General features: G+C 33.2%; 189 protein-coding genes (2 of these 189 only partly in view). 106 read left to right on the top strand and 83 right to left on the bottom strand.

Translation table 11 applies throughout. The features are described from left to right. Positions 1 to 498 carry the 5' portion of a monofunctional biosynthetic peptidoglycan transglycosylase gene (mtgA, locus tag IPK88_20025; GenBank protein ID MBK8245728.1) on the bottom strand. Its footprint begins 246 nt before the window's first position, so 498 of the gene's 744 nt are visible here — the first part of the coding sequence; its start codon is at positions 496 to 498; its stop codon lies beyond the left edge, outside the window. A 98-nt stretch (positions 499 to 596) separates the two neighbouring features. On the opposite strand from mtgA, the gene IPK88_20020 reads away from it, so the two are divergent. Together IPK88_20020 and IPK88_20015 are read left to right on the top strand one after the other, a co-directional pair. Continuing rightward, positions 597 to 1,025 carry a hypothetical protein gene (locus IPK88_20020; GenBank protein ID MBK8245727.1) on the top strand — a complete coding sequence of 143 codons (429 nt, stop codon included), beginning with the start codon at positions 597 to 599 and terminating at the stop codon, positions 1,023 to 1,025. Positions 1,026 to 1,252: 227 nt separating this feature from the next. After that, positions 1,253 to 1,771, top strand: a complete 519-nt coding sequence (locus tag IPK88_20015) for a GNAT family N-acetyltransferase (GenBank protein MBK8245726.1) — start codon at positions 1,253 to 1,255, stop codon at positions 1,769 to 1,771. Positions 1,772 to 2,282: 511 nt separating this feature from the next. Here IPK88_20015 and IPK88_20010 read toward each other — a convergent pair. Further along, complete coding sequence (locus tag IPK88_20010; GenBank protein ID MBK8245725.1) at positions 2,283 to 3,974, bottom strand: hypothetical protein; 1,692 nt, start codon at positions 3,972 to 3,974, stop codon at positions 2,283 to 2,285. 206 nt (positions 3,975 to 4,180) lie between these two features. Here IPK88_20010 and IPK88_20005 point away from each other — a divergent pair, with 206 nt between their 5' ends. Further along, positions 4,181 to 5,077, top strand: coding sequence for a J domain-containing protein (locus tag IPK88_20005; protein MBK8245724.1), 897 nt, complete (start codon positions 4,181 to 4,183; stop codon positions 5,075 to 5,077). 11 nt (positions 5,078 to 5,088) lie between these two features. After that, a complete protein-coding gene (locus tag IPK88_20000) occupies positions 5,089 to 5,382 on the top strand; it encodes a MerR family transcriptional regulator (GenBank protein MBK8245723.1) in 294 nt (97 codons plus the stop codon). 86 nt (positions 5,383 to 5,468) lie between these two features. On the opposite strand, the gene IPK88_19995 is transcribed toward IPK88_20000, so the two are convergent. The 3 genes from IPK88_19995 to IPK88_19985 all read right to left on the bottom strand — a co-directional run bounded on the left by IPK88_19995 (position 5,469) and on the right by IPK88_19985 (position 10,979). Next, the gene (locus tag IPK88_19995; GenBank protein ID MBK8245722.1) at positions 5,469 to 6,362 is read right to left on the bottom strand and encodes a WG repeat-containing protein; all 894 of its coding nucleotides are present in this window, start codon (positions 6,360 to 6,362) and stop codon (positions 5,469 to 5,471) included. Between the two features lie 75 nt (positions 6,363 to 6,437). Further along, entirely contained in the window at positions 6,438 to 7,601 is a 1,164-nt protein-coding gene (locus tag IPK88_19990; GenBank protein MBK8245721.1) for a WG repeat-containing protein, read from the bottom strand. A gap of 177 nt (positions 7,602 to 7,778) precedes the next feature. Further along, complete coding sequence (locus IPK88_19985; protein ID MBK8245720.1) at positions 7,779 to 10,979, bottom strand: T9SS type A sorting domain-containing protein; 3,201 nt, start codon at positions 10,977 to 10,979, stop codon at positions 7,779 to 7,781. A gap of 211 nt (positions 10,980 to 11,190) precedes the next feature. Between IPK88_19985 and IPK88_19980 the strand changes: the two genes are divergently transcribed. Further along, the gene (locus tag IPK88_19980; protein ID MBK8245719.1) at positions 11,191 to 11,415 is read left to right on the top strand and encodes a hypothetical protein; all 225 of its coding nucleotides are present in this window, start codon (positions 11,191 to 11,193) and stop codon (positions 11,413 to 11,415) included. Positions 11,416 to 11,700: 285 nt separating this feature from the next. Here IPK88_19980 and IPK88_19975 read toward each other — a convergent pair whose 3' ends face one another. From IPK88_19975 to IPK88_19950, 6 genes are all read right to left on the bottom strand, one after another. Beyond that, entirely contained in the window at positions 11,701 to 12,402 is a 702-nt protein-coding gene (locus IPK88_19975; GenBank protein MBK8245718.1) for a T9SS type A sorting domain-containing protein, read from the bottom strand. 12 nt (positions 12,403 to 12,414) lie between these two features. Further along, on the bottom strand, positions 12,415 to 13,227 hold the full coding sequence (locus tag IPK88_19970) for a hypothetical protein (protein MBK8245717.1): 813 nt from the start codon (positions 13,225 to 13,227) through the stop codon (positions 12,415 to 12,417). Positions 13,228 to 13,619: 392 nt separating this feature from the next. Beyond that, entirely contained in the window at positions 13,620 to 15,128 is a 1,509-nt protein-coding gene (locus IPK88_19965; GenBank protein MBK8245716.1) for a T9SS type A sorting domain-containing protein, read from the bottom strand. A gap of 55 nt (positions 15,129 to 15,183) precedes the next feature. Next, a complete protein-coding gene (locus tag IPK88_19960; GenBank protein ID MBK8245715.1) occupies positions 15,184 to 16,752 on the bottom strand; it encodes a hypothetical protein in 1,569 nt (522 codons plus the stop codon). Positions 16,753 to 17,323: 571 nt separating this feature from the next. Further along, positions 17,324 to 18,538 carry a hypothetical protein gene (locus tag IPK88_19955; GenBank protein MBK8245714.1) on the bottom strand — a complete coding sequence of 405 codons (1,215 nt, stop codon included), beginning with the start codon at positions 18,536 to 18,538 and terminating at the stop codon, positions 17,324 to 17,326. A gap of 147 nt (positions 18,539 to 18,685) precedes the next feature. Next, positions 18,686 to 19,318, bottom strand: coding sequence for a LytTR family transcriptional regulator DNA-binding domain-containing protein (locus IPK88_19950; GenBank protein MBK8245713.1), 633 nt, complete (start codon positions 19,316 to 19,318; stop codon positions 18,686 to 18,688). Between the two features lie 141 nt (positions 19,319 to 19,459). On the opposite strand from IPK88_19950, the gene phbB reads away from it, so the two are divergent. The 4 genes from phbB to IPK88_19930 all read left to right on the top strand — a co-directional run bounded on the left by phbB (position 19,460) and on the right by IPK88_19930 (position 22,562). Beyond that, a complete protein-coding gene (gene phbB / locus IPK88_19945; protein ID MBK8245712.1) occupies positions 19,460 to 20,206 on the top strand; it encodes an acetoacetyl-CoA reductase in 747 nt (248 codons plus the stop codon). Positions 20,207 to 20,306: 100 nt separating this feature from the next. Next, on the top strand, positions 20,307 to 21,320 hold the full coding sequence (locus tag IPK88_19940) for an NAD(P)/FAD-dependent oxidoreductase (protein ID MBK8245711.1): 1,014 nt from the start codon (positions 20,307 to 20,309) through the stop codon (positions 21,318 to 21,320). A 9-nt stretch (positions 21,321 to 21,329) separates the two neighbouring features. Next, positions 21,330 to 21,650: a 2Fe-2S iron-sulfur cluster binding domain-containing protein gene (locus IPK88_19935; GenBank protein ID MBK8245710.1), complete on the top strand. Its 321-nt coding sequence runs from the start codon at positions 21,330 to 21,332 to the stop codon at positions 21,648 to 21,650. 3 nt (positions 21,651 to 21,653) lie between these two features. Continuing rightward, positions 21,654 to 22,562, top strand: coding sequence for an EamA family transporter (locus IPK88_19930; GenBank protein ID MBK8245709.1), 909 nt, complete (start codon positions 21,654 to 21,656; stop codon positions 22,560 to 22,562). 21 nt (positions 22,563 to 22,583) lie between these two features. On the opposite strand, the gene IPK88_19925 is transcribed toward IPK88_19930, so the two are convergent. Next, positions 22,584 to 23,432 carry a mechanosensitive ion channel gene (locus IPK88_19925; GenBank protein MBK8245708.1) on the bottom strand — a complete coding sequence of 283 codons (849 nt, stop codon included), beginning with the start codon at positions 23,430 to 23,432 and terminating at the stop codon, positions 22,584 to 22,586. Between the two features lie 187 nt (positions 23,433 to 23,619). Between IPK88_19925 and IPK88_19920 the strand changes: the two genes are divergently transcribed. Beyond that, the gene (locus IPK88_19920; protein ID MBK8245707.1) at positions 23,620 to 25,032 is read left to right on the top strand and encodes an inorganic phosphate transporter; all 1,413 of its coding nucleotides are present in this window, start codon (positions 23,620 to 23,622) and stop codon (positions 25,030 to 25,032) included. A gap of 31 nt (positions 25,033 to 25,063) precedes the next feature. Here IPK88_19920 and IPK88_19915 read toward each other — a convergent pair whose 3' ends face one another. Beyond that, positions 25,064 to 25,222, bottom strand: coding sequence for a hypothetical protein (locus IPK88_19915; protein ID MBK8245706.1), 159 nt, complete (start codon positions 25,220 to 25,222; stop codon positions 25,064 to 25,066). Between the two features lie 304 nt (positions 25,223 to 25,526). Between IPK88_19915 and IPK88_19910 the strand changes: the two genes are divergently transcribed. The 22 genes from IPK88_19910 to IPK88_19805 all read left to right on the top strand — a co-directional run bounded on the left by IPK88_19910 (position 25,527) and on the right by IPK88_19805 (position 71,455). After that, the gene (locus IPK88_19910) at positions 25,527 to 29,543 is read left to right on the top strand and encodes a T9SS type A sorting domain-containing protein (protein MBK8245705.1); all 4,017 of its coding nucleotides are present in this window, start codon (positions 25,527 to 25,529) and stop codon (positions 29,541 to 29,543) included. 257 nt (positions 29,544 to 29,800) lie between these two features. Beyond that, positions 29,801 to 42,601: a DUF11 domain-containing protein gene (locus IPK88_19905; GenBank protein ID MBK8245704.1), complete on the top strand. Its 12,801-nt coding sequence runs from the start codon at positions 29,801 to 29,803 to the stop codon at positions 42,599 to 42,601. Between the two features lie 321 nt (positions 42,602 to 42,922). Continuing rightward, on the top strand, positions 42,923 to 43,690 hold the full coding sequence (locus tag IPK88_19900; protein ID MBK8245703.1) for an NYN domain-containing protein: 768 nt from the start codon (positions 42,923 to 42,925) through the stop codon (positions 43,688 to 43,690). A gap of 265 nt (positions 43,691 to 43,955) precedes the next feature. Continuing rightward, positions 43,956 to 46,334: a TonB-dependent receptor gene (locus tag IPK88_19895; protein ID MBK8245702.1), complete on the top strand. Its 2,379-nt coding sequence runs from the start codon at positions 43,956 to 43,958 to the stop codon at positions 46,332 to 46,334. 55 nt (positions 46,335 to 46,389) lie between these two features. Further along, positions 46,390 to 47,409 (top strand): histidine kinase, encoded by a 1,020-nt coding sequence (locus IPK88_19890; GenBank protein MBK8245701.1) that lies wholly within the window; start codon positions 46,390 to 46,392, stop codon positions 47,407 to 47,409. Beyond that, positions 47,406 to 48,161, top strand: coding sequence for a response regulator transcription factor (locus IPK88_19885; GenBank protein MBK8245700.1), 756 nt, complete (start codon positions 47,406 to 47,408; stop codon positions 48,159 to 48,161). Before IPK88_19890 ends, IPK88_19885 begins: the two co-directional genes overlap by 4 nt. A gap of 410 nt (positions 48,162 to 48,571) precedes the next feature. Further along, a complete protein-coding gene (locus IPK88_19880) occupies positions 48,572 to 51,796 on the top strand; it encodes a DUF3494 domain-containing protein (protein MBK8245699.1) in 3,225 nt (1,074 codons plus the stop codon). A gap of 319 nt (positions 51,797 to 52,115) precedes the next feature. Then, entirely contained in the window at positions 52,116 to 55,736 is a 3,621-nt protein-coding gene (locus IPK88_19875; GenBank protein ID MBK8245698.1) for a DUF3494 domain-containing protein, read from the top strand. Positions 55,737 to 55,950: 214 nt separating this feature from the next. Further along, complete coding sequence (locus tag IPK88_19870) at positions 55,951 to 56,622, top strand: DUF3494 domain-containing protein (GenBank protein MBK8245697.1); 672 nt, start codon at positions 55,951 to 55,953, stop codon at positions 56,620 to 56,622. Between the two features lie 239 nt (positions 56,623 to 56,861). Further along, the gene (locus tag IPK88_19865) at positions 56,862 to 57,542 is read left to right on the top strand and encodes a PorT family protein (GenBank protein ID MBK8245696.1); all 681 of its coding nucleotides are present in this window, start codon (positions 56,862 to 56,864) and stop codon (positions 57,540 to 57,542) included. Between the two features lie 339 nt (positions 57,543 to 57,881). Beyond that, complete coding sequence (locus tag IPK88_19860) at positions 57,882 to 58,487, top strand: helix-turn-helix transcriptional regulator (protein MBK8245695.1); 606 nt, start codon at positions 57,882 to 57,884, stop codon at positions 58,485 to 58,487. Between the two features lie 15 nt (positions 58,488 to 58,502). Continuing rightward, a complete protein-coding gene (locus IPK88_19855) occupies positions 58,503 to 61,511 on the top strand; it encodes a CHASE3 domain-containing protein (GenBank protein MBK8245694.1) in 3,009 nt (1,002 codons plus the stop codon). Beyond that, a complete protein-coding gene (locus tag IPK88_19850) occupies positions 61,504 to 61,935 on the top strand; it encodes a response regulator (protein MBK8245693.1) in 432 nt (143 codons plus the stop codon). The genes IPK88_19855 and IPK88_19850 overlap by 8 nt, the downstream gene beginning before the upstream one ends. A 49-nt stretch (positions 61,936 to 61,984) precedes the next feature. Beyond that, entirely contained in the window at positions 61,985 to 62,425 is a 441-nt protein-coding gene (locus IPK88_19845) for a response regulator (GenBank protein MBK8245692.1), read from the top strand. A 160-nt stretch (positions 62,426 to 62,585) separates the two neighbouring features. Then, positions 62,586 to 63,062 (top strand): response regulator, encoded by a 477-nt coding sequence (locus IPK88_19840; protein MBK8245691.1) that lies wholly within the window; start codon positions 62,586 to 62,588, stop codon positions 63,060 to 63,062. A 174-nt stretch (positions 63,063 to 63,236) separates the two neighbouring features. Next, positions 63,237 to 64,757 (top strand): two-component sensor histidine kinase, encoded by a 1,521-nt coding sequence (locus tag IPK88_19835; protein ID MBK8245690.1) that lies wholly within the window; start codon positions 63,237 to 63,239, stop codon positions 64,755 to 64,757. A gap of 202 nt (positions 64,758 to 64,959) precedes the next feature. Next, a complete protein-coding gene (locus IPK88_19830) occupies positions 64,960 to 66,060 on the top strand; it encodes an AI-2E family transporter (protein ID MBK8245689.1) in 1,101 nt (366 codons plus the stop codon). Positions 66,061 to 66,191: 131 nt separating this feature from the next. Continuing rightward, positions 66,192 to 67,043, top strand: coding sequence for an ABC transporter permease (locus tag IPK88_19825; GenBank protein MBK8245688.1), 852 nt, complete (start codon positions 66,192 to 66,194; stop codon positions 67,041 to 67,043). Between the two features lie 17 nt (positions 67,044 to 67,060). Continuing rightward, a complete protein-coding gene (locus IPK88_19820; GenBank protein MBK8245687.1) occupies positions 67,061 to 67,825 on the top strand; it encodes an ATP-binding cassette domain-containing protein in 765 nt (254 codons plus the stop codon). A 36-nt stretch (positions 67,826 to 67,861) separates the two neighbouring features. Next, the gene (locus IPK88_19815; protein ID MBK8245686.1) at positions 67,862 to 68,587 is read left to right on the top strand and encodes an MCE family protein; all 726 of its coding nucleotides are present in this window, start codon (positions 67,862 to 67,864) and stop codon (positions 68,585 to 68,587) included. An 85-nt stretch (positions 68,588 to 68,672) separates the two neighbouring features. Then, on the top strand, positions 68,673 to 70,514 hold the full coding sequence (locus IPK88_19810; protein ID MBK8245685.1) for a hypothetical protein: 1,842 nt from the start codon (positions 68,673 to 68,675) through the stop codon (positions 70,512 to 70,514). Between the two features lie 41 nt (positions 70,515 to 70,555). Continuing rightward, the gene (locus IPK88_19805) at positions 70,556 to 71,455 is read left to right on the top strand and encodes a YihY/virulence factor BrkB family protein (protein ID MBK8245684.1); all 900 of its coding nucleotides are present in this window, start codon (positions 70,556 to 70,558) and stop codon (positions 71,453 to 71,455) included. Positions 71,456 to 71,632: 177 nt separating this feature from the next. Here the strand turns inward: IPK88_19805 and IPK88_19800 are convergent, their stop codons facing one another. Beyond that, a complete protein-coding gene (locus IPK88_19800; GenBank protein ID MBK8245683.1) occupies positions 71,633 to 72,337 on the bottom strand; it encodes a PorT family protein in 705 nt (234 codons plus the stop codon). A gap of 224 nt (positions 72,338 to 72,561) precedes the next feature. After that, positions 72,562 to 73,236: an OmpA family protein gene (locus IPK88_19795; GenBank protein ID MBK8245682.1), complete on the bottom strand. Its 675-nt coding sequence runs from the start codon at positions 73,234 to 73,236 to the stop codon at positions 72,562 to 72,564. Positions 73,237 to 73,558: 322 nt separating this feature from the next. On the opposite strand from IPK88_19795, the gene IPK88_19790 reads away from it, so the two are divergent. From IPK88_19790 to IPK88_19700, 19 genes are all read left to right on the top strand, one after another. After that, on the top strand, positions 73,559 to 77,128 hold the full coding sequence (locus tag IPK88_19790; protein MBK8245681.1) for an Ig-like domain-containing protein: 3,570 nt from the start codon (positions 73,559 to 73,561) through the stop codon (positions 77,126 to 77,128). A gap of 11 nt (positions 77,129 to 77,139) precedes the next feature. Then, complete coding sequence (locus IPK88_19785; GenBank protein MBK8245680.1) at positions 77,140 to 79,158, top strand: outer membrane beta-barrel protein; 2,019 nt, start codon at positions 77,140 to 77,142, stop codon at positions 79,156 to 79,158. 445 nt (positions 79,159 to 79,603) lie between these two features. Continuing rightward, positions 79,604 to 80,077 (top strand): DNA starvation/stationary phase protection protein, encoded by a 474-nt coding sequence (locus IPK88_19780; protein MBK8245679.1) that lies wholly within the window; start codon positions 79,604 to 79,606, stop codon positions 80,075 to 80,077. Positions 80,078 to 80,206: 129 nt separating this feature from the next. Then, entirely contained in the window at positions 80,207 to 80,887 is a 681-nt protein-coding gene (locus tag IPK88_19775) for a hypothetical protein (protein ID MBK8245678.1), read from the top strand. Between the two features lie 77 nt (positions 80,888 to 80,964). Next, positions 80,965 to 81,849 carry a polyphosphate kinase 2 family protein gene (locus IPK88_19770; GenBank protein MBK8245677.1) on the top strand — a complete coding sequence of 295 codons (885 nt, stop codon included), beginning with the start codon at positions 80,965 to 80,967 and terminating at the stop codon, positions 81,847 to 81,849. 351 nt (positions 81,850 to 82,200) lie between these two features. After that, positions 82,201 to 83,283: an AI-2E family transporter gene (locus IPK88_19765; protein MBK8245676.1), complete on the top strand. Its 1,083-nt coding sequence runs from the start codon at positions 82,201 to 82,203 to the stop codon at positions 83,281 to 83,283. Positions 83,284 to 83,327: 44 nt separating this feature from the next. Next, positions 83,328 to 85,010, top strand: a complete 1,683-nt coding sequence (locus IPK88_19760) for a Na/Pi cotransporter family protein (protein MBK8245675.1) — start codon at positions 83,328 to 83,330, stop codon at positions 85,008 to 85,010. A gap of 383 nt (positions 85,011 to 85,393) precedes the next feature. Further along, on the top strand, positions 85,394 to 87,646 hold the full coding sequence (locus IPK88_19755) for a DUF748 domain-containing protein (protein ID MBK8245674.1): 2,253 nt from the start codon (positions 85,394 to 85,396) through the stop codon (positions 87,644 to 87,646). Between the two features lie 56 nt (positions 87,647 to 87,702). After that, positions 87,703 to 88,497, top strand: a complete 795-nt coding sequence (locus IPK88_19750) for an ABC transporter permease (protein ID MBK8245673.1) — start codon at positions 87,703 to 87,705, stop codon at positions 88,495 to 88,497. 4 nt (positions 88,498 to 88,501) lie between these two features. Further along, on the top strand, positions 88,502 to 89,281 hold the full coding sequence (locus IPK88_19745) for an ATP-binding cassette domain-containing protein (GenBank protein ID MBK8245672.1): 780 nt from the start codon (positions 88,502 to 88,504) through the stop codon (positions 89,279 to 89,281). A 3-nt stretch (positions 89,282 to 89,284) separates the two neighbouring features. After that, entirely contained in the window at positions 89,285 to 90,247 is a 963-nt protein-coding gene (locus IPK88_19740) for an MCE family protein (GenBank protein ID MBK8245671.1), read from the top strand. A 341-nt stretch (positions 90,248 to 90,588) separates the two neighbouring features. Then, on the top strand, positions 90,589 to 90,924 hold the full coding sequence (locus tag IPK88_19735; protein ID MBK8245670.1) for a hypothetical protein: 336 nt from the start codon (positions 90,589 to 90,591) through the stop codon (positions 90,922 to 90,924). A 156-nt stretch (positions 90,925 to 91,080) separates the two neighbouring features. Beyond that, complete coding sequence (locus tag IPK88_19730) at positions 91,081 to 91,560, top strand: hypothetical protein (protein ID MBK8245669.1); 480 nt, start codon at positions 91,081 to 91,083, stop codon at positions 91,558 to 91,560. A gap of 384 nt (positions 91,561 to 91,944) precedes the next feature. Further along, positions 91,945 to 92,391: a hypothetical protein gene (locus IPK88_19725; protein ID MBK8245668.1), complete on the top strand. Its 447-nt coding sequence runs from the start codon at positions 91,945 to 91,947 to the stop codon at positions 92,389 to 92,391. A 40-nt stretch (positions 92,392 to 92,431) separates the two neighbouring features. Continuing rightward, positions 92,432 to 93,028: a YceI family protein gene (locus IPK88_19720; GenBank protein ID MBK8245667.1), complete on the top strand. Its 597-nt coding sequence runs from the start codon at positions 92,432 to 92,434 to the stop codon at positions 93,026 to 93,028. 7 nt (positions 93,029 to 93,035) lie between these two features. Beyond that, on the top strand, positions 93,036 to 93,797 hold the full coding sequence (locus IPK88_19715; GenBank protein ID MBK8245666.1) for an SDR family oxidoreductase: 762 nt from the start codon (positions 93,036 to 93,038) through the stop codon (positions 93,795 to 93,797). A 138-nt stretch (positions 93,798 to 93,935) separates the two neighbouring features. After that, the gene (locus IPK88_19710) at positions 93,936 to 95,195 is read left to right on the top strand and encodes an NAD(P)/FAD-dependent oxidoreductase (protein ID MBK8245665.1); all 1,260 of its coding nucleotides are present in this window, start codon (positions 93,936 to 93,938) and stop codon (positions 95,193 to 95,195) included. A 95-nt stretch (positions 95,196 to 95,290) separates the two neighbouring features. After that, the gene (locus IPK88_19705) at positions 95,291 to 95,575 is read left to right on the top strand and encodes a hypothetical protein (protein ID MBK8245664.1); all 285 of its coding nucleotides are present in this window, start codon (positions 95,291 to 95,293) and stop codon (positions 95,573 to 95,575) included. 201 nt (positions 95,576 to 95,776) lie between these two features. After that, positions 95,777 to 96,034 carry an SHOCT domain-containing protein gene (locus IPK88_19700; GenBank protein ID MBK8245663.1) on the top strand — a complete coding sequence of 86 codons (258 nt, stop codon included), beginning with the start codon at positions 95,777 to 95,779 and terminating at the stop codon, positions 96,032 to 96,034. A 416-nt stretch (positions 96,035 to 96,450) separates the two neighbouring features. Here the strand turns inward: IPK88_19700 and IPK88_19695 are convergent, their stop codons facing one another. Beyond that, positions 96,451 to 105,153: a cyclic beta 1-2 glucan synthetase gene (locus IPK88_19695; protein MBK8245662.1), complete on the bottom strand. Its 8,703-nt coding sequence runs from the start codon at positions 105,151 to 105,153 to the stop codon at positions 96,451 to 96,453. 738 nt (positions 105,154 to 105,891) lie between these two features. Between IPK88_19695 and IPK88_19690 the strand changes: the two genes are divergently transcribed. The 8 genes from IPK88_19690 (at position 105,892) to IPK88_19655 (ending at position 108,531) form a co-directional block, all read left to right on the top strand. Continuing rightward, positions 105,892 to 106,104 carry a hypothetical protein gene (locus tag IPK88_19690; GenBank protein MBK8245661.1) on the top strand — a complete coding sequence of 71 codons (213 nt, stop codon included), beginning with the start codon at positions 105,892 to 105,894 and terminating at the stop codon, positions 106,102 to 106,104. A gap of 68 nt (positions 106,105 to 106,172) precedes the next feature. Then, on the top strand, positions 106,173 to 106,382 hold the full coding sequence (locus IPK88_19685) for a hypothetical protein (protein MBK8245660.1): 210 nt from the start codon (positions 106,173 to 106,175) through the stop codon (positions 106,380 to 106,382). A gap of 290 nt (positions 106,383 to 106,672) precedes the next feature. Then, on the top strand, positions 106,673 to 106,828 hold the full coding sequence (locus tag IPK88_19680) for a lmo0937 family membrane protein (protein ID MBK8245659.1): 156 nt from the start codon (positions 106,673 to 106,675) through the stop codon (positions 106,826 to 106,828). A 29-nt stretch (positions 106,829 to 106,857) separates the two neighbouring features. Next, entirely contained in the window at positions 106,858 to 107,022 is a 165-nt protein-coding gene (locus IPK88_19675) for a hypothetical protein (GenBank protein MBK8245658.1), read from the top strand. 509 nt (positions 107,023 to 107,531) lie between these two features. Beyond that, positions 107,532 to 107,717, top strand: coding sequence for a CsbD family protein (locus IPK88_19670; GenBank protein MBK8245657.1), 186 nt, complete (start codon positions 107,532 to 107,534; stop codon positions 107,715 to 107,717). 85 nt (positions 107,718 to 107,802) lie between these two features. Beyond that, positions 107,803 to 107,964, top strand: coding sequence for a hypothetical protein (locus IPK88_19665; GenBank protein MBK8245656.1), 162 nt, complete (start codon positions 107,803 to 107,805; stop codon positions 107,962 to 107,964). Positions 107,965 to 108,036: 72 nt separating this feature from the next. Beyond that, complete coding sequence (locus IPK88_19660; protein MBK8245655.1) at positions 108,037 to 108,237, top strand: YtxH domain-containing protein; 201 nt, start codon at positions 108,037 to 108,039, stop codon at positions 108,235 to 108,237. Positions 108,238 to 108,357: 120 nt separating this feature from the next. Next, entirely contained in the window at positions 108,358 to 108,531 is a 174-nt protein-coding gene (locus IPK88_19655) for a hypothetical protein (GenBank protein ID MBK8245654.1), read from the top strand. A 558-nt stretch (positions 108,532 to 109,089) separates the two neighbouring features. Here the strand turns inward: IPK88_19655 and IPK88_19650 are convergent. Continuing rightward, positions 109,090 to 109,524 (bottom strand): hypothetical protein, encoded by a 435-nt coding sequence (locus tag IPK88_19650; protein MBK8245653.1) that lies wholly within the window; start codon positions 109,522 to 109,524, stop codon positions 109,090 to 109,092. 120 nt (positions 109,525 to 109,644) lie between these two features. Between IPK88_19650 and IPK88_19645 the strand changes: the two genes are divergently transcribed. After that, positions 109,645 to 110,613, top strand: coding sequence for a GSCFA domain-containing protein (locus IPK88_19645; GenBank protein MBK8245652.1), 969 nt, complete (start codon positions 109,645 to 109,647; stop codon positions 110,611 to 110,613). Positions 110,614 to 110,649: 36 nt separating this feature from the next. Here IPK88_19645 and IPK88_19640 read toward each other — a convergent pair whose 3' ends face one another. Further along, positions 110,650 to 111,387, bottom strand: a complete 738-nt coding sequence (locus IPK88_19640) for a rhomboid family intramembrane serine protease (protein ID MBK8245651.1) — start codon at positions 111,385 to 111,387, stop codon at positions 110,650 to 110,652. Further along, positions 111,384 to 112,043 carry a hypothetical protein gene (locus IPK88_19635; GenBank protein MBK8245650.1) on the bottom strand — a complete coding sequence of 220 codons (660 nt, stop codon included), beginning with the start codon at positions 112,041 to 112,043 and terminating at the stop codon, positions 111,384 to 111,386. Before IPK88_19635 ends, IPK88_19640 begins: the two co-directional genes overlap by 4 nt. A 149-nt stretch (positions 112,044 to 112,192) precedes the next feature. On the opposite strand from IPK88_19635, the gene IPK88_19630 reads away from it, so the two are divergent. Beyond that, positions 112,193 to 112,777, top strand: coding sequence for a thymidine kinase (locus IPK88_19630; GenBank protein MBK8245649.1), 585 nt, complete (start codon positions 112,193 to 112,195; stop codon positions 112,775 to 112,777). A gap of 186 nt (positions 112,778 to 112,963) precedes the next feature. Here IPK88_19630 and IPK88_19625 read toward each other — a convergent pair whose 3' ends face one another. Continuing rightward, positions 112,964 to 113,380 (bottom strand): SET domain-containing protein-lysine N-methyltransferase, encoded by a 417-nt coding sequence (locus IPK88_19625; GenBank protein ID MBK8245648.1) that lies wholly within the window; start codon positions 113,378 to 113,380, stop codon positions 112,964 to 112,966. Positions 113,381 to 113,437: 57 nt separating this feature from the next. Here IPK88_19625 and IPK88_19620 point away from each other — a divergent pair, with 57 nt between their 5' ends. Both IPK88_19620 and IPK88_19615 read left to right on the top strand, forming a co-directional pair. Beyond that, entirely contained in the window at positions 113,438 to 114,373 is a 936-nt protein-coding gene (locus IPK88_19620; GenBank protein ID MBK8245647.1) for a ribose-phosphate pyrophosphokinase, read from the top strand. A 68-nt stretch (positions 114,374 to 114,441) separates the two neighbouring features. Continuing rightward, positions 114,442 to 115,026: a 50S ribosomal protein L25 gene (locus tag IPK88_19615; protein MBK8245646.1), complete on the top strand. Its 585-nt coding sequence runs from the start codon at positions 114,442 to 114,444 to the stop codon at positions 115,024 to 115,026. A gap of 612 nt (positions 115,027 to 115,638) precedes the next feature. Here the strand turns inward: IPK88_19615 and IPK88_19610 are convergent. Next, positions 115,639 to 117,627 (bottom strand): S9 family peptidase, encoded by a 1,989-nt coding sequence (locus IPK88_19610; GenBank protein ID MBK8245645.1) that lies wholly within the window; start codon positions 117,625 to 117,627, stop codon positions 115,639 to 115,641. A 127-nt stretch (positions 117,628 to 117,754) separates the two neighbouring features. Continuing rightward, positions 117,755 to 119,011, bottom strand: coding sequence for a 1-acyl-sn-glycerol-3-phosphate acyltransferase (locus IPK88_19605; protein MBK8245644.1), 1,257 nt, complete (start codon positions 119,009 to 119,011; stop codon positions 117,755 to 117,757). Positions 119,012 to 119,058: 47 nt separating this feature from the next. Between IPK88_19605 and miaA the strand changes: the two genes are divergently transcribed. Then, positions 119,059 to 119,994 (top strand): tRNA (adenosine(37)-N6)-dimethylallyltransferase MiaA, encoded by a 936-nt coding sequence (gene miaA / locus IPK88_19600; protein ID MBK8245643.1) that lies wholly within the window; start codon positions 119,059 to 119,061, stop codon positions 119,992 to 119,994. Positions 119,995 to 120,131: 137 nt separating this feature from the next. Here miaA and IPK88_19595 read toward each other — a convergent pair whose 3' ends face one another. From IPK88_19595 to IPK88_19585, 3 genes are read right to left on the bottom strand one after another with little or no spacing between them, the layout of a single operon-like run. Beyond that, positions 120,132 to 120,842 (bottom strand): hypothetical protein, encoded by a 711-nt coding sequence (locus IPK88_19595; GenBank protein ID MBK8245642.1) that lies wholly within the window; start codon positions 120,840 to 120,842, stop codon positions 120,132 to 120,134. A 25-nt stretch (positions 120,843 to 120,867) separates the two neighbouring features. Continuing rightward, positions 120,868 to 122,040 (bottom strand): T9SS type A sorting domain-containing protein, encoded by a 1,173-nt coding sequence (locus IPK88_19590; protein ID MBK8245641.1) that lies wholly within the window; start codon positions 122,038 to 122,040, stop codon positions 120,868 to 120,870. A gap of 10 nt (positions 122,041 to 122,050) precedes the next feature. Continuing rightward, complete coding sequence (locus IPK88_19585; GenBank protein ID MBK8245640.1) at positions 122,051 to 123,628, bottom strand: hypothetical protein; 1,578 nt, start codon at positions 123,626 to 123,628, stop codon at positions 122,051 to 122,053. Between the two features lie 139 nt (positions 123,629 to 123,767). Between IPK88_19585 and IPK88_19580 the strand changes: the two genes are divergently transcribed. The 4 genes from IPK88_19580 (at position 123,768) to IPK88_19565 (ending at position 129,772) form a co-directional block, all read left to right on the top strand. Further along, the gene (locus tag IPK88_19580; GenBank protein ID MBK8245639.1) at positions 123,768 to 124,976 is read left to right on the top strand and encodes a GNAT family N-acetyltransferase; all 1,209 of its coding nucleotides are present in this window, start codon (positions 123,768 to 123,770) and stop codon (positions 124,974 to 124,976) included. A gap of 331 nt (positions 124,977 to 125,307) precedes the next feature. Further along, positions 125,308 to 126,228, top strand: a complete 921-nt coding sequence (locus IPK88_19575) for a T9SS type A sorting domain-containing protein (GenBank protein MBK8245638.1) — start codon at positions 125,308 to 125,310, stop codon at positions 126,226 to 126,228. Positions 126,229 to 126,369: 141 nt separating this feature from the next. Further along, complete coding sequence (locus tag IPK88_19570; protein ID MBK8245637.1) at positions 126,370 to 126,960, top strand: histidine phosphatase family protein; 591 nt, start codon at positions 126,370 to 126,372, stop codon at positions 126,958 to 126,960. Positions 126,961 to 127,144: 184 nt separating this feature from the next. Then, positions 127,145 to 129,772, top strand: coding sequence for a valine--tRNA ligase (locus IPK88_19565; GenBank protein ID MBK8245636.1), 2,628 nt, complete (start codon positions 127,145 to 127,147; stop codon positions 129,770 to 129,772). An 11-nt stretch (positions 129,773 to 129,783) separates the two neighbouring features. Here the strand turns inward: IPK88_19565 and IPK88_19560 are convergent, their stop codons facing one another. Genes IPK88_19560 through IPK88_19545 form a run of 4 tightly spaced genes read right to left on the bottom strand, consistent with a single transcriptional unit; the run spans position 129,784 to position 132,423 of the window. Further along, positions 129,784 to 130,248, bottom strand: coding sequence for a hypothetical protein (locus tag IPK88_19560; GenBank protein ID MBK8245635.1), 465 nt, complete (start codon positions 130,246 to 130,248; stop codon positions 129,784 to 129,786). Positions 130,249 to 130,260: 12 nt separating this feature from the next. Continuing rightward, on the bottom strand, positions 130,261 to 130,857 hold the full coding sequence (locus IPK88_19555; protein MBK8245634.1) for a hypothetical protein: 597 nt from the start codon (positions 130,855 to 130,857) through the stop codon (positions 130,261 to 130,263). Between the two features lie 28 nt (positions 130,858 to 130,885). Beyond that, entirely contained in the window at positions 130,886 to 131,446 is a 561-nt protein-coding gene (locus tag IPK88_19550; protein MBK8245633.1) for an RNA polymerase sigma factor, read from the bottom strand. Between the two features lie 44 nt (positions 131,447 to 131,490). Continuing rightward, positions 131,491 to 132,423 carry a transporter gene (locus IPK88_19545; GenBank protein ID MBK8245632.1) on the bottom strand — a complete coding sequence of 311 codons (933 nt, stop codon included), beginning with the start codon at positions 132,421 to 132,423 and terminating at the stop codon, positions 131,491 to 131,493. 44 nt (positions 132,424 to 132,467) lie between these two features. Here IPK88_19545 and IPK88_19540 point away from each other — a divergent pair, with 44 nt between their 5' ends. Further along, entirely contained in the window at positions 132,468 to 133,019 is a 552-nt protein-coding gene (locus IPK88_19540) for a 1-acyl-sn-glycerol-3-phosphate acyltransferase (GenBank protein ID MBK8245631.1), read from the top strand. Positions 133,020 to 133,355: 336 nt separating this feature from the next. Here IPK88_19540 and IPK88_19535 read toward each other — a convergent pair whose 3' ends face one another. Then, positions 133,356 to 134,438 carry a hypothetical protein gene (locus IPK88_19535; GenBank protein MBK8245630.1) on the bottom strand — a complete coding sequence of 361 codons (1,083 nt, stop codon included), beginning with the start codon at positions 134,436 to 134,438 and terminating at the stop codon, positions 133,356 to 133,358. A gap of 222 nt (positions 134,439 to 134,660) precedes the next feature. On the opposite strand from IPK88_19535, the gene IPK88_19530 reads away from it, so the two are divergent. From IPK88_19530 to IPK88_19520, 3 genes are all read left to right on the top strand, one after another. Beyond that, positions 134,661 to 134,831 carry a hypothetical protein gene (locus IPK88_19530; protein MBK8245629.1) on the top strand — a complete coding sequence of 57 codons (171 nt, stop codon included), beginning with the start codon at positions 134,661 to 134,663 and terminating at the stop codon, positions 134,829 to 134,831. Between the two features lie 651 nt (positions 134,832 to 135,482). Continuing rightward, positions 135,483 to 136,325, top strand: a complete 843-nt coding sequence (locus tag IPK88_19525; GenBank protein MBK8245628.1) for a T9SS type A sorting domain-containing protein — start codon at positions 135,483 to 135,485, stop codon at positions 136,323 to 136,325. A 263-nt stretch (positions 136,326 to 136,588) separates the two neighbouring features. Next, positions 136,589 to 138,958, top strand: a complete 2,370-nt coding sequence (locus IPK88_19520) for a 3-hydroxyacyl-CoA dehydrogenase/enoyl-CoA hydratase family protein (protein ID MBK8245627.1) — start codon at positions 136,589 to 136,591, stop codon at positions 138,956 to 138,958. Positions 138,959 to 139,125: 167 nt separating this feature from the next. On the opposite strand, the gene IPK88_19515 is transcribed toward IPK88_19520, so the two are convergent. From IPK88_19515 to IPK88_19495, 5 genes are all read right to left on the bottom strand, one after another. Beyond that, on the bottom strand, positions 139,126 to 139,524 hold the full coding sequence (locus IPK88_19515) for a biopolymer transporter ExbD (GenBank protein MBK8245626.1): 399 nt from the start codon (positions 139,522 to 139,524) through the stop codon (positions 139,126 to 139,128). A 17-nt stretch (positions 139,525 to 139,541) separates the two neighbouring features. Continuing rightward, positions 139,542 to 140,228 carry a MotA/TolQ/ExbB proton channel family protein gene (locus tag IPK88_19510; protein MBK8245625.1) on the bottom strand — a complete coding sequence of 229 codons (687 nt, stop codon included), beginning with the start codon at positions 140,226 to 140,228 and terminating at the stop codon, positions 139,542 to 139,544. 249 nt (positions 140,229 to 140,477) lie between these two features. Then, positions 140,478 to 141,080 (bottom strand): TIGR04282 family arsenosugar biosynthesis glycosyltransferase, encoded by a 603-nt coding sequence (locus IPK88_19505; protein MBK8245624.1) that lies wholly within the window; start codon positions 141,078 to 141,080, stop codon positions 140,478 to 140,480. Between the two features lie 125 nt (positions 141,081 to 141,205). Then, positions 141,206 to 141,877 carry a PspC domain-containing protein gene (locus tag IPK88_19500; protein MBK8245623.1) on the bottom strand — a complete coding sequence of 224 codons (672 nt, stop codon included), beginning with the start codon at positions 141,875 to 141,877 and terminating at the stop codon, positions 141,206 to 141,208. 2 nt (positions 141,878 to 141,879) lie between these two features. Next, on the bottom strand, positions 141,880 to 142,212 hold the full coding sequence (locus IPK88_19495; protein ID MBK8245622.1) for a PadR family transcriptional regulator: 333 nt from the start codon (positions 142,210 to 142,212) through the stop codon (positions 141,880 to 141,882). A 170-nt stretch (positions 142,213 to 142,382) separates the two neighbouring features. Between IPK88_19495 and IPK88_19490 the strand changes: the two genes are divergently transcribed. After that, on the top strand, positions 142,383 to 142,877 hold the full coding sequence (locus IPK88_19490) for a hypothetical protein (GenBank protein ID MBK8245621.1): 495 nt from the start codon (positions 142,383 to 142,385) through the stop codon (positions 142,875 to 142,877). Between the two features lie 64 nt (positions 142,878 to 142,941). Here IPK88_19490 and IPK88_19485 read toward each other — a convergent pair whose 3' ends face one another. Beyond that, a complete protein-coding gene (locus IPK88_19485) occupies positions 142,942 to 143,409 on the bottom strand; it encodes a DUF1573 domain-containing protein (GenBank protein ID MBK8245620.1) in 468 nt (155 codons plus the stop codon). A 184-nt stretch (positions 143,410 to 143,593) separates the two neighbouring features. Between IPK88_19485 and IPK88_19480 the strand changes: the two genes are divergently transcribed. The 15 genes from IPK88_19480 (at position 143,594) to IPK88_19410 (ending at position 159,561) form a co-directional block, all read left to right on the top strand. Next, positions 143,594 to 146,005 carry a transketolase gene (locus IPK88_19480; GenBank protein MBK8245619.1) on the top strand — a complete coding sequence of 804 codons (2,412 nt, stop codon included), beginning with the start codon at positions 143,594 to 143,596 and terminating at the stop codon, positions 146,003 to 146,005. A 70-nt stretch (positions 146,006 to 146,075) separates the two neighbouring features. Beyond that, entirely contained in the window at positions 146,076 to 146,789 is a 714-nt protein-coding gene (locus tag IPK88_19475) for a polyprenol monophosphomannose synthase (GenBank protein ID MBK8245618.1), read from the top strand. A 244-nt stretch (positions 146,790 to 147,033) separates the two neighbouring features. Continuing rightward, positions 147,034 to 147,321, top strand: a complete 288-nt coding sequence (locus IPK88_19470; GenBank protein ID MBK8245617.1) for a hypothetical protein — start codon at positions 147,034 to 147,036, stop codon at positions 147,319 to 147,321. A gap of 60 nt (positions 147,322 to 147,381) precedes the next feature. Then, positions 147,382 to 148,101, top strand: coding sequence for an MBL fold metallo-hydrolase (locus IPK88_19465; GenBank protein ID MBK8245616.1), 720 nt, complete (start codon positions 147,382 to 147,384; stop codon positions 148,099 to 148,101). Next, entirely contained in the window at positions 148,098 to 150,086 is a 1,989-nt protein-coding gene (locus IPK88_19460; protein MBK8245615.1) for a thioredoxin domain-containing protein, read from the top strand. The genes IPK88_19465 and IPK88_19460 overlap by 4 nt, the downstream gene beginning before the upstream one ends. After that, positions 150,073 to 151,047, top strand: coding sequence for a type IX secretion system membrane protein PorP/SprF (locus tag IPK88_19455; GenBank protein ID MBK8245614.1), 975 nt, complete (start codon positions 150,073 to 150,075; stop codon positions 151,045 to 151,047). Before IPK88_19460 ends, IPK88_19455 begins: the two co-directional genes overlap by 14 nt. 220 nt (positions 151,048 to 151,267) lie before the next feature. Next, entirely contained in the window at positions 151,268 to 152,506 is a 1,239-nt protein-coding gene (locus IPK88_19450) for an SUMF1/EgtB/PvdO family nonheme iron enzyme (protein ID MBK8245613.1), read from the top strand. 61 nt (positions 152,507 to 152,567) lie between these two features. Then, the gene (gene gldL / locus IPK88_19445; GenBank protein ID MBK8245612.1) at positions 152,568 to 153,161 is read left to right on the top strand and encodes a gliding motility protein GldL; all 594 of its coding nucleotides are present in this window, start codon (positions 152,568 to 152,570) and stop codon (positions 153,159 to 153,161) included. 37 nt (positions 153,162 to 153,198) lie between these two features. Further along, a complete protein-coding gene (locus tag IPK88_19440; protein MBK8245611.1) occupies positions 153,199 to 154,767 on the top strand; it encodes a hypothetical protein in 1,569 nt (522 codons plus the stop codon). A gap of 11 nt (positions 154,768 to 154,778) precedes the next feature. Next, positions 154,779 to 155,651: a gliding motility protein GldN gene (gene gldN, locus IPK88_19435; protein ID MBK8245610.1), complete on the top strand. Its 873-nt coding sequence runs from the start codon at positions 154,779 to 154,781 to the stop codon at positions 155,649 to 155,651. 133 nt (positions 155,652 to 155,784) lie between these two features. Continuing rightward, positions 155,785 to 157,179: a T9SS type A sorting domain-containing protein gene (locus tag IPK88_19430; protein MBK8245609.1), complete on the top strand. Its 1,395-nt coding sequence runs from the start codon at positions 155,785 to 155,787 to the stop codon at positions 157,177 to 157,179. Positions 157,180 to 157,230: 51 nt separating this feature from the next. Next, complete coding sequence (locus IPK88_19425; protein ID MBK8245608.1) at positions 157,231 to 157,773, top strand: GNAT family N-acetyltransferase; 543 nt, start codon at positions 157,231 to 157,233, stop codon at positions 157,771 to 157,773. 9 nt (positions 157,774 to 157,782) lie between these two features. Beyond that, the gene (locus IPK88_19420; protein MBK8245607.1) at positions 157,783 to 158,265 is read left to right on the top strand and encodes a YkgJ family cysteine cluster protein; all 483 of its coding nucleotides are present in this window, start codon (positions 157,783 to 157,785) and stop codon (positions 158,263 to 158,265) included. Between the two features lie 63 nt (positions 158,266 to 158,328). Beyond that, entirely contained in the window at positions 158,329 to 159,051 is a 723-nt protein-coding gene (locus IPK88_19415) for a hypothetical protein (GenBank protein MBK8245606.1), read from the top strand. A 12-nt stretch (positions 159,052 to 159,063) separates the two neighbouring features. Beyond that, complete coding sequence (locus IPK88_19410) at positions 159,064 to 159,561, top strand: DUF1572 family protein (protein ID MBK8245605.1); 498 nt, start codon at positions 159,064 to 159,066, stop codon at positions 159,559 to 159,561. Between the two features lie 13 nt (positions 159,562 to 159,574). On the opposite strand, the gene IPK88_19405 is transcribed toward IPK88_19410, so the two are convergent. Beyond that, complete coding sequence (locus IPK88_19405; GenBank protein ID MBK8245604.1) at positions 159,575 to 161,119, bottom strand: hypothetical protein; 1,545 nt, start codon at positions 161,117 to 161,119, stop codon at positions 159,575 to 159,577. Between the two features lie 123 nt (positions 161,120 to 161,242). Beyond that, on the bottom strand, positions 161,243 to 162,526 hold the full coding sequence (locus tag IPK88_19400) for a hypothetical protein (GenBank protein ID MBK8245603.1): 1,284 nt from the start codon (positions 162,524 to 162,526) through the stop codon (positions 161,243 to 161,245). A gap of 197 nt (positions 162,527 to 162,723) precedes the next feature. Between IPK88_19400 and IPK88_19395 the strand changes: the two genes are divergently transcribed. The 4 genes from IPK88_19395 to IPK88_19380 all read left to right on the top strand — a co-directional run bounded on the left by IPK88_19395 (position 162,724) and on the right by IPK88_19380 (position 167,589). Beyond that, entirely contained in the window at positions 162,724 to 164,193 is a 1,470-nt protein-coding gene (locus IPK88_19395) for a proline--tRNA ligase (GenBank protein MBK8245602.1), read from the top strand. A gap of 46 nt (positions 164,194 to 164,239) precedes the next feature. After that, on the top strand, positions 164,240 to 164,506 hold the full coding sequence (locus IPK88_19390; protein MBK8245601.1) for a hypothetical protein: 267 nt from the start codon (positions 164,240 to 164,242) through the stop codon (positions 164,504 to 164,506). A 543-nt stretch (positions 164,507 to 165,049) separates the two neighbouring features. Continuing rightward, positions 165,050 to 166,975, top strand: a complete 1,926-nt coding sequence (locus IPK88_19385; protein ID MBK8245600.1) for a tail fiber domain-containing protein — start codon at positions 165,050 to 165,052, stop codon at positions 166,973 to 166,975. Between the two features lie 101 nt (positions 166,976 to 167,076). After that, positions 167,077 to 167,589, top strand: coding sequence for a hypothetical protein (locus tag IPK88_19380; GenBank protein ID MBK8245599.1), 513 nt, complete (start codon positions 167,077 to 167,079; stop codon positions 167,587 to 167,589). Positions 167,590 to 167,739: 150 nt separating this feature from the next. Here the strand turns inward: IPK88_19380 and IPK88_19375 are convergent, their stop codons facing one another. After that, positions 167,740 to 168,378: a hypothetical protein gene (locus IPK88_19375; GenBank protein ID MBK8245598.1), complete on the bottom strand. Its 639-nt coding sequence runs from the start codon at positions 168,376 to 168,378 to the stop codon at positions 167,740 to 167,742. 725 nt (positions 168,379 to 169,103) lie between these two features. Here IPK88_19375 and IPK88_19370 point away from each other — a divergent pair. Beyond that, positions 169,104 to 170,177, top strand: coding sequence for an acyl-CoA desaturase (locus tag IPK88_19370; GenBank protein ID MBK8245597.1), 1,074 nt, complete (start codon positions 169,104 to 169,106; stop codon positions 170,175 to 170,177). 232 nt (positions 170,178 to 170,409) lie between these two features. On the opposite strand, the gene IPK88_19365 is transcribed toward IPK88_19370, so the two are convergent. After that, positions 170,410 to 171,153: a beta-ketoacyl-ACP reductase gene (locus tag IPK88_19365; protein MBK8245596.1), complete on the bottom strand. Its 744-nt coding sequence runs from the start codon at positions 171,151 to 171,153 to the stop codon at positions 170,410 to 170,412. Positions 171,154 to 171,380: 227 nt separating this feature from the next. Further along, entirely contained in the window at positions 171,381 to 172,274 is an 894-nt protein-coding gene (locus tag IPK88_19360) for an OmpA family protein (protein MBK8245595.1), read from the bottom strand. Between the two features lie 106 nt (positions 172,275 to 172,380). Between IPK88_19360 and IPK88_19355 the strand changes: the two genes are divergently transcribed. Then, entirely contained in the window at positions 172,381 to 172,764 is a 384-nt protein-coding gene (locus IPK88_19355; protein MBK8245594.1) for a DUF2237 domain-containing protein, read from the top strand. A gap of 52 nt (positions 172,765 to 172,816) precedes the next feature. On the opposite strand, the gene IPK88_19350 is transcribed toward IPK88_19355, so the two are convergent. The 3 genes from IPK88_19350 to IPK88_19340 form a co-directional block, all read right to left on the bottom strand. Next, positions 172,817 to 173,506 carry a mechanosensitive ion channel gene (locus IPK88_19350; GenBank protein MBK8245593.1) on the bottom strand — a complete coding sequence of 230 codons (690 nt, stop codon included), beginning with the start codon at positions 173,504 to 173,506 and terminating at the stop codon, positions 172,817 to 172,819. Positions 173,507 to 173,538: 32 nt separating this feature from the next. Continuing rightward, the gene (locus tag IPK88_19345; protein ID MBK8245592.1) at positions 173,539 to 174,663 is read right to left on the bottom strand and encodes an AI-2E family transporter; all 1,125 of its coding nucleotides are present in this window, start codon (positions 174,661 to 174,663) and stop codon (positions 173,539 to 173,541) included. Positions 174,664 to 174,731: 68 nt separating this feature from the next. After that, positions 174,732 to 175,808 (bottom strand): branched-chain amino acid aminotransferase, encoded by a 1,077-nt coding sequence (locus IPK88_19340; protein ID MBK8245591.1) that lies wholly within the window; start codon positions 175,806 to 175,808, stop codon positions 174,732 to 174,734. Between the two features lie 85 nt (positions 175,809 to 175,893). Between IPK88_19340 and IPK88_19335 the strand changes: the two genes are divergently transcribed. Both IPK88_19335 and rdgB read left to right on the top strand, forming a co-directional pair. Then, complete coding sequence (locus IPK88_19335; protein MBK8245590.1) at positions 175,894 to 176,322, top strand: hypothetical protein; 429 nt, start codon at positions 175,894 to 175,896, stop codon at positions 176,320 to 176,322. Beyond that, a complete protein-coding gene (rdgB, locus tag IPK88_19330) occupies positions 176,319 to 176,900 on the top strand; it encodes an RdgB/HAM1 family non-canonical purine NTP pyrophosphatase (GenBank protein MBK8245589.1) in 582 nt (193 codons plus the stop codon). Before IPK88_19335 ends, rdgB begins: the two co-directional genes overlap by 4 nt. A 128-nt stretch (positions 176,901 to 177,028) precedes the next feature. Here rdgB and IPK88_19325 read toward each other — a convergent pair whose 3' ends face one another. The 4 genes from IPK88_19325 to IPK88_19310 all read right to left on the bottom strand — a co-directional run bounded on the left by IPK88_19325 (position 177,029) and on the right by IPK88_19310 (position 180,291). Continuing rightward, entirely contained in the window at positions 177,029 to 177,898 is an 870-nt protein-coding gene (locus tag IPK88_19325; protein MBK8245588.1) for a UbiA family prenyltransferase, read from the bottom strand. Between the two features lie 87 nt (positions 177,899 to 177,985). Continuing rightward, the gene (locus IPK88_19320) at positions 177,986 to 178,555 is read right to left on the bottom strand and encodes a DUF1573 domain-containing protein (GenBank protein ID MBK8245587.1); all 570 of its coding nucleotides are present in this window, start codon (positions 178,553 to 178,555) and stop codon (positions 177,986 to 177,988) included. A 105-nt stretch (positions 178,556 to 178,660) separates the two neighbouring features. Then, a complete protein-coding gene (locus IPK88_19315; protein ID MBK8245586.1) occupies positions 178,661 to 179,869 on the bottom strand; it encodes a DNA polymerase/3'-5' exonuclease PolX in 1,209 nt (402 codons plus the stop codon). A gap of 41 nt (positions 179,870 to 179,910) precedes the next feature. Then, positions 179,911 to 180,291 (bottom strand): hypothetical protein, encoded by a 381-nt coding sequence (locus IPK88_19310; protein MBK8245585.1) that lies wholly within the window; start codon positions 180,289 to 180,291, stop codon positions 179,911 to 179,913. A 247-nt stretch (positions 180,292 to 180,538) separates the two neighbouring features. On the opposite strand from IPK88_19310, the gene IPK88_19305 reads away from it, so the two are divergent. From IPK88_19305 to IPK88_19265, 9 genes are all read left to right on the top strand, one after another. Continuing rightward, a complete protein-coding gene (locus IPK88_19305) occupies positions 180,539 to 181,156 on the top strand; it encodes a TetR/AcrR family transcriptional regulator (protein MBK8245584.1) in 618 nt (205 codons plus the stop codon). A gap of 5 nt (positions 181,157 to 181,161) precedes the next feature. Then, the gene (locus tag IPK88_19300) at positions 181,162 to 182,433 is read left to right on the top strand and encodes a TolC family protein (protein MBK8245583.1); all 1,272 of its coding nucleotides are present in this window, start codon (positions 181,162 to 181,164) and stop codon (positions 182,431 to 182,433) included. A gap of 10 nt (positions 182,434 to 182,443) precedes the next feature. After that, a complete protein-coding gene (locus tag IPK88_19295; GenBank protein ID MBK8245582.1) occupies positions 182,444 to 183,415 on the top strand; it encodes an efflux RND transporter periplasmic adaptor subunit in 972 nt (323 codons plus the stop codon). Positions 183,416 to 183,418: 3 nt separating this feature from the next. Continuing rightward, positions 183,419 to 184,327 (top strand): ABC transporter ATP-binding protein, encoded by a 909-nt coding sequence (locus tag IPK88_19290; GenBank protein ID MBK8245581.1) that lies wholly within the window; start codon positions 183,419 to 183,421, stop codon positions 184,325 to 184,327. Further along, a complete protein-coding gene (locus IPK88_19285; protein ID MBK8245580.1) occupies positions 184,327 to 185,070 on the top strand; it encodes an ABC transporter ATP-binding protein in 744 nt (247 codons plus the stop codon). The genes IPK88_19290 and IPK88_19285 overlap by 1 nt, the downstream gene beginning before the upstream one ends. A 6-nt stretch (positions 185,071 to 185,076) precedes the next feature. Further along, positions 185,077 to 186,192 carry an ABC transporter permease gene (locus IPK88_19280; protein ID MBK8245579.1) on the top strand — a complete coding sequence of 372 codons (1,116 nt, stop codon included), beginning with the start codon at positions 185,077 to 185,079 and terminating at the stop codon, positions 186,190 to 186,192. Positions 186,193 to 186,212: 20 nt separating this feature from the next. After that, positions 186,213 to 187,325: an ABC transporter permease gene (locus tag IPK88_19275; protein MBK8245578.1), complete on the top strand. Its 1,113-nt coding sequence runs from the start codon at positions 186,213 to 186,215 to the stop codon at positions 187,323 to 187,325. 71 nt (positions 187,326 to 187,396) lie between these two features. Then, complete coding sequence (locus IPK88_19270; GenBank protein ID MBK8245577.1) at positions 187,397 to 188,413, top strand: DUF1028 domain-containing protein; 1,017 nt, start codon at positions 187,397 to 187,399, stop codon at positions 188,411 to 188,413. Positions 188,414 to 188,445: 32 nt separating this feature from the next. Continuing rightward, entirely contained in the window at positions 188,446 to 188,802 is a 357-nt protein-coding gene (locus IPK88_19265) for a hypothetical protein (GenBank protein ID MBK8245576.1), read from the top strand. Between the two features lie 21 nt (positions 188,803 to 188,823). On the opposite strand, the gene IPK88_19260 is transcribed toward IPK88_19265, so the two are convergent. Continuing rightward, positions 188,824 to 190,329, bottom strand: a complete 1,506-nt coding sequence (locus IPK88_19260) for an NAD(P)H-hydrate dehydratase (GenBank protein ID MBK8245575.1) — start codon at positions 190,327 to 190,329, stop codon at positions 188,824 to 188,826. A gap of 39 nt (positions 190,330 to 190,368) precedes the next feature. On the opposite strand from IPK88_19260, the gene IPK88_19255 reads away from it, so the two are divergent. After that, the gene (locus IPK88_19255) at positions 190,369 to 191,001 is read left to right on the top strand and encodes a chromophore lyase CpcT/CpeT (protein ID MBK8245574.1); all 633 of its coding nucleotides are present in this window, start codon (positions 190,369 to 190,371) and stop codon (positions 190,999 to 191,001) included. A 4-nt stretch (positions 191,002 to 191,005) separates the two neighbouring features. Here IPK88_19255 and IPK88_19250 read toward each other — a convergent pair whose 3' ends face one another. From IPK88_19250 to IPK88_19085, 34 genes are all read right to left on the bottom strand, one after another. Continuing rightward, positions 191,006 to 191,572: a hypothetical protein gene (locus IPK88_19250; GenBank protein ID MBK8245573.1), complete on the bottom strand. Its 567-nt coding sequence runs from the start codon at positions 191,570 to 191,572 to the stop codon at positions 191,006 to 191,008. Positions 191,573 to 191,606: 34 nt separating this feature from the next. Next, on the bottom strand, positions 191,607 to 191,849 hold the full coding sequence (locus IPK88_19245) for a hypothetical protein (protein MBK8245572.1): 243 nt from the start codon (positions 191,847 to 191,849) through the stop codon (positions 191,607 to 191,609). Further along, on the bottom strand, positions 191,846 to 192,628 hold the full coding sequence (locus tag IPK88_19240) for a DUF2520 domain-containing protein (protein MBK8245571.1): 783 nt from the start codon (positions 192,626 to 192,628) through the stop codon (positions 191,846 to 191,848). Before IPK88_19240 ends, IPK88_19245 begins: the two co-directional genes overlap by 4 nt. Before the next feature lie 5 nt (positions 192,629 to 192,633). Then, positions 192,634 to 195,450 carry a cytochrome c biogenesis protein CcsA gene (gene ccsA / locus IPK88_19235; GenBank protein MBK8245570.1) on the bottom strand — a complete coding sequence of 939 codons (2,817 nt, stop codon included), beginning with the start codon at positions 195,448 to 195,450 and terminating at the stop codon, positions 192,634 to 192,636. 3 nt (positions 195,451 to 195,453) lie between these two features. Further along, on the bottom strand, positions 195,454 to 195,846 hold the full coding sequence (locus tag IPK88_19230) for a cytochrome c maturation protein CcmE (GenBank protein MBK8245569.1): 393 nt from the start codon (positions 195,844 to 195,846) through the stop codon (positions 195,454 to 195,456). Positions 195,847 to 196,153: 307 nt separating this feature from the next. Continuing rightward, positions 196,154 to 196,612: a DUF3368 domain-containing protein gene (locus IPK88_19225; GenBank protein MBK8245568.1), complete on the bottom strand. Its 459-nt coding sequence runs from the start codon at positions 196,610 to 196,612 to the stop codon at positions 196,154 to 196,156. Next, complete coding sequence (locus IPK88_19220) at positions 196,605 to 196,832, bottom strand: UPF0175 family protein (GenBank protein ID MBK8245567.1); 228 nt, start codon at positions 196,830 to 196,832, stop codon at positions 196,605 to 196,607. Before IPK88_19220 ends, IPK88_19225 begins: the two co-directional genes overlap by 8 nt. Positions 196,833 to 197,135: 303 nt before the next feature. Next, positions 197,136 to 198,074 (bottom strand): polyketide cyclase, encoded by a 939-nt coding sequence (locus IPK88_19215; protein ID MBK8245566.1) that lies wholly within the window; start codon positions 198,072 to 198,074, stop codon positions 197,136 to 197,138. Positions 198,075 to 198,354: 280 nt separating this feature from the next. Continuing rightward, positions 198,355 to 198,711: a hypothetical protein gene (locus IPK88_19210; protein MBK8245565.1), complete on the bottom strand. Its 357-nt coding sequence runs from the start codon at positions 198,709 to 198,711 to the stop codon at positions 198,355 to 198,357. 529 nt (positions 198,712 to 199,240) lie between these two features. Continuing rightward, complete coding sequence (locus IPK88_19205) at positions 199,241 to 199,558, bottom strand: hypothetical protein (GenBank protein MBK8245564.1); 318 nt, start codon at positions 199,556 to 199,558, stop codon at positions 199,241 to 199,243. A gap of 157 nt (positions 199,559 to 199,715) precedes the next feature. Next, positions 199,716 to 200,234, bottom strand: a complete 519-nt coding sequence (locus tag IPK88_19200; protein ID MBK8245563.1) for a hypothetical protein — start codon at positions 200,232 to 200,234, stop codon at positions 199,716 to 199,718. Between the two features lie 157 nt (positions 200,235 to 200,391). After that, on the bottom strand, positions 200,392 to 201,018 hold the full coding sequence (locus tag IPK88_19195; GenBank protein MBK8245562.1) for a hypothetical protein: 627 nt from the start codon (positions 201,016 to 201,018) through the stop codon (positions 200,392 to 200,394). Positions 201,019 to 201,163: 145 nt separating this feature from the next. After that, positions 201,164 to 201,727, bottom strand: a complete 564-nt coding sequence (locus IPK88_19190) for a GrpB family protein (protein MBK8245561.1) — start codon at positions 201,725 to 201,727, stop codon at positions 201,164 to 201,166. A gap of 128 nt (positions 201,728 to 201,855) precedes the next feature. Next, a complete protein-coding gene (locus IPK88_19185) occupies positions 201,856 to 202,977 on the bottom strand; it encodes a hypothetical protein (GenBank protein MBK8245560.1) in 1,122 nt (373 codons plus the stop codon). 153 nt (positions 202,978 to 203,130) lie between these two features. Further along, complete coding sequence (locus IPK88_19180; GenBank protein MBK8245559.1) at positions 203,131 to 204,048, bottom strand: ATP-binding protein; 918 nt, start codon at positions 204,046 to 204,048, stop codon at positions 203,131 to 203,133. An 894-nt stretch (positions 204,049 to 204,942) separates the two neighbouring features. Then, a complete protein-coding gene (locus IPK88_19175) occupies positions 204,943 to 205,833 on the bottom strand; it encodes a hypothetical protein (protein ID MBK8245558.1) in 891 nt (296 codons plus the stop codon). After that, a complete protein-coding gene (nrfD, locus tag IPK88_19170) occupies positions 205,820 to 207,064 on the bottom strand; it encodes a polysulfide reductase NrfD (protein ID MBK8245557.1) in 1,245 nt (414 codons plus the stop codon). The genes IPK88_19175 and nrfD overlap by 14 nt, the downstream gene beginning before the upstream one ends. A gap of 86 nt (positions 207,065 to 207,150) precedes the next feature. Then, a complete protein-coding gene (locus IPK88_19165; protein ID MBK8245556.1) occupies positions 207,151 to 208,083 on the bottom strand; it encodes a 4Fe-4S dicluster domain-containing protein in 933 nt (310 codons plus the stop codon). A gap of 18 nt (positions 208,084 to 208,101) precedes the next feature. After that, on the bottom strand, positions 208,102 to 208,347 hold the full coding sequence (locus IPK88_19160) for a hypothetical protein (protein MBK8245555.1): 246 nt from the start codon (positions 208,345 to 208,347) through the stop codon (positions 208,102 to 208,104). Positions 208,348 to 208,492: 145 nt separating this feature from the next. Continuing rightward, a complete protein-coding gene (locus IPK88_19155; GenBank protein ID MBK8245554.1) occupies positions 208,493 to 208,861 on the bottom strand; it encodes a cytochrome c in 369 nt (122 codons plus the stop codon). 86 nt (positions 208,862 to 208,947) lie between these two features. Next, positions 208,948 to 209,856 (bottom strand): hypothetical protein, encoded by a 909-nt coding sequence (locus IPK88_19150; protein MBK8245553.1) that lies wholly within the window; start codon positions 209,854 to 209,856, stop codon positions 208,948 to 208,950. Between the two features lie 11 nt (positions 209,857 to 209,867). Next, the gene (locus IPK88_19145) at positions 209,868 to 210,260 is read right to left on the bottom strand and encodes a hypothetical protein (GenBank protein ID MBK8245552.1); all 393 of its coding nucleotides are present in this window, start codon (positions 210,258 to 210,260) and stop codon (positions 209,868 to 209,870) included. A 37-nt stretch (positions 210,261 to 210,297) separates the two neighbouring features. Then, complete coding sequence (locus IPK88_19140; GenBank protein ID MBK8245551.1) at positions 210,298 to 211,647, bottom strand: hypothetical protein; 1,350 nt, start codon at positions 211,645 to 211,647, stop codon at positions 210,298 to 210,300. A 426-nt stretch (positions 211,648 to 212,073) separates the two neighbouring features. Further along, on the bottom strand, positions 212,074 to 213,885 hold the full coding sequence (locus IPK88_19135) for a CotH kinase family protein (protein ID MBK8245550.1): 1,812 nt from the start codon (positions 213,883 to 213,885) through the stop codon (positions 212,074 to 212,076). A gap of 7 nt (positions 213,886 to 213,892) precedes the next feature. Beyond that, complete coding sequence (locus IPK88_19130) at positions 213,893 to 214,891, bottom strand: T9SS type A sorting domain-containing protein (GenBank protein ID MBK8245549.1); 999 nt, start codon at positions 214,889 to 214,891, stop codon at positions 213,893 to 213,895. A 4-nt stretch (positions 214,892 to 214,895) separates the two neighbouring features. Continuing rightward, complete coding sequence (locus tag IPK88_19125; protein ID MBK8245548.1) at positions 214,896 to 217,019, bottom strand: aryl-sulfate sulfotransferase; 2,124 nt, start codon at positions 217,017 to 217,019, stop codon at positions 214,896 to 214,898. Positions 217,020 to 217,411: 392 nt separating this feature from the next. Further along, entirely contained in the window at positions 217,412 to 219,664 is a 2,253-nt protein-coding gene (locus IPK88_19120; GenBank protein ID MBK8245547.1) for an MMPL family transporter, read from the bottom strand. Between the two features lie 234 nt (positions 219,665 to 219,898). Further along, the gene (locus IPK88_19115; GenBank protein ID MBK8245546.1) at positions 219,899 to 220,399 is read right to left on the bottom strand and encodes a hypothetical protein; all 501 of its coding nucleotides are present in this window, start codon (positions 220,397 to 220,399) and stop codon (positions 219,899 to 219,901) included. Positions 220,400 to 220,552: 153 nt separating this feature from the next. Next, positions 220,553 to 221,527, bottom strand: coding sequence for a hypothetical protein (locus IPK88_19110; protein MBK8245545.1), 975 nt, complete (start codon positions 221,525 to 221,527; stop codon positions 220,553 to 220,555). An 18-nt stretch (positions 221,528 to 221,545) separates the two neighbouring features. Next, entirely contained in the window at positions 221,546 to 221,926 is a 381-nt protein-coding gene (locus IPK88_19105) for a hypothetical protein (protein MBK8245544.1), read from the bottom strand. Positions 221,927 to 221,951: 25 nt separating this feature from the next. Then, positions 221,952 to 222,722: a YceI family protein gene (locus IPK88_19100; protein ID MBK8245543.1), complete on the bottom strand. Its 771-nt coding sequence runs from the start codon at positions 222,720 to 222,722 to the stop codon at positions 221,952 to 221,954. 848 nt (positions 222,723 to 223,570) lie between these two features. After that, a complete protein-coding gene (locus tag IPK88_19095) occupies positions 223,571 to 225,196 on the bottom strand; it encodes an acyl-CoA carboxylase subunit beta (protein ID MBK8245542.1) in 1,626 nt (541 codons plus the stop codon). 402 nt (positions 225,197 to 225,598) lie between these two features. Continuing rightward, on the bottom strand, positions 225,599 to 227,044 hold the full coding sequence (locus tag IPK88_19090) for a trypsin-like peptidase domain-containing protein (protein ID MBK8245541.1): 1,446 nt from the start codon (positions 227,042 to 227,044) through the stop codon (positions 225,599 to 225,601). A 123-nt stretch (positions 227,045 to 227,167) separates the two neighbouring features. After that, positions 227,168 to 230,686 carry the 3' portion of a gliding motility-associated C-terminal domain-containing protein gene (locus tag IPK88_19085; protein ID MBK8245540.1) on the bottom strand. 849 nt of this gene lie beyond the right edge of the window, so the window shows 3,519 of its 4,368 coding nt (coding positions 850-4,368); its start codon lies beyond the right edge, outside the window — the gene reads right to left on this strand; the stop codon is at positions 227,168 to 227,170.

Genomic DNA, 230,686 nt, shown 5'->3' with positions numbered 1-230,686 from the left:
ACCCATTTCCACCGTATTTAAATACATTTCGAGGATACGTTCCTTGGTCCATAACAACTCGATCATAAATGTGAAATAGACTTCCAAGCCTTTCCGAAACCAGCTTCGACCTTGCCAAAGGAAAATATTCTTGGCTACTTGTTGGCTAATCGTTGAAGCTCCATGTTTTCGTTTATGTTTTTTCTTATTGTGCTCAATGGCTTTTTCGATACTTTCAAGGTCAATGCCAAAATGATTCATAAAGGTTTGATCTTCTGCTGCCAAGACTGCAAGGGCTGCTTCAGGTGATATTTGGTCGATACACACATAATCCCTATGTAAAGAGTATCCTTCAAAAATACTGTTGATTTGTGTAGTCGTAATGGGTGGAAAGAAAAGGATTAAAAGTATCATATACACCCAATGCAAAGCTATGACTAGAGCAATGATGACAAAAGCCTTGCGCAGCTTAGTCAATTGTTTGAACCAAGATAAAATTCGAAAGAGCAGGTTCTTCATTTGGCTCCAAATTAATATTTTTTTTAATTAACCTAATAAAATATATATTTGACACTGATTTTAAGGGTTTACATTAGATGGTCCATGACTGAGGTGATATGTATTATTTGAAATTTGTTTTATTATTTTTTGTACTTACGTTTTTTGTCCTTCCATTATTCAATATTGAAGATCCACTAAGGACTATTGCTTTGAGATATTTTTCTTCACAAACAGAGGCAAATCTGGTGGAACATATTTGTAAACCGGATCGAACTTATTGGTATGAATACGATGTGGCATCTTCCCATTACAGACAGCGGTACGATGGATATGTAGAGCGTTTAGATGCAAAAATTCCTGAAAACAACAGATGTCAGGGTAAACTAACTGAGCCCACCCGTATAGATATTAAATATTTTGGAGGGTTTTCATATTGGAGTGAACCTGTTGAAAGTATACAAGAAAGTATAGTGATCATTTGGATGTATATCTTAATCAAATTGGGTGGTGTATTTATTTTATTATGGACGTTTTTGAGAAAATAATTCAGACTTCCTAAATCAGGAACATAAAAAAGCAATAAATTCGTGATAGACTGGTAATCCAAATTAGTGCTTCCCCAAATATAATTAAAATTCCTTTTTGTTGATTCCTTATTTATTTTTCGATTTACCTTTGTGTCTAGGTAAAGATTATTTTTATTGCAATTTTGTTGATAAAAAATATGTTCTCTTTATAATATGATTATTGTGTTCCTATAAATCTATACGAAATGAATACTTTGAATTTGAATCAAATCACCTTGAGGCCATGGTCTATTTCGGATTTGGAACAATTGGTAGAATATGCCAATAACCCTATGATTTCAAATAATTTGACAAATGCATTTCCGCATCCCTATTTAGAAGAGCACGGACGACGGTTTATTGAATTTGCAACCAAGGATGATCCCATTCATGTTTTTGCAATTGACCTTAATGGTAAAGCCATTGGTGGAATAGGCGTGCACCCTCAGTCGGATATTTTTTGTTACAATGCAGAATTAGGATATTGGATTGCTGAACCTTACTGGGGTCAAGGGATTGCAACGTTAGCTATACAACAGATCGTTGAATTTGCTTTTAAAACTTTTGACATCAACAGATTGTTTGCCAGACCTTTTGGTAGTAATCTTGCTTCACAAAAAGTACTTGAAAAAACAGGATTTATTCTTGAAGGAAGATTTGAAAAAACGTTTTTTAAAAATGGAAAATTTGAAGATGAATTGATTTATGCTATTAGAAGAAAGTAATTTTGTGAAATTCAGAGATCCTTGCCCTACGCAAACTAGAAAAATGGTTTAAAAATTATTTTTGGTGTATGACATTCTTCTAAAATATTAATTTGCGTTATAATTAAAAACTTTTTGTTCTTTTTTCATGAAAAAAAAGAACCAAAAATTCTAGCCTGCCTGACTGACGTCAGTCAGGCAGGGCTGTAAGGTCTAAGCCTAAAATAATTCCATGAAACCTAAATTCAAAAAACTCGCCATGGCCTAAGTTCATTTGTTTGTCTTTACACTTGCTCAGTTCGCATTCCTTTTATTTTGTTTTGTCTTCTGTTGTGCTCATACAGTTTTGAATTTTTAACGGTTTCATTCCATCATTTTTTAACGGCTTACCCCTTAAGGCCGGTCCGAATTTCAATAGCTACTTATTTTTAAATATTAGTACTCGAATTTAATTTGCGAACTTTCCCAATAGATGATCATACTGTCTTGAATAGGTCAAGTAGTTCTGAAATTAAAATATTTTATGTAATAATTATTTTATTTCAACATCAAGTCTCGTTTCGGTCCCTTCACTCCACTGTACATTAATTTGTGAAGTGCCTTGACCTTTGATAATTTTTCCACCAGTTACTTTCCAATTGATTTCAGCACAAGGTAAATAGTGAGATAAAGTATAAGTAGCCATTTGGTTAGGGCAGTTTTCTTTTGGGCCCATTATGTTTATTGTTTTATTTTCCCACGGACAAATATGCCTACAAAGGGTAAAATGATTTTGTTTATATCTGATAAAGGCATTGTTGAATATTTCATTTATTTTATTCGGATAGCCAATAATTGGAATATCATTAAGTTGTTGCCAACAATAGGGATTTGTTTTTAGATACAAGCTCGTATCAGAGATAGCATTGGTATTTGAAGGTAGAATAGTTCCATTTCTGTTATTTGCAAATTGAATATGATTGGTTCCGTTTAATTGATACAAACCATTCGATCCGGTAATTTCATTTCCAATAAAATGTTGTTCATTCCCGGATCCTGAATTCATAAATATTCCATAGAGTTCTGCTCGATTTCTATAGAACGTATTGTAGGGTCCATTCAGTCCATGTGAATTATCAATGACTATATTTTGGCAAATATTACCTTCAAAAAGATTTTGAAAGGTCCAATTGCCATGAAGGACTAAATCGCCCGCGGAATTTGATGGCAAAAACGTTTCTTGCCAAAAAGGATCGAAAGAATAATTATAAGCAACCACATTTCCGTTGGCACAAGCTTGGAGCAGGACGGAATGTCTTAAATGTTCGAAAATATTATTTTCGATTAAACAATTTCCAGAAGTCATTTCTAATTCTACGCCATAACCGCGCCCACCACCACCATAGCCATAGGATCGTGTAAAATAGTTTCCTTTAATTTCTATATTGCTCGAATTATTCAAACTAATGTGTGCGAAATTCGTGTATCGACTGCTTATTCCATGAATCCATGAGCCAACAGTATAATTGAAAGATATATTCTTGGATTGCTCTGCCGTACTATCCATTCTTAATAATGAAAAACATTCAATGCCTATACCGGATTGGGGTTTTAAAATATAGAAATAAGGTTTATTTTTTAGTGCAAAACTCATTCTAAGTGAATCTTCCAGATAAATTTGATTTTGAAAAACGTTCTTGACCCGAACGATTTGGCCAACATTATTATAAGCCCAAGAAGACGTAATTCGATCTGAATCGGATTCAATTAATTTTATGAAGTCTCCAGCTTTAACTGGTGTTAATGAATCCGTTAAAATGATTTTGGAATGCCTATAAAATGAATCGATCAAAAAATATTTTTTATTGATATAAGTTCCAATGGAAATAATACAATCCCCGGAACCTTTTAAATCAAATATAAATCGCGTACTATCGCTGCCATTTCCTTGAAGGATAACACTATCTTTTAAGCTAATTGTTTTTGTAAAAAAGTAATTGCCAGTAGGAAAGAAAATGACACCAGGTTTGTTAGTTAAAGATTGTATGGCTTGTTGAATGATTTGACTATTATCAAATATACCATCACCTTTCGCTCCAAGGTTCAACACATTAATTAAAGTATGTGGTTCATGTATTAATGTTCCAGCCTTAGACCACTGGCAGGTTCTGTAAGGGGGCAAGGATTGACCAATTAATAAATGTAATGCGATATAAGCTGGAAAGAATAGGATTATCCGAAGCATTGAGCTAAGGTAAAAATATACTTTGTAAATAGTAGAAATATTATTGCAAATCAAGATATTTGAAATTCATAGTCATACAATTAAATTAATTGAGTAGTTGATTTGTGATGAGTTATTTAAATTACAAAGATCTATTTGATTTATGAGTAACTTTCTACCTGAATGGTTGTTGTACTTGTAAGATCAATATATAATTTAATAAAATAATGGAATTTGTAGATTATTATAACATATTGGGCATTGATAAATCTGCAACTGTCAAGGAGATTAAAGATGCCTATCGAAAATTAGCCCGCAAACATCACCCTGATTTGAATCCGAATGACAAAGATGCCAAAGTGAGATTTCAAAAAATTAATGAGGCCAATGAAGTCTTAAGTGATTCTGAAAAAAGGAAGAAATATGACCAGTATGGTAAAGACTGGCAGCATGCAGAAGGGTTTGAAAAGGCTAAACAACATCAAAGTCAATCTTCAGGATCCCGAGGTTCTCAATTTACAGGAGGACAATCTGATGGAGATTTTTCTGATTTTTTTGAATCCATGTTTGGGCGTCAAGGCGGTCAATCGGGTAGTAGGGGACAAGTAAAATTCAGGGGTGAAGATTACCAGGCTGAGGTTCAATTGAATTTGATAGATGCGTATAAGACACACCAACAAACCTTAACTGTAAATGGCAAACAAATAAGGATAACCATTCCGGCGGGCATCGAACATGGCCAAACCATTAAAATACCTGGGCATGGTGGACTGGGAATCAATGGTGGTCCAAATGGGGATTTATATATTTCTTTCATCATCATTAATCATCCAACATTTAAACGAATGGGAGACCATATACACTTAGCAGTTGATATTGATTTATATACAGCAATCCTAGGTGGTGATATCACTATAGATACATTAGATGGTCAGGTTAAACTTAAAGTAAGTCCTGAAACTCAAAACGGAACGAAAGTAAAATTAAAAGGAAAGGGATTTCCAATCTATAAAAAGGATGGCCAATTTGGAGACATGTTTGTAACGTATAACGTTAAAATTCCAACTCATCTTACAGATCAACAAAAAGCATTGTTTACCGAATTATCCAAACTGAAATCTTAAAATCTAAACTTATGTCTACAATAAATTTAGTCTTAATCGATGATTTCTGCACCCATCATCAAATTGAATTTTCATTTATACACGCATTGAATGAAAATGGTCTTATTGAAATCATAAGTATCGATCAGTTGGATTATATAGCGACCGAACATCTGCCTATCCTAGAGAAGTGGTCTCGTATGTATGTTGAATTAGGAATTAATGTGGAAGGCATTGAAACGATTCAACATTTATTGGAACGTATAGAAAATTTACAAGATGAAGTTGCAGTGTTAAAAAATCGATTGGGGCAAGTGGAGGATTGAGGAATTGTTAATAAGACCAATAATAATAGGTCGTATAAACTTTATTTTTAGCTAATCTATGTACTTATATGAGCTGGTAATTTTAATCACTTTAACGAACAAAAATCTAATTTACTCCACTTTCCATTTTTCCGAACCAAAATATAATCTTCCATAAAATTATTATACAAATAAGTATCAAACTCAAAACCTACTATAGTTTTATTTTTAGTATTTATAATTCCATACTTGCCATTCTTTTTAACAATTGAAAATCCATTAATAAAGTATGGCAAGTTATCGTAAGAATTAAAATCATGTTCAAAAATAAATGGAATTTTAAGTTCACCTCTCAAATTAGTAAAACCAATTTTATCTCCTTTTAACACACAGAATAAATCATCTGAATAAGAGTATTGTCCAATGCCAAGCACTTTTTCTTTAAATATTAGTTTGTTATCCAAGTTTGAATAAATAAAACCATCTCTATTTATTATTGGAAAAGGAATGTAATATACTTTTTGAGCATAATAGGAATTGGTCATCTTATGATCAACCAGACTATAAATAGACCTTTCCTTTTGTCTGTTAACACAAACAAGAATACTATCATTGAAATAATACATCCATGCCCATTTGGCTTCTATAAGTATTTTTCCGGTTTTATCTTTTAGGCCATAAAATCCTAAGCTATTTTGATATCTCTTAACTTTGCCTTTATCAAGGTTTTCAACTTTTAAAACATTCCCTTCTTTAGTAATGGGATAATAAGTTGAATCTATATTTCCAATATAACTAAATCCATATAAATTCTCAGGAAATAATTCAGGCTTACAAACGCTATAGTTAAACCATTCTCCAGGGTTTAAATCTATGAAATCAAGTTCTGTATATTTAAACTCAATTACGACTTTGCCTGACTTGTTTATTGCTCCATAAAATCCATTTCTCTTAACTACAATCGGTTCAAAAGAATTAAATCTGACTTCCTCAAACCCCATTGGATTAATTAATTTTCCTTTTGAATTGTAAATAAAGAATAGTGAATCATATTTAAGAGCTGTTAAATTTGTATTTTAATCATACATTATTCTTTCGTATACAGTCTTATGGATAGGATTTCCCTTAATATCTATTAATCCAAAACAATCTCCATTATTTACTATAAATTTATTATTATCCCAATTTGAACCGCATGCAGATATTCCATCATACATAGCCTCAATTATAACCTTTTTTTCTAAAATGTTGTATATTCCTTCTTTTTCATTTTTTGTAAATGCCAAAAGATAGCCTCCATGGTCTTCATCGATATAATCATGATCGAATTCGTATTTTTGCTTCCCATTATAATCATACAACTTCTCCATAAATTTATAACTAATTGAATTCATTCCATCAAATCTAAATCTCGACTTATGAACAAATGGTACCACCGTCTTACCTTCCATATTAAGCACGCCATAATTTTCCCCTGATTTTACCATAAACCACATACCTTCTAGATCTTCTATTTCTTCATAGATTGGTTTAATGATTTCTTGACCATGTATATCTATCACTCCATTTTTACTATTTAACTTAACTTTATATAAAGAAAATTGCTCGCTATTGATCTCCTCGATCTCATCATAATATTTTGAAGTTTCATTTCCAATGCTGTCCAAAAGCACACTTTTATCATCAAACGTATATCCAATCAAAGATCTTTTACTTTCATCTCGAAGATATTTAAATCTCAAGGAGTCTCTTTTATGATTGAATATAAATAGATCTTCTTTATTATCTTTATGCAGAATAATATATTTATTGTTCCGTCTATAAATGTAATCATATTCGAAATCGAGCAACCATCCTTTTTCGATAGAGTACAATCCATCTTTGCCCTTGTATCGACATGAAAAATATCCATCTCCAAGGTATTGTATCCTTTCAAAATTTGTCAAAAGTATAACTTGGCCAGTCAATTTGATTATTCCAAAACTATAATCATCCTGAGTTTTCATTAGACTATCCCCACAATAAATGATATATCCCCCATTGTAGGTCCACAATGTGTCGTTGCTTTGATTCAATAAAATTGATTTTATAATCTTTCCACTTTTATTTCTTTTAACATCAACCCTTAGTCCCATTGCATTGAATTCTTCTTCAAGTTTTTTCCAATCATTATAATCTTGAGCGTTTATTTTTATAAAACAAATAAAGAATAATATTAATGATTTGAAGAACATATTCATTGTTAGTGTTTTTTAAAATTCTATTTTTTATTAAGTTAAATGCATTAAGTTTATAAATACCACCAGAGATTTTAAACTGTACTCACATTAATAGAGTAAATAAAATATTTATATCATTATCGTACTATACTGTTTACTCTTATTGAAGCCCATCTTGTTATAGTGTTGAGAACAATATTAATTAAAAATAATTTTACAATACGCTCTCTTGCCTTCCTTATTTATCAAATTAAGGTAATACATTCCAGAACTTAAGTTCTTCCTTTTAAGAATAATTTTATTTGTGTTCATGTCAAAACTTTGGACCAACTTTCCATCTAAGGACAATACTCGGGCATGGACTACAGCATTATGCCATGATTCTGGTAAAGCAATTTCGGTGACTTGATTAGCTGGATTTGGTATTGCCTTTAATTCTATTATTTTTTCTCCTGCAATGTTTTTTGTTTTCAAAATTGGAGTCAGGGTCAATTTAGCAAAATTTGTTCTTACCGCTTCGTTAAAATCGAAATAAATGTCCGCTACGTTATTGATCAATGTTCCAAAATTAAGACCCGGTTTTGGTTTGATTGAAAACTTGAAATATCCATGGGAATTTGCTTCACTGATATTGCTATCTGCCAACATGATATCTTTAAAATTAACTTCCAACAATCCCTGGTTATTAACTGAATAGGTATAATCGTGACTTGCGGTTAACGCTATTAAACTAGTCCAATCTAAATTATAATCCAACTTATCGGTTATCCTAATATTAAAAGCAGTGTCGGTGCCGGTATTTTGAAAACGAATGAGGTACTCCAGAATGGTATCCTTTTCATATAAAAAATCGGTAGACTTACCATTAACCAAAACAGTCTTATCATTCGGATCAAATGACCCTACATTTTTTTCACAAACAATAGAAGTATCTATTAAACTAGAAAATCCTTTACACTCCTGTTCGTTCACAGTGATATACTTGATACAGTGCTCTTGATTGATTGAAGCCGTACAGGAAACTGTAAATTTAAAATTGATTCGATATGTCTCGCCTGGTCTAATCTCTGATATATTAAAAGTCCAAAGATTTCCACTTAAATTCGTTGGACTTAATGAGGGTTGGATTTTTTCAAAATAATCATCCATGAACACGTTTACTATCGTATTCTTGGATGAAATGGAACCTTCATTTTTTATTGTCAGGTATGCAAAATTGTTATCAAAACATCTCCTCAATCTACTCAACACAACATTGGTGGACAAATCGGCACAATACTCAATAGGCTTGACTAACAGCTCATTGTATTTACTTTCTATGTTTGCTTGAACATTCACTGATGTTGGAAAATTGCATTGCTCCCAAATGAGTGATTTGCTTTTTAAATTGAGCTTGTAATCTCCTGCTGCAAGATATACTTTAAAATTTCCATCTTCAAGCACCGGCACTTCAAAGGAAGTTCTACTTCCAGAAACTTCCAGCTGGAAGGCTCTGGTATTTATTTCAGCACTAGATTTGGCACAGTCTTGATTTTCATCAATAAATACTTTTCCTGAGATTATTCCCAGTTCATTTTCGAATTTCTCGCTGTACTTATATAATGGTTTGAAATCCTTTGACGCGTATAAATAACCATTATTGCCTCTAATTCCAATTAAAGTTTCGTTAGCAGTTAAGTTTAATTCAAATAAACTGACATACGATACCTGCTTTGTCAAAATATTAATAACTTTCACAGAATTTACATTTTGTGAACTTCTAATAAAAGCATTATCATAATTATCAAATAACCAAATCCGTTCATCATTTTCAAGAATTAATTCTTCAATTGTTTTTCCAAAATTCGTTGAATATTTATAAGCATTAAATAATGTAGTTTGATTTAATTCTTCCCAAAGGAAAACATTATTATTGGAAAGAAATACTTCGGATATTAAAAACGGATCGGGTGAAGCTTGAAAACCGTTCCATGTAATTCCATAATCAGCTGAATAATAAATAGAATCCGTATAACTACCACTGTAGATAATATTTTGATTTGAAATTTTAAATTTCTCAACACTTGTTGGTATTTCCAGATTTTCACCTATCAATTTCCAGGAATCCCCTTTGTCATAGGAGATATAAGATTTGTCATAAGCAAATAAAACAATATTTTCGTTATTGTCCATTAATAAATTTTCTGAAGTTGGAAATTCTGGTAGTGCCTTAGTTTGCTGTGTATTGAATTGATCGGTACTTACAATAATTGAATCATAGTTATAATATGCCAGTGTTCCATCTTTCCAAAACAAATTATTATAATTAATATTAGAGGGTAATATCTTCCAAGTTAATCCATCATCCATTGACAACTGACGATTTGAAATTGTTTTGCAGAAAATATTTTTTTCTCCAAATTGTACGATCTCAGATACACCTGGCTCTAGTACAGGCATTTCAAACGTATAGTTATAGCCCTTGTTGTCCAAATAATATGAATTTTGATTATCACTTATTACCAATTCGTCCTCTTTTGATTTGGATATTTCATTCTCATTTCCGACATAATTATTAATTTTCAAGTTATAACTACTATCTTCTACCCACAACAGTCCATCGTTGAGTGATTTGTATACTTTATTATATGAAAGGCCTAATAAACTGCCATCTTCTAACTCAACCATTCTATAAGTATATAGATTATTTGGCAAAGTAAGTTTGAACCAGGTTTGTCCAAAATCTTTGGAAATATTAATTTCAAAATCTATATCAAAAAGCGTTTTTGATTTTTTATGAAAGAACATGCTTCGACAACATCTACTTCCTGTAATTAGTCTGAGTTGCGATCCATCGTCGTTAAACTTCCATATTTCACCAGAAGCACCTGCTGTTTTTCTTACAAAATTGTTATTATTGCCTAAACATAATAACTCTACAGAATGTGTCGACCATGTTTGAATTTTATTGAATTTGGATCCATTTACTGAAATATAAAACTCGCGATAGGTACCAGCATAAATTGTACTTCCATCTGGTGAAAAAGCGAAATCTTCAATTTCGATATCTTTGGACACTGTTATCCACGATTTAGTTGTTGGGATGAACTTATAAAATATTTTACCTGAGGACATAAATATTTCTCCTGTAGGTGATTCCTTCATTTTTGATTTATAGGTGACATTATTTGCTATTTGTTCAAGACCCATTGATATGTTTTCCCATGTTTTGGCCTTGTCCAAAGAACGAAACATCTTTCCTGAAGTAATAAGGGTGTAAATTTCCCCTTTTTCATAAGTAATGATGGAGACCACGGTTGCTGCGCCTGTTGGTCCATTCAATGCTTTCCAACTCTGAGCGCTTGTGCTAGCAATTGCTATTATTGAGAATAGGGCAAGGAAATACATTCTAGCGTACATAATGTTTGGTGTTTTATTGCTTCAAATATAATACTTTGCAATTTATTTACATCAATTTTAACATTTCACCTTCTCTTTTATTAGAATATATATGGGAATCCATCTTTGCAGTATTGAATTTTCATTTATAAATGCCTTGAAGGAAAATGGTCTTATTTAGATAATACAAATTGAACAGTTGGAATAAATAGCGATTGAACATCTGTCCTTTTTGGAGAAAGAGTCGCGGTTGTATGTTGAATTAAGAATCAATGTGGAAGACATTGAAACGATTCAACATTTATTAGAACGGATTGGGGATTTACACCAGGAAGTTACAATGTTAGAAATCGATTGGGTCAATTGGAGGATTGATAAATTAATTTGGGTGCTACCCATAAGCAACATCTTCGAGCAAAGTTTGATTGGATTAGAATTAATGATTAATGTAACTTAGATTGATCAATTGTTTCTATCTAGGATCGATATTGCAAACCATTTTCGGTCTCCAAAACTATGGGATATTGAATATCATAAAAAGCTGTTAATAATGCCTGGGCATGAAAATTGTCTGAACTGTGATTTTTGGGATTCATTGGATTTTTATGATTATTATGGATGTGCATATGTGTCATTAATTCAATAAGAACTTTGCATTGCAAAATTAAATATCATCTAATCATTTCAACACCATCTACCATCTCAACTGATTACCATTCAAACCGATCAGCATTCAAACCAATTACCTAATCACCATCTTTCCATTAAATACATTTCGCTTTGAATCCCTGATCTGATAAACATAAATACCAGAAGCAAGGTCTTTTACATTGATTATATTTTTTTGTGTATTGATATTTTGTTCTAATACTTCTTGTCCATTTATATTATAAAATACGATTTGCGAAGGCATATTAATATTTGTTAGTATCTCAATCGTGACTTGATCTTTTGCCGGATTCGGATAGACCTTATAATGATTAGTTTCATTCTCAGTATCATTTGATCCAGTTTCTATACATGATATAGCATCGCATCCTAAACTATCTGTCTTTACCACCCATGATCGATTTGCTCTAATGCCAGTCAGCCAGCTTTGGCCACCTAGAAAGAATCCACCATCATGACTTAGACTTATGGAACTAAAATGTTCACTTTCATAGTCAGAATTATCAATTCTTCTGGACCAGATGATATCCCCGTCTCTATTAAATTTATAAATTCCTCCGTCTATAAATTCTTGTTCTACAGAATCTTGGCGATAACCACCACAAACAAAATTTCCATCTGATAATTCTAAATAACAACGTATACCTGATTGATAAGTCTTAGGATGATTCTTTATCAATTTTAAATTGCCATCATAATCTATTCTAAAAATTGAATTTCTAACAAATTTGGGCTCTGTAAATTGTTGTGAAAAGGAATTACCTATTATTGTCATTCCTTCGTTTTTTCATTCTGTAATAAATCCGAATCCTTGTTCATCTTCAAGTCCTTCATATCGCTTGTACCACAACACTGCGCCCTGTTCATCAATTTTCGCAATAGTGCCATCATTATTATTTCTATTATTTCCTACCCAAAAACTATAGCCACAAGCATAAATATTTCCCATTGCATCAAAAGATAAATTTAAAAAGTTATCCAATTCGTAACTTGGGATCGAATCATAGAATTCGTGATACCATTTTTGATTTCCTATACTGTCCACACACATGACACTAGCTCTGGCATAAGCAGATGCTCCATTTCCTCTGTCATTGGTCTGGTCGTTGGTACCACATAAGATGATATCCCCATTTGGACTTTGGAGCATCTTCATAAAACTAGGACGATTATAAGAAGTAGGATATAAATGCGATTCTATTAATTCCATATTCAGATCAAATATCCCATACCAGTATGACTGATATTTTTTATCTGCATAATATTTACTACCACAGATGATATACTTATCATCTCCAAATTTCTGAAAGTCTCTGGCATAGACAAAGTTTACTGAATCGGTAATTGGTTTTACCCAGATGACATTTCCATTCGGATCTAATTTAGTGCAGTAGGTGTATAGATAATAGGAAGTATCAACTGCTATTGAAATAGAGACAACCAATGAATTTCCATCTTCTAGTTCAATTACAGGACATATTATGCCTTCAACTGCATATCTTGGTAGCGCGGGACTTGGAAATACAATATTGAATTTAGATTGAGCTTGAAGAACAGAAGTGAATGCAATTAGTATTAAAATTTTTAAAAGAATTTTCATGGTCTGCTTCATTTTTATAATAAAAATAAGGGAAAGAAGCCTTTCCCTTATCTGTGAATAAATTACATTTTAATAAATTTTACAGTCTGGATAAGCTGGTTATTTTCTGTTATTTTAACATAATAAGTCGATGATAATACTTGTGCATGAAAATTGTCTGAACTGTGATTTTTGGGATTCATGGGATTATTATGATTATTATGGTGGTGTATATTTGTCATAAATTAAATAAAGACTTTGAATTTCAAAATTAAATATCATCTAATCATTTCATCACCATCTACCATCTCAACTGATCACCATTCAAACCGATCACCATCTCAACTGATTACCATTCAAACTGATTACCATTCAAACCGATTACCATTCAAACCGATTACCATTCCAATCAATCACCTAATAACCAACTTCCCACTCTGCACCATTTTCCTCCCATCATTTATCTGGTAAAAATACATTCCCGTTATCAAAGAACTAACATCAACATCTGTCTTTCTTCCACTGAATGCTTGTGTTAAAACTATCCTTCCATTCTGATCAAAGCATTTCAGATGATATCTTCTATCTTGAAGATCTTCATCATTTAGATAAATGCTCAGATGATCACTAACAGGATTCGGAAACAAATTAAATAAGTCTCCATTATTTTCTTTCTCTACATTCACAGCAGTAGTACAACCAGGAATGACACATCCATTACTATCCGTCTTTACAATCCAACCCTTACTACTATGATCTTCATCTGAGATCCAGTTCAGGCCAGTGAGATAATAACCACCGTCCGATGCTAAAGCAATATTGTAAAAACCCTCATCTCTATCATCTCGATGTGAAAATTCTCTAGTCCAAATGCTATCACCATCTGGGGAGAACTTAGTCAAATATCCATTTATATAGCTATTAGCATCCTTCTGAATATTTGCAACACAAATATAATTTCCAAATCGATCCTTAACACAATTTTGTGGACCACCATCATAAGATCTAAAAACTCTTTTAGAAGAAATAGTTTTGCCATCTTTATCAATTCTTAATATCAAATAGTTTAAATGCGGATTATTATCAAAAAAAGGCTTACCGATTGATCCAATAGCGATCAATGTGCCATCTGCTAATTCATCTAAGTAATTCAATGCAATTCCATATCCTGACTCTGTAAATTCTTTCCTCCAAATGATTTCTCCTTTTGGATTGAATTTTATAATTAGGCCTCTATTGTATAAGGTGTTTACACTAATTCTTCCTGTAGCATAAATATTATTTTCACTATCCTCTTTTAAATCTAATAATGCCTCAAAAGTATTTATAGGATCTGGTTTTTCAAGCTTTACATATTTGATAATATTTCCTAATCTGTCTGCTAAAATAATTATTGGATCACAACTATCTGGGTAAGTCCCCCCCGTTGATCTTGTATGGCAATCATTTCCTGCAATAAATATATTGCCATTAGAGAGTTCAATAATCCCATATAAGCCTGGTGAATTATACTTTGTATTTATAGTTTTTGACCAAATGGTATCCATTGCATTGTTCAACTTGGCATAGTAAAGACTAAATCCTCTTCGATTATATATAAATTGGGCACCTGAAATTAAAACACCATCACTAATTCTCTTAGTATCAGCCACCCAATATGGATTAATTGAATCTAAAAAATCAATATTTGAAATGATTTGCCCTTTATTGCTCACTTTGGCAATACTAGAGCTGTTTCCATACTTATATGCATATTGGTTAGCAACAAAACTATAAATAGTGTCTTGAATTTCGATAGCTGGGCTAAATATTGCTTCGACTTTATATTCGAATGATGGAATAACTAAGTCAAAATTATATTGCGCATTAATATGGGTTGCTAAAAAAAACAATATTAATAAATAGACAGAAAATCTTTTCATATATAAATTATAATAATCAGAGGAGATTTATAATTCTCCTCCGATTGGTAACAAATTAATTTTTCACACTTTTCAAACTGACAACAATCTTGTTATCATTAATTAAAACAGCAGTAAATACTGCACTTGGCCATAATTTACTATCTAGTTTAACTTGATTCACTGGACTTGATATCGAGACTTCATCTAATAATATTCCTTCTATTGAGTAAATCCTAATTTTTGCATTTATTAATTTTTCAATTAATCCAAATTTAATCATGCATATATCATCGATTGGTGATGGATCAATACTCATGTATGAATCTTTTACGATTTGATCTTTGTCAGGTTCAGAATTAGATCGATACTGCAAACCATCTTCTGTCTCCAAAACTATTGGATATTGATGATCGTAAAAGGCAGTTAGTAATGCTTGGGCAGAATACGCCCCAAGTGTTCTATTATCAGTAATAGACTCCAAACTTGCAATTGCTGATTCGGATAGATTTGTCATCGAAATATTGCTTTGTTTTGCAACGGAAATAACATTAAAAAATGTAATCATATCAGCTTTTTCATCAGAATTAGAAGGTATTGAGTTAATGACTGCTGTCGCTCCTGAAAAATTACCTTGATCTAATAATAACATTGCTCTAGTGAATTTATTGTCCACAGAAGTTTGTGTAGCTAATAAATTATCAGCATCTTCTGTAAGATTATTTTTAAAATAATATCTCAATAATTCATTTATAATTACAGATTTGAATGGACCATCGTCCATACCATCAATTTGAGTTCTATATTCTACTACATTTCCTGGAATTATATCAGGAACAATAAACGTACAGCCGCCAGCTGGAGGAGGAAAGCTATTACAAGTCGACTTAGAAACTTTCGTCGAATTGCAATTGGGTTGTTCTGGATCACTGGGTTTAATCCAATAGGTGAATGGATTGGTAGTATATGAGTTGATATGATTTAATTGAGTTCCTAAACATGGCACATTGAACTTGTCATCTGGTGTAATATTATTAATTTGAAGGAAACCACATTTACCCTGATCTCCAAGTTTTCCAAATACTCTCCAAGAGTTGGTATAAAGAAGATGTGTATTACAATACAGATTAAGACCTGTATTATCTCTTTGTGTTTGTTCACCCATGAATAGTTTAGTAAAAGTATTGTTTAGGTGAAAGCTTGCTGACACTGTATTATCAGAATTAAAACCATATTTACTTGTGTTCTGTGGCATATTCAAAACCTTACCGTCGAAGGTATTGCCTTTTACTGTAATCTTTGTGCTTCCTGTATTCACAATTCCAAATACCGTTGGATTACCTAGATTTACAGGTATTGCCGTGGATGGATTCAATTCGAAATTATTGCCATCAACAATTTTGTGCAATTCTCCTCCATTGATTCTTATCCCAATCTGATTTCTTATAAATTGGTTGGATCCACTAACAGAGATAAAGAATTTTGGATTCAAGTCTTTTAAAGCTTGAATGCCAATATTCAGATCTGTGAAGCTACTTCCTCCATTGACTTGATAATCCGCATCAAAACTTCCAATGCCAACACCCTTCAATTCTGCAGGATGGTCGATTCTCGAATTAAGCCATTCACAAGTTGAAAAATTCATTCCTTTTATATTGTGTCTTGTCCTAAAATAGCTATACAGGTCAATAAATAAATCCTAAAATAGATAGGGCAAGTCAAAATGATTCCATCTAGTTCGTTCTTGGAATAACAAATTGCTCTAAATTTTGTGAATGGGGTGATTATGCTCTTACTTTTATCTTCGTTTTGAAAATTAAAGCTACGAAGCAAGCAAGATACAACTTAAAAAAACCAATATATTTAAACGAAACCAATCATCAAATACTGGGTATCAAGTCCTCCCTTTCAAGCTTGTCCAATTCTTTAAATTGGAGGAGAATTTAGGTGGGTTATATTATTTAAAAAATTCATTTTAATTTAATCGTGCATTGACAAAAAGTTTATTTATCTAATAAAAGACACTTGTTAACTCAAACGATATTGAAATCACAAAGAAAAGTATACAAAAAAAATAGCCCTCACTTTTGGTGAAGGCTATCATTTTTACGGATAAACGTCTAGCTATTTTTTAGGGTTCATTTTTTTAACTTCTTTAACTGAAGCTACCTTTACATGATCTTGAGGATTAACTTCTAGTTTAGGAGTTTCAATGACTACTTCTTTTTTTTTTCAGCAGTCTTAGGTTCAACAGTTTGATTGAATTCAGCAACCATATCTTTCATCATGGTTGTAACTTTTTCTTTAGAAATAGTTAACTCCTCTTTTAATTGTTTTAACTCATCTGAATTTAAAATTTCTGCAATTCTAACTTGAGTGATTTTCAACCAACTGTTCATGAACGCTTCATAATTTGGAGCTTTACCTTCTGTTTGGTATAGCGTCCAGAAATTTTCCATAGTTTCAGTCATGCTTTCTTTAGCTTTTCCGTAAACTTTGTTTTGGAAATTCATGTTTTTTTCGATATACTCTAAGAATGTCTTTCTTCCATTGAAATATTTTTCAGACATTGCCTTTACATCTGATTTAAGATCAAAATCTCCGATGATTGGTTTTGATTGTTCAAACTGAGTAATAAAATCAGCATACATCTTTCCAATTGGTTCTAAGATGGTATTTTTAGTTGTTGATTCTACTTGTTCATTCATTTTATGCATGTTAGCCTGAGCTTCTTTTTGCATAGCTTCGAATTTTGTGAAATAAGTCTCATAAAATTTGTCAAAAGCTTCAGTAGATTTTTTCAAATTCTCGATGGAATTCAAACCCATTAGGCTATCAACGATTTTGTTGAAAGAATCATTTGGGAAGAATGAATTGAAATTTTCTTTAGTGAACATTCCTTTCATTACACCTTCTTCAAGGATTTTTTTCCAGTGTCCTTGCATATCCTCGTAAGCTTTGTAGAAGTGGCTTAAGAAAGCATTGTCTTTCATTGAATCTGTAAATGGATTTTTGAAATCACCGGTGAAAGCATTTTTAGCATCTTTCATCATGGTTTCCCAAGAAGCAATTGTTTCTTTGAATGAATCAGAGAACGTTTTATTGTTTGCTTGGAATTTCTCCATAGCATTTCCATTATAAGATTGGAATAAGTCTTGCCATTTTTGATTGTACTCTTGTTGAACTGCCAACCAGTTTTGGAAGAACTTAGGAGCATTTTGAAGATTTTCAGTTAAATCTTTAGGATTTAATTTTTCGAAGATACCTTTAGTTGCTTCAGCATTTTCTTTCAATAATTCTGCTCCTGCTTTGAAAGGTGTAGATAACGCTTGAATAGAATCTTCAAGTATCGTTTTAGAAGTGTTGGTCCATTGATTGATGGCCTCTTGTTGTTTTTTTACTAGTGTTTCGAAAGTTTCTTTAGTATTCATGGTTTAATTTTTTTTATGATTTAATGCTAATCTTTTTAATTAACACTACAAAGGTATAGCGACTGAGAGCTGTCTTTGGGTTATTTCGGTGAATAGGTCAAAAACAAGGGTGAGTGAGCCGAATATCTAGGTAAGCGATTTAGTGGATTACATGAATAGCAGTTTTGCCATGAGTTCTTCTTTGTATGCAGGGCCGATGGGTAGGGGTTCTTCATCAACAATCAACTCCCCTTCTTCTATTGCTTGAATAAAATTTATGTTCACGATATAAGATCTATGAATTCGACTAAATTGAGGATACGGCAATAGTTTTTCTTCCATGTCCTTCAAGGTATGGCTTACCAGAAATCGAGCATCTTCAGTTTTAATAATAGAGTAAACATCTTTAGCCATGATCCACCGAATCTGGTTAAAAATGATTTTTTCAAGTCTATTTTTTACTTTAACAAAAACACCGTCATATTTGGCCTGAAGCTGATCCTTTTCCAATAAGCACTTGAGTTGTTTTAACTCTAACATTCCATGAATCGAGGGATAATGGTTCATCCATTGGATGGCATTGTGGTCATGAGAAGTAATGCCAATGGTTTGATTGGTTAATGATGTTAAATTGGGATAGTTGATCAGATTATTCTTGAAATGTTCTTCCGTATCTATGTAAATAAATATTTGTTTGTAGTCTTTATGGAGTTCTTTTGGGTTAATATCCCATAAATGATTAAGACCCGATAATTGATGTGTTATCGTAAGATCTTGAGTTATAAAAGCAAAATCTGCCATGGTTTTCGGATGATAATATGGAATAAATACCAGTCTCAAAAATACACAAATAAAAATGATTTAAAGTATTAACAATACATTAGGATATATTTCATTCAAAATATATCTTTAGGCTTTAATCAACAAAAAATCGCGAAAATCATGAACCCAAGAAGTAAAACAATAGCCTTGGTAACAGGTGCTACAGGAGGATTAGGTACAGCTATGTGTCAGAAATTATATCAGGACGGATATACTGTTGTTGCCAATTATAGAAATGAACACAAAGGTTCGGAATGGCATACCAAAAATAAAGAACAGGGTTTTGATTTTAATATGGTGCAGGGTGATGTGACCGATTTTGAAGATATGAGACGGATGATGGAAGAAATTAAAGCGAAATTTGGAGGGGTTTCTATTTTGATTAATAATGCAGGTATTACCAGAGATACACCGCTTTGGAAAATGAGCTTAACACAATGGCATGAGGTTATTTCGTCGAATTTGGATAGTGTATTTAATTGCACCCGCCATGTTATCGAAGATATGATTGAGCAAAAATTTGGACGAATTATTAATATTTCATCAGTCAACGGTCAACGAGGACAATTTGGTCAGACCAATTATTCTTCTGCAAAAGCTGGGATGCATGGCTTTACTAAATCACTAGCGATGGAAGTAGCTAAGAAAGGGATTACGGTGAATACCATTTCGCCAGGTTATATCGGTACCGATATGGTTATGGCTATACGTGAAGAAGTTCGTAATAAAATCGTCGAACAAATTCCAATGGGCCGGCTTGGGGGAACTGAAGAAATAGCCCACCTTGTTTCATTTTTAGCATCAGAGAAGGCAGCTTATATCACAGGAGCTAATTATGCCATAAATGGAGGGCAGCATGTTTATTAGTTGATACACATTAATATTGTATTAACTATTAATTAGAAACTTGAGTTGAATTTATTGAATTCGAGATGGTACTATTTCCTACCTTTGCCGCCGCATTGAAATGGAACGATTTAAAACTGATATACTAATCATAGGTGCGGGTCCGTGTGGATTGTTTACCGTATTTGAAGCCGGATTATTGAAACTACAATGTCATCTTGTAGATGCATTACCCACCATTGGAGGTCAATTATCAGAAATTTATCCAAAAAAACCTATATACGACATACCCGGTTATCCTAGTATTTTAGCTGAAGAATTGGCAGCTAACCTGATGAAACAAATTGAACCGTTTAAACCGAGTTTTACTTTAGGAGAACGGGCAGAACAAATAACAAAACTACCATCAGGTCATTTTGAAATGAAGACCAATAAGAATACCATTATTGAAGCTCCGGTAGTAGCCATAGCAGGTGGATTGGGATGTTTTGAACCCAGGAAGCCAACGATAGTTAACATTGTTGATTTTGAAGATAAGGGCGTTGATTATATAATTAAAGACCCTGAAAAATTCAGAAATAAAAGGATAGTTATTGCCGGTGGAGGAGATTCTGCCCTGGATTGGTCCATATATTTATCTGACATTGCTCAGGAGGTTGTGATGATTCACCGACGCACGGAATTTAGAGGAGCACCAGAATCTGTTTCTAAAGTTGGTGAGTTAGTTGAGAGTGGGAAGATTCGATTGATTACGGAAGCTGAAGTTACCGGTTTAAAAGGTGAACATAAATTGGAATCGGTAGAAATTCAAAGGACGAATCAAGAACCACTTATATTAAATACCGATTATTTTATTCCATTATTTGGTCTCACACCAAAATTAGGACCCATTGCAGATTGGGGTTTGAATTTAGACAAGAATGCCATAGTCGTAAACACCTTAGATTACTCAACAAATGTAGAGGGTATTTATGCTATAGGTGATATTAATACCTATGAAGGTAAACTAAAACTCATCTTGTGTGGTTTTCATGAGGCGACATTAATGGTTCAATCTGCCTATAGAATCATTCACTCGGGCAAAAAACCAGGTTTCAAATACACCACTGTAACCGGAATTAGTGGTATCGAATAATACCAAAACATGGAAGATATTACCATTACGATCATAGATAGAGAAGATGTATCTCATGAATTAGTTATTCCTGCAGACATGGGTCTCAATTTAATGGAATTGTGCAAAGCCAGCGAACTTCCGGTAGCCGGAATATGCGGTGGAATGGCCATGTGTGGATCCTGTCAGGTGTATGTACTTTCATCAACAGAATTACCACCACCATCAAATGATGAAATAGCTATGTTGGATCAGCTATTTTATGTGGAAGACAACAGTCGCTTGGGGTGTCAAATTAAATTGAACGCAACAATAGATGGACTAAAAGTAAAATTAGCTCCTGAACAATAGATGATGGATCGCTTATCTAAACCCTATATAGCTTTAATGCTCACCTGTCTGATATGGGGTACAACGTATTTAGTCAATAAATTGGGTGTCACTCAAATTCCTGTATTTCTGTTTACTTCAACCCGACAGTTAATTTCCGGTGGATTGTTACTCATGTATCTTTTTATAATTAAAAAACATCCATGGCCTGATACCAGGTATTTGTTATTTCAAGGGATGATGGCTTTGTTTATGATTACCTTGGGGAATGGTATTGGAACCTATGGGCTGGCATATATAGATAGTGGTGTATCAGCGATATTGGCTGCAGTGTCACCAGTTATTATAGCATTACTGACTATATACCTAAAACCGGATGAACAACTGAATAGGATAGGTTGGCTTGGAATCATAACAGGATTTGGAGGTGTAGTCATGATATGTTTTGATAAATTGGCTCCTGCTCCAAATCACGATTCCACAGTATTGGGATTTATATTTACACTGATATCTGTAGTAGCTTGGGGATTTGGATCTGTCATCAGCAAAACAAGACATTTCGAATACTCACCACTATTAGCAGCTGGTTTTCAAATGTTTTTTGGGGGCATACCCCTAGCCATTATTGCACTATTTGTTGGTGTTCCTAATGATTTTCATGTTACCACGAATATGCTTATTATTTGGGTCTATTTGATCGGGCTAGGATCGATTGTTGCGTTCAGTTGTTACATTTATGCATTGAAACATTTACCGGCTACATTGGTCAGTATACAAAGCTACATTAATCCTATAATTGCAATATTTTTGGGTGTTTTGTTTCTTCGGGAAAAGGTCTCCTTCCAATTAATTATCGGAGCCGTTTTAACTTTTATTGGTGTGTTTTTAGTGAATTATTCGCAATATAGAAGACGGAAGAAAAGTAATTTGTAGTCCATTATAATATGGAAATACTTATTTACTGTTGTGTACTTTTGAAATGATATCTTCCATGATTTTAGATTTGATATCTTCTGCTATTTTTGGATTGACTTGATTGAGTTTGAAGTGAATTTTATATTTGATTTCATCTTTTGCAATACCAATAATTTTTAACGTTTCATTTCCAAAATCTATGTATTCCGAATATTTATTTAAGTTGTTATTCAAAATATCTTCGAGGTCTTTAATTGGAATATCGAATTGGTTGTGAACAGCAAATTCGACAACATACTTGCGAATTTTTTTCTGTGTGTAATTGACTATATCTGAGAAATACGCTTTTGAATTTGAAAAATAAATGATATCATCATCATCGTTGTGTAAAACGATTTTATAAATATTAATATCAACGACCCGACCTTTAAAATCTCCAATTCTTACATAATCTCCGATAGCTACTTCTTTTGAGAAAGAAAAGAAAATTCCGCATAATACATCATTCACAAGTTCCTTAGAAATAATTGCAATAGATGCTGCAATGATGGAAAGCGAAGTTAACAGTTTAGAAAATTCAATACCAAAAAATCCTAGAATCATGACAATGAATCCAGTACCAGTTAGCAAATAATAAATATTTTGTAAACCAATGATGACATTATCAGAATAGCGATGCCCTAATTTTTTACGTTTGCGATAAATGAATTGTGCAAAACGGATGGTAATATTGACAATGAGCCAAAAAATAATAAAATGAAATAAAGATCTTCCTATTGGTGTATAAAAAGCCGGCGGCAATTTAAGCGTATCGAAAAACCCTTCTTTTAAAATAATTAAAAAGATAAACAGGATGAGTTTAAATATAAACTTCAATATTCGAACCATGAGTTATAACTTTAATGCAAGGTAAACATTCCGGACTGTCTAATGATGATTTTATACTTTGAATTAGAGAAAGATTAACAGGCTATAATTTTAAGCTAGTATGGGTAAAAAAAATATTTTGAGTATTTGGGTTTGAATTGTTTAGAATTAGCCAATTTTTCACCTTCTTTGTTATTAAATTGAATGTATGTTTGGAATTGAGTTTGAATTGACCGGGATTATAGCGATCATGTGTGTTCTCTGCGTATTTGCTGTGTTAGCCTTCGAGTTTGTCAATGGATTTCATGATACGGCTAATGCTGTAGCGACGGTCATTTATACGAAGTCATTGAAACCAGTGTATGCTGTTATTTGGTCGGGGTTTATGAACTTCCTAGGGGTCATGTTGAGTTCCTATTTCTTTGGGATGGCTGTAGCAACCAAGATAGCCTCCATTTTACCCCTAGAAACGGTCTTAAATCGCAATATGAATGAGGCCATAGCCATGATCATGGCTGTTCTGGTTGGTGCCATATTGTGGAATTTAGGAACCTGGTATTTTGGAATTCCTTGTTCGAGTTCACATACCTTGATTGGTTCCTTACTTGGAGCGGGGATTGTATTTTCATTATTACCTGGAAATACCGATAAGGTGGGCGTCAATTGGGGTGAGGCTATAAAAATTGGAAATTCATTATTGATTTCGCCATTGTTTGGATTTTCGATGGCCATTGTGCTCATGTTTATTTTGAAGCGAATTATAAAGGATAAAGCTATTTTTAAAGAGCCGGAATTGGATACACGACCACCATTTTGGATACGAGCTTTGTTAATTACAACATGCACATTGGTGAGTTTTTTTCATGGCTCTAATGATGGACAAAAAGGGGTAGGCCTGATGCTTATCGTTTTAATCGCTTTTATGCCCTTACAATATGCGCTGGCACCGGATTTTAATAAAGCAGCGTGTTCCTCACAATTGTTTAAAATAGAAGAGGCCTTGAATTATGAATCAGCGCATAATTATGAAATGGAGCGTGTGCTATGTAATCGAGCTGCGGATATAAATAGTTTTGCAAATTACATCAACGACATGGATATTAAAGATCCAAAACGAGTAATGAGTGTTAGAAAGCAAATGGGTATTGTAGCTAAAGAATTGGATGTTTTAATCAAAGAACCCAACTTGATCCACAATAGCGAAAGTAAGAAATTAATTAAAAAAGGAATTTCAATGCTTAAAAATAACACCCAACATGTGCCAAGTTGGGTTATTGTACTCATTTCCATAGCATTAGGTATAGGGACGATGATCGGATGGAAGCGTATAGTGGTAACTATTGGAGAAAAGATTGGAAAACGGCATATGACCTTTGCTGAAGGAGCTACCGCGGAACTGATCGCTTCCAGTACTATAGGTCTAGCATCCCAGCTCGGTTTGCCTGTATCAACAACACACGTGCTATCCTCAGGAGTAGCTGGAGCAATGGTTGCCTCTAAAGGTATTAAGAATTTGCAATCCGGAACGGTAAAAAGTATCGTGTTAGCATGGGTATTGACGCTTCCTGCCACTATTATTTTGAGTGGGGGATTGTATTTATTGTTTAGGTTATTTATTTAAAAAAAAGGCACCAGTCGTAAGGCATCAGTCATCATGTAGTAAGGTAATCGGTGATCGGTTTGGATGGTAATCGGTTTGATTTGTAATCGGTAATCGGTAATCTGTGATCGGTTTGAATGGTAATCGGTAATCTGTGATCGGTTTGAATGGTAATCGGTTTGGATGGTAATCTGTTTACGGTCGTTGGCATCAATCGTCAGGCTTGAATGGTAATCGATGATAGGTTAGAAATGTTATCGAACTTCAAGATCATTCTAAGGTCTCATCATGAGGTGTTTCAAGTAAATATAGTGTTTTTTCATAATATTATTTGAGGTTTATATATTTATTTATATAACTTATAATTAGCTTATTATCAGTTATATATAAGTAATATTTTGAACAAAACATATTACTAAAATTAATAAATTATAAAAAATTGGTATATATTTTGATTGTAGGAACTGGACTAAAAGATAGTCATAACATTTATTCCAATTCGTAAACATACATTCATGAACCGATTTAAAACTTCAATTCAAAAGCAATGGCCAACTTTATTAGGAATATTCCTGATGAGTTTAACTGTTTCAGTTATAAGCGCTAGGCCAATTTTAGGACAGAGATCATTTATGCCTACACTGGCATGTAATGATTTGATTCAGATTACCCTAGATTCTAATTGTTATGCAACAGTCACTGCAGAAATGGTATTAGAGGATATGGTAGGTGTTGAAGCAGATTACTATATTGAGGTATCATATCGTGGAGTGGTGCAACCAGATCTCGATTTTGATCATACGGATATCAATAAAACCTATGATTTCAAAATATGGCACATCGCTTCAAAAAATTCTTGTTGGGGTAAAATAAAAATTGAGGATAAACTAGCTCCTAAATTATTATGCTCTAATGATACAGTAAGGTGTGCTTCTCTCTTGGATCCGGATAATATAGGGTTTCCAATTCCAACCTACTATAGTCCATTGATAATTGCACATTCCACTATAGCAAGAAAGTATATCGTATACAACTGGGATGCGTGTGGTTCAGCCATGTTATCTTATGAAGATATTATCGAATCCAAAGATTGTTCATCAGATTTTATTCGTAAAATTTATAGATCATGGACTGCTATGGATGAAGCCGGTAATATATCCCGATGCAACGATACCATTTGCGTATTGGAACCAACAGAAGCAGATATTGTATATCCACATCATTACGATAATATTGATTTACCTTATTTGCATTGCGATGATACGTTTCCACGATTGCCAAATGGGAATCCATCGCCAGAGTTTACTGGTCATCCAGTACCCAATGGTTGCTCAACTTTAAATGCTACGTATTCTGATCTGAAAATTTTTGTATGTGAAAGTTCATATAAAATATTAAGACGATGGATCATTTTAAATTGGTGTACCGGAAAATTAACAGAATACAATCAATTCATTAAGGTCATAGATGATCGTGCACCTGTTTTTAGATGTCCTAGAGATTTTACGGTGGGAATGGTATCTTATACCTGTGCGGCTACAATAAAATTGCCTGCTCCGGATTCTGTACAAGATTGTGGCAGCTGGACTTATGATGTTTTTGTGAAATTAGCTGAAACTGCACCTGGTTTTGAACCTCCATTGACTAAAGATTATATATGGTACAATCAAGTAGATAGTAGTTTTTATTTAGTTGGTGCACCTGCTGGTCGTTTGTGGTTAATTTATATAGTAACCGATGCATGTGGTAATGCAGATACTTGTCAGACTGAAGCAGGGATTAGGGATAATCTACCGCCATTAGCAATTTGTGATCAAAAGACAGTAGTTACACTCACAACAGATGGAACTGCAAAAGCATTTGCTGCGACTTTTGATGATGGATCTATTGACAATTGCGAAATTGATTCATTCAAGGTTAGAAGGATGTCAGATCCATGCAATAATCACACAGATTTATTTGGTCCTTATGTAGAATTTTGTTGTTTAGATATTGGCAATACCGTTTTAGTAGCCTTTGAAGTAATCGATAAATTTAGAAATAGAAATACTTGTATGGTTGAAGTATCTGTACAAGAAAAAGAATCACCTGTCATCATAGCTCCGACAGATGTTACCATATCGTGTGAATTTGATAGAAGTGATTTAAATGCTTTTGGACAAATCAGATATAAAGAAAGTGATCGTAAACCAATCGTTATAAAGGATTACTATTACAGTGCTCCAAATTATATTGCAGGATTGGATGGCTATGCTTACGATAATTGTTTTGTCACAGTAACTGAAGAAGTCGAATACCGATTGAAATGCAATCAGGGTGAGATCATTCGTAAATTTACTGCAACTGATAAACAAGGATTACAAACTATAGCCTATCAAACCATTTATGTTTGGAATCCAAGACCATTTATGACCTTTGATGGAACAGACATTAAATGGCCAAGGGATACCGTAATATATACTTGCCGCAAAGCAGAGACAGCACCAAGTATTACCGGGGCGCCTATTTTTAAAAATGTGAACTGTGCTCAGGTTGCTGCTAATTTTGATGACTTGCGATTAACTCAGGTAGATAGTGTGTGTTATAAAATATTAAGAACATGGACTGTGGTGGATTGGTGTCAATATAAAGCGAATCCCGAATTTGGAATCTGGAAATACACCCAGTTGATTTACATTAAAAATTCAGAACCACCTACTATTTTGTCATGTAATCCATTAGATGTATGCGATTATGCTTCTTATTATGACAGCAAAACCAAATTGTGTTACGCTGCATTTAATATTGAAGCACAAGGAGAAGACGATTGCACTTTAGACAAAGATTTGATCTGGAAATACAGATTGGATATTAACAATAATGGAACGTATGATTCTTTATTGGTAGCTGGAAAAATAGCTAAGGGTGTTTTACCTTTTGGTACGCATCGAATAAGATGGATACTTCAAGATCAATGTGGAAATTACAGTGAGTGCGATCAGGTTTTTGTACTAAGAGATTGTAAGAAACCAACACCATATTGTTTGAATGGGATCACCACAGTAGTCATGCCGTTAAATGGTGTAGTATCTGTTTGGGCGAAGGATTTGAATTTGAATAGTTTTGACAATTGTACTCAACCGGATAAATTAAAATATTCATTTACCTCAGACACTGCAATAAAGAGCATACTATATAATTGTGATAGTTTGTTGGGCCAACAATCCATAGTGAAGACTGTCAGAATCTATGTAACAGATGAGGCAGGAAATCAGGATTATTGTGAAGCTGCAATTATCATTCAAGACAACAATAATGTATGTCCGCATAGTGCGCTCAATCTCTCTGGAAATATTAGCCGTGAAGATTCTAAGAACATTGGAGATGTAGCATTGAACGTAATCAACGGGGATCTCGTTAGAAAGGATTCAACAATGACCAATGTTCAGGGAGCCTACGCATTTGTAAATCTATTATTACCGAATGGAAGTTATATAGCACCATCAAAAGAAGATGTAATATTAAATGGGGTGACCACTTATGATATTTTACAAATTCAGAAACATATTCTAGGTCAACGTTATTTGACGTCACCTTACAAATTGATTGCTGCAGATGTAAACAATTCTAAATCGGTTACAGCAAGAGATATTACTGATCTAAGAAAATTGATTTTGGGAATAACCAATGTTTTTCCTGGAAACAGTGTTTGGAGATTTGTTCCGAAGCATTATGTATTTAAAGATCCAAGCCGTCCTTGGGATTTTCAGGAAAAGATGTTTAGAGCGGATATCGTTGAAAACCAAAATATCATCAATTTCATAGGTGTAAAAATAGGGGATGTGGATCAATCTGCTAAAATAGGTTATAAAAATGAAGCAGTAACAAGATTCAATTCAAATATAGATTTGGTATATGGTAAATCCGAATTGCTCAAATCTGGAATGACAAGAATACCTATCATGACTAATAGTCAAGTTAGTTTTGATGGATTTCAATTGGCTGTAACATCACAATCGATATCTGGTAATCAAGTGAATTTGATTTCAGGAGGAATAGAAATTCAGGATGGAGACTACCATGTGGATGGTCAAACCATTAATTTGAGTTGGATCAGTAATCACAGCGTTCACATGGAAGCAAATGCGATTTTATTTTATATTGAAACCAAACATTCGTTAACGGACTTGTTAAGTATCAATCCATCTAAGATTTTACCTCAAATGTATCTATCTAATGGTGAGATTGCGAACTTGAGATTAAATTCACAGAGTCTATACCAAAATACAGATCGATTTGAAGTAGGACAAAATATTCCAAATCCATTTTCAGCAAGTACCTTAATACCTATAGAAATTTCACAAGCTGGAATTATCACTTTAAGTATCATTGACGTTACTGGAAAAGTGATTTCAAAACGGGAAATATCCATAAATGCAGGTTCTAATCATATAGAAATACAAAAAACTGACATCAATCAGACTGGAGTATTTATATATAAGGTTGAAAGTCGTTTTGGGTCATCAGTGCATAAATTCATGATAAAAGATTAAGGATCAATATATTAAATTAAATTATTATATGAAAAAGCCGGTTTTTTACCGGCTTTTTCATTTGAATAAAAAACATATATAAAAATTTTCATATATTTTTTTTGTATATTTGAAATATTGTGGTATGTTTGCACCGAAGATCTAATCATCTTCTCCCAAATTTAGCAAATTTCGCGTAGTTCAAAACGTAGTTAGTTCGTTTTGGCCATTGTGCCAGAAAGAATTTTAAAACGATTTTAACCAAATAAACTCATACAATGAGCGAACTACGTTACCCACACACTAACTTAATGTTTATTTTAGGTCAAAGACCTAGTTCCATTTCTCAAATTTTACGATTTGGGTTAATGTTGAACCTTGTACTTTTTATTGGATTTTTTAATCTATCGTTAAATGCCCAGTGCATATTAACATCAGGAAAAATTCAAGGACAAGTATTCCTGGATCAGACTTATAACGGTATCTATGACATCGGTGAAAAAGGTATTGCGTTCGTACCTGTGTATGCGTATGACGTAAACGGTTCACTGGCGGCTAATGCAATTACTGATTTAAATGGAAATTATTCTTTGAATGGTTTAACTGATCAATCTTCTTATCGTATAGAATTTCAAAAACCATTATTCTATGAATATTCTATAACCGGTACATCAAATAAGGGAGACCTACAAATGGTTCAAGCCCCTGCATGTAATGTTACATTTGCATTGTTTCAACCAGGAAATTATTATAGCCCAAATAATATCAAACTTGCAGTTACCTGTTTTGTAGGTGGATCTACACTAAGTGAAAATGGGAATTTGGAAACCATTGTAGAAGTCAACAGAAACTTTACCAGTGAGAGTGCTATTTCAAAAATAGTCATGAAAAGCTTAACGGGTTCAGTGTGGGGACTAGCATGGAACAGGACTCAGAAATTATTATATTCATCTGCTTTCATCAAACAGAATGCAGTATTAGGAACCGAAGGTACTGGTGGTATTTATGTAACCAATATGGATACTAGAGTTACTACACCATTTATTAACTTATCTTCATTTGGTATCAATACAGGAAGCACTGCCGGATTGTCATCTTCAGATTGCAAATACGGTGATTTAGTGGGTAAAGTAGGTTTGGGAAATTTGGAAATTTCAAATGATGATCAATATCTGTTTGTAACTAATTTATATACTAAATCCATCGTCATTATACCTACTATCAATCCCAGTAGTGCCAATATTATAGAAATAAAAATTCCTGATCCAGGATGTAATAATGGAGATTATGCTGTTGGTGGTTTGAAGTATTATAACGGTCACTTATATATAGGAGTGACATGTACCGCGGAACAATCTAAATCTAAAACCGACTTCTTCTTTCATGTATATGAGTACAACACTATAGCAAGAACATTTAATATTATATTAAGTACTGATTTTGCAAAAAGTTATTGGCCTAATCCACAAGGTGGTAGTAAGGTGGTATCTCAATGGTTGACGGATATTGATTTTACCAAAGATGGTGAAATGATTTTAGGAATTGCAGATCGCAAAGGTCATGCGTATTGTGAAAGTACATATCCAGTAACCAATCAAAATGGTGATGTGCTCATGGCATTTAAAGATGCTACAGGTTGGCATCTTGAAAACGGTGGTTATGTTAATGGCAGAGCTGGTAACGGAATAGGACATTTAGAAGGCCATGGTGGCGGAGAGTTTTTTGGAGATGATTATTGGATCGTTGGGCCATCCTTGCATCCTGAAATAGCTTTGGGAAGTATCGCTTATTTAGCTAATTCGAATGAAGTTATTTCAACAGTTTTTGATCCATTGTATGAATCATTTGCAGCCGGTATGCATCGGTATAGCGTTCTAAATGGGAAAAAGTCAGCAGCTATACAATTATATAATAAAGCAAGCAGTTCATTTGGCAAAGCCTCAGGTTTGGGCGATATTAAAATATTAAATGGTCCAGCTCCAATTGAGATTGGAAATTTTGTATGGTTGGATAAGAATGATAACGGGATTCAAGATCCTAATGAGAAAGGAATAGCAGGTTTAAAAATTTCTTTATATAATGCATCATGTCAAAAGGTTTCTTCTTTTGTCACCAATCAAAATGGTCAATATTTATTCAATGAAACCAATGTAGATTTAAATGCAGACGGTATCATGGATGGCTTGGCATACAATTCAGAATATTATGTGGTCATAGATGATCATCGATTTGATGCAACAAAGAAATATTTGATTATAGGTCAAGATACTCTGGTTGTTGCTTTAGCAAATGCTGGAATAGGTTTTAATGGCGAATTGGTAGACAGTGACTTGGCATTAAATGATGGTGGAATATGTCCATTGTTTAAAGGATTACCGGTAACCAAAATAAAAACTGGAAATTCAGGACAGAATTATTTTTACTTTGATATGGGTTTACGACCATATGTGGATTCTGGAGAAGTAACCCCTGAAGTGGATATCATTGACCTTGCTTTAATCAAGAAAATTAATTCTTTAGGTTCATTAAAGCTGAATGATGTCATTGAATTTGAAATAGATGTATTGAATCAAGGTACTGTATTAATTGATCAATATGAGATCACAGATTATATTCCTGTACAATTAGCTTTTGATCAAGGATTGAATCCTGAATGGAAATTATCTGGTAATAATGCAATATTTACTAATACATCCCTTATCAACGAAGGTGAATTACAAAAAGTAATTTTGAAATTAAGATTGATTGATGACCGTGCCATTAATAGTATCATTAATACCGCGGAGATATCATCCATAAAAGATGCAAAAGGTGTTGATTTGAAAGATGTAGATTCTACACCGGATCAGGATCCAAATAATGATAAAGGAGGAGTGCCAAATACACTAAGTGATAATCAATTTACCGGAAATGGAATTGATGATGAAGATGATCATGATAGAGAAGCGATATTTGTAAATGATTTAGCTTTGATCAAAGTCTTGTCGAGTGGCGGAACAGTAAAACGTGGAGATGATGTTATATTTGATATTTTAGTAAATAATCAAGGTAATACTGTTATACCTTATTATGAAATAGTGGATTATATTCCTGCAGGTTTTATTTTTAATCAAGCTAAAAATCCGGATTGGACTATTAGTGGTAATGTAGCTAGCCATATTAATTCGAACGATTTAAATCAAGGAGAAATTCGTACGGTTTCTATAGTTTTAGAAGTTTCTCAAAATGCAGTGGCTAATAATTTAATCAATGCTGCTGAAATAGTAGTATTTAAAGATGCAACGGGTCAAGTATTAATGGATCGCGATTCAAAACCTGATCAAAATCCAAACAATGATCCGGGATCTGAAATTGGAACTTTATATGACAATAGTTTTGATGGCGATGGTGTTAGCGATGAAGATGATTTTGATAGAGAAGCAGTACAAATTGCGGATATTGCATTAATAAATAAAACGACACAAATTAATCCAGTTAAATTGGGTGAGTTGGTAACTTTTGAATTATCAGTTTTTAACCAAGGCAATACCCCAATTGGATGTTTTGATTTATTGGATTATATTCCAAGTGGATTTGAATTTGTTGCAAGTGAAAACCCGGGATGGACTATAACTGGAAGCATAGCTAAATTTACAGATACCAGAGTTTTGGAAGTAGGTGCAACTAGAATTATTTCCATTAAATTGAAAGTTATTTCCAGTCAATATAGTGAACTAGTAAATGTTGCGGAGATTGGTCAATTAAAAGATATTAGTAAAATTGAAATCAGTGACTGGGATTCTACCCCAGATGCAGATCCTATAAATGACAAGGGTGGGGTATTAGGATCAGCTACTGATAACATGATTGATGGGGATGGAATTATTGATGAAGATGATCAGGATCCGGCTTCAGTTGATGTATTTGATTTAGCATTAATATTAACAACTGCCAAAGTTACTCCTGTTAAAATAAATGAAGATGTTACATTTAAAATAACGCTATGTAATCAAGGAAATATAGTTGCATCGAATGTAGTTTTAATCGATTATGTTCCAGCAGGAATGGAGCTAAGTTCATTTGATAACAACGGTTGGATATTGCAAAATGGTAAATTGTTAAATACGATTAATGCTCAAATTAATCCAGGTCAGTGTGTTGAAAAAAATATTATACTTAGAATAAAAGAATCAGCAAATTCAACAAATATTACCAATAGGACAGAAGTTGTAACAGCTCAAAACTCAGTTGGTAAAGATATGTCTAATGTAGATGTAGATTCCAATCCTGATGATAATGCTACCAACGATCCAGGTGGTGTTGTGGGAACTTTAACAGATAATGTTTTAGATGGCAATGGAATTTTAGATGAAGATGATGCAGATCCGGAAACAGTCAAAATTGCAGATTTAGCATTGCGTAAAAGACTTGTTCCAGGAAGCGTGTTGAAGTATTTGGGTTCAGTTAGTTTTGAAATCGAAGTTTTCAATCAAGGAAATACGGCACTTAAGAATATAAATGCAATCGACTACCTACCTAAAGGTTTTAGCTTGAGTCCAAGCGCAGTAAATCTGGGTTGGACCATGGAAAATGGAAATGCACTATTTAATTTAAAGAACGTATTGAATCCAAATGAACAAGTAAAGTTAATTCTTAGCTTGGATGCTGGAACTGGAGTTGATTTTGCAAGTTTAAATAATGTAGCAGAAATTACTGGTTTTGAAGATATTAATGGCATCGTATTAAGTGCATTTGATTTCGATAGTAATCCGGACAAAAATCCAGTTAATGATAAAGGTGGAGAGCTGTTTTCAATTACTGATGATTTAATATCAGATCACGGTAATATCGATGAGGATGATGCAGATATTGCAACAGTTGATGTGTTTGATTTAGCATTAACCAAGCGTGTAGTTAATCCTAAATTATTATTTAAAAGTAATGACATTGTTGAATTTAATATTGATGTAATCAATCAGGGAACTGTTTCTTCATTCCAAACTCAAATAGTAGATTACATTGATACTAATTTTATATTTAAACCTGAGTTAAATCCAGGATGGGTTGTTTTGGGTACTAACAAAGTAGGTTTTGTAATTAATGAAGAAATTAATCCAACAGAAACGAAAAGTGTAGGAATTCAACTTGTAATAAAAAGTAAAAGAACTGAGAATTCTTTTTTCAATACAAGTGAAATTGTTTACGCAAGAGATAGCAGAGGAAATGATTTAATTGATTATGATTCAACTCCGGATCAGGATGCAATCAATGATAAATACGCAAGTGGGCATCCGATAAATGATCATGGCATTAATGATGAAGATGATCATGATAAAGTTGAAACCAATCCTGGTAATTTTGATTTGGCTTTAATTAAGGATGTAGATGTTCGTACTGTTCAACGAGGACAAGAAGTTCCTTGGACTATCACAATAGCAAATCAAGGATCGGTAACTGCTAAAGAAATTACGATTGTAGATTATTTGCCAAGTGGTACAACAATGATAAGTCCTGAATGGAGTTTGTCACCAATTAATCCAGATCCGAACAAATATTTTATTGTATTAAATGAGAAAAATGGACGATTACCTCAAGGTGGTCTGAAAGCAGGTGAAAAAGTTCAAGTAAAGATTATTTTAAAAATAAATATAGATCGCAATCCGGGACCTATAGTTAATAGAGCCGAAATATTTTCAGCAGTTAATGATTTTAATGAGCCGGATGAAGATTCAACACCGGATGATGTAATCAACAATGACGGAGGTGGAGATATTTTTACAGATAGCGATGGTTCAGGTAGCGCAGTTCCAGATGATGGAAGTATTCCTGGTGATGAAGATGATGCAGATCCATCTGGTGTCTTCTTGTTGGAATTGGTCAACGAAGAATGCGTTTGTCTCAATAATGCAACAACACCGGATAATGGACAGTTTTCAACGTTTTTTACACTTGAATCAAGAGCTGGTGAATTATGGTTTATAAGATCTGTAACTGGATTGTATAATGTACCAAGTCCGGCACCACCTGCTGCACCTACACCATTTATAACAGGTCCTGCAGGATTTATTCTTCCATTAATGGCAACCAATGGTGTTCTTTCGACTTATGGATTTACTGGTATTCATGTAGATGATATTGGATTCTCAATAGTCATTGAAAATCAATTCGGAGATAAAGTAAGTTTGGGAAATGTAAGATGTCGATATGAAACTTCATCAGTTACAGAAAGTCAAAATAATGTTTGTATAGGATCTACAGTTAGATATGCAGTTGCCTACAGAGAAGGAAGCACTTATAACTGGTCATTATCATCAGGTGGTGTATTTACATCATCTACAACTTCAAGAGCAACAGCCATCATGTGGACTGCTGGTGTTGGAACAACGCACATTGTACGAATTCAAGAATCCAATCCTGACTTATGTCTTGAGCCTATTGATATCCCTGTTACCATTGGAGATCAGATTGGATCTGTTTCTTGTATTGGAGAATTGCAAGTATCATTAAACAATACATGTCAAGCACAGATAACACCTCAGAAATTATTACAAGGTGGACCATATGATTACAATTCTTATGCAGTCATGATCATCAACAAAGATGGCTCCATAGTGCCCAATGCATTATTAACTCATGAACACCTTGGTAAGACATTGGTAGCAAAAGTATTAAATGTTTGTAATGGTAATAGCTGTTGGTCAACCATAGTAGTTGAAGATAAAATTAAACCAACAATTGAATGCTTAAATGATACCATTGATTGCACACGTATGCAATCGTATTTAGGACCATTGGTTCGTGATAATTGTGATTTGAATCCTGTTAAAATACTCGTAGATGAAACAATTGAAGATACCAGATGCAATCCTAGTTATTCTAAAATTGTAAATAGAAAATATGTTGCAAAAGACAACTATGGAAATATTTCCGATACATGTACCATGAAGATCTTCCTTAAGAGAATTGTATTGGATTCTATAGTTTTTCCGGATACATTAAGTCTATTGACAAATAATCCTTTAATATGTAATGGTTTTGCATCAGATTCTTTAGGTCGTCCATTACCATCTGTATCAGGTTATCCACTTTATCATGGTGCACCTATTTGGCCAAATAAGGATAGTAAATATTGTGATTATTTTGCAAGTTATGAAGACATTGAATTGCCAAATGGCAAGAACTGCACCAGAAAAATTTTAAGAAACTGGAAGTTTATTATTTGGTATTGTACCACATTTGATCAAATAGTTTACAATCAACTCATAGAAATTGTAGACACCACTGCACCAACTATAATATGTCCATATAATTTAACAGTTACAACAGGTGGCGGTTATGTATGTGCAGCTAATGTTTGGATACCAGCTCCAATAACTTTTGATAGCTGCGTAAATGATGTTACAGTTGATTTAGTTTATCCGGGTGGATTTATTAAAGACTTCAAAGGTGGTTATGTTGTATTACCAGCAGGACTGGATATCTTAAAATTCAGAGCATACGATCGATGCCATAATGTGGATAGTTGTACTTTTGAAGTATTAGTACAAGATCTTACACCACCAGTAGTTCAATGTGATAGAGAGACCGTAGTTTCTTTAGATCGATTTGGCTTAGCATCAGTTCCGGCTACTAGTTTTGATGATGGAAGTTATGATGACTGTCATATTAAATCTATGCAAGTAAGAAGAATGGATGATGGGGTTCCTTGTCAATTGAATCCAAATGTGTTTGCAGATTCAGTTGGATTCTGTTGTGCAGATATAGGGAAATTCGTAACCGTAATGTTTAGGGTAACGGATCATGATGGAAATTCAAATACTTGTATGGTGACCGTAGAAGTACAAGACAAAACCATACCAAGTATTTATTGTCCGCATGATGTAACTATAAATTGTGAATATCATTTAGATACAAGTAAATTGGATGTATTTGGTACGCCTACTGTTTCTGATAATTGCAATGTTACATTTCAGGAAATTAAAGAAGTACATATTAATCAATGCCGTGAAGGTTACATAGATCGAATCTTTATTGCGGGAAATAGTTTTGGAAGCGATGTGTGCGTTCAAAGGATTACCATTATTAATGATCAGCCATTTGTAGAGGGAAATATTAGATGGCCAGGTGACTTTGATACAACAACCTGTGCAGCTGGTGCTTTAACACCGGGGTCTTTACCATATGGTAAGGGATTTCCAATTATCACTGAAGATATATGTGATTTGGTTGGTATTAATTATGAAGACCATTTATTTAGATTTATCAATGGATCTGATGCATGTTACAAAATAATTAGAAAATGGAAAGTGATCAATTGGTGTCGATTCTACGACATTACCGGAGCTCCTATTATTTATGAACGTGATCAAATTATTAAGATCAGCAATAAGATCAAACCAACATTTACTTCTGGTTGTGAGGATAAACGATTTGATATCATTGATACATCTTGTTTAGGTGGATTTGTAAAATTAATTGCCACGGGTGAAGATGATTGTACACCTGGAGCTGAATTGCGGTGGGAATACCATGTAGATTTATATTCCAATGGTATTGAAGATTATAGTGCACTTGGTATAGGTGATACCATTGATGCATCTAGAGTGTATCCTCTAGGTAAACATAAAATAAAATATGTATTTGAAGATTTGTGTGGCAACAAGGAAGTTTGTGAAAGGCAGTTCGAGATCGTAAATATTAAAGCTCCAATAGCTTATTGCTTGAAAGGACTTGCAGCAGGATTAGTAGCAATGGATTTAAATGGTGATGGAAAAATCGACGGTGAGATGGTGACTTTATGGGCTAAAGATTTCGATCAAGGATCTTACCATCCATGTGGATATGATTTGACTTATTCATTGGGAAGAGATACCAGCGTGCATTCGATGACCTATGATTGTGATAGTACAGGAATCAGAGTAGTAACATTATGTGTAACAGCTACTAACGGTCAACAATCTTGTTGTGAAACTTTTGTTGAAATACAAGATAATAATAAGGTTGATTTCTGTAATTGTGTTGAAAAGCCAGTGAACTTGACGGTTTCAAATTGTACCATCGCTACGGAACCAGCCGATTTGAATTCATTTCCAAAAATTGGAAATTGCAATTGTACGGACGTAAGTTTCTCAAAAAATGATGTGATCGTATCAAATGTGCCAAACGCATGTTATGCCATTGATAGAACTTGGACGGCAACATTTAATTGTCCTGAATCATCAGAAGAATTTACATTTAAGCAACGAATTACAGTGACTACAGATTTAAAAGAAGCTGATATACAATGGCCAAAGGATACCGTTGTCGTAGATAATTGTTTAGGATCAAAGGATACTGTACTTATTGGAAATACGCCACATTATTGTAAGTATGGTGGTAATGTAGATGTTCGATATGTAGATCGTGTTTTGCCACCTGTAGGTGATATTACTTATTGTGAAAGAACATGGACTGTGTTTAGTAAATGTGTTGGTTCTCAATCCTATTCATTTAAACAAATTCTTAAAGTAATTTTTTCAACGGGTGTTAAGTATACAGTTCCAAGTGACATTACATTAACTGAGAATTGTAAACGTTCTTTTTTACCGGATTCTATAAATGGGTATCCGAAAGTAAATTGCCCTTGTAATATCTTTGTTCATTCCTATGTAGATTCATTGGTAACAGGTATACCAAATACATGTTATGTAATCTATAGAAAATGGACTTCGACATACAATTGTCCTCCAGATGTTTTAGGTACATTCAAAGGAACACAAAAAATTACGTTTGCCCTTGATCTCAAAGAAAAAGATATTAAGTGGCCTGTAGATAGTTTTGTTGTTGACAATTGTGGCGGAAGAATTGATACTGGATTTGTTGATCACAAACCTGAGTTATTGTTAGATTTCTGTGGTTATGTTTCTATAACTTTCAAAGACAGTGTTAAGAAAGAAAGTGATACATGTAAGATTATCCAAAGAACCTGGATCGTTGGAAACGAATGCAGTAGTGGCGCGAATAGACAAGAGTATAGATTTAATCAAGTACTCAAAGTATTATTCCCGTATGGTCCAAAACTCCATGTGCCAGCTGACCTTACGGTTACAGATTGTAATAAACCTTTCTTGCCGGATTCTTTAAATGGATATCCAACGATCACTTGTGCTTGTGATTCATTGACATTTACTTATAAGGATGATACGCTTAGAAATAATAATGAAGTGTGTTATGTAGTAGAAAGAAACTGGTCTGTAAGAGTTAGGTGCAGACCTGAAATAGATACAACATTGAAAGGAATTCAAAGAATAACTCGAGATGTTAATTTGGTAGCAGGAGATATAAATTGGCCAAAAGATACATTTATATCACTTACTTGCACACCAACATTAGATCCGAATATTACCGGAAGACCTACATTGAAGAAAGACTTCTGTGGTTTAGTTACATTCACTTTTGTGGATAGTCTAGATAACGGAGGTACATGCAGAACGATTAAGCGCACATGGACCGCAAGAAATGCATGCAGTGCATCACAGGTATTTAAGTTTAATCAATACATTATAACCAAGAACCAGACTCCTCCTGCGATTCAGTGTCCACCAGATAGAACTGTGAATGCGGATCCTGGAATTTGTGGAGCAACCGTAAATGTTGGAAATGCAACTCAAACCAACGATTGCAATACGGGGGTTACGTTTACTAATAATGCACCTACACAGTTTCCAGTAGGTAAGACCAATGTCATCTTTACTGCAACCGATGCATGTGGTAATACTGCAACATGTATTACCATGATTACTGTCATTGAAAATATTCCACCAACTATTATTTGTCCAAATGATACCTTGGTAGACTGTAGTGTAAATACCGATGATTTGACTCAATTTGGTACTCCAAATGCAACGGATAATTGTCCGGGATTAATAGTTACAGATAGCGTAATCAGGAATCAGAATGTATGTGGTATAGGTACCATTACAAGAATATTTACTGCGACCGATGCTTCAGGTAATTCAAATTCTTGTACTCAACTTATTACGATAAATAATCCTGATCCATTAGATAGTTTAGAGATTAATTGGCCTACAACACCAGTAACAGTAGGAGAATGTGCTTCAATAAGTACGGATAGTTTAGGAATTCCATCTGTGGATACTGGAGCTGCGACATGTTTCAAATTGAGAATTACGTTTGCAGATTCTAATTTCTGTAAGCAAAGAAATCGCTGTGAAATTGACCGGGTTTGGACGGTATTCGATAGTTGTTCTGCGCAGACCTTTAATTTTACGCAGTTAATTATTCGTTTTGATACTTTGTCGCCAAGAATATTAGGCGTTCGGGATACCACTTTATTTGCTTCTGATACAGCTTGTAATAATTTTGTGAATTTAGTGGCTTATACAGATGCGTGTGATTCAGCTACAGTGGTATTTACCAATGATTCACCTTATGGAGTAAATGATAAGAATGATGCTTCCGGTTATTATCCTACAGGAACGACCACAGTGACATTTACAGCACAAGATGCATGTTGTAATTTGAATTTCTTAACGATTAAAATTACAGTAATAGATACTGTTGGACCGGAAGTGACTTGCAGAAAAGTAATCAAGAATATTAAAGATGATAGTTGTGCAGTTTATAACTCACATGAATTTATTTTCAGACTCAGTGACAATTGTTCGGATTCAGCTAAAATAATGACTTCATTCAATAAAAATGATTTCACGGATACCATAAGAATTATTTGTTGTGATTCGATTAAAAATGGTAATTATTTAGGCCCTGCAACAGTCTACTTTAAAGATGAAGCAGGCAATATTGATTCATGTGTTACTTTATTGCAAGCATTAGATCCGGATACTATTTGTCCTCATAACTTTAAACTGGCAGTGATCAATGGTTTAATCAGAGCACGCAATAATAATGTGCTAGCTGGAATAGATGTAAGTTTAAATAACGGATTAGCTGGAACTACTTCTACTGCAGGAAATGGGTTTTACAATTTCCGTGATATGAGTTTGGGAGGAGCTTATTATGTAAAAGCTAAACACGACGTTGATCCATTGGACGGTGTGACTACATATGACATTGTACAAATTCAAAGACATATACTTGGAATTAAACCATTGGATCATCCATATAAGTATATAGCGGCCGATGTAAATAAATCTAAATCGGTTACGGCTGCTGATATTGTAGAAATCAGGAAGTTAATACTTGGTAAAGTGGATCGATTTAAAAATAATGAATCATGGCGTTTTGTAGATACAGATTATAAATTTATTGATCCGTTGAATCCATTCCTTGATGAGTTTACAGAGTCATTCTATGTGCCGAAATTAATTAATAATGTATTGGCCAATTTCACTGGAATTAAAGTGGGTGATATTGATGATTCGAATAAATTGAATGGATTAGGTAATCAAGCTCAAACACGTACAAATCAATACACCTTAGTTCATACTGAAGATGTCATGTTAAAAGCTGGTGTCGAGACAAACATTGAATTAAGTATCCCTACTTGGATGCAATTGGATGGTTTGCAGTTTGCATTGAATATAAATCCTGCCTTAGCCAGAGTGTCACAAGTTTTAGGCACTGAAGAGAGTGTTGTCCGAGATGAAAGTATCGGTACGGTATTTATGGATAGAGGTATAGTGAATGTGTCTTGGGTTCGTAATATGTCAGATAAAGGACAATGGAAATTGACATTGAAATTAATTTCAAAATCTAATGTGAACCTTTCTGAAATCCTATCCATTGATCCTGTGTTGATGCCAGCTGAAGCTTATACAACTTCTAATGAATTTAATGTTGTGGCTTTATCTATGAATTCAAATCAAACAGCACATTCACAAGTGAAATTGTATCAGAATATACCAAATCCATATTCACAGTCCACTAGAATACCATTTGAATTAAATACGGATTCAGAAGTGATTCTAAGTGTAATAGATGTTAATGGACAAGTTGTGTACGAATACAAAAAATTCTTTTCAAAAGGATATCACGAAATACCAATTAATAAAACTTCAATACAGAAAAGCGGCATGTATTATTATATGATACAGACAGGACGCGATAAAGTATATAAACGGATGCTGTTCCTCGACTAAGGTGTCACATTTATAAAAATAGTGTGTAGTAATCGGTTTCGTTTTCACGACCCCTTTGATGATTCAAAGGGGTCTTTTTTGTAATTCAATAGTGAGGTGCTTTAGTTTAAGATATATTGTTTGGATGAATTGGTTGATGTATGAGATCGGGACTATCATTGTTTGTTTTCACTGCGGAAATTTGTGAGCAAGCAGGAATGGAGTTGCTTTTTGTAATAAACTCAAAGTTGATTTTATTGGATTACCTTTGTATTGGATAAGAGAATTGCTTGTGCATTTAAGGAATTGGAATTTAATGGCTTAATAAGTTGTTGGTAAATTATGGAATTAAATAATGATTTAAAATTGGCGGTATTAATAGATGCTGATAACGTGCCGTATGCCAATGTGAAGGAAATGTTTGAAGAAATAGCTAAATATGGTATTCCAACATTCAAACGTATATATGCAGACTGGACTAAACCAACTGTAGCAGGTTGGAAAAAAATCTTGTTGGAAAATGCTATCACGCCCATACAGCAATATAGTTATTCCACAGGTAAGAACGCTTCTGATAGTGCATTGATCATAGATGCCATGGATATATTGTATACCGGTAAAGTAGATGGATTCTGTATTGTGTCCAGTGATAGCGATTTTACAAGGCTGGCAACACGACTAAGAGAAGCCGGTATGAAGGTCATAGGAATAGGAGAGAAGAAGACTTTGAATCCCTTCATTACAGCTTGTGATAAATTCATATATATAGAAATTTTGAAGCCTGAAGTTATTAACCCAATAAAAAATGGCAATAAGAAAACATCAAAAGACAATAGCCCAATGGTTAATGAACCCTTGAGCAAAATAGATCAAGGCATCATCAAATTATTTCTGGATAGTGTGTCTGATCTTGCAGATGAGAATGGTTGGGCTTTCTTAGGCGAATTAGGTAATCTAATGCTCAAAAAGAAACCCGACTTCGATCCAAGAAATTATGGTCATCCTAAAATGTTATCCTTAATAAAAGCTGTTCATAAATTTGAAATAGATGAACGTGATACCGGGAAGAAGAATACGAAACATATTTATGTTAGGAGGAAAATCAATTAATTTTTTGTATTACAGAAAATGATCTATACATCCGAAAGTAAGTAAATGTGGTGCTATTGAAAATTTTGTATATATATTCTAAATGGATAAGCTTGTATTTTTTTGGATTGGCTAAAGCCAAGTTACCAAACCAAACCAAACCAAACCAAACCAAACCAAACATCCTCCCAATTCACCATTCAACCCCAAATATTGACAACTCATCCGGTTTGATGATATTCATTTCTATGAGCTCAAATACTTTTGTGCCAACAAAAAAAATGAAATGAAAAATTATTATTTAAATTTAATCTTGTTGCTATTTACAATATCATCTAATAGCGTATTTGCCCAAAGTCCAACTCAAACGATTAGAGGGACCATAATAGATAAACAATCGCAATCAATAATTACGGGTGCTAATGTAATCGTAATGAACCAAAGTCCACAAAAAGGTGCTGTAAGTGATATCAATGGACATTTCAGAATTGATGGAATGATGGTAGGAAGATTTGACCTAAAAGTGAGTTATCTTGGGTATAATGAAGTGGTGTTGTCTAATATAGAAATTACTTTAGGTAAGGAAGTTGTACTAGAAATTGGAATAGAAGAGAATGTCAATTCCTTAGATGAAGTTATCGTGTCGGCGAGCAAAAAAAATGAAACGAATAATGAACTTGTGTCAGTAAGTGGTCGATCCTTTTCTATTGAGGATGTGAATCGATATGCTGGAGGGCGTTCAGATCCTTCGCGTTTGGCAGCAAATTTTGCAGGTGTGAGTTCACCGGATGATTCGCGAAATGATATTGTCATTCGTGGTAACTCTCCAACCGGTGTGCTGTGGCGGATAGAAGGATTGAATATTCCGAATCCTAATCACTTTTCAACAATTGGTACAACAGGAGGTCCAGTAAGTGCAATCAATACGAATGTGATTAAGAATTCAGATTTTTTTACCTCTGCTTTTCCATCGGAATATGGTAATGCGAATGCGGGTGTTTTTGATTTGGGACTTAGAGCTGGTAATTCTGAGAAGAGAGAACATACCTTACAATTAGGCGCATTGACGGGATTAGAAGCTATGACAGAAGGACCTATAAATAAAGAGAAAGGTTCTTCTTATTTATTCGCTTATCGATATTCATTTACAGGCGTGGCACAAGCGATTGGAATTCCTATTGGAACAGCTGCGACACCATTTTATCAAGACCTTTCATTCAAAATTAATGGTGGGTTAACCAAATTTGGAAAATTCACTTTGTTTGGTTTGGGCGGAAAAAGTAAAATTGATTTCTTGCATAATAAAATTGATGAAGCCGATTTATTTGCAAATCCATCCAAGGATAGTTATTTTACGAGCGACATAGGATTAGTGGGTGTTAAACATTTTATTAAATTGAATGAAAGATCTTATTTCAATAGTGTTATTGGTGCGACTTATAATGGATCTGAATTTCTGGAAGATCATGTGGTGCTAGAACCTAAATCTGTAGAACGAGATATTGAAAATAAAACGAGTCAAATTCACTATTCTATAAATTCATCGTTCAATTCAAAAATCAATTCAAAAATGTTTGTGAAAGTAGGATTCATATCTGAACTGATCCAACTTGATTTAGATGCAAGAGAGAAAATCTCTGATACCTTATGGAATCATTATTGGGATTTCAAAGATAGAACCTATCTCCATCAGGCTTATGCTCAAGGTAAGTATAGATTTAATGAAAAATTTACTTTAAATATTGGAGTTCATGGACAATATTTAGCATTGAATGGGTCTTTTACTATTGAGCCAAGAGTAGGTTTAAAATATCAAATGACAGAAAAACAAACTTTGAGTTTTGGTTATGGTGGTCATAGCCAAATGCAACCGACAGATGTTTATTTTTATAGAACGAGATTATCTGATGGAAGTTTTAATCAATCCAATATGGATTTAGAATTTACAAGAAGTCAACATTTTGTATTAGGATATGATGTCCTTCCATTAAAGGATTGGAGAATCAAAACGGAATTGTATTATCAAGAGTTATCAAATGTTCCTGTAACGATAGCGCCAAGTAGTTTTTCAATGTTAAATACCGGAGCCAGTTTTATTCCAAATGATCAGGACCATTTGGTGAATGAAGGAAGCGGAACGAATTATGGAGCTGAGTTAACGATTGAGAAATTTTTTAGTCATGGATATTATGCATTATTAACTGGAACAGTATATGAATCAAAATACAAGGGCAGTGACGAGATAGAGCGGAATACCGCATTCAACGGAACCTATGTGTATAATGTTTTAGGTGGAAAGGATTTCAACATAGGAAGAGACAAAAGACATGTCATTAATATAGGTATTAAGTTGACTCAGGCTGGTGGTCGTTATTTTACACCTGTTGATCTTGAGGCATCTCAAAAAATACATGAACAAGTATTACAGGGTGATTCAAAAGCCTATTCTGAACGAAATCCAGATTTTTTTAGATTTGATATCAAAATGGGGATTACTATGAATAGTAAAAGATTTAAATTATCACAATCTTTTTCATTTGATATTCAAAATGTAACCAATAATAAAAATGTATTTGCTCAACGATACAATCCAGTTACCAATACCATTAATACAGCTTATCAAATTGGTTTTTTTCCAAACTTTGTTTATAAAATACAATTTTAGTCAAAGTATGAAAAATAGTTGGATGAACCATGGACAATATACTTAAATTTGTGCCATGAAAGATAATAAAATCAGATTTTTGTACATGATTATTGTGGGAATATTTATTTCCCTGCTTCTTGATATTATTAAAATTGGGGGTCAGACTTATCATAATCAATTATTTGATTTTATTATTTCTATTTTAATAACCATTGTAGTGTGGGAAGGGAATTTGCGATTGGATCATTGGATGAATATTAGATTTCCTTGGGTTCTGAAACCGATTAAAAGAGTTGCGTTTCATTTGCCTGCAAGTATATTTTTTAGTGCTTTCGTGATTTACCTTTCCATGCTTGCATTCAATAAATATGTATGTCCATTACCCGAAGATACCAAAGAATCATTTATGATTACTTCTTTGGTAATCGGAGTATTAATTTCAATCATACTTTTAACTGTAGAAATTAGTACACAATTTTTTAAGCAATGGAAATCATCTCTGGTTGAAATTGAAAAATATAAAAGTGAAAGTTTACAAGCGCAACTTCAAAACTTGAAAAATCAATTGAATCCACACTTTTTATTTAATAATATGAGTGTGCTTTCTTCATTAGTTTATAAAGATCAGGATAAAGCGGTTGATTTCATCAATCAACTTTCTAAAGTGTACCGATATTTATTGGATAATCGGAATAATGAATTGGTTACCTTGAAGACTGAACTTAATTTTATTGAATCCTATAATTTTCTACTTAAAATTAGGTTTGATAAAAATATTCGATTTGATGTAAACATACCTGAACACTACTTGAGTTGGTATTTACCTCCTATGTCACTGCAGATGCTAATAGAAAATACCATTAAACATAATGAGGTATCTACTGAGCTTCCCTTAACTGTTAGTATAAACATACATCTAGATATGCTTCAGGTTAGTAATAATTTACAGCTCAGAACGATGAATGAGATCAGTTCAAAAACTGGGATACAGAATATTAGGGAGCGATATAAGTATTTCACAGAAAGGAATGTTGAAGTCATTGAAACACCAAATGAGTTTATTGTAAGAATTCCATTATTAGATCAAAAATGAAAGTCATTATTATAGAAGACGAGATGCTATCTGCTGAACATCTTGAACTTTTGCTTAAGCGGATTGATCCTGAAATTGCAATCATTGGCATTTTTGATTCTGTAAAGAAAAGTATCACAGAATTTGAGCGTGGATTGAAAGCAGATTTATTGTTTGTGGATATACATTTGGCAGATGGTTTGAGTTTTGAAATATTCTCAAAAATCAGCATAGAAACTCCTGTTATTTTTACAACCGCTTTTGATGAATATGCTATTCAAGCTTTTAAGGTGAATAGTATAGATTATTTATTGAAACCCATTGGGTTAAGTGAATTACAAGTTGCCGTTGAAAAATTTAAAAAATGGAATTTAGTTAATCAAAAATCTCTTTTAGAACAACTTAGTCACTTATATCATGGTTTTAATAAACAATATAAGACCCGTTTTATGGTTAAAATGGGTGATCAAATTGTATCAATTAAAGCAGAAGATATTCTTCATTTTATAGCAGAGGATGGAATTGTTTTACTGATGTCCAAAGATGTAAAACGATATCCAGTTGATTTTACTTTAGATCAAATTGATGAGATGTTGGATCCGACCGTATTTTTCAGAATCAACCGCAAAGTTATCATTAATATAAATGCTATCCAGAAGGTAACTTCATATTTTAATAGTAGATTAAAAGTTAATGCCATTCAATTATCAGATGATTCTGCTATCGTTAGTCGTGATCGTGTTAGTGAATTTAAAATGTGGTTGGATCGTTAAGTAGAAAAATGAGGGATGATTTGATTTTTATTTTAGAAAGAATATTTAGTTCTCGATAATTGTAAACCTGCTATTTCTCATGTTTTATTTTGAAATTATCATTTGTAGTTGTATTTCTTTTTCTGTTTTTAAATCTTGGAATGTGTAACTGATTCACATAACAATAAATGCATATTTGTTTAAATACTATTCTATTAGATACATTAATTCTTTGTGACCAAATTATTTTCATTAATGTTTTCGGACATTATGGTCTATTACTTTTCTTAAGATTTCAATTCTAGGTTTATTTCCAATTCATTTTAATTAGTGTGAATGTTGGAAGTTTAATCTGTGATTGCATAACTTGTTGATGGGCATTAGTTTAGAACTTTGTCTTGATAAAATTATTTATCACACAATCTAATCTAATGAAAAATTTTACCGCAAATATTTTAGTGACTTTATTTATTTTATTTCAATATAACCTTTCATACAGTCAAGCACCTGATTTGGGTTCTTGTGCTAACTTCGCAGTTTTTACGGCAGTTGGAGCCTTTTCTAATGATGGTGCTACTGTTGTAACTGGAGATATTGGCACAGATGTTGGCGCATTCACAGGTTTTCCACCGGGAGTTGTATTTGGACAAATTCATGTAGCCGATGCTATATCAGCTCAAGCAGCTATTGATGTGGATGTGGCTTATGGTTTTCTAAGTGCAGTCACTTGTGGATTGGTCATTGGTACTACTTTAGGTGGAGGGCAAATTCTCACACCTAATGTTTATTGTACAGGTGCAGCCTCGACATTAGATGGAGATTTGATTTTAGATGCAGATTGTGATCCCAATGGTTTGTTTATCATTAAAATTGATGGTGCGTTTTCCTCAACAGTTTTATCTAGAGTGATTTTAAGAAATTCTGCATCATTGTGTAATGTATACTGGCAAATTAATGGTGCTGTTGAATTAGGTGCAAGTTCTATTTTTAGAGGTAATATTTTAGCGAATGGTGCAATTAGTTTATTGGATGGTGCTTCTCTTTATGGAAGAGCTCTTTCCCGTGAAGGTGCAATTGATTTGCATAATAATACAGTTGATTTTAATATGCTTCCAGCTGCACAAATAATTGTTGCTGACGGACCTATTGTTTTTTGTGAAGGTGACAGTGTAGTGCTATCAGGAAATTGTGGTGGTGTGTGGAATGACGGTTCAACTGGTGCTACGTTAACAGTAACACAAGGAGGTAATTATTTCGTAACAAGTACGAATGCTTGTGGAAGTGTAACTTCAAATCATATTATAGTTGTGGTGAATCCTGCACCCATTTGTACAATAACTGGGAATACAGTAATTTGTCAAGGACAATCGACGCAATTATGTGCAGCAGCTGGTGCAACAAATTATATATGGAATACAGGTGAAGTAAGCAGTTGTATTGTAGTCACTGAAACTGGAGTTTATACAGTAACCGTATCGGATCAAATAGGATGTAGCAGTGTGTGTAGTATTTCAGTAATCGTTAGTCCATTACCTAATTGTACCATTACAGGAATAGATTCAATATGTCAAGGTCAAACGACACAACTATGTGCCCCGGCTGGATTAAGCAGTTATTTATGGAGTACTGGAGAAACAACGCAATGCATCAATGTAAGTGTTACAGGTTTATATTCTATTACTGTTACAGATGAAATTGGATGTAGTAATATATGCAGTATTTTGGTAACCGTGAGTCAACTACCTAATTGTACCATCACTGGAAATAATATTATTTGTGAAGGCCAGATTGCAGTATTGTGCACAACGCCTGGAGCTGCAAGTTATTTGTGGAGTAATGGGAATACAACCAATTGTATAACAGTCGGAATTTCTGGAATTTATACAGTTACAGTGACAGAACTATCAGGTTGTAGTAGTACATGTAGTATAGAAGTGATTGTTAATCCATCACCGATTTGTACAATCACTGGAGGTGGTTCTATTTGTTTAGGTCAATCGTCTCAATTGTGTGGAATTACAGGTATGACAAGTTATTTATGGAGTACAGGTGAAACAACAGAATGTATTTTGATTACTTCTGGTGGGACGTATTCTTTAACAGTAACTAATATGAATGGTTGTAGTAGTGTATGCAGCTCAATAGTGGACGCGAATCCAGCACCAATATGCACAATTACTGGCAATAGCGCACAATGTTTTGGACAAACCGTAAGCTTATGTGCTACACCTGGTATGACACAATATTTTTGGAGTACAGGTGAAGCAACAGAATGTATTTCTGTAAATGTTACAGGAGCATATTATGTTACGGTAACCGATGTTGTAGGTTGTACTAGTGTTTGTAGCGAGAAAGTTGTGTTTACTGCAGGACCGAATTGTCTTATTAGTGGAAGCAATTTTATTTGTGATGGACAAACTACTATGTTATGTGCACTTCAAGGTGTTGCCAATGCAAGATATTTATGGAATACTGGAGAGACAACTAATTGTATAAATGTTTCTGAAGGAGGAACATATACGTTAACTGTAACAAGTGCTAATGGTTGCACCAGTGTGTGTAGTAAAGTGGTTGATTTAATTCTATTGCCCGAATGTACAATTATTGGAGAAGACGGTATGTGTCATGGAGAAACACTGCAATGGTGTGCTCCATTTGAAGTTGGTAATACTTATTTATGGAATACCGGTGCTACAACAAATTGTATTGAAGTCAGAGAAACTGGTACCTATACAGTAACTGTATCTCGCAATGGTTGTTCTAGTGTATGCAGCAAAACACTATTAGTAAAAGATAATCCATTATGTGTGATTACTGGAAGTGACATTATATGTAAAGGAAGCACAACAACTTTTTGCGCACCCGATGTCAGTGGTAATACCTATGTTTGGACTGATCCATCCAATGCAACAAGAACAACAAGATGTATTACGGTTAGTAATCCTGGAACTTATTTTCTAAATGTGTTTAATGAAGGATGTACCAGTACTTGTAGTGCTACTTTAACCGTCAATCCGAATCCGATTTGTTCTATTTCCGGTAACATGCATCCTGAACGTGGAAAAAGTACAGTGTTATGCGCAGTAGCTGGAATGCAATCTTATAAATGGTCTCATGGTGAGACTTCTAGGTGTGTTTCTATTGGATATTCTGGCATGTTTACGGTTACAGTTACAAGTACCAACGGGTGCACTAGTTCTTGTATGGCGATGGTTGTTTACCCTGGCGATAAAGATATGACAACAGGTGGAAATACTTCAAATGATCATATCTCAAATTCTGATGAAGAAAATGAAAACTTGGTTGGAGATACAGAAATTAACGAGTATAATAATTCGGATGTATTTCCAGGACCTAACATTTTAGATAGAAGTGCAGTAATAAGAAATAATGATATTCAGGTTTCAGCATATCCGAATCCATTTCATACTAAAACAACCATTCAATTTCAAATTTTTTCAAATAACGCTCATGTAGTAATTGAACTGTATCAATTAACAGGTCACAAGTTGGTAACATTATTTGATCAGAACGTTGAGCAACAAATGTTTTATTATGTTGATGTCAATGCTGAAAATTTTGCAAATGGTGTTTATTATTATAAAATTACAAACGGTGATCAGATTATAAATAACAAATTGATATTAATGAGATAGACGTGCATAGTAATTCAAATTTGGATTACATGTAGAAAATAATAATTTCTTAATGAACTCATACGTGAATAGCAATGTAAAATTGAAGCATCATCTTAAGACTATTTATCTAAAATAATTTCATTAATTATATATAAGATTTAACTTTTGATGGCTAAAATTTAAGTACAAAACAAATTGATTTTACATATGCTTTAATTCTGAATATTTATCAAATGTGTGAATTATATAACATTATACTCCAATAGTATAATGCAATCGAACAATTAGTTGATGACCTTTAAGTTCTGAAAAATTATTTAATTTAAATCTTCTAATCATGAAATTTGTTATTCAAACCGCATTATTTTTTGCATTTTCAATTTTACTTCCTAAAATTATTTTTTCACAGGCTCCTAATCTTGGTGCCACTTCAAGCTTTGTCTTATTTACTGCTGCTGGCGCTTTTTCAAATGATGGTGCTTCAGTAGCCACAGGTGATATTGGAACAAATGTAGGTGCTTTTACTGGCTTTCCTCCTGGAATAGTGATCGGGCAGATCCATGTCGCTGATGCTGTAACTGCGCAAGCTGCAGCTGACGTTGATGTTGCTTATATGTATTTAGAAGGACTAACTTGTGGACTAGTTATTGGCACTACTTTGGGAAGCGGTCAAATTCTTACGCCAGATATTTATTGTTTGGGCGCTGCTTCGACGTTAAATGGAGATTTGATCTTAGATGCTGAATGTGATCCCAATGCAATATTCATTTTTAAAATCGACGGTGCATTTTCTTCTACAACATTATCAAATGTAATTCTAATTAATGCTGCGTCTGCTTGCAATATTTATTGGCAAATAAACGGTGCCGTTTCGCTAGGAGAAGGTTCTGTTTTTAGAGGAAATATATTGGCTAATGGTGCCATAAGTTTATTAGAAGGATCTTCACTTTATGGAAGGGGTTTGTCGAGAGCAGGTGCCATTGATATGCATAATAATATTGCAACATTAGATTTATTGCCAACAGCTTCTGTAATTACAGCCGGTGGTCCTACAACTTTTTGTGATGGAGGAAGTGTGACTTTATCTGGAAATTGTGGAGGTATATGGAGTAATGGATCTTCCAGTCCATCCATTACTGTTACCACAAGCGACGATTATTTTGTTACTACTACAAATGCATGTGGAAGTATACAATCCAATCATATTATAGTTACCGTGTTACAATTACCTGTTTGCACTATCACTGGAATGGATCCTATATGTGTTGGAAGTTCAACCTTGTTTTGTGCTCCAGTGGGTACAGGTTACGGTTATCTTTGGGATAACGGATCCACAACTCGATGTATTACTGTAAGTATGAGTGGAACTTATACAGTTACCGTTACAGATGCTTTAGGATGTACAAGCAGTTGTAGTAAGACACTAAATATTAATCCACTTCCAGATTGCATTATAACAGGACTTGATTCCATATGTCAGGGTCAAACAACTACTTTTTGTGTACTTAATGCTGGACCTTCAAGTACCTATATTTGGAATACAGGGTCAACTTCAAATTGTATAAATGTAACTACTGCAGGAACATATTCAGTAACAGTTACAGATGACATGGGATGTACTAGTGTGTGTAGTAAATCTATAATCGTCAATGCCTTACCAAGTTGCACCATTACTGGAAATACTACCATATGTGCTGGTCAATCAACACAATTATGTGCGCCGGTTGCTAATGGGAATTCTTACATGTGGAGTAATGGTGCTACAACAAACTGTATTACCGTGTCTAGTGCTGGAGTTTATTCAGTAACCGTAACAAGAAGAGGATGTAGTAGTACTTGGAGTGTCACGGTGATCGTAAACCCTAATCCGATTTGTCTGATTACTGGAACTTCTCCGATTTGTTTTGGAAGCTCAACTTTGTTTTGTGCACCTGTGGGAACTGGCTATAGTTATATATGGGATAATGGATCAACGGGTAGATGTATTTCTGTTAGTGTTGCTGGAACTTATAATGTTACTGTAACTGATGCAGTAGGATGTACCAGTAGTTGCAGTAAGTTACTTACGATTAACCCAGCTTTAATTTGCAACATTGTTGGCCTCGATTCTATTTGTCAAGGACAAACAACAAGTTTTTGTGTGCTTAATAGCGGACCTCCGAATACCTTCATTTGGAGTACAGGGTCCACTTCAACTTGTATCAATGTAAATACTGGTGGTACCTATTCCGTTACAGTTACAGATCCATCTGGATGTATCAGTATATGTAATAAATCATTAATAGTAAATCCGCTTCCTGATTGTACGATTACTGGAAATGGTTCTATATGTTCTGGTCAACCTACACAATTATGTGCCCCACTGGTTACAGGCAATTCTTATTTATGGAATACAGGCTCTACATCTAATTGCATCACCGTTTCAAGTGCTGGAGTTTATACTGTTACTGTTACAAGAAGAGGATGCAGTAGTACTTGTACTAAAACCGTTGTAGTAAGTCCAAATCCGATTTGCACTATAACAGGAGTATCCCCAATTTGTGCAGGAGGCTCAAGCCTATTTTGTGCTCCCGTTGGTGCTGGATATAGTTACATATGGAACAACGGATCAACAACACGATGTATAACTATAAATACTTCTGGAAATTATATAGTTACCGTTACCGATGCATTAGGATGCACAAGTAGTTGCAGTAAATCACTTGTAGTTAATCCTGCACCTTATTGTATCATTAGTGGTCTTGATTCCATATGTCAGGATCAGTCCACAACTTTTTGTGTACTCATTGGAAACTCTACAAATACTTATCTTTGGAATACGGGGTCCACTTCAAATTGTATCAATGTAAATACTTCAGGATTATATTCAGTTACAGTTACAGACCTTTCAGGGTGTACCAGTGTTTGTAATAAATCACTTCTAGTAAATATAAAACCAGATTGTACCATTGTTGGCAACGGTTCAATTTGTACTGGACAGACAACACAATTATGTGCACCCGTTGCATCCGGAAATACTTATATTTGGAGCAATGGCTCTACAGCAAATTGTATCACCGTATCAAGTGCAGGAGTTTATTCAGTTACTGTAACAAGAAGGGGATGCAGTAGTACTTGTAGTAAAAATGTTATTATTACAACTTACCCTATCTGCACAATTTCTGGTATATCCCCAATTTGCTCCGGGAGTTCAACATTATTTTGTGCTCCTATAGGAACAGGATATAGCTATATATGGAATGAAAATACAAACCAAGAAGTTAGAACTCGTTGTTTAAGTGTTTATTCCGGCAAATCTTATACAGTTAAAGTTATTGATAATAATTGTGCAAGTGTATGCAGTAAAACATTAGCGGTAATTCCATCTCCAGTTTGCTTTATTACAGGAAATCTCCATCCTTGGCCAGGAAAAACAACAACGTTATGTGCTCCAGTCGGTATGATGGCTTATAAATGGAATTTTGCCAATGCTACGACAAGATGTATTACAGTAAACATGGGTGGTATGTATACAGTTACGGTAACTGCGGCAAATGGATGTACGAGTTCATGCATGGTAATGGTTACGTATAATGGTTCTTCGGATTTCACAAGTAATGGTTCTGGAAATGATCCTAATACTTCAGCCGAATCCGAACATAATGACCAATCGATTCAAAATATTGAACAAGCTGATTTAACCTATGAAGGAAGCAGTATGATGATTCATGCATTTCCAAATCCATTTTATTTTAAATCTGTAATAGAATTTCGAATATACAACGGTGATTCACATGTAAGTATTGATTTATATGATGTAAATGGTAGCAAAGTTGCTACTTTATTTGATCGTAATATTGAACAAGATAAGTTATATCAAGTAGAAGTTGATGGGAATCAATATCAACCCGGTGTATATTATTACAAAGCAATAAATGGCAATCAATACGTCAATAAAAAATTAATATTGATTAGATAGGTTTAATTGTGGTTAGTTAAACAGCCCTCTGCAATGGGGGCATTTTTTTTGATTTATTAATTTTAAAACCAAAATGATTAGCAATTTGAATTTCTTAACAATTGATTTTAATGTGTGAATCATATAATATTTAACAAAGCATCTGTAACATGTTATTTATACATTGTAAGATCTTTGTAATGGAATAAAAATTTCACTCTATTAATAATCCAACATGAAAATCAATAAAATACTCAACCTAAACATTTTAATTTTCTTCGTCATCTGTAATTTTAATTATGGGCAAGCACCAAATTTGAGATCAGCATCTGGTTTTGCATTATTTACTTCTGAAGGTGGAATAATTAATGTGGGCAATTCATTTATAACTGGTGACATTGGTACCGCTAAAGGTTTAGTCAAAGATTTCTCAACTGGTGTTGTTATTGGTCGATTGCAAATCGAAGACCCTAATTCAAAACAAACAGTTGATGATATTGATTTTGCATTTAAATTTATTGACAATTTGGTTTGTGATGTAGATTTGGTGTCAACTTTGGGCAGTCATCAAAATCTTACACCGAATATCTATTGTATTCATTCTGATGCTATATTGACTGGAGATCTAATTTTAGATGGTCGTGGTGATACCAACGCCATTTTTATTTTTAAAATTCAAGGAGGATTTACTTCAGAGGCCTTTTCAAACATAAAAATGATTCATGGCGCTTCATTGTGGAATGTTTATTGGCTGATGAATGGAGAAGTAATCTTGGGAGAAAATTCTGTTTTTAGAGGTACTGTTATTACGAATGGACCTATAGATTTATTAGAAAGTGCCACTTTGCTTGGAAGAGGTCTTACTAGTAAGGGTAGGGTTACATTGAATAACAATATCATAATATAAAGTGATATCCAGAGCATAAAATTTTGGAACATGTTGAATGGTGTAAATTTATTTTTAAAATTTAGATGAGTTTATTTTATTCGAACAATCTGATACTAGATGCATTGTTTTAAATCATAACATATGAATGCCTGACTGTTTATTAAGAATCATCGTTGAATTCTGTTGGCCTTGAAGTAGCGCATTTTGAACACCCATTATAAATTTACTGTTTAATTAATCTTATTAAAATCTATAAAATGAAAAATTTAAATCAAAAGCTAATTATGCACTTATCTGTTTGTGCATTGTTATTATTTACAGGAATAAAGACAGAAGCACAGAGTGTTGAATTTGGCGTGAGATTAATGCCAACATTTTCTTCTCTTAAGGTAAAAACTTCATCTGGTGGAACAATTCAAGGTCAATATACTATAGGATTTGGTTTTGGAGGAATATTGGGATTTAATTTTACAGAGTTTGTTGGGGCTCAGGGCGAGGTCATTTATTCTTCGATTTCACAAAAATATAAAGAGCAAGATGTAGAGCAAAATTTAAAACTTAGATATATTAATATCCCATTATTGCTATCTCTTAATACTGGTAAATCAAAAAAACTTAATGGAAATTTTGTTGTTGGCCCACAGATAGGTATAAGTGTTGGGAGCAGTATTAAAACTACAGGAGGAGATGGTACTACTAATGCACAAGCAGTACTTTCAGTAAAAAAAGGTGATTTGGGATTTGCATATGGAGCAGGTTTGGATGTTGGAATGAATGAAGCTAATACCGCTCGCATAGGTTTTGGATTTCGCGGTGTTTATGGCTTAATAGATATAAGTAAAGATAATAATAATAATACTTCAAATTCATACTTAATTCTTGATAGGACAAATTTGAAAACATACTCAGCTTATGTAGGCGTGTCTTTTATATTCTAATTAAAAGATTGCTAAGAAACTTGAAATAGTTTTTCAGAAGAACGCAGAGCCTGTTCCTTTAAGGGATGGGCTTTTGTGTTTTGTTCCACATATTTACAATATCATAGATGAAATTGAAGTAACTTGAGCAGAGTTAACGCTTTGATGTGCAGCTAAGTGGGTTTCATTGAATACGTATGATGTATACTAGAAAACAGTTACCAATAGATCTCGGTTTCGATTTATATATTAATAAATTTTATATGTGTGAATTATATAAGATTTTAATTGAATTTAATAAGGCATTTGTGTCTGTCATTTTTAAACTTTGTTGATTACAACAATATAAAAAATAAATATTTGAAGCTATACATTAAATATATGGTCAGTGTTCGTTGCAAAATGGCAGTGAAAGAGGTGTTAAAAAAGCTTGGCTTGCATTTTATTGTAGTTGAATTGGGTGTTGTTGAAATTATGGAAGACCTGAATGCAGAAGCACTCAAAGATTTGAGTCTGTTGTTAAAAGAAGTCGAACTTGAATTAATGGACGATAAAAGAGCCATTTTGATTGAAAAGATAAAAAACGTCATTGTTGAAATGGTGCATTATACAGAAGAACGTCCTAAAACCAATTTTTCTGATTATCTCAGTGATAAATTAAAACATGATTACACTTATTTAGCAAACCTATTTTCTGAAGTTACAGGTACTACAATTGAACATTATATCATTGCACATAAAATCGAAAGAGTGAAGGAGTTGATCTTGTATGATGAACTCAATTTAACTGAAATATCCTATTTAATGAATTACAGTAGTGTTGCACATCTTTCCACTCAATTTAAAAAGGTTACGGGATTATCGCCATCCCATTTTAAACAATTGAAAGATAAAAGAAGAAGCCCTATAGAAGAAATAGGTAACATTTCAAAGCAGAATGTAAATCCATCAATTGATTCAAATTAATATGAGATTTAAAATATGAAACCTTTTTTAGATAGAACAACGTATTTTTTTATTTTGGCTGGCATCATTTTCAGTACTGGGCTAATTGTTTTTTATTATAATAATCAAAAAATTAAAACAACGAGTGACTTAATTAATCAAACGCATACCATAATTCAAACGAGTAATAAATTATTATTGGATATGCTCAATATTGAGACTGGATCAAGGGGGTTTTATTTAACTAGAAATAAACTCTTTTTAGAGCCATTCAATATTGGAATGAAATCAATAAGTGGTGATATTGAAACTCTAAAAGAATTAAATAAGAACAATCCCAAGCAGCATGATAGGATAGATTCATTAGAACATTTTATCAATCAGCGGTTAAGTTTAGCGAATAGCGTCATTGATGAGAAAGATCATTTGAATGTAGCTGAATCCGAATTATTACAAAAGATTAGTGATGGAAAATTAATTGTAGATAAAATACGGCAATTAATTTTAGATATTAATTATGACGAATTTATTTTACTTAAAGAAAGAAGAGATAAATTTGAAGTAAATAATTTAAATGCAAATTTTATAATATTATCACTGGCAATATTTTCTATCTTATTTTTTATATTAATATTTGTAAATATCAGTATTCAAAAATCTAAAAAAATATCTGATGATGAATTCAATATTCAACAAAGATTAAGCTCACAATATTCTCGAACATTAATAGAAGCTAGTTTAGATCCTTTAGTTACGATCAATGCAGTAGGTAAAATAACTGATGTTAATGAAGCATCTATTAAGGTTACAGGTATAGAGCGTGAAAAAATTATTGGTACAGATTTTTCTCAATATTTTACTGAGCCGGTAAAAGCTCAAAGTGCTTATGAGCAAGTTTTTGATAAAGGATATGTTTCGGATTACCCATTGACCGTAAAACATTTAAATGGAACCTTAACTGATGTGTTATATAACGCTTCAATTTATAAAGATGAGAATGGTGTAACGTTGGGTGTATTTGCGGCGGCTCGCGATGTAACGGAGCAAAAATTATTATCAAATTATTCATTGAGTTTAATTGAAGCTAGCCGTGATCCTTTATTTGTAATTAGTCCAGTTGGAAAAATTACTGATATGAATGATGCAACAGTTAAAATTACTGAATTGTCTAGAATGAATTTAATTGGTTCTGATTTTTCTCAGTATTTTACTGAACCTGAAATGGCAGAAATAGGTTATAAAATGGTTTTTGAACATGGATTCGTTGAAGATTATCCACTTACTATCATGGATGGTAAACTTACACCAGTATTATTCAATGGTTCCGTGTATAAGGATGATAGAGATAATGTTTTAGGAGCTGTAGTTGTAGCTCGAGTTATTACGGAACAAAAAAGATTTGAAAAGGAATTAACTGAAGCAAGAATATTTGCAGAATTAGCAACTGCTATGGCTGAAGAAGCGCAAAGCAAAGCTGAAGTGGCTACAAGAATTGCTGAGGATGCCGTAAAAGCTAAACAGCAATTTCTTTCAAATATGAGTCACGAGATACGAACGCCAATGAATGCAATTATTGGTTTTACTAAGGTGGTATTGAAGACTGAACTTACTGCAAAGCAAAAAGAATATTTATCTGCAATTAAGATGAGTGGGGATACTTTAATTGTATTGATCAATGATATCCTCGATCTTGCAAAAGTGGATGCTGGAAAAATGACGTTTGAACAAGCTCCATTTAGAATGAGAAATTCTATTATGTCGATGTTACATTTATTTGAAGCCAAAGTACAAGAAAAGAATTTGGAATTGATAACAGAATACGATAATGAAATTCCAGATGTACTTTTGGGTGATGCACTTCGATTGCATCAGATTATTTTAAATTTGGTAAGCAATGCAGTTAAATTTACTTCAAAAGGTAAAATTACGATTAAGGTTAAGTTGGTTCATGAAGATGTTAATGCTGTGACCATACAATTTGAAGTAGAAGATACTGGAGCTGGAATTTTGGAAAGTAAGATTGATTATATATTTGATAATTTTCACCAAGCTTCAAGTAGTACCTCTCGACTTTTTGGAGGTACTGGTTTAGGATTAGCTATCGTCAAACAATTAGTAGAGGCACAGGGAGGTACTATAAATGTTTCGAGCCAAATCGATGTTGGTTCAATATTTAGTTTCAAATTGGAATTTCAAAAAACGAATGCAATAGCAGATATGGATGAAGCGATTATTGAATTAGATGAAGATATAAAGGATATCAAGGTTTTGGTGGTTGAAGATATAGCATTGAATCAATTGTTAATGAAAACCTTGCTTGATGATTTTGGATTTGATCGTGATATTGCAGCCAATGGAAAAATCGCTATTGAAAGATTGCAAGCCAAATCTTATGATATCATACTTATGGATTTGCAAATGCCTGAAATGAATGGTTTTGAAGCTACAGAATATATAAGAAATGTGTTACATTCTAAAATTCCAATTATCGCATTAACTGCTGATGTAACTACTGTGGATTTAGCTAAATGTAAAGCAGTAGGTATGAATGATTACATTGCAAAACCAGTCGATGAGCGAATTTTATATAATAAAATTGTGAATTTAGTAAAGAAGACTTTAACAAGTAACTTAACAACTGGAGATGAACATGTATTGAAGTCTTCTTCAAAGGAGCCTATTAGACAAATTGATTTGGCTTACCTGTATCAACGTACAAAATCAAATCCGACTTTAATGTTAGAAATGATCAATGCTTACCTGGATCAAACGCCATCTTTGATTTTATCAATGAAGCAAAGCCTTTTAGACCAAGATTGGAATGCATTACATGCTTCAGTTCATAAAATGATACCTTCATTTTCAATCATGGGAATGAATAAACAATTTGAACAAATGGCTAAGCAAGTTCAGGACTATGCTAGTAATATGGAACACAATGAAGGAATACATGATTTAGTAATGCAATTAGAAATTGCCTGTAATAAGGCATGTATGGAATTACAAGAGGAAATTATTAATATAAAAAATACTAAAAGTGAATAAGGGAAAAATCAAGTTATTTCTGGTCGATGATGATGCTGTATTTTTGAAGTCATTAGAAATTGAATTTCTGGATCATGCAGATTTCATAATTGAAACATATGCAACCGGGGAGCTGTGTATTCAACATTTAGATCATTTTCCTGATGTAATTATTTTGGATTATCATTTGGATGGAATTGAAAAATTTGCAATGAACGGTTTAGAGACACTGGATAAAATAAAATCTGTTAATCCGGATATTCCAGTGGTGATGCTTTCGAGTCAAGATAAAATTGATGTAGCTATAAGTTGTATGCATCATAGAGCATTTGATTATGTGGTGAAAAGTGAAACTGCTTTTATTAGATTGCAAAAAATCATAACATCAATTTTCAAGTATAAAAAAATGGAAAAGGAGTTAAAATGGTATATGGAACGTATGTAATGGTAATTATTATTTGTAAAATTTTGTTTCATATTAATTTTTGTTAGTTATGCTATCCGAATCAAAAAAACATCCAATTCATATTCTATTATCAGATGATGATACGGATGATTGTTTTTTCTTTGAAAAAGCAATTGATGAAATTCCAATAGATATTAAATTAGACATAGTTAGAGACGGTGAACAGTTATTGAATTATCTTCATGAACATCAAAGCCAACTTCCAGATATGCTATTTCTAGATCTTAGTATGCCACGCAAGACAGGGTTTGAATGTTTATCCGAAATTAGAGAAAACGAAGCATACAAGAATATTTATATAGTAATGTTTTCGACTTCTTATTCTAGAGACCTTCATTATGAAGATAGCATGATCGTTTTACTTCGAGATTTAGGAGCTGATCAATATATTCGAAAATCTTCTGATTTTACTAGAATTGTAAAAATCATTAACAAGTTTTCTATTCAACGAAACGTGCAAATTGTATAAATTTGGAATATGTACAAAGTATGCATAAGTAATCTTATTTGGAGCCATAACTAATTCTATCATTTATAATAGTAATTTATGAAATCAGATCCATTTGATATTCTACTTTCTGATGCCGATTTATGTGATTTTCAGTTTTTTCAATATGCATTCTGACCGCATGAATTTAGAAAAATTGGAAATTCTACTTGCAGACGATGATTTGGATGATTGTTTGTTTTTTAGAGAGGCTGTTGCAGAATTAGAAATACTGGTAAGGCTAACTGCCACACATGACGGAGAACAACTTATGGAATTTCTCAACAATACTAAGTTAGCGCTTCCTCATGTTTTATTTCTTGACCTCAATATGCCTCGTAAAAACGGATTTGAATGTTTGGCAGAAATTAAAAATAACCTAAACTTAATACATCTTCCAGTAATTGTATTCTCTACTTCATTTGAGCAGGATGTAGTTAATCAATTGTATCTAGGAGGGGCTCAATTTTTTATTAGAAAGCCTGCTAATTTTTCACAATTCAAAAAAATTATTAAACTTGCACTATCCATTATTGCTACTGGAAAATGGACTAAGCCTAACAAAGATTTTTTTGTGCTAACTGTGCATGATTTTGAAAGGTTTAAGTTTGCAATATAAAATATTATTGAAAAGGAATAATTTGCTAGTATAGCATTTAAACAGAATTATATTACGTATACAAATATATAAATAATTATGTCTTTTGAATATAAATTGGACAAAAATGATGAAGTCGATATTAAATCTAGATTAGTTGTAGTTGACAGAGATTTAAGTTTGGCGCATGAAGAAATGCTCTTGCAAAATATACGGATCAATCTGCTTGAAGCAAATTTAGGAAGTTTAGAACTAGAGCTTGTTTATCAGAAAGCAGAAAATGAGAAAAGAGAAATTGAGTTAGGAGTAGCTAATAGGGAATTGGCATTTCAAGATGAAGAAAAGAGAAAACGTGCTACTGAATTGGGCATTGCAAACAAAGAACTAGCTTATCAAGATGTTGAGAAGGGAAAAAGAGCGGCAGAGTTAGGTATTGCAAATCGTGAGCTTGTATTTCAGGACGAAGAAAAGGAGAAGCGAGCAGCAGAGTTAAGTATTGCAAATAAAGAATTGATTTTTCAAAATGATGAAAAAGAGAAGCGGGCTGCAGAATTGGGTATTGCCAATAATGAATTAGTTTTTCAGAATAAGGAGAAGGAAAATCGTGCTACAGAGTTAGGTATTGCTAATATGGAACTTGCTTTTCAAAATGCGGAAAAGGAAAAGAGAGCGGCTGAGTTAAGTATTGCAATTAAGGAACTCATTTTTCAAAATGAAGAAAAGGAGAAGCGGGCGGCTGAGTTAAGTATTGCAAACAGAGAACTAATTTTTCAGAATGAAGAGAAGGAAAAGCGCGCAGCAGAGTTAAGCATAGCCAATAAGGAACTTGCCTTTCAAAATAATGAGAAGGAGAAACGTGCCGCTGAATTGATTATTGCAAATGAGGAGTTGGCATTTCAAAATGGTGAAAAGGAAAAACGTGCTGCTGAATTAATTATTGCCAACAAGGAACTGGCTTTCCAAAACGATGAAAAAGAAAAGCGGGCTGCTGAATTGATTAGTGCGAATAAAGAATTACTTGCATTTACCTATATATCAAGTCACGATTTACAGGAACCCCTACGAAAGATCCAAACTTTTGTAACTATTCTTTTAGAAAATGAGGCTAATAATCTTTCTGAAAGCGGAAAACACCATTTTCAACGTATGCAATTAGCAGCTGGAAGAATGCAACAACTAATTGATGATCTACTTTCTTTTTCACGGATTAGTACTACTGAGCTGCAATTTGAAAAGACCGATCTGAATATTATTATTGATGAAGTTAAAAATGAATTGCGAGATACTATCAATGAGAATCATGCCATTATAGAAACCATTGGTATGTGTTCAGCTAATATTATTGCATTTCAGTTCAGGCAGTTGATCTATAACTTAATCAGTAACGCACTTAAATTTTCTAAGCCAGATATACCATCACATATTATAATTCAAAGCAGAATCGTAAGAGGGTCTCAATTGTTTAACACAAAATTATCTCATGATAGAAATTATTGCCATATAATGATTAGGGACAACGGCATTGGATTTGAACCACATTTTAATGAGCGAATATTTGAGGTTTTTCAAAAACTACATGGTAAAGAAAGTTACGCAGGGACGGGAATTGGGCTTGCAATTGTAAAAAAAATTGTTGAAAATCATAATGGCCTGATCATGGCTACAAGTGAATTAAATCAAGGAGCCCAGTTTGATATTTTTATTCCTAATGATTAAATGACATAAAAAGTAGAAATTTTATTCTTTAGATTTAGAATTTTTAATTAGTGCATATAGCATTAGTAATGCTCAGATGTACCCAAAGTGTGAATTATATAATATCGAACTTTATTTTTATAATTTTATTTTGATTGATCAATTTTATCTTTGAACTATATACATTTCTATTAATTAGAAATTGAAAATTATAAATTTAAGTATGAATTTAACATTGAAGTTGCCACTTTATGCAAAATTTTCTTTAATTTCAATAGGCGTATTGGCTGTTATTTTCATGTTATTTGTTGGACAAGGTATTATTCTTCCATTGCTTTATGCTATTATATTTGCAATACTTTTGAATCCGATGGTTAATTTTATTGTAGGCAAGGGATTGAATAGAAATGTGTCCATATTCATCGCGGTTTTAACTGCTATTTTGATTGTTGTTTTATTGTTGTACTTGATTTCAGGCCAGTTATCATTATTTAGTGATACTTATCCACAGCTTAAAATTAAATTTAATGAGTCTTTAGTCCAATTGATTAATTGGATTTCTGATCGATTTAGTATTAAGAAATCAGCTATCAATAAATGGATTAGTCAAAATCAGATTGAAGCGATTGATAATCTAGGTGGTACTATTGGACATACTTTATTTTTAATAAATGGAATTTTAATAATTGTAATTTTAATACCAGTCTATATTGTTTTATTATTATACTATAAAGTGCTCATCTTGGAATTTGTCCATAAATTATTTGTGGTTGAACACCATACAACTTTAAATAATATTTTTTTTAATTCAAAGAAAATTATCCAAGGTTATCTAACTGGATTGTTATTCGAAATGGTTATAATAGCTATTTTGAATTCCATTGGATTGTTGATTCTGGGTATCGATTATGCGATAGTTCTTGGAATTACTGGTGCAATTATTAATATTATTCCATATATAGGTGGTGTTATTGCTATTGCACTTCCTATGATTATTGCTTTTATTACTAAGGATTCGGCGACTTATCCAATAATGGTATTCCTTGTTTATTTACTGATACAATTTATAGATAATCACTTTATTATCCCGCATATTGTTGCCTCTAAAGTGAAAATTAATGGTTTGGTTTGTGTTATTGTTGTATTGTTGGGAGGTGCTATATGGGGTATTCCTGGCATGTTTTTGTCAATTCCTATTACTGCGATTCTTAAAGTAGTCTTAGATCATACAATGGCTTATAAACATTGGGGTGCTCTAATGGGAAATATTGTACCAACTACAAAAGTCAAATTAAATTTTAAAAAGAAGAAAATTTTAACTTGATTATTTGAATTAACTTGTTGAGGAGTTTTTATATTTTATTTTTAATGTTTTACGTTGAATTTATATATTGATTGTTGAATTATTAGTTGCTTAAAAGATATATTAAGAAATATTTTACTTAAAGACAAATCATGATTGATCATAATTCTGAGTTGAATCGAAAACCTAAATTAGAACATGCAAAAGACAAACTTAGCATATTGGGTGATAAGACTATTGAACGAAAAGATCAAGCTAATCATTTTCTAGTTGAAATTTCAAATGTTTTTATATTTCTTGGATTGATTATTCGTGAATCATTTACAAAGGATTTTGAATTTAAAGAATTTTTGAGACAATGTTTTCAAATAGGATATAAATCATTGCCTCTGATTTCCATAACAGGCACCATCATGGGTTTGGTATTGACTATACAATCTCGACCCGTTCTCATAGATTTTGGTGCTGTAAGTTTACTGCCTGGCATGGTAGCTGAATCATTAATTAAGGAAATGGGGCCTGTTATTACAGCACTTATCTGTGCTGGTAAAATTGGTTCTGGTATTGGTGCTGAATTGGGATCTATGAAAGTTACAGAACAAATTGACGCGATGGAAGTATCCTCTACTAATCCTGTTAGATTTTTATTAGTAACACGAATTTTGGCTACAACTTTAATGGTTCCACTATTGGTTTTATATGCAGATGCCTTAGGGATTTTGGGAAGTTGGGTAGGGGTCAATATTAAGGGTGATGTCAATTTATTTTTATTTATATCGCATGCCTTTGATCATGTAGATTTTTTTGATTTTTTTCCCGCAATTGTCAAAACATTTTTTTTTGGAGCTGTAATTGGTTTGGTAGGTTGTTATAAAGGCTATAATGCGGGTAGAGGTACAGAAAGTGTTGGTTTAGCTGCAAATTCAGCTGTTGTATTGGCATCACTTTTAGTTATTATAATAGATATGATAGCAGTTCAAATCACAGATATGATCATATCATGAGTACCAAAATAGTAGCAATGAGTGAACCTATGAGTAATACCCTTGAAGATGGTAAAGCGGTAATCGTTATAGATAATCTTGTAAAATCTTTTGGTGAACAAGTTGTATTGAACCATACTTCTTTAAGACTATATAAGGGTGAAAATTTGATTGTACTTGGTAAATCAGGTACTGGCAAATCAGTTTTGATTAAATGTATAGTTGGATTATTGAATTTTAATGATGGCACTATTGATGTTTTTGGTCAAAGAGTCAATGATTTGTCAAGAATAGAATTGGGTGAAATAAGAAAACAAATTGGTTTCTTATTCCAAAGTGGCGCATTGTATGACTCCATGACAGTTAAACAAAATTTGGAATTTCCTTTAAGGAGAATTAAAAAACAACTTAGTGAAGATGAAATTAGTGATAAAATTATTGAAGTATTGGAAAATGTTGGATTATCAGATGCCATTAATAAAATGCCTTCACAGCTTTCAGGAGGAATGCGAAAGAGAATTAGTTTGGCTCGGACGATCGTTGTTGATCCGTTAATTATGCTTTATGACGAACCTACAACTGGACTTGATCCTGTTACTTCAGATGAGATCAGTTCACTAATAGTAGATGTTCAAAAAAAATATAAAACCTCCTCTATTATAATAACACATGATATTAAGTGTGCCCGACACACAGCTAATCGTATAATTATGCTTCACGAAGGCATTGTTTATAAAGAGGGTACGTTAAAGGAATTTGAAGAATCAGATGATGAATTAATCCAATCTTTCTTCAAGTCATAATCGAAAATTGTATGCATTTATCATTTAATAATAATTATGGATAACTATTCACAGAAATTTAAAATAAGGTTGGGGCTATTTATTTTAATAGGCTTATCACTTTTTGTATTAGCTATATTTATCATTGGAAAGCAGCGAAATTTGTTTAATCCTGTGTTTAAAATTAACTCTACTTTTTATAATGTTAGTGGCTTGCAAGTAGGAAATAATGTTCGATTATTTGGGATAAACGTTGGTACGGTAGATCAAATCATCATTATTAATGATTCAACCGTCAGAGTAGATATGTTAATTAGAACAGATGTTAATCGTTTTATTAAAAAGGATAGTGAAATTGCCATTGGATCTGAGGGTTTAATTGGGGATAGGTTGTTAATTATTACACAAGGAAGTTCAGATGCTGAAATTGTCGATGATGGTGACAATCTGATTTCTGAGGAACCTGTAGAAACTGATGCGATAATGGCTAGTTTGAGGGTAACAGCTGGTAATGCGGAAATAATTTCACAAGAATTAGCTGAAATTATGGTTAAGATCAATAGTGGTAAAGGAACATTAGGACGATTAATTCAAGACTCAACTATTTCTGCTAATTTCAATCAAACCATGGTAAATTTGAATAAAAGTTCGAAAGGATTAAATGAAAATATGGAAGCGGTTAAACATAATTTCCTTTTAAAAGGTTATTTTAATAAGAAAAAGAAAGAAGCATTAAAAAGGAAGAAAGAATTGAATGATGATTCGGTTAAATCTAATAAATAGTCTAATTGGATATTTCTTTTATTCCGTATATTACAAATTGATGATATATAAGTTGTTAAATGTATATTTAAATGTAATTTTTTAGATGTTTGTTAAGTTTATTTGCATCGTTTTGATTGTATTTTTGGTTTTTAACAATAATGTTCATTGTCAAAATGCTCCTCAAAAATCGGATTCAAATGATATTTACAGATATTTAGAAGTGTATTCGAAACGAAGTAAGTTAACTAAGATGGCTTATCGGTTGATTTTTAAATCGATTGATTCTAATCCAAATCAAAGTGTAGATTTAATTCATGTACCCAAAAGTAAAAATTTGAGGTCTTATAAGAAGTGTGAAGGCAAAATAATCCGAAAAATTCATATTGAAACCATCGATCCTTTTGCATATTCTTTATTAGATAAACGGAAGTATAAACAGAATATGTTTATAAAACTTGGCAATAATGCACATATAAAATCTCAACAAATTACCATTAGAAATTTGTTATTGGTTAAACAAAACCAACGATTTGATTCATTGATTGTCAATGAATCAGAGCGCTTGGTACGGAATCAGACTTTTGTTCAGGATGTTGAAATATCTGTAGAACGCATAATGGGAACAAATGATTCAGTTGATATCTTCATTGTAGTTTTAGATAAATGGAGTTTGGTTCCAGGTTTTACTTCTACAAACTCTAGATTAAAATGGCAATTGACTGATAAAAATATTTTTGGAATAGGTCATGAATTTCATAATGCATATACCAGAAATCGTCAATTGAATCGGAATGCATACAAAGTAAATTATTTTATCCCAAACATTAATCATACGTATTTAAATTCAACCATACATTTTGAAGTAAATGAGTATAAGTATGTTAATGCTAGTTTAAATATTGATAGACCTTTTTTCTCACCATTGACAAAATGGGCGGCTGGTATTAAAATTTCTCATCAATATAATCAGGACTCTTTCTACTATTATAGATTTGGGGCTATGCCATATTATTATAAGTTTAATTCCAGAGATTATTGGATAGGTAGAGCATGGCAAATTTTTAAGGGGCGAACGGAAAATGAACGTACTACAAATCTAATATTAGCTACAAGATTTAAGCATATTAAATATGATAAGACTTCAAATTCGTTTTCCGACACGCTTCTAATTTATTTGAATGAGGATTTATTTTTATTAGGCTTAGGTATATCTTCCCGGAAATATGTTCAAGACCATTATATTTTTGGTTTTGGAATAACAGAAGATGTGCCAGTTGGAAAAATCTACGGTTTAACAGGAGGGGTTCAAGTACGAGGTGCGATACGCCGATCATACATTGGATTGCGATATGCAACTGGTTATTATAACTATTTTGGTTATTTAGGAGGGCAAGTGGAATATGGAACATTTATTCATAGAACAATATTTGAACAAGGTATTATATCACTAAGTTTTGATTATTTTACAAAATTACTTGTGCTAAAAAATTGGAAATTCAGAGCTTTCTTAAGACCTCAAATGCTTTATGGAATACATAGGAATAATTTTGAACGTTTAACTTTAAATGAAGCAAATGGTTTGGATGGTTTTAATAGTAGTCATTTATTTGGGAAGAATAGATTGCTTCTTAATTTCCAGACTCAATCTTATGCTCCATGGCATGTTTTTGGATTTTATTTTGGTCCTTATGTTAATTATTCAATGGGAATGTTAAGTAATGTAGATACTGGTTTTAGGAAAAGCAAGGTTTACACTCAATTAGCTTTAGGAGTTCTTTTAAAAAATGAAAAATTGGTGTTTAGTAGTTTTCAGTTGTCAGTTTCATTTTTTCCTTTGGTACCAGGGGTTGGACAAGATATTTTTAAATTTAATTCGTTTCAAACAACTAATTTTGGGTTTAAGGATTTTGTACTAGATAAACCGTACATTGCAAAATATAATTAATTTTTGAACACTCATTTTTTGAATGCATAAAATACCAAATTATGGCAATTAAACGAATGGCCCACAGTATATTTTTTCTATTGAAAGAAACCTATAAGGAATTTAATGCTGATAACGCTATGAAGTTGAGTGCAGCTTTGTCTTATTATACTATTTTTTCTTTGCCGCCTTTACTTATGATTATTATCAGTCTATCCGGATATTTCTTTGGTAAGGAAGCTGTCCAAGGTGAAATATTTGGTCAGATTAACGGATTGGTTGGAAATGCCGCTGCAATTCAAATCCAAGAAGCCATAAAAAATGTAAAGTTATCCGATAGCAATACCTTTGCAACAGTTTTTGGGGTAGTCGTATTACTTATTGGTGCATCGGGCGTTTTTTCTGAAATTCAGGATTCAATCAATTATATATGGGGCATTAAAGCAAAACCTAATAGAGCTTTTGTAAAGTTTTTAAAAAATCGATTGATGTCTTTTTCGATGATAGGTTCAGTTGGTTTCTTACTTATGGTTGGTTTGATTATAAGTGCAGTAATGGACGTGCTCAATAATCGTTTGTCGACTTATTATCCAAAGGATACTATATACTTGTTTAATGTTATTAATATTGTTGTGGTATTTTTTATTATTACACTTTTATTTGCTATTATATTTAAAGCATTGCCGGATGCAAAAATAGTTCTATATGATTGTATCATAGGATCAGCTTTTACTGCATTTTTATTTATGATTGGTAAATTTGCAATTGGTGCATATCTTGGAAGTTCAGCAATTGCTTCTATTTATGGAGCAGCCGGTTCCGTAATTCTCATTTTAGTATGGGTCTATTATTCGGCGATCATTTTGTATTTTGGTGCAGAATTTACCAAAGTGTATGCACTCACTCATGGTCAGAAAATTATTCCATACAAATATTCAGAAAAAATTATAAAGACTGAATAACTTATAAATAGTGCATTGTATTATAGAATACAAATTACAATATGTTAAAAATTGAGTATGATTCCAGAAAGTTTATTTAAATCAAAAGGAAAATTATTGGCTTACGTGATTTTTGAATATTATTAGATAAGAAATCACCAGGTTTAATACTTGAATGGATTAGATCTAATTCCATTTTTAGAAATGATATCCAATAGTAAGACCAAAGCCTGTATTTTTTGCTGATGTTTTTGAGTCATTTGCAAATTCATATTTGGGGTTTATTTTCAATAGACCTAATTGAGCATCGAGTTGGAATGAAATGTTATTGCTGAATTCATATCCTGCAATTAAATCTGCCCCCGCATCAAGAGGACGAAAATAGGAGTAGTTCCCAGGATCAGTTAAACTTACGGAATTCTTGAATTTTATAGTTTGAGTTAAACTTGCTCCTCCTCCTTCATATTTTACTTTACCACTAATACCTAAAGCCAAATATGGACCAATACCCAGAATTAAATGACCATTGCCAAGCATAGGTTTATAGAGTAAATGAATGGGTAATTCAATATAATTGATTTTGATATTTCGTTTCATCACTACTCCAAAATCTATTTCCTCACCTGTAGCACCTTTTAAACTATAATATAGTCCTGATTGGACAAAGAATTCAGGAGCAATTGGAAACGTTAAGGTAAGTCCTGCATTAAATGCTATCAACAAATCATTACTTAGTTTATTATTATTGGCATCAGAACCATTAATGTTTTGAAATTGGATGCCTGTCTGAATTCCAAATTGGACATGATTTGCAGAATTGGAATTAGATTGTGCGTTGGTTTGTATACTTGATACTATAAAAACAGCACATAATATTAGATTGAGTTTAAATATTTTTTTCATTAACTTTATTTTTGCTGGTGATTTATTTTGTATAGAGATAGTAATGAATTAATTTATCAGATTAATATTTTATTTGCTTAGGGAATTTAAGCAAATATATGTTGATAATTCAAGCGAAACAAAAGGATAAGAATATTTTAATTATTATCAGAGTTGCAACGATTAATAATCAAACATGAACAATTATTCCAAATTAGACTTTGCTTGCAGGTATTAAATTTTTATTATTGATTGCCCACTTGATTAGAATTATTTTCTGCATCTTTTTTCATTTTGCTATTGGCGGAAACTAAAAATTCTACCCTTCGATTTTGAGCCTGACCGTCGATATTAGAATTTGAATATTTTGGAGATGTTTCCCCAAAACCTTTAGTACTAAGTCTGTTGGATTTAATATTGGTTTGTGCAATATATTGGTATACTGATTTTGCACGCCGCTTGGACAATGACTTATTGTACTTATTAGTTCCTTGATCATCGGTATGTCCTTGTATTTCAATATTTGTATCTGGGTACTTTTGAAGTACTTCAACTAAATTATTTAAGTTTAAGCGTGCATCAGACGTTAAATTTGATTGATCAAATCCAAAAAGTATCTTATTGTTGAATTCAATTACAATACCTTCACCTACTCTTTCAACATTCGCATTGGGTATATTTTTTCTTAGGTCTTCAGCTTGTTTGTCCATGGTTCGACCAATTAGCGCACCTGATACTCCACCTACTGTTGCTCCAATTATAGCGCCAAGTGATGTGTTTCCTGATGCTCTGCCTATAACTGCTCCTGTTGCTGCTCCTCCAGTAGTTCCAATGAGAGCTCCTTTTTGAGTTTTATTCCATGATGAACAGCCTGATAAGCTTATAATTAAAATTAAGAAAGTGATATTTGTGATTTTCATAAGTAAAAATTATTTATTACATTTTAATGTATATAATGATATGCAAATGTAAATATTGATTGGTTTTAAATAATTATATGATTTGTTATAATTGTTGTACAATTAATGAGATTAATTCATTTGAATATTTTTTTCTATTAGAATGACTTTTATAACATCATAATTTTAGTGACTTTGTTTTCTTTCATTTATAATTTATTTTTAATTATATAAGTACTATTTTGAATTATGTAATAGTTCAATGTTAGTGCAGCCCCATCTTTGCAGTGTGGAAATTCTTTCACTTCTGACCGTCCAGTTGCGGATACTTAAATCAAATAATATGAACATAAAATCTCTAATGGCTTTACTTGCTTTAGTATGGTTTTTTTTAACAAGTGGATGTAAAAAAGATGATTTTAACGAAATCATTGGTATTTGTCCATTAGTTGTTTCTACAGACCCTGTAAACGGTGCAACAAATGTTCCATTGTTTAAGGTAATAACAGCCACATTCAATGAAGAAATTAATCCTGAAACGATTCATCAATTTTCTTTTACCATTACGGGTAGTAGTCCTATAGAAGGATCTATTTTGTACACCGGTTTAACTGCTACCTTTATTCCACTTGCCCCCCTTAAAGACAGTACTACCTACACTGGTAGAATTACAAGGATGATAAAGGATCTTGATGGGAATGCATTACAAACGGATTATGTCTGGACATTTAGCACTGGGGTAACATTGTCACCTATAGTCATAATTACTGATCCATTCAATCTTGAGACTGGTGTTGTTTTAGATAAACAAATCTCAGCAACTTTTAATGTACCGATGGATCCAAACACAATTAACAATAATAGTTTTATTTTAAAGGATGGTTTTGCAGCTGTTGAAGGCTTTGTAACTTTCAATGGATTGACAGCTTTTTTTACGCCAATAATTCCTTTAAAGCCAAATACAACGTACGCTGGTATTCTAACCTCTTCTATAAAGAATGAGGATGGAACATCACTTGCGTCTAATTATGAATGGACTTTTACAACGATTACATTTGTAGCGCCGTTTGTAATAAGTACCAATCCCTCTAATAATGAAACTGGTGTTGCTTTAAACAAAATAATTACGGCAACTTTTAGTGTGCCTATGGATCCATTAACCTTAACCGCTTTTAGCTTTACAATTAATCAGGGTGATGCAAAACTTCTAGGTGCGATTACATACTCAGGTAATGTAGCAACATTTACACCTACAAGCCCATTAAGTCCTAATACTACTTATACTGGAACTATTTATGCTTCAGTAAAGGATCTTAATGGAATCAATATGACTTCCGATTATATTTGGGTATTCAGTACGGGATCAACTGTTGCACCTACAGTTATTTCTACCGATCCTCAAAACAACGCATTTAATGTAGTTTTATCTAAAAGGATTACAGCTACTTTTAGCGAGCCTATGGATCCATCGACAATTAATTCAACGAGCTTTACAATAAGAGAAAATGGAATTTTAGTTGCTGGCACTGTAACATTCTTAAACAGAACTGCAACTTTTGTTCCCACTTTACCGCTTAAAGCAAGTACTATTTATACTGGAACGATTACAACAGAGACAAAAAATTTGTCAGGAGTATCTCTTGCTAAAGATTATGTATGGACTTTTACAACCGTTTCAAATTTAGCTCCACTAGTAATTTCTACTGATCCTGCAAATAATGGTACAAATGTAGCTTTGAATAAAATTGTAACTGCGACATTTAATATGGCAATGGATCCATTAACTATCAATTCAAATACATTCACTTTAAAACAAGGCGTAAATTCTATTTCTGGAACTATCCTATATTCTGGAAATACCGCTTCGTTTATTCCAACTACTCCTTTTAAATCTAATACGACTTACACTGGAACTATAACTACTGGAGCGAAGAATTTATTTGGTATCGCATTAGCAAGTAACTTTAATTGGTCATTTACCACTGTTACTGTTGTTGCGCCAACAGTAGTATCTACTGATCCAGAAAATAATGCAATTAATGTTCCGGTCAATAAAATACTCACAGCCACATTTAGTGTAGCTATGGATCCTTCGACCATTAATGCACAAAGTTTTTTACTTAAAGAAGGGAATCAAGTAATTCCTGGCTTAGTAACTTATAAAGGTTTAACTGCTACATTTACACCGATAAATGTATTGAATCCAAATTTGACATATACTGCAACTATTACTACACTTGCTAAAAATATTCCAGGTGTTCCATTAAATGCGAATTATGTTTGGACATTTAAAACAACCACTATACCTGCTCCTACTGTTATTTCAACAGATCCAACAAGTAATGCAATTAATGTTTCATTGAATAAAGTTATCTCTGCTAATTTTAGTGCTTTAATGGATCCTACTACGATCAATACTTCAAGTTTTTTAGTAAGACAAGGATCAAATACTATTGCTGGAACTGTATCCTATATTGGTACTACAGCATCATTTGTGCCAACGAACCCACTTAAATCAAATACACTTTATACTGTTACCATTACATCTGCAGTAAAAAGTATTATGGGCGTTTCTATGGCAGCAAATTACGTTTGGAGTTTTACTACTGTAACTGTTCTGCCGCCAACTGTAATATCTACAGATCCAACCAATAATGCAATAAATGTATCTCTGAATAAAATAATTGCTGCATCATTTAGTGTGCCTATGGACCCAACAACAATAATTGCCGCAAACTTTATTGTTAAACTAGGAAATAGTTCAGTGGCAGGAATTATTAATTATTCAGGAGTTACTGCAACTTTTACACCTACTGCTCCTCTTAAATCAAATTCATTATATACAGTAACATTGACTACTGGAATGAAAAATATTTCTGGTGTGTCATTAGCAAATAATTATGTGTGGACTTTTACAACAATGAATACCACACCGCCAACAGTTGTTTCAACAGATCCAATAAGCAATGCTACTGGTGTGATTTTAACTAAAATAATTTCTGCTGAATTTAGTGTTCCAATGGATCCTTCTACCATAAACAGTTCAAGTTTTAATTTGAAACAAGGAGGAAATTTAGTAGCTGGTACGATTACTTATTCAGGAACTACACTTACATTTATTCCTTCCTCAAAATTGTTGCCTTTAACTGCTTACACAGCCACTATAAATACACTTGCAAAAAATCTTGCTGGCATACCTTTAGCTGCAGATTATGTTTGGACTTTTACAACTAGAGCTTCATTGAATCCACCATTAGTTGTTCTTGGTTCTGTTGAAAGATTTGGAATCATTGCCGGTGCCGGAGTCAGTAATCAAGCAGGATTCAGTGAAATTCATAATATGGATGTTGGAATTTATCCAGGATTTCGTTCATCAATTACTGGATTCCCTCCAGCAATAGTAGTCAACGGAGCCATTTTTGCTGCAGACGACATTGCGCCGCCTGGTGTACCAGATATGTTGTTACAAGCCAAGAGAGATTTGACAGCTGCATATAATTTTGCTGCAGGCGCATCAAATCCAGCACCCATTACAGTATCTGGCGATCAAGGCGGATTGACTCTTGCTCCTGGAATATATAAATCAACTTCTACATTTTTAATTGCATCAGGCGATTTAACATTGGATGCTCAAGGTGATCCGAGTGCAGTTTGGATTTTTCAAATTGCTTCAGGTTTTACCACTATTGGAGGTGCAGGTGGAAATGTTATTTTAAGTGGAGGTGCTCAGGCAAGTAATGTTTTTTGGCAAGTTGGTAGTTCTGCAACTATTGGAGATTTTACTTCTTTCCAGGGAAATATTTTAGCATTGACTTCAGTAACGATGAATTCTGGTGCACAGGCTGAAGGTAGAATGCTTTGTATCAATGGTGCAGTAGTATTGACAAGTACAAATATTATCAACAGACCATAAAATTAAAAAAAATGAAATACAATATAAATTTTCAAATGTTATTACGCAAATCTCTTACTGTTTATTTAAGTAAAATAATGTGTGTTATTGTGATAGCAATCATGATACTTCACCAACCAATCCAAGCACAGGAATTGAATTATACAAAACCTTCGTTGTGGTTTGGAGCTGCGGCGGGTGCTAATTTTAATTATTACAGAGGATCTACACATCAATTGAACTCTAGCTTTACGCCGCCTGTGACATTTCATAATGCTAATAGTGTAGGGCTTTATCTGGCGCCTTTAGTGGAATATCATAATCCTGAATCTAGTCTAGGTTTTATGTTTCAAGCTGGATATGATGGAAGGAATGCGATATATTCTCAGGTTGTAACACCTTGTAATTGTCCGGCAGATTTAAGTACAAATTTAAGTTATATTACATTGGAGCCAAGTTTACGTTTTGCCCCTTTTAAATCTCATTTTTATTTGTTTGGCGGACCTCGATTAGCATTCAATGTTGCAAAAGCATTTACATATAAATTGGGAATTAATCCAGCTTATCCTGATCAAGAATTGACTCCAGATGTGAAAGGTGATTTGAGTGATGTCAAAAGTACCTTATTATCCATGCAAGTAGGTGCAGGATATGATATTCCTTTATGTTCGCAAAACCACAGGACTCAATTTGTAATTTCTCCTTTTGTCGCTTATCATCCCTACTTTGGACAGTCTCCGCGATCCATAGAAACATGGAATATCAATACGCTTAGATTGGGTGCCGCATTAAAGTTTGGTTTTGGTAAAAAAATGCCTATAATATTGGGTGCAGAGTTACCCGATCCGATCGTTCGGTTTTCTGTAATTGCTCCTAAAAATATTCCTACCATAAGAAAAGTTAGAGAAATATTTCCTCTACGAAATTATGTGTTTTTCGACAATGGTTCAACCCAAATTCCAAATCGGTATGAATTAATCAGTAAAGAACAAGTTAAAAATTTTAAAGAGGATCAATTGGACATGTTTGTTCCTAAAAATATGTCGGGCCGTTCACAAAGACAAATGATTGTCTATTATAATGTACTTAATATTCTCGGTGATCGAATGAATAAAAATACAGCAATGACGATTAATTTAGTTGGATCTTCAGATGTCGGACCTCAAGATGGAATGGATATGGCTGAATCAGTAAAACAGTATCTCGTTAGTGTATTTAGTATCAATCCTAGTAGAATTGAAACTGAAGGAAAGGTAAAACCAAAAATTCCATCAGAACAGCCTGGAGCTACACGTGAACTTGAATTACTTCGTGCTGGTGATCGTAGAGTTTCTATTGAAAGCAAATCACCAGAATTACTCATGGAATTTCAAAATGGATCAAGTACTTTGTTGAAGTCAGTTGAAATAATGTCAAATCAGGAGGCACCACTAGATAGTTATGTTGCATTTAATGCAGATGGTGCAATGGAAGGATTAAAATCGTGGTCAATGGAAATTACTGATGACAACAATGTAGTTCAAAAATTTGGTCCTTTTTATCAAGACTTGGTTAGAATTCCAGGAAAATCTATTTTAGGAACTCGTCCAGAGGGAAATTATAAAGTAAAAATGATTGGATTAGCAGGTAATGGAAACACAGTTATCAAAGACACTAAAGTACATATGGTGCTATGGACTCCAACCCAAGAACAGGAAGGTAAGCGATATAGCATATTATATGAGTTCAATGAATCCAATGCAATATCAATGTATGATAAGTATTTAACAGATATTATTGTTCCAAAAATTCCGACTGGTGGAACGGTTTATATACATGGATATACAGACATCATCGGCGATGAAGTGCACAATCAAAAATTATCATTGGCCAGAGCAAATGACGTTAAGAAAATTATAGAATTGGCATTACTAAAACAAAAAAGATCTGATGTTATTATTGAAATTTATGGTTTTGGTGAAGATGAAAGTATGTCTCCTTTTAATAATACCTTTCCAGAGGATAGATTTTATAATCGAACAGTTATCCTTGATATAGTTCCAAAAAATTAATTGTGATTACTATCCGAATGTTATCCCTTTATAAGAAACTGCCCAAATTTATTTTTGGGTAGTTTTTTTTTGTTTAAGAATTATTTGTGGTATTGGTCCTGTTATTAATTTAAGGTTTAAGTGAACTAGGAAGTTCAGTGTATATTTTGTAGGAATAATGAAACATTTTCTATGAATCATATAATAAAGCTTTGCGGATTGCTTGTACTTTTATCCATTGAAAGTTAGACCCAATCGGTTCAATTAATTCAAGATTGACCAAATGTTTGACTTCAATAAGATAGCCTATGTAAACTTAGTTTGAATTAATTCTAACCAGAGCATAAAGGATATGTTTTATGGCGACTTTTCAAATTTTATACCTTTGATTTTTATTGGATGGCATGTTTGAAATTTTCATAAGTGAGATTAATAAATTGTAAGTAGTTAAAAAAATAGTAAAATCATGAAACTAGAAATTGGAATAGCAGAAAAGAATTTAGAGAAATGTGTTGCCTTACTAAGTATCATTTTATCTGACGAAATGACTTTGTATGTTAAATTAAGAAAATTTCATTGGAATGTTTATGGGGAAAGTTTTATGGAACTACATAAATTGTTTCAATCTCAGTATACAGAGTTAGAAGAAATTATCGATATAGTCGCTGAACGAATTAATAAATTGGGGGGTAAAACCATAGGAACGATGAAAGAGTTTATGGATTTATCAAGACTTAAGGAATCTCCGGATAAATATCCATCTCAGAAAGATATGATGAAGGAACTATTAGGAGATCACGAAACAGTTGTTAAGCAGTTGCGAAAGGACATTGAGGTATGTGTAGATAAAATAGGTGATGCAGGCACAGCGGATATTCTCACCGGCATTATGGAACAACATGAGACCAATGCTTGGATTCTAAGAAGATATTTAAAATAGTAATGCTGGTATCGTAGACATTTAGCGATGATCAAGTTAATATCATATTTTTATTTTACATATTTACTGAATATCTTGAATATATTAATGTTTGGCAGTTATTTTAATTACCTTAATAATTCATAAGTTATGTGTTTTTCAGCAGGTGCAAGTTTTGGAGCAGGAATTGTTCTTTCCGCCATAGGTATGGCTTCAATAAGAAAAGTCAAATCAATGCCTCAAATACTTTTTGCAAGTATTCCCTTGATGTTTGCAGCGCAACAAATTACTGAAGGACTTTTGTGGATCACGCTTAGGGATCCCTCGTTTGTATCCATACAAAGGAATTTAACTTATGTATTTTTATTTTTAGCTCAAGTGACATGGCCAGTCTGGATACCAATTTCCATATTGCTTTTAGATAAAGGTACAAAGTACAAACGGATTCAAAAAGTATTTGTATTCATGGGAGTTGTTATTTCAATTTATTTGGGATATTGTCTTTTTGTTTTTCCTGTAGAAGCTCAGATAATGGATTACCATATATTATATGTACTACATTATCCACATACCAGAAGTTTGTTTGGAAGCGTCTTTTATATAGTTGCCATTTTAGCACCACCATTTTTCTCTACTGTTAAAAGATTGTGGATGCTTGGTTTGATTGTATTTTTTTCGTTTTTAGTGTCTATACTGTTTTATCAGTATTATTTTGTTTCAGTATGGTGTTTCTTTGCTTCGATTACAAGTGTTTCAGTTTTATTTATATTACGTGAAATTAATGAATCAAAGAATACTGTTTTACCGGTCCCTTCACAATTGATTGTATAATGAATTTTTTATATTTATTTTAATAAGAGTAATCCAAACTATTGAAGAAATACAAAACTTAGATTATCATATTTATTATGAAATGGTTAGCGTGTAAAATAGATCAAAATTTGGAAATTAATCTTTCTAAAATTGCTACAAATGTATTGATAAAAAAGTTTAATAAGCAGATTTTAAAAGATCGATTAAATAAGGAAATCAAAAAGATTTCTAAGCTCCAAAATAGAATATATGCAGAGAACAGTCAATCTTTATTAATCATTTTACAAGGTATGGATGGTTCAGGAAAGGACAGCTGTATCAAGCATATTATGAGAGGTGTTAATCCGCAAGGTGTACAAGTGTTTAGCTTTAAACATCCATCTATTATAGAATTGGAGCATGATTATTTGTGGCGTCATTCTCAAAAATTACCTGAATATGGACAGATAACTATTTTTAATCGTTCCCATTATGAGAATGTTTTAATTTCTAAAGTCCATCCTGAAATTGTCCTAGCGGAACGATTACCGGGCATTAAATCAGTAACTGAAATTAATCATGATTTTTGGTTAAAGCGATATAAACAAATTAATTATTTTGAAAATACCATAATAGAAAATGGTACCCAGGTTTTAAAAATATTTCTTCACATTTCGAAAAATGAACAAGCTAGAAGATTCATTGATAGAATAGAGCATAAAGAAAAGCATTGGAAATTTTCATCTCAAGATATCAATGAAAGAAAATTTTGGAATCGATATCAAGAGGCATATTCGAATGCATTCAAATATACGAGTACAAAGTATGCCCCTTGGTATATAGTACCAGCTGACAATAAATTGAATTGCCATCTGTTGATAAGTCAAATTATTGCAGAGAAATTAAAAGCAATGAACCCATTATTTCCACCCATTGTGGCAGAGGAGAAATTCTCTTTAGAGCGGTTTTCAATGGTTTTACATAAGGAGATTAAGAGCTAATTAAGAGATTTGTATTTGTGTTGTTGATGTTTTTAATATTGAGTTTTGTTTCTTTTGTGGCTGGACTTCGTTTTCTTAAGTGATTCTTAATAATTGATTTGTAGTTTTTTAAAAAAATCTAATATAATATATTATAATACAATATTATATATGTTTAAATAGAATATATATATAAAATTTTATTCCTCTATTGTAATATAATTTTTTTGAATAATATTCATAAATTGGCGTTAATTAAAAAATTTAATTTGATATATTTACATGTTTATTCAATGGATGCTGTTTCATTCAACACTGTTTGAGCGAACATCATAATCTTTATTTGCTATTGATTTAAAATTTCTATACATTATGACAACATCTGCACTCGCATTAATTAAAAAATTACTCGTATTATTTCTTTTGATTGGAGGGCTGTATATTTCTAAAGCGTTTTTAATTCCATTATTTATTGCTGGAGTTGTGGCCACGTTGTTCTTGCCTTTTTGTAAATGGATGGAGTCAAAAAAACTGTATCGTGGATTTGCTACCAGTATTTGTCTATTAGTTATTTTATTGTTTATAGGTGGTTTATTTTTTTTAGTAGGATGGCAAGTTTCAGCTTTGGCATCAGATTTTGTGTTAATTAAACAAAGAGCTTTGGAAACGAGTGCTAATATCCAAGATTATATTTTTAACCATTTTGGTATTACCCTAGAAAAACAATCTCAATTATTGGAAACGCAACAAGCTAATGCAGGGGACATTATTCCCATAATGGCAGGATCTATGGCATCTGGTTTTATTAATTTTTTTCTAACTTTAGTTTATATTTTTGGGTTATTGTATTATAGGGCTCACGTTAAAAAGTTTTTATTGATGTTGGCTCAGCCTTCACATCGTGATGAGGTTGAAAAAGTTATCTATAGAGTTGCTAATGTCTCGCAGCAGTATTTATTTGGACTTTCAAAAATGATAGTTTGTTTATGGATTATGTATAGCATTGGTTTTAGTATACTTGGGGTTAAAAATGCTTTCTTTTTTGCAATACTTTGTGGTTTGCTGGAAATTGTTCCATTCATAGGAAATATTACTGGCACAACGATTACAGTTTTAGTGTCAGCAGTACAGGGTGCAAGCTTACCAATAATTCTAGGTATAATTATTACTTATGGTATCGTTCAATTTATTCAAGGCTGGGTATTAGAGCCATTAATTGTAGGATCACAAGTTAAGATCAATCCATTATTTACCATTATTGCACTTGTGGTTGGCGAATTAATATGGGGAATTGCAGGAATATTTCTCGCCATTCCGTTGATAGCAATGTTTAAAATTGTATGTGATCATGTTGATACCCTCAAACCATACGGATTTCTTATCGGAGAAATTGAAACTGTACATTTGGATTTAAAACCTTCAAAAAAAATTGTAAATTTGTTTAAATCTAAATGATCATAAAATTATTTGTCGACAATTCAATTTAATTCTTTCATTTAATGGAAATAGTAGCTAGTATTTTTAAGCTTTCTGCGGGGATAGGATTATTTCTTTTTGCTATGTATCTTATTGAAGAATCATTAAAAAAGCTCTCTGGTAGAAATTTCAAAATATTTTTACAAAAAATAACAAAAAATCGAATTGGAGCTGTCAGCGGTGGGGCAATTGTGACAGGCATTCTTCAAAGTAGTTCAATGGTTTCATTGATGGTGCTTGCATTTGTTGGTGCAGGTGTATTCACTATGAAGAATGCGATGGCAATAATTCTTGGTGCCAATTTGGGTACTACATTAGATAGTTGGTTGGTTGCAACACTTGGATTTAAAGTGAATATAGAGGTGGCTGCATATCCTTCCATTTGTATAGGTGGATTAATGTTGGTTATTTTTGGTAGTCGGGAATTATTTAAATATATAGCTTACTTTTTACTCGGTTTTGGATTGCTTTTCATTGGCCTTTCATATATGAAAACTTCTATGGAAAGTCAAGTAAGCATGTTCGATTTTTCAGTTTACGCTCAAATGCCACTTATTGTTTTTCTGATTATTGGGTTTATTATTACAATGCTTGTGCAATCAAGTTCAGTAACCATGGCTTTAACTTTAAGTGCCTTGAATGCTGGGGCAATAGGTTTTTTACCAGCAGCGGCCTTAGTCTTAGGCTCTGAAACGGGAACTACCATCAAAATATTATTGAGTTCAATCGGCGGTAATGCATCTAAAAAAAGAGTTGCGCTTGGAAATCTGTTATTCAATATTTTCCTTACCATATTTGCTTTTATTTTTATAAAACCAATTTTATTTGTTATTACTGATATTTTTAGTATTGCCAATCCACTTATAGGCCTGGTTACTTTTTCAAGTTTTGTAAATTTGGCAGGTATTATTATTTTTCTTCCTTTTTTAGATCCATATGCTAAGTTTCTCGAGCGCTTGTTTCGTACTACGGATCTTACAGCAGCAGCATATATCAATCATGCGAATCCATCTGAACCAGAGAGTGCAATGGATTTATTTCGAAGAGAGACAGCATATTTTATATACAATTCTATGATTTTTAATGTAGAGCAATTTGAGCTTAAATTCAATGCACTAGTTGATTATCCTGAATTTGATCAAATCAATGAAAAAAGAAGATTTTACGCAAAAACATCAGACGAAAAATATTTATTTATTAAGCAATTAAATGGTGAATTGTTATCCTTTTATTTGAAATTGCGAAGTAAGTTGGACGAAAAAAACATTTCTAAACTCAATCAATTGATTTCTTCCGTACGAAGTGCAATGTATTCTGTTAAAAGTATCCATGATATTGATCTTAATTTATTAAATTTAAAGCAGTCTTCTAAAGATATAAAGTATTCATTTTTTATAAAGCATAAAACCGAAACTGAATTATTGTATAAACAACTAAAGAGTACATTAGATCATGGGGCAGTAGTCAATATGGATACATTTCATGCCATTTATAATCAGATTCAAAATAATTACAGAGAGGCGTTACAAGGATTTTATAGAGATGCGCATTTGGCTCATATTGAAGATATGGATATGACCATTGCTAATAATTTTAATAGGGAGCTTTATACTTCCAATAAAGCTATACTTATGGCATTGAAGGATTTTCTATTGAATGATAAGGATGCTGAAGCTTTTAATGAAATTCCAATATATTTAACCTAAATTTATTTGTAAATTTCCATTTTGGAATGAATTAAATCAGAAGCTTTTATGAATACCATCAAAGCATTATAGTGATTAGTTATATGTGACATGAAGGATATTGAATTAAATATCATTTTTAATTCTACCCAAATATTGAGATATTGAATTGATTTCCCATGTTTTAATTTTTTATTTTTTCGGAATTGTTTATTATTTTTATATTCAAGTCTTTATTTCTATAAGTGGGAATCATCTAACAATTTTATTAAATCATGTAACATCTAATAAAATTAATTTTAACACCTTTGAGCAGCTTTATGCTTAAATTAAAAAGGTTCTTAATTATTTTTGTTAGTACTGTCATAGTACTAATGATATTTATCATTTTGTTTATATCTCCATTGACAAAATATTTAATTGAGAAGTATGATTTCAAGTTTACAGGTCGACAAATATCTTTATCATGGGCTTATGTAAATCCTTTTACCGGTTATATTTATTTGAAAGACCTTTTTGTTTTGGAGGAATGTACCGATACTACCTTTATTTCTGTAAAGGGCTTGAGTGCACAAATAGCATTAAGCAAAATATTTAGGCAATCATTTGAAATTGATCAGTTGACGCTTGATCATCCTTACGGCATTATCGTAAAGAACGGTACTCATATTAATATTGATGATTTATTAGAAAAATTTGTAACTGATGTCAAATCTAATATTTCAAAAACACCTATTCGATTGACCATCTCAAATATAAAGGTAATTGATGGTGAATTTTATTTTATTGAGAGCATTATCCCTATAAATTATTTTATTAAAAATGTTAATATAGAGAGTTCTGGATTTTGGTCAGATGTTGATAGTGTCTCTGCAAAGTTTTCTTTACTACCGGGTATTGGAACTGGAAATGTACAGGGAAATTTTACTTTTAATACAAAAAGTCTGAAGTACCATTACGATCTTTTGGTGCAACAATTGGATCTAGATATTATCCAGCAATACCTTAAAAGTTTAGCAAATTATGGGGCCTTTAGAGCTAATTTGGATGCTCATATTATATCATTTGGAAATTTGAATGCTAAGGAAGATGTTACCATTAAAGGAAATGTTGCTATTAATGATTTTCACTTTGGAAAAAATATTCATGATGACTATGCTTCATTTAAAAAATTATCCATAGACATTATTGAATTAAGTCCAAAAAATCGAATTTATTTTTACGATACAGTTTTATTGATAAGTCCTTTTTTTAAATACGAAAGATATGATTATCTGGATAATATTCAAACGGTCTTTGGAAAGGACGGATCTAATCTTACTGCTGCTAATGATGTAAATGCAGATTTTAATCTAGTTATTGAAATTGCAAATTATATTAAGGTTATTTCAAAGAATTTTTTTCAAAGTAATTATAGAATAAATAGATTAGCTATAAATGATGGTGATTTGAAATTTAATGATTATGCTTTAGCTGAGAAATTTTCAATGGACTTAAAGCCTCTTTTTATTTCTGCTGATTCTGTAGATAAGAGTCATCTAAGGGTAAAAATGAATTTATCTTCCAAAATTAAGCCTTATGGTACAGCGATAGTTAATTTGAGTATTAATCCTAAAGATAGCAGTGATTTTGATTTAAATTATCATATTCAAAATGTTCCTATCCCTATTTTTAACCCATATCTGATTTCATATACTTCATTTCCATTAGATAGAGGAATTATTGAGATAGAAGGTAAATGGAATGTTAGAAATGGATTTATTAATAGCAAGAATCATTTATTGGTCATTGATCCTCGTGTATCAAAAAGATTAAGAAATAGAAATACCAAGTGGTTGCCTTTACGTTTGATTATGGCTTTTGTTAGAGAGCGAGGTAATGTAATTGATTTTGAAGTTCCAATTACTGGAAATTTGTTAAATCCTACTTTTCATTGGCGTGATGTCGTCTTAGATGTGATCAAAAATATATTTATTAAACCTGTTACTATTCCATATAGAACAGAGGTGCGTACTGTTGAAAAAGAAATCGAAAAATCTTTGATGCTAAAATGGGAGATGAACGACTGTAAAGTTAATGATAATCAATTCAAATTTCTAGGAAAGATTAATGATTTCCTAATGGATAATCCCAATGCTACCATTACAGTAACTCCTCAAAATTATAAAATTAAGGAAATGGAGTATTTGCTTTTTTTTGAAGCTAAGAAAAAATTTTATTTAAATGATAATAATATAAATAAGCCAATTTTTACGTTAGAAGATTCACTTTGTGTAAATAAATTATCAATTAGAAACCTTGGATTTTTAAAATATTTAGATAGAAAAGTGAATGGAAGAAAACTTTTTACCATTCAAGATAAATGCAATCTTGTTGTAGAGGATCAATTAATTGAAGATAGATTTATTAAACTGAATAAGGCTCGAGAAATCGAATTTTTATCTTTATTCAAAGGCTTGGAATCGAGTAGGAGAATTCACTTTACTGAAGGTCATCATATAATATCACCTATTGGATATTCATATTATAAAATTGAATACCGAGGAGAATTGCCAAAATCTTTATTAAAAGCATATGATAGAATGAATGATTTGAATAATGGTTCAACCAGAAAAAAGTTTTACTTAAAAAGGAAAAAAAATACCATTTCTTTATAGCAATCCAAAAATGATAACAACGTCTTTAATTTTTACTTCGACTATAATAAACACATATGAATATTCTATATTTTAAGAAATGGATATTTAATTCTAGTTTTAGTCAATATTTTATAGGTGTTTATAAAGCTAATCATTTTGTATTGAAATTTTTTCGTGTGTTATTTTCGAGACCTTTTCATTTTCGGGAAGTGATTCATCAATGTTATGAAATCGGTATAAAGTCACTTTCACTCATTACGCTTACTGGTTTTATTGTTGGTGTTGTATTTACTAAACAATCCAGGCCATCATTGGAAGATTTTGGTGCCTCATCTTGGTTGCCATCTTTAATGGGTATTGCTATAGTTAGGGCTTTAGGTCCTTTAGTAACTGCTATTATTTGTGCAGGAAAGGTTGGTTCTAGTATTGGTGCTGAACTTGGATCTATGCGTGTTACAGAGCAAATTGATGCCATGGAAGTTTCTGCAATTAACCCATTCAAATATTTAGTTGTCACCCGTGTTGTGGCTACTTCCATTACTATACCTATTTTGGCTATGTATTGTACCTTTGTTGGTCTTTTTGGATCTTATTTTAATGTTCATTCTGAAGAATCCACGAGTATCCTTATTTTTTATAAGAATGCTTTTTCTACCATTTCTTTTCTTGATATATTTTCATCAGTCGTTAAATCAATTTTTTATGGATTTACTATTGGAATGGTAGGATGTTATAAAGGATATCATGCAACACAAGGAACTCGTGGAGTTGGAATAGCAGCTAATCAAGCTGTAGTACTTTCTATGTTTCTTATTTTTATCGAAGAGCTTGTCATTGTGCAAATATCTAATTGGATTAGACATTTTTAAAAGTATGAACAAACCTATTAATATTTCTTCAAATCATAAAATGGAATCAGTTATTCATATTAAAGGATTGCAAATGTCATTTGGAGCTTTAGATGTTCTTAAAGGTATCGATTTGGAAGTTTATAAAGGTGAAAATGTTGGTGTACTAGGCAAATCAGGTTCAGGTAAATCTGTTTTAATTAAATTAATGATTGGCTTGCTTAAGCCAAAGGCTGGTCAGGTTCAGGTATTAGGTCTGGAAGTAGACCAATTATCTGGGAGGAAATTGGATGAAATTCGACTTAAAATGGGCTTTTCTTTTCAAAGTAGTGCACTATATGATAGCATGAGTGTATATCAAAATCTCGCATTCCCATTAACGATGAATGTACTTGATCTTACAAAAAAGGATGTGGATGATGCCATAGAAGAAGTTTTAACTGCTGTTAACTTATTAGATAAAATGCATCAAATGCCAGCAGACTTATCGGGGGGACAAAGAAAAAGAATTGGAATTGCACGAACACTAATTCTAAAACCTGAAATCATGCTTTATGATGAACCTACATCTGGTTTGGACCCAGTCACCAGTGCAGAGATTAATGAATTGATTTTAGAAGTACAGTCAAAATACAACACGAGTTCTGTTATTATTACTCATGACTTAACTTGCGCAAAAACAACTTGCAATCGGATTGCCATGCTTGTGGACGGCCAATTTCTTAAGGTAGGTAGTTTTGAGGATGTATTCAATTCAAAAGATGACCAAATAATAAGTTTTTATAACTATAATTTTATACAATAGCATATGGATGATTTAAAAAACAAACATGCAATACTCGTTGGACTTTTTGTTATTGTAGGATTATCTTTTTTGGTAGTTGGAATATTGATGGTTGGAAATTTGCATGATACTTTTAAGAAGAAAGTAAAATTGGTTTCACTTTTTGAAGATGTAAATGGTTTGCAAACTGGTAATAATGTTTGGTTTTCTGGTGTAAAAGTTGGTACAGTAAGTCAACTTAAATTCTTTGATAAATCCAAAGTGGAGGTCACTATTAAAATTGAAACAAATGTAATGCAGTATATTCATAAGGACTCTAAAGTTAAAATAGGTACAGATGGTTTAATTGGAAATAAGATTATAATTATTTATGGAGGTTCGGATTATTCAAATTTAGTAATAGCTGGGGATACTTTAGAAGTTGAAAAAACATTCTCATCAGAAGATATGATCAATATGTTGCAAGAAAACAATAAAAATTTGATCGCTATAACAACAGATTTTAAAGCCATTAGTCACCATTTAGCTTCTGGTGAAGGAACCATAAGTAAATTAATATATGATGAAGCCATTTATTCAAATTTATCTAATACTACAAGGATACTTCAAAATGTTTCTACTAAGGCCAATTTAGTTGCCATTTCATTAGAAAAATTTACTGATGGATTAAATAGGCACGGAACTTTAGGTAATAAATTAGCAAATGATACCATAGTATATGGAATTATTGAACATGCAGCTTTTAAGATAAAGCAAATGGCAGATACCGGATCCGTATTGATGTCAAATTTGAATCGTGTTAGTACAAATCTTAAGTCCCCATTTGGTGTTATAATGAATGATGAAGCTTCAGGAAAGCAATTGAAAGAAATTTTAGTTAATGTGAATAGTGGCTCAAAGAAATTGGATGAAGACCTTGAAGCTGTACAGCACAATTTTTTATTTAGAGGATTTTTCAAGAAGAAGGCGAAGGTGGAAGGGAAGTAATCTAATGTAGAGTATTCATTATACTTTTGGATATCATAAAAAAATAAAATAATAATATAATATGAATAATTTATTTAGAGGATTAATTTCCGGTTATGGAGCATCAAAACTCGGTGGTGGTTGTTTTGGGACAATTATAGTTTTTATAATTATCAGGGTTGTCCTTGGACAATGCAATTAGATTCATCTGTATTTGACCTTTCCTGTCATGTTAATTGAAGAAATCCTGAATTGTAGGTATGAATTTTATAATTCCTTTAATCTAAAATATAATGATATATTAGATTAAATTTCTCAATCTTGTATTGCGATATATTGTTGCATTTATAAAGTTTGTAATTATGCCTCGAAGGAAAATTCATGCTCATTTCACAGAGTATAGTGATTATCTTGTATATGCATCAAGATATGATTTTAAGGTTCCTTATGAATATGAGGCCTTCTACATAGCACGTTGTATGAGCATTAATAAAGATTGTGCTGCCATTTATATATTGTCTCTGGCTGCAGTAGCCAGTGGAAAGCCATTCGCGAGACAATTTTGTGAGCTTATCGCTTCGATATGCAATGCTTGTGCTGAGGAGTGTGATAGGTTTTCGAATTTTGAATCTGCAAATTTGACTGCTGCGGATTGTCGCAGGTACGCTTTGGAGAGCAGAAAATTGATTTTTATCTAAATGAATTGTATTTTTTGAATGGTGCGCTATTGAATTATTTTAGTTAGCAACTTATACATAAATATTTGGAATATTTAAATCGATGAATTGCGATAAGGTATTTAATTATGGTATTATTTTTTTTTAACAATCTCATCAGAGATTAATTTGGTTATTATGAATTTATTATTAACAAAGGAAAATCCGTCATTAATGAACGCTATAGCCATTAGAACAGGATTATTTATGATGTTCGGTTTTATTATTTTTTTTCTAATCATGTATTGGATGGGGTATGGTAGTCGTGGTGAGTTCCATTTGTTTAATGGTGTTTTTCAAATATTTTGTTTATACAGGGCGATTAGAACCTATTATATCCTAAATCCCGATGATATCTTGAAAGGTAACTATCTGTATGGTGTAGCACAAGGACTTAGGACTTCTGTAATTGGTGTGGGCGGGTTCGCAATATTGATGACTTTGTTTCTTTATTGGGATACTGATTTGATGAATGCCATTCGACTATCTTCTTCAATGGGTGATTCATTAAATCCATTTACAGCTAATTTGTTTATTCTAACGGAAGGTTTGGCCATTGGTCTGATTGTTTCGTATATTTTAACCCGATTGTTTGAAGTTGCAAGCAAAATGATTTAATAATCAATATTTAGTTATTTCCATTCTGGTATCAATAATAATAATAAAGGTATCTGTATAATAGTGTTTGTTTGAAACTTTAGCCTTAAAGTATAGATTTCTTAGCATAACATGCTTTAATTAATTGATGTCGTTTGATGAATTGACTTTAGGACTTTATGAATTTATAAGGATTTATTTTGTTTTGAATATAAATCGAATGTTATTTTAGTTAATCCTTCTTTGATATTAGGTAATGACATTCTTTCCAGTTTATCGTAATACTGTGAATAATATAAATGGTTTCATTTATTATATAAAGTATTTTATTATTTTAATATCAATTTTGCAAAGTAATAATGTTGTTACATTTATTTCGCTTCCGCGAAACCAAAATCAATTAAAATGAAAAATCTATTCTTATTAGTTATTTTATCAGTGGCAGGTATTGCCTCCATTTCAATATTATCAAGTTGCAATTCTCCTGCTGAGAAGGTTGAGAATGCTCAAGATAAAGTGGCTGAAGCCAATAAAGATTTGGAGCAAGCAAATCAAGAGTATTTAATGGATATAGACAAATACAGAAGAGAAACCAATGAAAAAATTGCAGCGAATGAAAAAATTATTGCTGATTTTAATTCTAGAATCGAAATGCAAAAAGCCAATGCTAAGGAAGATTATAAAATGAAAGTTGCAGAATTAGAACAGAAAAATACAGATCTAAAGAAAAAAATGGATGATTATAAGGAAAGTGGTAAAGAAAAATGGGAAGCATTTAAAGTTGAATTTAATTCTGATATGCAAAAACTAGGAGATGCTTTTAAGAATTTTACTACCGATAATAAAAAATAAAATCAATTTATTTTTTTTACAGTTTATAAAATAGTATATGATGAATCAAACAGCATGGGTGATTGACAAAGCTCACAGTGAAGTGTCGTTTAAGATTAGACATTTAATGATTTCGAACGTTAAGGGAGCATTTAAAATTTTTGATGCAAACATTATAACTACGGGAGTCGATTTTTCTACAGCCGAGATCGATTTTTGGATTGATGTTACCTCAATAAATACTGGTGATTTAAAGCGAGATGAACATTTATTAAGTGAGGAGTTTTTTAATGCCAAAGTACATAAACAAATTTCTTTTGTCTCAAGTACGCTTGGAAATCCTGATCAAGAGGGTATACATGAATTATGGGGCGAATTGTCAATGAATGGTATTGTAAAAAATATCAAACTAAATGTACAATTTGGTGGAATTGCAAATGACCCTTGGGGAAATACTAAAGCAGGTTTTGAAGTTACAGGTATATTAAAGCGAAGTGATTGGGATCTCAAATGGAATACTATGATGGAAACAGGAGGACTGATGGTTAGTGATGATGTGAATATTTCCTGTGAGATTCAATTATTGAAAAAAGACATTTCCGACCAAACCATGACATTGCAAAAAGAGGAAGAAATAGTTTCATTTCAAACCAAATAAGCTAACAGTGAAAAAACTTGTGGACAAAACAGTTTTCATTACGGGCGGTCTTTCTGGTATTGGGAGGGCCTGCGCCATGGCAGCTACTCAAGAAGGAGCAAATGTGGTCGTGGTAGGTATGCCGAATGATTTATCATCTCTATTAATGCAGGACATCGTGGCTATTAATCTCAAAGCGATATTTTTAGCTTGCGATGTTTCTAAAATGGATGAATTAAAATCTGCAATTGATAAAACAGTCCAGGTATTTGGCTCTTTAGATGTAGCATTGAATAATGCCGGTATTGGTGGTGAATCCAATAAAGTTGCAGACATGACTGAAAAAGCTTGGCAACAAGTTATTGGCATCAATCTTTCTGGAGTTTTTAATGGTATGAAATATGAACTTATTCAAATGTTAAAGCAAAAGCAAGGGGTAATAATTAACATGTCTTCGATACTTGGAAAAGTTGGATTTGCTCAATCTTCGCATTATGTAGCAGCAAAACATGGTGTTCTTGGACTTACCAAAACAGCTGCGTTAGAATATGCCACAGATGGCATTAGAATTAATGCTATTTGTCCGGGATTTATTGCAACTCCTTTACTTGAAAAGGGTGGAATTACAGATCATTCAGAAATAATGCAACATATTGTTGACTTGCACCCTATGAAGCGATTAGGACGTTCTGAAGAGATCGCTAAGGGTTTTGTTTTTCTTGCAAGTGATGATGGCTCGTTTATGACTGGATCTACGCTGGAAATTGAAGGTGGCTATTTGGCACAATAGAAGTAAATACTGAATTCATGTTTTTTATAAATGCTTAACTTTTAATTCAATTTTGGTTTTCTATTGAATTTAAAATTTCAATAAATTATGCTTAATAATGGATTATAATAGTATTTTAGAAAGTGTTTCTATTTTGGAATGAATAAAAAACAAATATTAATTTTAGGTGCAGGATTTGCTGGATTGAAATTGGCACGAGTGTTAAGTGGTCATCCGGGGTATTCTATTACCTTAATTGATAAAAATAATTATCATCAGTTTCAACCTTTGTTATATCAAGTTGCCACCGCTAATCTAGATGCAAGTAACATATCATTTCCTTTAAGAAATATTTTCAAAAAATGTAAGAATGTTAGCGTCAGAATTACTGAGGTGACCCATATTGATTTATTAAATGATAAGGTCGATACAACTATTGGTCCTATTTATTATGATTTTTTAGTATTGGCAACAGGTGCAGTGACTAACTATTTTGGGAATGCCGAATTAGCACGAATGACTTTTCCGATGAAATCCACTTGGGAAGCTCTAATTCTGCGTAATACCCTCATTCAGCATTTCGAGGATGCAGTGACATCAACAATGCATCAAATCAATAAAAATTTATCTGTTGTTATTGTCGGAGGAGGGCCAACAGGTGTAGAACTTAGTGGCGCTATTGCAGAAATGAAACGCGATGCATTGCCTTTGGAATATCCTGAATTGGATTTTAGCAAAATGGAGGTTTATCTAATAGAGGGAACCAATAAGTTATTGGCATCTATGAGTGATTCTTCTTCTCAGATCGCCAAACATTATTTGGAAGAAATGGGGGTTGTAGTAAAAACAAATACTTTAGTGAAAGATTACAATGGAGTAAAATTGAAAATGCAAGACGGCACTGAAATTGAATCTTCCATAGTGATTTGGGCAGCAGGTGTAAAAGGCAATATTCCTTCTGGAATTAATTCATTATGGTGTTCAGCTTCAAATCAAATTAGAGTTGATGAATTTAATCGGGTAAATGCCAATGATCATGTTTTTGCAATAGGTGATATCTCCATAATGTTATCTGAATTATATCCGAAGGGTTTTCCTCAATTGGCAAGTGTGGCTATGGATCAAGCAAAAAATTTAGCAATTAATTTTAAAAGAATGGCTTTAAATAAATCTATGCTGCCATTTCATTACTACAACAAAGGGAGTATGGCAACTGTCGGTAGAAATAAGGCAGTTGTAGATTTAGCATATCCCAAATGGAGTTTCCATGGATTTATAGCTTGGATTATTTGGATGACTTTGCATTTATTTTTATTGATTAGCTTTAAAAATAGGCTTATTGTATTTATCAATTGGATTTATAAATACTTCACACATAGACAATCTTTGTCCCTATTGTTTAATAAATTAAAGCAATGATATATATTTAATATTTATTAAAATATAAAATGCAATTTATTTAAATAAAATTCAGCATGTTTTAAATGTGTTTTTTATAACTTAAAATAATTGATATGAAATATTATCTTATGATTTTATCAATTGGAGGAATTATGTTGACCTCATGTTCTCCGGGTTTTGTTGGGGAAGAACCAACATATTATGAAGTGGTAAGACCGCAGCGCCCAGGCAATAATCATGTTTGGGTTGATGGAGATTGGACCTATAAAAGAAGATCCCATACTTATGTAAGGAGAAATGGATACTGGATGGAACCTAGAGCTAATAAAACTTTTGTTCCGGGTCATTGGCAATCTTCTAGTCGAGGTCATTCATGGTCTCCAAACAGATGGAGGTAATTTTTTTTGTGATTCCATTGATTTTTATCAATATATTAAATTAAAATTACTTGTTTTTGCAATTTTTATAATACTCTAAGTTATATAGTATGAATTATGATAGTTATTTTGCATAATCGTATAACAATCAATTCACCATTGGGAATTAAATTTGTGACTTGAAAGTTTATCTCCTGAGAAAAGATACTAAATGTTTAGAATATGAATTACGATATGCAGTTTTTTGGAATGAATATTATTTGGTGGTTTGTCTGGTTGGTTGGATTTTCATTTTATTTCTCCTTTTTTGTACCTGTATTAAAGAAAAAAATTCGGCGTACACCTTTGGATGTTTTGCAAAGTAGGTTATCTAAAGGTGAAATAAACGTATACGAATATGAACAAAGAAAGAGATTTATAGAAAAGGATCGTGATTTAATTGCTAAAATGTTTTTTAGTTCAAGGATACTTAATCATTAATGAATAATTCTATATTCTTGTTTTGGGTTTAAGCTTCATAATGGTTAGGGAATGAATGAAGTCATATGGTACACTAAATTTGGTTTGTAAGTTGTTAGATTGAATATAAAAGTTTTGTTGAATTGATTTTCGCTTGATTTAAAGGCATTAGATGAAGATTTAATGCCTTTTCTCTTATTCCTATTTTCGTTTGTTACAATTTTTTTTATTTGTAATTTATCTTCATAATTTACAACTTCTCTATTTCTTTATTTTCATTAATTTATAAGCGATCAGCTGCATCCGTAATTAGTAAATGCTTACTTAACTCGCATTTGTTTTTCATAATTCTTTATGGCCTCACCTTAACTCGAAATTGATTCCCTATAATTCGTAATCTCGTAATTGAATGATTCTCATAATTTCGTAATTCGTAATTAATTATTACCCATAATTTGTAATTGATTTTCGTAATTCAAAGTTATTAGAACATTATGGTCTATTCGATCATCTACTAAGTGAATCTGCATATCATTTTGATCCATTTGATCCATTGTTATTTTCATTTCTTTAAATTCGGAATCTTGCTTGACAATAATATGATAAGTGGTATTTTCAAATTGATAATGTATCGTGAATCCATTCCATTCTTTAGGAATTTTTGGATTGAAGTATAGGGTATTGCCTACTTTGGTAAGTCCAAGGAAGGATTCTGTAATTAATCTAAAAATCCAACCAGCAGCTCCAGTGTACCATGTCCATCCACCACACCCTAGATGCGGTGGTCTTGCATAAATATCAGCAGCTACTACATATGGCTCTACTTTATAGATTTGTATCGTCTCGATAGTTTTTCCATGATTTATTGGATTGATCATATTTAATAATTCCCAAACTTTCTCCTTGTCTCCTATTTCAGAAAATGCCATTGTGAGCCACGCAGCCGCATGAGTGTATTGACCACCATTCTCGCGAACCCCAGGAACATATCCTTTGATATATCCTGGATTGACAGTTGACTTATCGAATGGAGGATCTAAGAGTTGTATGATTTGTGCTTCTTTACGAACTAGCATGTTGTAGGCAGAGTTTAAGGCTATTCGTGTTTTATTATTATTTCCAGCTCCTGATAATACAGACCAACTTTGGGTTATGGAATCTATTTTGCATTCTTCATTTTTGTTTGAACCTAATGTGGTTCCATCATCAAACCATGCACGCTTATACCAATTTCCATCCCATGCATGAAGTTCAATATTTTCTTTTAAATTCTGTGCTTCTTTTTCGCAAACAGCAGCAAATTTTAAATCATTATTTATATGTGCAACTTTTATAAATCGTATAAGCACATCATATAAAAAGAATGCCATCCATACACTTTCACCTTTACCATCTTTACCGACCTGATCAAAACCATCATTCCAATCACCTGAACCGATTAAAGGTAAGCCATGCACACCAAATTTTAATCCGTGAGAAATGGATTTAACACAATGTTCATAAAGTGTATTTGTATGACCGGAAATGGCTGGATGATCGTAATATGATTCTTCAATTGCATTTAATTTTCGACCTTCTAAAAAATGTATTTGTTCCTTTAGAATTTCATAATCTTCTGTTTGTTCCAAATAGACAGATGTAGCATACGGTAGCCAAAGGTAATCATCTGAACATCTTGTACGAACTCCATGGCCAGTTGGTGGATGCCACCAATGTTGTACATCACCTTCTTCAAACTGCCTAGATGCACATAGTATGATTTGTTTTCGTGTCAAATGTGGCGAACAGAGTAGTAAAGAAAGCACATCCTGTAATTGATCTCTAAATCCAAATGCTCCCCCAGATTGATAAAATCCACTACGACCCCATAATCTTGCTGAAATGGTTTGGTATGTTAACCAGCCATTAGTTAATATATTTATTGCAGAATCGGGTGTTTCAATTTGTAGAATGCCTAAAGTTTTTTTCCAATAAATTTTTACCTTTTCAAGGGATAAATTCATGGCTATACTTCCTCGAAATTGTTTGATCATTTGATAGGCTTCCATGGAATGCTTTGCTGCTCCCAGTTTAAATATAGTCTCATATTCTTCACCATCAACAAGATCAAAAGTAACTTGTATTGCAGCACAAGGATCTAGCGCAAGCCCTATTTTACCAGATAACTTTTGTTTAGACATAGCCTCTGGATTTTTTAAATTGCCATTTCTACCAATAAATTCAGTTCGATCAGCAGTAAATGTTTTGTTTAATTGATCCACATCAAAGAAGCCAACGCGATTTTGAAACTCTGTGTTGTAAGAATTTTTTGCAATGATGGCTCCGCTATCTGGATCCATTTCAGTGTGTACATGCATTCCCGTTTTCATTCTATGTGTGCCTAATACCCATTCAATATAACCAGTTGCAGATAGTTTTCTTGTTCTGCCTGAAACATTTTTTATTTTTATTTCGGTAAATTTAATGGATGAATACAAGTCAACAAACACCAACATTTCTGTTTGTATACCGTCTTCTATATGTTCAAATATACTATACCCAAAACCATGTCTAGTTATATATGGTGTTTTGCCACCGGATGGAAGTAAAGCTGTACTCCAGTAGTTACCACTTTCTTCATCTCTGATATAATAGGCTTCACCACTTTTATCAGATACTGGGTCATTATTCCATGGTGTGATTCGCATTTCATGAGCATTTTCAATCCAGGTGTATGCTGATCCACTTTCAGATATTACGGTACCAAAATTTGGATTTGCAATTACATTGACCCAAGGGAGTGGTGTTCTTTTGAATTGATCTATTATAATTACATATTCTTTTCCATTAGATGTGAATCCACCAAGGCCATTGAAGTGATTTAATTCTTTTGGTATAACCATCGGAGTATAATCCATTTTATTTGAATGGATTGGAATAATATTTGGGATGATTAACTTTGAGTATGGTTTTCTTTTTACAAGATCAATTAATGTTCCATCATGATCTGAAATATAAATACGAGCTACAGTTTGGAACAAAATCCGATCTTCATTTGATATTTGGTCAGAAGCCCTAACAAAAATACCACCCGGTCTATCTTTAAATTCGGGAGGAATCAAAGCTTCTATGTCATGTTGAAATTCTTGGCGATATCCATTATGTTCTTCATTCCAAATAACAAGATCTACTTCTAATCCTTTTAATCGCCAATAGGAATGTGCTTGAATAAGTTGTTTTGCTAATTCAAGATGATTCCTATTTTCTATTTTTAATAGTAATATGGGCAAATCTCCTGAAATAGAATATCCCCATAATCCCGATTGTTGCCTTTGATTTTTGATGAGTAACGTAGCATCTGCACGAAACATAATATTCGGAAATATAATTGAACTGGCTAATCTGCTATACAATTGGGCATCTTCTTCAGTTGCATTTATTTGTCGAAGGACAACTTGACTATGTGTCCAGGCCATCTCAAATACACGATCTTTGTGCGGCTTGTCTTGGTATTTATCGATCATCTTTTGACATGTTTTTCTGGTGTCAGCCACTCCAATGATCATATCTATAGTTACTGTTTCTTCAGGCTCAAGTATGAGTTTATTTCGAATAGCAATAATTGGATCTAATACAGAACCCTGATGTCCGGAAAGTGGTCCAGAATGATTCATGGATTCAGGATTAATAGGAGTATTGCCTCGGCCAATAAATACCATACGATCGGTTTCAAAGGATGTTTCCAAGATTTCTTTTCCGTGAGTTTTCATTAAATGAAAAAGCCATGGTGTAGGTTCATCTGCTGATCTCGGTCTGCGTGTACAAATAATGGCATGTTGCTGAGGAATAATTTCAGTTTGGACAAACAAATTGCTGAATCCAGGTTGCATAATATCTGATGTTAGTGGAGCTAATACCACTTCTGCATAACTTGTGATTTCTATAGTCCGATGAATACCTGAATAATTAGTAATTCGAACTCTCCTCATTTCCATATCATCTTCAGGTGATACTACAATTTCAGTATGTGTTAATAGTTCGTTATGTGTTGCGCTAAAATCAATGCGCCCTTGAGAATATACAACTTCATATTTGTCGCTATGTTTTAGCGTAGGCTGAAATGTGTTTGACCAATACATGTCATTTTTCAAATCCTTAATGTAACAAAAGCTTCCCCACTGATCGCAGGTGACATCTTCTCTCCATCTTGTTACGGCTAAGTCTTTCCAACGACTATATCCTGCACCTGAATTACTGATCATAAGATGGTATCTGCCATTAGAAAGTAATTGTATTTCTGGAATTGAAGTGTTTGGAGTTTTTATTATTCTTACTTCACCTCCCACAGCTACATAATTGATATCAGCAAGATCTGTTGTATGAGCAAAAAAACTTGTGGCTTTTGGAATTCGCTCTTGTAATAATAATAGTGTTGCTTTAAATTGTGGTTCTGACTCAAATAATTTTTGCATAGGTTTATCTAATAAAAGATAAGCTAATGAAATCAAACTCATCGCTTGATGGTGTGCCATATAAGAGTGTACAATAGCATGTGATTGACCTCTCGGTAGTCTCGATGTAGTATAATCTATAGCTTCATAAAATCCATATTGTCCTTCGAATCCATACTCCTGCATAAGCTCAAGATTTTTACATGCTTTTTCAGGAGCGACAATTAAAGCAAGAGCTGTAGCATATGGTGTAATAACTGAATCTTCTTCAAGTCCACGCTTAAGTCCAAGACCTGGAGCACCAAATGCACGATATTGATAATGTGAATTGGCATTAATCATATGATAACCGGATTCTGAAATACCCCAAGGTAAGCCTTTTTGTTTTCCATATTTGATTTGCCACGCTACTGCACCTTTACAAGTTTGATCTAATAAGGTGTTGTCATAGGTTGGCATAACGAGCAATGGCATTAGATATTCGAACATTGAACCACTCCATGATAATAAGATTGGATTTCCATCTACATTAGTTAGTAATCGTCCTAAAGCAAACCAACTTTCTATTGGAATTTTTCCTTGGGCAATACCAATAAAAGTGCACAATCTCGCTTCTGATGCGAGTAAGTCATAATAACTCGTATCCATGTGATGTTCTTGAACATTATATCCAATTGTAAATAAATGACTAGTTTTGTTATAAAGAAAATCCCACTCCATATCTGCCATGAGGTGGCATTGTTGGGCCAGGTTTTCAGTTAGTTTAATTCGCTCCGTTAACTTTTGTATGGTGTAATTTATTGATGTATTTAAGGAATCAATTGTAATTTTATCAGAAAGGTCATGTTGATAATATAATGAATCATTTATTTTTAATTTTAAGATGTTTGCTGCATTCAATAGTTCTATCCAAGATGAATGAGCATCGATATTATTTTCTATTGATATTTGATTTGTTGTGATCAATTGATTCTGCCAAGGTTCATAAATTTTAATTTCTTCTAAAAACTGAATGAATTGATGTTTTATTTTTTGAATCCAGTATTTTGACTCATCATGAGCAATGGTAATTAATGGTTCTATGTTTGAGTTGAATAGTTCATTTAATGAATTTAATTGTACAAATATTTCTGAACTAGAATTGATTCGAATTTGAAGCGTATCTGATAGCGCTATTTTGAATGTTTCTAAAGTGTTTTTTTCTTGTGCTTCTAAAGTATCAATAAGTACCAACAAAGTGTCATATAATCCTTCAAATATTTTTGAACATTTATTCTGTTGATACGGCATCATAATTAAACCTTGTCTTAATACCAATAAATGTCCAACTAGATTGCCGCTGTCTACTGTTGAGATATATTTTGGTAATAATGGTATGAGAGATTGTGTATCATACCAATTAAAAAAATGGCCTCTGAATCGTTCCATCTTGGACATGGTTTGTAAGGTCTTGGAAGTCCTTTCTAAATAAGATCTCACATTTATATATCCAAATTCGTAGGCAGTCAAATTGGCAAGTAATGAAAGCCCAATATTCGTTGGTGATGTTCTATGGGCAATCATAGCTATTGGTTGCTCTTGATAATTATCAGGGGGTAACCAATTATTGTTTTGATCTACAAATTGTTCAAAAAATCGCCATGTCTTTCTAGACAATTTTCTAAGAAAAAAATGTTGAAATGGGGTGAGAATGGTTAATTGTTTTGGTTTTGGTCTGCTAACTAACCAAGTAATTGTCGGTGCTATGATCCATAAAGATAAAACAGGTCCAACAACTATTAATTTTGAAGGATCATACAAGAATAGATAGATGCCTATTGGAATTGTTAAAATGGGTTCGAGCCACATGGATAAGTAGGACTTGAATAAACTATTCTCACTGGTTTTTTCTGAATGTGCAGATGAATTCCATTCTAACAATTTTTTTCTACTAATCAGTACTTTCCAAATCGTGCAAATTATGGCATTTAAATTTGAAAAAGCTTCATAAGGAATGCAAATAATTCTAAACAATGTTTTTATAAAAATCTCACCAATGTGGTGAAAGGTGTTTTTTATATGATGACTGATGATGACCTCTTTAGGTTTATTTAAAGTCGCCCATACTAATGAAATAATAATAGGAAGGACGATGATTGAAGCTGTAAGTATTGTCCAAAAAAGAGTATTTTCAAGTAGGAGCCATCCTATAATAATAAGCGCTGTGTAGGAGATTGGTACTAGACTACGTCTGAGATTATCAAATATTTTCCATCGAGATAAACCTGAAATTGGATTTTTATTCCAGGTTCTTTTGAATCCGGGAACATAGGGTAAAAACCAAGCAAAAATTTGCCAGTCTCCACGAATCCAGCGATGTTGCCGCTTCATATCTACATTATAACTTGTTGGATATTTCTCGTACAATTGAACATCACTTAATAGGCCTGATCGAACATAACAACCTTCTAATAGATCATGACTTAGAATACCATTCTCTGCGAATTTTCCATCCAATACTTTAATGAACATATCAACATCATAAATACCTTTACCTATGAACGAACCTTCTGAAAATAAATCTTGATACACGTCTGATGATGCACGTGTATAAGGATCTATCCCGGGTTCATTGCCGTGCATTTTTGCATATAATGAACTTGTAATATCAGGCAATGAAACAGCTACATTCGGTTGAATGATTCCATATCCACGGGTAACTCTTTTTTTGAGATCATCATACCATGGTTGATTCAAAGGATGACTTATTGTTCCAATTAATTGACAAGCAGCGCCTAGTGGAAGTTGTGTATCAGCATCTAAAGTAATAACATATTGAATGAATGGAAATAAAGTTTGCTTTCCTACAATTAATGAAAATCTATTTTTAGCACCACCTCGTAACAATCCATTTAGTTCTGATAATTTACCCCTCTTACGTTCATATCCCATCCATACATTTTCTTGTGAATTCCAATGTCGTGGCCTATGAAATAAATAAAACAAATCTTGCTCTTCTTTTCCATATTTTGAATTTAATTCTCCGATTTTAAGTTGAGCTAATTGTATCAGAGCATCATCTTCTGGCAATGTCTCTTGAGCGGCATCAGTAAAATCTGTTAATAATCCAAAATGCAAATAATCAAATCTGTTGGCTAGAAATCGTACTTCCAATCCTTCTATTAAGCGTTCGATTTCATCCGAAGTTGTTAGCATGACAGGAATAACAACCAGGGTTCGAGCGTGTGAAGGAATTTGTTTTGAAAAATCCATTCTTGGTAATAATTTTGGCTTAACAATCAGTGTTGAAAAAAATTGAACCAGTGAGATAGCAAGTTGGCTAGAACATATTATTACAAGTAATGAAATAAGTATAAGTAAATATGCATTTTTGGTGTCTAAATAGGCCTCATAAATTATGAACGTGCTTATTATTGTTGTAATCCAAAAGATTGAAAATGTATATATTAAAAAGGTATATTTTGAAATGTGTTGTCTCAGTTTTTTTATAGCAGATAATTTCACTCGTGCAAGATGTTTTGTTTTGTGGACACCTTGATCAATGAGATAATATCCAACGTGAAGTGATCGTAAATCATCTGTTTGTTCGTTTGAATGAGTTAAATCTATAGCTAATTGAGCCACTTCAGGCTCTGAGAGCTCACTATTTTTTGAAATGTGTTCTATGACATGCCTATAGCAATCTCGAGTTGTAAAGTCCATTAATCCGTAAGTCCCAAATTGATCATTCCTTAGAATTTGATCTACTATACTATGTGATTCAACAAAATGATTCCATGCAATCCCACTAAACATCCGCAGACTTCCTATGCTGTTACTCATAGATACTTGATCCGCGGATTGTTTCTGTACTTCTGTATTGATTAATTCAACACCAGTCATCCCGATTTCAATGAGTTGTTGTTCTATCCAGTGGAGTGGCATGGCTAATTCAAGTCCTTTTCCTTTTAGTTGTCTTGTGAGTTCTGATACAAAAGCACTTCCCATGGGTGGGTTGGAACGCGCCATATCTGCGATAACAAGGATTAAATTCTTAGGATCTTTTTCAGCAGTATCGATCATTTGTTGAGCCCAATAATCTGCTAGGTTTCGGTCTACACGATCAATTGCAATTCTAGCTGACACGCGACGCAGATTTTCAATTAATGCTAAACGTATCATAATAGGAATGGCCCATAACTCTCCAAGTTTTAACACAGTAACGGACTGATAAGCATTGATATAAGTACTCAGACTGTCAATGTCGATGCGTCCATCACTATGTGATATAATGTGAAGTATAATATCATAAATTCGGGTGACAATTGTTGCGTTACCATGAATCAATTGGGGTAAATTTTCGCTATAACCTTTAGGAAAATCAATTTTTGCATTTCGTATATGCTCTTCAATCAAATAGAAATTGTCGATTAGCCATTCACCTGCTGGTGTGATTTGATTTTTTCTTCTAATGGAATCAGTCAGAAGTTTGCGAACTTCATGTAATATGATTTCATTTTCCGCAAGTCTTGGTAGTAAATGGTCGTGCGATGGATTAGTATTAAGTTTATGTGAGCTCGCAAGTTTTTTGCCGAAGCGTTCCATTTTTTCAGTGGTAAAAAGCTCTGACCTTAATGGTTCTTCATTTGGATAACTACCACGCTTACTTTTTGTGTTAAGTATTGAATTAATTTTACTGAACATTTGACCCGATATTGATATCAAATTCATTATCTATTGGTTGAAATTTATTATGGTGAGATTTAGTTATATAACTTTGAGTAAGCTATGTTACATGTTTTAAAATATTGGTTCAATGGAAACGTTTATCATGTAATAACTTTTTTTTATTATCAGGGACCGATTTAGTTTTATGATTTATGTCAAAATTTTGTGATTCTGTTTAATTACAGAGGAGAATAAGATCTGCTACTTATAATAATATGATCCAATTTTATTTTTTTTGATTTAAATAGTTATGAATAATATCATTATAAAACAGTATTAAGCCATCCTTTTAGTTATAATTTATGTCTTGATACTTTAATAGATAGTCATCACAAAGGAGCGTTTAATTATTGAACAAACAGTTATATGATTTCCTTATTTAGTTACATAATTATCATGTTTATGTAGAGATTTATGTGGGGTTATTTTTTTTAAATCTTTATGGAGTTAATGCTATTTGTAATTCAAATTATGATTAGCGGATTAGAACAAATATTTACGATACATTTTATTTTGGGCTTCAACTGTTGCAAGCTATTTAATGGATCTATACAGAATTTATCCATCTCATAATATTGGTTTGATTGTTTTTAATAGGATTTTCCTTCTTTTAACAAGTGTGAATGTTATAATTCATTATAATTGTTATATAAATGACAATATATGATGAATATTTATCTTTGTATGGCTTGTACAAATTCCTTTTTCTAATAATGAGTATTTATGTGTAAATGATATGTTATGATAACAAACTTTGATTATATGAATTTTGAATCCACAATATTAAAAGACCCAGATCGATTATTGCAAATCGAAAACCACAAATTGGCTGCCAAACTACATGAGGAAGCAGCGAGATATCATAAAGATGCTGTATGTATCTTTGAAAATCAAATAAAAGTAGAATATTTGGAATATGCTATGGCTAATAGGAAGGGTGATCTCACAAGTTAGTAAAATCTTATGTACCTTGTTCCAAGTTTTTTTGAACAACTTAATTTTCTATCGTGGATGTAAATAGGATGATTTCAGAAGGGGAACTTAATGCAGAAATTCTTAGAGTCACTTTGAAGATCCATACTGAGTATCCTGAATTGTCTAAATTTATTGAAGAAATGCCTGTTACGATTCCTAATGTTGATCGACCTGAAATTAATATTTCAATACTTTCTGATTATCTTGACTCCCTGAATTCGTTAATATTTCATTATAAAGAAGGAATCATCCAATGAATGGTTCCGAAGAATCCATTTCTGTAAGATTTTTAAGTTTATAGCTTCTTGAATAAGCTTAAGGGACTCTTTTGATTATTTTATTTCATATTTGATATGTTCTCAGGGTAAGCTTAAAGTTGATTTAAACATTATAAGTGGTTTGTAGGAATTATATAAAATTATCATTTAATGATATAAGTTTTATGTATGCTTTAATACCCATCTTTGTTATATGAATTATTTTATTTGTTTCACTTAGAGCCAAATTATAATACATTATTTTTTAACAATTTTAATTCTTTCAAATCATGGGAAATTTACTTTACACAATCGCAGTCATATTGATTATTTTTTGGGCAATAGGATTTTTAGGTTATCACGCAGGAGGACTTATTCATCTTCTTTTAGTTATTGCAGTTATTGCAATTATTTTGCGAGTGATTCAAGGCAAGAAAATTGTTTAATTCATTTGAGACAAGAAAATCACCAATTTATGAATTCTGATAGATTGAGTTCCGTGGTACTGCCTTTTATGTTAGGTGTAGCATTGGGAGGGATTGCAACAATATGTTATTCATTTTTTAAATGTTCCAATAGTAAATTGCCAAAGGTCAGCAAAAATACTGAAAATGAGACTGAAGGTTATTATGTGGAATAGAATAGTTAAGTTGAATTTTGATTTTTGTATTTGTTCACATTTTATGTTAGCCCTATTTTTAATTTTACATATACTATGAGAACATTTTTTATTTTTTCTATTGTTTTCGTTACATTCAAATCCTGAATTATTTTCCTGAAAGTGTTTTATACAATAATATTTCAAAGTATAACCATTTACGATCAAATGATTAGATATAGTAAATAGAAATACTTGTACTAAAAACGTATTTTTACTTTTTAGACGAATAGTATTATTGGGATCAACTTCAAAAGTTTATCTGACTTTTTCGAAATTGAAGTTATATGTATAAAATTCTTTCTGTGAATATTAGTGTTTTGATAATGTTACAAACATTTATTCATTTTATTTTAAGTTTGATATTAAATACAACATTGCTTGAATGGGTATGAATTATATAATAGGTAATTGTTATTGTATATTTTATTTAATATTTGGCTGCATATCTTTGTAAGGTGGAAATGATTTCACATAATAATTAATATTTTATGAACACAATAGAAGTTAAGGGAAATTGGAACGAACAAAAGGGAAAACTAAAACAAAAATTTGCTATTTTGACTGATAACGATTTGATGTTTGTCGAAGGAAAACGAGATGAAATGTTAGGTAGACTTCAGATTAAATTGGGCAAATCAAAGGAAGAATTACAGACTATTTTATCAGAGCTTTAGAATTCTTCTTTTGCACAAGTGCCGTTTGACGGGGGTTAGGCGGTGCTTTTTTCATTTCATTGATCCCATCTTAAATGTTTATATTATGAATGTTCTTTATTATATTGAGACTGTTGTTTTATTTCTATTTATTGGTGCATTAGTTGCATTCGCTTTTACTACAGGCGCTACTGGACACATCGTTGTAGTTGTTGCTGGTGTTAGTATATTGTATCGTATTTGGTTCTATAGTAAAATAGTTAAGTAATACTACGATCTATTGTGTTTTGTTATTTTTTATTTTATTTATGATTTTTATTTATATTATTGATTATATTTTATGAAAACAAATAAACTTGCTGTTGGTCTATTAGTCGGATTGTCTATTGGTGGTATAGTTGGTGTTTTATTTGCACCAAAAAAGGGCTCAAAATTGAGAAAAAAAATGTTTAATAAGGGAAGTGAATTGACTGAATCATTGAAATCAAAATTTGGAGATGTGATTACTAATGTGGCAGATAGTTTTGAACTTGGACAATAAGATATTGAATAAAAAATAGCTTTAGGTAAATCTAAATGGTCTCAAGTTAAGGATGAGTTTATGAAGTCCAATGTGTGATTTTACTTCGCATTTTTTTTATATTTGTATAAATTTTAATTTATGGAAATTCATGCGATGACCATAGAAGAGATTTTTGAAGAAGTGGAGAATTACAGTATCACCAGTATTGAGTTGATTAAATTTAATGCAATTGATGTTTCGGCTGATGTAATAGCTTCGGTTTATTCTAAATTCATTATCATCATTTGCGATCATTATTTGTTTTTATTATGAATATTGGTTTGTCATTATGGATAGGGGACTTGTTACATAAATCATATTATGGTTTTTTTGTTATTGCAATCTGTTATTTATTGATTGCTGTTTTTCTGTTTATATATCGTTTTCGTTGGATTATTAATCCTATACGAAATGTATTTATTGGTCAATTGCTTATTAGGAAATAATGAGCAATCAAATTTCCCAATTTAAGTTATTGGTTTATGAAACTATAAAACTCAAGATTAAGCAGGTTGAAGATGGCATTCTGATCAAAAATCATGTTGAATGATTATTGACAGTTTACAACCTATTAATTTGGTAAAAAATTCCATTTATGAGTTGGATGCCTTGCCTGATATCAAAATGCGCTTGTTGAATACTTTTGTTGGCCTTACTAGTGATTTTTTGTCCCAGCGTGTATTATTGGCATCATCTATCAATCCAATTCAAAGAATACATGGCATTTCCTTGAAATTTTTTAAGGATAACATTTTATTTAAAACTATTACGTAATATTCCGAATCAATCTAAAGTTAGTGAAGTTATTTTTAATGAACTTGTTTTGCCATGTTATTTGACTTCTTCCACTTCAATGAGTTGATACATCAATCGATTGATATCACTTTTATTAAGCACGAGAATTCCTTTAATTTCGATTTGTTCTGATGTGAACTGAATGGGCTTTTTGGCTTTAACTTCAAGTACCGTCTCTGGACCTGCCTGACCACAAAAGAAACACATGCTGTATGGAAATGCCGAGAACACAAATTCCTGGTGACTTTTAAATCCATCTGTGGGTATAATATATCCTTTTAATTGAATGACTTTGCGCTCAAGTCCCTTCACTTCATTACTGAAGATTGGACGGTCTATCTTGATGCCCAATAATTCATCATATTCTTTTTTATAACTAATCTTGGCTAATATAGGCCAGTAATTGACCTTGTTTTGACAATAGCTTAAGATAGGGAATAGAATAATAAAGAAAACGAGTATGTGTTTCAAAGGATTTTATTTATTAGTGTCACAAATATCTTAATTTTGTTTTAATTAATTGGTAATTATAATTTTGAAACTTATTTTTATACAAAATTAGTCTTAGTTTAACTTAATTTTAATCTTATTATGTCTTTTCGAACCATAATGCCGATTTTACCAACACCTTTCGAAGTCAATCATACACATAAGATTTTTTGTATTGGTAGCTGTTTTGCAGAACATATGTTTCAGAAATTTCAACAATCGCAATTCAAAGTTACTCCAAGTCCTTTTGGAATAGTCTTCAATTCATTGAGTATTGCAAGACAATTGAGTGCAATTTTAGATCAGGACTTGACTCTGGAAGAAGATTTAGTTTATTTCGATCATTTGTATCACAGTATGCTCCATCATAGTTCTTCTTCAAATTATGATCCAAAGGCTATGCTGCATGATTTGAATCAACATTTGGTGCAAGCTAATGCTGCACTTATAGAATCGGATTTTGTATTAATTACTTTAGGCACTTCTTTTTATTATCGTTTGAAAGATTCTGGTAAGATCGTATCCAATTGTCATCGTCTACCACAAGAATTATTTACCAAAGAACAAGCTTCTGTTGAAGATATGGTTTTAAGTTTTTCCCAGATGATGAATCGACTTTGGAAATTGGATCCTAATAAAAAGTTGATTTTTACCGTAAGTCCTGTTCGGTATTTGCGTGATGGCTTTATTCAAAATGCTAGAAGTAAAGCAGCTTTATTGTTATGCTGTGAAATCTTAGAAAAAAACTTTGAAAATGTCTTTTATTTTCCTTCGTATGAATTGTTAATGGATGATCTAAGGGATTACCGATTTACACAAGAAGATATGGTTCATCCAACAAGTCAGACGATCGATTACATTTGGAATTATTTTGAACAAGTTTTTTTTAACGATCGTACTCGATTGATCAATTTAAAAATAGAACGACTAAATAAGAAATTATACCATCGACCACTTTTTTCAGAACATCCTTCACATACAAGTTTAAAAGAAATGGCTAGAGATGAATTAGCCCAATTGAAACAGGATTATCCTGAAGTGAATTTTAAGTTCAACAATCTTGAATTATAATTAATTATAAAAAAATAATATTGAAATGGAATCATTCTACCATAATGAATGGGTGGTAAATCCTGAATTAAGTTCTTCTTCTTTCTTAATTCGTTCTTCTTCGTCTCGTTCTGCTATCGTTTTATCAAACGCATCCCGAGGCAAATAATATTCTTTATTTGTGTGATCATTATACCAATCTGGTTTTTTAATGACTTCATCCTTCTCGCGATAATTTCTAAAAATAAATGCAGTCCATAATCCTGCAATGGCACCGAATAAATGGCTTTCCCAGGAAACTTTCTCATCCGTTGGAATAAATCCTGCAGTATATCCGCTATACATTATGACCATGATTACCATAAGTACCACGGATTTAATATTGCGTCTAAATATTCCTGAAAAAAATACAAAAGCTATAAGTCCATAGACCAATCCACTGGCACCTATATGTGAAGAATTACGTGCGAACATAAATACAGCGAAACCCGTAAGAACCCAAATCATAGAATAAACCGCCCAACCAATACTTCGATAGAAAAAAAAGATCATCATGACCGTCACGAATAGGGGAGGAAGGTTGCTGGCTAAATGTCCCCAACTGGCATGAATATAATGTCCGGTAAAGATTCCATACCATTGACCTAAATCACGAGGATAAATACTCCAATAATATTTTGGTGTAGGTATGATAATAAAAATCAGATGTACAATAATACAAAATACAACAATACCTAATGCTATTTTTAGACTATAGATAAAATGATCCCGTTGTATTTTGATATCTTCTATCATAAATATCTTCGCCAGGTCAATTTTAAAAAGGATTCAACAGATTTCTTTTTGTCTTTATGAGTCCAATCGTATTTAGGAATTATGTGTTCTACGAGATAGGCTTTTGCGGTTTCAAAATCTGATAGTTGATTGAGATCATGAATGACTTTATCAAATGCTGATTTATCGCCGTTGAACAACTCATTTTGAGCAACAATTTTTTCGTTTAGGCCCATTCCAGTGATTAAACTTTTTAATGGCATCAATTCTAATTTGGCAGATAAGTCTGTTACAATCAGGTGATTGAACAAATGATCATATTCAGCTTGCTGGACAGAAGGCGTTGCATTTTGATGTTGATTTGTATTGTTGCTTGATTTTGGATGACTAATTTTTTCTACCTCTGGAGCTGGAGGTTGAATAGGTTCAGAGACCACTTCTTTTTTTATTTTACTAATAGGTGGTGTATATTCTACCGCATTGGTCAGGACTGGAGGTAGAGCAATAGGTTTTGTTTCTTCATCCTCTACCTGAATCGCTTGAATCTGTTGTTCAATTCGTTTGAGGTAATCGAGAAGTAGGTTTTTTTCAGTTTGAGTGAATTCTTCATTGGACGAATATACTTCCAATATGGAGTCCATTTTATTGAGCCATTTTTTAAGCTGTGCAAAATCCATCTATAAATATTTTCTAAATAACGAAAGGAAAACTATTTTAGTTTAATCCCCGGCCTAATTAAGCCAGTGCGATGCAAAATTACATGCTATGGATGGACAATTTCTAAGAATTAAATATTTTATATATTATTTTTTTATATATTTGGGCTATGTTCCTAGAGCCAGGGTTTAAATCTCAACGTAGTGGATGGATTGAAGTGATCTGTGGGTCCATGTTTAGTGGAAAAACCGAAGAATTGATCCGCAGACTCAAAAGGGCTCGTATAGCCAATCAAAAAGTAGAGATCTTTAAACCGAGTCAGGATACGCGATATGATGACCGTCAGGTGGTATCACATGATGAGAATATGATCATGTCGGTTCCAATCTCTAACTCGAAAGATATATTATTACTCAAACCCGAAACCCAAGTAGTAGGTATTGACGAAGCCCAGTTTTTTGATGCTGAATTACCGAAACATTGTCAGACTTTGGCCAATCAGGGCATCAGAGTGATTATTGCAGGTTTAGACATGGATTTCAAAGGTATACCTTTTGGGCCAATGCCATACTTATTAGCCGTTGCAGAATACATCACAAAAGTCCATGCTATTTGCCCACATTGTGGCAATCTGGCCACCCATTCCTATCGCATTAGTTCAGAGGAGTCAACCATAGTACTTGGCGAAAAAGATAAGTATGAACCTAGATGCCGCACCTGCTTCGGAATGGGGAATATTTTGACGTTTCGTTAAATTGGTTTTTAATTGATAATAAAATACCTTTTGTCACTCATGACTTTCTTCACCGATTACCCTACATCCTGATTACCATTCAACCGATTTTCTTCGCTGACGGCTGTTTCCTTCCTTTCCAGATTACCCGATTACCTGATTACCCGATCACCTTCTTCCCACCAACTGACGACTGATGACTTTTCTTTAAATTACTTTAATCCGTTTCACCCTTTTCCCCGTTTCATCAAACCAAACCTCATCTTCAGCATCTGGATCTCCGTGATAGTTGAACGTTATTTCTTCACCGGCTTCAATATCTTTTATAGCTATAATTTCGATAGTAAGATCATCGAGATTTAAAGAGAAGTTTGCATTAGGTTTATAAGAATGGTTATACAGGGAACCATATCCTAGTGCAATAGCTGCCTGGTCATCATCTTCGCCCCAAATAAAATAATAATCATGCAATTCAGTATGATGGATAATATCAACCTCATGCGCAGGAATAATAATCACCGGGCAGATTTCTATAATGGAGCCATCAGGTATTATGGCGGTTGTAAAAACTCCTCGACCGATCTGTCCACTTGGAGCAAAATATAAACTTGGGATGCGTTGCATAATTCGAATGTTAATCTCTTGGTGTAAAATTACTACCTTTGTGGCTCAATCTGAGTTATGCAGCATGTAAAGCTTTTTTCTGGTACACAATCCTTGTATCTAGCCTCACAAATTTCTGATCATTATGGATTTCCTTTGGGCGATTTGAAAACTTCAAAATTTAGTGATGGAGAAATGCAACCCGTTATTAATGAGTCTGTTAGAGGTACATTTTCCTTTTTTATTCAATCTACGTTTGCGCCATCAGACAATTTATTAGAGCTTTTACTTATGATAGATGCGGCCAAAAGGGCATCTGCAGATTACATAACCGCGGTAATTCCATATTTTGGGTATGCCCGTCAAGACCGAAAAGACAAGCCTAGGGTACCCATTTCTTCAAAATTGATAGCCAACTTGCTCGTAGCAGCTGGTGCTAATAGAATTATGACTATGGATCTTCACGCGGATCAAATTCAAGGTTTTTTTGATATTCCGGTGGATCACTTGAAGTCAGAGGCCATTTTTATGCCCTATTTGGAAAGCCAAAATTTGGATAATGTCATTTTTTCATGTCCAGATGTGGGTGGTGTCAAACGGGCCAGGACTTATGCAAAATATTTTAACACCGATCTTGTGATTTGCGATAAATACCGCAAGAGGGCAAATGAAGTGGAGAGCATGACCGTCATTGGAGATGTAAAGGGTAAAGAAGTTATCCTTGTAGATGATATTATTGATACAGCAGGTACTTTGTCCAAGGCTGCTGATGCTTTAATTGACAAAGGAGCCCTTCGCGTTAGGGCTATTTGTACTCATCCGGTGCTTTCTGGAAAGGCCTATGATATTATCACTAATTCAAAAATTGAAGAGCTTATTGTGTCTGATACCATACCTCTGAAACAACAAAATAGCAAAATCCAAGTCCTTTCTTCGGCTAAATTGTTTGCCCGGGCAATTAGAAATACACATGAGCACAGGTCTATCACAGCACTTTTTATGGATAAATCGTAAAAAAATTACATTTATTTTGAGAATATCTATATCTTTGCGCTCCTTTTAAGAATATTAAATATTATTTTATGCAAGTGGTTACATTAAACGGTAAAGAAAGAAGCCAAATTGGCAAAACAGCTGCTAAAAACTATCGTAAAGAAGGTTTAGTGCCATGTGTGTTATATTCTAAAGAAGAGAATATCCATTTTAACGCTGATCCGGTTGAGTTAAAATCTTTAATTTATAGCCCTGATTTCAAGTATGCCGACATTGTTTTAAATGGCAAAACGCATCGTTGTATATTGAAGGAAATTCAATTTCATCCGGTTTCTGATGCAATTTCACATATTGATTTTCTAAAATTAGTGAAAGGAACTCCTGTAAGAGTTGAAGTACCTCTTAAATTAAATGGAGCTCCTGTTGGTGTTAAGTCTGGGGGTAAACTGGTTCAAAAAATGCGTAGCATTAAGATTAAGACCACTCCAGAACATTTAGTTGCTGAGATGAATATTGATGTTTCTAACTTAGACCTAGGTCAAATTATGAGAATTAGAGATATTACGCCTGCAAAAGGTGTTGATATTGTAACTTCTGCAGCAACTCCAGTGGTTTCTGTTGAAATTCCTAGAGCACTTAAAACTACAGAAACAGCAACTCCTGCTAAGAAATAATTAGAAATAAACTAAAATGCATAATAAAGCCTTCCGAGTGGGAGGCTTTTTTTTTGACCCATGATTTCAAATGCTCTTTAAATGATTTTAAAAAATTGGGTTTCTGTTTAAATACCATATTATCAATGAGATATAGTTTTGATAACCAAATACAATCTAAAGTAATACATTAAAGTCCTCCTTTTTTAAGCTTGTCCAGCTAGTTGAGATGGAGGAGGATTTAGATGGGTTAAACACCTATCAAATTTACTAAGAATTATTTAAATACCATAAGATCAATGAGATATAGTTTTGGTAATCAAATTCAATCTATAGTAATATATTTAAAGTCCTCCCTTTTTAAGGGAGGATTTAGGTGGGTTAAACACCTATCAAATTTACAAAGAATTATTTAAATGCCATATTATCAATGAGATATAGTTTAAGTAACCAAATACAATCTAAAGTAATACATTAAAGTCTTCCCTTTTTAAGCTTGTCCAACTCTAGTAGGTGGGGGAGGATTTAGGTGGGTTAAACACCTTTAAAATATCCTAAGATTTAAAAAAAAACTGGCATTACCTGATCACTTCAAATAAAGATCCTCCTTAACAATCTAAGGACAATTTAAAACTAATCTCTATTTAAAACCAAAGTAGATACCTCAACCGTAATTTCTTTTAACCGAGCCTCTATTTCTGGTTTGATGTCTGCCTGATACCGCCCTCCCAAATGTTTGGCAAGGAATTTTTCAGCAGCTGCAATAAAAGCCATACTATTGACAGGTCTTGCAAATCCATGGCCTTCGTCTGGAGCACAGATATATTCTACCGCAAGGTTTTTATCTCGCATGGCAACTACAATTTGATCAGATTCTGCTTTTTTGACCCTTGGATCATTAGCTCCCTGAACAACCAATAATGGAACTTTGATGTTGTCCACAGAAAATAATGGGGATTGTCTTTTGAGTTGGGCTTCTCCTTCGACTGTTGTTGGATCACCCATTCGTTCATGAAATATCTTTCTACCTGCTTCCCAGTAAGGTGGAATGGTTTGTAGTAATGTTAATAAACTAGACGGCCCAACGATGGAAACTCCACATGCATAAAGATCTGGAGTGAAGGTTAAACCTGCCAATGTAGCATAACCACCATAAGAACCACCCATTATCCCCACTCTTTTAGGGTCTACGATTCCTTTTTGGATTAAATATTTGACACCCCATGTAATATCATCTTGCATTTTATCTCCCCATTCTTTGTTGCCAGCATCCATAAATTTTTTTCCAAAACCTGTAGAACTTCTAAAATTGGGTTGAAGCACCGCATAACCCCGATTAGCCAACAACTGGGCGTATGCATCATAGCCCCACGAATCTCTTGCCCAGGGCCCACCATGCGGATTAACGACTAAGGGTAAATTTTTTAACGGTATGCCTTTTGGATGGGTTAAATATGCAGGAATGCTTAAGCCATCTGAGGAAGTATATTCAATGATCTCCATTTGGGCTAAATCATGAATCGGCATAGCTGGACGTGGTCTGTATTGGAAAATCGGTTCTTTTACTTTTCGATCATAATAATATACTGCACCAGGATCTGTATCAGAATACACAGATATCAACCAGGTCATCTCATCTTTAGTGCTATGGCTAAATCCAATTTCCGATCCCTCAAAAGTTTTTTTCAATAATAAATAATCAGCTTCATAAGTTTTGTCTTTCCAATAAATTCTGGTTTTAGCATCTTCATATGAAGTAGCTATCATTTCATTTGTAATATCAGAAAAGGACACAGAACCAAAATCAACTTTGTTCAATGGGTCTGACTCGACTAATATTTCTTCAGTGGTGTTAATATCAAATAATATAAGTCTTGATAAATCATAGGCTTCACCAACATCTGTTACCATATAGACCTGTTGTCCATTGTTATGAAAATTGACCGGGTAGAAGGATTCTAAAATGGTAGAAGAATAAATTTTTATATATCCTTCTGAATCAATTCTAAATAAATCAGTAGATCCATCGTCATTAGATTTCATCGCCAATCGTAACCGGTCCGCTCTGTCAAAAACCCATCCGATAAATCGCTCCGTGTTTTCTTTGATCAATGTTAAAGTTCCTGTAGAAATGCTCAATTCATATAAATCATGCCACGCAGGATCCCGTTCATTTATACCTACATACATTAAGTCAGGATTTGATTTGGGTACTGAAAATATTTGAACCCTGACATGTTCCTTATCTGTCAAATTTCTAGATATGGGAACACTCTGATTGGATTCTATTGGATCACTTGGATTGACTGCATAAATATGATAATTTTCATTGCCGCCTTTATCCTGAACATAAAGTACATACTTGCTGTCCCTTGACCAAAAATAAGAACTAATGGGCCGATTGGTATCTGCAGTAATAGGTCTTGCTGTTGAAAAGTCATCATGAAGCTTTTTAATCCAGATATTCCGGGTTCCCTGAAATGGTTTTATGAAACTCATCCAAGTTCCATCAGGTGATAATTTTGCACCAGATATTTCTGGATCCCCAAAAAATAGTTCCCGGTCAATTAATGGAGGTAATTCATTCAGTGTAATAGTTGTGTTATTGTTATTTTCTGACATATTGTAATGTTTATTAATGTTGCTTAAGTTATGAATAGTTTATTGATTTATTTACTAAAAAAAATGGGACATATGGTAATCCTGTTTTCTAGTGATTTTGGATTTCAGAATAAACTAGAATGATTATTTATAAAGGAATTTCAAATAATTTTAATACTTCATTTCTTTTTTCCATCAATCTATTTTTGTTTTGATATATATTCAGATTGAATAAGTATTTTCCTAATTTGGATTTATGTTTAAATTGTATAAAATAGTAAAACGAAAATTGCAATCCAATAACAACAATGAGACCATTAACAAAGCCTAATATACTGGTCCAAAATATGAGCCAAAATATCGAAAACACTAAAGTAAACAGTACGCTCAGTATGAACTTAACAGGAGCAATGAATTCTTTGTTTTTTATTTTATTTTTGGTAAATTGTTCAGCAATTCCGATTGGAATGACATTGGTTATAAATCCGGGAAGTCCTATGAAAAAATAGAGGACCAATTCGATAAAAAGTATGATTTTTTCGCTCAAGGGTCTTAATAATGCAAATTCTAAAGCTTCAATGTTAGAATAATGGGAAGTATATTCCTGCATTGCTTTTCTTGTTTGTATTTCTTGACTTTTAAGTAACTTTAATATGTTTTTGTGATTAGAAAAATATCTGAATGGTACATCCTCTGTTTCTGTATTGTTCGAATTGTTCAAGACACAAGACAATTGATCGTAAATTTGCTGGTCTGTTTTTTCAGGAATAGACATAATGACATTCCCTAATTCCGTTTCAAGATCTGTTGTTAACTGGCTAATTTTATCATTAACCATGTTGTGATCTTCCATCCATTTTCGCACTGAAATACCCGGGCCAAAAAACAACAATACATTACTTGATGATTGAATTACATTGGAATAATGTATTCCACATGGAACGATGATCAAATCATCCATGTTTTTTTCTTCAATGGATCCTATTGCCAATCGAGCTGCACCTTTTTGCAGCGGTCTTAGATAACGAACCAGTTGAGTACTGGCTTCTGGAAAAATCAGAATGGAGTGATTCTCGCCCAGTTTGTCAAAAGAATGCGAAAAGGTACCTTTATTGTTCCGGAGTTTCTCAAATCCATCTCTGAACCGATAGATCGGTATTTGATTAGTCTTATGCAATAAGGGTTTCAACCAGGCCTTTTCGAACATATCTCCGCGTACCAAAAAATGTAATGTTTGCTCTTGGTAACAGGCGATGAGCAATCCTTCCATAAAGGAACTTGGATGATTAGAAATAAATAAAGTCGGACCTTTTGGAGGTATGTTTTCTGTACCGAATACATTTATTTGGTTAAAATAGTATTGCAGGCACTTCTTAATAAATACTTTTAAAAATGAATAAAGCATAGGGTCGCAAATATAAGATATTAAATATTTGTCCAAAGCCTTAATGTATGAATAAAAAGATGTTTTTTTGTGCAGGAATGAGTAAGACACTAATTATAATTTCTGGCCCTACTGGTATTGGGAAATCTAATTTAGCTATGGAACTGGCATCTGTGTACAAAACCTCCATTGTTTCAGCTGATAGCCGCCAATTATTTAAGCAAGTGGATATTGGAACGGCTAAGCCCACCATTCAAGATCAAACAAAAATCAAACATTATTTTATAGATCATATTCCAGTGAACGGCACATACAATGTGGGACAATATGTTAATGAAGCAAGCTTGGTTATTGACCAAGAATTTGAATCTAAAGGGCATGTTATTTTATGTGGTGGAACCGGACTTTATATCAAGGCTTTAATTGAAGGTATAGATTATTTTCCTGAGGTTGATCCAAGCATTGATCATGAAATCAATGCAATTTTTAATGACAAGGGGATTCTTGCTTTGCAAACAGAATTATTTCGAATTGACCCTGTTTATTATGAGCAAGTTGATCTGATGAATTCCAGAAGGTTGATTCGCGCTATTGGTGTTTCCAGATCCTTAGGTAAGCCTTATTCTTCCTTGTTGACTAATCCCAAAAAGAGTTCTACCTATAACATTGCTTATGTATCTTTAACAATGGAGCGAACTGAACTCTATAACAGAATTAATTCAAGAACTGAGAACATGTTAGAACAAGGATTATTAAGTGAAACAAAATCGCTCATTGAATATCGTAACTGTCAAGCCTTGGACACTGTTGGTTATAAAGAAATGTTTCAATTTATGGATGGCCAACTTTCATATGATCTGGCTGTTGATAAAATAAAGCAACACACCAGAAATTATGCCAAGCGACAAGTAACTTGGTTTAATAAATTTATGCCAAAACCTCATTTTAATATGAACCAGATTGATGAAATGGTTCAATATATCAATCGAATTAGTGAAATATAATCGTGTTTTTATCTGAAAGCACAATCATACATGAACAGTAACTTTGCTTTAACCAAGAATCCAAAGTTGAATTCAAGATCCTAAAAATTCAATGGACAAATTTTAGTTCTTATAAATACCTGTAATATTTTTTAGGACTATTCTCTGGGATTTAATTTTTTATTAAATAGGACTAATCTTATACCTGGAACTCTACGTAATAAAATAAGTATTTCATAAGGCTCTATTTTAGCTTGATCATAGGTGAATAACCAAAAATTCATGTAAGGTGAAATTCTGGAAATGTGTTTTAGGTGTAACGAATCAAATTGCATTTCTAGTTTTTCAGGAGTAAGTATACTATCCATATCAACTTGTAATTCTGAAAGCAGGATGTCCGGATCGTTCATTTCGTCCTTTCTTAAAAGTTGAGTCCAATTGGGTAATCGGATAAATTGACTCAGCTCTTTTTGGAGATTTTCTAACTCCGAAGGTAATGTTGCATTCGATTTAATGGATTTGACTAAATGTCCTTCGGCATCATAATAGCTTAATTCAGTAAATGGTAAATCTGGAATATTTTTGAAATAGGAATTCTTATAATCTGTCCATTTTATGGAAGCTGCTTTGTTTTTTAAAGAACTCAATTGAACCGCATTGATCTGCGTAAAGTAAACTCCTTTTTTTTCAACATTGTTTTTTCCTTCCAATATTAAAATACCATCATCATAACTAGAAATCTTATATTCTTGACATTGACCAAAACAAGGAAATTTTTGCAATACTAAATGCTTTTTCATGGATTCAGTCCTGTGAATTTCTATACGTTTGGTGGTTTTACAAGCATTCAATATTAATCCGAAGCTCATAAGAAATATCGAAGTTTTTAAGCAATTAATTTTCATATTGTAAATGATATATTTTTTTTGTTACATTGAATTGACCGCCCTTAATATTAATAAAATAGATTCCGGTAGGCATTGGTATAGTATATTTAGGAAATAGAATTCCAACACTTTGAATCACAGAAATTGATGTAATTTGCTTTCCGCTTATATCATATAATTGAACGGTACCTGTCCATTCACCGAAATTTTGAGAGTGGATGTACCATTGCCCGGATTGATTCGCTAATGGATAAACCACAAAGTCATTTGCCAAGACTTCATTGCAAGAATTACTAATTAATTCAGATCTATATTGCACCATCATAGCATTTAACCTATCCACTTGGCCTTTTGTAAATAATTGCATGCAACCATCATCCACTAAACTCATAAAATTCATAAACATACTCGATTGATCACAACTGTATTGTGGATATTCAGGGCAATTATAATAGTTGAAGGATTGAGTTGGAGTATCCGTTACATCATCATCAGTTGTGCAGTCATCCTTTTTCTTTGAAATGCTGAGATGATTTAATCCAAGGTAATGTCCTATTTCATGAACCAAGGTATAACCTAAATGAAAGGGATAACTTTTAGGTGCACTCCCAATGTATTTTGGATCAATGATTATTCCATCAATTAATGGATCATTATCCCAAGGAAAAGAAGACATGGCAAAAGGGCATTGTTTTCTCGAACCAATAAAAACATTCAAATATTTTTTAGTGTTCCATATATCAATCCCACCGGTTTGTTTTTTCATAATATCATATCCTCTGCATCCAATATCAACAACCTCAGTTTTCAAACGATTAATTCCGGTTGTGATATTTCCAAATGGATCTGTTTTCGCTAAACAAAAATGTATTCCGGGTATTGCACCTTTAGTTCTAAATTCTTCTGGGATGGACGAATTGTTTTTTGGATCATAATAGCCGTAAATATTATTTAATATTTCTAATTGAGAATATATTTTGGCATTAGATATCGTATCTTGACCAGTTTGATAAACAATATGAAAAACGATTGGAATTTCAATTGTACCATTACGAGATATGAGTTGATGTATTGATTTTGTTGTATTTTCTGAAGGAGTATAACTTTCACACCGTTGGGATAAAATGATAGTTTTATTTTGTATCCAAAACAAGATCATAAGGATTATTATTTTTTTCATAAATAAGTACCTATTTTGGTTTAATGACCATTTCAATACCCGTTGGGATATTTTGCGAATGGTCAAAATCATCTTCTTGTTTGGAACGAATTAGTAATTGGTCTGGATTGATTCCTGAAATACTCATTAATTTTCCAATAGTAATGGCTCTACGAAAATGTATATCATTGGTCTTTGCTTTACTAATTCTTTTGGAATCATAGCCTATAATTTCTATGGAATAGTTAGGATGATTTTTCAAATGGTTGATGATCTTATAAATTAGATTTGATCCATTTTCTTTTAGAACTACAGCCTCATCTTCAAAAATAAATTTTTGCGGAATAAATACATGAATTTCATTTTGGTCAGATTTTATTTCCATTTTTGCTTCTGGTAAATCTTGCGCAAGTCCTGAAATTTTATTGACCAAAGATTTAGATAGGGGACTATTTGAATTTTGAATCTTGCCTACAGGCTTGTTTTCATTAGATTTAGGATCGTATTTAATATGATGTTCTGCACTCAGCTGGGATTCTTTTTTGGCGAGTTCTTTTCGTAAAAGAGCTATAGTATCTTGAAATTTTTTCTTTGCAATATTTAAATTTTCATCTTGATTTAGATTTGATTCAAGGGTCTTAATTTTTACATTTTTGTTTGTGATTTCTGTGTTGAGTTGATGTATTTGAAATTTTAGATCGGCTAATTGCTGCTTGTGTTGAAGATTTACTTTTTGTTGATTGAGACTATCTTTTTTATAACTACCAGCATTATTTTGTTCCTGAATCTTTTTGTTTAATGCCAATAATTGATTGTTTTTATGATCTAGAGAATCTTCCAATTTTTTCAAATATCCATTGTCTTCTATTTTGCTGGCTCTAAGGCTTAAATCAAAAATTTGATTGCTTTTGTCAAGAATATTTTGATTTAGTAATTTGATGGTTTGATCTTTTTTACTGATGTCATTAATTAGATTGGATTGTAGTTCCTTTTGGATATTTATTTCTTGCTCTAATTGGATGATTTTTGTATTTGGATCTGTCAATTCAGTCTTTGCCTTTGAATTTTTAGAGGACGCCTTAAGTTTTAGGATTTCATTATTTTGTGTTTGATTTAATTGAGTTAAATGGACTAATTCTTGTTTTAATGTTAAAAGTTCATTTTTGTTGGTATCTGACTTATTGTCATTTTCTTTTGACCCGTTAGTGTTCTTTAAAGTAGATAATTCTTCATTTAATGCTTGAATAGTTTGTTGATTTATACTGTTATTCCGATTTAATATTTGAATGTGATGAAGGAGAGAATCCATTTTACGGTTGACTTGTATGTTAAGTGGATTCAATGAATCTATATTAAATTTGATTTCATTTTGACCGGTATACTTTTCGTAAAAAGTGGTCAGGACATCTTCCGTTTTTGATAATTGAATTTTTGTTCTCGCCAATTCTTGTTCAAGTTCGAGAGATCTATTGCTTTGGATTTCTAATTTTTGTATATTTTCTAATTGTTCCTGTTGTACGCGTTGTGATTGATTATATTTTTTTGAAGATACGCATGAACTTATTATGAAAAAACTCCAATAAAAATACAGGTATAGGTTTATTTTCATATTAAAATCTAACCATGTGATATTAAAACTAATGTAAAAATACCACTTTTATCTTTATTTGCTGGATATATTACCTTGCTTTTATTGAACTTTTTAATTATAATTCAGTTGTTCTGCTTGTTACCTTGCTAATTAGTGAATGGAACATATCCAAATTGCGCAAATCGATTTATTGTTAACTGATTCCATTATAGAATTAGAGTCCCTGTGGAGGACATTCCACCACGACAATATTTTATTTGGCTATGAGTATTTGGCTGCTTTGGAGGCAAGCCCCCCATCTGATATGTCTTTTTTGTATGCTTGTATCCAACGAGATGGTGTTAATTTGGGTTTAATTTATTTTCAATTAGTCCCATTTAATGCAACAGAAAGGTTGAAATTACATGTTCATGAAGGATATACGCCAACACATTTGGATAGACTTGCTTTAGGTGTCAAACGTTTTTTGGCTCGCCAATTGGATCTTAAAATTATTATTGGAGGTAGTTTATTAGCCGCCGGACCTTATGGTTTTTATTTTAAGCCGGAAGTAGAAACTTCTTTTAGAGAATATTTGATGCACGAGGTTATACGATATTTGATGAAGACCCCATCATGGACTAAAGGAGCTCAGATTTTCATCATTAAAGATTTGCCTTCTTACGCCCGTCTGCCCATGATTTGTAGCTATAAATTGCCATCTTTCTATGAATTCACAGTTCAGCCCATTATGATTATGAATATACTAGCTGAATGGCAACAATTCGAAGATTATATGTCAGCTCTTCAAAGTAAGTATCGGGTTAAAATTAGAAAGGTACTTAAATCTGGTCTTGACATTAAAGAATTAGATTTAGATCTGGAGCTATTAAAGAAGTATAATTCAGCCATTATAGAATTGTATCTTCAGATTGCGAATGCGGCGGGTTTTAATTTGGTTGAGTTGAATGAAAATTATTTTTTAACGCTGAAGGAAAAATGTTCAGAGAGCTTTATTATAAAGCTCTTACTTATTGATGATCAGCCCATTGCTTTTTTTTGTTTTTTTATTAGTGGGCCCTCTCTCAATGCCCATTATGTTGGATATGACAGACATCTGAATAATAAATATGAAATATACCATAATCTGTTATTAAAATTTGTAAAAGAGGCTATTTACCATAGATGTGAAAACATCAATTTTGCCCGTACTGCGATGGAGATTAAAAGTTCTTTGGGAGCAGTACCTGTAGATTATTATTCTTATATTGCACATAGGTCAAGAATTTATAATAAGGTTATTCCTCATTTATTGGAATTTCTAAAACCAAATGAGACTTGGACCCAAAGGTCACCTTTTAAAGATTCACCTAATTTGGCGGTCTGATTAGATGAGTTTATTTCTTTTGTTTCAATAACTTTATTCGCATAGCATTCACTGAACAATATATTGGATTTGATTTTATAAATATTAATTTGGTTTATCATTTTTCCAAAGAAGTCATCAAATTTTCCTGGAATTCTTTGTTGTTTATCTAGATGTCATCCTCTTTTCTGCCTTACTTTAAGTTTCAATTGATATCCGAGGAGATATTACAGCTTTGGAATAAATCTTCTAAATAGACACATTCTAAAAGTAGGTTTCATTATTTGATATAATTTCATTTAATTTTATTTAGTTTTGTCTATCTTTATCTTCAATTGTTAAACTATTATATATGAAAAATAAATCCATCTCATTATCTTTTTTACCCTTTATTTGGCTATTGACTGTCCAAGTTTTGTTTGCCCAAAAATCCTTGATTTTAAATAGACATAATTGCCTTGTTGAAGATACTTATGTACATTCTTTAATTAACTTGAATTATGATAAAAGTCCTTCTCTTTTTCCTTATGCATGGACTCTGGGAAACAATCCTTTTTCTTGTAGAGTTCTTTTGAAATTTGATATGTCTTTATTGCCCGCTAAAGCGAATATAAAAAGTGCTAAATTGTTGATGTACTTTAATCCATATCACGATACCATTTCAGGTACGAATTATATTCATGAAGGAAATAATGAATTTTGGGTAGAACGAATTACTGGTTTTTGGGAATCCAATCTCGTGACATGGTCTAATCAACCCACCACTACTTCTGATAAACGGGTAGCTGCAACTCGGACAAATTCTTATAACCGACAAAATTATGTCATCGATGTTACTGATTTGGTTAAAGATATGAGAGATTCATTGAATACAAATTATGGATTTATGATGACTTTAGCTAATGAAGCACCTTTTAAATTAGCATTGTTTGCTTCTAGTGAAAATTTAGATGAATCCCTGTGGCCTACACTGGTCATCAGTTATGAAGAAAAGCTTACCGGTGTTTTGGATCCTGAAAAAATGTTTCATATAGTTCAAACAAAACCTAACCCATTTAATAGTTCTTTCATAGTTGATATTCCGGAATCAGAAATGCATCAATTTCAACATGCCATTTTTGAATTGTTTAATACAGAAGGTAAGTTGGTTCATTCACAATTCGTTAGTTCACATTTTGAAGTACCTACTTTTACCTTGCCATCTGGGTCATATTGGTATAAGATTTCATTGAATCATGAAACACTTACAACAGGTAATTTAACAAAGCAGTAATCTTTAGCGTACTATTTGAAAACTAATGGGCTGCTACTAAAGTGAATGCCTCAAAAGATGCGTTAATCCTCTGTTAAATAGCCTTTTGGCTTTATGTACTTGTTGTTTTAAGCTATCTTTGCTTCAAATAGTATCATTCTTTTGAAAAAGTTATTGTTATCTGCTTGTTTTATTTTAATAGGTTTGTTTAACATCCAGATTTGGGCACAAGGAGGAAGTCCTGTATTGAATTCAATTCGTGGAGCTTATTTTGTGTCAAATGATGCAAAAGATTCGGTTTATTCTAAGGACCTGAAAAATCCTTCGGTACAAACTATTTATCTGCTTTTGCATGCTGAAATTGATTCCATAGGATTGGATCCGGGACTTACCTCAGAAGGTAGATGGCGTGCTATCAAATTAATTAAATTATTCAAGGAAAGAGAAATTAAAGCCTTTTTTACTACACCTTTTAGACGTAATATTCTAACTCTTCAACCCATTGTCGATTCCTATGGTAAAGAAGTTATTTATTATGATAATTCGGACCTCAAATCATTTTACAAACAATTAGACTTATATAAAAATGGTGATTTTATTGTCATAGTGGATAAGTCCTATGTTAAAGAAATTATAGCCAATTTAACATTGATGCCATTTACAGAGAATTTGTCAATAAATTCATCTGAAGACTTTTTTGTAGTCCAAAAATTTCAAAAAGATAAGCCTAAGTTTTGGCGTTTTAAATATTAGTTAGGTTGGATCTGTTCTGATACCAGTCTGTTAATGACAATTAATCAATGAGGAAAAATAAAATCCCTCGTTATAAAATAATAGTAAATGGTTTTTGGCGATATTTTTGCTTTATTTTGCAAAAAAAAGCGACAAAAACGTACCGTTTAAGTTGAAATGTGTGAAGTTACAATAAGTTATAATTATGGAATTAGAAAGCCGGTATCAGCCTGATGGAATTGAAAATAAGTGGTATACTTATTGGGAAGAAAGGAAATATTTTAAGTCTGTTCCGGATCACCGCCCAGCCTTTACGGTAGTTATTCCTCCTCCTAACATTACAGGAGTCTTGCATATGGGCCATATGCTTAACAATACCATTCAGGATATCTTAATTCGAAGAGCGCGGTTAATGGGATTTAATGCCTGTTGGGTTCCTGGTACTGACCATGCTTCTATTGCAACAGAAGCTAAGGTGGTCCAAATGCTTCGTGAAAAGGGAATCAAAAAATCTGATATCTCCAGGGAAGAATTTTTGAAATATGCCTTTGAATGGAAGGATAAATACGGTGGTATTATTTTGCACCAATTACGCCAATTAGGCGCTTCATGTGATTGGGATAGAACTGCTTTTACAATGGACGAAGTCAGATCAGAATCCGTCATCCGGGCTTTTGTTGATTTGTATAATAAAGGGAAACTTTATCGCGGCAAAAGAATGGTCAATTGGGATCCGGAAGCCAAAACGGTGTTGTCTAATGAAGAAGTATTACATAAAGAAGAATCGGCTCAACTGTTCTATATTAGATATTATGTAGAAGGGTCTCAGGATGAATATATTACGATTGCAACACAACGACCGGAAACGATAATGGCGGATTCCGCTGTAGCAGTGAACCCAAAAGATCCGAGGTTTAATCAGTTTCATGGAAAAAAAGTGATCATTCCATTAATCCATAAATCAATCCCCATTATTCAAGATGAATATGTTGATTTGGAATTTGGAACTGGTGCTCTGAAAGTAACTCCTGCTCATGATCAGAATGATTTTGAATTGGGAAAAAAACACCAATTAGAAATTATTGATATCCTCAATGAAGATGGTACATTGAATGATGAGGCCCGGATTTTTATAGGTGAAGATCGATTCATAGTAAGAAAAAAAATTAAAAAATTACTCGAAGAAGCCGGAGTATTAGACAAAGTTGAACCTTATCAAACCAACATTGGTCGTTCTGAACGGACAAACGCTGTTGTGGAACCTCGACTTAGTTTACAATGGTATGTCGACACTAAATTAATGGCAGAGCCGGCTCTACAAGCGGTAATGGACAAGACCATAAATTTTCTACCAGATAACATGAAGAATACATACAAGCATTGGATGGAAAACATCCGTGATTGGTGCATTTCAAGACAATTGTGGTGGGGCCATAGAATTCCGGCATACTATTATCAAGATGATGTTTTTGTTGCAACTACTCCACAGGAAGCCTTATGCTTGGCCCAAAAAAAATATGCTCACATTACTATTGACGATCTTAGACAGGATGAAGATGTACTAGATACATGGTTCTCATCATGGTTGTGGCCCATTTCGGTATTTGAAGGACCCAACGCTAAAGCCGATTTAGCATATTATTATCCAACTTCTGTATTAGTTACTGGCTGGGATATTATATTTTTATGGGTAGCCCGAATGATTATGGCTGGCTATGAATGGACGGGAACGTTTCCTTTTAAAACCGTTTATTTCACAGGAATGGTGCGGGATAAACTTCGACGGAAAATGAGTAAATCGTTGGGAAATTCTCCGGATGCTCTTGAATTAATAAAAGAGTTTGGCGCTGATGGAGTTCGATTTGGCATGTTAGCTTGTTCACCGGCTGGTGGCGATTTATTGTTTGATGAAAAATTATGCGAACAAGGAAGAAATTTTTCAAACAAAATATGGAATGCCGTTCGATTAATTAAGGGTTGGCATCCAAATTCAGAAATTTCTGTGCTGAAGGGAGATCTGTTGGCTTCAGAACTATTGAAACAAAGGACCAATGAAATCATCATAGAGACTAATGAATTGATGGATTCCTACAAATTGTCAGAAGCCTTAAAAATATTGTATAGTTTTATTTGGGAGGATTTTTGTGGTTTTTATTTAGAAGCTATCAAACCTAAAAATGGTGCCGAGATTTCAGCTGAAATTTATAAAAATACCATTGAAGGATTTGAAATCATTTGTACGCTATTACATCCTTTTATGCCCTTTATTACTGAAGAAGTTTGGCATCAATTAACGCCACGAAATGAAGGTGATGATTGTATTAATTCTAAATATCCAATTGCTCAAACACCTGATGTCGCTTTATTGTCCACCATCACTGAAATGAGAAATGTAATCACCCAAATTAGAGAACTTCGCAATAAATATGGCATTAAAATGAGTTTAGAGGTGCCAATGTATATATTAACATCTGAGCATCCAGATATTTTACAATATGATGGCGTCAGTGAATTATTAATTAAGCTCGGTAATTTATCTACTGTCGATCGAACAACAGAAGACATTTCCAATGCCCAATCATTTATCGGAATGCGGCACAAATATTTTGTTGACCTTCCAATTAAAATAGATGTTGATGCAGAAAAAATTAAACTCCAAAGTGAGATTGATTACACTGTAGGATTTATTAATTCTATTCAGAAAAAGTTGACTAACGAAAAATTTGTTCAAAACGCGCCACCAGATTTATTAGAAAAAGAACGCAAAAAATTGATGGACGGTGAGACCCGATTAAAGTCACTTGAAGAAAGTTTACAAAGTTTATATGGATAATAATGAAAAAACTATTTCATTCGGTTCTCACGTCTCCTTTCTTTTAAATTCTTGATAATTTCTTGGGTAAATTCTTTTTCTGCTTCTTCAAGTTTAGCAAGTTTTTGTGAAGATAATATGTTGCCAAATTTTTCGTAATAAATTTTTTTCAAGGCTAAATCTTTTTCTTGAATTTCAATTTGTTGTTCAACATATTTTTTAGAATCTTGCTCATTCATTTCTTCCTGATCTCTAAGGTCTCTTCTTGATTTTCTGAGTTCCATACGTTTTTTTGTATACTCATTATAGACCGGCCAGAATTTAACGGATTCATCAGCGTTCAGATCGAGTTTTGAAGTAATGTATGCTATTCTTTGAGCTTCGATTTTTTCACGCATGCGTTCTCTATTTTGCATCTTATCTTCACGTGGATCTTGAGCATGTATTATACTCATGATGCACAATCCTAAAATGCTTAGAAATATTTTATTTTTCATAGGTTTATTGGTTTATTGGTATTCTTGTATAAGTTCATCTATAGATTCATCATTGAGTGATTCATCTAATTTTAATAAATTTAAATCATTAGTGTTCATAGTTTCCATTAAGTTTATAGCATCCTCATCAGAAGCATTTTCATATACATAATCTAATAAGGCATCTTCTTCTATAACATTTAAATTGAGTTCTGTTGAGTTGTGTTTGTTGATCTGTATAAGGAATAAACTGACAGATAATACAAGCATCGCTGCAACGCTATAAATCCACGTCCTGTTAAATATTGATTTTTTTACAACAGGCTTGTTCTGAATTTCAATGCGCTTCAAAATATTAGAACTTAATGTATCAAAGTATTCTGGAGGAACGTGATGTGATTCTTTTTTTAAAACAGTTAATTGAGTTAGGTGTATTGCATTTTGCTCGAAATATGCTTGAGGTACCTTGAAAGGATTGTGATTTAATCCTTGTATTTCAGACAAGATCTTGGATTCCATGTTGACTTCAAGACGTTCCGCAAAATGACTAAAATAGTCCTGTGAAACAGAAAATATTTGTACCGGTTTAGGTTTTAAAAAGTCTGGAATATATTCAGGTTCGGTTTTCATTTTTATGTTTATCGATTCTTATCTATGATTAAATACGTTCTTTTGATTTGACGAATTGCTCTATTTTTTTTACAGCATGATGAAATGAAGCTTTTAATGCCCCTTCGCTGGTTTCTAATACATCCGACATGTCTTTATAATTCATCTCTTCATAATACCTCATTTGAAAAACTTGTCTTTGCTTTACAGGCAGATTGAGCAAGGCTTCTTGAAGTGTAAGCTGGATCTCATCTCCGTCGAAATAAGGATCAGCCTTCAAGTTACTTATCGCCGGATGTTCAGATGCACCATCAATACCATCATATTGCCATTTTTTGCTCCTGTCCAAAAAGGTCAAGGTCTCATTGGTCGCGATGCGGTATAACCATGTATAAAGACTACTTTTAGCTTCAAAGTGATCGATACTTTTATAGACCTTTATGAAGGTGTTTTGTAAAACGTCATCTGCATCATCATGGTTTAATACCATTCTTCTGACATGCCAATACAACTTTTGTTGATATTTCTCCACCAAAACTTTGAAGCCCTTTTCCAAGGTATTCGGATTGGCTATCCAATCAAGTATCTGTTGGTCTTCTTCGTGATTCAATGGATTTGACGTTTAGTGATTAGATAATATTATTGATCAAAGGTTTAATCCAATTTAATGAATTCATCAATTTTCTCAAGATAAAGCATAGTCTTGCCGTCTTTGAGTTCAAACATGGGCACGAATTTAGCATTTTTTACCAAATGGCTTTCAGTGTAGGCATTCATCGAATTGATCAGTTGACCATAGCTTTCATCATATCCTCTAAGAATGACAAGGAATTCTACTTCCAAATCATCGGTATCGCCGTCAAAAAGTTCTTTTAATGGACTTTTATCATCAATGGGATGTACAATGGTCCAGCTTAGTGGAAATAAAGCTATTTTTTGAATTTCCAGAGATAGGATTCTTAATATTCGGGTTGAACCGTCTTTTGGGACATATCCAAAGATCATAGAAGCTTCAAGATCCAGGATATTATTTGATATTTCATTAGAGACTCTAACCTGAATGGATTGAATATCTTTATAAGGCGCTAGTAGGACATGTTTTGAAAATAGTATTTTGGATTTAGGTTTTGAAAACTTTGAATATACTAGCCCAGTTATAATGGCAAAAGTTAACAATCCACTCAAAGCTTCGATACCAGATATAATATTAGCTCCATAACCTTGAGGATGCATACCACCATATCCCACAGTTGTGAAAGATTGTACCGAAAAGAAGTAACATTGAGCGAATTCGTGCATCCAACTTCCAGCTTCAATGCCGGAGATTTGATCTATGCCAATTACAAAATAGATAAACGCATAAAAAATATTGATAATAGCATAAAATATAAAGATCATCAACAAAAATGTAGGCCATTTCATGGCGATTAATTCATGGAACAAACTTTTTGTTTTAGTACCGACACGATCTACATTAAAACTGCCGTCTTCTCTAATTAAACGTCCTCTTGATGATGAAAATGCTTTACCAAAGCCTAAATCATCTTTATTGTTCTCGTTTTCTATTTTATGTTGCTCTTTCGCCATCGAAATTCTATCTTTATACTTCTAAATCTACGCATCGCAAAGATATGACTTCAATCTGCAGATTCATTTTAAAAATATTGAATTGGAAAGTATCCGGCTATGAACCTCTGTATGATTTAAAAAAATTTGTTGTTATTGTAGCTCCACATACTTCTAATTGGGATTTTGTCATAGGAATAATTGTAAGAACAGCTTTTAAACTGGAAAAAATCAAATATTTGGGTAAATCCAGCTTGTTCAAGCCCCCATTTGGTTGGATTTTTAGAGCCCTGGGAGGATATCCGGTGTATCGGGAGAAGAGCCATAATTTGGTAGAAAGTTATGTCAAGATTTTTGATGAACATGATGCTTTTGCTATAGTCATATCTCCGGAGGGTACCCGACACAAGGTAACACAATTCAAAACAGGTTACTATTACATTGCCAAAGGAGCCAATATTCCTATCATACCTGTCAAATTCAATTTTGCAGATAAACATATCGAATTTTGTCCAGCCTTTTATTGCACCCAGAATGCCGCTGAAGATTTAGCAACCATTGAAAATATGTTTCGAGGGGTAAAAGGCAAAAATCCTCAATTTGGACTTTGGGAATAAAAATTCTATTGCATAGTCATTTTAGGATTTATTTATTAACCTGTATAGCTATTTTAGGACAAGACACTTTTGGCTTCAGAACAAGTGGCGGCACGTCGCAAGTACCTCTCCGTTATGTTGACGACGTGAAGTATATCTATATTTCGGAATTGAAAAAATCAAATCTGTGATAAACGTGTCTATAATAAAATGTCATTTGTGTTATTAACTAGAACTTAATATAGATAACATGTATTCTAAGACTGTAAGTGAAGAGAATGACCTTTGTATTCCCTTTATTATATCAACCTATCCGTATCGTTAGACCATGCTAACAAATATGTGTTTGAAATTATTTTATATCCCATTTTTATTAGGCGCATCTCCATGGAAAAAAGATTCTATTCGGAGTTCTTTGGTATTGTCTACTCCTGATATAGATATCGTTATTTGATCACCTTTTACAACCCAACTAGCGTTCAAAAATTTACCTTCTTGATTTGCCTGTGGGGCTTCTTCAACGATCACTCCAGCTTCCGTAACAATCGAAAGTTGACCTGATGAATTAACAAATAAATCTTTTGCTCCTTCCAATCTGCATCGTATTTCTTTGTAATCAAAACCCGGCATTACTACGTATTCATATTGGAGCAAATTATTATGGTCTCTAAATATTAGATCAATGCCTGGATAAATTTCCGTGTAAAAAATTTGAGGGTAATTACATTCTTGAATTTCCTTAGCATTCGTTGAAGCCGAAGATATTTGTGCATCGGGTTTTTTCATCCCCATTAATTGACTCTCCGTATTTATACCTTCAAAAACGGCCAATACTGAATTTGATCTTGCACTTTCTGTCGTATTCGTATTGGTTTGTTGTTTAATCTCAGGAATCAATATGAGCGATATTGCCATATCGGAAAATGAATAACCGAAATTAGCATCTTGAGTAATAAAACGTACCTGATTGGTCGGATGAGTAGCAAGTAAATGATCGGAACCATTTATAGTTTGAAAACAAACGGCCTCACCAGGTGGGGTCAACTTACTGTAACCACATGATGGAATTACATTAGTGGCTGATGCTTTAAAAGTAAAAGACACCACGAAAAGGATGAAGAGAAAACTAAATATTGATTTCATATGTAAGTTTTTATTTATTTTAGAAATACATTGTTTTGCTATAGTTGAAAGGGTAGGGCCTAGATCAATTTTAGGAATAAAAAATTTTAATGTAAAAGGAGGGCGGAATTCAGTGCTTTGTGTCAGCCCGATATTATAATTTTGAGAAGAGATTAACCAATTATAAGAATAGGGCAGGGTGGTAGTGTTGAAAGGATGATGTAATGTTTTGTACACGTTCTGCGATTTCTCCATGGTGAAAGAATTGGATGTGTTGAAAGATTCTGATTTATTAAAGTTGGCAAGTTGTTGTTTCATTTATTTAAATTTACTGTATTAGTTAATTAGTACACTGCAAATGTAGTACGTAATATTTAAAAAAACCAAATAAATTTTAATATTTTTATTTATGTAATGTGTATATTATTGATATTCTAATGAATAATGATAAATGTATTAATAAATAAACGCTGAGTTGAAAGACAAGCCAAGGGTTAAAGTCTTGAAATTAAGGAATCGATTAATGAATGGGACTATAGAATGATATATGAAATAGACGAAAATGATCAAAACAGTAAATTAAAAAACCATTCTAGAGAATCAAGCAAAAAGAATGACATATTAGAACATTTCAAAAGAATACAAATAGTAGATGATGTTGAAGATGGAAAAATATCGCCTTATGAATCTTTGGGTTGGACTGTTGATTAACATCTGAGAATATTATCCTCAGATTAATGGCATATAACGATATTTACGAAACTAAGTATTGGTTGTTCGAAGGTCAAGATGGTTGAAAATACAGTCCTTGGAGCCTACAACTCATTTTTAGAAATGCTGTGGATCTTTCAAAAGTGAATCCATATGCTACAGTTCACACACTTTTATACATTTAGGCGATTTTCCTTAACTCCCAGATTAAGTATTTGGAACCCTTGAGTTAACGGTTTTGCAATTCCTTCCGCGAGTGTCCGGATTCCACATCGCTAACTATCTTTGAGATTAAACGCTTGTTATATCGACCTTGCTTTTGCCTGATTTGGGCATTAAATTCCTGATCTTTTTTTACTATAAACTTTTTTTTTGTGTATAGATTTTTAGGGCGGGTCTTTGCGCGAATTAAGTTTAGCATTTCGTCATTTCGGCAATTTTGAAATATATTTTGACATTTTGGTCAATGAGAAGATTTCAATGTTATAAGTAGCGATAAATTAAATTTTAGTATTATTTAGTTTAAATTTAAACGAACGCCGAATTAGGGCGTCTTACTCTCAATAAATGGATATAAATCTTTTAATTAACTTTTAATTAATAGTGTTTTATATCTCCATTTCATATTTTTGACCTCTTTAATACCGGATTATGAAAAAATACATTTACACCTTATTTTGCTTAGGATTTTTAGCCACAGCGTTGATGTCGAATCAAAGTGGTCGGGCTTTTTCTGGTAGAACAGGAAGTACAGGTGCCCCAGGAGATGATTTAACGGTTTGTAAAAGTTGTCACAATGGACCTATAAATGTAAGTTTATCTCTTACTTTGTTCGACAACGGAGATTCTGTACTCATGTATGAACCCAATAAGATCTATACAGTTAAGGTCCGTATCAATCATGTGAATGGGGAAATACCTAAAGCTTTTGGATTTCAATTGGTGGCACTACAAGCAGCTTTAGGAAAGACTGGAACATCGATTAACACCTTCGCTCCTATTTCTAGTAATTCTAAAGTGACAACATTAAATTCAGGAAGACAATATGCAGAACATAAATCTCGAAGTGTGACCAACATATTTGAAGTTGCTTGGACAGCGCCGGTTAAAGGGTCTGGACCAGTTAGTTTTTATGCTGGAGGAAATGGAGTGAATGCTGATAATAGCAGCGCAGGCGATGGATCTTCCAAAATTAGTGTTCAGTTCAATGAAAAAATTACTTCTTCCACAAGTTCGATCCAAAAATCAAATATTAGCCTTTTTCCAAATCCAGCCAATGAAATGGTGAGCGTTCAAGGTGAAATCAATGGTGTATCAAAGTTGGTACTCAGGGATTTAATGGGCAAAGTAATCAGAGAAGAAATGTGGAATCCAAATCGACGTACCATTAATTTGGAGGACCTCAGAGATGGAATATATTTAGCTCAATTCATTCTTAATGATGGCACCACGTTAAAGACCATCAAATTAGTTAAAAGAATTCCAAGATCCTAAACGGATATTTTTGTATTTGATCTTACCGTTGAAGTATTGTTATTTTGTTTAAAATATTTCACTGATCTGCAAATCTAATTTACTTTACAAAAGACGGTTTCTTGAAGTGTAGATTTATCCCATGATTGACTTTTTAGATATGTATCACCTATTTTTTCAATTTGTTTGAGCAATTTACCTTGGATGATCAATTTATCATTAATAAATGCTGATTTGATTCTGAAATGCTTTCTACATTAATAATTTATTCGGACATTTACTGAATGAATTACAGGAGAATAAAGAAAGTAGCAATACTCGGATCAGGATTAATGGGATCTGGAATTGCGTGTCATTTTGCAGGGGCGGGATTTAATGTTTTGCTGTTGGATCTTCCACATGCTTCTGCAGATAGAAATAAAATAGTTCGCGATTCTTTAGCTAAATCTTTGTCCAATAAACCATCCAATATATATCATCAAAAGTTTGTAGCGAATATCCAAATAGGAAATTTTGAAGACGACTTATCTAAAATAAAAGAGGTTGACTGGATACTTGAAGTTGTAATTGAAAGACTCGATGTAAAGCAAAGCCTCTACGAAAAGGTAGAACAATTCAGAACACCAGGTACCCTTATTACAAGTAATACTTCAGGCATATTAATGCATGATTTGATTCAAAACAGATCTCAGGATTTTCAAGCCCATTTTTGCGGCACCCATTTTTTTAATCCACCAAGATATTTACCTCTTTTAGAAATTATTCCAACAGAATATACTTTACCTGAAGTAGTTGATTTTTTAACTGATTTTGGTAAGAAATATCTTGGCAAACAGACGGTACTGTGTAAAGATACACCTGCCTTTATCGCTAATAGAATTGGGGTCTCTGCCATGTTAAAAATATTTTCGCTGACAAGTGAGCTTGGACTTTCCATTTCTGATGTAGATAAACTTACTGGTCCCGCTTTAGGGCGACCTAAATCTGGAACTTTCAGATTATCTGATGTTGTGGGTTTAGACACTGCCTACTATGTTATTGAAGGTTTAAAAAAGAATTGTCCGTCGGATAGTATGTTGCAATCTATTGCATTGCCACCATTTATCCATTTTTTAATGGAACATAAATGGTACGGAAGCAAAAGTGAGCAGGGCTTTTATGTGGCAACTAAGGAAAAAGATGCCAATGGTAAAAAAATAATTCATGCATTAGATCTTAAAACACTGGAATATAAACAAGACACAAAGTCAAATTTAGAAAGTCTGCAAGTCTCCAAACAAATTGATGATTTGCCGAGACGATTAAAAGCCATCATCAAATGTAATGACGCAGGGGCGCAATTAATTAAACAATCTCTTGGATTTCTATTTGCTTATTCTTCTCATAGAATTCCTGAAATTTCAAATACGATTTATAACATTGATGTTGCCTTAAAAAATGGTTTTGCATGGGAACTTGGACCTTTTGAATATTGGGATGCTATTGGTTTTGAGGAAGGATTAAAGTTAATCCAAGAAGCGAATGAACAAGCTGCACCATGGGTTCAAGCCATGAAGGATAAACAAGTAAACAGCTTCTATGATAAATCAGGAAATCAATTGCTTTGCTTAAATCCATTGACTCTAAATTATGAATTAATTCCAGGTCAAGATGATATCATCAGATTCAGTTTATATGATAATAAAAATATAGTCTACCAAAATCCTGAATTAAATCTTTATGATATAGGTGATGGAGTGTTAGCCTTGGAATTTAGAAGTAAACATAATACCATTGGTGAAGGTATTTTACGCGGTATTAATGAATGTATTCTTTTAGCTGAAACCAATGGATGGAAAGGTATCGTTATTGGAAATAATGCGACTAATTTTACGGTGGGCGCCAATTTAATGCTGGTCGGAATGATGGCCTTTCAACAAGAATACGACCAATTGGATATTGCAGTGAGATTGTTCCAACAGACTTCTATGCGTTGCCGATATTCCTCTATTCCGGTAGTTACTGCGACTCAAGGTTATGTATTTGGTGGCGGTACAGAATTAATGATGCATTGCGATGCTGCAGTATGTGCTGTAGAATCTTATATTGGCTTGGTTGAAATGGGTGTCGGTCTTTTACCGGGTGGCGGAGGAACAAAGGAATTTGCATTGCGTCTGTCTGACGAAATGAAGGAGGGCGAAGTTCATATTCCATTATTGATCTCGAAATTTAAAACCTTAGCGATGGCTTCCGTTGCAACATCTGCATATGAAGCTTTTGATTTAGGTTATTTGCAGTATCAGAGAGATACGGTAAGTATTCATGGATCTACACATATTTTTAAAGCAAAACAAAAAGTTTTACAATTGGCTAACGGTTATGTAGCTAAGCAGCCCAGAACAGATGTTAATGTTCTTGGTAGATCAGGCTTAGGGCCATTGTATGCAGCAGCACATACTTTGAAGTTGGGAAATTATGCTTCTGAACATGATATAAAAATAGCCAAGAAAATGGCTTATGTCTTATGTGGTGGAGATTTGTCCTATCCACAAAAAGTCAGTGAACAGTATTTGCTAGATTTGGAACGAGAGGCATTTCTGAGTTTGTGTACTGAACCTAAGACCTTAGAACGCATTCAATATTTGTTGGAGAATAACAAAACACTTAGAAATTAGATACTAAGTTTATTGAGGCAATGAGGTTGTTTGAATTTGTTTGAAGTGGTCTGTTTCAAACTATTGTTTCATTATAAGTAAGGAATTTATCTAAAAACTTGGGTATGTTTAAATACCCTTAATGTCCTGCATAAAATAAATAATCTAAACTTAAAAGCCCTGAAAACCTATTTAGAGCGTTCCGTTGCAAGTACCATTTTAACTTTAAGACTGACACCTATTTGTAGTACATTCACTAATTGCTGAACTTCCAATCGATTATCTATACGAATAACCACCGTCAAATCTGGTACATTGGCTACATATTTACGCAATCTTGGTTCAATCTCTTCGTAGGCTATAGGTTCTTTTTCAATATAGTATTTTAAGTCGTTGGTAACGGACAGATTAATCGGTTTTTTTGAAGTCTGCTCGCTTTGTTTAGAAGAAGGCAACATCAATTTAATGATATTCGGATTGGCCAAAGTGGACACAATCAAAAAGAATAGCAATAAGAAAAACATGATATCATTAAGTGATTCTACACTTAATTCTGCTCCTTCGCGTTTTCTGCCTCGTATATTCATATTGAATGAATTATTGCTTATTTAACAGGAGTATGTAGCATATCCATAAATTCTATACTGCTACGTTCTAATTCATTAATTTCTTCATCTAACATCATAGTCAGAAAATAATAACCTACGAATGCAATTATACCGACCAATAAACCACCTGCAGAGGTTAGCATTTTCTGATATAATCCTCCGGAGATAACGCCAATGGATAAATTGTCTGTTAAAGATATATCGTAGAATATTTTAATAACACCCATAATGGTACCCAAAAACCCAAACATCGGAGCTAATCGAGCAATTAGAGATAAGTGATTGAGTTTCTTTTCAAGTCTAAATGTCTCTACACGACCTACACTTTCGATAGCACTTTCTATCTCTGGCATTGGTCTGCCCAATCGCTGTAATCCTTTTTCAATCATTCTCGCTAAAGGTGTATCGCTACTAGCACAAATACTTTGAATAGTTGAAATATTCCCACTTCCTATATTAGATCGAAGATTTTGCATAACACGTTGATCTTCTTTGACTACTGCACTAATCGTAAAATACCGCTCAATAAAAATATAGAGGGCAATAAATACGAGGAGCACTTGTATCGAAATAATGGTAATTCCCAGAGGTCCACTATTTAGAATGATATCAAAAACACTTTGACTTGCAACACTTGTTCCGGTTGTTGCTGTATCCACTTGAAGAAAAATCGATAAAAACATATAAAGTTTGTTTTCTAATTAACGTTGATTCTTGTCCATTCCAATATATACATTCAGATTTATTATTAATTTCTTTCATGTATCGGAAAGGAGTACAAATGTAAAATGAATTTCTAAGTATTTATAGATTTTATGTATTTTATTATTTAATACTTATGTGATTGTAAATCAATTTATTAAGTATTTTTTGTAAAAAAATAATCGATATTGTTATTGGGATTTTAAAAAATGTAAGGGGAGAATCTTATTTTATTTTCCTTGAGTTTGAACATATCGATTCCACGCTTCTTCAGTATCTATATCCTCTAATTGGATCAATGAGGAATGGCTACAGTTTAATTGATTGAGTTTTTCTATGGTTTTTTCATACAAACTAGATTCGCTCCAGGGCATAGATTTAAAAACCGAATCAATATTTGATTTCATGCCAAGTAGGTAATATCCACCATCTACGGCTGGTCCTATGATGATATCTTTGGTGGTTAATAAATTGAAAGCTTGATTTAAAAGTAAACTTGTAATATAGGGACAATCACTTCCTATGATAATAGCTTTGGAATGAATTTGCAATACTTCATGGAATGCGTTTGACATGCGATCTCCTAGATCTATTCCAGATTGAACCTTTTTGATGAATGTGGTTTCAGACCAGGCATCAAGTTCTATATGATCACTATAGTATAAATAACATTGTGCATTTACTTTTATGCTTTGTTGTCTAGTTATTTCAAGTAGTTCTTTATAGATGTACAATGCTTTAGCTTCTCCGAGAGTTTGAGCTAATCTGGTTTTTACTTTCCCTCGGATGGGGTTTCTAATAAAAATAATGAGCGCGTTTGGGTTGGTTAACATATTGTAGAAATAAAAAACGGCTAAATTTGTTGAAATCTAGCCGTCGTAAAAATAATTCTATAACACCACATTATGAATTTCAGATTTGAATCAATTTGAATTTTAAGTCAAATTGATTTGGTTCTTTAAAATCGCCATTTATTTTTTTTACGCATTCTTCGTTTTTCTCGCCAGGTATCAAATTTATGGGTCAAGTCATCGATTTCTTCTTCCACCTTTCTGGCTATGTTATGCACATTGATGGGTTCTCCTTTCATCGCTAATCGATCTGCTGAATTTCTGGCTTCAGGTGTAATTGCCCATAAAATAATATAAAGTATGGCCGCAAATCCTCCAGCAAAAGCAGTTAATACAAAAAACAATCTGACCCAAATGACGTCCTGTATCCCTATATATTGGGCTAGTCCACTGCACACACCTCCAATTTTTGAATCGGATGGATCACGAAATAATTTTTTTCCGGTTTTGATTCCCCAATCTTCAGTGGTATACTGGCTATTAGACTTAGACTCTGTTGGTTCATTGGTTTGATTCCAATCTGTTCCAAATATTTCAGGTGTTCCCATAATGCTTATGGTTTCATCGACGATTTCAATGGATACAATGCTTCGTCCTGATAATTTTTCTTGAAATAATTCTGCTATCCGACTTTCAATGTCTTGCATAATATCTTTACACCCTTCAGATTTTGAAAAATGATTTTGGAGACTTAAAAGATAGCTGTCAAGTTTTTCGTAAGCGATATCATCAATTGAAAATGGATATTTGCCTACATTGATGTTAAGTACTTTATTCATGGTTAAATTTGGTTTTTTATGGTTAAGTTAACTCCGGATACAAATTGAATCCAGCTTTCAGAGAGTTGAATTAATGATTCTTTTCCAGTTTCTGTGATTTTAAAATATTTTCTAGGTGGTCCGGATGGTGACTCTTGCCAGTAGTATTCTAACAATCCAAAATTCTTTAATCTGGTTAAAATGGGATATAAAGTTCCTTCTACAACAATGAGATCTGCAGATTTTAGTTGACTAATGATATCAGATGGATAAGACTCATTGTTATTAATGATAGATAGTATGCACATTTCCAAAACTCCTTTTTTCATTTGAGCAATTGTATTTTCAATTTTCATAATTACTTTATTTGATAGTGCAAAGTTAATATATAATTTAGTACTATGCAAAACAAAGTACCTGTATATACATAATTAATCGTCAAACTGATTCATTCCTTAGACGAATCACAAATTTTGGAACTGAATAATTCATAATTTCAGTCATCTTTGTTGAAAAATTACATCTCGTGGTTGAAGATTTTAAAAAATTAATCGCTTATTTTCCATTGGCAAAACTCCCATTTGTTTTACAAGAAGGGAGTGAGCATGATTTTGGGTTGGTCAATGAACAGTTACCTTTACCCGTACTTGAAGAATTGTTGGCTCCCTATCTTCCATTTGAGTTAAATGACTTTACTGAAATATTACCTGGATTTCATTGGAGGTCAGCAGAAGGGGGGTATCTTTTGGTCTTTTGGGCTGCACAATTGATGAGATATTCCTTTTTTGTATTCAGCTACTCTAAGGAAGGAGTGTATCTGGATAATGCTGAAGTTGCTGGATTATTTTCTGAAGACGAGACCTTAGTCCGCAGAATGGCTAATATCCTAAATCCTAATTTAATACATATCATTGAAGGGGTTCATGATGCTACTCAAATTAAGGTCAATCCCATGTCCACCGCAAAGTGGGAGATTGAGCTGCTCAAAGATGGAAAATTTATGCAATTAGACGCAGAATAGAAGGCAAAAAAAAACCCATCTTAACTAATGTTAAGACGGGTTTAAATTTCTTTGAATATTATTTTTATCCTTTAGGTATTAAAACATTACCATCATTTTTTGGAACAGTTTCATCTTCGTCAGAAGAAATGTTTCCTTTAACATATAAAGTAATTTCTTCTTCACCTTCGTTAGTTTGAACTCTTACTGTTTTATTAATTGGTCCAACTCTTTGGGTATCATAACGAATTTCAATAACACCTACTTCACCAGGCATGATTGGTTCTTTAGGCCATGTTGGAACTGTACAACCACAACTTCCGCGTGCATTTTTAATAACTAATGGCTCATTACCTTTATTAGTAAAGGTTGCTTTTCTTAAAGGTTCTCCACCTTTCTTAATTTCGCCATAATCCACATTTAGGTTATCAAAAACCATTTTAGGACCATTTGCTGATTTGACCGGAGCGGCCACTGCAGCTGGTGCAGTAGTTTGTGAATACGCTACAACGGAACAAAATAAGATGAGCAAAAAAGAGAATAAATTTTTCATCAAGAATTATTTTTTAAGTATTTTAAACAAATGTATAAACATAATACGATTGTTAGATCCTTTTAATTGAAAAAAGTGTGTTAAACTGGTGTTAAATATAAATATTTTTTAATATAGCTTATCTTGACCTTTAAAATAAAACTTTGATTCCAATCGATTATTTTTGCATCGAAATCTTAGAAATATGTCCAATTATGCTTTAATTCAAGAAATCCTTTCATCCATAAAAGGTAATGATTCAAGTTACAGACAAGAAGTTCTAAAGGATTTTTGGATTTGTTTGGTAAGTAGAGAAGTCTCTTTAACAGGAAGGAAAGAAGTACTATCAGGTAAAGCTAAATTTGGTATTCTTGGCGATGGGAAAGAATTACCCCAAGTTGCTATGGCCAGAGCTTTTGAAAAAGGTGATTTTAGATCCGGGTATTATAGGGATCAAACTTTCATGATGGCCCTTGATTTATGTTCTATCAAACAATATTTTGCCCAGCTTTATGCGGATACAATAAATGATCCATTTAGTGGTGGTCGTCAGATGAATGCACATTTCGCAACACCACTCATCGATGACCAAGGACATTGGAATAATCATACTAATTCTTATAATGTTTCCTCCGACATTTCCAGTACAGGCGGACAGATGGCACGAGCATTGGGACTTGCCTTGGCCTCGAAACATTATAGACAAAACAAACAATTACGGAAAGACTTTTCTCAATTTTCTAACAAAGGGAATGAAGTTTCATTTGTAACTATCGGCGATGCTTCAACATCAGAAGGCGTGTTTTGGGAGACCATGAATGCTGCCGCTGTTCAACAAGTACCTTTGGCAGTTTGTGTGTGGGATGACGGTTATGGCATCTCAGTTCCTATTCAATTACAAACCGTTAAACAAAATATTTCATCAGCATTAAGTGGTTTTGAAAAAACGAATAACCAAGAAGGTATTTCTATTCATCGGGTGCAGGGTTGGGATTATCCAAATTTGGTCAATACATTCCACAAAGGAATTAAAATGGTCCGTGAAGAACATATTCCAGCATTGTTTCATATCAATGAAGTCACTCAACCTCAAGGCCATTCTACGTCAGGATCCCATGAACGTTATAAGAGTAAAGAGCGAATGGCTTGGGAAGAAACCCATGATTGTATTAAAGTATTCGAATCATGGATTATTGAAAAAAAGTTAATAGAACAAGATATCATTGAACAATTAAAATCAATGGCCAAAGAGTTTGTCAAATCTGAGAAAAATACGGCATGGAACGATTTTATTGGACAAACTTTAAATCATAAACAAGAATTAATTTCTATATTAAATGACATATCTGATCTTCCAAAAGCAAATGAGCTAAAGAACAATATAGAAAGTATAAAGAATATTGCCAATTTTGAGATGATTGAGTTGGCCAGGCAGTTTGTATTTGACCATGTCTATGCTGGGTTGGGGTCAAGATTAACTCCTTTAAAAGAATGGTTGAAACAGAGATATCTAGATGCTGATGTTAAATACCATAGGCATTTGTTGTCCGAAACCAATCAATCAGCAACCCAAGTTAAACATCTTCCAGCTATTTATCAAGATTCATCAGAAGAGGTCAATGGTTATTTGATTCTTAATCAATATTTTGATCATATTTTTAATACGAGTCCCGAAGTATTAGGTTTTGGAGAGGATGTTGGTAAAATTGGTGATGTCAATCAAGGTTTTGCTGGTTTACAAGATAAATATGGAGAATTAAGAATTTTTGATACAGGAATTCGAGAATGGACCATTGTTGGACAGGCTATTGGTTTAAGTATGAGAGGCCTAAGGCCAATAGCAGAAATTCAGTATTTGGATTATATCGTTTACGCATTGTCACCTTTGATGGATGATTTAGCAACTGTAAGATACCGTTCCAATGGGATTCAAAAAGCTCCAGTTATCATTAGAACCCGAGGACATCGACTGGAAGGAATTTGGCATTCAGGTTCTCCAATTGGTATGTTATTACATTCCATTCGGGGAATTCATTTATGTGTCCCTAGGAACATGACTCAAGCAGCAGGAATGTATCAAACCTTATTGCAGGGTGATGATCCTGGAATCGTTATTGAGTGTTTGAATGCTTATAGACTTAAAGAAAAGATGCCTGAAAATTTGGGTAGTTTTACAATCCCATTAGGTCAAATTGAAATATTGAAGCAAGGAAGTGACATTACTTTGGTTACCTACGGTTCTTGTGTTCGAATAGCTCAAAAAGCAATTCAATTATTAGAGCGATATCATATTGATGTGGAATTAATCGATGTTCAGACGTTGTTGCCTTTTGACACAGATCATCAGATTGTAACCTCTATACGCAAAACAAATAAACTGGTTGTTCTGGATGAGGATGTTCCTGGAGGCGCCTCGAGTTATATTCTTCAACAAATATTAGAAGTACAAGGAGCTTATCAATATCTAGACTCAAAACCGAAAACCATTTCATCTGCGGCTCATCGCCCCCCATATGGAAGTGATGGAGATTATTTTACCAAGCCTAATGCAGAAGATGTAGTGGCGTGTATTTACAATATTATGACAGAATATGACCCCATTAAATATAAGATTTGATGGGAATTAATATATAAAAATAATATATATATAAATTTTAAACTTACTTTTGCACTAGAAATACATTTAATTGGCTACATCCATTGTTATTATTCCTACTTATAATGAAATTGAGAATATTGAAGATATTCTGAGAGCGGTAATGGCATTGGATCCACATTTTGATGTATTGGTCATGGATGATGGTTCGCCAGATGGCACAGCAGATGCCGTTCGGACACTGCAAATTGAATTTAAAAACAGGATTCATTTAATTGTTAGAAAGGAAAAATCTGGTTTGGGTACCGCTTATATTCTAGGATTTAAATGGGCTTTAGAGCATCAATACCAATATATATTAGAAATGGATGCCGATTTTAGTCATCCTCCCCTTAAATTATTGGAATTAAGAGATAAATGCTTCAGTAATGAGGCCGATGTTGCTATTGGATCAAGATATGTTAAAGGAGGTGGTGTTGTCAATTGGCCATTTCTTAGATTGTTTTTATCTAAATCTGCATCCATCTATGTTCAGTTGATAACAGGAATGAAAGTTAAAGATCCTACAGCGGGTTTTGTATGTTATGCTCGTCGTGTATTGGAAGCTATCCAATTGGACGACATCCAATTTGTAGGTTATGCATTCCAGATCGAAATGAAGTATGCTGCTCATAAATTAGGATTTAAATTATGTGAGGTACCAATAATTTTTCCAGACCGGATTAAGGGGAAATCTAAAATGAATATTTACATTATCAGAGAAGCTTTGACTGGTGTTTTTAAAATGCGGTTTTTTGATAAGTAATGGGATTGAACCATGATCCTGATATTTTTATTAAACTTATAACTATCCTTAAATAATTTATTAGACGATGAGCTAATATAGCCCGAAAACACAATTTCCTGATTTTATAATATTATCAACAATTTATTTACATTAGGGGGAAATTATATTTTTACTGTTGGGATTTTTACGGCTATAACATATTTATTTTTATTTAATGGATGAATTGTTATAACTTTGGACTTTCAACCAAATCAACCCTGGAATGAAATATACTCGAACCAATCTTAAAAAATTAGAGGATTTGTGTCAACAAATTGGCTACAAAGTAAGATATGAACAAGGACATTTTCAATCCGGTTATTGCCGGGTTGAAGCCCGTAAAATTCTCATAATCAATAAATTTTTTGATGTTGAAGGTAGAATGAACTGTTTATTTGAACTCATCCCAATATTGCCCATAGACAGTAGTGTCATCGATGAAGATGCATTAAAAAATTACCAAAAAATTATAGACCTAAGGCCCCAAGAGGAGAAATTAACCGTCTCTTAGAAGTATATTTGCTTATTGAAAATCATTTTTTTAGGTACCGGAACCTCACAAGGTGTGCCCATGATCATGTGTTCATGTGCTACTTGTTTATCTAAGGATCTTAAGGACAAAAGACTTAGGACGTCTATACATATACAGGAAAGTAATGTTTCCCTGGTTATTGATATTGGCCCTGATTTTAGACAGCAGATGCTAACGCATCACATTCCTGATATTTCGGCCATATTATTAACACACAATCATGTGGATCATACTGCGGGAATTGATGATATTAGACCTTATAATGGAATTCAAAATGGGACCATTCCTTTTTTTGGAGAACAATATGTATTGGAAGATCTCAAAAACCGGTTCCATTATATATTTTCTGAACACAGGTATCATGGTTTGCCTCAAGTTGATTTAAAAACAATAGAACCCAATAAAACTTTTTTAATTAATGATTTGCCCATTTTACCCTTGAGGGTTATGCATGGCCATTTACCAATTCTTGCTTACAAGATTAAAAATTTGGTGTATATTACTGATGCTAGTTTGATCGATGAACAAGTGATAGACTCAATGAGGGGTGTGGAATGTTTGGTTATTAATGCGCTTCGGATAGCAAAACATCCAACACACTTTAATTTAAAAGATTGCCTGGATATGATTCAGTTAATACAACCGAGAAAAGCGTATATCATACACCTTAGTCATCAAATGGGAACTCATGCAGCAATAAGTGCCCAATTACCAGAACATGTAGCAATAGCTTTTGATGGTCTAACCCTTGAAATATGAATCGCTTAAACCTATCTTCAAGTCCTTATCTAAAGCAACACGAAAATAATCCGGTCCATTGGTGGTCTTGGGGCTTAGATGCTTTGGCAGAAGCTAAACTAAGGAATAAGCCCATTTTGGTTAGTGTAGGATATTCCACATGCCATTGGTGTCATGTCATGGCACATGAGTCATTTGAAGACATTGAAGTGGCAAACATCATGAATGAGTATTTTATCAATATTAAGGTTGATCGAGAGGAACGACCTGACATTGATCATTATTTAATGGATGCCATCCAACTAATGGGTGTTTCAGGGGGATGGCCCTTACATTGCTTTTTAACACCGGATCTTAAACCTTTTTTTGGAGGAACATACTTTCCTCCTGAGCCAAAGTACGGCCGTCCATCATGGTCTCAAATATTAGTATCTGTTCATCAAGCTTTTGTTCATAAAACGAATCAAATTGTTAACTCAGCTGATAAATTAGCAGAAGAATTAAGAAATCAATATCGTTTAACAATATTATCTGATTCTTCATTATTCGAACAATCGACAATAATAAATGAAGCATTTCAACAAATTAAATCTTTTTGGGATAAAGAATATGGAGGTTTCGGATTTGGACAGAAATTTCCAAATACTACAGTTTTACGTTATCTGATAAACCATGATAATTATCACCCTAATCAGGAGACCAATGAACACCTAAATAAGTCAGTTCAAATGATGTGTCTGGGTGGAATATTTGATCACTTGGCAGGCGGGTTTAGCCGTTACACAGTAGATCGTCAATGGATGATACCACATTTTGAAAAAATGGCCTATGATCAAGCCCTAATACTTCGAACTTTAAGTGAGCTTTATAACAGAACCAAAGATAGCTTTTACCTTTATTTTATTGAAAAAAGTACAGCTTTTTGGGAATCCAACATGAAATTAGACAATGGTTTATTTATAGCTGCAATAGATGCAGATAGTGAAGGGAAGGAAGGGGCATTTTATGTGTGGAAGTTGGATGAAATCAAAGCTATTATTGGTGCGGATAGTGACTTGTTTTTAAAATACTTCAACCTAAACCCTTTTGAGCATTCAGGAGAATTTGTCATTTCATTGAATACAGATCTTTTTTATTTAAATAAAGATGCGAATCAAGTCCTTGGAAAATTGAAATTTCAACTTGAAAAACTTCTTGAAAATAGGAACTTGCGTATTTCACCTTTAAAGGATATTAAGCAAATTTTAGCATGGAATGCTTTAATGATAACGGCGTATTGCCAAGTCTTTAAAAATACAGGCATTCAGGCCTTTCGCGAAAATGCATTAAATGGAATTCGCGCAATAACAGATTTATATGTTATTCAGTCAGGTACCTCCTTATATGCACGAACCCTGACCCACAATAAACAAGAGGGTACAGCCTTTTTAGAAGATTATGCCTATTTACTAGAAGCATTTATAGCCTGTTATCAGATTAGTTTTGACAACCATTATATTACCTGTGCCGAAAACCTAGTTGATCATCTTAATAAATACTTTAAACAAGGTCATTTTCTATATTCTTTAGCATCTATTGAACAGTCAGGCTCTTTGGAGCCAATATTTGACTCCGTAGATTCAGCCATACCTAATCCTAATGCAGTAATTTGTGAGTCAATGATGGTCCTTTATTTAATAACATCTAATGAAAGCTACTTAAATGATGCTAAGTCCATGATTCATAAAGTAACCCAGCCATTAAAAAATGGGTACTTTCAACATGCATCTTGGTTGAGTTTGTTGCTTAAAATGGAACTAGGTTGGAATACAGTAAAGGCTAAAGATCCAATAACTGTAATAAGATATTTTGAAAAATTGTATATAAATGATTTAATTTTGATTTTGGATACCAATTTAAAAAATGATGAAATACAATATTGCAGTGATTCCGTTTGTTATCCAAAGGTGACTAGTCACGCAGAAATGAAAGAACTATACAATCAATTGTACTTTGAAAAAAATTAGAATCTGTTTGGCTCTGGTGGGTTTCTTGTTTTTGATGGGACATCGAGGAACTAGTCAACAATATCCGTTATCCTTAACAAGATTTATACATCCATATCGATTAAATATAGCTACTGGGGGAATAGACGGCAAAGTTACAGTCAGTGGAATATACCGAGATCAGTGGAGTGGATTACCTGGGCATCCGAGAGGTAGTTCCATTAGTATTAGTGCTCCACTGAATGAATGGAGTGGAGCATGGGGAGCACAGTTAGAAGACCAAAGAATTGGGCTTGAGCATCATATAGGATCTTTAGTATCTTATAGTCAAGTATTTCCAATGAATCAAATATTAATAGCCGGAGGTTTAGGCTTAGGTTACCAATACATAAATGTAGATTATAATTCAATTCGAACTCCGGATGGGAATTACCAAGGAACTATCATTGATCACAATGATCCACATTTAGATCTTGCCCGATTAACAGGCCAAAACATCAATGTGCATCCTGCCATTTATTTTCAGACGCATTGGTTTGAAAGCGGTATAGAATTAGAATGGCCATTAATCTATTTTTCAAAAGAAAAAACGCAATTTTATACTAAAAATAAAAATTTGAAGTTTTTAATAAATAAGGAATATAAAGTAGGTAAGTACGAACTTTATAGTCATCTTGTTGTGAATTCTGATTTTGTTCAGATTCAGAGTGAAATATTATTAAAAATTCAAGTTAATGGCAATATTTTTGGAAGTATTTTGTGGCGTGGCTTTAATGAAAACACGCTAGATGGAGTTGGTGGAATGGTAGGATTTAGGCTCAATTCAAAAATTTGGTTGGTTTATGGAGTGGAATTACCATTAAATAAAATAAAAAATCAAATTTCTGGATTGAATCAGGAAATGGGATTGCGAGTTCAATGGAATCGCAGTATGAGTCGATATAAGATCCCTTTAATTTATCATCCAAGGTGGTCTGATTAGTTGATATTTAATAATTTATAAATTATTGCTATTTTATATATTAAAACAGTAAATAATTTTTTAAATTGATAATATAAAGTGTTTTAAAACGTTTTTTCATTAAATCTGGATCGTTAAAATCAAGGTTTTTTAAAAAAAACAATTTTTTATATGTGAGTAATTTGTAAGAGTTATTATATTTGCTCACTTTTTTAGACAATGTAGGTAAAATCACAACCAAATGAGGAATTTGAATCTGTCTCTTTTGGTCTTGCTGACGTTAATAACTTTTTCCTGTGGAAAAAGACAGCAAGACGGTCAACTCACCGGGGTACTCGATAGACCGAAGTGGGGTAGTGTTAATCCTTATGGGATGGTATATGTACCAAGCGGTACATTAACCATAGGTCAATCTGATCAGGATTTTTTTAATACCCATACGCAAACTGCGAAAACCATTTCCATTTCTGGATTTTTTATGGACGACACCGAAATAACGAATAATGAATATCGTCAATTCGTGTTTTGGGTAAAGGATTCATTGGCACATGCTGCTTTAGGTCATTTTGTAGAAGGGGAAGATGGAAATACCGAGAAAATCGATTGGGAACAAGAGATTGATTGGGAAGATGAAGCCCTAAAGGACATGAATTTCCAAGGAGCCGATGCTTTTAAAGGAGTAGCAGAATTAGACTCTCGTAAGTTTATCTACGAATGGGAGTATAAAGACTGGCAAACTGCAGCTCATGTTAGAGATATAAAAAGGAGCTCTATCATCCATAAGGAGAAAACCAACATTTATCCAGATACCTTATGTTGGATTAGAGATTTCACCTATTCATATAATGAACCATTCACTAGAAATTATTTTTCACATCCTTCTTTTGATGATTATCCTGTAGTTGGAATTAACTGGAAACAAGCCAGAGCATTCTGTTATTGGAGAACATCATTATGGAATGCATTTAAAGGTGAAGATGAGCCTAATACAGAGGAGTATCGATTACCAACTGAAAGTGAATGGGAATGGGCAGCTAGAGGTGGCCGCGAGTTAGCACCATTTCCTTGGGGTGGATATTATTTAAGAAATGCCAAAGGTTGTTTGTTGGCTAATTTCAAACCAGGAAGAGGTAATTATCCGGAAGACGGAGGACAATATACTGTGAAAGCAGATGCCTATTTTCCAAATGAATATGGACTATTTAATATGTCTGGAAATGTTGCAGAATGGACTGAATCTTCATATCAAGATAATGCACATAGTTTTGTTCACGATATGAACCCTGATATTAAGTATGATGCTAAACCCGAAGATCCAGAGGCATATAAGAGAAAAGTACTTAGAGGTGGTTCATGGAAAGACATAGGTTACTATTTACAAACAGGTACTCGTAATTGGGAATTTCAGGATACGTCTAAATCATATATTGGATTTAGGACAGTATTGACATTCTTAGGAAGATCTATTAATGATTTCTAGACAATTTAAAATTCATTTTTTTAACAAACAATATTCTAATTAACTCGTAAAACTTAACGTAATGGCTATTTACAAACAAAATTGGTTTAAGTACGCAAAAAATTTAGTAATTGGTGTCGGAGCTTCTGTCGTTATGATTGGTGCCCTTTTCAAAATATTGTCTTTGGAAGGCGGGGATCAAATGTTAACAGCTGGTCTTGTAACCGAAGCATTTTTATTCTTATTATTAGGACTTATTCCACCAGATAAGGATTATTACTGGGAAAAACTTTACCCAGGATTGGAAGATTATGAATCAAGAATCAATCCATTAACTGAAGGTCCTCAAAAAGGTGGAGCTAGACCAATTAATGGTGATGTAGTTGAAAATCAATTAGGTGGTATGTTGGGTGAATTACAAATGATGTCAAAATCTTTAGGTTCATTGAAAGCATTACAAGAAGTTGATTTTTCTAAAACAGGTGACCAAATTAAAGGTATGGGTAATTTTTATACTCGTATGAATGAAGCTATGGCAGAGTTGGGTAATTCATTGGAAGATACAAAGAATTATAAGAATCAAGTTGCTGCTTTAAACAAGAATTTGACGAATTTGAATTCAGTTTATGGCAACATTTTAGGTGCTTACAAAACGATGGGCAGTAGCCAATCATAATCGAGAATTTATTTATAAACCATAAATAGACAAAAACATGTCAATACCTAAGCAGCCCCGGCAGCTGATGATTAATATTATGTATTTGGTGCTTACAGCATTGTTAGCACTGAACGTTTCTGCTGAAATTTTCAACGCCTTTAAATTAGTTAATAAAGGTTTAGAAAAATCTAATAAATCTTTGGATGATGCAAGTGCAAAATTACCTGCATCCATCAAGGAAAGAGCAGCAGCTAAACCTGAATTCCAAAAATACGCTGATCGAGCACAACCAGCAATAGAAATCGGAAAGGAATTTTCTGATTATGTAACTGTAATGGTTGATAAAATGATTGATGAAGCTGGGAATAAAAATGGATCCGTTGATGATGGTGATTATGTTATCAAAGGAGACAGTAAAAAACTTAAAGGTCAAAAGGATAAATCAGTGACTACCCGAAACATGGTTAATGGTGGATGGGGAAAAGAATTGAAAGCAAAAATTCTAGAAACCCGTGGAAAATTTTTAGCCTTAGTAGATACTGCTGATCGTGCAGTGATGGAGAAAGAAATTTCAATGGAGGTAGATGATATATCCTGGACTCATTCCAATAAGAAAAGTTGGGAAGAATATACCTTTAAGCAAATGCCTTTAGGTGCGGTTCAACCAATCTTTACTAAATTCATCAATGATGCAAAATCATCTGAAAATGCTGTTTTGAATTATTTGAGCGGTAAATTAGGTGGTAAAGATGTTGTATTGGATAAATTTACTGTTATATCCTCTCCTAAAAAGTCATATGTAATTAAAGGTGAGCCTTTCGAAACAGAAATTTCACTTGCAGCTTCTACTTCAGGAAGTTCAGCAACAAAAGTGTCATTATCTGTAAACGGATCTAGCTTACCGGTTAATTCAGATGGTGTTGCTACTTGGAAAACTACAGCTGGTGAAGTTGGGATTAAAAAATTCAATGCAGTAGCTTCAGTATTTAATCCAGTTACAAATAAAACAGAAACGTTTAAAAAAGAATTCGAATTCGAAGTTGGTGAACGTTCTTGTAACGTTGCTGCTGAGAAAATGAACGTATTCTATATTGGCGTTGAAAATCCAGTTGCCATTTCTGCAGCAGGTGTACCTTCAGCGCAATTACAAGTTAGTGCAGCAGGTGCAGGAATTGCTATCAACAAAGTTGGAGGTGGTAAATATACTGTAACCGTTGGACAACAAGGTGAAGCCACAATTACCCTTTCTGGTGGTGGTTTGCAACCAACAGCGTTTAAATTTAGAGCAAAGAAAATACCTACGCCAACTCCAATGCTTTCTGATAAGAGAGGAGGAGCCATGCCAAATGGTGTATTCAAAGCGCAACAAGGTGTTATTCCGGTACTTGAAAATTTCGACTTCGAAGCAAAATGTCAGATACAGAGTTTCCGTTTAGTACGTGTGGCTCCTAGACAAGATGCTGAGATAACATTGAATACAAGTGGACGATTTGGAGGTGAAGCTGCTGCAAGCATAAATAAAGCTAAACCTGGTGATCGTTACTTATTCGAAGATATCAAAGCTAGATGTCCTGGTGATGCTGCTGGTCGTGAACTAAGTGATATGTCTTTTCAAATTAAATAAAATCTTTTTCAATGAGTAATTTCAGAATTTCTTTATTGGTTGTTTTCTTGGTCGCTTCTGTCTCGTGGACTTTGCGTGCACAAACTGGAGAAGAGGAGATGACAGAGTCGAGTATACTCGATGACACTACAGGATATATGGATGATATCGTAGATCGGAATTTAGTTCCTGAACAACGATTTTTATCATATGAACCTATTCGGGAGTCTGATATTACTTGGCAAAAAAGAATTTGGAGAGTCATTGACGTTAGAGAGAAAATGAATCTTCCATTCATGTATCCGAATAGAGCTTTTTTCGCAATCTTAATAGATGCAGCGTCTAAAGGTGATATGAAAATTTTCAAAGAGGAGGATTTCAAAAAACCGATGACTGGTGAACAATTGGATAAATTATTACACAGTACTGATACGACTTCAGTTTGGAATCCGGATACTTATTTGGAAGAATTGAAAATCGTAACATCAGATATTGATTATAAAGATATCCAAAGCTTCAGGGTTAAAGAAATGTGGTATTTTGATAAGGAGTCTTCAAGATTGAATGTAAGAATTCTTGGAATTGCACCGATCAAAGATGAAAAAGACGATGCCGGTAATATTAAATATTCAGGACCTATGTTTTGGATTTATTATCCTGAGTTGCGTAAAATTTTATCAAAAGAACGCGTGTTCAATGACAAAAATGACATTTCTCCAGGTACCTGGGCAGATGTTATGGATGGTCGATTTTTCTCAAGCTACATTATTAAATCTTCAAATGTTCAGGATTTACGTTTGAATGATATTTTTAAAGGTGAGAATGATGGTGTTAAGCTATTACTTGAATCTGAACGTATCAAAAACGAACTACTTAATTTCGAACATGATCTTTGGGTGTATTAATCAAAGAAAATTAATTCAAAATATAGAGCCGAAAGAATTTATTCTTTCGGCTTTTTTATTTTTAGAATAAATCCACAGGTGTCTTGTAAAAAATATATTTTAGTTTGTGGAGTTGAACCTTTATTTTTGAAGAATGAAGTTGATATCTTATATTTTCATTTATTTAATTTCAAATCAATATATTGATGCTCAATGGACCATTATTATCAAAAACATACCAGCATCCACACCAAGTAATGCTTCAATATATATTGCAGGCAGTTTTAATAATTGGGATCCGGCTAATCAAGCATTCAAATTAGTTCAGGTAGGATTTAAGGAATTTAAAATAGATTTAAACATTTCTAAAGGAACTTATGAATTTAAATTCACCCGGGGCGCTTGGAATTCCGTGGAAGGTACATCTTCAGGGGTTTATGTTCCCAATCGGAAGTTTAGCTATAATGGTCGCTTGGATACTACCTATTTAGAGATTAGTGGCTGGGAAGATTTAGATAAGTTCAATTCTGGAAATTCAACTGCCGGGCCAAATGTCAGTATCATTACTAATAATTTCTATATACCTCAACTGGATCGGCAACGAAGGATATGGATTTATACGCCACCCGACTATGATCAAACTATAGATAGATTACCAATTCTTTATATGTTTGATGGTCAAAATTTATTTGATCAATATACAAGTTTTGCCGGAGAATGGTGTGTGGATGAGACTTTAGATCAATTATTTAAAGAACAACATTTAAGAATTATAGTAGTAGGCATTGACAATGGTGGTGCTGAAAGACTTGATGAATATACTCCATGGCCTAATCCAAGTTATGGAGGAGGAAAGGGAGATCTAACGATTAGATTTATTGTAGAAACCCTGAAACCTTATATAGATGCTCATTATAGAACAATTGACAAAGCATCTTCCACCGGACTCATGGGAAGCTCTTTGGGAGGACTTTTGAGCAATTATGGAATTCTTCATTATCAAAATACTTTTCATAAAGCCGGTATTTTTAGTCCATCCTTTTGGTATTCGAATGAAGCTTTTTTACAAGCTGGAAAAGATCCTATATCAAATCCTTTAAAAATATACATGATCGGAGGACAACAAGAAGGTTCTAATATGATGCAGAATATATTCCGAATGAAGGATTCATTATTATCTCATGGAATGCGCAATGATCTATTGAAAGTATCCATACATCCGGATGGAATACATAATGAAACCTATTGGAAACGTGAATTCGGAAACGCAGTATCTTGGTTATTCCAAGATGATATTAATAGCATACAAGATTACCCACTTGATTCTGTTCAAGTATATCCCAATATAGTTTATGATCTTTTGCAAATTAATTGTTTGAGCTGTGAAGGCCAAATCATCATTTATGATTCTTTAGGGCAATTCGTGAATGCATATTCTTTCAAACACTCAAAAAGTATTAATGTGAGTCAGTTGAAGACTGGAAAGTATTTTATAAAATTTATTTCTAAGGAGGGTTACACTAATAATAATGTATTTATAAAATTTTGAAAGACTGTTTATAGTTGATGAATAAATAATTTTGAAACAATATTGAAATAAATGTATTCCTTTAATCCATTTCCAATATTAAGCACCACTAGACTTATTTTACGCGAAATTACAGTTGCTGATCAAAATGAGATCTTTGGTTTAAGATCGGATCCAAGAGTTATAGAGTATATTGATAGGCCTAAAGTGCAATCATTGAATGATGCAATAGATTGGATCCAATTCATTCATTCTGCAACAACAAATGGAGAAAACATAGTTTGGGGTATTTGTCTTAAAGGTGCATCAAGACTAATCGGCTCCATATGTTTATGGAATTTTGAACATTCTAATCATTCTGTTGAAATTGGATATAGTTTGGTCCCTGAATATCATCGAAGAGGGATCATGAATGAAGCCATGAAAGCTGTGTTGACATATGGTTTTATGCAAATGAAAGTAACAAGAATAACAGCAGTAGTAAATCCAATGAACAAATCTTCGAATTTACTATTAGAAAAAAATGGATTTATAAATTCAGGTTTTTTAAATCAACAGAATAATGAGCTAAAAAATGTGCTCTATATTTTGGAGGTTCAAAAACATCAGTTATAAGATATCCTTATGAAAGAAGAACTATTAAAATCTTGGAAAAGTAGAAGTCGTGAGAACATTAAAAAGTATAAAATATTTCTGAATCGGATTGACAAAGCAAAGGCCATCCGCATTTTGCCAGTATTGCATCAAGAAGCTTTTAAAAAAATAAATTGTTTAGATTGTGCAGCATGTTGTAAAAATTATTCTCCAAGGTTTAAGCAGCAAGATATTAAGCGGATTGCGAAGTCTTTAAATATGAAGGAGCGGGATTTTGAATTAACCTATTTGGTTTCTGATGAAGATCATGATTTTGTACTCCAATCGAAGCCTTGTCCTTTTTTAGAAAAAGATAATAAATGTCAGATTTATGATGTCAGACCTAGTGATTGTCATCGTTTTCCATATACGGATGAAGATGTTTTTATTAAACAACCAGCCTTGACATTAATGAATGCAAGTTTTTGTCCAGCTGTAAATGAGGTCTTGGAAAAATTAATGGAGATCAAATAGCAATGAATAAAAATTGTTATGGCTTATCAAAAATGTTATACTTTTAAACACTAAAATGGAATGATGAAAAAATTAATTTTCTTTTCGGTTATATTTTTTGGACTTTTATTGCAGAGTTCGGGTCAAGGTATAAGCGCCTTGCTAGAAAAAGCTCCTTTGGTTCCAAATTCTTGTGGTGAGGCTTTTATGGCTTCAACATTGAAAACTGAAGTTGAATTATTGGATAATGGCACTGAATTCAAACGTGTAAAATCTTGGGATGCAGATGTTAGAATTTCTAAATTTGGAGCAGAAGTGGATCTATGGACTGAACGAATCAATGCTCAATTGGAGGGAAATAGTTTTTCATTAACTGGCGAAAACGAAACTGATAAAGATCTCAGATTGCAATTGACTGCCTTGGAAAAGCAAGCCACTGAGTTATTGGCTCAATGGAATAAATATAGTGAACGTTTGAAAAATATTAATCCAGACTTTATACCCCTCAGTGATATGGATTATGGATGTGATCAAATCAGAGCTTCTGCCAATAAATTAAATGAAAATACTAAATTGTATAACGCAATTCTAAAGGAAGGAAGGAATGCCATAATGGATAAAATAAAAGATTTTGAAGTCCAGTTTGGTCCATTGGCAAAAGTTAAAAGCCCTTTGTTTAATAATGAAGTATTAAGTCATGCATTAACCGTAGGATTGATATTAACGGATTGGAACCTTATCGTGAATGTTGCAAATACACATCTTGTTGATACGGCAGTTTCCTTGAATAATGGAATGTGTAAATAATCTTGAAATTCCATGGAGCAGGTTTTTTTAAATACTTTGACAACTGAATATGAATTAAGAGTCATTAAAGAATCTGTTTTTAGAATCACGCGATGTCTTGAGTTATTAAGCGAAAAACAAATTGCATTTCGAATGAATGATCAATGCAATTCAATTGGTAATTTAATTTTACATCTATGTGGCAATGTGTATCAATATATTCAAACTACTTTAGGAAATAATGAGGACATTCGAAATCGCAATTTGGAGTTCGAGCACTCTGGCCCATTTATAAAACATGAATTAGAAAAATTACTCCATGATATAACTCATGAGTCCAATGAAATCATCAAAGGATTAAATATTGTCGATTGGTATGAGGTAAAACATGTTCAGTGTTTTGAGATGACAGGTATTCAAATTGTCATACATGTGATAGAACACTTTTCTTATCATACAGGTCAAATAGCACTTTTAACTAAAATATATACCCAAAAGGATTTAGGATTTTATTCAGGAATGTCACTTTGAGTCTTGTTAAACTTTAGAATTTAAATCCTACCGTCGTTTGAATAAAATGTTCATGTATGCGGTTATTAACCAGCGACATGGGCGCATCGATCGTACCGTTTCCATCAAAATCAGAATTTCCTGTTATAAATGGAACGAAGCCCTCTTCTCTGAAACTATTTTTATAAGCAAAATCCAAATAAACTCTTTTAAATCTAAAGCCAAAACCACCACTGTAGCCTACAGTTAAGTTTTCTGCATTTTTATATGGCGAATTTAAAAATTCAATTCCTGCTCTCAATCTTAATTTTTTGATGACTGCTTCAGCTCCAATTCTAGTTTGCAGTACAGGTTTAAATTGTTTTTTAATATCTGCATTTGCAAGTTGCTCAGCAACTAGTTCATTATTGTTATTGCTTAGTGTTGTAAAGTCAAATTTAGATTTTGAAGGATTAAAATAATCAACATCTATATTAATAAAACCATATTGACTTACATAACCCAATGATCCAACCCATTTCATAGGTGTTGTCAAACGATATGAAAATTGTCCATCTGGAGAATAAGCATCATACGATTGTACAGTATTGGAGTCAATGTATTGATAGTTCAAGGAGTTGTTGTAAAAATCTTTGAACCAATGGTACGTTGGTGTGTGCCAAGCAAGTCCAATTCTCAATGCATTAATGGGTTTATAAATAAGTCCCATTTTCGCTTGAATGCCATTATATTCTGTAGTTAATTTTTCAGTAAATGTTAAACTCTTAAATGGATATAGATCCCCTGATTTGGTTTCGAATTCATGATATTCTTTAGTTGTTTCAAAGGATCCGAATGGACTATTAATGGTCAGTCCTATGGATAATTTTTCCTGATAATTTCCTGCTAATCCAATATTAAAATCATAAGTATTACCAATAGCCTTGACATATTGACTTTTTGGTATTAGGGCTTTTGAAAATGAAACTAAATCTGTAGTATAATATACATTATTTTGGTCTCTTTTGCCAACATAAAGCGCTCCCGTCTCATAAGCCAATCCTGCTTCAAATCCATCAAGGTTGTCTGCATTAATTCCACGACCATCATCATAATTTGGATCTATAGATCTTTCCAAAAATCTACTGGTAATAGAACCTAAACTTTTTCCTTCATAAAAAAATCGTTGTTCGAAATTTCCAGTATTATTTATGCCGATTGAAAAATTTACATTTTTCCAAGCAGAACCTATTGGATTACTGGTAATTACTAATCCAATACTGCTCAAATTAAAATCATTTGAAAGTCTGGAACTTTCCAAATTAGATGCTGAGCCTTGAAGTGTTGCATCTACTTTAGAAATAAATCCATGCGCTGTGAAATTAAAATCAGATTTTCTAAACAATCCGAGGCCAGCAGGATTAATTCCAATGGCTGAAAAATCTGCGCCTATTGCACCGAATGAACCATTACAACCCAGTGCTCTAGCTGTTCCGATGGGTCTTGTCAAATTAATTCGCAAGGCATCAGCAGCTATCTGAGCATTAAGGAATTGGTTAATATAGTAAAAGCTTAACAGAAAAAATATGGTTCTTTTCATGGTTTTAAATTCAATTGATTTTGAAATATTAGGATTTGATAATCACACTTTTAAATCCTATTAAAGGTGGCAATACTTAGTAATTCATGCCACCTTTAATATTCGTTTTTGCATCAACAAAGACTATCTTGGCGATTTTCGGCCATCGGAAGATTCTCTTCTTGAATTTGATGAATTATTATCATTAGATCTTTGTGGTGCTGGCGATTCTTGTCTAGGCGCTGGTCTTGATTCCTGTCTTGGTGATTGATCAAATTGTCTAGGTCTTTCCTGAGGCTCAGTTTGATTCCTACGTTCAGAACGGTTTGGTTTTACCTGTTCTGGTTTGGATTCAAAAAATCTAGGTTTGGAATCTTCAAGTTTAGGCCGATTAGGTCTTGGTTCGGAATTTGGATTGGGTTGGTCCTTTATGGGTTCAAATTCCTTGTATTTCCTATCTGGTTCAGCATCCCGTCTTTTTCTTTCGGGATTAGCAGGAGCAGGATTAGTGGGTGGTGTAGAATTATCCATGCCGCCGGGTTTTCTATCTCTACGTTCATTTGGGGTAGTGACAGGATCGTAGGTCTTGCCATCGTCCACATTATATATTTTTCTTTTTGGTGTTTTATCTACTTCAGGTCTTAATCCAGGATTCGTCGAGTTGTCGATGGTTTCATTATTTCTATTTGGGGTATTAGATTTAAGTCTGACAGGTCCATTTCTGGAAGTATTTGTAAATCCCGATTGCCTACTACCATAATAGGTTCCTTTTGGATTTGGATTGTAGTTATGTTGTCCATTATGATTTCCATTATCGTAGTTCCCGTGATTATAGTAGTTATTGTAGCCATAATAATTGTTGTAGCCATAATAATTGCCACCACATCCCCAAGGGTTATTGTACCCATAATAATATTGGTACACGTTTGTATAAGGTGAATATCCATAATACCAATCATAATGATTCCAATAGGAGTTGTAGCCCCTAGAATTGGCTCTACACCATCGGCGTTGTCTGTAGTAGTCATTATAGCCTCCGAAGCTTACATAAATATCACGATCATAATAATACGGATCGAAATAGAATGGGTCATAGAAATAAACATTGACATAGGCAGGATCATAGAAATCAAATCCTCGATATGGATTGTGGAATCTTTTTATTCTAGATGAATAGTAATAATCATAATCCTCATCATCATAATCTTCCTCATCAGCATCTTGAGATAGAGACTTGTTTTGTGAAGCATCTGACTCTTCTTCTTGAACGGGATCATTTTGCGGTGGATATGATTTTTTCTCGAATTTATAATGATCTTCTTGAAATTTTGAAGGATCATAATATACATCATCGTATTGGGCAAAGACTGATTGTGAGCAAATCAAAAGCCCAAATAAAATCGAAAGGTTAAAAATAGTTGATTTCATAATAAATATAAAATTTTAGTATTTAGATTAAAATTCATATCGAGTGCAATTTATTACATTTGTGCCCGAGTACTGGTTAATATCTTATTAAATTATTCAATTCACTGTGTTAAACTTTTTTAACTAAAGTAATTTTCAAGAGTTTGACCAAAAGGATTAAGAATCGTTTATAAAGGTTTAGTTAAAATTAATTTAAAATGGCAAAAGAAATAACTTCCAGAGAAAGTGATTATTCTCAATGGTATAATGACTTGGTATATAAATCCGGGTTAGCTGATCAGTCTGCTGTTCGTGGGTGTATGGTCATTAAGCCCCATGGCTATGCCTTGTGGGAAAACATGAGGGATATACTGGATGATATGTTTAAAAAAACGGGACATGTTAATGCTTATTTTCCATTGTTTGTACCTAAAAGTTTGTTTGAAGCTGAGGAAAAGAATGCAGAAGGATTTGCCAAAGAATGTGCTATAGTTACCCATTATAGACTTAAAGCTGATCCAAATAACAAAGGAAAATTGATCGTTGATCCCGAAGCTAAACTTGAAGAAGAGTTAATTGTGAGACCAACGAGCGAGGCTATAATCTGGAATACTTACAGAGATTGGATCCAGTCTTATCGCGACTTACCCATATTAATCAACCAATGGGCCAATGTGGTTCGATGGGAGATGAGGACCAGGCCATTTCTTAGGACCACAGAATTTTTATGGCAAGAAGGGCATACCGCTCATGCTTCTGAAGTAGAGGCAATCGAGGAGGCTGAAAAAATGCATGACATTTATGCCCGTTTTGCTGAAGAATATATGGCTATGCCGGTGATCAAAGGTGTGAAGACAGCTAACGAACGATTTGCCGGAGCGGAAGAAACTTACACCATTGAGGCTATGATGCAAGATGGCAAGGCATTACAAGCTGGTACTTCCCATTATTTGGGCCAAAATTTTGCCAAGGCATTTGAGGTTAAATTCCTGAATGATCAGAATAAGGAAGAATTTGTGTATGCCACTTCATGGGGAGTATCTACTCGGTTGATTGGTGCCCTTGTGATGGCCCATTCTGATGATGATGGCTTGGTATTGCCACCTAAATTGGCGCCCCTTCAAGTCATTATTGTACCTATACCAAAACCCGCCCCGGAGATCAAAGAAGTTGCCGATCGAATCATAGCCAACCTATCATCCAAGGGAATTCGGATCAAATATGATATGGATGATCGCAATAGACCTGGATTTAAATTTGCTGAATATGAATTGAAGGGGGTCCCTGTGAGAATTGGGATAGGAGCTAGAGATTTAGAACAAGGTGTAGTAGAAATTGCTCGTCGAGATACCAAGGAAAAGAAATCAGTGCCATTAGACCAAGTAAATGAATATGTAGAACATTTGTTGGTAGATATTCAACAACATTTATATAATCGAGCACTTGAATTAAGGACTGCGAATTCTCACCAAGTAGATGATTGGAATTCATTTAAAGAAATTATCGAGACAAAGGGCGGGTTTATTTATGCGCATTGGGATGGAACGAGTGAAACAGAGGAAGCTATTAAAGAACAAACCAAGGCAACGATCAGATGTATTCCTTTAGATGCTAAGGAAGAACCAGGTGTTTGTGTTTTTTCTGGAAAACCATCTACGCGCAGAGTATTGTTTGCAAAAGCGTATTGATTTAATAATCATATTATAAAAAAAGTAAACTTTAAAAATATAAATCATGAAAAAACATCTGTTAATCTTCAGTTTAGTTTGTATTAGTTTTTCAACGTTCCAATGCAAGCCTAAAGTTCAAGAAGATGCTTCTCGTCCTATGATTGAAAAAAAGGAACAATCTGGTCCAGAATTTACCTCAGCATATATATGTCCTATGCACTGTGAAGGAAGCGGTAGCGCTGCTCCAGGCGTTTGTCCAGCTTGTGGTATGGAATATGAAAAAAATGAAAATTTTAAGGGGGATTCGGTGAAGAAAATTTTTAATCATTAAAATTTGATTCATTATAATATAAGTCCATTTATCGCTTTGTAATGGACTTTATATTTTCTTATCAAGTTAATAATTTAACATTCAACTCACAATAGTTGATGATCAATTCATTGTGCCGTTATTTTAATTTTTTTTTGCATTATTTTTGCAAAAATTATAAGCGTTCGTATACAACAAAATTCACTTGTAATAAGTATTCGTTTTATGAAAAGTATATTTATATAAAACATGAAATAAATTTAATCAAATACTAAAAATCAGAATTTTAACCACATAAATTTATTCTATTATAAATACTCTTAATTGATTTTTTAGATAGCTATTGCTTTTATGAATGAATTGAGTAGTATTTCATCTTGAGAATACTCAAATTTTATAATTATTATATAGATTATTATAATTAATTAAGGAAAATCACCTTAAACAAATAGGGAAAAACACCCTAATTTTTCTGATCCATGTCAATCTACCTTTGCCATGTCAATTTTATTAATTGATAAAAATATTTTTTTTATTCATTTACTAATTTTTAAAATCAATTCAATGAAAAACATTTTTTTGAGTATGGCAATAGTTGCATTATTTTCAATAGACATTTTAGCGCAGGTGCCTAGACTAATCAGCTATCAGGGTGTGCTTACAGACAATCAAGGGAATCTTTTACCTGATGGGAACAGAACTTTGACATTAAAATTATATGATAATTTATTCAGTGCAGTTCCGATTTATACAGAATCACAAACAGTTCCAGTTGTGAAGGGAATATTTAACGTAATTATTGGATCAGTGAATCCAATCACAACTTCGATCAATTTTGATCGAGCTTATTTTTTAGGAGTTAGTGTAGATTTTGGATCTGAATTATCCCCTAGGACGGCATTAACTGCTGCCCCTTATGCGTTGAGAGCTGAAAGGGCGAATGTAGCTGAGACATTAGCCCCTGGTGCAGGAGGCGTAGTGACCAGCCTTAATTCAAGTCAAGGAAATATTTCTTTAGTTGGAAGTGGTGGAACAACAGTCAATCAAGCTGGGTCCACGATAACTATAAGTTCTCAAATTGGAAATGGCATTACGAATCTTCAGAATACCGATGGCATGATGAATATTACGAATCCTAATGGTCCAAATACAGGAATTAATTTAAATACTTCTGGGGTTCAGGAGGAACAAAGTTTGGTTTTTAGAAGTGGTAAATGGCAAATGGCCACACATAATAAATATAATTTTGATACCGATATTTTTCAAGTAATTACTACGTTGCCATTTTTAGGTTCATCATTTGTTGGATTAAAAACAAGTGGTGTCAGTGAAAATTTTATACCAAAATTTCGAAATGGCAAATGGCAATTTTTACCACCATTGGAAATATCTGCAGGTGCAGGAATTGGATTAAGCACTGTTACTCCTGGTCCAGATAAAATTACCATTTCTGCATTAGATATTTCTCCAACCAACGAGTTACAAACGCTAAGTTTTAATACTATTTCAAAACAATTGACCATATCTCAGGGTAATTCTGTTGATCTATCTTCGATTAGTGGTGGACCTTGGACTAATTCAGGAAATAATATTTTTAATTCGAATTCGGGTAATGTTGGAATTGGCACTTCTTCTCCAATTCAAAAATTGCATGTCAATGGTAATTTGAGATTGCAAGGAGGATTATTTCTTGGTTCTGCAGAACAAATTGTGGATGGTGGCGCCAATACTATTGCAATCAATAGTCACTTCAGACCGGATGTATCCGGATCAAGAGACTTAGGAACCACTGGAGCTAAATTTAAGGATTTACATCTATCAGGTAGTGTATTTTTTGGATCAACTGAGACATTAAGTGATGGAGGTTCCAATACTATTGCAATCAATAGTACGCTCAGACCCTCTACAACAAATGCAAGAGATTTGGGAACTTCTGGAGTTAGATTTAAAGATTTGTATTTAACAGGGAAGGTTTTATTTGGTTCTATTGAAGCCTTATCTGATGGTGGTGCAAATACGATAATGTCAAATTCTACTTTAAGGCCTGATATAAATAATGCGAGAGATCTAGGTACAAGTTCGTTAAGATGGAGAGACGTGTTCTGTTCAAGAAATGCATTTAATGGCTCTGACCGGCGAATGAAAAGAGATATCAAACCATTGGATTATGGTATGACAGAATTGAAGAAATTAAATGTATATTCGTATCAGTGGAAGGACACTATTATGGATGATGGATTTAGAAATTTAGGAGTGATAGCACAAGAGTTAAAAGAAATCATGCCAGAATTGGTGCGAGTAGGAAGTGATGGTGAAAAATTAATGTCAGTAAATTATATTGGACTGATTCCAGTGTTGATTAATGCAATCAAAGAACAACAAAATGAAATAGAATTATTGAAACTTCATAAAGTATCTGGTCATACATTCACAGCTAATGAAGTGAAGCAAATAAAAGCAATGTTGTCATCGGAACAGGCTCAACGTTAATGAATTGTTGAGAATAAATTAGGTAGATATTGTGTTTATAAAAGTATATTCTCCTAGTAAAAATGTTTTGTATTATGTTCTATTCATTAAATTTGTATAAAATGAAAATATTAATTTATAGCATGTTAATCATGCATGTTTTTAATCAAAGGTGTTTAAATGCCCAAGCTGTAATTCCTAGTTCAGTTATAGGATGTGGTGCATCTGAAATGAGCTCAGCTAATTTAAAATTGGTCGGCACTATTGGACAAACCATCATTGGTTTAACTAATGGTTCGAATATTTTTAATGCTCAAGGGTTTTGGCAGACGTATAGAAGTAAGGTTGTGAAAACAACGGATTTTAAATTAACATCAAATGTTGAAGTTAGATTAGTTCCCAATCCATTATCTAAAAATGGAACTCTATTAATTGATTTACAAGAAGCTCAAGAATTCGATTTAAAAATCATTAACTTGATGGGATATGAATGCCAACATTTGGGTAGAAAGTCATTAACTTCTGGACATCATAAATTGGCTTTGGATATTACTGGTTTAAGCGAAGGCATTTATTTTATTATTTTAAGAAATCAAAATAATGATATAAAAATACCGTTTTTAAAAATCAATTAAAGATAAAAATTTGATTCATATTAAAAAAAAGTAGTGCATTTATTAAATGCATTACTTTTTTTATTTAAGTTATTATATATGTTTAGGAATGTATTTTGTCTTGTGAATTTTCGTATCAAAAAAGCGGTATGATAAACTTCATAAATAAAATTAAATGTTGGGTAGTTCTACTTCGAGAATCACACTACAACCCCTTCTGTTTGAAAATAAAATACAAGTACCATCAATAGATTTCATTCTGTAATTCATATTATACAAACCATTCCCTTTGGCGTATAGGTCTATTGAATCTTGATGGAAACCAATACCATTATCTTGAATTTCAATTCGGAGTTTACGGGATTCATAAAGCCTGAATTGGATATTTATTTCTGAAGCTTTTGAGTGCTTGATTGAATTACAAATGGCTTCCTTAATTATTAGATAAATATTTTTTCTAAACGCTCCTGATAATACTGGATTGGTGTTCAGTTTTATTTCGCGAAATACGATTGGAATTTGAGTTTGTAATGTTAATTTAGAACACCATCTTTTGGTATATTCTAATAATGAATTGAGATGATCGTCTTTTTCATTCATAGACCAAATGATTTCATGAATTTTTTGATTTAGTTCCACACTAGATTCATGAATTTTCTCAATGTCGGAGATGATATCCTGATGTCCTTTAAAGCATTTAGCTTTGATGTGGGAAGACAATAGCTGAATGGCAGAAATGGGTGAGCCTAGTTCATCATGCATGTCCCGAGCTATTCTTTGTCGTTCTTGTAATATTAAATGTTGGACCATCGATTTATTTTTAGAAATTTGAAATAAACGCCAATAGTAAAAATTTGAGGCTTCATAATAGAGCGTGTAAACCGTACACAAAAATTAAGGCAACACTAAGATTTTATTTTTAGGGAAGACCTTTTGTGTAGAATATTTTAAGACATTAGCTTTTATATAATTAACTACCGACAAGGTTTTTCCTCTTTTTAAATCGGAATTGGAGGAAGATTTAGACTTGATTTTAGTTACTTTACAATTTACTTATTATTGATCATTATAACTCGAATCCTGGTATCAAATGAAGGCTCATTTTGGATTTTATGTCAATTTTAGTATTTATTGTGAATCAAACTAGGCAATGTGGTGTGACTATGCTTACTCAAATTCTGAGCAGATTTTCGAATTGACTCAAAACTAACATTTAGTTACTTATTATATTTCAAATATTTATGTATTTGTTTTTATTATAATATATAAACGAGATCATTTTTGTACATAATTTATGTTGAATAGTTCTGTTTTAAAGCTTATGTTTTTTAGTTAAATTACTTCATTTGTGATGATTTGGAACTATATTTACATGGTCTTATGTTAAGAGGATGATCTTGCATGGACACTTGGCAAAGATTATCCATAGCTTCAATCGTTAACAATCCTTGTTTTGAGGAAGCACATGTTGATCTTCAATTGTTGAATTTTCAGGCATTTTTATTCATTAATTAAATAAAAATAGTAACAAACAAATGGTTATACCAAAGTTTTTGAATCCAACGAATACGTTCAGGACTGAATTAAGAAAACGTATCAGTGATTATTTTGAGGAAAACGGAAAAAAGCAAACAGGCAATATTAATTTATATTTGAAAGCTGTAATATTGGTTTTATCCTTCGCAGGATTATATGTGCATCTTGTGTTTTTTACTTCTGATTATATCGTCGTAAGTCTATTGGAGTGTTTGCTTTTTGGTTTATTAACTGCAGGCATTGGATTTAATGTCATGCATGATGGAGCGCATGGAAGTTTTAGTACAAAAAAATGGCTTAATGAATTGGCCGGGTTGTCATTAAATTTCTTGGGAGCCAATGTATTTATGTGGAAGTCCAAACACAATGTTATTCATCATACTTATACTAATATAGATGGGGTAGATGATGACATTGATGCTAAACCTTTTTTGCGATTATGTGAAAATCAAAAACATTATAAGATCCATAGATTTCAGCAATACTATTTTATTTTTGCTTATTCTATGCTCTATTTGTATTGGATATTTTTTACAGATTATAAAAAATATTTTTTAGGTAAAGTAGGACCTATTCCTATTGCGAAAATGAAACTTAAGGATCATTTGTCATTTTGGGGATTTAAAGTTTTACATTTTTTTATATTTATTGTTATTCCGATTTATTTTTTAGGATTTGTACCATGGGTTGTAGGATTCTTAGTTTACATGTTATCTACGGGTGTTGTTTTGAGTCTTACTTTTAGTTTAGCTCATGTATTGGAGGATGCTCATTTTCCACTTCATGATATGGAAACAGGTATGGTAGAGGATGTTTGGGTTGAACATCAATTAAAGACAACAGCTAATTTTGCGACAAAAAATAAAATTGTTTCTTGGTTTACAGGAGGTCTGAATTATCAAATAGAGCACCATTTATTCCCACAAATATCACACGTGCACTATCCAAAATTGAGTCTAATTGTTAAGCAAGTTTGTCAGGAATATAATATTCCTTATATAGAATACCCGAAAGTAAGTGAAGCTATTGCTTCCCATTATTCACATTTGAAGTATTTAGGGAAGAATTATTAATAAAGTATAAAATAAACAAAACAGTATTGGAATTGAATTTTTAATTTATTCCTGATTGCTGTTTTGATTCTTTAATTAAGTTATACTTTTTAAAGTAATTTTGTATGTGGATTTTCAAACACATTTAAAAGAATACGGTTTGACATTCTTAATTTAAGCTTAGCCAATATCATCATGATATGATGAATAAAATGTGGTCTATTTTATTCTTAGGAACATTAAATCTGAATGATCAAAGGGAAATTCCGCCATCAATACTTATAGTGGCACCATTGATATATGCAGCATCATCTGAAGCTAAAAATGCATAAAGTGCTCCTATTTCTTCCGGCAGTCCCAATCGCTGGCTGGGAACTTTAGATTTCATATTTGCAACCACTTCTGGAGGCATTGCTTGAACCATTTCAGTAGCTATAAATCCAGGGGCAACAGCATTAACTGTAATTCCTTTTCTTCCTAATTCTTTAGCCCATGTTTGGGTCATAGCTATGACGCCAGCTTTAGAAGCCGCATAATTGGTTTGACCAAAATTACCATTTTTTCCAACTACTGAAGATGCATTTAATATGCGACCACTTAATTGTTCTACCATGAATGGGGCTATAGCTCTGGTACAATTAAAAACCCCAGTTAAATTGATATCAATCACTTGTTGCCATTGTTCAGGCGTCATTTTCAATAGAGAGGAATCTTTGGTAATTCCTGCATTATTGACGAGGATATCAATTCTTCCAAAATCTTGTTTTGTTTTTAAAGCTGCTTCCGAAACGGCCTGGAAATCCCCGGCATTGACCTTATAAACTTTAATATCTTCATCTGGTCGATTTAATTCTGTTTTAAGTTGCAAAGCACGTTCATAAGAAATATCCCAAATGGCCACTTTTGCTCCCTGATCCAGAAAAGTTTTAACGGTAGCTTTTCCTATTCCGGATGCTCCTCCGGTAATTACAGCTATCTTATTAAGTAATTTTTTCATATGTATTTAAATTAATTTCAATCAATTAAATTAAAATTAATGAATTGAAAGATTAATATTTCTGATTTAGGGCGCAAATGTAAAGAAATATTTTTTAAACTGAGCCTATTGGATGGGATCAATTATGCGGGAAGAATCAATTACGAATTTTCAATTACGAATTACGTGGAAGAATCAATTATGATTTTTCAATTTTAATTACGAATAGAAATTATGGGGTATATTGATTATTTTGTGGGTGTCATCAATTTAAAGAATTGATCCAGTTTTGGTAAAATAATAATTTCAGTCCTTCGATTAGTCTTACGTCCATCGACTGTATCATTTGATACTTTTGGTAAATATTCTGACCTTCCACCAGCAGTCATTCTGGAAGGATCTACATTATATTTTTTCTGCAACAAACGGACAATAGCTGTTGATCTGCGGGTACTTAAATCCCAATTATCAGAAATACAATCTGAGTTCATGGGTACATTATCAGTATGACCTTCAATGAGGATATCTAAATCTTTTTGATCATTCAGAATTTTACTGATTTTTTCTAAGACACTACTAGCTTGTTCATTGATCATCGCACTACCGCTTTTGAATAACATTTTATCAGATAGTGAAATATATACGACTCCTTTTTTAACTTCTATATTGACATCTTCAGAATTTTCATTAGAAAGAGATCGTTTAAGATTCATAACGAGAGCCATATTAATGGAATCCTTTTTAGAAATGGAAGAAGTAAGATCCTTAATATAACGATCCTTTTCATTCATGGCATCCAGCGATTGCTTGATACTTTCAGCTCCGGTTTTTGAAATAACAGAAAGATCAGATAGACGATCAAGTAAATTCGTATTGGTCTTTTTATACAATTCAATTTGTTCTTCAAGAGATTTAACTTTGCTGTCTTTTGTATTCAAAGAATTTTGGATGTCGTTCATTTTAGACTTATACTCAATAATGACATCATCTTTAGAATTTTGACAATCGGCTAAGGCCTGTTTGCATTTCGTTAATGATTGGGTAAGTTGTTCTTCGTTAGCTTGTGATTGTTTGAGTTTTTTGGAAGAAACGCAAGATGAAACGATTAGAGTAGATATAATGAGCAAGAAAATTGATCTCATAATTCGAAATATTGTATGTGAAAAAATAATTAAACTTTAAACCATCCAACAAAAGAACATAAATATTGGTTATATGTTACATTCTTTTTGTTAAGAAAATTCAAAAATGGAAGAAAACCCCTTAAATGTTTATGGAAAACCGATTCAACCCTGCAGTATGCAACCATTAACCGGGTTCTACAGAGATGGATGTTGTACTACCGGAGTTGATGATCTTGGTATGCATACGGTATGTATTATAGCCGATGAAGATTTTTTGAATTTTTCAAAAAGTAGAGGTAATGACTTAAGTACTGCAAGACCGGAATATCAATTTGATGGAGTTAAGTCGGGAAACAGATGGTGTTTGTGTGCATTGCGATGGGTTGAAGCCTATGAAGCCGGCAAGGCGCCATTGGTTGTGCTTGAAGCAACGAATAAGGATGTGTTAAAAAATATTCCTTTTGAATTATTACTAGAATACAAATACGTTGAGACTGAGGCCGATTAAATTTTAAGAGATGGTAGATTGACTTTACTCTTTTAATTTGAATGCATACCTATTAGCCTGGTTTATTTGATTGGTCATCATTTTTCAAGAAATACTTATTGATGATTTCTTTTGCCCAGTTGCGTCCTCCAAAACCAAATGCAATAGCCAAAGCCAAGCCAATGGATCCAAAGAAAATGCTAACGATATTAGTGATTAAAGTTTCACCAATGCCCATTTGTGTTAAAGAAATGGCAACGGTAAAGAATCCGATGCTGTAAAAAACTAATTTTCCAATGAGCTCTGGATTTTCAAAATTACTTTCCTCAAGACTACTGACCACAAGGCTACTCACAAATTCTGCCAAATAGAACCCAATAATGATAAGTACACAAGAAATCAGTAAATTCGGAATAAATAACAATAATTGATTTAACAGGTCCGAGACCACTTCTAATCCAAGATGGTTGAAAAAATTAACCATCACAATGAGCATGATAGCCCAAAAACCAATCATTGATAAGATACCTGAGAAACCTTTTTTCATTCCTCGTTTCTCGAGAAATCTATGCACTCCAGATTTTTCAGCCATTCGGTCTATACCTAGAGCGTGACTTAGACGTAGGATGACCCATTGAATGATTTTTGCAATCAACCATCCGACCAAAAGTATTAATATCGCATTTATTATGCTTGGAATATACATAATAAATAGTTGTAATATATTTTGAAAAGAGCTTTGGATCTCGTCCCAGATATTCATATTTTATAGTATTTAATTCGATATTGAATCATTTAGTCAGCATCTTTTGAAGAGGCCGTCTCCAGATCTTCTGTAATTTTACGAATAATTTTGAATTCGCTCAAAAAAACTCTTGCCACAACTCTAAATATGGTATAAAATGGAATAGCTAAAACCATTCCAATGATCCCATCCAGCCTTGCTCCAACCATAATGACTATGAAAATTTCCAACGGATGAGCCTGAACGCGTTTTGAAAAAATATACGGTTGAATGATGAAATCATCGAGAAGTTTAACAGCAAGAAAAACGAGCAATACCATAGTCAATAATGGTATGGTCTGAGAATAAAAATTCATATCAAGATTGGAAGAAATGGTCAACATACAACCGAATGCTGCACCAATCAAAGGTCCCAGATATGGAATAATATTCATGATGGCATAAAAGAAAGAAATAAGTAGGGCATTTTTAATTCCAATTAAACTTAACAATGCTGTACTAATAATCATTAGTACGAACATTTGCACAGCAATACCACCAAAATATTTAGTAAGCAGTTCACTAACATCATTAATGACTTCACGAACTTTTTTTTCTGTTCCAGTGGGTACAACGGCTAAAATTATATCAGTAAAAAGTCCTCTTTCTTTTAGAAAAAAGAAGGATATAAAAAGTATTGAAAATATACCAATAAGAATATTTCCAGCCTGACTTAATAAAGAGCCAAAAAATATACTGATGTTCTTAGGATCAAAATAACTGCCCAAAAATGATTTAACCTGATCTGCAGCACTCAGACTAGGTTCAAGTCCTAAAGAACGCAGCCAAATATTTACATTATCAATAGGTTCTTGAAGTGCTAATGAAATACTATTAAAATCTACTTTGGATAGAACAACAGCTTGTTGTATGACAATAGGTATGAACATCCAAAGGATGCTGCCAATGATGGCAAAAATGGTTAGCATGGTTAAGAGTGCACTAATCGATTTTGCCCAAGAAAATCTAAGTAATTTCAATTTAACTAAAAGAAAATTCATAATAGGTTGGCCAATCATACTGATTACCCAACTTATCAGGATATAGCTAACTACTTCACTGAAATAACTGAGTAGGAACAGAATCAATAAAAGTAAAAATCCACCAATGATATAGCGATGATATTTCTGCCACATGAATTGAAATTTATATTTGAGGAACCCTAGGTTACTGACAAATAGCTGATAAAAATAAAAGTAAATCGTTAAATAGCTCCAACAGTTTGAGTTACCGGAAGTATCCAGTTATGTGTATCTGCAATTCGACCTTTTCTAATACCGTTTATTTCAGTTTTGAGTTCTTTTGATAAGGTCCAATTCTGTGGTAGTAAAGTTAGATCACGTCCTTTATATCCTATGCGATTTACATTTGCAACTACCGCAGCCGTACCAGCACCAAAAACTTCAAGTAATTGACCCCGATCATAAGCGATGGCAATTTCTTCCATGCTAACAGGTCGTTCTTCAACGGAATAACCTTTTTCTTTTAATAAATGTATAATCGAATCTCGGGTGATACCTTTAAGTATAGTCCCACTTAAATTAGGAGTTAAAACAACATCTTTCAGTACGAAAAAAATGTTCATAGTCCCAACTTCTTGAACATATTTAAATTCTTTACCGTCCATCCACATCACTTGATCGTAACCTTTTTCTTTAGCTAATTTGGTAGGGTAGAGGCTTCCTCCATAATTCCCTGCAGCTTTAGCTTCACCAACACCACCATCACATGCTCTTACATAATGTTCTTCTACCAATAAGCCAACTGGTTTATTATAATAGGGTCCTGAAGGAAGGGTCATGATCATCAATTTGAAGGTGTCTGAAGATCTAACACCAACAAATTCATCAGTAGCCATCATTACAGGTCTTATGTATAGTGCACTTTCTTCATCACTGGGTATCCATGCCTTATCTAAATTAACCAATTGACTTAGTGCGTCAACAAATATATCTTCAGGAAAAGTTGGCATACACATTCTCTCAGCTGATACATTCAATCGATGAGCATGGTCTTCAGGTCTGAACAATAATGGGGTGCCATCGTCACTTATACTCGCTTTCATACCTTCAAAAATAGCTTGACCATAATGCCATGCCATTGTAGCAGGATGAAAAGGGATTCTTTCTATTGGGCAGATTTCAAAATTTTTCCATTGTGTTCCATCATAATCGGCAACGAACATGTGGTCAGAAAAAACTTTGCCAAATGGGATGTTATGAAAATCAACCTCTGCGATTCTTGATTTTGAGGTTTTGGTAATTTTTATTTCGTGGTGCATACGGTTGGATTTGTACAAAATTACGTATTTTCTAAAAATTCTTTAATTTTACTCAAATTATTATTTTAATAAATATCAAAAAGCCTTGAGAAATTATAAAAGTACCCATATTCAGTATCAAATTCCAAAAGATTATTTGAACAAAGTTAATATTGTAAGCACGATGCCTACATTAGTCATTATTGCTGAACAAAGTCCCGAACAAAACCTTTTTCTGCATAAAATATTAGCATCAGTGCAATTGGTGGATCAACAAAATACCAGTATTGAAATTTTAAAAAAAGATCAGGTATTGAATTTTAATCTACTTAATCTAAAATCTACTCAGGAGATTATTGCATTTGGTATTGAACCCAATCAGTTCATGTTGAATGGTTTTGAATTGAAGCATCATATATATGAGTTTGAAGGATTGAAGTGGTTGTTTTGTTATGAAATCCAAACTTATCAGACTGATGAAACCAAAAAAAGGCAATTGTGGAATGCATTAAAAGCACTTAAGCAACTGAAATGATGGATTTAATATTTGCATCCTCAAACCAGCATAAATTAAAAGAGATCATTCCCTTATTGCCAGAACACATCCATTTAAAGTCATTATTGGATATTGGAATTCATGAAGAGATTCCTGAAACAGGAAACACCATTGAAGAGAATGCCATCTTGAAAGCTCAATATGTATATTCCAGAACAAAACTTAATTGTTTTTCTGAGGATACCGGATTAGAAGTTGCTGCACTAAAAGGAGCTCCAGGAGTTCACACTGCCAGATATGCAGGTGAAGAGCGAGATCCGAATAATAATATGTACCTTTTACTACAGCAATTAGAAGGACAGTTAGATCGCAGGGCAAGATTTAAAACTGTGATTGCGCTATTTTACAATGGAAAATTAGAATTATTTGAAGGCATAATCAATGGTACAATAGCCAATGAGAAAAAAGGTTTAGGTGGATTTGGTTATGATCCGATATTTATACCTGAAGGATTTGAAGATACCTTTGGAAGCTTAGATGGTTCTATTAAGCAACAATTGAGTCATAGGAGCAGAGCGATGAAGAAATTATTGGAATATTTGAATAGTACCGGATAATTCCAAATGCATTAATTAATGACTACTGTTAATTAGAATTGAAGTTTTATCTATCTCATTTGCTAATGAAATAAAACTCACAAAAATTGATGATTTCAATCCTTTTTGTATTTAAGTCAGAAATTGATTTAAAAATAGAAATCAATAATGGTGCAAGTAGCTAAAATAATACTGGCTATACCATTGGTTGTAAAAAATGCTAAATTTATTTTGCTCAAATTGTCTTGAGCAATTAAGGTGTGTTGGTAGATTAATAAAATAATAAAACATAAGGAACCGCCCAACATCCAATAACTCAAATCGTAATCTGCGTAGAGGAGATAGGCACACGAAATAATACATACTGCACAAATGACATGAAGAAAAGATGAAATCCAAAGTGATTTAGAAATACCAAATGTGACTGGTATCGAGTGAAGATTTTCATTGCGATCAAAATCAATATCCTGTAGAGCATATAAAACATCAAATCCAGAAACCCAAGTAATAACGGCCACCCCATATAAAATAGGTAATAGATCAAAAGATGAGGTAACTGCGATATAAGCACCGATAGGCGCTAAGGATAATCCAAGTCCCAGAAATAAGTGGCACAACCAAGAAAATCTTTTGGTATAACTATATGCAAGAATTATGAATAAGGCTACGGGTGATAACAATAAACAAAGGGTATTAATAAAGTAAGCGCAACACATAAAAAGTACCATATTGATGAGTACAAATATAAATGCAGAACGAGAAGATATCAGTCCAGAAGGGATCTCTCGTACAGCAGTTCTGGGATTGCGTGCATCAAATCGACGATCTGCCCATCGATTAAAAGCCATGGCTGCATTTCTGGCAGTAACCATACATGCTATTATTAAAGTCAGTGTATACCAATCTAGATTTTGATGCGTATTTGTATGTATCGCAATAAAATAACCAATTAAAGCAAAGGGCATTGCAAAAATCGTATGACTGAATTTAATAAGTGAAAAATAGGATTTAAAAGGCATAAAAGAAATGTATTCTCAAAGATGAACAAAAAAATAAAGCCCTTGATCACTCAAGGGCTTTATTTTATAATTTAATTCTAATTATTATTATTTAGCAGGAACCGGAATTGTTTCTGGTTTAGCATTTGGGTCTTTCTTAACAATACCGGAAATGGTTAAGTAAGTTTGAGCAGGGTTAGTGTTAGCAGTAACGGTTACTCTTTTAGTTTGTTTAGAACCATCATCAGTACCTTTACCTTTAGAATCAAATTCTACTTTGATTTCGCCAGAAGCACCTGGAGCAATAGGCTCTCTAGGCCAATCAGGAACAGTACATCCACAGCTACCTTTACAATCAGAGATAACTAATGGCTCACTTCCTGTGTTTTTGAATTTGTAAGAATATTTAACTTTAGCGCCTTCTTTAACTTCTCCGTAATCGTAAACCATAGTTTCGTATTCAACAGTGGTTGTTGGTCCAGTAGGAGCAGCAGTAGAAGCAGTTCCATTTAATGCATCATTAACTGTAGCACCATTTGGATTTGCAGCGTCAGCAGGATTAGCAACTGTACCAGCAGCAGCTGGATCAGTAGTAGTCGCTGTCTTATCATTTTTACAAGCAGATAATCCAATGATTACTGCGAAAAGAGCAAAACTTAATAATTTTAAATTTTTCATTTTTATAAGAGTTTAATTTTAATTCAAATAAGACTGTAAAATTATTACGTCTTTAATGAATGACTTTAATCCTTATGCAAACGCTATGTTAATGTTTGTTTAATTTCATGATTTTGAAGTTATCCATGTGTTAAATTCTGATAAGGTCTTGATATTCAGGCAATTTATTTTTTTTAATCCACCTTTGCGAGCTGCATTTACACCATATTGTATATCTTGGATTCCGAGTAAATTATGAGCATCGGGATTTATAGAAATCAGCACTCCTTTTTCTTGTGCATAAGGGATCCAGCTCCAATCTAAATCCAATCTAAGAGGATTAGCATTAAGTTCTATACATACTTGATTGGCTGCACATGCATCAATGATTTTATGATGATCAATAGGATAACCAGGTCTTGATAATAACAGTCGACCAGTTGGATGACCCAAAATTCGGGTATGAGGATTTTCTATGGCATTAATGAGCCGCATCATTGCTTTGGATTCATCCATTTTTAAATTACTGTGAATAGAAGCAATAATCAAATCAAATCCTTTTAAAAAGTCATCATCATAATCCAAAGATCCATCAGCCAAAATATCAGACTCAATAGATTTATAGATATGAAAAGGTGCAAGTTCTTTATTTAATGTATCAATCTCTCTCCACTGCATTTCAACTCGTTCCATCGGTAAACCGTTAGCATATCCCGCAGATTTTGAGTGGTCAGAGATTACTAAATAATTATAACCCAGGCGAATGCATTCCAAAGCCATGTCCTTAACCGAATATATACCATCACTATAGGTACTATGATTATGAATGACGCCTCTTATATCTTGGTTTGTGATCAATAAAGTTTCATCAAATCCATCAAAATGTTTTAAATCTCTGCACTCAGGTGGAATAAAAGACATATTTAAGGCTTTGAATATCTCGGCTTCGGAATTCGAATTTGTTAAATTTTTCGCTTCTGTGGTTAGAGATAAAAATGATTCTGAACCATGAGTGGTAGTAAAAAGCAAAGATGCCCATTGATTAGGTTTAGGAATATGAAATACTACGGGAATACGATTATCCCAAACGCCTTCAATAATGAAGTCATTTTGTTTTGATACATTAAACGCTTCAGGCAATATCTTTATAGGGCGATTAGATATAAATTCAATTTTGTCTACAATGGAATTCATTCTTCTAATGTCACCTGTTATAGTTAATTCAAGTCCAGAATTAAGGTCTTGGATATTTTTGCAAATTTTTTCATAAGTAGGTTTTAATTGATGAGATAAGAATAAATGTTGATTCGATTGATAATACAATAAACTATTCAATATGTCAGCCTGAATCTTTAATCCAAATCCTTTTAACTGGATTAACCTATTCTCCTGACAGGCATATTGAAGTTCACCGGTGATTCTATATTCAATTCATGCCACAACTGCTTTACTTTTTTTGGCCCTAAGCCTTTAATATTTAGAATTTCTCTTATGCCAGCTGGTGTTTTTTCTCGGAATGTTTCAAGAGTTTCAAAAGTATTTTTTGAATGGATTTCAATTATTTTATCTGCGATGGAGCTGGCTATTCCAACCATTGACTTTAATTCTTGAAGACTTTTATCCTCTAAAGGAATGTCAAGTTTTCTAATATTTAGATAAGCATTGGAATAGGTACGGGTTTTGAATTCGTTTTCACCATGAAGTTCCATTAGATTGGCCATTTCATGGAATAAGGAGGCCATGTCTTTATTGGTCATAAGTTTTATTTGTCAAGTTAGTTACAGTCTATATTCTTTGAAAGTACAAATTTCTAATAAATTTGAAGTATTGCATCATTTTTTTACGGTAGAGTTACATTGAAGGAATCATTGATACTGGTTGATGAGTATCTTGTAATTTTAATAAAAGCTCAAATAGCCAAAGTAAAGTAAGAAAATTTCATTACTTTTTGAACCTTTTTTAAAATTAACCATTTGGTTAAATAACATAGTTAATTTCTATTTGGTGGTTCAGTTAGATAAACAACATAGTACGGAGGAGAAAATTTTAAATGCAGCGCGTCAGATATTTATTGATCGCGGCATGGATGGTGCCAGGATGCAGGATATTGCGGATGCAGCCGGAATTAATAAGGCGATGCTGCATTATTATTTTAGAAGTAAGGAAAAACTTTATGGAACAATTGTGCAGCATATCATGTCAAACGCCTTGCCTGCTATGTTTGATTTGCTTGAAAGTGATTTAAAGCTTAAAGATAAATTAAAACAATTTATCATAAATTATCTTGCATTGATTCGTGCCAATCCATTTTTGCCTTTATTTATTTTGAACGAAATGAATCGTCATCCAGACAAATTTGTAAAATGGTTACCCATTAAGAATTTGAAAATATCACGATTTTCAGATCAGGTTAATGAAGCCGTGTCATTGAAGTTGATTCGACCCATAGAACCCAAAGTGCTTATTATGAATATGGCTTCAATGATAGTATTTCCATTTATCGCGAGACCTATGATGTGTGTAGTTCTAAAAATGGATAAAAAATATTTTGATCAATTATTGAGTCAACGGGAAGAACAGATCATTGATTTCGTCATTAGTGCCATTTATTATAAAAATTAATTGTAATGAAAAATTTTAAATATATAGGATTAGCATTGTTTTTCTTTATTAATAAAATGAATGCGCAATCGATTATCAGTCTTGATGATTGTTACCGTTGGCAGTCAGAAAATCATCCATTAACCGCTCAAATATCAGCCATAAATAAATCCGAAAAGTGGCAGGTACAACAAGTCTCTAGACAGAATTGGCCTCAAGCTACATTGAATGGTCAGGCATCTTGGCAATCTGATGTAAGCCATATACCAAACTTACCTTTTCCAGGATTGGTCATTGAATCTCCCTCCAAGGATCAATACAAATTGAATCTAGATATTGCGCAAAATATTTATGATGGCGGGATGATTAAAGCATCAAAAAAAACAGTACAACAATCTATTGCATTAGAAGCTAAACAAGTGGAAGCCAATTTATATGCGATTAAAGAGCAATTGTGTAGGGCTTATTTTGGAGGATTGTTGGCTCAGGAACAGGTTCAAATATTAAAATATAGTTTAGCAGACTTGAATTTAAAAAAAGATAAGGTCGAAAAATTAGTAAAAGAGGGTGTGGCCATTGCATCACAAGCATTGGTTTTGGATGCTAATATCATTGAAATTCAACAGCAGATAGATGATGCAGAAATCAAAAAAAAGAATGCTTTAGTATTTATTGAATCTGTCACCGGTAAAACACTGGCAGAGGAGGCAAAACTGATCAATCCTTTAAGCATTCCACAGTATGATAAAACCATCAATCGACCAGAAACGCAATTACTTTCATTGGATATGGCCAATCAGGAAAATATTTATCAATTAAATATTTCAAAAAATTTTCCTAAAGTAGCATTGTTTGGACAGGTAGGCTATGGTCGTCCTGGTCTTAATTTTTTATCCAATCAATTTGATCCATATGCTATTGTAGGGATGCGACTCAATTGGAATTTAGCTGGAATGTATTTAGGCTCATTTAAACGGGAACGAGCCATCAAGGATTTGAAGTTAGACAAAATTAAAGCTTTGTCTACTTCTGTTAATAATGCATACAAGGTAAGAGCAGATCAGGAAAAAAATGATGCTGAACGTATGAAGAAAGTTATAGAATCAGATAATGAATTGATTCGAATTAGAACGCAACTGGTTAAAATTGCAGAAACACAATTTCAGCAGGGGATCATCAATTCCAATGATTATACCATAGAATCAAATGCTTTATTAAAGGCACAAATATTGCGCGCGGTTCATGACATTCAATATCAACAATCCTTAGCCATTTATAAACTTATTATTGGTCAATAATTATAAATATATGTATAAAATAAAATTTGTTTTACTAATAGTCATCTTAATTGCTTCTTGTAAAACTAAGAATAAAGTTCAATCCAATGGAATTTTTGAAGCTACAGAAATTATCATTTCAGCCGAAGCCACTGGAAGAATATTAAAATGGGAAATAGAAGAAGGAAAATCATTGAAGGCTCAGGATTTAGTAGGACTTATTGATTGTTCACAACAAGAATTGCAAATTGCCCAGGCTGATGCAACCCTCCTAGCTTTGCCGTCTAAGACAACGGAGTCCCAACCTGCAGTTAATGTTTTGATGAAACAAAAAAAATCTCAAGAAAGTCAACTTAATGTATTGAATGAGCAATTAAAGATCAGTGAACGAGAAAAGTTACGAATCCAAAATCTTGTAAAAGCAGAAGCCGCACCTTCTAAGCAATATGATGATATAGAAGGACAGGTTAATATATTGAAAAGACAAATTCAAGTTGCAGAATCACAACTTAATGTTTTCGACCAACAGATTGCTGCACAACAAAGGATGGTGCAATTACAAAATCAAGCTGTATTATCAGAAATGAAACCCATGGAAATTCGAAAAGCCTTGGTGGAAGATTTGAAAAAAAGATGCAGTGTAACTAATCCTATTAATGGTGTCGTTTTATCCGTGTATGCGCATCAATTTGAAACCGCAATACCTGGTAAAGCATTGTACAAAATAGCTAATCTAGATACCTTAGTAGTTCGGGCTTACATCAGTGAACAACAATTAAATCAATTAAAGATTGGGCAACAAATAAAAGTTACAGTTTATCAAGGTGATGATCAGAATAAAACTTATGATGGCGCATTAGTTTGGGTATCTGACAAAGCTGAGTTTACACCAAAAACCATTATGACAGCAGATGAAAGAGCTAATTTGGTTTATGCCATTAAAATAAAAGTACCAAATGATGGATTTTTAAAAATCGGAATGTATGCCGATGTAAATTGGTAAGTTATGGCTTTTATTACAATTGAAGGCATTTCAAAAACTTTTAATAAAGGCAACTTGCAAGCTTTAAACAATGTAAGTGTGCAAATAGATCGCGGTGAATTATTTGGATTTATTGGTCCTGATGGTGCTGGAAAAACTACATTGTTTAGAATAATGACTACACTTATGTTAGCAGATTCCGGTAACATTCAAATAGATGGACTGGATGTTGTTTTAGATTATAAATTACTAAGAAAACAATTTGGCTATATGCCAGGAAAATTTTCTTTGTATTTGGATCTCACCGTTGAAGAGAATTTAAATTTTTATGCATCTGTTTTTAATACAGATATGACTACGAATTATCATTTGATTAAAGATATTTTTATTCAACTTGAGCCATTTAAAAGTAGAAGAGCTGGTCAACTTTCAGGCGGAATGAAGCAGAAATTGGCCCTTTGTTGTGCATTAATCCATGAACCTAAATTTTTAGTTTTAGATGAACCAACTACTGGAGTGGATGCAGTATCACGCAAAGAATTCTGGGGTATGTTGCAAAGGTTAAAGCAAAAGGGAATGACAATAATTGTTTCAACTCCTTATATGGATGAAGCAGCACAATGTGATCGAATTGCATTGATGCAAAATGGGACTATATTGGATATTGGTCTTCCAGATGCCATTTGTGACCGATTTGACAGACCTTTATTCGCTGTACAAGGTGATGATATGCTGTTATTACTAAAAGAATTGCGTGAATTTGAATTAACAGAAGCTTGTTTTGCATTTGGAGATAGTCATCATTTGAGGTTGAAGAAAGGAAATCAAGAAGATGTAATCCAATTCCTTAATTCAAAAGGATTGGGTCATGCGAACGTGACTAAAATCAAAGCCAATATTGAAGATACATTCATGCAATTAATGACTCGATAATGCAAGAAAAAGTAATTGAAGTTCAACATCTAACTAAAAAATTTGGTGAATTTACTGCGGTAGATCATATAAGTTTTGATGTATTTAAAGGTGAGATTTTCGGATTTCTTGGAGCCAATGGCGCAGGCAAGACTACTGCAATGAGAATTTTATGTGGGTTGTTGGAATCCAGTTCAGGTTCAGCAAAAGTAGCGGGTTACGATTTGAAGCATCAATCAGAATTAGTAAAACAACATATCGGTTATATGAGCCAAAAATTTTCATTATATGAAGATTTAACTGTGCAGGAAAACATAATGTTTTTTGGTGGATTATATGGGATACCGCGAGTAGAACTAAAGGAAAAATCAAGTTATTTAGTGGCACAATTGGGATTGGGAAACATTACCAATGAATTAGTAGGGTCATTGCCATTGGGCTGGAAACAAAAATTGGCTTTTTCTGTAGCCATCCAACATCAACCAAAGATTGTTTTTTTAGATGAACCTACAGGAGGGGTCGATCCCATAACAAGAAGACAATTTTGGGATATGATTTATGAAGCTTCAAGTAAAGGTTTGACCATATTTGTTACGACCCATTATATGGATGAAGCTGAATATTGTCATCGTGTGTCCATAATGGTAGATGGTAGAATTGAAGCGTTGGACAGTCCAAAGCTTTTAAAAGAACAATTTAAAGCAGCAACGATGGATGAAGTATTTCATCAATTGGCTCGTCGAGCAAAACGAAATGCAGAATAATAAACAATGAAATTTAGATCAAAAAGTTTTGTATTTATATTTAAGGAATTTAAGCATGTTCTAAGGGACAGGAGAAGTTTATTTTTTCTAATGGCGCAACCCGTCATGATGATGTTGCTGTTTGGATTTGCATTAAGTAATGAAGTCAAAGAATCAAATATTGCAGTTATCGATCAATCCAATGATCTAGAGACGATAAAATTGATTGATCGGTTTGAGCAAAGTAAATATTTTCATGTAGCGGAACGGTTGACCAACACTAATCAGATTGATAGATTATTTAGACAAGGTCGAATTAGGTTAGCTATTATTATTCATTCTAATTTTGCAAATAACCTAAGTCATTTAAATCAAGGACAGATTCAAATTATTGCTGATGGATCAGATCCAAACACAGCAAGCATTGCAACATCATATTTAAGTGCAATTCTCAGAGATTATCAAAATGAATTATTGGGTGATAAAAAGCTGCCTTACAGTATTGCTGTTGAAACCAGAATGCTATATAACCCTCAGTTAAAAAGTGCCTTTAATTTTGTTCCGGGTGTAATGACTTTGATCTTGATGTTATTGGGAGCCATGATGACATCTGTGTCTATCGTTCGCGAAAAAGAACAAGGTTCTATGGAATTATTATTAGCCTCACCCATTAATCCCATTCGTGTAGTTATTAGTAAAGCGATTCCATATTTATTATTGGCATTTTTGAATGTCGTTATTATTTTATTGATCGCTGTATTTGTTTTGAATGTTCCGATACAAGGGAGTGTTTTCTTATTGTTGATGTCTAGTTTATTATTTATTAGCACTACTTTATCTCTGGGGTTATTTATTTCATCAGTAACTGAACAACAACAAGTGGCCATGTTTATTTCCTTAATTGGTTTGTTGATGCCAGCATTGGTTTTTAGTGGATTTATGTTTCCGATAGAAAATATGCCAAAAATCATGCAAATCATAAGTAATATAGTTCCGACAAGATGGTATTATGCCATAGTAAGAGCCATTATGATTAAGGGTTTGGGATTAAGTTCGATTTGGAAAGAGTGCTTGATATTAGCAGGAATGACCTTCTTTTTTATGACTCTTGCGATTAAAAAATTTAAACCGAGACTGCAATGAGACTATCTGCATTTTATATTATGCGAACCATTTTGGAGAAGGAGTTTAGGCAGATCTTCAGAAATCCGACGATATTGAGAATGATCATTGTCATGCCTATTTTTCAATTGATACTCATTCCTCTTGCTGCAGATTATGAAATTAAGAATATAAATATAACCATAGTAGATCAGGATCATTCCAGCTACTCACGACAACTTCTTCATAAAATCGATGCATCAAAATATTTTATTGTGAGAACCTTGATGCCTGATTTTGAACATGCATTAAATAATGTTGAACAAAATGTTTCAGATTTGATCCTGACCATTCCAAATCATTTTGAGCAGCAATTGATCAGTGAAAACAAAGCTACGTTGCAGGTTTCAGCAGATGGTGTTAATGGCACTAAAGCTGGACTAGGATCAGCTTATTTGTCCATGATCATCAATGATTTCAATCGGGAAATTAGAGAAAGTTTAGTTCAGCTACCAAGGCGTTCTGATTTTCCTCAAGTGGAAATTTACAGTTCACTTTGGTATAACCCATTTGTGCGTTATCCCTTATTTATGGTGCCTGGTATACTCGCATTATTGGTAACAATGGTTGGAGCATTGATGTGTTCACTAAACATTGTGCATGAAAAGGAAATTGGTACCATGGAGCAATTGAATGTAACACCCATGAAAAAGTATCAATTCATACTTGGAAAATTAATTCCATTTTGGATTTTAGGGTTGTTGACCATTACCTTGGGATTAGTTGCAGGATTTTTGGTTTATCATATTGTTCCTATAGGGTCCTTATGGACTATATATTTATTTTCAGCGGTCTATTTATTTGCTGCTTTGGGTGTTGGACTTTTACTAAGTACTTTGGTGGATAACCAATTGCAAGCTACATTATTTTCATTTTTCATCATGATGTTTTTTGTTATGATGGGTGGTCTATATACACCTTTAGAATCTATGCCGCATTGGGCGCAGATTTTGGCAGATGGAAATCCGGTGAGTTATTTTATAAGGGTTTTAAGAGCGATAATCATTAAAGGGAGCACATTAGGAGATTTGTGGAAAGATATGCGAGCCATGATCATTATAGCCATAGTGTTAAATAGTCTGGCGATTTTGAATTATAGGAAGCGAATGGGATAATCATTTTAGCGTATTAAAATTAGTATTCTTTCTATCTTTGGGAATTGTAATAGCTTATTAAATAAAATTTAATGATGAAGTATTTTTTCTGTAATTTTTTCTGTTTTATTTTTCTGTCAATAAAAGTAATCGGACAGGATACATTCTCCATGATAGCTATTGATTCTGCTACAGGTGAAATAGGAAGTGCTGGGGCTTCATGTGTAGATTTAATTCCTATAGGTTATGCAACAAGTTTTTTGTCTGATTTAATTCCTGGAATTGGTGGAGCCAATACGCAAGCAGCTTATTTGAGTTTAAATCAGAGAAATGCTAAAACTAGAATTAACAGAAAAGATTCAGCACACGTAGTGCGAGATTGGTTGATTCAAAATGATGCGGAAGTAAATCCTGAAATCAGACAATATGGGATTGTGACTTTTGTGGGTGGAAGTCCACAAGCTGCAGCATATACTGGAAATGATTGTCTTGATTATAAAGGGCATCGTGTTGGTTCAAACTATAGTATTCAAGGTAATATTTTACTGGGTCCTGAAGTATTGGATTCAATGGAAGCCAGATTTGTGAGATCCGGAGGTAGTTTAGCTTGCCGGTTGATGTACGCCATGCAAGGGGCCAATATTGTTGGCGCAGATTCAAGGTGCGCGGCCAATGGCACTTCATCATTATTTGCTTTTTTGAAAGTTACAAAACCATCTGATGTTATCAATAAACCCTATATCTCTTTAGGTGTCAAGACTGCTGATGGAGCTGGGATAGAGCCCATAGATTCCTTGCAGAAGTTATTTGACATTTCCGGAATTAATTGTGGACTTTCCGGTAATCAGGAATTATCAAAGCACCAAAGAATAAGACTCCAAGTCAATCCTATCAAAAATTATATAGAATTTATTTGTGAAAAAGACTTGGATATGAATTCAATGAAAATTGAATTATCAGATCTTCAAGGGAAAAATATTTTGCTACAACGATTGGAACAACAAGGATCTATATTGAGGATTGTACCATCTGTAATTGAACCAGGTTTCTATTTAATTACGCTACAAGAAAAAGATCGAGTGAGTTCATTTAAAATCATTAAACAATAATCTGGATTAAATTTTGAAGATTATTTATAACTATGAAAAAAAATAAAATATACCATTTGTCTCAATGCAGTACTTGTCAAAAAATAATGTCTAGTCTGGATACCAGTTCATGTGAAATACAAGATATCAAACAGTCGACTATTTCTGAAAAGGAGCTGGATCAAATGGCTAAAATGGCGGGTTCATATGAAGCACTATTTTCAAGAAAAGCTATCAAGTATCGTACTTTAGGATTAAAGGATAAAAATTTAACAGAAGCGGATTATAAGAAATTTATTTTAAGTGAATATACTTTTCTAAAACGACCAGTTATAGTCGTAGGTAAAAAGATATTTATAGGTAATGCAGCAAAAGAAGTTGATCAGGCGAGAGAGGCATTAAATGGATAGTTTCAGGGACTTTTGTCTATTTTAATTTGTTCTAAGTGTATTAAACGATAGCCCTAAATGCTCTATAATGTCACTGGCTATTAGACTTTCAACAGACTGTTGCTGCAATGCGTGATCACCGGACAAACCATGAATCCACACTGCAGTGAGTGCAGCGTCCAATGGTTGATAAGATTGAGCAAGCAGTCCTGCAATAATGCCTGTTAAAACATCACCACTACCTGCAGTAGCCATTCCTGAGTTTCCTGTTTGATTAAAGTACACACATCCATCTTCGTTGACCACTGCAGTATTGGCTCCTTTTAGAATAATGATTACATGATATTTTTGCGCTGCTAATCTTGCTTTTTCAAGACGCTCAAAACCATTGTCTGATGGCCCAAAAAGGCGGTCAAATTCACCAATATGTGGAGTTAATATGGTGTTTGATTTGAGCTGATTTAATAATGATTTTTCTTTCGAAATAAAATTCAAACCATCAGCATCTATGACCATTGGTTTGTCTTGATGAAGAATGATGTCAAATATTTCATGTATATAATCTGCATGACCAATTCCAGGACCAATAGCAATACTATTTATTCTATTCCAGGACATTTGTTTTATTTCGAGAAGATTCATGCACATCAACTCTGGTGTCCGAGATAAAATAATATTACAGCAATCCTGGATTGTCGCAATGGTACAAAGGCCAACGCCGGATTTCATACAAGATCTACCCGCTAGACTTGCAGCTCCGGGCATAGTCGTAGAGCCAGCAATAATTAATGCGTGTCCGAAATTATTTTTGTTGGAAAATCTGTTTCGCTTTTTTATTAATGGTTGAATGTCTTTTTCAGTAGTTAAAAAATAAGTACTGGGCGTTTTTTCTATAGCATCCATTGAGAGCCCAATTGGAATTAATGTCAAATCACCAACATATTTTGCTGATTCAGGAATAAAAAAAGATAATTTTGGACATTGAAAACTAATCGTGTAATCACAACATATTGGCGTTCCTTCATACATAGCTTCACTAGGCATTCCTGAAGGTATATCAACGGCAATTTTTATTGTATTTTTTGTATTGATGATATCAAAAATATTTTGCCAATAAGGGATCAATTTTCTATTTGTACCTGTTCCTAATAGTGCATCTATAACAATTCCTTCATTAAGAAATGGGATTTGATCTAAAGGATCATTTTCGAATAATTCAAAGACTTGTATGCCCTGCTTGGATGGCAGATTTTTTTTATTTACTTTGAAATTTTCTGATTCCAATCCAGATAAATGGCATATAATTATTTGTACTGTATAAAATTTTTGAGCGAGCAATCGTGCAATAACCAACCCATCGCCTCCATTATTTCCTGTGCCACAAAATATCTGAACCGGCACCTTGATGTCTTTAAAATGTTGAGTAAACCAATCTGCGAAAGCAGTACCTGCGCGTTCCATTAAATCAACAGATTGAATATTCTGTTCACTTATACTTTCTTCTTCAATTAATTTTATATTTGGAGATGCTATAATTTTGATAGGCATATAATGATATCTTTGTTGCTCAATATACAACGATTAATTATGAAGTCAAGTTTAATTTTGGGAAGCTTTATTCTTACGGTATCGATGATTTCTTGTTCTATTTCAAAACAATCAACAGGATATTCTGACTTAGATCGTTTAGCACAATTGATGGTTGGAACTTTTAATACCAAAGCTCAATCTGCGAGAGATAGTCAATTTTATAATATCCAACTTAAGATGTGCCGTATTTGGACTCAAGATCCCAATCAGTATTGGCTTTATGTAGAACAAGCGACGGCCAAAACTTTAAATAAACCATATCGACAAAGAATTTATAAGTTGGAGCAAATCAGTAAAAAACAATTTGTAAGTAAAGTCTATAATATTCCTTCACCTGAATTGGCTGTGAATGGATGTGCGATTCATCTATATTTTAAAACCATTACTTTTGAAGATATTATCTTAAAGGAAGGATGTACTGTTTATTTAAATAAAATCAAGGATGATTTGTTTGTTGGAAGTACTAAAGAGTCTGGCTGTGAAAGCAATTTGCGTGGTGCCTCATATGCTACTTCTGAAGTGCGAATAAGTAAGGATACCATCCAGTCCTTAGATCGTGGATATGATGCCAATGGTAAGCAGGTATGGGGATCAGAACACGGGGCTTATCAATTTGTAAAAACACCGTAATCTCTTAATTGCTGTCCGGTCCTCGTACAATTGAAAATTTCACAGTTACCATAGTTGGTTCACGTTTGTTTAACATATTATAATTATAATCAATCACCCCAATGAAATTTAATTCACCATCTACTGTTTCACCAACATTTCCATATGAGTTGATGGTAATCGCAGCATTTTTAGGAATGGAACAAGTTATATAGTCGTTGTTTTTATAAGCCAACTCAATATCACCACTGTTATTAACATTAGGGTCTGAAAAAAAACTAGCTTTGAAATTTCCTTCCACTTCATCACCAAGCCATGCCCAATTAATTGAACTACTTTGAGCAAGGGAGTTTTGAGATTTTTCTTCCAGAGGTTGTGCTGAAATTTTAGTACTCAATTTTTGTGTATAGAATTGCAAATCGTAGCTTGAGTTGTTGCTTATCAATTCTATGTTTTGACCTGCTAAAGGGCCTTTTTCAAAGGTGATTGTAAATTGACTTGTGGGTGTTAGCGTATTGTTATCCAGAACACATGATTGAATGGTTATAATCATTAAACTGAGATAAAGGAAAGCCCAAAAATTTAATTTCATATGATTTTAGTTAAAAAAGGTATTTAAAAATGTATTACAATTGTTCACAGATGCTTTGATATTTTACATTCATTTGATCAAAAACAGCATATGAATGACTTATAAATTCCTCATCAATAAAACGTTTTACGCTTTCAAAATCGTATAATTGTTCTGTTTCTAAAAATTTATAGTGTTGTTCAAAAGGTCCAACCTCAATTTTAATTGAGATTTTATTGTTGGATTTAAATACACTAATCAATGCATTTTGATGTGGAACGGTGCCTAATAATCTCATGAATGGAAAGTTTTAATAATAGTCTCTGTATATGATTGATATATCGATTTAAATTCAGGTGCAAGTGTTTCCAGTAATTTTAAATGTTCTGAAATCACGTGGGCGTCCTTGCGAACCGCAGGTCCTGTCTGGCTTTTTGCAGGACCTTCTTCAAGCGATTTTCTAAGGGTTTCAGTTAGTAAGGGTTTTAAAATGTTCAATGGTAAATGCGATTGCTCTAAAATGATTTGAGCAATATAAGTATTGAAGTTAGAAAAATTACTTGCAAAAACTGCAGCCAGGTGTATAGATTTTTTGATTTCAGGAGTAACCCGGAAGACATTAGGACTTATTTGGCGTGCACATTTTTCCAGGGTATCTATAAATTGGGAATTGGATTCAATGAATAAAGGAATAAGATTCCAATCGATGAAATCTTGATTTGAAAAACTCTGCAATGGCCATATAACCCCACGATGACTAAAATATTCAGGAATAACATCGAAGCTTAACATTCCTGAACCATGAACTATATATTTATCCGGAGATAAAAAAGAGATCAACTGTGAGGCTAGTGTTGCTATACTATCATCTTTAGTACAAACAAAGTATATATCAGATTGGGTATTCAGTTTACTTAACTGATCTGTACAAGAAATATTGAGTTTGTCCGCAAGTGAATGGGCATGATCTAAATTCCTTGAATAGACTTGCAATACATCGATACTTAATTCCAGTAATCTTTTTGTAATGGCATGTGCTAATCTTCCAGAGCCAAGTATTACAGCTGAGCGAAACATAAAGATTAGTGTTTGGTTTTTCTAAATAGGGCGCTTACCATTAGCCCGATGACCATCATTAATGATCCCAGCCATACTAAATTAATTCCCGGAAATTCTATGGCTTCCATTACGATGTAATCTGTGCGGGCTACATTTTCCGAAAATTCAATTGGGATCTTTGTTTGAGGTTGATGAAGCGCATATTGGAAAGTCATTACGCCGTTATCTGGATTGATATGATTAAACTGAATGGTCAAGCCAGGCCAAATACTTCGATCAGGAATTGAAAAAGATTTGGTATCTCGAATGATATAAATAGGTTTGAGCAACAATGATTTTTCTTTCGATTGAACGGTTAACTTAGCGGCTATTGATATGTCATCTGGTTTTGGACTATAAAGAGGAGAGCTTGGATTTTTATCGAAGCCTGTTAAGGTGATATTTATGTCATCATTTATTCGATATGATTGACCTTCTTTTAATTCAAAGGATTGAAACGATAATGAATTAAGATCTGGCACTAAAGATTCATACAGTGAATCCGGAATTTGAACCCGGACTCCTAATTTTTCTACATTAAAAGGAAACTTATAGACTAAATTTGATCGGAATATAATGCCGGGTTTAGCTATATAAACCATAGAATCATCCAGATTTCGGACTTCAATAATTGCTTGTAAGCTTTGATCTTCAGGCTCTGATTGTACATCTGTTGGTTTGAATTGGTCGTTCAATTCTTTTAAAATAAAATAATGCTTTCGACCAAAAACAGTATCATTTAAAGTTATTAGCTGAGATTCAAATTGAAGACTATCCTCTGCTTTTTTAGCTTCATTGGCATCCATTTGTACAGCAGGAATTTGTGCAACAAGTGTAAATATATCCTTGCTCAAATAATGTTTAATGGCTGGATTAGATGCGGCTACTTTTAATAATTTATTATCGTATTGGACTTGGGGATATATTCTAAAAGAATCCAATTGTAAACCTGCCGAATCCACTTTAACAAAATCCACAGTATAAGATCTGATTTTTGAGATCATGGTATCATGTCTATAATGAATCCAATAACCTTTCGCGAATTTGGGTTGATCTTTTAATAATAGAAAATGTTTGTCAGCATTTTCTGCATCTAGGCCCATGATAATGTCTTCCTGAAAAAAGCGCTCTGGAGCGATGTTTTTTCTATTCAGTCCAGTAAATAAAATTCCAAACAGGAGTATGCCAAAACCTATATGAGAAATGATAGCAGTCGCCGATTTAGGATTGTTTTTAATAATGGTAGTTAGGATATATAAATTAGATACTATGGCAAACCATCCTGTAAAAAGCAAACTAATAATAGGAATCGAGTGGTTTGAAAAAAGTGAAAAAGTTGCCAAAGTTAATAAACCACTTATGCTGATTACCGCAATCAATTTTTTCCAAAATCTTTGTTGAAGTCCATTCAACTGGGTGCCTAAATAGCGCAACATAAAGGCGATAGCTGAAATGATGCCAATGAATACGCCGATCCACACCTGAAATCTGTTGTGATGCGCCATGACATCGACAGGGGCGCTTCTGTGATAAGAAGCATAAGAAGTATTCATGATTTGCCCTGCTACATCAATTAGTTTATTGAACACCGGAATCGATGTAGTAAATGTCATTAAGCCGGCACTAAAGAGTAAAATCAAGCTTCCTATAAACATCCAAAATTCTCTGGAAGCTATTTTTTCTTCTGTTTTATGGGCCGGTATTTCTTTTTGCCGTTTGATATAGAAATAGGAAGGAATACATGTAACCAAAATGAGAAAACCTAATAATTGCCATTCCAAGCCTAATTGGGTAAATGCATGAACCGAACTATCACCCAAAACACCGCTCCTGGTCAAAAATGAGGAATAAACGACCAACACAAAAGTCAGTATATAGAATATGATACTAGCACGGATGGAATATTTCGTATGAATGGCAATGAGATGCGCGTGTAAAGCAGCTATTAGAACAAGCCAAGGGACTAAGGACATATTTTCGACAGGATCCCATGCCCAATATCCTCCAAAACTTAAAGCTTCGTATGCCCACATTCCGCCCATTAATATCCCAAGTCCCAAAATACCTGCAGACATTAAGGCCCAGGATAAAGCTGGTTTAAGCCATTCTTCATATTTTTTTAAGAACAATGCAGATACTACATAACAGAATGGAATAACAGTAGATGCAAACCCCAGAAAAAGGGTAGGGGGATGTATGATCATCCAATAATTTTGTAATAGGGGATTGAGGCCATTTCCCTTAATTAAGGCTGTATATTCAGCATTTTTAAATAACGGGATGTCCATAGTATGTCGTAGCAATAAGAAGGGATTGCTGCCTAATTTGGAACCAAAGAAGTATACCCCTAATAACATACTCATTAACACCAATTGGACGATACTGAGGATACCTATGATGCTTACGGTGTATATATTTTTTCGTCTTAAAATAAGAAATCCAAGCACACAATTCCAAAACATCCATAATAGAAAAGATCCTTCCTGGCCTTCCCAGAAAGCGGAAAGTATATAACGTGTTGGTAATTCTTCTGAGACATGGGCCCAAACATATTGGTATTCAAAATAATGTTGAGACATTGCAAAGAGTAGCAATGATATTATACCTAAAATACTTAGGGTATGTGCTAAAAAGCCTATTTTTAGCCAAGACCACCAAAGTGCTTTGTCGCCTTCATTTTTTTTATAGAATTGATAAGCTATAATGCCCAGAAAGGCAGCCGAAAAGAAAGCAAATAATACTAAAAAATGTCCTGTATAGTGTACCCATAAATGTTCACCAACATATTGTATGTCGGTCATAGGCTAGCTTTCAGATTTGATGTAAATTTCTTCGTCCTTATACTTTGAAGGACATTTTAATAAGACATCTTTAGCTATAAATTCGTCTTGATTCATTTTTCCGGTGACCACTATTTGTTCTGACAATTCAAAGTCCTGAGGTTTAGCAGCATTGAGTATAACCTGAACGGTTTCACCTTGTTTGTCCGTTACATAAAAGCTAAAGTGGTTCGGATCTTTAATGGGATCATAAATCATAGGCTTAGACTTGTCCAGCTGACCTACAATTTTGACCATTCTACCGGAACTTTTGGCTTCCTTAAAGCTGGTATAACTGGTAATGTCCTTAGATGCGGATACCAATAATACGATAGCTACGACGATTAAGCCCAAACCTAAAATTAATGACTTTTTCATAGATTGCAAAGATATGACATACTCGCTAAATCAACATACTATTGGAATATTAGTTCAGTTGGGTGTAAAAATGTACACCTTATATAAACGATGTAGGGGTTTCAAAAATCCATCCATTGGGCCCTTGGCAAGTTAATGACAATTATAGCCTCGAGCAGGCTATATAACCTAAGTTTACCTGATGCATTAACAAAATTATGAATAGTTCAGGAAGCTTATTTCGTTAATCTTTAATCAAAGTTCTTGATCTTCGTGGATTTTGCTTTGTGCTGGTTTTTGTATAAATGGCTTGATCATAGCAGCTTACTTAATATTCTCCAGCTTCTTTTAAAGCTTGTAATTCTATTTCGGCAGATAATCGAAAATTAGTTTCTTTGATTTTTTTTAAATAAGGTTTTATTGAAGGTATTTTTCCGTTTAGTTTTGCTTTAATAATAATTCCAATAGTTCCTGTAAAATTTAATCCAAGATTTTGAGCAATTTTTCTTGCTTTGAAATCATCAAGAATTAAAGTACAGTTTGGGACTTCTAAAGCTAATGCAATTGCACTGGCTTCTCCTTTATCTATTTGCATTTCTAAAATTCTTTGACTGTATTTATCAGAAACCTTTTCAATAGTAATCCAATTTGGTAGTGTTTCTCCAAATTCTTCAGCAATATCCAAGGTCGTTATAATTTGGTCATAGAGTTGGTTCAATATGTCAAGTTCACCAATTTTGGATAAAATAATAAAGCAACTTGTATCAGAAATAATGATTTTATGCATTTGCTACATCACTTGATAAATCCGAGGCTGGAAAGTTAAATATTGAGACATTGTAATTGTTGAGTAATTCAGCAAATGCTCTTTTAGTTAAACCAGCCAGTTCGGCAGCTTGTCCTAAAGAAAGTTTACCTTGTTCGTATAATCTTGAAGCCAAAAGCATCACAAGTTCACGATTATCAATGTCTAAATGGTCCGGTATGTTTACTGTCAATGTTTTCATAACGTAAATATAATAAATTTTTTATAGTATTTATTTGAAATATTGATGTTAATATTTGCTTTTTATACTATTTAGTTATGGAAGGGATGTTTCTTGATTATATTTTGACATATATTTTTTTGTGCAGTATGAAATGAAGCAACATTTGATTTATATTTTTAATGTTCTTGGCACATCCAGACTTGTCTTGATGCCTCAAATTAAGAATTGATATATCAGGACACCTATTTTGTATATCCTTTATCAAAGTTCTTGAATATCAATTCTTTTGCTTGGAGCAACTTTAGTAAATACGGCCTAATGTTACCTGCCGTATTTTTTCTTCAAGTCGTTTGATAAATATGAAAATACATATTCATGTTCTTGTCGAATACCTAATTTTTCCAATGGCTCCCAATAAATTCTTGGTGTTAATTCAGAAGTATAAGTTGTAATTCTCGTCAATTTACATTTGTTGTTTTCAACTTTGTCAAAGTAATAAATGGCTTCCTTAAAACCTATCCATTTTCGACCAATTAAATTATAATTTATAACGTCCATTTTCAAAACCTTTCCTCTTTCAATTGCTGTAACTTTTTCTACAATTGTGCCTGCTCCGAAGTCGTTATTACTTAATCGGCCACTTCTAAAATAACAAGTTCTTATTCCTCCAATTTCTTCTTTATCTAAAATACATTTTATCGGTATTGGCAAGTCAAACTGCATTAAATATGGTTTTTCTGCAACTAATGTGTCAACTGATTTTATCGCATCAAAAACTTGTTCTGTTGTGTAGCTATAAATTTGTTCAGTTCTAACTTCAACTATTTGAATTTTGTCTTTCTTTAAAAAATGTTCTGTTGGTGCAAAAATTATAAATGGTAAAAGTGGTAGTAATAAAACTGAAAATTTGTCTGTCGATTTAATTACTTTATATCTTTTCATCAAATGAGAAATGATATAACCTATGAATATTAAAGGAACAACTATTGGCAATGTCATAACAATGCAAAGTAGTCCTGAAAGCCCAGGAATAACCATTACAACTAAAATAATACTTGCCGTGATTACTGAACCCCAAATTAGATATTTCTTATTCGGCATTGCACCAATAGAAATTCCTAATACTATTGGTAGTAAGATAAATAATATCCAACTATAATCTACTAATCCAAAAAATAAAAATGCAATTCCTGTCCCAAAGAAAATTATTGTCAAAATTATTGAGAGTTTAAAACTTCTATCTTTAAGTATTTCTTTCATTAGTTATTGAGTGTCAAGGTAAAATTCTGATTAACATTACTCGGCTAGCCTGAAAATCATATAGTTGTAAATCCAAGGCCGCCATAATGACTACACGCTTTTAGATCAAATTTAGTTATTGATTTTCGAAATAGCCTTATTAATCCTCATTTTCTTTTTAAATCGTGTGTGAGATACTAGCTAGATGAGTTAAATTGAATTTTTAAAGCGACCATTCCGTAGCATATGACAGGAATATGAATTCAAATTTAGTATTAATCTAGGTATAAGCATTTTATACCTAAATCTTCTTTGTGAAACACTCTTTCCAATATGGCCCTAATCCTTCTTTATAAAAAAAATACAAACTATCTTGCTTTAAGACTAATTGAGGTGGATGATAAGTCTGCAACGATTTGAAAATACCTCCAGAATAATTAAATAAATGTGTATTTGATACATTTATTTCATTGAAGTTTAAGTTTACAACTGAGTCTAAGTTTGATTTCGATAAAACAAGAATCACTGGATAAGTATCGTGTGCAAATCCAAGAGTAGTATCAACCCAATAATTATTAACTAGAATTCCTGAATATTTGCCTATGACTTTATCGCGTTCATCAACAGCAGATTTTTCACATGTTGTAATAATAATCATTAATAACAATATTGGTATAATCTTTTTCTTTTGTATCATTATTTTTTTATAATCTCAATTTAGCTCTCTACCAGAATAAGAGAAAGTTGAACAGTTTGTCCTCCTCGCAAAGCAAAAAAAACTGGTACATGAAGCTAGAATATAAGGTAAGGCTTGCATTTTTATTTCCAATAGACCGTATTTTAAGGCAATATTCAATGCGAAGCCTAAAAATAATACTTAAGTAGTTAAATTTTCAATATTTAAATGTAAAAATACTGTTGGTAATTATTTTTTAAGCCATTAGGGGATAAAAAGATTGTTTTCGGGCAATTTTCAAGCATGTTTTGCTTTTACAATTTGAGATTAAATGAAGCAGCTTTAGGTACAGAAATTCTAATATACTTGTCATTTTCAAACTTGTCCAGTTGCATCGAAATAATCTTAAAATAGGATGAAATCTATTTTGTTAATTTTTTTTAAAGGTTTTGATTCTCAGGACTTTTGTTTGAAGTGGCTTTTTTATTTACAGTTTAATTTTAGCTGTAGATTATTCTTCTACCCAATATACAAGTGGTTCATTTAAATATCTTTTCATTTCTTTCCCTGTAACCACAGACCTATTGACATCAATAAGCTTTTCAACATATCCTAAGGATAGCCCAGCTTTTCCCTTTCCTGCTTTAGAACTTACGTTTGCTAATAGCATTTTTTTAGAATCATTTAAATCTATAAGCATGTAGTCATAAAAATCTTCATCCTCTTTTTTAACATTAGGTATATCTACTTTGTATATCCTGAAAATAGCTCCACGATAAAACTCTTGTTCATCAGGTATAATTGATAAAGGAATTAATATTTCTTTCATTGTTATTCAAACTAACGGTTGAGCACAGACACTGCACAAGCAAGTGCATAAACAATCAAATTTAATAAATTAATTATTTATTATTGGAAAAAAATATAAGAGAATAACTTTCGATATTTTACTGTGAAGTGTTTATGCCATTTCGCCGGGCATTTATTCAATCTTTCCAGTATATTCCTTTGTTTATTTTGTCCAATAAACGATCAATTATTTTGATTTCTGATTTAATCTTATTATATTCAAGCAAGTATGAATGAGACATTACATAATCATAACTTATTCTTGAAGAAATAAAGGGTATCATTTCATTTTGCTTGAACATTTTTATGAGTAAGTTAAATTCATAAAGCAATGGATCCTGATTTTGATCTATGTAAGTTTTATCTGAAAGTCTTAGTTCAAAAGATTGATGACAACATTCTAAATGAGCTCTGTACAATTTTATAAAAATCAAGGTTAAGTATTTTTCAAGCTCTACTTTTGAAGCACCTCTTAATTCTTTTATAGCATTTATAACTTCATTTTTAATATTACCTAATGCTGGAACGCCCATGTTTGATTCAAAACTTGGGTTATATTGTTCCGCAAAATTTCTTACAATAATTAAATCTTTATTTTGTCCAAAAGATACCTGACTTAATAATGCTGTTAGTAAAATTGATATTTTTAATTGCATACTAATTATTAATTAAATGTCTACAACGCTTGATAACTTTTGGTGAAATGCTATTAGTCTCTAATCCAAAGGTAAGAATTTGTTTATTCATTTTAAGTCAGAAGTGAAAATTTAAATTACAGAGGGCATTATCGAATGTACTCTTTTAAGCTAGTTCTTAATCTCCCGTATAATGCAATATGACAATGCTATCTGATAATAATCTTTTTTTATATCTAATTTGCTCTAGGTCATTAAGTTTTTGATATTTGTTATAGAATGAAATTAATTTAATTTTTTTATAACGAGTTGAATAGCTAATAAAAATTGGATACGTGCCAGCTCCATCATAGTAATATTCGGAATAGGGTTGCAGCTTTAATAAATTTAATTCTTTGGTTGTTATTACATTTAATTCACCCCACCCATTACTAAATCCATTGTATTTACCATCTATTCTTTTAATAAAATTAATATCATCTAATTTTATTTCTATTGGATTTTTGAGTGAAAGTATTAGCCCTCTATAGACAGCAGGTGAACTAAGCAAATCAGTGTATAATTCTAATTTTCTTGCATAACGTAAATAATTTTCTAAACTATCCTTAAATGAAAAGCTTTTTTTACAGTCTTTTTCGTTCTGAGTGCTTTCGAAAAGTTCTTCATAAATGATGATATAACCTTTATAAATTTTATTGTTGCAAGTTTCTATTTTTACCATTTGCAAACTTCCTTCTTCAGGCGCAGAAGAAATAATCTCAGAATTAAGAAAAACAAAAAAGAGTAAAGTAGAAAAAATGTACATAGTATTGTGATTTAAATTAGCTAACATTTTATGGCTTTGCGTTCGTTGTGGAATAGAAACCACAAAGTACAAATTTAGTACAAAAGCTAATAGAAAGTACAAATGCTCAGCCTAAAACGAAAGCCCCACTTTTGCCAAACCCATGCTAGCAACTGTCGTTTTCATTTTTCGCTATTTCGGTTATTCTTTTTACAAATTCACTCTTTGCATTGGTATATGCTTCTCTGTCATACTTGAATTTCTCTGCTAATGAAATTTTTAAAGATTCATATTCTTTTGCAGCTTTTTTGTTCTGGCGTAGATAGTTCCGAAAATATATTCTGTCCCATAATGGGTGTGTCTTGTCGCCCATATGTATGTGAAATACATTTTTATTAAAACCTTCTTTCGTGTAACCCTTCACAAAATGCATATAAGGAATTTTTTCATCTGTCCGCCAAATAAAGTGGTAGCCTAATTCTGACATTTTTTTGGTTATAGTTTCTTTTAAATTGTCAGTTAGAAGTGGTATTTCAATTAAAATGTCAATTGTTGGTTTTGCAGAAAGTCCGTCAATTGCAGTGCTTCCAAAATGTTCAATTTTTAAGGCAATATTGTCGCCAAGGGAATCTTTAATTAATCTACTTTCTGAATTGAAAATGTTAACCCAATTATTGTCATATGGAACAATTTGAATTGGAAATAATTTTCCTAATTCTTCTGGGGTCATGTCCTCTAATTTTTGCTTGTTAACCATATGTTTGTTGTTTGTTTTAGGGTAGCTTGTAACGTTTTAGCTGTTGCCTTCGTGCCGTCTCAATAGATCGGCATGATCGTGCTACGGCTTGTTATAGCCAGTTACTTTTTATTTTCAATTTCATACATTTTTAATAACCTACTTGCCTCTGATCTAATAGTTTCATTTTTATCATAGAGATTGGCCTTAAGATTTTCTAAGGAATATTGGCTCTTCTTCTTGTAGAGTTGTTGCATAATATATAATCTAATAGAATAAGAATTGTCATTCTGATGTTTTAACATAAATGGAACCAAAAGAGTATCTTCGAATTTGGAAAGGTAATGAAGGGATGAAAACTTAAGATTATTTAAAACACTTTCAATTAGATCTTCTCTTGCTACTACAGACATGAAGCGCAATCCCTCGTATAAAAAAGGCTTAGAGATGATATTAAAAACTTCTTTATTCATATTAAACTTTGATAGACCTTCCATCGCCATTTGAATGTGGTGAGTATTTATATACGTTGACATTATTTGATCTAAATAGGGAATAATCTGTTCTGACTTCAGTCTACAAAGTAGTTTCAATTGGTTTTCGTGGTAATAATAATCAGCCTTTCTTTGAGCCCTTCGGTCTTTGAATTCTTTATGAGTTTGATTTAATTGTTTAAGTGGCGGGTATTCTTTATTTTCGGTAGCTCTTAACCAGATATCGTGAATATTATTGGCTAATTTTAAAGAGTCATAAGGCAGCACAACAAATTTTGTTATACAGTTAGCAGTTACTTGTTCCTTCTTTTTATTTTTTTTTAATATTCTAAATTCTTTAGTACATTGTATTGTATATTCGCCAGGCCGATCCAAGTCAACCCAATTGTCTATCCAATGGATATATACTAAGGAATCTCTTAACAAAAGTTTTTGATATCCAACACGCCTACTTTCCATTATAAATTCGTCTTGTATAGATTTTTTTAATGGCACGAGTTTTTTATTTGAGTCATAGACTTTAACTGTGAATGACTCATCTCTACTTAAATCATTAAAGTTCTGTCCATACGGATCATAAAATAATGTAATTGTTTTTTTAGAACGATTATGAATTGAATATTGAAAATACATCGATTGCCCTAACAAAAGTGTGTCAGGAAAATTAATAGAACATTCCAATCCATTTTGAGCTATTGTTACATTAACTATAGCCAAAATGGTCAATAATATTTGAATTATTCGTCTCATCATTCTTTATTGACTATAACGGTTTGCAGATTTGCGATGGGCGGGCTTTTCAGTACTAATGATGATGCGGAGCACAAACCTTTCGGCTACCACTAAACTGTCTGCGGAGCACGAAACCCCGCCTATTGCAAATGTGCTGTTAGCGGTTCGGCTTTATTCATAATATTGTTTCTTAGTTTTTATCAATAAGTCATTTAAGTCCATAGTAGTTTCGTCCATTTCAGTTATGCTAAACGTGAAAATTTTAAATTCTAATCTCTGCGTTATTTCTTCAAAATAGTCTTTTGGGATATTTATTGTGAAACTCAAAACATTAAAAAGTTCATTAGGAAATAATGGCACTATATCGTTGTTTGAAATTTTAATTCCATTTTCTCCTTTGTTCGTTACACTATAATTTTTTGTCCTGTCGTAACTGATACCTATTCCACTTGCTTTGCTGATATTACAAGCAACTTTATATTTTTCGGAGACAAATTGCCCGTCATTTACTATTTGAATTTCTACATAAAACGAGTAATTGTCGTCCGTTGTATGTTCGTAGTCTGGTTTTACTAATAGTGTCTCAGGATAAACTTTGCTTTCTCTCTGTCTTAGATATAAATTTCTAATTTCATATTCCTCCATAGGAACAGACTGAAAATTAAAACGTCTATAATATTTTTTGTCTCCGTTAATATGTGGAGAAGAGTTGGAGTTTGGGATTTTCACTACATATACTGTTTGGCTAAAATCATTGTTAAACCTTATTGGAAATATTTTCAGGTCTATTATTTTCGGTTGAATGTTTGAAATGATAACGTTTTCAAGCCATTCTTTTGTAAAAGTGTTCCCGTCAATAAATGAAACTGAGGTCGCAATGTGATTTTCTTCGTTTATACCATAAAAAATAAGCCCACCGTCTGAATTTGCAAACGCTGAAATGTCTTTTGAAATCTCTTTTTTTACAGAATTGTCTTTTGATAAAGCTTGAGCCGATTTAAACTCAATATTAATACTTTCTTCTAAACAAGAATTTATGATTTCATTTAACGTGTTTTCCGTAAAATTTTCTGTCTCTAATATTTGCATAATATGTTAAGCAGTATTGTCTTTTTTATTTTCTTGTCGTTGTAGTGTGTCGTTTTAAGCTGACCGCTAACTTTTCACTTTACGCATGTTTTTATAAAACATGTGTTTATTTTATATAAATAAACACTGTTAATTATTTGATTTTCAATTATTTAAAGAGTTATAGAGCAAATTGATTTAACGACTTTTTAATTATTAATATCTATCCATTCTCCTCCTTGACAAATATATCGCAACTTATCCGGATGACAGGGTAAACTTGCGAAATAAATTTTTGTAAAATAATTATAGGGGTAATTTTTCTTCTGTTCTAATACAAAAGTAGGTTCTACAACCAATCTATGCTTAGGAATTCCTTTACTGCTTGTAGTCTGATTACCTTATTATTAGAATAATTATTTCCGAAAACTAAGCAGTGAATTCTAACGAACTCTGACCACAAGGTTCTACATGTTACATGCGTAATTGATGTAATATTGGTATTTAAGGTTTATTATTGATGTATTGCATTTAAGAAACTTATGCATGTATTACAGTGCAATTCTCCAGCAAGTGCCCACGGCTTGTTCACGCCTTTTCCACGGCTTATCCACGGCTTATCCTCGGATCTGCCGTGTCCTTGTCTTGTCCTAAAATAGCTATACGGCTTAATAAATAAATCCTAAAACATCTTGCCCCGTCCATGACAAGATGAAAACCTCCATATGTATTTGACATAGGGTTATTAATGAATTCATGAATGAATGGAATAGTACAACTCCTAAATTGGAGTCAATGAGGCATCAGGACTTGCGTCAATAATGGATATTATTTCCTTGGTATAAAAAGCGGGTTGATAATGAAACTTATTGAACCAGTTAATTTTCTGTTATTACATGAATTGTTGACATGACGCTAAACAGCAGTCGTGCGATCTCCTATTTTTTTGATTTTTACGATTTGAAAAATCAAATAGAAAATAGTACCCCAAACTCCAATGACGATCGAATAGGCCATAAACAGTAGCCAAAATGGAGTCCTGAATTGAGTGGACCAAAGTGTTCTTTGGTTAAAAAAGTTTTGATCAATGGTTGTGGGTACTCCCCAAGGGACAGATAGATCAAACAGCAAATTACCAAACTGTTCATGATCGTCTACTTTGGCAACTAATACGATATTACCACTTTCATCACCTGGTAAATGTGCTTTATTTAAATCTACACTTACAGAACCACTGGTATCCGTTGTGTAGGTTTCTTCTTCACCTGCGGATAACATGCCACCCAATCTTTGAATGCCAACTTTTAATTCTACTTCATCTGCTGCAATCCATGAATGGTTCTCAGCTTTCATCACTTTCGCAATGATATGGCTCACACCATCCTCAGTCGCTGTATCTATTTCTATTTTTGATTTAGTGATTTCAAGGTCTGAATCCGATTCTTCTGCATCGGCATCTTTGGCTGCCATAAACGTATGCATAGGTTTAGCATCCCAAATTGATTTTAATGAAGGAGGGATATAACATTTGGCTTTACCATTCATGTCCGTTGTGACGGAAGCTATTTTATGATCAGCTCCAATAGAATCTAAATATAGATAGAATGACTGATCGCTAATTGGCGTTAGTTGTTTTCCTTTTTTATTGAAATGATCAATGAGTATGTATTGTACACTGTTATGGTTGTAATAACTAAGTTTTATGATTTCTTTACTCTTGACCGAATCTTTTTGGGCATCGAGTTTATAGCCTAGAGAAAGAAATAAAATTGAAACTATTAGACCAATATATTTATTCGTTTTCATGTTTTTCATTTTGTTCAGTTATCGTTTCTTGAATAGGAATAATAGGGTAGATGCGTGCAAAGAATGTAATCACTAAAAGAGCACCTGATAGGGAGCCCATGGCTATGGCCCATTCCTGCCAACTAGGGTAATAATGATGATAACTTGCAGGTACATCTTGTATCGGTAAAAATGGATGTAATAATGTTGGTGTTACGATCAAATATCTTTTGAACCATGCACCTACTACAATCATAATGCCTACCACAAACATGGGTAAAGGTTTTCTCCCACGCTTAAATAATAAAACAATTATAGGAATAATCATTCCGACTATTATAGCAAACCAAAACATCATTGAGAATTCACCTGATAACAATCCAATGATATGTGCTTCTTCTGATTTTTTCATTTTGAAAGCCGGAACCATGTATTCATTAATATTAAAATAAAGGTAGAGTAGGGCTAACATAACGACTATTCTACCCATTTTATCAAAGTGCATTTCTTGAATATATTTTTCAAGATGATAGAATTTTCTAAAAACATACATAGCTACTACAACACCCCCTGAACCTACTAGAAAGGCACCCGAGATAAAATAGGCACCAAAATTGGTGCTGTCCCATCCGGGTCTATAAGTTGTTGCAAAAAGCCAAGAGGTTACGGTATGGATACTAAAAGCCACAGGGATTATTGCAATACAAAGTATCGTGATGGCTTTTTCACTAATTTTGAATTGCTCTGAAGATCCTTTCCAGAATGAACCTTGAAATTTGTACAATTTATGAAGTGCATTACCTGATTTTTCTTTGAATTTTATAAGTATTTTGAGATCCGGTAACAATGGAAAATAAAGCAATAATAAACTAATGACAAAATAAGTACTGATGACTATAACGTCCCACATAATTGGGGATTGAATTCGGCCATGTAGAAATAAATTCAATACTCGTTCAGGGCGCCCCATATCCACGATAATTATTAATGAAGCGAACACTATAGCTGAAACTGCTATGATCTCAGCAATTCTTGTAAGCGGTGTTGCCCATTTGACATTGGCTAAACGGAAGATTGCAGTTATTAGTGATCCCACTAAACTTATGGCTACAAAAAAAACAAAATTAGAAATATAAATACCCCAGGATACATAATCGCGCATGTTGGTTACCTGAAGACCATCTCTTAATTGAAGGAAATAGGCATAGGCGCCAACTAAACAAATGACTATAAGTATACCGGTCCAAATCATTCCACTTTTGCCAAATTTTTGCGGTAATAGATCTTGGGTTATTTGTTCGCTGGTTAAAACGTTAGTATTTTTCACGATCTTAATATTTAATGGTTATGGGCGTCATCAGGGTTCGCATTTTCAAGTCCGGATTCGTAAGGGAAATTTCTATTGACCGGAGGTAAATAATATACACTTGGTTTTGTGCCTAGATCTTCCATAAGGCGATATCCTGCTTTATCTTTTATTAATTCACTAAAGCGAAATGTTTCAGCGCCATTGGTTACAGAATCTTCATGGATATCACCAAACATAAATACACCATTAGGACATGCTGATACACAATGTGGTAATTCGCCTTTCCTAACCATATCCGGGCAGAAATCACATTTACCTACAGTACCTTTTTTTTGAGGTACACTCGTCTCACATGAGTAGTGTTTTTGCGCAACCTCAACAGGCATCTCAGGTGCATCCCAATTGAATACTCTGGTGGAATATGGACATGCAGCCATACAAAACCGACATCCGATACACCGATCACTATCTATGGAAACAATACCATCTTGTCGTTTAAAAGTGGCGTCTACCGGACATACTTTAACGCATGGTGGTTCATCACAATGCATGCATGTGGTTGGTTGCCAATAAGGGGAAGACAGCTCAGCGTCTTGCATGGAGTGAACTTTGATCCAGCTCTGTCCCGGGTTCACAAAATGCATATGATTGCATGCTTCCTGACATTTTTTTAAATTTTTACATCGGGATAAATCAATAACCATTACAAATTTCTTTCCTGCAATGCCTTGTCTTTCTTCATGATTGCTTAAAGTAGGAAGGTCAGGTACAGGTTTTAAATAAGCTTTATCGATTTCAATGATCTCTCCGGTTACAGAGAGGAGTTTGACTTTTTCGCCGGTTAATTCCACATCGCCTTCAGGAGTAAATGGATTATCTTTTGTGTCACAAGCTGTAGCTAAAGCTAATGTCAACAATCCTGATGTTAAGAATTCCCTTCTGGAAGAATGATTATTTTCCATTTTGTTTTTTTTATTGGTCTATTTATTATTAACCCAATGTTGTAATTCTTCATTGGATATTTTTTGACTAGGAGTGTTTATATCGCTTTTTTTAATAACGACTAATCTACCATCTTGGGTTAGCATTTTTACGGAGTCATTGCACATCACATTCTCCGGCTTTTTAGTTTTTGGAAAAAACTTAAATGCAGATATTCCTGCAATGAAGGCTGTGCCCCACAAAATGAATTTTTTACGAGAAAGTATATTTGATTTAGTTTCCATTATCGTTTAGTTGAATGTATACAATGGCTGCACAACATATCTTGATTGAAATGAGTGGATAAATGACAAAAAAATAGACAAAATAACCTTAATATTTCCTGTTGTGGAATAGTATTCATCAAAGTTATTTTGTCAGTTCATGGTATTATTTTTTCAATGTTCTTATGAAATTAATAATACTCCAACGTTCGTCTGCATCTGGAATTTTCTTTTTGAAACTTGGCATGTCATCTCTGCCTTCAGATGTTTTGTAAAACAATGCGCCATCAGATTGAGACTGAAAACTTGCTACAGAAAAATCACCTGGATCTGTTTTAAGTTGTGCAGCTTTTGAACCATCGCCCAAACCTTTACCACCATGACATGATTTGCAATGTTTATTGTATAAGGTTTTGCCTTCTTCGATGGATGTAGGGTTCGAAGCTACAGGATTTTTCATTTTAACATAATTGGCGGGCACCTCCCATGGCTTATCCCCTTGCTTGCTGAGAAAAGTAAAGCTTATGCTAATCATGCTAAATGCTAGAATGGAAATAACAAGTAATTTTTTCATTTTAAATTGTTTATATGAATGATTTGAAAAATTTTATTTGAAACATATTAAAAATTCCACAATCTGGTAATATTGAATCCAATTAAAAATTGACCTTCCATATAATCATTATGATTAAATAGATTATTGCTTTGAGGAACTATGCCGGAATAGTTACCTGCAAATACTTGAAAGGCATGTGCACTTGTTGTGGTCTCAAAGCCAAAACAAATATTTGGATTCGGATTATTGGTTGTATGTTGAGTTAATGGTTGATCATATCCAACAATAATTGAGAATTTTTCAGACAGTTTGTATCTTCCTAAAGTAGAGATTGCCCAATGTCCATTGTTCATTTTTCTTTGAATGTCACCTTTGCTGTCCACATAAGCTTCCGTATTATTAAACCAAGAAAAACTTGGTGCCACTTGAGCGGAAAATTGATCTGTAAATTTTCTTGCAACGATCAATTGATTGAAATAAGAAAAACGGTGAACGGCATATCTGAAATTACTTTTTCCCCTTGTGTCAATAACTCCATTACCATAATAGCTAACACTGACCGGAATATGATTATTTGTGTTTTGTTTTAGTAAAGCATATTTGGCGTTTAAATCTACTTGCATTCTTTCTTTGGTTAATCCCGCACCAATGAATAGATTATTGATCAAAGCATAAGCTAGACCTAATCTAATATTCGAAGGGGCAAATAATCCAAAAAGATCTTTCGAGCCATTGTTCACAGTTCCAAATCGGTGTTGAATGTCAAATTCGAACGTACCTTTTACAGGAACCATTACTGTTTGATTATCCATTAGCCATACACCCTCGAAAGTATTTTTAACAGGCTTTACTTTTACTATATTGGATTCTTCTGTCATTTCTTGTGCATTCATATTGAATCCAATCAACATGAAAATCAGAGTCATTAATGTGTTCAGAAAAGAGGAGCTAAATATTATATTGAAATTTTTCATATTATTTTTGTTTAATTGTTTAACGTTCCTTGTTTTATCCAAGCAAGGATAAGTGCATTGTAATCTTTATTTATTCCACCTACTGGCATTGGAGTTGACTTTTTACCAGACATCCATAAATAGATAACACTATTTTCAGGAGAAGATGGATTTAAATAATTTCCATCAGTAAGCGATGAAAATGCTCGGGACTCAGTTAGATTTGGTTTTTGTCCACCAGAATTATGACAACCACTGACATTGCAGCTTGTATTAAATATAGGAATAATATCATTAGTAAAACTTACAGATCTGGTTATCTCGGCTCCGGTATCAAAATAAACGGTTTTGTCTTTATAGCAACTTATAGTCAACAAAATCCCGAGGCATATTAAGAAACCCAATAATTTTTTCTTTGGTAACATGATTATATGTTTAATGATTAGAAAAAAGTTTCCAGGGTTATTTTTGAAATTTCAAAAGCAAATTAGGTTTGATAGCATGTTGATAATTTGATTTGTTGAACACCGCAACTCCAAATGGTTGGTCAGCTAACTGATCTCCTACTTTATCTTTTGTAAAATCTATATCTTGTTTAAGTTTATCTGAGGTCTTGAGTAATCGTTTGAACTCGTATACCCAACCTGAACCTGTGTAGTTTGAAAAGCAATTGATGTCCGCACGTCCTTTTAAGACTGGAGTTACTATGGCTCCAGGAATACTTTTAGAACCAATGCCACCACTAACTGGATCGCCAACACGTTGATAATCTGTACCAACATTTGGATCTATGGTGCCACCATTATAAGTTAATACACCATTGAGACCTACTTTAGTTATTTTGACCGCTTTGCCGCCAGCTAAAGTATCTGTTCCTTGAATAAATTCATAATTATTTTCATTAGGTATAACCCATGCTGGAACAGTTACTACAGCACCAGTGTCATCTAGTTTTAGGTTTTGGCGATTATTAAATGAGCCTTGGGTCGCATCAGCAGTATAACTCGGTGTAAAAGGCCAAGTTGTAGACGCTCCTGACACTACTAAATCATCAAAATGGCGTCCATTACCAGAACCACCAACTAAGTTGGTTACACTCGGACCGCCTGCCCAATCTTGGTAGTTATCATCCATATTATTGAATAGAAATCCTCTATTTGGGTGCAACCACCATTGGTCAATTTTTTCGTTAACACCATTGGTGTAGTGATTGCCGCTGCTTGCATTGGATTTAGGAACAGCCGGACTCACAGAATAATCGACATAAGGTGTAAACACATGGCAACTAGCATAGCAGGTTAAGCTATTGAATTTGGCTGTCGAGTTGTCGATATTCCATAAGAATGCCAATTTATCTTCGCCCCAACCTTCACGGGTTAATACACCACTTGAATTATAAGTTCTTGCTGTAGGCTCTTGTGCCCAACGACTGGTTGTTGGGTTAAAATACCAAGGAGCAGATTTTACATTTTTTTCAGCATCCACGATTTCAGCTAAAAAATAGATATAATCATTGTCATACATAGAACGAAGTGTTCCTTTATAGGTTTCATTGATGTATCCACTGAACAAATTATTTCCTGGATCAGGTACAGTAGCAGCAAAATCCAACTTTGCAGCATTCTTCCAAACGTCATCAACAACTCCATCAATCGTAGGTGCCGTGGTGGTCAGTTTGGAGATTAGTTCCTTCCCTGTTAAAGATGTCGGAAGATCAAGAATTTGATCATCTTTTGTGCAACTCTGCCAATAACCGAATAATAAGATGAACGAAGTAATTACCCAAAAATATCTTGATTGTAACAGTTTCATAAATTTATTTTAATAATTAACAATATCAATTCGGCTCAAATATGAGTTTCATTTATAGATAAATAGCTGACGATCATCATGCATTGAATTGATATTCATCATTCCTCTCAGAATGATTCATTTAATTTTAGGGGGTTTGGTATAAATTCCAGAGCATTAGATAAAATATGGCTTAGGGTAAGCGGATATTTGAATGTTATATTGAGTTTTGAAGAATTAAAAACGTAAGAGATTGACTTGCCTAATTCGTTTCAAATTTAATCATCAGAATGAGTGTTTTGCAAAATTATCATTCAATTATGATTCTTATGCTATCATAGAATTAATTAGTTTTGGCATTCTAGAACTTTTGAATTAAAACTTAAATGTTGAATGATCGTGAAATCAAAATTTATTAAAAATGTATCGCTATTTTTATTTTAAATTCTAGCGCGTCAAAATGCCTTTTGTTATTTCTTGATCAAGCTTAATAAAATAAATGCCGGACTTCCAATTTTGGGTATTGATCGAGATCACATCAGAAAAACGAGATTGAAACATCATAATGCCCATTTCATTATAGATGATAAGGTCTGATGGTTGATCCAGTTTTGAATGGATGCTCAATTTATTTGAAAAAGGATTATTAAAAACTATAGAATGAGTTTGCTTAACAGTATGGGTTGTGTTGAGTTCATTTATGGTGTAATATTTGAAAGCAGCACGTGTCGGTGAAAAACTACCGGCATTGGTATTCTCAGCATAAACATAGAATTGACTATTTACAGGGTCAGATTTAATAGATAATCCATAAATATGATCATTGGCTAATCCATCACCATGCAACCCATCATCATACATGGGAAGCAGAGTAGAACGTGTTGCATAGTTGAATCTAAATCCCAAAAAAACGGATTGTGATTGTTCTGAATTTACGGTAATCACACACATGCTATCTGAAGTTGAATATATGAGTCTGGGTGTTGAAATAATGGGTTGCAGATAGTTGAATTCAGCGGTTGATGATAAATAAGTTTTGCGGCCATTGATCAAATTTTGAATTCCAGGGACTATATAATTACCAACAGATTGATCTTCATTTAATCCATATTGAAAAGCGGTATAGGAAAAGAATTTATTGGTGTCTTGTTTTGCAGCGTCTTTGATAAGTAATTGTAAGTAATGAGCTAATGAGAGGTATTGGTCATTTTGAAATACTTCATCGTGGATCGTTTTCAAATGTGCAACATACATTTTTTTGAATGTAGTGTTTTTCATAATGATATTAATCAATGGCCAATATGGATCATTGGCATGCAATGCAATGGGCAGTTGTTGCATTTGTTCTTTGCTAAGGCTACCTAAGCTGCTGTTCGAACTCCCCGCAAAAGGGAGTCCCCCGAAGGAAAGATTCAAGTCCCAAATGATGGGGTTGAACAAACCTGTATTATCTTTATACAAATAATAGTTTTGACAAAATGCACCTGAATAACTATCCAGATTAACCAATAAATTGTTGTAAGCCAGCATCCATATTATGCGATCCATATCAAGTTCATTTGGTGCTGAAGTTGGATTGTTAGAAAGAGTATTGGCTAAGGAAATCAAGTCACTCCATCCGGAATTTGATTTCAATTCATAGAAGTTGTAATAAGCTGTACTATCAGAGGAAATATATTTGAGATTACTTTTTGTATTTGGTCCAGGTTTAACTACGGGACTACATTTAAAGAACGTATTTCCTTTTTTTGAAAAAAAACGATCAGCGCAAAATGATTTGCTGATATCTTCTACATTAGAATAAAGGCCCATGTATGTTCCATTGACATATACTTTTGCGAAATTCGCTTGAGGACATTCCATATAATCTTTCAGTATTTGATAACTCAACACTTCGCGAATCATGGAAGGATCATCATAGCAATTACTCAATTTAATGTCTTTAATATTTTGATAATTCTGATCCTGGAATTTATCCAATGAAATGTGCAAGGGATTTTTTGGTGAAGTGGCATCATAAGAACTATTACCTTTATACTTAACACCGACATTCAAGAATGACGTTCCATTAATAACAACCTTGCTTGCTGAAAAATACCCTTCTGTAGTTGCTTTTAGGCTATCTAAAATTTGATCCCAATTTGATTCTGCAAATGTGATTTCAATCGTTTGTATTTGATTGAGTTCATAGAAAGATTGTTGAGCACCAATGTTTGAAATATACAGAAAGATAGCAACAAAAAGGTAATTAGATTTCATTTTCATTTTATAGTAGTGTTACTTTTTTAATTTGGTAAACCTTATTTTTTTCATTTTTATATCGAATGAAATATATGCCTGATTTTAAAGAGGAGGCATCTATATTTAATGGATTTAATCCATTTGACTTGTATGTTGTGATACTTTGGCCTACAGGATTTAATAATTCAACAGTTCCTGCAGAATGGTTGATGAAGGTACAGTGTATTATATCTTTCGCAGGATTTGGTGATATTTTCATCTCTTCAAAGTTAGTGCTCATGTGATCGGTAGATGTTGTGTTACAAGCTGCACATGAAGAAAAGCAAACTCCTGAGAGGACTGTGTCGGATACAATATTTATGGTTCTGTAATGATTAACGGCGCAATCATTGGGCACAACTTCAATTTTAGGACTGATTCTTCCATTTACAAATTGATATTCAAATAGGCCTGCATCCACAAAAAATATTGCTTCATAGATGTTGTCGATAAACCGATATAAACTGGATTGATTTTCATTCCAGTTAGGTAAATTAGCATTTACAAAAACACCTTCAGGCGAACTGCCTTCATTTTTCATATCAACTAGCAGGCGTATCATTTTTTTTCCTTCCGGAGCATTTTCACCAAAGCGAATAGCCCCAATAAAACTGGTATCTGAAGAAGTTGAATCTACATAAATCCAACGATTGTCATTGAAGTCATAACCTACTCTGGAAGCGATTGGAATAAATTCTGCTTCATAAAACTGATCCCCATTTACAAACTTATATTCATATTTTCTAAATGCTGGAAGATCGATGATAATGCTATATATTGAAGAAGTTCCTTCTTGTGTTAAAGGCGTACCATCTGAAGTCCAATCTCCACCAGGAAATCCGGCAATTTCTTGAAAATCTCCGGTAATATGAACGCCATTGGGACTGATGGGTTGACCTGTTAAGTCCACTGCAAATTTTACTTTTTTTGCAAACGCAAAGCATGTAAAGCTGAAAAAAAACAGAGTGATGTAAATGATTTTCATATGATTATTTTATTAAAATGAATTTATGAATGGACTTAGTTTGTTGTGTAGATAATTGAATCAAATATAAACCATTTGAAAGATGATTTACATCTAATGCATGTGTATTTTGATCAGACCATATGAGTTTTCCAACCGCATTAAATATATTGATTTGATAATTTTGTTGGTCTAAAGATGGTGCATGAATATTAAGAACTTGTTTCACTGGATTGGGATAGATCTGCCAATCCAATTCATTAACATCATTTGTTTGGGTTAATTCAAAGGTAAAACCATCCGATATCTCAGATAGACAACCATTCAAATCTCTGATTTGAACCTGATATATACCGTTTTGGCTTGCAGTTAAGATTTGTTCTGTAGCACCTGAAATGGCAGTGCCATCCAAAAACCACTGATAATTAGTGGCAGAAGTCGACATTAAATCATTTGTTGATCTTGAAATTGTCGGCTTAGTCGGAGCAGGGAAAACCACAATGGAATGTGATGAACTGTATTCATTGGAGCCATCTTTGATTTTTAAAATATATTCTGTGGAGGTCAATGGAGCTACATTTATTGTGGTTTGCGTGGAATTGAAACCAGGAGGATTGGATTCCCATGTTAAACTAGTTGATGAAGAGCCATTTTTTATAATAGCGCTGATTATCGCACTATCACCCATACAAATGGAATCTGAAGAAATTATAACATCAGCACCAAGTGATTTGATTTCTTCTATTTTAAATCCTTTAGAATATTGATAGACACATCCTAATTCATTGGTTGTGCGTACTAAATAGATTCCTGCTTTGGTTGGTGTTATGGATTTCGATTGTTCATCTTTTATCGCTTGGCCATTTAAATACCATTGATAGGATGCAGCATCCGATGAATTCAAGCTAGTGCCGATCTGTATAATTGTTGGAATGGGAGGAGCCGGATTTTCTAATTGACATTTTGAATATCTGAAAGCTTGTGGAATAGCACCATTATAAGTTTTGGACCATAGTGTAGCCCCTGTTGAATTTATTTCATAAACAGTTCCGGCTGTGGCTAAGCAGACTAATAAATTTCCGTTGGGTAACTCCTGTGAGCTGCCCATATTGCTGCTGTAGCCATTAGCTGTATGTCGGTAGGTATATATGGAAGGGTCAAATGCCTTGCCACTAGTTATGTCATATAAATAGCCGTTTAGAGGTGGATTGACTTGGTCTACACACGATTTGGTATTTGAAATGCCTTGATTGTTAAATCCAGCTAAACGACCACTATTTGGCGCAGTCTCAGGAATCCAATGAGCGTCATGTGTAACTTTCAAATAGTTGGTCCCAGTAGCTCCATATGCTGCAGGATTGCCCCAACGGTACAGAAAGTCACCGCCTTTGCCAGAATTTCCACCGGTATGACCGGCTGCTTCAAGCGTTGTGGTGCTGTGATCAATAACATACCATTCATTTAAATTATGTGAACTGACTACAATTTGATCCAGAATGGGATTGTAATCCACACCATTCATATGCATCCAGTCCTTGCTTGGTTTATAGTTGATATTGAGTAATTCAGGATGATTAACTATAGAAGATTGATAATTTGCTTTAGAGGCATTCGTATTTTGAACCAGATGATCCCATACTTTCCATTCCCAAATGACATCCCCAGTAGTTAATCCAGTTGGTTTGACTTCTACAACTTTATCTGGCCACATTTCTCCATTAAAAGTGGATCCAGCTGCAGAAACTTCAGCAGCTGTTCTTTTTTCATAACTTATGAGTAATACATTTCCGTTGGGCATGGGACATATGTCATGATGCATACTGTAAGCGGTGGTTGAATAGACAAAATCCCAAAGTAAGGTTCCATCCCAGGCTAATTTTTGAACTTTTCCAGTCTGCCCTCCACCTGCAAAGGAGTTCGGAGAATATCTTACCGTGCGCCAAAGAAAGCCACCCGGCATCAGGTGTGATGAATATCCGGTCATACTGCCGTTCAGATTCCAGGTTTTTACTACAACTGCGTCAGTATCTACAAGTTGTGCTGTTGTCGAATTATTTGGAGCTATGAGTGTATAATCGCCCCACTGTTGACTTGCGAGTTTGGAGCTGATCACTAATATCAAAAATACCAATTGAGAAAATAACTTCATGAATGACGATTTAAATGACTTATACGTAAAGCGGACTTAAAAGGATGCTTAAGCAGGTGATAAAAGTAAGGAATTTACAAACTATCAGGGTATAAATATTTTGTTTTTTTGAATTTTAACACTTTTTACTATTCTAATTCATTGAAAAGGGCAGTTATTGCAATTCATTGTTTCTCCAAAAAGATCATATGATAAAAGGGCGAAGTGAATTCCAATGAATTTACCAAGTTAAGGTTTAAGTTGATCATTATCATGTAAAATTGTAATCCTAAATGCTATTAGAAAAATTAAGAAGATTCTTCAAATTTCTAATGTTATTTATTGGGGAAGATTTGAATCGGTTATGTTATTAACTTTTAAAAAAGAAATGGGATATGAATTCATTTTTTAAATTAGTTTTTATAAAAATACCAGATCAAGATGGGCAGTATCGTTAAGTTTAATATAAGCGCAAAGAGCAGACTAATCGAAATTAAAAGTCCAATGTAAAAAGTTCCACCAAAACTCGAAGTTAATAGAGAGAGAAAACCAAGTAGTAAGATCAATGTAGTAATCATCATTGGTCTTCCAACTTCTAAGAAAGTTCTGCGCAAAGCATTGGAAATGGTAAGGTCTAACTTCAATTCAAGTTTGAATCGATTTAAAAAATGTATGGTATTGTCCACTGCTATACCAAATGAGATGGAAAAAATAACTGCAGTATCTGCTTTTAAATGGATGCCCAATAAGCCCATGATGCCTGCCATAATCAAAAGTGCAAGAAAGTTCGGGATCAAAGATATGACTACCATCCTATAAGATTTCATCATATAATACCCAATCAATCCAATCAATATAAAGGCAATGATTAATCCATTCAATAAATTGTTAGTTAATGAATAGGCTATTTTGTCGAATATTATTGAAGATCCTGTGAATTTGTAAGTATAATTATTTTTAAAATTGAGCTTGTTAAAATATTTTTCAAAACGATGACTTAACCCTTCGAATTCTTTAATAGTTAAGTCCGGAAGTTTGCCGCTAATTCTTAATGATTTTAGATCCTCTGCATAATAACGGAGCCATTCATCCCGATATTGAGTTTGGTTAATTTTTAAAGTATAATCATTAATTTGATCCTGACTTGAAGGCAAGCTAAAAAATGCCTGATCACCGCCATGAAATACTTTATTTGTTCCTTTGTATAAGGATAGTGGAGAAATGATGCAGGCAATATTTAAACTATCATGTAAGATGCCTTGAATCACTTCTACTTCTCTGAGCCTTTCCAGATTAACAAGTGAATCATTGGTGTTTAGCAAGACAAGTTCCATTTCAAAATTTCTGGTGCCATAAAACTCGTTTTCAATAAATTCATAATCTGAAAGTAGTGCATTGCGAGCAGGAATTTCTTCCAACAGACTTCCGTTTATTTGAATTTTAAAAATATAATAAAGTGAAACAATCATTAGCAGGCAAGTGAAAGCCAATATTTTTATTTTATGTTTAACAACTTGACTATAACTCCAATTTAGTAGTAAGGACCATTGTTTATTGTGTTTGTTATGCTGAATAGGAGCTGGCTCTGTTGTAATATGATAATATGATTGAAGGAAAAGATATGATATGACAAATGCAAGTAAAACACCTATTCCCATAAATATTCCAAATGTTCTTATGGGCAATATATCCGTAATACTTAATGTAAAAAAACCTACTGCTGTTGTCAAAGCTGCAAAAAAGGTTGGGACTTTTAATTCATTAAAAGTCCTGGTTAATGCATCTTCTTTCGAAGTTCCAAGACTCAATAGTGTGTTATATTTGGTAGAAAGGTGTATGATATTCGACATGCATATAATGGACAATACGGGAGGTAACAAACTGGTTAAAACATCCACTGGATAACCACTTATCGAAATTATAGCCAATGACCAAATATTAGAGATAAAAATAATGATCAATGATATGATAATGGCATTCCATGATTTGAATATAAAATATAAAGCCAAAACGACTATAAGTATTGAGACAAGGAGATAGATTTTTATATTTTTTTTAATTTCTTCAATATAAGTAGTTTCAATTCTGATTTTAGCAGCCAGATGCGATTCATTAAATTGAAGGGCATTTAGTTTTTTCTGAATCTGGAATAACAGCTGTCGCTTTTGTAAATGAGTGAGCCAGGGTTGATTAAATGCTGCAATGGCAATGGAGTTACCTTTTTTAGAAATGAGTAATTGTCTATATTCTTCTGAATTAAACAATAGGATGGAATCAGCTTGGTATTGATCAGGTTGATTGATGTGAATTAATGGCGCAGCACTAAAGGTACCATTGTGTAAAGAAATAAAACTTGAATTGGTTAGTGAATATACTTTTGCAATGTAATTCAGCTTGGATATATATTGGGTGAGTGTATCTACTTTTCTTAAAAATTCAATTTGAAAAATCCCTTTGTAATTCTTAAGACCAATAAAGATGACTTCTTCATCGATATCCGTATGAAATTTTCTTTGAAAATCTTCGTAATACGTTACATCAGGATCATGTATTGGAAACATATGATCCAGGGCAAAGTCAAATTTCAAATGGCTCAAAGGAATGAAACAGAGCAGGGTAATGAATAGAATAACATAAATAACTATGTGATTATGTTTCTTATTCATTTTAAATCCATTTAGTAAAAGGATCTAAACTAAATATCCAATTTATATTATATTCTAAATGCATAACTAAGTGAGCGCTAAATTACATTAATTTAAACAGGCGATAGCGGGTTTTTTATAAATAAATGTGGGATTGCGTTATAAGGCTTTAATTCATTCTGAAAGTCTGTTTAATAAATGCTAAGTTTTAAAACATATTTTGGATCAGAATTTATTAAATTGAACCAATTCAAGTTAACTTGATAAATACATATGAATAATGGATTCCAAATTGGTCATGTCTACAAGTATTGGTGCTTTTTTGAGATCAAAAACAAACATGCCATAGGCATCGTTATATTGATCCAGATCGATGGTATATCTTGTATGATCCAAGCCTACAAATACCAAATACCGGACATTTTTTGAATCTACAATTTTAAGTTGAGACCAATTTTGTTTCAGGACTATATGTGCATTTCTGATTTGATAAAAATATTCATGCATGCTGCCATCAAATACTGAAGGATCTGTTATTGCTTTTATACGGTTTAGTTGAAGTGAATCTGGTTGATAGAAAACTACAGATATTGAATTAATGTATAAGGTGTCTTGAATTGTACTAGCTGGTTTTTTGTGTATTTCTGATGGGTCTTTTGATTGGAGTTGCTGGGATAAATTTTTTTTTGAACCTTCACTGCAAGATGAAATCAATATGAAAAAGGTTAAGCTATAAAAAATTGAAATTTTAAACATTGATTTTGAATCTATTTAGTTGCTTATAGTCGAATTAATTATTGTAATTGTTTTATGTGACAGATAATATTAAAGCACCTAAGTTTGGATAAACTTAGGTGCTTTGGGAATGATTCATGTTTTGCAAAATGGAATAACGTCAAAAACATAAACCTATAAACTCCATAATCTTGTTATATTGAATCCTATAATGAAGTTACCACCAGCAATTTTATTATTTGCAGCGTCGGTATATTTCACCGGATTATTGGTATTAAACAAATTGTTTCTCTGAGGATTTAAGAAATAGTAATTGCCTGCAAATATTTGGAATGAGTGTCCACTTGTACCAAGTTCTAGACCAAAAGAGAGATTTGGATTTGGATTATTGGCTGTATGTATTGTAATAGGCTGATCATAATTTACCATAATGGCCATACTATTTGTGACTTTGTATCTTCCTGAAAAAGCTAATGCAAAGTGATCATGTTTCATTTCTGCAAATACTTGATTTTCACTTTTAACACTATCAAGTTGTACTTTTTTAATAAATCCCTGAACAAAATTCTGGTGGGACAAACTTGGAGCTACTTGGATTGAAAGTTTCTCAGTTATTTTACTTGCAATAATCAGTTGATTAAAAAACCTTAAACGATCGGTTTCATACTTATACTCAGTACCTTCGGGATCTTTTTTTAGATCATAAGACATATTACCATAATATGTGATGCTTACAGGAACTTTCCAGCTGTCTTTCAATTGTTTGATTATGGCATATTTAAGGCTACCATCCACAATTTGTTTTTCTTTAGTAAGCCCTAGACCAAGATTCAAATTGTTGATTGGAGCATAAGCAAAACCAAGTCGAATATTAGATGGCGCAAACAATCCCCACAGATCATCAAATCCATTTTTAACGGTACCAAATCGGTGTAGGATATCAAACTCAAGTGTACCTTTTGCTGGAACCATTACCGTCTGATTATCTATGAGCCAAACACTTTCAAAAGTGTTTTTAGCATATTTTTTTGGTGTTTTAACCATGGCTTCTTCGGTTTCCTGTGCGAATGCCGGTAAACTAAAGGCACTTATGATTACAACCCAAAGAGCAAACCGCAGCTTATTTATTATATTTATTTTTGTTTTCATTTCATTGATTTTTTAACATTAATTATTTTTTGCTCCAGTTCGAATCCAATCGTAAATTTTGGTTCGTTCGCTCTTGGTAGAGTATTCTGACATTTCTCCATAGACAAACTTATAAAATTTACTTTGTTTTGGAAAAGTTGTATTAACATATCCATTGGTTACAATATTTTTAAAGGACTTGGTAACATCATCCATATAAGGCTCGTGGCTTCCAGCGTTATGACAACCTTCATTACTGGAGCAGGTCTTTTTTAAATATGGTGCCAAGTCATTCTTGAAGCTAACTTGTTGTGGAGGATATGAAGATTCTAAATCCGGAGAAACAATATCTTTGTAGCAGCTATTCAGGATCACCGCCACAACTAATACCATTCCGAAAATCATTACACGTTTTTTCATGATATATAATTATTATAGGTGAACATTATTTATTGTTAAAATTCGCATTACAACTCACTTGTATGATGTCATTAACGCTTGTGCTGGTTACGCCAAAATCTCTACAGTTCAATTCAAAAGTTAAATTGAGTCCAAAAACTGAATAAGCCGCTGAAGTACCAAACTGTACGCGTGCACGTGGAACGTATTTTAATTTTCCTTCTAGAGTGACGGTTTTGGGTGCAGCTAATTTTCCTTGCCAGGTAAAGTCCATAGTCACAAGATAATCACTACTTTCAGGATCAAATTTGATAACCCTGGTTTTGATTTTGGCTAAATTGGTCAACTTCAGACTTTGGACGCCAGTTAATATTTTTGCAGTACCTAAAGTTGCGATAATACAACCTGTGTCTCTTCCTGGTTCGCCAGTATCAAAAGTATTTACTTGCACATAACCGTTGAAATAACTTTTTGCCGGTTCGTTTTCATAAAAGGCCCAAGAGGTATCAGGTAAAGGTTGGGTTGTTACAGCATAATCAATTGATTTTGCATCCGTAACATCGTGAAGCCCAAATTGATCAAATCGTCCAGTTAACCAACCTGCAGCTCCCACATAAGCAGATTGCCATAATACTCCGGAGTGCGCTTTATCAAATTTCCATTGTGTGGTATCGCCGGCTGCTAGAGTTCCAGGTAACATGATTTGACCACCTCTAATGATTGGAGGAGCTGTAGCAACTTCATTATCATGAGTACAAGTCAAATAGAACAAGCCAACTAATAAAAGCGTGAAGAAAATATACAATTTTGATTTCATAATAGATAGTTTTATAAAGTAATTTTGTTTAATTGGAATCAAATGTATGCGCTTAATACATCAAAAAATCTGATGATGATCACCTGATAACATGATTGTGATCATTGATTCAATTTTTTTTCTATTACAGGAAATTATTAGATGGAATTTTATAAAATAGTAGGATTAATAATCCAAGGTCATTTCAAATGAAATATTTTAAGATTATTGAGCTATGTGGATTTTTAAAATAGAATTCGGTGAAGTATAATGATTAGAACGACTAAAGGAAAAGTGTAAAACATTTAAACAATATTAAAATAGACGAGTAAATACAACTACTTGATAAAGTATTTTTCATTTTTGAATTGGGAATATTCTAAGTAGTTGCTGTAATCCAAACTGCCCAATCTAAAACTCATTTTAACGTTTGTTTTTTTGAAAGCGTTGTGTTCTAATTTACAGAAAAAGGGCATTTTGGTAGGTGTGACCAAATTGTTTTTGTAAAATGAATTTGAATTGAAACTTTGAGATGAATCCATTACATAGTATAGCTTATTTTCTGGATTAAAGTGCTTTAGTGAAGTGAAACTTGTAGAAAACTGGATGTCAACATTTGGAGTTGGTTTAGTTTGACTAAATCCAAAAATCGGAAAAAAAGATACAATTATATTCAGAAGATAAGGTGTTCGTAAAGATGAAAATAGTGTTTTCAATATATTATTTGTTGCATATCCATTGAAGTACACTGCCACCTAAAACCAACCACATAATTCCTTTAATTAAAAAGAACAAAAAACCAACAAGCCCAAAACGCTTCAACCAAGTTTTTTTATTTTCTTCCATATGTAATTTATTTTAGATCAATATTAAGTTTGGATGACACCCACATTAAATTTTTGTACAGGTGCATGATTCGCAGCTTCTATACCGATACTAATCCATGATCTGGTATCACGCGGATCGATAATGGCATCTACCCATAAACGAGATGCTGCATAATATGCTGAAGTTTGTTTGTCGTAACGTTGACTTATTTTTTCAAACAGGGCTTTTTCTTCTTCATCATTAGGGGCTTCGCCTTTGGATTTCAATGAGGCTACTTGAATTTGTGTCAACACCTTAGCTGCTTGCGCTCCTCCCATCACTGCGATTTTAGCTGTAGGCCAAGCAACTATTAATCTAGGATCATATGCTTTCCCACACATGGCATAATTGCCTGCACCATAAGAATTACCCACCACGATAGTGAACTTAGGGACAGTACTATTGGATACAGCATTAACCATTTTAGCCCCATCTTTGATGATGCCTCCGTGTTCTGACCTAGTGCCAACCATAAATCCTGTCACATCCTGAATGAAAACCAAAGGAATTTTCTTTTGATTACAGTTTAAAATAAATCTTGTGGCTTTGTCTGCTGAATCCGAGTAAATAACGCCGCCCATTTGCATCTCGCCTTTACCGGATTTGAACACTTTTCGGTCATTAGCCACAATTCCAACAGCCCAACCATCGATTCGTGCATAAGCACAAACAATGGATTTGCCATAATGTTCTTTGTAGTATAGGAGGGAGCCTTGATCCACGATACATTCCATTATTTGGGTCATGTCGTAGGGTTTTAATCCATTTTCGGGGAATAGGCCTAACAGGTCATTTGGTTTTCGTACCGGTGGAATGCTTGGTACTCGATCGAAACCGGCTTCAGGGTCTTTACCGAATTGACCTACCAATTTTTTGATGGTATCGAGGCATGTTGGATCATCTTTCATTTTATAATCCGTTACACCTGAGATACTATTATGCGTTGTTGCTCCACCTAGTGTTTCATTGTCTGTTTCTTCACCAATGGCTGCTTTAACCAGATAGGAACCAGCTAAGAAGATAGAACCTGTTTTATCCACAATCAGAGCTTCATCTGACATGATGGGTAGATATGCCCCTCCTGCCACACAACTGCCCATGATAGCAGCTAATTGTGGAATACCCATACTGGAGATGATGGCATTATTTCTAAAAATACGGCCGAAATGTTCTTTATCCGGGAATATTTCATCTTGCATCGGAAGATATACGCCTGCACTATCCACAAGATAGATCAAAGGCAATCGATTCTCCATGGCTATTTCCTGAGCGCGGAGATTTTTTTTACCGGTTATGGGAAACCAGGCGCCAGCCTTAACGGTAGCGTCATTTGCAATGACCACACAAAGGCGATTTTGGATGTATCCAAGGACAACCACGACCCCTGCGCCCGGGCAGCCTCCGTGTTCCTCATACATTTCAAACCCTGCGAAAGCTCCAATTTCCAAAACCGGACGATCCGGATCCAGTAAGTATGTAACCCGTTCGCGAGCGGTCATTTTTCCCTGTGCCTGTTGGGCTTCTAACTTTTTCTTGCCTCCGCCGAGGTATATTTTTTCGAGTTCTTTATTGAGTTTGCCGATTGCTAATTTAAGAGCATCTTCATTCTTATCAAATTCTTGATTCATATTGGTATTTCGCTGACTGCAAAATTAACCCAGAAAAGGGAGTGGGGGTAAGTTTTATTAAATATTATACTAACATTTTATTGGCTATGATCAGAGATTATTAAATTAAGGCTTGGTTTATATTGTAATAGAATTATAAGTATTAAATATTGATTTATAGTAATTTATAAATATATTATAATATAATATTACAATTTGAATTAATGATAGGCTAATTGTGAATTGTCTAGTGTAATAATTCCTTGATCAGGATTTAAAGTTATCCTCCAAACAAGCAAAATAACTAGATCTAAGACCAGAACTTTTAATATATATTTTTAGTAGTTCTTAATTACAAGAATGAAATTCTAAAGTTGTTTTAGGAACCATTGGAGTATTCATTCTAGGCTCCTTTACACCATTCTAATCCTTATAAAAACTATACGGATACTTACCCTTATATTTTTCATAAAACCCATCCAGCGTTATTTTATCATTGGAAGAATTAATGATAGCAATGAGTTCGTCCACTGATTTTATTTTTTTATTATTGACCGAAGTGATGATATAATTCGGTGCCATGTTGGTTTTAAATATTTTGCTATTTTGGTAAATGCTCAATACCCTCACACCCGATTGATTGAATTCTTTATTTTCTTTCTCACTCAGATCCCTAAGTTCAAAACCCAATTGAACCAATATCGGATCTTTACGGGTAGCAATTAGTTCTGTAGAATTAATTTGGTTTTTTAAAACGGCTTTTGCTGTTTGAACAGCCCCATCGCGCCAATACGTAAGGGTAACTTCTATTCCGGGTCTGAATATTCCAATAATTTCTTGTAGTTCAGATACAGAAGCGACTTTACGACCATTTACTTCGAGGATGATATCATCTGATTGGAGTCCGGCCTCATCAGCAGCACCAGATTTAGTTGTATTGGAAATATAAACCCCAGTGACCCGATCCAAGCCAAATTGCTTAGCTTTGACATCATCTACATTTTCTATAGTAACCCCAAGTAAACCTCTTTGGACAACTCCAAATTCTTTGAGGTCTGAAATAACTTTGCGTACTAAGTTGGATGGGATGGAGAAGGAATAGCCCTCATAACTACCGCTGTAGGTCATAATCGCTGTGTTAATTCCTACCAGTTCGCCTGCTGTATTGACTAATGCACCTCCACTGTTTCCTGGATTTACGGCTGCATCAGTCTGAATGAAAGATTCGATTCTGTATTGTTGCGAATTCAAAATATTGATGTTTCGGGCTTTTGCGGAAATGATTCCTGCGGTAACGGTGGACTGTAATCGGAACGGATTACCGACCGCCAGAACCCATTCCCCAATTCGGGTCGAATCAGAATTTCCAAACATTAAGAAGGGTAGACCTACGGTTTCTATTTTGAGTAATGCCAGATCTGTATTGGGATCAGTACCAATCAATTTCGCTTCGAACTCCCTATTGTCATTCAGGAGCACCTGGATTTTTTTAGCATTTTCAATAACGTGATTATTGGTAACAATATAACCGTCGTTGGAAACAATAACTCCAGATCCAGTAGAGAGGGCTCTATTGGGAAGTGAAAAATTATCCTTATTCGAATCAGAAATGCTTTCAATAAAGACTACTGCCGGTGTACTTAAATCAGCTGCCTCAATAAAGTCAGTTGGAGAAGTTGACATGAGCCTGGAATGCAGACGGTCAGATCTTAACAAGCGATCTAATTGGGTATTGTTGACTTTTTGGGCTCGCCATTCTTGTATTACTTTGAGTTCATTTTCATGATAAAATACATGAAAAATACCCACACTAACTAGTGAAGTAATGAGAGCAGTGGTACAAATTATCAGAATCAGTTGCTTTGACATAATAGAATTATATATTATAAATAATACTAATATGACACTAGCAAATACCGTGCCTAACGGTAAGCGCTTGTCTTTCTCCTATAACAACGTCTAATATTTAAAAGTTTATATCTACTTAAGGAACTATCGAATCAAGGTAAAGGAAGTTTTCAGATTGACATCCCTCATAGATCCGCAAAGATCCAGTCTCGCTCTAAATAGGGCTATATAACTATCAATAGGCATATTGGTGCTGTTGCGTCTGCCATCCCAAGAGTCCTTAGGGTCACTTGTTTCAAAGACTTTCTGGCCCCACCTGTCATAGATCGTGAACAAATAGGTTTCGAATGTAGTCATTTTGTCAAAGACCGGCTTATAAGAATCATTAATTTGATCCCCATTTGGTGTAAACACATTCGGCATGTTGACCCTTGAATCTGCCATACTATTATCCTGGGTAACTACGAATAGATTGATATAGGTCTCACAAATTTTTGAATTGATAATAATGAGTTCAAATGTACCCGCTTTATCAATTTTTAATGTGGATTGTCCATTGTTGATTTCTACATTATCCAGTTTCCATTGTATGGTAACATCTGAAGGTTTAAAACCAAGCTCCTTAATCAGACTATCAGCTGAAATTATGGTGTCCTGACACAGATTAAATTCATTGGTTACTGTATTGATATTATTGTCTTGTGTAACATTATAAAAAACGGTTACTGTTTCGCAGCCATTTTTATTAATAAATTTAATGGCATATCGACCTGTTGCAGAAATCTTAGTCATGGATTGTCCAATGTTGATATCCGTACCATTAAAACTCCATTGATATGACGCTGAGTCCGGGTTGAAATTATTTCTACGAAGTATTTCTTTAGCATCTATAATAGTGTCCTGACAAATGTTCAAACTCAAGGTCTGATTATCAAGTGTAGTTGGTAAAACAATCAACGATTTAATTTCAACAGTGACCAATTTAGGACATCCAAAACGATCATAAATATTGATATTATAGATACCCGGAATCAACTGACTAAAAAATGAAATGGTATCTGCGGGGCTACCATCTAAACTATATTTGAATGGACCTGTACCCTCTAGGACATTAATTTTAATGGAGCCTGTGGGATGTGATAAACAGGATGGATTGACAATGACCTGATCTACTTTAATCGTAGTATAAGGGATGATCACAAAACTACCAAAAGTGAAACACCCATTTTTTTGGTAGCTTAGATATTTGTATCGTCCTTCTTTTGTAAGGGTAATAGATCTTCCTTTATCATTGGTTGGAATTCTATTGTCTAAGGCATCTGACCAACTGATGGAATCCAGTTTTGTGAATGTAGTAGAGTCTTCCCGGAAAGAAATTATTTTATTATCACAACTGAACCAAAGAGTATCTTCTATACTGATTTTATAAGTATTGGTATCTATGGTAATGTTAACCATATCAACAGCGTTACACTCAGGATTTGGTGTTGTTATGCTTACTGAATAAATTCCCGGTATTCTAATGACTTGTTTGAGGTCTCTTTCGTTATTTGGATTGATACCAGCTCCGGTCCATTTAAATGAATAATTGGATTTAAATTTATTTAGTATAGCTTCTAATTGTAAGGTATCTTTTCTGCAATTCAAAACGTGATCTACACCTATGTCAACACTTGGAAGGTCTAAATTTTTCTTCACGTATAATGTATCATGCACGGTGCACCCATCTTTAATATTTTTTACAGTTAGAATATATTCACCATCCTGATTTACCACCGGAGTTTTCTGATTTTTATTATTGCCATTTATACCTTGTCCGGTCCATGTGTAAAGTGCTAATGAATCGGTGAGATTGCTGCTGCCATTCAATGTGACATTAGGAAAATCGCAAGTAATGGTTTTATCCGGACCCGCATTAACAGTAGGAATAGATCCAGTTATTTTTATTTCTATAGAATCGAAACTCGTACAATGTGTTACTGAATCTCTTAATAATAAATAATAAATTCCGGGTGAAAAAATAACCAGCGCTGAGTCTTTACGATTTTTTGTAGTTATCCCTGGACCGTTCCACAGATATTGTAGAAATCTTCCAGTAGAAGAATCGGCACTTAGAAATACACTGTCATGTAAGCAAGAAAAATCCCAGGATTTGAATAGTTTAATGGTAGGCAATGAATCCGGTAAACTGATGATTACTTGATCCGTATCTGTACAAAATGTAATATTGTTTGTAACAATTAAATTATAAACTCCGGGTGCATTAACCAATACAAATTGATTGTTTTGATTGTTTGTATTAATAGCAGGACCTTGCCATAAATAACTTATAGCGGATCCAACGGATGATCTGGATCCACCGATAAGTAATTCAGTAGAATCACATGGAATGACCCGGTCTAATCCCGCATCGGATCTCGGGGTTAAATTATTTAGGGTAACAACTATGGTGTCAACCGACGAACAATTATTATCAAGATTGGTGATATTTAATAAATAGGTCCCTGGAAGATTTACTGTTGGACTAAGAATGAATCGATTGCTAGGATTTATTCCGGGGCCATACCATTCTATACTAAATCCATTTCCAAAAGTTGAAGAATCACTCTTGAATGTAACTTGTAAGTCTTTACAATTGAGGACCAGATCAGGACCTCCAAGTGCTAAGGGTTTAAGTGTATCAGCAATAACTTCAATGGAGTCAATTCCTATGCAGCCACTGATTGAATCAAAGACATGTAAGACATATTGTCCTGGAGTAGAAACTAAAGGATTAACAGTATCTCTATTCAAGCTGGTGATTCCTGGTCCGGTCCAAAAAAAACTTCGCTTGCCAAAAGTGTCCAGTCTTGCTGGACTCAGATTCACTGAATGTACGGTGCAAGTTAGTTTTTGATCCAGGCCGGCATTAGGATCAGGGGCAATATGAACTTTAATATCTATATTTTTTGTGGATTCACATCCATACAGATCAATAACTTTTCCAGTATATGTTCGATCTATGGTTGGACATGCAATGATTGTTTTACTGGTATCTGTATTGTTCCAAATAAATGTATTAAAACTGTCTGATTTAAGTTCAAGAATGACACAATCACCTTGACAAATAGCATTCTTATCTGATGTTATTTCAATACTTGGAAGTGGAACTTCATAAACCAATAGGGTATCAGTAGCTTCACAGCCATAAGAATTGGTTACCGTAACAGAAACTTTGCCTCCACTTGAAATACTAGTATTTTTTTCAAAAGTACCATTAGACCATTTGAAAGATGTATAAGTAGAATCTACTGTTAGATTTAAAAATTGGCCCGCACAAAAATAATCTTTCCCTAAAATCTCAGGAGTTAGGGTTGGGGTGAAAACGAGTCGATTGGGAGGACAAACTAAAAATGGCGTTTCCGGTATGGTAAAACGATCTATAAAAATAGTCCGACCACCGCAAAAGCAATTTTCATCGTTAATTTCTTTGGGTAAATAATACGTGATGGTGTCTGTTATCCAATCTTCCCGCCATACCAATTCGAGATCTATTTTTTTATTTAATGGAATTGGATTTCCTGAAGCATCAGTAGATAATAATTCGAATTGTAAAGCATCAGGGCCATAGTATCGTGCTCCTTTTAAAATATTCAGATAATAGTTTTCGGTTCCAATCCGAAT

Origin of the sequence: Candidatus Defluviibacterium haderslevense, assembly GCA_016712225.1 — a bacterium.
GTDB lineage: Bacteria > Bacteroidota > Bacteroidia > Chitinophagales > Saprospiraceae > Vicinibacter > Vicinibacter haderslevensis.
Note: the sequence above shows the minus strand (reverse complement) of the source record. Positions and strands in the feature narration are given on the sequence as shown.

Coding starts and splice junctions, on each gene's coding strand:
- IPK88_19910 (MBK8245705.1), top strand. CDS start 25,527: ATGAACCGATTTAAAACTTCAATTCAAAAGCAATGGCCAACTTTATTA.
- IPK88_19300 (MBK8245583.1), top strand. CDS start 181,162: ATGAAAAATTTTAAATATATAGGATTAGCATTGTTTTTCTTTATTAAT.
- IPK88_19900 (MBK8245703.1), top strand. CDS start 42,923: ATGGAATTAAATAATGATTTAAAATTGGCGGTATTAATAGATGCTGAT.
- IPK88_19625 (MBK8245648.1), bottom strand. CDS start 113,380: ATGCAACGCATCCCAAGTTTATATTTTGCTCCAAGTGGACAGATCGGT.
- IPK88_19405 (MBK8245604.1), bottom strand. CDS start 161,119: ATGAAAAGAACCATATTTTTTCTGTTAAGCTTTTACTATATTAACCAA.
- IPK88_20010 (MBK8245725.1), bottom strand. CDS start 3,974: ATGCTTCGGATAATCCTATTCTTTCCAGCTTATATCGCATTACATTTA.
- IPK88_19290 (MBK8245581.1), top strand. CDS start 183,419: ATGGCTTTTATTACAATTGAAGGCATTTCAAAAACTTTTAATAAAGGC.
- IPK88_19845 (MBK8245692.1), top strand. CDS start 61,985: ATGCTATCCGAATCAAAAAAACATCCAATTCATATTCTATTATCAGAT.
- IPK88_19765 (MBK8245676.1), top strand. CDS start 82,201: ATGACAACATCTGCACTCGCATTAATTAAAAAATTACTCGTATTATTT.
- IPK88_19660 (MBK8245655.1), top strand. CDS start 108,037: ATGAAAACAAATAAACTTGCTGTTGGTCTATTAGTCGGATTGTCTATT.
- IPK88_19215 (MBK8245566.1), bottom strand. CDS start 198,074: ATGAAAGAAATACTTAAAGATAGAAGTTTTAAACTCTCAATAATTTTG.
- IPK88_19520 (MBK8245627.1), top strand. CDS start 136,589: ATGAATTACAGGAGAATAAAGAAAGTAGCAATACTCGGATCAGGATTA.
- IPK88_19200 (MBK8245563.1), bottom strand. CDS start 200,234: ATGCAATTAAAAATATCAATTTTACTAACAGCATTATTAAGTCAGGTA.
- IPK88_19940 (MBK8245711.1), top strand. CDS start 20,307: ATGGAACGATTTAAAACTGATATACTAATCATAGGTGCGGGTCCGTGT.
- IPK88_19770 (MBK8245677.1), top strand. CDS start 80,965: ATGAAATGGTTAGCGTGTAAAATAGATCAAAATTTGGAAATTAATCTT.
- ccsA (MBK8245570.1), bottom strand. CDS start 195,450: ATGACCGACATACAATATGTTGGTGAACATTTATGGGTACACTATACA.
- IPK88_19975 (MBK8245718.1), bottom strand. CDS start 12,402: ATGACAATAATAGGTAATTCCTTTTCACAACAATTTACAGAGCCCAAA.
- IPK88_19710 (MBK8245665.1), top strand. CDS start 93,936: ATGAATAAAAAACAAATATTAATTTTAGGTGCAGGATTTGCTGGATTG.
- IPK88_19155 (MBK8245554.1), bottom strand. CDS start 208,861: ATGATTAGCATAAGCTTTACTTTTCTCAGCAAGCAAGGGGATAAGCCA.
- IPK88_19835 (MBK8245690.1), top strand. CDS start 63,237: ATGCTCTTGCAAAATATACGGATCAATCTGCTTGAAGCAAATTTAGGA.
- IPK88_19590 (MBK8245641.1), bottom strand. CDS start 122,040: ATGAAAAAAATAATAATCCTTATGATCTTGTTTTGGATACAAAATAAA.
- IPK88_19775 (MBK8245678.1), top strand. CDS start 80,207: ATGTGTTTTTCAGCAGGTGCAAGTTTTGGAGCAGGAATTGTTCTTTCC.
- IPK88_19145 (MBK8245552.1), bottom strand. CDS start 210,260: ATGTTACCAAAGAAAAAATTATTGGGTTTCTTAATATGCCTCGGGATT.
- IPK88_19385 (MBK8245600.1), top strand. CDS start 165,050: ATGAAAAACATTTTTTTGAGTATGGCAATAGTTGCATTATTTTCAATA.
- IPK88_19470 (MBK8245617.1), top strand. CDS start 147,034: ATGAAATATACTCGAACCAATCTTAAAAAATTAGAGGATTTGTGTCAA.
- IPK88_19675 (MBK8245658.1), top strand. CDS start 106,858: ATGAATTCTGATAGATTGAGTTCCGTGGTACTGCCTTTTATGTTAGGT.
- IPK88_19635 (MBK8245650.1), bottom strand. CDS start 112,043: ATGGATTTTGCACAGCTTAAAAAATGGCTCAATAAAATGGACTCCATA.
- IPK88_19670 (MBK8245657.1), top strand. CDS start 107,532: ATGAACACAATAGAAGTTAAGGGAAATTGGAACGAACAAAAGGGAAAA.
- IPK88_19370 (MBK8245597.1), top strand. CDS start 169,104: ATGGTTATACCAAAGTTTTTGAATCCAACGAATACGTTCAGGACTGAA.
- IPK88_19925 (MBK8245708.1), bottom strand. CDS start 23,432: ATGGTTCGAATATTGAAGTTTATATTTAAACTCATCCTGTTTATCTTT.
- IPK88_19805 (MBK8245684.1), top strand. CDS start 70,556: ATGGCAATTAAACGAATGGCCCACAGTATATTTTTTCTATTGAAAGAA.
- IPK88_19555 (MBK8245634.1), bottom strand. CDS start 130,857: ATGAAAACCGAACCTGAATATATTCCAGACTTTTTAAAACCTAAACCG.
- IPK88_19515 (MBK8245626.1), bottom strand. CDS start 139,524: ATGAATATACGAGGCAGAAAACGCGAAGGAGCAGAATTAAGTGTAGAA.
- IPK88_19400 (MBK8245603.1), bottom strand. CDS start 162,526: ATGAAATCAACTATTTTTAACCTTTCGATTTTATTTGGGCTTTTGATT.
- IPK88_19730 (MBK8245669.1), top strand. CDS start 91,081: ATGAATTTATTATTAACAAAGGAAAATCCGTCATTAATGAACGCTATA.
- IPK88_19480 (MBK8245619.1), top strand. CDS start 143,594: ATGTCCAATTATGCTTTAATTCAAGAAATCCTTTCATCCATAAAAGGT.
- IPK88_19285 (MBK8245580.1), top strand. CDS start 184,327: ATGCAAGAAAAAGTAATTGAAGTTCAACATCTAACTAAAAAATTTGGT.
- IPK88_19620 (MBK8245647.1), top strand. CDS start 113,438: ATGCAGCATGTAAAGCTTTTTTCTGGTACACAATCCTTGTATCTAGCC.
- IPK88_19115 (MBK8245546.1), bottom strand. CDS start 220,399: ATGTTTAAAATTTCAATTTTTTATAGCTTAACCTTTTTCATATTGATT.
- IPK88_19705 (MBK8245664.1), top strand. CDS start 95,291: ATGAAATATTATCTTATGATTTTATCAATTGGAGGAATTATGTTGACC.
- IPK88_19255 (MBK8245574.1), top strand. CDS start 190,369: ATGAAGTCAAGTTTAATTTTGGGAAGCTTTATTCTTACGGTATCGATG.
- IPK88_19165 (MBK8245556.1), bottom strand. CDS start 208,083: ATGGAAAATAATCATTCTTCCAGAAGGGAATTCTTAACATCAGGATTG.
- IPK88_19390 (MBK8245601.1), top strand. CDS start 164,240: ATGAAAAAACATCTGTTAATCTTCAGTTTAGTTTGTATTAGTTTTTCA.
- IPK88_19880 (MBK8245699.1), top strand. CDS start 48,572: ATGAAAAATTTTACCGCAAATATTTTAGTGACTTTATTTATTTTATTT.
- IPK88_19375 (MBK8245598.1), bottom strand. CDS start 168,378: ATGGTCCAACATTTAATATTACAAGAACGACAAAGAATAGCTCGGGAC.
- IPK88_19870 (MBK8245697.1), top strand. CDS start 55,951: ATGAAAATCAATAAAATACTCAACCTAAACATTTTAATTTTCTTCGTC.
- IPK88_19410 (MBK8245605.1), top strand. CDS start 159,064: ATGGAGCAGGTTTTTTTAAATACTTTGACAACTGAATATGAATTAAGA.
- IPK88_19525 (MBK8245628.1), top strand. CDS start 135,483: ATGAAAAAATACATTTACACCTTATTTTGCTTAGGATTTTTAGCCACA.
- IPK88_19225 (MBK8245568.1), bottom strand. CDS start 196,612: ATGCATAAAATCATTATTTCTGATACAAGTTGCTTTATTATTTTATCC.
- IPK88_19100 (MBK8245543.1), bottom strand. CDS start 222,722: ATGAAATCAAAATTGTATATTTTCTTCACGCTTTTATTAGTTGGCTTG.
- IPK88_19485 (MBK8245620.1), bottom strand. CDS start 143,409: ATGAAAAATTTATTCTCTTTTTTGCTCATCTTATTTTGTTCCGTTGTA.
- IPK88_19150 (MBK8245553.1), bottom strand. CDS start 209,856: ATGAAAAATTTCAATATAATATTTAGCTCCTCTTTTCTGAACACATTA.
- IPK88_19545 (MBK8245632.1), bottom strand. CDS start 132,423: ATGGCGAAAGAGCAACATAAAATAGAAAACGAGAACAATAAAGATGAT.
- IPK88_19725 (MBK8245668.1), top strand. CDS start 91,945: ATGAAAAATCTATTCTTATTAGTTATTTTATCAGTGGCAGGTATTGCC.
- IPK88_19820 (MBK8245687.1), top strand. CDS start 67,061: ATGAGTGAACCTATGAGTAATACCCTTGAAGATGGTAAAGCGGTAATC.
- IPK88_19825 (MBK8245688.1), top strand. CDS start 66,192: ATGATTGATCATAATTCTGAGTTGAATCGAAAACCTAAATTAGAACAT.
- IPK88_19450 (MBK8245613.1), top strand. CDS start 151,268: ATGAGGAATTTGAATCTGTCTCTTTTGGTCTTGCTGACGTTAATAACT.
- IPK88_19340 (MBK8245591.1), bottom strand. CDS start 175,808: ATGCACCACGAAATAAAAATTACCAAAACCTCAAAATCAAGAATCGCA.
- IPK88_19240 (MBK8245571.1), bottom strand. CDS start 192,628: ATGTTTCGCTCAGCTGTAATACTTGGCTCTGGAAGATTAGCACATGCC.
- IPK88_19680 (MBK8245659.1), top strand. CDS start 106,673: ATGGGAAATTTACTTTACACAATCGCAGTCATATTGATTATTTTTTGG.
- IPK88_20015 (MBK8245726.1), top strand. CDS start 1,253: ATGAATACTTTGAATTTGAATCAAATCACCTTGAGGCCATGGTCTATT.
- nrfD (MBK8245557.1), bottom strand. CDS start 207,064: ATGATTTGGACCGGTATACTTATAGTCATTTGTTTAGTTGGCGCCTAT.
- IPK88_19720 (MBK8245667.1), top strand. CDS start 92,432: ATGAATCAAACAGCATGGGTGATTGACAAAGCTCACAGTGAAGTGTCG.
- IPK88_19535 (MBK8245630.1), bottom strand. CDS start 134,438: ATGAAACAACAACTTGCCAACTTTAATAAATCAGAATCTTTCAACACA.
- IPK88_19160 (MBK8245555.1), bottom strand. CDS start 208,347: ATGGAAACTAAATCAAATATACTTTCTCGTAAAAAATTCATTTTGTGG.
- IPK88_19105 (MBK8245544.1), bottom strand. CDS start 221,926: ATGAAAAAACGTGTAATGATTTTCGGAATGGTATTAGTTGTGGCGGTG.
- IPK88_19815 (MBK8245686.1), top strand. CDS start 67,862: ATGGATAACTATTCACAGAAATTTAAAATAAGGTTGGGGCTATTTATT.
- IPK88_19130 (MBK8245549.1), bottom strand. CDS start 214,891: ATGAAAATCATTTACATCACTCTGTTTTTTTTCAGCTTTACATGCTTT.
- IPK88_19790 (MBK8245681.1), top strand. CDS start 73,559: ATGAACATAAAATCTCTAATGGCTTTACTTGCTTTAGTATGGTTTTTT.
- IPK88_19250 (MBK8245573.1), bottom strand. CDS start 191,572: ATGAAATTAAATTTTTGGGCTTTCCTTTATCTCAGTTTAATGATTATA.
- IPK88_19510 (MBK8245625.1), bottom strand. CDS start 140,228: ATGTTTTTATCGATTTTTCTTCAAGTGGATACAGCAACAACCGGAACA.
- IPK88_19810 (MBK8245685.1), top strand. CDS start 68,673: ATGTTTGTTAAGTTTATTTGCATCGTTTTGATTGTATTTTTGGTTTTT.
- IPK88_19460 (MBK8245615.1), top strand. CDS start 148,098: ATGAATCGCTTAAACCTATCTTCAAGTCCTTATCTAAAGCAACACGAA.
- IPK88_19655 (MBK8245654.1), top strand. CDS start 108,358: ATGGAAATTCATGCGATGACCATAGAAGAGATTTTTGAAGAAGTGGAG.
- IPK88_19355 (MBK8245594.1), top strand. CDS start 172,381: ATGGAAGAAAACCCCTTAAATGTTTATGGAAAACCGATTCAACCCTGC.
- IPK88_19580 (MBK8245639.1), top strand. CDS start 123,768: ATGGAACATATCCAAATTGCGCAAATCGATTTATTGTTAACTGATTCC.
- IPK88_19310 (MBK8245585.1), bottom strand. CDS start 180,291: ATGACCAATAAAGACATGGCCTCCTTATTCCATGAAATGGCCAATCTA.
- IPK88_19595 (MBK8245642.1), bottom strand. CDS start 120,842: ATGAGCTTCGGATTAATATTGAATGCTTGTAAAACCACCAAACGTATA.
- IPK88_19745 (MBK8245672.1), top strand. CDS start 88,502: ATGAACAAACCTATTAATATTTCTTCAAATCATAAAATGGAATCAGTT.
- IPK88_19985 (MBK8245720.1), bottom strand. CDS start 10,979: ATGTACGCTAGAATGTATTTCCTTGCCCTATTCTCAATAATAGCAATT.
- IPK88_19855 (MBK8245694.1), top strand. CDS start 58,503: ATGAAACCTTTTTTAGATAGAACAACGTATTTTTTTATTTTGGCTGGC.
- IPK88_19120 (MBK8245547.1), bottom strand. CDS start 219,664: ATGAATAAGAAACATAATCACATAGTTATTTATGTTATTCTATTCATT.
- IPK88_19175 (MBK8245558.1), bottom strand. CDS start 205,833: ATGAAAACGAATAAATATATTGGTCTAATAGTTTCAATTTTATTTCTT.
- IPK88_20020 (MBK8245727.1), top strand. CDS start 597: ATGTATTATTTGAAATTTGTTTTATTATTTTTTGTACTTACGTTTTTT.
- IPK88_19615 (MBK8245646.1), top strand. CDS start 114,442: ATGCAAGTGGTTACATTAAACGGTAAAGAAAGAAGCCAAATTGGCAAA.
- IPK88_19260 (MBK8245575.1), bottom strand. CDS start 190,329: ATGCCTATCAAAATTATAGCATCTCCAAATATAAAATTAATTGAAGAA.
- IPK88_19465 (MBK8245616.1), top strand. CDS start 147,382: ATGATCATGTGTTCATGTGCTACTTGTTTATCTAAGGATCTTAAGGAC.
- IPK88_19360 (MBK8245595.1), bottom strand. CDS start 172,274: ATGAGATCAATTTTCTTGCTCATTATATCTACTCTAATCGTTTCATCT.
- IPK88_19415 (MBK8245606.1), top strand. CDS start 158,329: ATGAAAAAATTAATTTTCTTTTCGGTTATATTTTTTGGACTTTTATTG.
- IPK88_19325 (MBK8245588.1), bottom strand. CDS start 177,898: ATGCCTTTTAAATCCTATTTTTCACTTATTAAATTCAGTCATACGATT.
- IPK88_19780 (MBK8245679.1), top strand. CDS start 79,604: ATGAAACTAGAAATTGGAATAGCAGAAAAGAATTTAGAGAAATGTGTT.
- IPK88_19530 (MBK8245629.1), top strand. CDS start 134,661: ATGATATATGAAATAGACGAAAATGATCAAAACAGTAAATTAAAAAAC.
- IPK88_19350 (MBK8245593.1), bottom strand. CDS start 173,506: ATGAATATCTGGGACGAGATCCAAAGCTCTTTTCAAAATATATTACAA.
- IPK88_19220 (MBK8245567.1), bottom strand. CDS start 196,832: ATGAAAACATTGACAGTAAACATACCGGACCATTTAGACATTGATAAT.
- IPK88_19965 (MBK8245716.1), bottom strand. CDS start 15,128: ATGAAAAGATTTTCTGTCTATTTATTAATATTGTTTTTTTTAGCAACC.
- IPK88_19930 (MBK8245709.1), top strand. CDS start 21,654: ATGGATCGCTTATCTAAACCCTATATAGCTTTAATGCTCACCTGTCTG.
- IPK88_19875 (MBK8245698.1), top strand. CDS start 52,116: ATGAAATTTGTTATTCAAACCGCATTATTTTTTGCATTTTCAATTTTA.
- IPK88_19885 (MBK8245700.1), top strand. CDS start 47,406: ATGAAAGTCATTATTATAGAAGACGAGATGCTATCTGCTGAACATCTT.
- IPK88_19110 (MBK8245545.1), bottom strand. CDS start 221,527: ATGAAAACAAAAATAAATATAATAAATAAGCTGCGGTTTGCTCTTTGG.
- IPK88_19970 (MBK8245717.1), bottom strand. CDS start 13,227: ATGAAAATTCTTTTAAAAATTTTAATACTAATTGCATTCACTTCTGTT.
- IPK88_19865 (MBK8245696.1), top strand. CDS start 56,862: ATGAAAAATTTAAATCAAAAGCTAATTATGCACTTATCTGTTTGTGCA.
- IPK88_19890 (MBK8245701.1), top strand. CDS start 46,390: ATGAAAGATAATAAAATCAGATTTTTGTACATGATTATTGTGGGAATA.
- IPK88_19195 (MBK8245562.1), bottom strand. CDS start 201,018: ATGTACATTTTTTCTACTTTACTCTTTTTTGTTTTTCTTAATTCTGAG.
- IPK88_19125 (MBK8245548.1), bottom strand. CDS start 217,019: ATGAAGTTATTTTCTCAATTGGTATTTTTGATATTAGTGATCAGCTCC.
- IPK88_19785 (MBK8245680.1), top strand. CDS start 77,140: ATGAAATACAATATAAATTTTCAAATGTTATTACGCAAATCTCTTACT.
- miaA (MBK8245643.1), top strand. CDS start 119,059: ATGAATAAAAAGATGTTTTTTTGTGCAGGAATGAGTAAGACACTAATT.
- IPK88_19365 (MBK8245596.1), bottom strand. CDS start 171,153: ATGAAAAAATTACTTAATAAGATAGCTGTAATTACCGGAGGAGCATCC.
- IPK88_19425 (MBK8245608.1), top strand. CDS start 157,231: ATGTATTCCTTTAATCCATTTCCAATATTAAGCACCACTAGACTTATT.
- IPK88_19610 (MBK8245645.1), bottom strand. CDS start 117,627: ATGTCAGAAAATAACAATAACACAACTATTACACTGAATGAATTACCT.
- IPK88_19140 (MBK8245551.1), bottom strand. CDS start 211,647: ATGAAACTGTTACAATCAAGATATTTTTGGGTAATTACTTCGTTCATC.
- IPK88_19540 (MBK8245631.1), top strand. CDS start 132,468: ATGACTTCAATCTGCAGATTCATTTTAAAAATATTGAATTGGAAAGTA.
- IPK88_19915 (MBK8245706.1), bottom strand. CDS start 25,222: ATGCCAACGACCGTAAACAGATTACCATCCAAACCGATTACCATTCAA.
- IPK88_19245 (MBK8245572.1), bottom strand. CDS start 191,849: ATGAGATTATTAGGCACCGTTCCACATCAAAATGCATTGATTAGTGTA.
- IPK88_19935 (MBK8245710.1), top strand. CDS start 21,330: ATGGAAGATATTACCATTACGATCATAGATAGAGAAGATGTATCTCAT.
- IPK88_19185 (MBK8245560.1), bottom strand. CDS start 202,977: ATGAGACGAATAATTCAAATATTATTGACCATTTTGGCTATAGTTAAT.
- IPK88_19420 (MBK8245607.1), top strand. CDS start 157,783: ATGAAAGAAGAACTATTAAAATCTTGGAAAAGTAGAAGTCGTGAGAAC.
- IPK88_19495 (MBK8245622.1), bottom strand. CDS start 142,212: ATGAAAATTGAAAATACAATTGCTCAAATGAAAAAAGGAGTTTTGGAA.
- IPK88_19585 (MBK8245640.1), bottom strand. CDS start 123,628: ATGAAAATAAACCTATACCTGTATTTTTATTGGAGTTTTTTCATAATA.
- IPK88_19645 (MBK8245652.1), top strand. CDS start 109,645: ATGTCTTTTCGAACCATAATGCCGATTTTACCAACACCTTTCGAAGTC.
- IPK88_20000 (MBK8245723.1), top strand. CDS start 5,089: ATGTCTACAATAAATTTAGTCTTAATCGATGATTTCTGCACCCATCAT.
- IPK88_19700 (MBK8245663.1), top strand. CDS start 95,777: ATGAATTACGATATGCAGTTTTTTGGAATGAATATTATTTGGTGGTTT.
- IPK88_19505 (MBK8245624.1), bottom strand. CDS start 141,080: ATGTTAACCAACCCAAACGCGCTCATTATTTTTATTAGAAACCCCATC.
- IPK88_19905 (MBK8245704.1), top strand. CDS start 29,801: ATGAGCGAACTACGTTACCCACACACTAACTTAATGTTTATTTTAGGT.
- IPK88_19190 (MBK8245561.1), bottom strand. CDS start 201,727: ATGACCCCAGAAGAATTAGGAAAATTATTTCCAATTCAAATTGTTCCA.
- IPK88_19210 (MBK8245565.1), bottom strand. CDS start 198,711: ATGATTATTATTACAACATGTGAAAAATCTGCTGTTGATGAACGCGAT.
- IPK88_19960 (MBK8245715.1), bottom strand. CDS start 16,752: ATGAATTTTTCAACTTGTGAATGGCTTAATTCGAGAATCGACCATCCT.
- IPK88_19180 (MBK8245559.1), bottom strand. CDS start 204,048: ATGCAAATATTAGAGACAGAAAATTTTACGGAAAACACGTTAAATGAA.
- IPK88_19275 (MBK8245578.1), top strand. CDS start 186,213: ATGCGAACCATTTTGGAGAAGGAGTTTAGGCAGATCTTCAGAAATCCG.
- IPK88_19095 (MBK8245542.1), bottom strand. CDS start 225,196: ATGAATCAAGAATTTGATAAGAATGAAGATGCTCTTAAATTAGCAATC.
- IPK88_19665 (MBK8245656.1), top strand. CDS start 107,803: ATGAATGTTCTTTATTATATTGAGACTGTTGTTTTATTTCTATTTATT.
- IPK88_19750 (MBK8245673.1), top strand. CDS start 87,703: ATGAATATTCTATATTTTAAGAAATGGATATTTAATTCTAGTTTTAGT.
- IPK88_19230 (MBK8245569.1), bottom strand. CDS start 195,846: ATGAAAAAGTCATTAATTTTAGGTTTGGGCTTAATCGTCGTAGCTATC.
- IPK88_19280 (MBK8245579.1), top strand. CDS start 185,077: ATGAAATTTAGATCAAAAAGTTTTGTATTTATATTTAAGGAATTTAAG.
- IPK88_19830 (MBK8245689.1), top strand. CDS start 64,960: ATGAATTTAACATTGAAGTTGCCACTTTATGCAAAATTTTCTTTAATT.
- IPK88_19380 (MBK8245599.1), top strand. CDS start 167,077: ATGAAAATATTAATTTATAGCATGTTAATCATGCATGTTTTTAATCAA.
- IPK88_19630 (MBK8245649.1), top strand. CDS start 112,193: ATGTTCCTAGAGCCAGGGTTTAAATCTCAACGTAGTGGATGGATTGAA.
- IPK88_19950 (MBK8245713.1), bottom strand. CDS start 19,318: ATGGCAGATTTTGCTTTTATAACTCAAGATCTTACGATAACACATCAA.
- IPK88_19430 (MBK8245609.1), top strand. CDS start 155,785: ATGAAGTTGATATCTTATATTTTCATTTATTTAATTTCAAATCAATAT.
- IPK88_19440 (MBK8245611.1), top strand. CDS start 153,199: ATGTCAATACCTAAGCAGCCCCGGCAGCTGATGATTAATATTATGTAT.
- IPK88_19395 (MBK8245602.1), top strand. CDS start 162,724: ATGGCAAAAGAAATAACTTCCAGAGAAAGTGATTATTCTCAATGGTAT.
- IPK88_19205 (MBK8245564.1), bottom strand. CDS start 199,558: ATGAAAGAAATATTAATTCCTTTATCAATTATACCTGATGAACAAGAG.
- IPK88_19135 (MBK8245550.1), bottom strand. CDS start 213,885: ATGAAATCTAATTACCTTTTTGTTGCTATCTTTCTGTATATTTCAAAC.
- IPK88_19565 (MBK8245636.1), top strand. CDS start 127,145: ATGGAATTAGAAAGCCGGTATCAGCCTGATGGAATTGAAAATAAGTGG.
- IPK88_19735 (MBK8245670.1), top strand. CDS start 90,589: ATGCCTCGAAGGAAAATTCATGCTCATTTCACAGAGTATAGTGATTAT.
- IPK88_19800 (MBK8245683.1), bottom strand. CDS start 72,337: ATGAAAAAAATATTTAAACTCAATCTAATATTATGTGCTGTTTTTATA.
- IPK88_19995 (MBK8245722.1), bottom strand. CDS start 6,362: ATGGGGTTTGAGGAAGTCAGATTTAATTCTTTTGAACCGATTGTAGTT.
- IPK88_19740 (MBK8245671.1), top strand. CDS start 89,285: ATGGATGATTTAAAAAACAAACATGCAATACTCGTTGGACTTTTTGTT.
- IPK88_19690 (MBK8245661.1), top strand. CDS start 105,892: ATGATAACAAACTTTGATTATATGAATTTTGAATCCACAATATTAAAA.
- IPK88_19840 (MBK8245691.1), top strand. CDS start 62,586: ATGAATTTAGAAAAATTGGAAATTCTACTTGCAGACGATGATTTGGAT.
- gldN (MBK8245610.1), top strand. CDS start 154,779: ATGAGTAATTTCAGAATTTCTTTATTGGTTGTTTTCTTGGTCGCTTCT.
- IPK88_19500 (MBK8245623.1), bottom strand. CDS start 141,877: ATGAATAAAGTACTTAACATCAATGTAGGCAAATATCCATTTTCAATT.
- IPK88_19605 (MBK8245644.1), bottom strand. CDS start 119,011: ATGCTTTATTCATTTTTAAAAGTATTTATTAAGAAGTGCCTGCAATAC.
- IPK88_19265 (MBK8245576.1), top strand. CDS start 188,446: ATGAAAAAAAATAAAATATACCATTTGTCTCAATGCAGTACTTGTCAA.
- IPK88_19990 (MBK8245721.1), bottom strand. CDS start 7,601: ATGAATATGTTCTTCAAATCATTAATATTATTCTTTATTTGTTTTATA.
- IPK88_19295 (MBK8245582.1), top strand. CDS start 182,444: ATGTATAAAATAAAATTTGTTTTACTAATAGTCATCTTAATTGCTTCT.
- IPK88_19695 (MBK8245662.1), bottom strand. CDS start 105,153: ATGAATTTGATATCAATATCGGGTCAAATGTTCAGTAAAATTAATTCA.
- IPK88_19090 (MBK8245541.1), bottom strand. CDS start 227,044: ATGTCAAAGCAACTGATTCTGATAATTTGTACCACTGCTCTCATTACT.
- IPK88_19955 (MBK8245714.1), bottom strand. CDS start 18,538: ATGAATACTAAAGAAACTTTCGAAACACTAGTAAAAAAACAACAAGAG.
- IPK88_19920 (MBK8245707.1), top strand. CDS start 23,620: ATGTTTGGAATTGAGTTTGAATTGACCGGGATTATAGCGATCATGTGT.
- phbB (MBK8245712.1), top strand. CDS start 19,460: ATGAACCCAAGAAGTAAAACAATAGCCTTGGTAACAGGTGCTACAGGA.
- IPK88_19345 (MBK8245592.1), bottom strand. CDS start 174,663: ATGTGGCAGAAATATCATCGCTATATCATTGGTGGATTTTTACTTTTA.
- IPK88_19640 (MBK8245651.1), bottom strand. CDS start 111,387: ATGATAGAAGATATCAAAATACAACGGGATCATTTTATCTATAGTCTA.
- gldL (MBK8245612.1), top strand. CDS start 152,568: ATGGCTATTTACAAACAAAATTGGTTTAAGTACGCAAAAAATTTAGTA.
- IPK88_19560 (MBK8245635.1), bottom strand. CDS start 130,248: ATGAAAAATAAAATATTTCTAAGCATTTTAGGATTGTGCATCATGAGT.
- IPK88_19575 (MBK8245638.1), top strand. CDS start 125,308: ATGAAAAATAAATCCATCTCATTATCTTTTTTACCCTTTATTTGGCTA.
- rdgB (MBK8245589.1), top strand. CDS start 176,319: ATGATGGATTTAATATTTGCATCCTCAAACCAGCATAAATTAAAAGAG.
- IPK88_19795 (MBK8245682.1), bottom strand. CDS start 73,236: ATGAAAATCACAAATATCACTTTCTTAATTTTAATTATAAGCTTATCA.
- IPK88_19320 (MBK8245587.1), bottom strand. CDS start 178,555: ATGAAAAATTTAAAATTATTAAGTTTTGCTCTTTTCGCAGTAATCATT.
- IPK88_19895 (MBK8245702.1), top strand. CDS start 43,956: ATGAAAAATTATTATTTAAATTTAATCTTGTTGCTATTTACAATATCA.
- IPK88_19270 (MBK8245577.1), top strand. CDS start 187,397: ATGATGAAGTATTTTTTCTGTAATTTTTTCTGTTTTATTTTTCTGTCA.
- IPK88_19760 (MBK8245675.1), top strand. CDS start 83,328: ATGGAAATAGTAGCTAGTATTTTTAAGCTTTCTGCGGGGATAGGATTA.
- IPK88_19685 (MBK8245660.1), top strand. CDS start 106,173: ATGATTTCAGAAGGGGAACTTAATGCAGAAATTCTTAGAGTCACTTTG.
- IPK88_20005 (MBK8245724.1), top strand. CDS start 4,181: ATGGAATTTGTAGATTATTATAACATATTGGGCATTGATAAATCTGCA.